The organism is Shewanella sp. W3-18-1 (assembly GCF_000015185.1).
Lineage (GTDB): Bacteria > Pseudomonadota > Gammaproteobacteria > Enterobacterales > Shewanellaceae > Shewanella > Shewanella putrefaciens.
The window spans coordinates 4,319,565-4,550,250 of sequence record NC_008750.1 but is presented as its reverse complement, the minus strand read 5'-3'; the positions used below and the strand labels follow the sequence as shown (position 1 = coordinate 4,550,250).

General features: G+C 44.6%; 198 protein-coding genes, 3 rRNA genes, 1 other RNA gene, 2 pseudogenes and 1 riboswitch (1 of these 205 running past the window's edge). Of the genes and pseudogenes, 106 read left to right on the top strand and 98 right to left on the bottom strand.

All coding sequences use genetic code 11. The features are described from left to right. Positions 1–151: 151 nt before the first annotated feature. The 3 genes from SPUTW3181_RS20590 to SPUTW3181_RS20580 all read left to right on the top strand — a co-directional run bounded on the left by SPUTW3181_RS20590 (position 152) and on the right by SPUTW3181_RS20580 (position 1,555). Positions 152–517, top strand: coding sequence for a hypothetical protein (locus tag SPUTW3181_RS20590; RefSeq protein WP_011918310.1), 366 nt, complete (start codon positions 152–154; stop codon positions 515–517). Positions 518–710: 193 nt separating this feature from the next. Next, a complete protein-coding gene (locus SPUTW3181_RS20585; protein ID WP_011791191.1) occupies positions 711–1,136 on the top strand; it encodes a hypothetical protein in 426 nt (141 codons plus the stop codon). A 128-nt stretch (positions 1,137–1,264) separates the two neighbouring features. Continuing rightward, positions 1,265–1,555: a hypothetical protein gene (locus SPUTW3181_RS20580; RefSeq protein ID WP_011791190.1), complete on the top strand. Its 291-nt coding sequence runs from the start codon at positions 1,265–1,267 to the stop codon at positions 1,553–1,555. Between the two features lie 264 nt (positions 1,556–1,819). On the opposite strand, the gene SPUTW3181_RS20575 is transcribed toward SPUTW3181_RS20580, so the two are convergent. Then, positions 1,820–3,142, bottom strand: a complete 1,323-nt coding sequence (locus SPUTW3181_RS20575) for a M48 family metallopeptidase (RefSeq protein WP_011791189.1) — start codon at positions 3,140–3,142, stop codon at positions 1,820–1,822. Positions 3,143–3,478: 336 nt separating this feature from the next. On the opposite strand from SPUTW3181_RS20575, the gene SPUTW3181_RS20570 reads away from it, so the two are divergent. Next, on the top strand, positions 3,479–4,117 hold the full coding sequence (locus tag SPUTW3181_RS20570) for an MliC family protein (protein ID WP_011791188.1): 639 nt from the start codon (positions 3,479–3,481) through the stop codon (positions 4,115–4,117). An 18-nt stretch (positions 4,118–4,135) separates the two neighbouring features. Continuing rightward, a complete protein-coding gene (locus SPUTW3181_RS20565; RefSeq protein ID WP_011791187.1) occupies positions 4,136–4,567 on the top strand; it encodes a VOC family protein in 432 nt (143 codons plus the stop codon). Here SPUTW3181_RS20565 and SPUTW3181_RS20560 read toward each other — a convergent pair. Further along, positions 4,564–5,190, bottom strand: coding sequence for a DUF3157 family protein (locus SPUTW3181_RS20560; RefSeq protein WP_025007966.1), 627 nt, complete (start codon positions 5,188–5,190; stop codon positions 4,564–4,566). The two genes, SPUTW3181_RS20565 and SPUTW3181_RS20560, sit on opposite strands and share 4 nt — an antisense overlap. A 357-nt stretch (positions 5,191–5,547) precedes the next feature. Further along, positions 5,548–5,721, bottom strand: a complete 174-nt coding sequence (locus SPUTW3181_RS22375) for a hypothetical protein (RefSeq protein ID WP_198133641.1) — start codon at positions 5,719–5,721, stop codon at positions 5,548–5,550. Between the two features lie 352 nt (positions 5,722–6,073). Between SPUTW3181_RS22375 and SPUTW3181_RS20550 the strand changes: the two genes are divergently transcribed. The 5 genes from SPUTW3181_RS20550 (at position 6,074) to SPUTW3181_RS20530 (ending at position 11,595) form a co-directional block, all read left to right on the top strand. After that, entirely contained in the window at positions 6,074–8,185 is a 2,112-nt protein-coding gene (locus SPUTW3181_RS20550) for a protein-disulfide reductase DsbD family protein (RefSeq protein WP_011791184.1), read from the top strand. 193 nt (positions 8,186–8,378) lie between these two features. After that, complete coding sequence (locus SPUTW3181_RS20545) at positions 8,379–9,191, top strand: thioredoxin domain-containing protein (RefSeq protein ID WP_413540241.1); 813 nt, start codon at positions 8,379–8,381, stop codon at positions 9,189–9,191. Positions 9,192–9,216: 25 nt separating this feature from the next. Then, the gene (locus tag SPUTW3181_RS20540) at positions 9,217–9,741 is read left to right on the top strand and encodes a protein disulfide oxidoreductase (protein WP_011791182.1); all 525 of its coding nucleotides are present in this window, start codon (positions 9,217–9,219) and stop codon (positions 9,739–9,741) included. 44 nt (positions 9,742–9,785) lie between these two features. After that, a complete protein-coding gene (locus tag SPUTW3181_RS20535; protein ID WP_011791181.1) occupies positions 9,786–10,178 on the top strand; it encodes a DUF1090 domain-containing protein in 393 nt (130 codons plus the stop codon). 148 nt (positions 10,179–10,326) lie between these two features. Beyond that, positions 10,327–11,595 carry a mechanosensitive ion channel family protein gene (locus SPUTW3181_RS20530; protein WP_011791180.1) on the top strand — a complete coding sequence of 423 codons (1,269 nt, stop codon included), beginning with the start codon at positions 10,327–10,329 and terminating at the stop codon, positions 11,593–11,595. Here the strand turns inward: SPUTW3181_RS20530 and SPUTW3181_RS20525 are convergent. Both SPUTW3181_RS20525 and SPUTW3181_RS20520 read right to left on the bottom strand, forming a co-directional pair. Then, positions 11,592–12,215, bottom strand: a complete 624-nt coding sequence (locus tag SPUTW3181_RS20525) for a LysE family translocator (RefSeq protein WP_011791179.1) — start codon at positions 12,213–12,215, stop codon at positions 11,592–11,594. The two genes, SPUTW3181_RS20530 and SPUTW3181_RS20525, sit on opposite strands and share 4 nt — an antisense overlap. 20 nt (positions 12,216–12,235) lie before the next feature. Continuing rightward, positions 12,236–12,799: a lysophospholipid acyltransferase family protein gene (locus SPUTW3181_RS20520; protein ID WP_011791178.1), complete on the bottom strand. Its 564-nt coding sequence runs from the start codon at positions 12,797–12,799 to the stop codon at positions 12,236–12,238. Between the two features lie 120 nt (positions 12,800–12,919). Here SPUTW3181_RS20520 and SPUTW3181_RS20515 point away from each other — a divergent pair, with 120 nt between their 5' ends. Beyond that, positions 12,920–13,372, top strand: a complete 453-nt coding sequence (locus tag SPUTW3181_RS20515; protein ID WP_011791177.1) for a YybH family protein — start codon at positions 12,920–12,922, stop codon at positions 13,370–13,372. A gap of 8 nt (positions 13,373–13,380) precedes the next feature. Here the strand turns inward: SPUTW3181_RS20515 and SPUTW3181_RS20510 are convergent, their stop codons facing one another. Both SPUTW3181_RS20510 and SPUTW3181_RS20505 read right to left on the bottom strand, forming a co-directional pair. Then, positions 13,381–14,163, bottom strand: a complete 783-nt coding sequence (locus SPUTW3181_RS20510) for an NRDE family protein (RefSeq protein WP_011791176.1) — start codon at positions 14,161–14,163, stop codon at positions 13,381–13,383. A 62-nt stretch (positions 14,164–14,225) separates the two neighbouring features. Beyond that, positions 14,226–15,839 (bottom strand): hypothetical protein, encoded by a 1,614-nt coding sequence (locus SPUTW3181_RS20505; protein ID WP_011791175.1) that lies wholly within the window; start codon positions 15,837–15,839, stop codon positions 14,226–14,228. Between the two features lie 406 nt (positions 15,840–16,245). On the opposite strand from SPUTW3181_RS20505, the gene SPUTW3181_RS20500 reads away from it, so the two are divergent. Continuing rightward, a complete protein-coding gene (locus SPUTW3181_RS20500) occupies positions 16,246–16,839 on the top strand; it encodes a YhgN family NAAT transporter (protein WP_011791174.1) in 594 nt (197 codons plus the stop codon). 305 nt (positions 16,840–17,144) lie between these two features. Beyond that, a complete protein-coding gene (locus tag SPUTW3181_RS20495; RefSeq protein ID WP_011791173.1) occupies positions 17,145–19,736 on the top strand; it encodes an immune inhibitor A domain-containing protein in 2,592 nt (863 codons plus the stop codon). 76 nt (positions 19,737–19,812) lie between these two features. Here SPUTW3181_RS20495 and SPUTW3181_RS20490 read toward each other — a convergent pair whose 3' ends face one another. Then, entirely contained in the window at positions 19,813–20,373 is a 561-nt protein-coding gene (locus tag SPUTW3181_RS20490) for a chorismate--pyruvate lyase family protein (protein WP_011791172.1), read from the bottom strand. A gap of 114 nt (positions 20,374–20,487) precedes the next feature. Here SPUTW3181_RS20490 and SPUTW3181_RS20485 point away from each other — a divergent pair, with 114 nt between their 5' ends. Next, positions 20,488–20,910, top strand: coding sequence for a flagellar basal body-associated protein FliL (locus SPUTW3181_RS20485; RefSeq protein WP_011791171.1), 423 nt, complete (start codon positions 20,488–20,490; stop codon positions 20,908–20,910). A gap of 56 nt (positions 20,911–20,966) precedes the next feature. Further along, on the top strand, positions 20,967–22,040 hold the full coding sequence (gene rlmF, locus SPUTW3181_RS20480) for a 23S rRNA (adenine(1618)-N(6))-methyltransferase RlmF (RefSeq protein ID WP_011791170.1): 1,074 nt from the start codon (positions 20,967–20,969) through the stop codon (positions 22,038–22,040). Between the two features lie 120 nt (positions 22,041–22,160). On the opposite strand, the gene SPUTW3181_RS20475 is transcribed toward rlmF, so the two are convergent. From SPUTW3181_RS20475 to moeA, 3 genes are all read right to left on the bottom strand, one after another. Then, complete coding sequence (locus SPUTW3181_RS20475; protein ID WP_011791169.1) at positions 22,161–22,823, bottom strand: Bax inhibitor-1 family protein; 663 nt, start codon at positions 22,821–22,823, stop codon at positions 22,161–22,163. 67 nt (positions 22,824–22,890) lie between these two features. After that, positions 22,891–23,649 carry a molybdopterin-synthase adenylyltransferase MoeB gene (gene moeB, locus SPUTW3181_RS20470; RefSeq protein WP_011791168.1) on the bottom strand — a complete coding sequence of 253 codons (759 nt, stop codon included), beginning with the start codon at positions 23,647–23,649 and terminating at the stop codon, positions 22,891–22,893. A gap of 12 nt (positions 23,650–23,661) precedes the next feature. Next, positions 23,662–24,915: a molybdopterin molybdotransferase MoeA gene (gene moeA, locus SPUTW3181_RS20465; protein ID WP_011791167.1), complete on the bottom strand. Its 1,254-nt coding sequence runs from the start codon at positions 24,913–24,915 to the stop codon at positions 23,662–23,664. Between the two features lie 341 nt (positions 24,916–25,256). Here moeA and ftnA point away from each other — a divergent pair, with 341 nt between their 5' ends. Further along, a complete protein-coding gene (gene ftnA / locus SPUTW3181_RS20460; RefSeq protein WP_011791166.1) occupies positions 25,257–25,793 on the top strand; it encodes a non-heme ferritin in 537 nt (178 codons plus the stop codon). Positions 25,794–25,855: 62 nt separating this feature from the next. On the opposite strand, the gene SPUTW3181_RS20455 is transcribed toward ftnA, so the two are convergent. Both SPUTW3181_RS20455 and ribB read right to left on the bottom strand, forming a co-directional pair. Continuing rightward, on the bottom strand, positions 25,856–29,089 hold the full coding sequence (locus SPUTW3181_RS20455) for an EAL domain-containing protein (protein WP_011791165.1): 3,234 nt from the start codon (positions 29,087–29,089) through the stop codon (positions 25,856–25,858). A 491-nt stretch (positions 29,090–29,580) separates the two neighbouring features. Beyond that, a complete protein-coding gene (gene ribB / locus SPUTW3181_RS20450; RefSeq protein ID WP_011791164.1) occupies positions 29,581–30,234 on the bottom strand; it encodes a 3,4-dihydroxy-2-butanone-4-phosphate synthase in 654 nt (217 codons plus the stop codon). A 191-nt stretch (positions 30,235–30,425) separates the two neighbouring features. Continuing rightward, positions 30,426–30,651, bottom strand: a riboswitch (FMN riboswitch). A gap of 167 nt (positions 30,652–30,818) precedes the next feature. On the opposite strand from ribB, the gene SPUTW3181_RS20445 reads away from it, so the two are divergent. The 8 genes from SPUTW3181_RS20445 to SPUTW3181_RS20415 all read left to right on the top strand — a co-directional run bounded on the left by SPUTW3181_RS20445 (position 30,819) and on the right by SPUTW3181_RS20415 (position 37,231). Next, positions 30,819–32,954: a S9 family peptidase gene (locus tag SPUTW3181_RS20445; protein WP_011791163.1), complete on the top strand. Its 2,136-nt coding sequence runs from the start codon at positions 30,819–30,821 to the stop codon at positions 32,952–32,954. Positions 32,955–32,964: 10 nt separating this feature from the next. Then, positions 32,965–33,348: a GIY-YIG nuclease family protein gene (locus SPUTW3181_RS20440; RefSeq protein ID WP_011791162.1), complete on the top strand. Its 384-nt coding sequence runs from the start codon at positions 32,965–32,967 to the stop codon at positions 33,346–33,348. Positions 33,349–33,377: 29 nt separating this feature from the next. Then, complete coding sequence (locus SPUTW3181_RS21930) at positions 33,378–33,518, top strand: hypothetical protein (protein WP_157037401.1); 141 nt, start codon at positions 33,378–33,380, stop codon at positions 33,516–33,518. Positions 33,519–33,855: 337 nt separating this feature from the next. Continuing rightward, a complete protein-coding gene (locus SPUTW3181_RS20435; RefSeq protein WP_025007976.1) occupies positions 33,856–34,548 on the top strand; it encodes a hypothetical protein in 693 nt (230 codons plus the stop codon). 355 nt (positions 34,549–34,903) lie between these two features. After that, positions 34,904–35,128 (top strand): hypothetical protein, encoded by a 225-nt coding sequence (locus SPUTW3181_RS20430; protein WP_025007977.1) that lies wholly within the window; start codon positions 34,904–34,906, stop codon positions 35,126–35,128. 375 nt (positions 35,129–35,503) lie between these two features. After that, positions 35,504–36,058 carry a transglycosylase domain-containing protein gene (locus SPUTW3181_RS20425; RefSeq protein ID WP_011791160.1) on the top strand — a complete coding sequence of 185 codons (555 nt, stop codon included), beginning with the start codon at positions 35,504–35,506 and terminating at the stop codon, positions 36,056–36,058. Between the two features lie 376 nt (positions 36,059–36,434). Continuing rightward, on the top strand, positions 36,435–36,704 hold the full coding sequence (locus SPUTW3181_RS20420) for a DUF1778 domain-containing protein (protein WP_011791159.1): 270 nt from the start codon (positions 36,435–36,437) through the stop codon (positions 36,702–36,704). After that, positions 36,701–37,231, top strand: coding sequence for a GNAT family N-acetyltransferase (locus SPUTW3181_RS20415; protein ID WP_011791158.1), 531 nt, complete (start codon positions 36,701–36,703; stop codon positions 37,229–37,231). The genes SPUTW3181_RS20420 and SPUTW3181_RS20415 overlap by 4 nt, the downstream gene beginning before the upstream one ends. A gap of 408 nt (positions 37,232–37,639) precedes the next feature. Here the strand turns inward: SPUTW3181_RS20415 and SPUTW3181_RS20410 are convergent, their stop codons facing one another. From SPUTW3181_RS20410 to SPUTW3181_RS20390, 5 genes are all read right to left on the bottom strand, one after another. Beyond that, positions 37,640–37,945, bottom strand: coding sequence for a hypothetical protein (locus SPUTW3181_RS20410; RefSeq protein WP_227498126.1), 306 nt, complete (start codon positions 37,943–37,945; stop codon positions 37,640–37,642). 12 nt (positions 37,946–37,957) lie between these two features. Beyond that, on the bottom strand, positions 37,958–39,568 hold the full coding sequence (locus SPUTW3181_RS20405; RefSeq protein ID WP_011787758.1) for an IS1634-like element ISSpu7 family transposase: 1,611 nt from the start codon (positions 39,566–39,568) through the stop codon (positions 37,958–37,960). A gap of 96 nt (positions 39,569–39,664) precedes the next feature. Further along, a complete protein-coding gene (locus SPUTW3181_RS20400; protein WP_011791157.1) occupies positions 39,665–40,099 on the bottom strand; it encodes a hypothetical protein in 435 nt (144 codons plus the stop codon). Between the two features lie 62 nt (positions 40,100–40,161). Further along, on the bottom strand, positions 40,162–40,632 hold the full coding sequence (locus tag SPUTW3181_RS20395) for a hypothetical protein (RefSeq protein WP_011791156.1): 471 nt from the start codon (positions 40,630–40,632) through the stop codon (positions 40,162–40,164). A gap of 274 nt (positions 40,633–40,906) precedes the next feature. Further along, complete coding sequence (locus SPUTW3181_RS20390; RefSeq protein ID WP_011791155.1) at positions 40,907–41,680, bottom strand: hypothetical protein; 774 nt, start codon at positions 41,678–41,680, stop codon at positions 40,907–40,909. Positions 41,681–41,954: 274 nt separating this feature from the next. Here SPUTW3181_RS20390 and SPUTW3181_RS20385 point away from each other — a divergent pair, with 274 nt between their 5' ends. After that, positions 41,955–42,722, top strand: a complete 768-nt coding sequence (locus SPUTW3181_RS20385) for a class I SAM-dependent methyltransferase (RefSeq protein ID WP_011791154.1) — start codon at positions 41,955–41,957, stop codon at positions 42,720–42,722. Between the two features lie 25 nt (positions 42,723–42,747). Here SPUTW3181_RS20385 and SPUTW3181_RS20380 read toward each other — a convergent pair whose 3' ends face one another. The 5 genes from SPUTW3181_RS20380 to SPUTW3181_RS20360 form a co-directional block, all read right to left on the bottom strand. Next, positions 42,748–44,727, bottom strand: coding sequence for a M14 family metallopeptidase (locus tag SPUTW3181_RS20380; RefSeq protein WP_041408483.1), 1,980 nt, complete (start codon positions 44,725–44,727; stop codon positions 42,748–42,750). Between the two features lie 171 nt (positions 44,728–44,898). After that, positions 44,899–46,014 carry an FUSC family protein gene (locus tag SPUTW3181_RS20375; protein ID WP_011791152.1) on the bottom strand — a complete coding sequence of 372 codons (1,116 nt, stop codon included), beginning with the start codon at positions 46,012–46,014 and terminating at the stop codon, positions 44,899–44,901. A gap of 252 nt (positions 46,015–46,266) precedes the next feature. After that, entirely contained in the window at positions 46,267–47,517 is a 1,251-nt protein-coding gene (locus SPUTW3181_RS20370) for a dicarboxylate/amino acid:cation symporter (protein ID WP_011791151.1), read from the bottom strand. Positions 47,518–47,971: 454 nt separating this feature from the next. Continuing rightward, positions 47,972–48,457 (bottom strand): competence protein ComJ, encoded by a 486-nt coding sequence (gene comJ / locus SPUTW3181_RS20365; RefSeq protein ID WP_011791150.1) that lies wholly within the window; start codon positions 48,455–48,457, stop codon positions 47,972–47,974. Between the two features lie 13 nt (positions 48,458–48,470). Next, positions 48,471–50,030: an AbgT family transporter gene (locus SPUTW3181_RS20360; RefSeq protein WP_011791149.1), complete on the bottom strand. Its 1,560-nt coding sequence runs from the start codon at positions 50,028–50,030 to the stop codon at positions 48,471–48,473. A 322-nt stretch (positions 50,031–50,352) separates the two neighbouring features. Here SPUTW3181_RS20360 and SPUTW3181_RS20355 point away from each other — a divergent pair, with 322 nt between their 5' ends. Continuing rightward, complete coding sequence (locus SPUTW3181_RS20355) at positions 50,353–51,924, top strand: hypothetical protein (RefSeq protein WP_011791148.1); 1,572 nt, start codon at positions 50,353–50,355, stop codon at positions 51,922–51,924. Positions 51,925–52,019: 95 nt separating this feature from the next. Here SPUTW3181_RS20355 and SPUTW3181_RS20350 read toward each other — a convergent pair whose 3' ends face one another. From SPUTW3181_RS20350 to SPUTW3181_RS20335, 4 genes are all read right to left on the bottom strand, one after another. Continuing rightward, on the bottom strand, positions 52,020–55,169 hold the full coding sequence (locus tag SPUTW3181_RS20350; RefSeq protein WP_011791147.1) for an efflux RND transporter permease subunit: 3,150 nt from the start codon (positions 55,167–55,169) through the stop codon (positions 52,020–52,022). Positions 55,170–55,178: 9 nt separating this feature from the next. After that, positions 55,179–56,717, bottom strand: coding sequence for an efflux RND transporter periplasmic adaptor subunit (locus tag SPUTW3181_RS20345; RefSeq protein ID WP_011791146.1), 1,539 nt, complete (start codon positions 56,715–56,717; stop codon positions 55,179–55,181). A gap of 21 nt (positions 56,718–56,738) precedes the next feature. Further along, complete coding sequence (locus tag SPUTW3181_RS20340) at positions 56,739–56,999, bottom strand: heavy metal-binding domain-containing protein (protein WP_011791145.1); 261 nt, start codon at positions 56,997–56,999, stop codon at positions 56,739–56,741. 251 nt (positions 57,000–57,250) lie between these two features. After that, positions 57,251–57,691, bottom strand: a complete 441-nt coding sequence (locus SPUTW3181_RS20335) for a hypothetical protein (RefSeq protein ID WP_011791144.1) — start codon at positions 57,689–57,691, stop codon at positions 57,251–57,253. Between the two features lie 487 nt (positions 57,692–58,178). Here SPUTW3181_RS20335 and cymA point away from each other — a divergent pair, with 487 nt between their 5' ends. Further along, positions 58,179–58,742: a NapC/NirT family cytochrome c CymA gene (cymA, locus tag SPUTW3181_RS20330; RefSeq protein ID WP_011791143.1), complete on the top strand. Its 564-nt coding sequence runs from the start codon at positions 58,179–58,181 to the stop codon at positions 58,740–58,742. Between the two features lie 74 nt (positions 58,743–58,816). On the opposite strand, the gene SPUTW3181_RS20325 is transcribed toward cymA, so the two are convergent. After that, entirely contained in the window at positions 58,817–59,092 is a 276-nt protein-coding gene (locus SPUTW3181_RS20325; protein WP_011791142.1) for a DUF1145 domain-containing protein, read from the bottom strand. Continuing rightward, positions 59,076–59,741, bottom strand: a complete 666-nt coding sequence (gene rsmD, locus SPUTW3181_RS20320) for a 16S rRNA (guanine(966)-N(2))-methyltransferase RsmD (protein WP_011791141.1) — start codon at positions 59,739–59,741, stop codon at positions 59,076–59,078. Before rsmD ends, SPUTW3181_RS20325 begins: the two co-directional genes overlap by 17 nt. A gap of 213 nt (positions 59,742–59,954) precedes the next feature. Here rsmD and ftsY point away from each other — a divergent pair, with 213 nt between their 5' ends. The 10 genes from ftsY to SPUTW3181_RS20265 all read left to right on the top strand — a co-directional run bounded on the left by ftsY (position 59,955) and on the right by SPUTW3181_RS20265 (position 71,696). Further along, complete coding sequence (gene ftsY / locus SPUTW3181_RS20315) at positions 59,955–61,397, top strand: signal recognition particle-docking protein FtsY (RefSeq protein ID WP_011791140.1); 1,443 nt, start codon at positions 59,955–59,957, stop codon at positions 61,395–61,397. A 3-nt stretch (positions 61,398–61,400) separates the two neighbouring features. Further along, complete coding sequence (gene ftsE, locus SPUTW3181_RS20310; RefSeq protein WP_011791139.1) at positions 61,401–62,117, top strand: cell division ATP-binding protein FtsE; 717 nt, start codon at positions 61,401–61,403, stop codon at positions 62,115–62,117. After that, positions 62,114–63,079, top strand: coding sequence for a permease-like cell division protein FtsX (ftsX, locus tag SPUTW3181_RS20305; RefSeq protein WP_011791138.1), 966 nt, complete (start codon positions 62,114–62,116; stop codon positions 63,077–63,079). Before ftsE ends, ftsX begins: the two co-directional genes overlap by 4 nt. A gap of 247 nt (positions 63,080–63,326) precedes the next feature. Next, positions 63,327–64,184 (top strand): RNA polymerase sigma factor RpoH, encoded by an 858-nt coding sequence (gene rpoH, locus SPUTW3181_RS20300; RefSeq protein WP_011791137.1) that lies wholly within the window; start codon positions 63,327–63,329, stop codon positions 64,182–64,184. Positions 64,185–64,635: 451 nt separating this feature from the next. Next, positions 64,636–64,998: a hypothetical protein gene (locus SPUTW3181_RS20295; RefSeq protein WP_025007980.1), complete on the top strand. Its 363-nt coding sequence runs from the start codon at positions 64,636–64,638 to the stop codon at positions 64,996–64,998. Positions 64,999–65,714: 716 nt separating this feature from the next. Then, entirely contained in the window at positions 65,715–66,245 is a 531-nt protein-coding gene (locus SPUTW3181_RS20285; RefSeq protein WP_011791136.1) for a fimbrial protein, read from the top strand. A 68-nt stretch (positions 66,246–66,313) separates the two neighbouring features. Next, positions 66,314–67,060, top strand: a complete 747-nt coding sequence (locus tag SPUTW3181_RS20280) for a molecular chaperone (protein WP_011791135.1) — start codon at positions 66,314–66,316, stop codon at positions 67,058–67,060. Positions 67,061–67,071: 11 nt separating this feature from the next. Then, positions 67,072–69,660, top strand: coding sequence for a fimbria/pilus outer membrane usher protein (locus SPUTW3181_RS20275; RefSeq protein WP_041408267.1), 2,589 nt, complete (start codon positions 67,072–67,074; stop codon positions 69,658–69,660). Positions 69,661–69,670: 10 nt separating this feature from the next. Beyond that, a complete protein-coding gene (locus tag SPUTW3181_RS20270) occupies positions 69,671–70,996 on the top strand; it encodes a fimbrial protein (RefSeq protein WP_011791133.1) in 1,326 nt (441 codons plus the stop codon). Then, on the top strand, positions 70,962–71,696 hold the full coding sequence (locus SPUTW3181_RS20265; protein ID WP_082785995.1) for a molecular chaperone: 735 nt from the start codon (positions 70,962–70,964) through the stop codon (positions 71,694–71,696). Before SPUTW3181_RS20270 ends, SPUTW3181_RS20265 begins: the two co-directional genes overlap by 35 nt. A gap of 56 nt (positions 71,697–71,752) precedes the next feature. On the opposite strand, the gene SPUTW3181_RS20260 is transcribed toward SPUTW3181_RS20265, so the two are convergent. Both SPUTW3181_RS20260 and SPUTW3181_RS20255 read right to left on the bottom strand, forming a co-directional pair. Then, positions 71,753–75,322 carry a response regulator gene (locus SPUTW3181_RS20260; RefSeq protein ID WP_011791131.1) on the bottom strand — a complete coding sequence of 1,190 codons (3,570 nt, stop codon included), beginning with the start codon at positions 75,320–75,322 and terminating at the stop codon, positions 71,753–71,755. Further along, entirely contained in the window at positions 75,319–75,945 is a 627-nt protein-coding gene (locus SPUTW3181_RS20255; protein ID WP_011791130.1) for a response regulator transcription factor, read from the bottom strand. The genes SPUTW3181_RS20260 and SPUTW3181_RS20255 overlap by 4 nt, the downstream gene beginning before the upstream one ends. Before the next feature lie 329 nt (positions 75,946–76,274). Between SPUTW3181_RS20255 and SPUTW3181_RS20250 the strand changes: the two genes are divergently transcribed. Beyond that, on the top strand, positions 76,275–77,495 hold the full coding sequence (locus SPUTW3181_RS20250) for an EAL domain-containing protein (protein WP_011791129.1): 1,221 nt from the start codon (positions 76,275–76,277) through the stop codon (positions 77,493–77,495). Positions 77,496–77,510: 15 nt separating this feature from the next. On the opposite strand, the gene menE is transcribed toward SPUTW3181_RS20250, so the two are convergent. The 5 genes from menE to SPUTW3181_RS20225 all read right to left on the bottom strand — a co-directional run bounded on the left by menE (position 77,511) and on the right by SPUTW3181_RS20225 (position 83,707). Continuing rightward, complete coding sequence (menE, locus tag SPUTW3181_RS20245; RefSeq protein ID WP_049824079.1) at positions 77,511–78,953, bottom strand: o-succinylbenzoate--CoA ligase; 1,443 nt, start codon at positions 78,951–78,953, stop codon at positions 77,511–77,513. After that, on the bottom strand, positions 78,925–80,019 hold the full coding sequence (menC, locus tag SPUTW3181_RS20240; RefSeq protein ID WP_011791127.1) for an o-succinylbenzoate synthase: 1,095 nt from the start codon (positions 80,017–80,019) through the stop codon (positions 78,925–78,927). Before menC ends, menE begins: the two co-directional genes overlap by 29 nt. Before the next feature lie 27 nt (positions 80,020–80,046). Next, entirely contained in the window at positions 80,047–80,835 is a 789-nt protein-coding gene (menH, locus tag SPUTW3181_RS20235) for a 2-succinyl-6-hydroxy-2,4-cyclohexadiene-1-carboxylate synthase (RefSeq protein WP_011791126.1), read from the bottom strand. Then, positions 80,835–82,556 carry a 2-succinyl-5-enolpyruvyl-6-hydroxy-3-cyclohexene-1-carboxylic-acid synthase gene (gene menD, locus SPUTW3181_RS20230; protein ID WP_011791125.1) on the bottom strand — a complete coding sequence of 574 codons (1,722 nt, stop codon included), beginning with the start codon at positions 82,554–82,556 and terminating at the stop codon, positions 80,835–80,837. Before menD ends, menH begins: the two co-directional genes overlap by 1 nt. 182 nt (positions 82,557–82,738) lie before the next feature. Then, on the bottom strand, positions 82,739–83,707 hold the full coding sequence (locus tag SPUTW3181_RS20225) for a LysR family transcriptional regulator (RefSeq protein ID WP_011791124.1): 969 nt from the start codon (positions 83,705–83,707) through the stop codon (positions 82,739–82,741). A 411-nt stretch (positions 83,708–84,118) separates the two neighbouring features. Between SPUTW3181_RS20225 and SPUTW3181_RS20220 the strand changes: the two genes are divergently transcribed. From SPUTW3181_RS20220 to nrfD, 4 genes are all read left to right on the top strand, one after another. Then, complete coding sequence (locus SPUTW3181_RS20220) at positions 84,119–84,595, top strand: hypothetical protein (protein WP_011791123.1); 477 nt, start codon at positions 84,119–84,121, stop codon at positions 84,593–84,595. A 77-nt stretch (positions 84,596–84,672) separates the two neighbouring features. After that, positions 84,673–85,137, top strand: a complete 465-nt coding sequence (locus tag SPUTW3181_RS20215) for a nitrite reductase (RefSeq protein ID WP_011791122.1) — start codon at positions 84,673–84,675, stop codon at positions 85,135–85,137. Positions 85,138–85,141: 4 nt separating this feature from the next. Beyond that, entirely contained in the window at positions 85,142–85,828 is a 687-nt protein-coding gene (locus SPUTW3181_RS20210) for a 4Fe-4S dicluster domain-containing protein (RefSeq protein WP_011791121.1), read from the top strand. After that, positions 85,825–86,766: a cytochrome c nitrite reductase subunit NrfD gene (nrfD, locus tag SPUTW3181_RS20205; RefSeq protein WP_011791120.1), complete on the top strand. Its 942-nt coding sequence runs from the start codon at positions 85,825–85,827 to the stop codon at positions 86,764–86,766. Before SPUTW3181_RS20210 ends, nrfD begins: the two co-directional genes overlap by 4 nt. Before the next feature lie 277 nt (positions 86,767–87,043). On the opposite strand, the gene SPUTW3181_RS20200 is transcribed toward nrfD, so the two are convergent. Continuing rightward, entirely contained in the window at positions 87,044–87,475 is a 432-nt protein-coding gene (locus SPUTW3181_RS20200) for an Lrp/AsnC family transcriptional regulator (protein WP_011791119.1), read from the bottom strand. A gap of 249 nt (positions 87,476–87,724) precedes the next feature. Between SPUTW3181_RS20200 and yjeH the strand changes: the two genes are divergently transcribed. Further along, positions 87,725–88,987: an L-methionine/branched-chain amino acid transporter gene (gene yjeH, locus SPUTW3181_RS20195; protein WP_011791118.1), complete on the top strand. Its 1,263-nt coding sequence runs from the start codon at positions 87,725–87,727 to the stop codon at positions 88,985–88,987. Here the strand turns inward: yjeH and SPUTW3181_RS20190 are convergent. Next, positions 88,970–89,428, bottom strand: coding sequence for a TerB family tellurite resistance protein (locus tag SPUTW3181_RS20190; protein WP_011791117.1), 459 nt, complete (start codon positions 89,426–89,428; stop codon positions 88,970–88,972). The genes yjeH and SPUTW3181_RS20190 overlap by 18 nt on opposite strands. Positions 89,429–89,525: 97 nt before the next feature. Further along, positions 89,526–90,056, bottom strand: a complete 531-nt coding sequence (locus SPUTW3181_RS20185; RefSeq protein WP_011791116.1) for a DUF2780 domain-containing protein — start codon at positions 90,054–90,056, stop codon at positions 89,526–89,528. 189 nt (positions 90,057–90,245) lie between these two features. On the opposite strand from SPUTW3181_RS20185, the gene SPUTW3181_RS20180 reads away from it, so the two are divergent. Both SPUTW3181_RS20180 and SPUTW3181_RS20175 read left to right on the top strand, forming a co-directional pair. Further along, complete coding sequence (locus tag SPUTW3181_RS20180) at positions 90,246–90,953, top strand: hypothetical protein (RefSeq protein ID WP_011791115.1); 708 nt, start codon at positions 90,246–90,248, stop codon at positions 90,951–90,953. Between the two features lie 34 nt (positions 90,954–90,987). Then, entirely contained in the window at positions 90,988–92,442 is a 1,455-nt protein-coding gene (locus SPUTW3181_RS20175) for a DUF4145 domain-containing protein (RefSeq protein WP_011791114.1), read from the top strand. A 9-nt stretch (positions 92,443–92,451) separates the two neighbouring features. On the opposite strand, the gene SPUTW3181_RS20170 is transcribed toward SPUTW3181_RS20175, so the two are convergent. After that, positions 92,452–92,781 carry a hypothetical protein gene (locus SPUTW3181_RS20170; RefSeq protein ID WP_011791113.1) on the bottom strand — a complete coding sequence of 110 codons (330 nt, stop codon included), beginning with the start codon at positions 92,779–92,781 and terminating at the stop codon, positions 92,452–92,454. A gap of 362 nt (positions 92,782–93,143) precedes the next feature. On the opposite strand from SPUTW3181_RS20170, the gene SPUTW3181_RS20165 reads away from it, so the two are divergent. Further along, positions 93,144–95,015: a methyl-accepting chemotaxis protein gene (locus tag SPUTW3181_RS20165; RefSeq protein WP_011791112.1), complete on the top strand. Its 1,872-nt coding sequence runs from the start codon at positions 93,144–93,146 to the stop codon at positions 95,013–95,015. A gap of 102 nt (positions 95,016–95,117) precedes the next feature. On the opposite strand, the gene SPUTW3181_RS20160 is transcribed toward SPUTW3181_RS20165, so the two are convergent. Beyond that, a complete protein-coding gene (locus SPUTW3181_RS20160) occupies positions 95,118–96,089 on the bottom strand; it encodes a LysR family transcriptional regulator (RefSeq protein WP_011791111.1) in 972 nt (323 codons plus the stop codon). 113 nt (positions 96,090–96,202) lie between these two features. Here SPUTW3181_RS20160 and SPUTW3181_RS20155 point away from each other — a divergent pair, with 113 nt between their 5' ends. Both SPUTW3181_RS20155 and SPUTW3181_RS20150 read left to right on the top strand, forming a co-directional pair. Beyond that, a complete protein-coding gene (locus SPUTW3181_RS20155; protein ID WP_011791110.1) occupies positions 96,203–97,411 on the top strand; it encodes a multidrug effflux MFS transporter in 1,209 nt (402 codons plus the stop codon). 123 nt (positions 97,412–97,534) lie between these two features. Then, a complete protein-coding gene (locus tag SPUTW3181_RS20150; RefSeq protein ID WP_011918455.1) occupies positions 97,535–98,140 on the top strand; it encodes a tRNA-uridine aminocarboxypropyltransferase in 606 nt (201 codons plus the stop codon). A gap of 360 nt (positions 98,141–98,500) precedes the next feature. Here SPUTW3181_RS20150 and SPUTW3181_RS20145 read toward each other — a convergent pair whose 3' ends face one another. Next, the gene (locus SPUTW3181_RS20145; protein WP_011791108.1) at positions 98,501–100,621 is read right to left on the bottom strand and encodes a putative bifunctional diguanylate cyclase/phosphodiesterase; all 2,121 of its coding nucleotides are present in this window, start codon (positions 100,619–100,621) and stop codon (positions 98,501–98,503) included. Between the two features lie 306 nt (positions 100,622–100,927). On the opposite strand from SPUTW3181_RS20145, the gene SPUTW3181_RS20140 reads away from it, so the two are divergent. The 3 genes from SPUTW3181_RS20140 (at position 100,928) to SPUTW3181_RS20130 (ending at position 104,378) form a co-directional block, all read left to right on the top strand. Beyond that, positions 100,928–101,281, top strand: a complete 354-nt coding sequence (locus SPUTW3181_RS20140) for a hypothetical protein (RefSeq protein WP_011791107.1) — start codon at positions 100,928–100,930, stop codon at positions 101,279–101,281. Between the two features lie 70 nt (positions 101,282–101,351). Next, positions 101,352–101,990, top strand: coding sequence for a class I SAM-dependent methyltransferase (locus SPUTW3181_RS20135; RefSeq protein WP_011791106.1), 639 nt, complete (start codon positions 101,352–101,354; stop codon positions 101,988–101,990). Positions 101,991–102,320: 330 nt separating this feature from the next. Continuing rightward, a complete protein-coding gene (locus SPUTW3181_RS20130; RefSeq protein ID WP_011791105.1) occupies positions 102,321–104,378 on the top strand; it encodes a TonB-dependent receptor in 2,058 nt (685 codons plus the stop codon). Between the two features lie 93 nt (positions 104,379–104,471). Here SPUTW3181_RS20130 and SPUTW3181_RS20125 read toward each other — a convergent pair whose 3' ends face one another. The 12 genes from SPUTW3181_RS20125 to SPUTW3181_RS20070 form a co-directional block, all read right to left on the bottom strand. Next, on the bottom strand, positions 104,472–105,455 hold the full coding sequence (locus tag SPUTW3181_RS20125; RefSeq protein WP_011791104.1) for a formate dehydrogenase subunit gamma: 984 nt from the start codon (positions 105,453–105,455) through the stop codon (positions 104,472–104,474). Positions 105,456–105,534: 79 nt separating this feature from the next. After that, positions 105,535–106,104 carry a formate dehydrogenase FDH3 subunit beta gene (gene fdh3B / locus SPUTW3181_RS20120; protein WP_011791103.1) on the bottom strand — a complete coding sequence of 190 codons (570 nt, stop codon included), beginning with the start codon at positions 106,102–106,104 and terminating at the stop codon, positions 105,535–105,537. Between the two features lie 29 nt (positions 106,105–106,133). Then, the gene (locus SPUTW3181_RS20115; protein ID WP_011791102.1) at positions 106,134–108,986 is read right to left on the bottom strand and encodes a molybdopterin-dependent oxidoreductase; all 2,853 of its coding nucleotides are present in this window, start codon (positions 108,984–108,986) and stop codon (positions 106,134–106,136) included. A 17-nt stretch (positions 108,987–109,003) separates the two neighbouring features. Continuing rightward, complete coding sequence (locus SPUTW3181_RS20110) at positions 109,004–109,204, bottom strand: twin-arginine translocation signal domain-containing protein (RefSeq protein WP_011791101.1); 201 nt, start codon at positions 109,202–109,204, stop codon at positions 109,004–109,006. A 387-nt stretch (positions 109,205–109,591) separates the two neighbouring features. Continuing rightward, positions 109,592–110,620 (bottom strand): formate dehydrogenase subunit gamma, encoded by a 1,029-nt coding sequence (locus SPUTW3181_RS20105; RefSeq protein ID WP_011791100.1) that lies wholly within the window; start codon positions 110,618–110,620, stop codon positions 109,592–109,594. 49 nt (positions 110,621–110,669) lie between these two features. After that, a complete protein-coding gene (gene fdh3B / locus SPUTW3181_RS20100) occupies positions 110,670–111,266 on the bottom strand; it encodes a formate dehydrogenase FDH3 subunit beta (RefSeq protein ID WP_011791099.1) in 597 nt (198 codons plus the stop codon). 26 nt (positions 111,267–111,292) lie between these two features. Beyond that, positions 111,293–114,142, bottom strand: coding sequence for a molybdopterin-dependent oxidoreductase (locus SPUTW3181_RS20095; RefSeq protein ID WP_011791098.1), 2,850 nt, complete (start codon positions 114,140–114,142; stop codon positions 111,293–111,295). Between the two features lie 18 nt (positions 114,143–114,160). Further along, positions 114,161–114,358 (bottom strand): twin-arginine translocation signal domain-containing protein, encoded by a 198-nt coding sequence (locus SPUTW3181_RS20090; RefSeq protein WP_014611737.1) that lies wholly within the window; start codon positions 114,356–114,358, stop codon positions 114,161–114,163. Between the two features lie 159 nt (positions 114,359–114,517). Further along, complete coding sequence (locus SPUTW3181_RS20085; protein ID WP_011791096.1) at positions 114,518–115,195, bottom strand: molecular chaperone; 678 nt, start codon at positions 115,193–115,195, stop codon at positions 114,518–114,520. A gap of 10 nt (positions 115,196–115,205) precedes the next feature. Further along, a complete protein-coding gene (locus tag SPUTW3181_RS20080) occupies positions 115,206–116,867 on the bottom strand; it encodes a 4Fe-4S binding protein (protein ID WP_011791095.1) in 1,662 nt (553 codons plus the stop codon). A gap of 187 nt (positions 116,868–117,054) precedes the next feature. Then, complete coding sequence (locus tag SPUTW3181_RS20075; protein WP_011791094.1) at positions 117,055–117,711, bottom strand: DUF3306 domain-containing protein; 657 nt, start codon at positions 117,709–117,711, stop codon at positions 117,055–117,057. Beyond that, the gene (locus SPUTW3181_RS20070; protein ID WP_011791093.1) at positions 117,711–118,175 is read right to left on the bottom strand and encodes a DUF3305 domain-containing protein; all 465 of its coding nucleotides are present in this window, start codon (positions 118,173–118,175) and stop codon (positions 117,711–117,713) included. Before SPUTW3181_RS20070 ends, SPUTW3181_RS20075 begins: the two co-directional genes overlap by 1 nt. Before the next feature lie 306 nt (positions 118,176–118,481). Here SPUTW3181_RS20070 and SPUTW3181_RS20065 point away from each other — a divergent pair, with 306 nt between their 5' ends. From SPUTW3181_RS20065 to SPUTW3181_RS20040, 6 genes are all read left to right on the top strand, one after another. Further along, positions 118,482–119,378 (top strand): formate dehydrogenase accessory sulfurtransferase FdhD, encoded by an 897-nt coding sequence (locus SPUTW3181_RS20065; RefSeq protein WP_011918465.1) that lies wholly within the window; start codon positions 118,482–118,484, stop codon positions 119,376–119,378. A 62-nt stretch (positions 119,379–119,440) separates the two neighbouring features. Continuing rightward, entirely contained in the window at positions 119,441–120,346 is a 906-nt protein-coding gene (locus SPUTW3181_RS20060; RefSeq protein ID WP_011791091.1) for a helix-turn-helix transcriptional regulator, read from the top strand. A 777-nt stretch (positions 120,347–121,123) separates the two neighbouring features. Continuing rightward, positions 121,124–122,666 (top strand): 16S ribosomal RNA (locus SPUTW3181_RS20055). Positions 122,667–122,993: 327 nt separating this feature from the next. Further along, positions 122,994–125,886: ribosomal RNA gene (locus SPUTW3181_RS20050) — 23S ribosomal RNA — on the top strand. Between the two features lie 180 nt (positions 125,887–126,066). Continuing rightward, positions 126,067–126,182: ribosomal RNA gene (rrf, locus tag SPUTW3181_RS20045) — 5S ribosomal RNA — on the top strand. The 16S, 23S and 5S rRNA genes sit together here, the layout of an rRNA operon. A gap of 218 nt (positions 126,183–126,400) precedes the next feature. Then, positions 126,401–127,675: a CinA family nicotinamide mononucleotide deamidase-related protein gene (locus SPUTW3181_RS20040; RefSeq protein ID WP_011791090.1), complete on the top strand. Its 1,275-nt coding sequence runs from the start codon at positions 126,401–126,403 to the stop codon at positions 127,673–127,675. 90 nt (positions 127,676–127,765) lie between these two features. Here SPUTW3181_RS20040 and SPUTW3181_RS20035 read toward each other — a convergent pair whose 3' ends face one another. Then, on the bottom strand, positions 127,766–128,311 hold the full coding sequence (locus SPUTW3181_RS20035) for a DUF1439 domain-containing protein (RefSeq protein WP_011791089.1): 546 nt from the start codon (positions 128,309–128,311) through the stop codon (positions 127,766–127,768). Beyond that, entirely contained in the window at positions 128,311–130,980 is a 2,670-nt protein-coding gene (gene ppc, locus SPUTW3181_RS20030; RefSeq protein ID WP_011791088.1) for a phosphoenolpyruvate carboxylase, read from the bottom strand. The genes SPUTW3181_RS20035 and ppc overlap by 1 nt, the downstream gene beginning before the upstream one ends. Positions 130,981–131,603: 623 nt before the next feature. On the opposite strand from ppc, the gene argC reads away from it, so the two are divergent. The 5 genes from argC to argH all read left to right on the top strand — a co-directional run bounded on the left by argC (position 131,604) and on the right by argH (position 137,059). Beyond that, complete coding sequence (gene argC / locus SPUTW3181_RS20025) at positions 131,604–132,584, top strand: N-acetyl-gamma-glutamyl-phosphate reductase (RefSeq protein WP_025008223.1); 981 nt, start codon at positions 131,604–131,606, stop codon at positions 132,582–132,584. A 31-nt stretch (positions 132,585–132,615) separates the two neighbouring features. Next, positions 132,616–133,398: an acetylglutamate kinase gene (argB, locus tag SPUTW3181_RS20020; protein ID WP_007644494.1), complete on the top strand. Its 783-nt coding sequence runs from the start codon at positions 132,616–132,618 to the stop codon at positions 133,396–133,398. A gap of 12 nt (positions 133,399–133,410) precedes the next feature. Further along, positions 133,411–134,316: an ornithine carbamoyltransferase gene (locus SPUTW3181_RS20015; RefSeq protein ID WP_011791086.1), complete on the top strand. Its 906-nt coding sequence runs from the start codon at positions 133,411–133,413 to the stop codon at positions 134,314–134,316. A gap of 59 nt (positions 134,317–134,375) precedes the next feature. Continuing rightward, a complete protein-coding gene (locus tag SPUTW3181_RS20010) occupies positions 134,376–135,599 on the top strand; it encodes an argininosuccinate synthase (protein ID WP_011791085.1) in 1,224 nt (407 codons plus the stop codon). A 92-nt stretch (positions 135,600–135,691) separates the two neighbouring features. Beyond that, positions 135,692–137,059: an argininosuccinate lyase gene (gene argH / locus SPUTW3181_RS20005; protein ID WP_011791084.1), complete on the top strand. Its 1,368-nt coding sequence runs from the start codon at positions 135,692–135,694 to the stop codon at positions 137,057–137,059. Positions 137,060–137,141: 82 nt separating this feature from the next. On the opposite strand, the gene SPUTW3181_RS20000 is transcribed toward argH, so the two are convergent. Next, on the bottom strand, positions 137,142–139,661 hold the full coding sequence (locus tag SPUTW3181_RS20000) for a penicillin-binding protein 1A (RefSeq protein WP_011791083.1): 2,520 nt from the start codon (positions 139,659–139,661) through the stop codon (positions 137,142–137,144). 188 nt (positions 139,662–139,849) lie between these two features. On the opposite strand from SPUTW3181_RS20000, the gene SPUTW3181_RS19995 reads away from it, so the two are divergent. Both SPUTW3181_RS19995 and SPUTW3181_RS19990 read left to right on the top strand, forming a co-directional pair. Then, positions 139,850–140,929: a pilus assembly protein PilM gene (locus SPUTW3181_RS19995; protein WP_011791082.1), complete on the top strand. Its 1,080-nt coding sequence runs from the start codon at positions 139,850–139,852 to the stop codon at positions 140,927–140,929. Further along, a pseudogene (locus SPUTW3181_RS19990) lies at positions 140,917–141,330 on the top strand (PilN domain-containing protein); the annotation flags it as partial. The gene SPUTW3181_RS19995 and the pseudogene SPUTW3181_RS19990, both read left to right, overlap by 13 nt. Before the next feature lie 13 nt (positions 141,331–141,343). On the opposite strand, the gene SPUTW3181_RS19985 reads toward SPUTW3181_RS19990, so the two are convergent. Beyond that, positions 141,344–142,552, bottom strand: a complete 1,209-nt coding sequence (locus SPUTW3181_RS19985) for an IS4-like element IS10A family transposase (RefSeq protein ID WP_001206290.1) — start codon at positions 142,550–142,552, stop codon at positions 141,344–141,346. A 106-nt stretch (positions 142,553–142,658) separates the two neighbouring features. On the opposite strand from SPUTW3181_RS19985, the pseudogene SPUTW3181_RS21760 reads away from it, so the two are divergent. From SPUTW3181_RS21760 to SPUTW3181_RS19950, 8 genes and pseudogenes are all read left to right on the top strand, one after another. Continuing rightward, positions 142,659–142,838: pseudogene (locus SPUTW3181_RS21760) on the top strand (PilN domain-containing protein); the annotation flags it as partial. After that, the gene (locus SPUTW3181_RS19980; protein ID WP_011791080.1) at positions 142,835–143,461 is read left to right on the top strand and encodes a type 4a pilus biogenesis protein PilO; all 627 of its coding nucleotides are present in this window, start codon (positions 142,835–142,837) and stop codon (positions 143,459–143,461) included. The pseudogene SPUTW3181_RS21760 and the gene SPUTW3181_RS19980, both read left to right, overlap by 4 nt. Next, positions 143,461–143,976, top strand: a complete 516-nt coding sequence (locus SPUTW3181_RS19975) for a pilus assembly protein PilP (protein ID WP_025008216.1) — start codon at positions 143,461–143,463, stop codon at positions 143,974–143,976. The genes SPUTW3181_RS19980 and SPUTW3181_RS19975 overlap by 1 nt, the downstream gene beginning before the upstream one ends. 21 nt (positions 143,977–143,997) lie before the next feature. After that, positions 143,998–146,049, top strand: a complete 2,052-nt coding sequence (locus SPUTW3181_RS19970; RefSeq protein ID WP_011791078.1) for a type IV pilus secretin PilQ — start codon at positions 143,998–144,000, stop codon at positions 146,047–146,049. Between the two features lie 216 nt (positions 146,050–146,265). Beyond that, positions 146,266–146,781, top strand: a complete 516-nt coding sequence (gene aroK, locus SPUTW3181_RS19965) for a shikimate kinase AroK (protein ID WP_011791077.1) — start codon at positions 146,266–146,268, stop codon at positions 146,779–146,781. Positions 146,782–146,786: 5 nt separating this feature from the next. Beyond that, positions 146,787–147,866: a 3-dehydroquinate synthase gene (gene aroB, locus SPUTW3181_RS19960; protein WP_011791076.1), complete on the top strand. Its 1,080-nt coding sequence runs from the start codon at positions 146,787–146,789 to the stop codon at positions 147,864–147,866. 18 nt (positions 147,867–147,884) lie between these two features. Then, positions 147,885–149,276: an ATP-binding protein gene (locus SPUTW3181_RS19955; protein ID WP_011791075.1), complete on the top strand. Its 1,392-nt coding sequence runs from the start codon at positions 147,885–147,887 to the stop codon at positions 149,274–149,276. Between the two features lie 48 nt (positions 149,277–149,324). Continuing rightward, positions 149,325–150,164: a Dam family site-specific DNA-(adenine-N6)-methyltransferase gene (locus tag SPUTW3181_RS19950; RefSeq protein WP_011791074.1), complete on the top strand. Its 840-nt coding sequence runs from the start codon at positions 149,325–149,327 to the stop codon at positions 150,162–150,164. Between the two features lie 17 nt (positions 150,165–150,181). Here SPUTW3181_RS19950 and SPUTW3181_RS19945 read toward each other — a convergent pair whose 3' ends face one another. Continuing rightward, the gene (locus SPUTW3181_RS19945) at positions 150,182–150,367 is read right to left on the bottom strand and encodes a DUF2970 domain-containing protein (RefSeq protein ID WP_011920194.1); all 186 of its coding nucleotides are present in this window, start codon (positions 150,365–150,367) and stop codon (positions 150,182–150,184) included. Further along, positions 150,367–150,732, bottom strand: coding sequence for a hypothetical protein (locus SPUTW3181_RS19940; protein ID WP_011791073.1), 366 nt, complete (start codon positions 150,730–150,732; stop codon positions 150,367–150,369). Before SPUTW3181_RS19940 ends, SPUTW3181_RS19945 begins: the two co-directional genes overlap by 1 nt. A gap of 265 nt (positions 150,733–150,997) precedes the next feature. On the opposite strand from SPUTW3181_RS19940, the gene rpe reads away from it, so the two are divergent. The 3 genes from rpe to trpS are packed head-to-tail and all read left to right on the top strand — an operon-like array spanning position 150,998 to position 153,400. Then, positions 150,998–151,672 (top strand): ribulose-phosphate 3-epimerase, encoded by a 675-nt coding sequence (gene rpe / locus SPUTW3181_RS19935; RefSeq protein WP_014611722.1) that lies wholly within the window; start codon positions 150,998–151,000, stop codon positions 151,670–151,672. Positions 151,673–151,676: 4 nt separating this feature from the next. Continuing rightward, positions 151,677–152,357, top strand: coding sequence for a phosphoglycolate phosphatase (locus tag SPUTW3181_RS19930; RefSeq protein WP_011791071.1), 681 nt, complete (start codon positions 151,677–151,679; stop codon positions 152,355–152,357). Between the two features lie 44 nt (positions 152,358–152,401). Beyond that, positions 152,402–153,400, top strand: coding sequence for a tryptophan--tRNA ligase (trpS, locus tag SPUTW3181_RS19925; protein ID WP_011791070.1), 999 nt, complete (start codon positions 152,402–152,404; stop codon positions 153,398–153,400). Between the two features lie 69 nt (positions 153,401–153,469). On the opposite strand, the gene SPUTW3181_RS19920 is transcribed toward trpS, so the two are convergent. Beyond that, the gene (locus SPUTW3181_RS19920) at positions 153,470–154,342 is read right to left on the bottom strand and encodes a LysR substrate-binding domain-containing protein (protein ID WP_011791069.1); all 873 of its coding nucleotides are present in this window, start codon (positions 154,340–154,342) and stop codon (positions 153,470–153,472) included. 119 nt (positions 154,343–154,461) lie between these two features. On the opposite strand from SPUTW3181_RS19920, the gene SPUTW3181_RS19915 reads away from it, so the two are divergent. Further along, a complete protein-coding gene (locus SPUTW3181_RS19915) occupies positions 154,462–155,385 on the top strand; it encodes a DMT family transporter (protein ID WP_011791068.1) in 924 nt (307 codons plus the stop codon). 20 nt (positions 155,386–155,405) lie between these two features. Here SPUTW3181_RS19915 and dolP read toward each other — a convergent pair whose 3' ends face one another. From dolP to SPUTW3181_RS19895, 4 genes are all read right to left on the bottom strand, one after another. Beyond that, complete coding sequence (dolP, locus tag SPUTW3181_RS19910; RefSeq protein WP_011791067.1) at positions 155,406–155,972, bottom strand: division/outer membrane stress-associated lipid-binding lipoprotein; 567 nt, start codon at positions 155,970–155,972, stop codon at positions 155,406–155,408. Then, positions 155,969–156,562: a phosphoheptose isomerase gene (locus tag SPUTW3181_RS19905; protein WP_011791066.1), complete on the bottom strand. Its 594-nt coding sequence runs from the start codon at positions 156,560–156,562 to the stop codon at positions 155,969–155,971. Before SPUTW3181_RS19905 ends, dolP begins: the two co-directional genes overlap by 4 nt. A 92-nt stretch (positions 156,563–156,654) precedes the next feature. After that, positions 156,655–156,981, bottom strand: a complete 327-nt coding sequence (locus SPUTW3181_RS19900) for a YraN family protein (protein WP_011791065.1) — start codon at positions 156,979–156,981, stop codon at positions 156,655–156,657. Then, a complete protein-coding gene (locus SPUTW3181_RS19895; RefSeq protein WP_011791064.1) occupies positions 156,978–158,828 on the bottom strand; it encodes a penicillin-binding protein activator in 1,851 nt (616 codons plus the stop codon). Before SPUTW3181_RS19895 ends, SPUTW3181_RS19900 begins: the two co-directional genes overlap by 4 nt. 88 nt (positions 158,829–158,916) lie before the next feature. Between SPUTW3181_RS19895 and rsmI the strand changes: the two genes are divergently transcribed. The 5 genes from rsmI to SPUTW3181_RS19875 all read left to right on the top strand — a co-directional run bounded on the left by rsmI (position 158,917) and on the right by SPUTW3181_RS19875 (position 161,651). After that, positions 158,917–159,759, top strand: coding sequence for a 16S rRNA (cytidine(1402)-2'-O)-methyltransferase (gene rsmI, locus SPUTW3181_RS19890; RefSeq protein WP_011791063.1), 843 nt, complete (start codon positions 158,917–158,919; stop codon positions 159,757–159,759). 64 nt (positions 159,760–159,823) lie between these two features. Beyond that, an RNA gene (gene rnpB / locus SPUTW3181_RS21390) (RNase P RNA component class A) lies at positions 159,824–160,175 on the top strand. A 373-nt stretch (positions 160,176–160,548) separates the two neighbouring features. Then, positions 160,549–160,872, top strand: coding sequence for a DUF883 C-terminal domain-containing protein (locus SPUTW3181_RS19885; RefSeq protein WP_011791062.1), 324 nt, complete (start codon positions 160,549–160,551; stop codon positions 160,870–160,872). 9 nt (positions 160,873–160,881) lie between these two features. After that, positions 160,882–161,385, top strand: a complete 504-nt coding sequence (locus SPUTW3181_RS19880; protein WP_011791061.1) for a hypothetical protein — start codon at positions 160,882–160,884, stop codon at positions 161,383–161,385. Between the two features lie 11 nt (positions 161,386–161,396). Then, positions 161,397–161,651: a hypothetical protein gene (locus SPUTW3181_RS19875; protein WP_011791060.1), complete on the top strand. Its 255-nt coding sequence runs from the start codon at positions 161,397–161,399 to the stop codon at positions 161,649–161,651. Positions 161,652–161,689: 38 nt separating this feature from the next. On the opposite strand, the gene SPUTW3181_RS19870 is transcribed toward SPUTW3181_RS19875, so the two are convergent. Beyond that, positions 161,690–162,283 carry a TetR/AcrR family transcriptional regulator gene (locus SPUTW3181_RS19870; protein WP_227498169.1) on the bottom strand — a complete coding sequence of 198 codons (594 nt, stop codon included), beginning with the start codon at positions 162,281–162,283 and terminating at the stop codon, positions 161,690–161,692. 261 nt (positions 162,284–162,544) lie between these two features. Here SPUTW3181_RS19870 and SPUTW3181_RS19865 point away from each other — a divergent pair, with 261 nt between their 5' ends. After that, positions 162,545–163,264 carry a DJ-1/PfpI family protein gene (locus SPUTW3181_RS19865; RefSeq protein WP_011791058.1) on the top strand — a complete coding sequence of 240 codons (720 nt, stop codon included), beginning with the start codon at positions 162,545–162,547 and terminating at the stop codon, positions 163,262–163,264. A 31-nt stretch (positions 163,265–163,295) separates the two neighbouring features. On the opposite strand, the gene SPUTW3181_RS19860 is transcribed toward SPUTW3181_RS19865, so the two are convergent. Then, complete coding sequence (locus SPUTW3181_RS19860; RefSeq protein ID WP_011791057.1) at positions 163,296–164,945, bottom strand: hypothetical protein; 1,650 nt, start codon at positions 164,943–164,945, stop codon at positions 163,296–163,298. A gap of 203 nt (positions 164,946–165,148) precedes the next feature. Continuing rightward, a complete protein-coding gene (locus SPUTW3181_RS19855; protein ID WP_011791056.1) occupies positions 165,149–166,369 on the bottom strand; it encodes a threonine/serine ThrE exporter family protein in 1,221 nt (406 codons plus the stop codon). A 158-nt stretch (positions 166,370–166,527) separates the two neighbouring features. Between SPUTW3181_RS19855 and SPUTW3181_RS19850 the strand changes: the two genes are divergently transcribed. Both SPUTW3181_RS19850 and SPUTW3181_RS19845 read left to right on the top strand, forming a co-directional pair. Continuing rightward, a complete protein-coding gene (locus tag SPUTW3181_RS19850) occupies positions 166,528–166,938 on the top strand; it encodes an MAPEG family protein (RefSeq protein WP_011791055.1) in 411 nt (136 codons plus the stop codon). A 201-nt stretch (positions 166,939–167,139) separates the two neighbouring features. After that, positions 167,140–169,512, top strand: a complete 2,373-nt coding sequence (locus SPUTW3181_RS19845; RefSeq protein WP_011791054.1) for a YgiQ family radical SAM protein — start codon at positions 167,140–167,142, stop codon at positions 169,510–169,512. Between the two features lie 244 nt (positions 169,513–169,756). Here SPUTW3181_RS19845 and SPUTW3181_RS19840 read toward each other — a convergent pair whose 3' ends face one another. The 5 genes from SPUTW3181_RS19840 to speFL all read right to left on the bottom strand — a co-directional run bounded on the left by SPUTW3181_RS19840 (position 169,757) and on the right by speFL (position 176,777). Beyond that, positions 169,757–170,911 carry a porin gene (locus SPUTW3181_RS19840; RefSeq protein ID WP_011791053.1) on the bottom strand — a complete coding sequence of 385 codons (1,155 nt, stop codon included), beginning with the start codon at positions 170,909–170,911 and terminating at the stop codon, positions 169,757–169,759. Between the two features lie 124 nt (positions 170,912–171,035). Further along, on the bottom strand, positions 171,036–172,355 hold the full coding sequence (gene potE / locus SPUTW3181_RS19835; RefSeq protein WP_011791052.1) for a putrescine-ornithine antiporter: 1,320 nt from the start codon (positions 172,353–172,355) through the stop codon (positions 171,036–171,038). A gap of 84 nt (positions 172,356–172,439) precedes the next feature. Next, positions 172,440–174,602 carry an ornithine decarboxylase SpeF gene (gene speF, locus SPUTW3181_RS19830; RefSeq protein ID WP_011791051.1) on the bottom strand — a complete coding sequence of 721 codons (2,163 nt, stop codon included), beginning with the start codon at positions 174,600–174,602 and terminating at the stop codon, positions 172,440–172,442. Positions 174,603–174,660: 58 nt separating this feature from the next. Continuing rightward, the gene (locus SPUTW3181_RS19825; RefSeq protein WP_011787758.1) at positions 174,661–176,271 is read right to left on the bottom strand and encodes an IS1634-like element ISSpu7 family transposase; all 1,611 of its coding nucleotides are present in this window, start codon (positions 176,269–176,271) and stop codon (positions 174,661–174,663) included. 422 nt (positions 176,272–176,693) lie between these two features. Beyond that, positions 176,694–176,777, bottom strand: a complete 84-nt coding sequence (speFL, locus tag SPUTW3181_RS22370) for a leader peptide SpeFL (RefSeq protein WP_224022194.1) — start codon at positions 176,775–176,777, stop codon at positions 176,694–176,696. Positions 176,778–177,399: 622 nt separating this feature from the next. Between speFL and SPUTW3181_RS19815 the strand changes: the two genes are divergently transcribed. The 4 genes from SPUTW3181_RS19815 (at position 177,400) to SPUTW3181_RS19800 (ending at position 181,049) form a co-directional block, all read left to right on the top strand. Next, a complete protein-coding gene (locus tag SPUTW3181_RS19815) occupies positions 177,400–177,750 on the top strand; it encodes a YkvA family protein (protein WP_011791050.1) in 351 nt (116 codons plus the stop codon). A gap of 188 nt (positions 177,751–177,938) precedes the next feature. Further along, a complete protein-coding gene (locus tag SPUTW3181_RS19810; protein ID WP_041408265.1) occupies positions 177,939–179,336 on the top strand; it encodes a hypothetical protein in 1,398 nt (465 codons plus the stop codon). Between the two features lie 2 nt (positions 179,337–179,338). Beyond that, positions 179,339–180,376 carry an acyltransferase family protein gene (locus tag SPUTW3181_RS19805; RefSeq protein ID WP_011791048.1) on the top strand — a complete coding sequence of 346 codons (1,038 nt, stop codon included), beginning with the start codon at positions 179,339–179,341 and terminating at the stop codon, positions 180,374–180,376. A gap of 82 nt (positions 180,377–180,458) precedes the next feature. Then, positions 180,459–181,049 (top strand): hypothetical protein, encoded by a 591-nt coding sequence (locus tag SPUTW3181_RS19800; RefSeq protein WP_011791047.1) that lies wholly within the window; start codon positions 180,459–180,461, stop codon positions 181,047–181,049. A gap of 177 nt (positions 181,050–181,226) precedes the next feature. Here the strand turns inward: SPUTW3181_RS19800 and SPUTW3181_RS19795 are convergent, their stop codons facing one another. Both SPUTW3181_RS19795 and SPUTW3181_RS19790 read right to left on the bottom strand, forming a co-directional pair. After that, positions 181,227–182,786, bottom strand: coding sequence for an ATP-binding cassette domain-containing protein (locus SPUTW3181_RS19795; RefSeq protein ID WP_011791046.1), 1,560 nt, complete (start codon positions 182,784–182,786; stop codon positions 181,227–181,229). After that, the gene (locus SPUTW3181_RS19790; RefSeq protein WP_011791045.1) at positions 182,783–184,384 is read right to left on the bottom strand and encodes an ATP-binding cassette domain-containing protein; all 1,602 of its coding nucleotides are present in this window, start codon (positions 184,382–184,384) and stop codon (positions 182,783–182,785) included. The genes SPUTW3181_RS19795 and SPUTW3181_RS19790 overlap by 4 nt, the downstream gene beginning before the upstream one ends. Positions 184,385–184,702: 318 nt before the next feature. On the opposite strand from SPUTW3181_RS19790, the gene SPUTW3181_RS19785 reads away from it, so the two are divergent. The 6 genes from SPUTW3181_RS19785 (at position 184,703) to SPUTW3181_RS19760 (ending at position 191,361) form a co-directional block, all read left to right on the top strand. Then, positions 184,703–186,820, top strand: a complete 2,118-nt coding sequence (locus SPUTW3181_RS19785) for a TonB-dependent receptor (RefSeq protein ID WP_011791044.1) — start codon at positions 184,703–184,705, stop codon at positions 186,818–186,820. Between the two features lie 92 nt (positions 186,821–186,912). Next, the gene (locus SPUTW3181_RS19780) at positions 186,913–187,623 is read left to right on the top strand and encodes a TetR/AcrR family transcriptional regulator (protein WP_011791043.1); all 711 of its coding nucleotides are present in this window, start codon (positions 186,913–186,915) and stop codon (positions 187,621–187,623) included. Between the two features lie 72 nt (positions 187,624–187,695). Further along, a complete protein-coding gene (locus tag SPUTW3181_RS19775; protein ID WP_011791042.1) occupies positions 187,696–188,637 on the top strand; it encodes an ABC transporter permease in 942 nt (313 codons plus the stop codon). Then, positions 188,634–189,584 carry an iron chelate uptake ABC transporter family permease subunit gene (locus SPUTW3181_RS19770; protein ID WP_014611500.1) on the top strand — a complete coding sequence of 317 codons (951 nt, stop codon included), beginning with the start codon at positions 188,634–188,636 and terminating at the stop codon, positions 189,582–189,584. Before SPUTW3181_RS19775 ends, SPUTW3181_RS19770 begins: the two co-directional genes overlap by 4 nt. Continuing rightward, complete coding sequence (locus tag SPUTW3181_RS19765; RefSeq protein WP_011791040.1) at positions 189,581–190,363, top strand: ABC transporter ATP-binding protein; 783 nt, start codon at positions 189,581–189,583, stop codon at positions 190,361–190,363. Before SPUTW3181_RS19770 ends, SPUTW3181_RS19765 begins: the two co-directional genes overlap by 4 nt. Further along, complete coding sequence (locus tag SPUTW3181_RS19760; protein WP_011791039.1) at positions 190,360–191,361, top strand: siderophore ABC transporter substrate-binding protein; 1,002 nt, start codon at positions 190,360–190,362, stop codon at positions 191,359–191,361. The genes SPUTW3181_RS19765 and SPUTW3181_RS19760 overlap by 4 nt, the downstream gene beginning before the upstream one ends. A 106-nt stretch (positions 191,362–191,467) precedes the next feature. Here SPUTW3181_RS19760 and SPUTW3181_RS19755 read toward each other — a convergent pair whose 3' ends face one another. The 4 genes from SPUTW3181_RS19755 to SPUTW3181_RS19740 form a co-directional block, all read right to left on the bottom strand. Then, positions 191,468–192,052, bottom strand: a complete 585-nt coding sequence (locus tag SPUTW3181_RS19755) for a YSC84-related protein (RefSeq protein WP_011791038.1) — start codon at positions 192,050–192,052, stop codon at positions 191,468–191,470. A gap of 144 nt (positions 192,053–192,196) precedes the next feature. Continuing rightward, complete coding sequence (locus SPUTW3181_RS19750; RefSeq protein ID WP_011791037.1) at positions 192,197–193,132, bottom strand: hypothetical protein; 936 nt, start codon at positions 193,130–193,132, stop codon at positions 192,197–192,199. Positions 193,133–193,186: 54 nt separating this feature from the next. Continuing rightward, positions 193,187–193,588, bottom strand: a complete 402-nt coding sequence (locus SPUTW3181_RS19745; RefSeq protein WP_011791036.1) for a nitrous oxide-stimulated promoter family protein — start codon at positions 193,586–193,588, stop codon at positions 193,187–193,189. Between the two features lie 138 nt (positions 193,589–193,726). Continuing rightward, the gene (locus SPUTW3181_RS19740) at positions 193,727–194,086 is read right to left on the bottom strand and encodes a DsrE/DsrF/TusD sulfur relay family protein (RefSeq protein WP_011791035.1); all 360 of its coding nucleotides are present in this window, start codon (positions 194,084–194,086) and stop codon (positions 193,727–193,729) included. 271 nt (positions 194,087–194,357) lie between these two features. Between SPUTW3181_RS19740 and SPUTW3181_RS19730 the strand changes: the two genes are divergently transcribed. From SPUTW3181_RS19730 to SPUTW3181_RS19700, 7 genes are all read left to right on the top strand, one after another. Continuing rightward, complete coding sequence (locus tag SPUTW3181_RS19730) at positions 194,358–195,239, top strand: hypothetical protein (RefSeq protein ID WP_011791034.1); 882 nt, start codon at positions 194,358–194,360, stop codon at positions 195,237–195,239. A gap of 126 nt (positions 195,240–195,365) precedes the next feature. Next, positions 195,366–195,659, top strand: coding sequence for a hypothetical protein (locus SPUTW3181_RS19725; protein ID WP_011791033.1), 294 nt, complete (start codon positions 195,366–195,368; stop codon positions 195,657–195,659). A gap of 10 nt (positions 195,660–195,669) precedes the next feature. After that, complete coding sequence (locus SPUTW3181_RS19720) at positions 195,670–197,124, top strand: protein adenylyltransferase SelO (RefSeq protein WP_011791032.1); 1,455 nt, start codon at positions 195,670–195,672, stop codon at positions 197,122–197,124. A 13-nt stretch (positions 197,125–197,137) separates the two neighbouring features. Next, positions 197,138–197,461: a DUF3630 family protein gene (locus tag SPUTW3181_RS19715; RefSeq protein ID WP_011791031.1), complete on the top strand. Its 324-nt coding sequence runs from the start codon at positions 197,138–197,140 to the stop codon at positions 197,459–197,461. 10 nt (positions 197,462–197,471) lie between these two features. After that, the gene (locus SPUTW3181_RS19710; RefSeq protein ID WP_011791030.1) at positions 197,472–198,509 is read left to right on the top strand and encodes a serine/threonine protein kinase; all 1,038 of its coding nucleotides are present in this window, start codon (positions 197,472–197,474) and stop codon (positions 198,507–198,509) included. A gap of 124 nt (positions 198,510–198,633) precedes the next feature. Next, positions 198,634–199,242 (top strand): thiol:disulfide interchange protein DsbA/DsbL, encoded by a 609-nt coding sequence (locus tag SPUTW3181_RS19705; protein ID WP_011791029.1) that lies wholly within the window; start codon positions 198,634–198,636, stop codon positions 199,240–199,242. A 469-nt stretch (positions 199,243–199,711) separates the two neighbouring features. Beyond that, a complete protein-coding gene (locus SPUTW3181_RS19700) occupies positions 199,712–199,924 on the top strand; it encodes a DUF1107 domain-containing protein (RefSeq protein ID WP_011070699.1) in 213 nt (70 codons plus the stop codon). Here SPUTW3181_RS19700 and SPUTW3181_RS19695 read toward each other — a convergent pair. Then, entirely contained in the window at positions 199,921–200,142 is a 222-nt protein-coding gene (locus tag SPUTW3181_RS19695; RefSeq protein WP_011791028.1) for a cell division protein ZapB, read from the bottom strand. The genes SPUTW3181_RS19700 and SPUTW3181_RS19695 overlap by 4 nt on opposite strands. A gap of 179 nt (positions 200,143–200,321) precedes the next feature. Here SPUTW3181_RS19695 and SPUTW3181_RS19690 point away from each other — a divergent pair, with 179 nt between their 5' ends. Together SPUTW3181_RS19690 and SPUTW3181_RS19685 are read left to right on the top strand one after the other, a co-directional pair. Next, positions 200,322–201,851, top strand: coding sequence for a Na+/H+ antiporter NhaC family protein (locus tag SPUTW3181_RS19690; RefSeq protein ID WP_011791027.1), 1,530 nt, complete (start codon positions 200,322–200,324; stop codon positions 201,849–201,851). Positions 201,852–201,915: 64 nt separating this feature from the next. Next, positions 201,916–202,269, top strand: coding sequence for a RidA family protein (locus tag SPUTW3181_RS19685; protein WP_011791026.1), 354 nt, complete (start codon positions 201,916–201,918; stop codon positions 202,267–202,269). Positions 202,270–202,394: 125 nt separating this feature from the next. Here the strand turns inward: SPUTW3181_RS19685 and SPUTW3181_RS19680 are convergent, their stop codons facing one another. Both SPUTW3181_RS19680 and SPUTW3181_RS19675 read right to left on the bottom strand, forming a co-directional pair. Next, positions 202,395–202,736, bottom strand: coding sequence for a hypothetical protein (locus SPUTW3181_RS19680; RefSeq protein ID WP_011791025.1), 342 nt, complete (start codon positions 202,734–202,736; stop codon positions 202,395–202,397). Between the two features lie 13 nt (positions 202,737–202,749). Next, positions 202,750–203,022, bottom strand: coding sequence for a Rho-binding antiterminator (locus SPUTW3181_RS19675; RefSeq protein ID WP_011791024.1), 273 nt, complete (start codon positions 203,020–203,022; stop codon positions 202,750–202,752). A 126-nt stretch (positions 203,023–203,148) separates the two neighbouring features. Here SPUTW3181_RS19675 and SPUTW3181_RS19670 point away from each other — a divergent pair, with 126 nt between their 5' ends. Further along, positions 203,149–204,240 carry a branched-chain amino acid aminotransferase gene (locus SPUTW3181_RS19670; RefSeq protein WP_011791023.1) on the top strand — a complete coding sequence of 364 codons (1,092 nt, stop codon included), beginning with the start codon at positions 203,149–203,151 and terminating at the stop codon, positions 204,238–204,240. 58 nt (positions 204,241–204,298) lie between these two features. On the opposite strand, the gene SPUTW3181_RS19665 is transcribed toward SPUTW3181_RS19670, so the two are convergent. The 7 genes from SPUTW3181_RS19665 to SPUTW3181_RS19635 all read right to left on the bottom strand — a co-directional run bounded on the left by SPUTW3181_RS19665 (position 204,299) and on the right by SPUTW3181_RS19635 (position 216,992). After that, on the bottom strand, positions 204,299–208,834 hold the full coding sequence (locus SPUTW3181_RS19665; protein ID WP_011791022.1) for an EAL domain-containing protein: 4,536 nt from the start codon (positions 208,832–208,834) through the stop codon (positions 204,299–204,301). Between the two features lie 272 nt (positions 208,835–209,106). After that, positions 209,107–209,970 carry an isocitrate lyase/PEP mutase family protein gene (locus SPUTW3181_RS19660; RefSeq protein ID WP_011791021.1) on the bottom strand — a complete coding sequence of 288 codons (864 nt, stop codon included), beginning with the start codon at positions 209,968–209,970 and terminating at the stop codon, positions 209,107–209,109. Positions 209,971–210,024: 54 nt separating this feature from the next. Next, positions 210,025–211,224 carry a 2-methylaconitate cis-trans isomerase PrpF gene (gene prpF, locus SPUTW3181_RS19655; protein ID WP_011791020.1) on the bottom strand — a complete coding sequence of 400 codons (1,200 nt, stop codon included), beginning with the start codon at positions 211,222–211,224 and terminating at the stop codon, positions 210,025–210,027. A gap of 93 nt (positions 211,225–211,317) precedes the next feature. Continuing rightward, positions 211,318–213,921, bottom strand: a complete 2,604-nt coding sequence (gene acnD / locus SPUTW3181_RS19650; RefSeq protein ID WP_041408263.1) for a Fe/S-dependent 2-methylisocitrate dehydratase AcnD — start codon at positions 213,919–213,921, stop codon at positions 211,318–211,320. Between the two features lie 80 nt (positions 213,922–214,001). Next, a complete protein-coding gene (gene prpC, locus SPUTW3181_RS19645; protein WP_011791018.1) occupies positions 214,002–215,129 on the bottom strand; it encodes a 2-methylcitrate synthase in 1,128 nt (375 codons plus the stop codon). 164 nt (positions 215,130–215,293) lie between these two features. Then, complete coding sequence (prpB, locus tag SPUTW3181_RS19640; RefSeq protein WP_006084450.1) at positions 215,294–216,172, bottom strand: methylisocitrate lyase; 879 nt, start codon at positions 216,170–216,172, stop codon at positions 215,294–215,296. Between the two features lie 52 nt (positions 216,173–216,224). Then, complete coding sequence (locus tag SPUTW3181_RS19635; RefSeq protein ID WP_011791017.1) at positions 216,225–216,992, bottom strand: GntR family transcriptional regulator; 768 nt, start codon at positions 216,990–216,992, stop codon at positions 216,225–216,227. Positions 216,993–217,292: 300 nt separating this feature from the next. On the opposite strand from SPUTW3181_RS19635, the gene SPUTW3181_RS19630 reads away from it, so the two are divergent. Continuing rightward, the gene (locus SPUTW3181_RS19630; RefSeq protein ID WP_011791016.1) at positions 217,293–217,799 is read left to right on the top strand and encodes a DUF523 domain-containing protein; all 507 of its coding nucleotides are present in this window, start codon (positions 217,293–217,295) and stop codon (positions 217,797–217,799) included. Here SPUTW3181_RS19630 and SPUTW3181_RS19625 read toward each other — a convergent pair. The 4 genes from SPUTW3181_RS19625 to sodC form a co-directional block, all read right to left on the bottom strand. Continuing rightward, positions 217,796–218,740 (bottom strand): acyltransferase, encoded by a 945-nt coding sequence (locus SPUTW3181_RS19625; protein ID WP_011791015.1) that lies wholly within the window; start codon positions 218,738–218,740, stop codon positions 217,796–217,798. The genes SPUTW3181_RS19630 and SPUTW3181_RS19625 overlap by 4 nt on opposite strands. Positions 218,741–218,753: 13 nt before the next feature. Beyond that, positions 218,754–219,650, bottom strand: coding sequence for an acyltransferase (locus SPUTW3181_RS19620; RefSeq protein ID WP_011791014.1), 897 nt, complete (start codon positions 219,648–219,650; stop codon positions 218,754–218,756). Positions 219,651–219,751: 101 nt separating this feature from the next. Next, complete coding sequence (locus SPUTW3181_RS19615) at positions 219,752–221,281, bottom strand: YifB family Mg chelatase-like AAA ATPase (protein WP_011791013.1); 1,530 nt, start codon at positions 221,279–221,281, stop codon at positions 219,752–219,754. 159 nt (positions 221,282–221,440) lie between these two features. After that, positions 221,441–221,962 (bottom strand): superoxide dismutase family protein, encoded by a 522-nt coding sequence (gene sodC / locus SPUTW3181_RS19610; protein ID WP_011791012.1) that lies wholly within the window; start codon positions 221,960–221,962, stop codon positions 221,441–221,443. Positions 221,963–222,225: 263 nt separating this feature from the next. On the opposite strand from sodC, the gene SPUTW3181_RS19605 reads away from it, so the two are divergent. Further along, a complete protein-coding gene (locus SPUTW3181_RS19605; RefSeq protein ID WP_011791011.1) occupies positions 222,226–223,347 on the top strand; it encodes a DUF1963 domain-containing protein in 1,122 nt (373 codons plus the stop codon). 361 nt (positions 223,348–223,708) lie between these two features. Here SPUTW3181_RS19605 and SPUTW3181_RS19600 read toward each other — a convergent pair whose 3' ends face one another. The 5 genes from SPUTW3181_RS19600 to spoT form a co-directional block, all read right to left on the bottom strand. Then, the gene (locus SPUTW3181_RS19600; protein ID WP_011791010.1) at positions 223,709–226,123 is read right to left on the bottom strand and encodes a TonB-dependent receptor domain-containing protein; all 2,415 of its coding nucleotides are present in this window, start codon (positions 226,121–226,123) and stop codon (positions 223,709–223,711) included. A gap of 341 nt (positions 226,124–226,464) precedes the next feature. Then, complete coding sequence (locus SPUTW3181_RS19595; protein ID WP_011791009.1) at positions 226,465–227,415, bottom strand: calcium/sodium antiporter; 951 nt, start codon at positions 227,413–227,415, stop codon at positions 226,465–226,467. Between the two features lie 180 nt (positions 227,416–227,595). Next, positions 227,596–229,260 carry an AMP-binding protein gene (locus SPUTW3181_RS19590; RefSeq protein ID WP_011791008.1) on the bottom strand — a complete coding sequence of 555 codons (1,665 nt, stop codon included), beginning with the start codon at positions 229,258–229,260 and terminating at the stop codon, positions 227,596–227,598. Between the two features lie 239 nt (positions 229,261–229,499). Next, positions 229,500–229,883 (bottom strand): RidA family protein, encoded by a 384-nt coding sequence (locus tag SPUTW3181_RS19585; protein WP_011791007.1) that lies wholly within the window; start codon positions 229,881–229,883, stop codon positions 229,500–229,502. A 25-nt stretch (positions 229,884–229,908) separates the two neighbouring features. Continuing rightward, on the bottom strand, positions 229,909–230,686 hold the 3' end of the coding sequence (gene spoT / locus SPUTW3181_RS19580) for a bifunctional GTP diphosphokinase/guanosine-3',5'-bis pyrophosphate 3'-pyrophosphohydrolase (protein ID WP_011791006.1). It continues 1,328 nt past the right edge of the window; 778 of the gene's 2,106 nt are visible here — the last part of the coding sequence; the start codon falls outside the window, past its right edge — the gene reads right to left on this strand; its stop codon occupies positions 229,909–229,911.

The window sequence follows — 230,686 nt, the reverse complement described above, 5'->3', positions numbered from 1 at the left end:
GCAAAAAAGCAAACTCCTATAGCATTATTTATACCCACTTACATGGATGTGGCAGCGGCCATATTTAAGATTGAGTCAACAAGCGATTTATGCCCTGCAAACAGCGCAGCGCATAAATACTAAGACGTTATGTTACTACGGAGTTTAATGCATGGATGTTGGTCAATTTAAGCTATCTAAGAAGTTTATGATGATTATGCTTTTCTCATTGGTAGCTTTTGGGCTTTACTCATCTCTAGATTTAGTCGTAAGGGTTGGAGACTTTAATTCTGTTATGGAGCTAAGTCGCCCACTAGATACAAGGCCAGAAAAACACACTGAAAATTTAGAAGTTCTAAAAGCGCGTATTCAGCTTCTTGAAACACAATTAGAAGCACAAAGCTCATATCAAACAATGACTCAAAAAATAGAGAGTCGAGTTTGGATTCTTTATGCCATATTTCAATTTATGTTTATCTTGCTCATTTATAATTTCTTTATATCAAAAGAAAAACTTAGTAATTCAAACGTAACCTAACAAGGATTTTAAAGTCTGACTCGTAATAGCTTGCTTGGTTCCACTTTGTTTCACATTTTAGCAAGCTATTAATCGTCGCTTAAAACGGCGTTATTTCATAGAAATTTTAATCCAATACTCACTAATTAGATCTAAAAGTCTAACTAAGAAATGTCCAATTATTTGCTACTAAATAGTCAGTTAGAGAAAGCCAATGAAATTATCCGACTCGCAAGACGAACTTAAAAAAAGACTGGGACAGTCAATTGATATCATCACACCGCGCCGAGCGTTGGAGGTGATGTTGGCGTTTTATGGCGAACAGCGTTTTGATGATGTGGAGATTAATGAAGATGGTGACATGTTGTTGTACGAGTGGGGTATTTGCAACTCTCGTCAATTTTCGCTAAGTGTCACAAGACAATTTATCATCACCGATGAAGATGAGCCTTATCAGTTACACCTTAGACAGTACTTTCCCTTAACCGATGCACTGCGACAGCTTAACGGCGGTAATGAATGGTGCCATTCGCCAGATGAGTTGCCCGTATTCAGGCAATCGATTGAGTCTTCAGCCCCCTTCAGGGCACTTATCGATGATCAGCCGTTAAATGTGGAATTGTACTTCGAGCAGTGTTGATCCTTGTGTTGTGAACATCACTCGAATGACCGTTTTTAGCCGGTTGAAAGCGTATATATATTTTAAGTATGTGCGTTTCAGGTGGTATAAAAGTGAGTGCATAATAAAAACTGATATGAGATCCATATATGCAACAAGCAGCACTGTATTCAATGCTCAATGCGTCCGGTTTTTCGGTTCAGGTCTTTGAAGATTACCCATCGTTCTTCGGTAATTGGCGCATCATATTAAAGCGCGGGCAGCACACCTATGAAGTGGTGAGTGATAACCGAGAAGGTTGGTTATCACTGTGGCGATTATTAAGTGACCAAGGGCAAAAGTTGTTTGAAATTGAATCAACACGGCTTACGCAAGAGCAGCAACTTATTCAGATTGCTCAATGGTTGGAAGCGGTTACACAGATAGATCTCAATATGTAATCGGAGGAGATATTTCCTATCCTCTATATGAGGTTAGCAAGAGTTAGTCAGGATACCTATCCACTCCTTTTAGTAAGTCAGCTTTGTGGCGTTTCTTTGAGAGAAGATGAAAAATATTCCTCCTATTATCTCATTCCGCATTTAGAAAGTTACGTCAGAAAAGGAGCAGAATGAGATGCGGAATATTTACATTCAATAATCAACTATATTGTTTAAATTTGCTTATGGATAATAAAAGCGCTGCAATTGCAGCGCTTTTCAATCTTAACCTCGGCAATCTACTGGCAGATATTCATCGGGAATACCGTTACTGCTGCAGAGCCAAGTGATATTGTTTTGTTCATCGACTTGAGGTGAGAGGTATACCTCATAATCTTGGTAATCTCCGAGCGCTTCGCCCCCAACAAAACCCACTATGCCATCTGTGTATAGGTTAAATGTTTCCAGTTGTTCGTCTGTTAACCCAAGCACTTCTAATTCCGTTGGCCAAGCTTTATTGGTTTGATAATAGCGGGTTAAGGTGTCAGTGATGGGGATTAATGATTGATGTCTTTGGTCGATATGTGCCATTGCTAGTGATGCATCGGGAACGGTGAGCATCAATGTTGGTGTATCGTTTGGCGTATCGTAGCTTATGCTTGCCCCCATTTTTTCTTGATAGTCTTTATAGGCCGGAACGGCAATCGCCGCCGCAATGCCAATAATCGCAGCCAAGATAATCAATCCACCACCCGTTGTACCTAAGCGTGGCATAAAGATGCTAAATACATAAGCCCATGCACTGCGAGAAGGCGCCACATAATCTTTGCCCTGCGCCTTGGCTTGGACTCTTGCCATACGTTTAGTTAACCAAGGATAGCTGCCATTAAGCTCGTGTAATGACATCCAAAAACCGCTCGATTCTTGGGTTTGGCGAATATATTGCTCTACATTCATACGCTTCCATTGCTCGACGCCTGCGGCTAATACAGCAACCGCATTGGTGGCAGAACGTAAGCTGTTGCAGCAACGTAACCCGTGGAGATCGCAGGTATATTCACAGGCACGAGAATAAGCCGCGCCGACTAACGGTAACCAAGTGGCGAAGAGTAAAAAAGGCGCTTTACCTATATGATTGCGGCGAATATGGCCTAGCTCGTGGCCGATATAGAAGTTGAGCGCATCTTTATCGGACTCAAGTGCATCTACAATCGATGAAAATAGCACTATGTAGTTGCGGCCGAGAAAGCGAGTCGCCAACGCATTGAGCATGCCGTCGGCGGCGAGTAGGTAGGCCTTTGGTGGTTCTTTTATTTCTAAGCGTTCGCAGCAGGCTAAATATTGTTTATGTAAATCAGGGAATTGCTCTGCGTTGATCTCAACAGCGGTGCCTTTTAAGTAGCTGATAAAGGCGGAATGGCTAAAGAGATAGATAATGAAAAACGCCAATACATAAAGCAGCGCGGCACCTAGAGTGCCTATGATCAATCCTGCCCAGGCGAGTCCTGAAATAATGGCTAATATGGTGAACAGTGATTTTTCCTTCGAGTAAACAGTATCGGCCATTTGGATGGGATTATCGTTCCCTGTGGTCATAACGTGTTCCATGTTGATCCTTTTCCTAGTGAAGTGACAAGCGGCGTGAAAATAGTCAATTTCACTAGGAAATTCAACCACTATCGCGCGCAAAGCAAAAAATTAACCGTTTTGTCATTCAGTTTAATCAATCATGCATAAATTATAGTAGGTCAATTTCGTCAGGATTTTGTGGCTTTTTAGCGCTAAAGTGTCCGATTATGCAGGCGGACATCGGTTGGTAAGTGGCTCTTAGTCCTGGGCATTTTCCTCGCCGCGCACTAGAATTAGGTGTTTCCGCAACAGATCGGCTGTTGGGGTAGCTATGGCAAGCGTTGAAACAAGCCACAGAAATACAAAGGAATTGATATGGGCAAGTTAACAAATAAGATGATAAGTAATCGATTGGGTTTCAAATGGTACTGTGCCGCAGGCGTGATGGTTAGCGCGTTAAGTGCAGGAGCAATGGCGGCTAACGAGCCTTCTTTTGACTGCGCGAAAGTGAATGCTGGCAGTATTGAAGACATGGTCTGTAAGGATGCGGGGCTGAACCAACTCGATAATCAGTTAGCTAAGGTTTATAGCCAAGCACTTGAAAAAGCAAAGAATGAACAGCCTCCTACTTTAAAAGCGATGCAACGTGGTTGGGTGAAAGGGCGTAATGAATGCTGGAAGAGCGACGATAAACACGCGTGTATTCAATCTAGCTATCAAACGCGCATTGCCGAGCTACAGGCACAATATCGTTTAGTTGAAATGACGGGACCTGTGTCTTATGCCTGTGACGGCAGTCCTGCTAATGAATTGGTCGTGACTTATTTTAAAACCGAGCCAGCTACCCTGATTGCCGAACGCGGCGATCAAACCTCGCTGATGTTTGTACAACCCAGTGGTAGTGGTGCTAAATATCAGGGCAGAAATGAGAGCTTATGGGAGCATCAAGGTGAGGCAAAAGTAGTTTGGGGCTACGACACGCCGGAAATGACCTGTAAACTGGTAACCAAATAGCGTTAATTGAAGGTTGGCATGAAACAAGCTCTAGTGCATATCGCCTTAGTCGTCAGAGATTACGATGAGGCAATTGATTTTTACGTGAATAAATTAAAATTTGAACTGGTGGAAGACAGTTATCAGGCCGAGCAGGATAAGCGCTGGGTGGTGGTAGCGCCGCCAGGCTCTAAGGGCGCATCTATCTTGCTCGCGCAAGCGTCTAAACCTGAGCAGTTCGATTTTATCGGTAACCAAGCGGGAGGTCGGGTATTTTTATTTTTAAATACCGATGATTTTTGGCGTGACTATCAACGTATGGTTGCCGATGGGATTCATTTTATCCGCGAGCCGCAGGAACAGGATTACGGTACGGTAGCTGTGTTTGAAGATCTCTACGGGAATCTTTGGGATTTGCTGCAACTTAATGTGCAGCATCCCATGGCGCAAAGACTCGCCTATCAGAGTTAACGTGAGTTGATTTCGGTTATTTTGAGATCGATTAACTGCTTTTGCCACAGGGCTTTATCTATACCCTTAACCCAGATAATACTGCTCTTACGCTGTTCACCTTTACGAAGATAGGTTTCTGGCATGCGGAAAATGGCTTCCCATACTTCGAGTTTATCGGTTTTGAGCAAAGTACCATTATCAGCAAAGAAACGAGCTTCGACCTCGACTAAAGTAACGTGTTCATTGCTAGTACTGGCCAGTTCGAAGGTGAGTCCAAGTTTATCACCTTTCCATTGGCTGTCAGTAAAGCTGACTTTAATACCGTCTTTAGCGGTTGTGCCTAGCAGTTCTGGTTTAGCCATTGCAGTCGCGGTCAGTGTTGTGACTGGCACGGATACCGCTGACGTTGTCGTTAGGCTCGTGGCGCTGTTAATGGTAGTCGATGCGTTGACAACGGTTTCAGTCGCCAAAACATTCGGTGCAGTTTGAGTTTCTGTGAGTACATATTCCCAAGTAAAATCATCTTTTAGTCTGACTTGAGCGCCATTTTCAAGGGTAACTCTTGCTACATCGGCCGCAATTACTGATGAGGAGAGCAGTAGCCATGAACTAAGGGCGCTAAAGCGAAGTAAAGTGTGCATTGGTTTCTGGTTCCGATATCCGTTTGAGTCAATATTGTGGACTAACATAGTTTATTTACCCTGCATCAGTCACTGACTAAGTTGTGTTTTGCTGAAGAAAATTGACTTTGCTAAGTGCTTAATGATGAAAAATCTAATGGCTTTTTAGTTTAGTCCGCCTGAACATTTTAAGTATTGATGAACTATTTTTACGATTCGCCGGTCTTATCTGCTGTTAGCTTTTATTAGGCGGTTATTTTTATTTTTATAATCAAAGAATAAAACGAAGGAAACCCAAATTTCTAAGTTATCGACTAGGCAAACAGGCAACCTATGGGGCGTGATGGTGTTTACCATTTTGACCTTGTTCTGTTTGACTCAAAACAGTGGAATACTTAATTTGCTGCTCAAGGAGTCGAGCGTGCAGGCGATGTCGGCTACGTATTTTTCGAGTGTAGCTGCAAGCGCCAACTCAGCCGTTAACACTGGCTCAACTTCAAGCAGTATGGCTAGCAATGCTGACGCCCAATTGCTAGGTGCTGAGTTGGTCAAAAGTAAGCCTAAAAAATGTGAATTGTCTGAGAAATCGATCCGGATCTGTATCGATGCTCCAAGTACCATTCCATTACTTATCCTGTTGTTCCTACTTCCGTTACTTCCCCGCGTTTCCCGCGTGATAACGCTGTTATCTATACCCAGTTATCAAGCGAAGCCTAGGCGAATACATCTCACATTCTGCCGTTTTCAAGAATAGAAATAGCGTATTTATCCACTCTTGAATTAAGCCTGCTATCACGCTGATGTTTCTTAAGCCGTTACTCTATTTGTCACTAGAGCATGGTTAAGAAGCAAAGTAAGCCTTTACACGGCATAACAAACAGTTAATGCCTATTTTGGGAACAAAATGAGTATATTAAAATCCATATTTACCAAATTCTGGATACTCGCCTTGATAGTGACGAGTCCGTCGCTAATGGCCGCATCGACGGGGTGGTTGGTTAATGATAATCACCCGCCAGCCAAAGTACGTTTTATGCTGACGGGCGAAGTTGATCCCGCAACGAATACTTTGCCCGCTGTGCTTGAAGTACAACTTGAGGGTGATTGGAAAACCTATTGGCGCAGTCCTGGGGAAGGCGGTATCGCGCCGACGATAAAATGGGATGGCTCACACAATCTACAGCAAGTGGATTGGAGATGGCCAGCGCCAGAGGAATTCTCATTATTGGGATTACAAACCTTTGGTTACAAAGGCAATACCACCTTTCCATTAACCATAAAAGTCGATGATATCGCTGCCTCAACTCAGTTGCGTGGCAAAGTGACCTTGTCGACTTGTACCACTATCTGTGTACTGACGGATTATCAGATGAGTCTCGACTTCACGCCCAATGCGTTGCAAGCGGATACCGATGCCATGTTGGCTTACAACAAGGCTGTGTCGCTTGTGCCACAAAAAGTATTGACCCAAGAGGGCCTAAATCCTGCCATGACAATGGGTTGGGATGCCGCCAAAGGTCAACTTGAAGTCAGACTCAATGATGCCAACTGGCAGCAACCCACAGTGATAATCGATGGCGATCCAGATACCACATTCAAGCTAGTGAGCTTAAAACCGAGTGAAAGCGATGTTAACGGCAAGCAATTGGTCGGTATTTTTAGCGGTAAAAGTTGGCTGGGGGAGCCTGAAGTCTTGGGTAAATCGCTGAACATGACTGTTGTCGATAGCGAGCGAGCATTGGAATACCGCTCCGAAGTTAAGCCTGTGGTGATTACCCAAGAAAGTACCTCGATATTTGGCATGATACTGCTGGCGCTTATCGGTGGTTTGATCTTAAACGTCATGCCCTGCGTGCTACCTGTGCTGGGCATGAAGCTCAGCTCAGTGGTTGCCGCGCCTGATCTGAAGCGTAATCAAATTCGCCAACAGTTCATCGCATCGGCTTTGGGAATATTGGCCTCATTCTGGTTATTGGCTGGCTTTATCTTAATGCTTAAGCTCACGGGTCAAGCGATAGGCTGGGGAGTACAGTTCCAAAACCCTTGGTTTATCGGCTTTATGGCGCTGGTGACCACAGTGTTTGCCTTCAATATGTTAGGTGTATTTGAGATTAACTTACCCTCTAACGTGCAAACCAAGTTAGCGACAACGGGCGGTAATAATAACAGCGGTCATTTTTTACAGGGTATGTTTGCGACGCTGCTGGCGACACCGTGCAGTGCACCATCTTTGGGTACTGCGGTCGCCTTCGCTTTGGGCGCCGATGTACTGAGCTTGTTTGCCGTCTTCACCGCGCTGGCCGTAGGTATGGCGTTCCCTTGGTTAATAGTGGCGGCATTTCCGCAGGTGGCGGGTTATTTCCCTAAACCCGGCCGCTGGATGAACACAGTGAAAGTGTTTTTCTCTGGCATGTTGCTCCTCACCAGTTTATGGCTCATTAGCTTGTTGGCCAGCTTTATCGATATGCTGTACCTGTGGCCATTAGCGGCTGTCATTACACTGATATTTATGGTGTTTATGGCTAAAAAATATGGTGCGATTGCCATTGTGAGCTGCTTAGGTATCGGTATTTTACTGTCGGCGGTTATTACCTTTATGACGCTGAATCAGTGGGCTAAACCTTTACCTGCGGATCTTGCTTGGACGCCATTGGATCAAGCATTGATTAATCAGCAGGTCGCCCAGGGTAGGACAGTATTTGTCGATGTGACTGCCGATTGGTGTATCACTTGTAAGGCCAATAAAGTTGGTGTGATCTTGCAAGACCCTGTTTATAGCCTGTTGCAACAGCCGCATATTGTGCCGATGAAGGGCGATTGGACTACGCCTTCTGAACCTATTACTCACTATTTGCAAAGCCATAATCGTTTCGGGGTGCCATTCAACGTGGTTTACGGCCCGGGTGCACCGCAGGGGATTGAGCTGCCGGAAATTCTATCGACTGACCTTGTGCTTGCTGCGATTGAGCAGGCATCAGCATCCCCTGAAAAGTCATCCGTAGTGGCAGGGAAATAACGCGAACAAACAGCCATTCACTCGGTAATATCACTGGCGAGTCTCATTTAATAGCAAGTCGAGTGGCACTCTACAAATACTCAGGTCAGGGATAACCCTGACCTAAAAATGGAAACGTATTATGAAACAGATGATTACAGTAAAAAAAGAAACGGAATCAATGCAGGGAAATCAAATTATTGGCACCACACTTATGTCGAAATTTAGCCTTTTATTCAAACATCGTCAGTTGCAGATGTTTGCCGTATCTGGTGTGGCCATGGCAATGCTGGTGGTTTCCTTGCCTTCGCTGACGACCTCTGCCCATGCCAAGGACAGCAGTTTATCGGCGGCGCAGCAGCAAGAAGTGCGAGCCATCATTAAAGATGCCTTGATTAATGATCCGGACCTAATGAGAGAAGCGATTCTTGCGTGGCAAGCTAGGGAGCAACAGGGCGCAGATGCCGCAATGCAGGCTAGCTTAGCGAGTCATCATCAAGCCATGTATGAAACCAAAAGTGACCCATGGAAGGGGGCTGCAACGCCTGAGATATCTATGGTGTATTTCACCGATTTTAACTGTCCATACTGTAAGAAAATCGAACCTTCGCTGAACAAGTTGATTGAGGAGTTTCCGCAGTTGAAGATCATAATCAAAATGGTGCCGCTGCAGGGCGAAGGCTCCCAAATGGCGGTCGATTTTGCCCAAACGGTTTGGTTAAACGAGCCAGAAAAGTATCTCAAGGTGAAGGATATGTTGATGTCGAGTCCGCGTGGACTCGATGCCGCCGCCATCGCTAAGGTCGCTAAGCTGACGGACACCGAGCGTTGGGTGGGCAATACAGATGAGCGCGTGGCTAAAATGGTCGATGACAATATTAATTTAATGAATGACTTAGGTATAGGTGGCACCCCAAGTATGATAGTGGCCGATACGCTTATTCCTGGATTAGTGCCTTACGAAGAGTTAAAAGCACAGCTTGAAGCCGCGATTGCCGCCAAAGATAAGACGCAGAAAATCCGTTAAGATGCAGCCAAAGGAAACTGAAAATATGAACGCCGAACAGGTTTCAATATCTTTACCTAAACGCATATTGGGCTGGATTAAACAGCTAGCACTTTGGCTGTTAATCGTCCTTGTATTGACCAGCGTGATGGACATCTGGCGCGGCAAAGATATCCCGCGGGATAATTTGCCGCCGTTACAAGGAATGACTTTGACCGGGGTTGAGGTTGATATCGCAAAACTTAGTCAAGATCAGGCAGTATTAGTGTACTTTTGGGGCACTTGGTGCCCTGTGTGTAATTATGTCAGCCCAGCGGTGAGTCAAATGTCGGCCTATTACCCTGTGGTCACGGTTGCCATGAGTTCGGGTGAGGATGATAAACTGAGAAAATATCTTCAACATCAGGGTTATGGCTTTGACACTATTAATGATAGTGACAGTAAGATTGCCCGTGATTGGTCATTACAGGCAACGCCAACCATTATGATCGTTAAAGAAGGTGAGTTAAAACACTACACGACAGGCTTTACTAGCCTGCCCGGTATGTGGTGGCGAATGCTCCTTGCTTAAACGGAACCAGCAAACATATCGCATTGAGTGAAAGGGGATTAAGTATGCAAATTAAGCCAGTGATTTTGGGATTAGTGACAGGTGTAGCATTCAGCTTACCAGTCTTTGCTGATGATGTACCCCAACGCGGCTGTGCCGCCAAGTTAGAGGCCATTAGCCAGCAAATTGAGCATGCTAAAACGGCGGGTAATACATATAAAGTAGCAGGGCTTGAAAAAGCCTATAAAGAAGTCATGACCCATTGTAATGACGATAAGCTATATGCTGAGCGATTGGCAAAAATACAGGCGTTGGAAGCGAAGTTAGTCGAACGTCAAAATGAACTGACTCAAACGGTAAAAGAAGGCCGGCCGATGGATAAAGTCAGTAAAAAACAGGCTAAGGTTGCTGAAGTTGAGGCTGAGCTTGCCAAGGCTAGGGAAGAATTGGAACGCTAAGTTTCTATCGCTGTGAGAGCGAAATTATTCTAAATAATGTGTTGTTAGTTTTTTAAAGAGTAATGTGCTTTCACTAAGGTATTAATCGAACTGAGCTTGGAGATACCTTAGTAACGGCTATTGTGTTAACCCAGTTAGGAGTGAAACTGTGGATCAAGAAATAAGGCTCGAAATTTCTAAGTGGCTAGCGGGCTTTGGAATTGATAGCCAACCCTCTGATGGAATGTCTACCACCATCATCATTTTTGCTTGTTTACTCTTGGCGGGAATCGCCTATTTCATTGTTCGGCGTGTCGTTATTCGAGCCGTTAATATGGTGATCCAACGTTCTAAGGTGACTTGGGATGATGTTTTTATGCGTCATAAAGTGCTTGAAAAGCTGGCGATGGTAGTGCCTGCCATAGTGCTTAATTTATTGATCCCTATAGCCTTAACGGAACATCCATTATTAAGTGGTCTGGTTGACCGACTATTGAGTATTTGGCTAGTGGTACTGATGATCCGCGCCATTTATGCTGCTTTAGATGCGGTTGATGAAATATCAGATGTGAACCTAGTTGGACGACGTCTCCCTGTTAAAAGTTTTGTGCAGTTAACTAAGCTGTTTTTGTTCTTTGTTGGGATTATTGTTTCTATCTCAATCTTGGCTGATCAGTCTCCTGTGTACTTCCTCAGCGGCTTAGGTGTGGCAACGGGTTTTGTGATGCTGGTGTTTCGCGACACTATTCTAGGTTTTGTGGCGGGCATTCAGTTGGCGGCAAACCGAATGGTGAGCAAGGGTGACTGGATCCAGATGGACAAGTACGGTGCCGATGGCGCAGTCGAAGAGGTCTCGTTAACCACTGTCAAAGTGCGCAACTGGGACAAAACCATCACTATGATCCCCGCATACGCGTTAGTCTCGGATGCGTTTCGTAACTGGCGTGGTATGTCTGAGTCGGGTGGCCGTAGGATTAAGCGTGCGGTAAATATCGATATCAATAGTATTAAGTTTTTGACTGAGGATGATCGGAATCGCCTCAGTAAAATCAACTGCTTGAAAGAATATTTTCCTGCAAAAATTAATGAAATCCGTGAGTCAAATGCTAAGGTTTCTGACCTTGATATGATAGTGAATGGACGGCATTTAACAAATGTCGGGACTTTCCGTGCTTATTTACAGGAATATTTGCAACGTCACGATAAAGTGCATAAGGATATGACCTTGATGGTGCGCCAGTTAGCGCCGACGACCGAGGGATTGCCTATTGAGATTTATATCTTTACTAACGATACCCGCTGGGCATTTTATGAGGCAATCCAAGCCGACATATTTGACCATATTTTTGCGGTATTGCCTGAGTTTGGTTTGCAGGCCTTCCAAGCGCCGACAGGCAATGATATCCGCAGTCTAAAATCGGTTAAGGTCGAGGGTTAGTCTCGACTGATCAGAATCACGGCGAGGGTTAAAAATACTCCGCCGCTGGTTCTGTCAAACCAATGGAGTTTGTTACTTGCCCTAAGCGTTGGTGCAAGTACGTTTGCCATACTGGCGTAAATCATCACAAATCCAAAATCCACTACGGCCCATGTAAGTGCTAATAGGGTCAGTTGTGGCACTTGCGGCGCAGAGATATCAATAAATTGCGGAAACAATGCGGCAAAAAACAGTAAATCTTTTGGATTGCTTATTCCCACAAGAAAAGCCTGTTTGTAGAGTTGTTTAGGTGTCCCTTTACCTTTTAATTGGCCGACTTCAATGGGGGCCGCATGGCTTTTCGTCAGTAGTAGTTTAATACCTAAAAATACTAAATAGGCAGCACCACACCATTTGAGTAAGGTAAAGCCATAGTCTGAAGTGCTGATAACGGCACCTAATCCTGCAGCAGAGGCCATCATCAAAATTAAAGCCGCACTCACACTGCCAAGACCTGTAGCTATACTGCGTATTTTGCCGAAATGGATCCCATGTGACATAGACAACATAGCGATAGGTCCGGGCGAAATGCCAATCAATACAATGGCAAAAAGATAGAGTAACCAAGTGTCGGGGTGCATATATGTCGCTCTAAATTGAATTAATGTTTATCGCTCGCCACAAAATCAGGGATCACCTTAGGATGGCGACCTTTAATGGTGCGGTAGAAGCTCAAAATATCCTGCATATCGGTTGTGATATCGCCACAGGGCTGCAATGGCGTCCGTATAATGACAGTGCGGCGGCTAAAGTCTAGCCCTACAGGAGTAATAGGTACCCCAGCTTTGCTGGCAATATGGTAGAAACCGCACTTCCAACGCGTTACGGGGCTGCGGGTACCTTCGGGGGCGAGTGCCAGTTTGTAATCGGCTTTAGATTCAAAAAGTTGTATGGCAGTATCGACTAAATTATTATTTTTACGCCTATCTACTGGGCTGCCGCCTATGGCACGAAAGAACCAGCCCCAAGGTGGGATAAAGAGTTGATGTTTACCGAGAAAGTGAATTCGAGTTCCTAAGGCGCCACGGGCTAAAACCCCCACTATAAAATCCCAGTTACTGGTGTGTGGCGCAACGATGACGATGTATTTAGCACAGTCAGGGAGTTGCCCTTCTATTTGCCAACCTGAAATGTTGAGTAGCCAGCGGCAAAGTATGGTAAACATAGTGAGATACTCAGAGTAGAAAAATTAATAATATCATCAGCATTTTAGCTTATGGTATGAGCGAGGCAAGATAGTCTAGACTAATTTGGCTATAGTACTTGATTGTGGGGGGACGATACGATGTTGAAAAAAGGGCGATTAAACAAGCTTGTGTTGCAGCGTGTTTTGGCGGCGCTTTTACTCTTAGTGACTTGCCATGTAAATGCGGTACCAACGGATGACATCACCCAAATGCTCAAAGGCCAAGAAGATGCGTGGAATCGTGGTGATCTTAACGCCTATATGCAAGGCTATTGGAAAAATGAGCAATTACGTTTTGTTTCAAATGGAAAATTTAGCTATGGCTGGGAGGCAACCCTTGCTGCTTATAAAAAGAATTATCCCAATAAAGAAGCGTTGGGCGAGCTTAAGTTCACCATCAAAGAAATCAAAATGTTAAGTAATTATGCCGCCATGGTTGTGGGACGTTGGGATCTACGCCGTGCAAAGGATGCCCCTTCAGGCGTATTTACCTTGTTGGTTGAAAAAATAGAGGATCGCTGGGTGATTACCATGGATCACAGCTCTGACTAAGTTCTGCTCTAACTGCCTGTATTCGTTGTGGCGGGTAACATGAAGTGAAAATCCTGCTGCCCAAGTTGCCTACCTTTGCCATCGTATCTCACTTCGGTGAAATGCATGCTGCCTTGAACATCTTCTAGTAAAACGCTGGTGGAGCGCGTTCCATAATCGGGATGGCGAATATAAATTGCCGCTAAACGTCGCTCCCATTCGAGCCCAATTCCTGTGTTGGGTAATTCGTTATCCAATGGTTGGGAATCATCTTTCATCAGTTGGAGTAGAGCGGGTATCTCTATACTTTGCGATTGATTGATTAATGCTTCTAATGCCTGCTGTCCCTTTGCCATTTTGGGCCAAATATCATCGAGTGCTCCATTGCTAATGGCATGAAATCCATCGGATAGTTTTATAGTTTGCTTATTTAGGCTGTTAAAACAATACAGATGTACACCTTGCCCAAAAACCAAGTTGAAGGGCTGATAATTATCACTATGCTCGGCAAGCCAATTAGGACAAATCAGTGAACCAGAGCTGAGTGCCTTAGTAATCAGTTCTCCACGACTACGCATCGCTTCAGGACTCTTTTGTGGCACTCGTAAATTAGTGACTCCAGCAACTTGTCCTTGTTTATTGACGCCAAACCAAGTTCCGCCAGCCTGCATATCTTTACCTGCCAGAATATTATGGTCTGGTGACCAATAATGGGCGGGAGCCGTTGGCCTATGGTGAAACTCATCACGGTTAGCGCAGATGATGAGGGGGTACTGAGGATGGGCGTTGATAGCCACAAATAGTATGCACATAACAGGCTAAATTAATCTCAATGTTGGATTAACTTAGCCTGTCTACTCACAAATGAACAGTATTAGTGGTGGTGTGAGTCTTTATCCGCCTTGCTATGCCCGTGTGAATGGGTATGAGATTGATTTTTTACTGGCGGGTGTCCATGGCTGTGCTCGTTATGTGCATGCCCATGTTGATGTGATTCTGCTTTACCCAACATAAGACGACGTAAAAACTGGCGAGGGCCTAAACGTAATAAACTCGCAGCAAAAAGCGCGGAGAGTATCAGCAGTGCCAATATGTTGATTATTTCCGGTAGCGTGACAAGCGAAAACCACACAGGTAAACGCATCGAGGCAATTAAGGCTATCGCAATAAGAGATAGTAATACGCCTCTTTGCTGCCAAGTCATCAATTTAAGCTGAGCAATATTAAGCACCGGCGCCGCAATGAGTGGCAGAATAATCGCCAGCGGACTCCAGCCACTGTAAGCAAGCGCCAAGGCTAATACGGCAGCACCTAAGTTACAGAAACGCATAGGTAAAAAAACCAATAACAGCACTATGAGTTGTAGTACAGGGTGGTTTAAGGGTACTGATGGATGACCGATAAGATTCACTAGCACTAAGCTCAGTAGGATCCATGGCGCGCTACGATCGACTAAGTGCGCAAAACCAAAATGCAGCGCACGATGGGGTAATTGAGAGTGTGGATCGGTTATTTGAACCTGAGCATAGCTTAAATACACGCTCATAATCAAAGTGACAACTAATTGAAATAAAGCAAACCAAGGTCCGAGGAGTAGGAAAGTAATAATCAAGGCTTCAGGCCCCGCTAAGCGTTGGAACCAGCGTCGAGTTAAGCTGTTATCCTGAGGCGTTAGGCCAAATTTAAATCGAACTGCTGCCGCTGTATAACTCAGTAGAAGTATGGGGGCAAGTATTAGCAACCAAGGTATTAGCTGCTCTGTGCTGTGATCATGGTGGGCATGTTGATGGCCACCAGTATCCATCAACAGCAATGCCATTAATAAAGCTATCCCTAATAAGCTGCCAATACCTGCTTGGTATTCATATTTGCCTTGTTTATCGGTTTCATGCTGACCATGGGGTTGATGTAATACAACATGTAAAATTGAGCCTGTTACAAATGCTTGTAAATAAACAGTTTTATCTATGCTTGTGTGTGATAAAAGCTGTTCGCTGGCAAAATAGCCTATGCCAGTGAATACCATAATGGCGGCAAAGATAACGAGCGTCCAACGGATACCAAGATGGGGTTTAAGTATCCACCAAACGGCAAAACCCACAGGGAGCCGATGGAGTATAACGCCCAGCGCTAGCAGAATGGAGTTACCTTCCTGCTGTGCCAACACCATTGCACTACCATCAGTCATGGTATGTAGCAATAAGCCGCTAATACCAAGGAAAAGGGCGAAATTATGGGTGATTTCAGAGTAACGATGAAATAATCGTTCACTGGCTGTTGGCCCCCAAAGCCCGAGGATAACAAAGACGATCGCGAGAATGCCACCATGCTCAAGTAGTTCTGGCAAGATATGGATGAGCACCAACCCGCCCAAAGAGACAAATATAAAGCCATCGAGTCCCTTCTGTAGACCGCTACCCGATGAAAAATAGCGATAAAACAGTGGCCCGATTAAGAGTGCAAGACAACTAGCGAGAAGATAGAGCATGGAGTCCACAATATTTATTGAAAAAACGCCGTAGTATAGCAGTTGTTATGTAAATGAGCAGTGACTTGTTGGTAATTTACCAAACTGACGTACCAATGATATTTGTGTCAATGTCGTGGAGATTTTACTCGGTTTACCCATCTATAAATATCCAGGACTCTGCGGGAGTTTAAAGCGTTTTACCCTGTGGTTAAGCGCGGCGCCGGGACGGAGCATATAGCGCCCCCCTTGCATCAACTCAAGAGGTGGCAGCATTCAGCCATTGATGTGTGCTGAATTGAAGTACCTAGGCGCGCTGAAACGCGTATCTTGGGATTGTTGGGTATAGGGCGTAAATTTTCATACCCGTGTCGAGAAAAGGTTATACAATATGGGCTTATGTTGGCTTGGGCATTGATAAAGTTAAATGGATATATTTTCTGCTGCGGTAATGTTATTTCTGATTATGGACCCTCTCGGGAATTTGCCGATTTTCGCCTCGATTCTACGTCATATCGAGCCTAAAAAACGTCGTAAAGTATTGATCCGCGAGCTACTCTTCGCTTTAGTTATCATGCTCGCCTTCCTCTATGCAGGCGAAGCTATCTTAAGTTTCCTCAATTTACGCTCCGAGTCCGTGAGTATTGCTGGCGGGATTATTTTGTTCCTGATTGCAATTAAAATGATTTTCCCTCAACCCGGTGGTGTTGTGGGGTTAGCGGCAGGTGAAGAGCCTTTTATTGTGCCAATGGCGATCCCCTTGATGGCGGGGCCATCTATCTTAGCCGCACTTATTTTACTCGCCCATACCGATGGCTCTCGTATGGGGGATTGGACGATTGCCTTAGTGTCGGCTTGGGCTGCAAGTGCGGTTATCTTGATGTTTTATAAGCTCTTCACCCGTATGTTGGGGGAGAAGGGTTTAACTGCCGTCGAGCGTCTTATGGGTATGGTGCTCGTGATGATATCGGTGCAAATGTTCCTCGATGGTGTTTCAAATTATATGAAAACGACGGGATAAATAGCATTCAAGTTATCTAAAATGAATAAAGCCGTATTAGCTTAAGGTTAATGCGGCTTTTTTCTTACCGAATATAGGCATTAGCTGAATATCTGCTGACAAAACAAAAAATGCTGCATACAGACAAATGTATCAAGTTGTTACTCTTGCGGTGTCCTGATAATGTCAATCTTTCTGTATACAAACCATAACGCACCAGAATTTATACTAGATTATAAAGAGGGATGTATTTGCCATCGGATCGGTGTTTTTGTGTTAGCAAACAGTGTGACAAGGGGCCGGTTTTTATGAGAGGTAAATTAAAAATGCGAAGCATAAACGACATCACAGCATTTGTGCTGATGCTGGCATTGATGAGCGGCGCCAGTATTGCTGCACCAAATCATACACCTGCAGATGCAGGGGTGATTAATAAGGAGCGAATATTATATTGGCTGATTGAGCGTGGTGAGGTTTCTGTTGACGCGAGTGAAAGTGTCAAACAGGCTGCGGTTGAGGCTTATATTCATCGTGCTACCCTAGCTCAACCTAAGGCACCTCGTATTGAGGTTGAAGCCGAGCATGCTCGTTTACAACAGTCCAAATCATCCAAGTTGATGCGTTCCCCTGCGCAGCGTTTAGTCGCCGATGCTGATGTCACAAAAACGGTGAAAGTATTAGCCGTTCTGATTGATTTTCCAAACCTAAAATATAATAACAATGGCTTAAAAACGGGTGATACAGAGATGTTCTACCCTAGTTATCCTGTCGCTCACTATAAGGATTTGCTCTTTTCTACCTCGGGATTTAAAGGTCCACAGGGGCAGACTTTTGATTCGGGGTACCAGTATTATCAAGCGGTTTCAGGTAAAACCTTCTTCTTCACTGGCGATGTAAAAGGCTGGTATACCGCGAGTCAAAATGCGGAATATTATGGTGCTAATGATGCACAAACCGACAGTGATGCCAATGTGACTGAGCTCATTAAGGAGGCTGTATCCCAAGCGGTTGCGGATATGTCGGCGGCTGAATTAGCCAGTTATGATGTTGAAGATCCTTACGATTTAAATAATAACGGCAACTTAGATGAACCTGATGGCATTATCGATCATGTGATGATTTTTCACTCCAGCATTGGTGAAGAAGCTGGCGGTGGAAAGCTGGGGGCCAATGCTATCTGGTCCCACCGATATTTTGTTGACCAAAGGACTCGCGGTTATGCCATTCCGAATTCAACGAAGAAATTGTTTGGCTACACTATTCAGCCAATTGATGCGGGAACTGGAGTGTGTACCCACGAGTTTGGCCATGATTTAGGTTTACCCGATGAATACGATACTTCGTCAAATACCAATAAAGATGGCTCGCCTGTAGGCTTATGGTCTTTGATGTCGGGTGGCAGTTGGGCTGGCAGTATTGCGGGTGCCCAACCGAGTGGTTTTAGCCCTTATGCTCGCTCTTACCTACAGGAAAAATACAAAGGAAAGTGGTTAAATGAGCGTGAAATAACCCTAGCGAGTATTCCTAAGTCGGGGATGGAGTTGACCTTAAATGAGGCGGTTAACCATCAAGCCGTGAATCAAATTTCTATTCCACTTCCTGCTGCGCCTATTCCTTTTAAGGCTCCCTATCAAGGCCGTTACCAGTATTATTCTGGCCAAGGAAATATGCTAAATAACAGTATGAGCTTTGCTGTTAATTTACCTACAGTAACAAGCGATAAACTCACTTTAACGATGAAAGCGAGTTGGAGCATGGAACCTGATTATGACTATATGCAGGTAAAAGTAAGAGGTACAGCAATTCCGGGTAATTATACAAAGTCGGTTAACGCGATGAATAGCGCTCGCCATATCATTACGGGCGAATCGTCAGCAATTCCTCAGGCGGAGGGTAACGATGCTTGGGTTACCTTAGAATATGATTTATCCGGCTTTTCTGGTACAGCAGTTCCTATTGAAATCAACTATGTGACCGATGAGTATGCCTCAGAGTCGGGGGTGACTATCGATAATATCAGCATTAAGCAGAACACCACTGAACTCTATGCTGATAACGCTGAAGTTGCGGGTAAAGTGACATTAAACGGTTATAGTCGTATCCAAGATGCGCGTCCTGGCGCACCATCGCGTTATCTTGTGCAATTACGTAGCCATAATGGGGTCGATGCAGGCTTGAGAGTGGCGGGCTTTGATCCAGGCGTATTGTTATGGTTAGAGAACTTAAGCTATTACGACAATAATGTGTCTGCTCATCCTGGGTATAGTTTGATTGGTGTTATTGATGCCGACCAAAATATGATCGGTACTCGCTCTACCGATGAGCAAATCCGCGATGCAGCTTTTAGCACTGTGAGACAAACAGCGTTTGCGGGGGATAGCCATCTTAATGCCGTAAGCCTATTCGATGACAGTTTAGATTACAGTGCGCCCCTGCAACCTCAGTCAGGTATGGTGTTGCAGAAACTAGGCCTAACGATGGAGGTTTTATCCCAAGCCAGCAATAACAGTACTGCGGTTGTTCGCTTAGCCAATGCGAACTCCGCTGTGATAGTGCCATTAACGGTCAGTTTTACTAAAACAGTGAATCAGTTAGCCGTCAACTTTGTCAGTAATACTCAAGGTGCTGTAGGTGCAGTAACCTACGCTTGGGATTTTGGCGATGGCACCACAAGTACAGCGGCAGCGCCAACCCACACCTATACGGCGGCTGGGACTTACACAGTGACACTCACAGTAACAGATACACAAAATACAACAGCCAGTAGCAGTTCAACGGTAACAGTTACCGCGTCTGTCACGCCGCCAGTAACACCTCCGAGTAGTGAAGGTTCTGGTGGAGGTGGTGGTAGTTTAGGTTGGTTAAGTCTTGCTTTCCTTGGTTTATTTGCTTGGCGTCGTCAGTTACATGCTTACTAAGAACCAGATGAAAAATGCCTCTATTTAGAGGCATTTTTCTGCATTGTGATTAAGAATTAACGCAAGATAAAAGTGATCACTGGCAAATTGCTCGCTCGGCCGCAGGTAAAAATATTTCACTGACGATCATCTCATCCTGGCCGTGGTGAAAATAGCGACGGCGTCCCCACAGGAGATGTTCAACCCTTTGATCTAAACTTGCAGCTAAGTGTGCAAGACGACTACCTGTATCAAAGCTGGCGACTTCTATTCTGCCGGGGATAAAGTTATCTTGGCTAAAGAGTAATTCGCCAAGGGGACGAGAACCCAAACCGAGAAAATCCGCTTCTCGTTCAGACAGCAAAGAGAGTGGGATTAAGGTTCTGGCAAACACCCAAGGAACATTATCAAGGCATAGCAATACTTCACGAACCCAAACAGAGCCTTGCTGAGGATATTCATCTTTGAAGGGGGCGAGTTGGCCTTCACCGAGGACTTTGACTTCAAACTGATTGCAGCAGGTTTTGAGTTTTTTTGTCAGGCTGCCTGGGGCGAGTAACCACTCTTTTAGCGGTGACGGGGGAAGTTTATCGGTACGATCAGCACAAAACCATTGAATAGATTCACCATAGGGGAAGCTTAAGCTAGTCACATTCATTAAATACTCGTTACAATATAGGCAAACGTCGGCAGTCTACCATGTCGCGGCGCGAGCAGATAGATTGGGAAGTTTCTTCCATTGACCACACTTGTTAGGGAGCTATAAACCACGATGAAAAAATTACTAACAGCCTGCCTGATGGTGTTTGGTGTTGTTTTCAGTGTCTATGCCGCTGATGAGAAAGAAACGCCTCCCGCAACGCCGCCTGTGGCTAACTATGCTTACTATGGTTTTGATCCCGAGATTGTGACCAATTATATTTCCAATCGTAAAAAGCTCGGTTTTGTGAAGATCAGTGTTGAGTTAATGGTTAAAAATCCGGAAGACTTACTTATCCTTCAGCGCCATGATCCATTACTGCGCGCTGCGCTTGTCGAGATACTTGGAAATCAATCGGAAGAGAAAGTTAAATCCTTAATCGGTCGAGAAGAGATCCGCCGTGAGTGCTTTGATATGTTGAATAATCTCATTATTAAAGAATCGGGTAAGTCTATTATTTTAAACTTGTTATTTACTTCTTATCTCTACGATTAATCTCGTCATATTAGCGTAAGGGCCGAGTCAGTATCGGCCCTATGTATTGAGTTGTTATGCCAAAACCTCCTCGTTCTACTCAGATACTATCCTGTAATGCGCCTAACGGTAAGCCTAAAACTCAACATCCGAGTGCTCGAGCTAAGGTGAAAAGGACTCCCGTTAACACACGTTCAATCGCTGAGATAAAAAAAGCACTACATCCACGCAATGTCCATATTAATGGCTATGATTTTAACGCTCTGATCAAAGCATTTCCTCGACTTAATGCCTTTGTGCGACCAACATCATTTGGTGGATTATCCATAGATTTTGCGGATCCAGAGGCGGTTAAAACCCTGAATACTGCGCTACTTAAACATCATTATGGGATTGATTTTTGGGATATCCCTAAAGGCGCGCTATGTCCTCCTATTCCCGGTAGAGTGGATTATCTACACTATTTGGCAGATCTTTTAGCTGAAGGAGATCACCACTTAGTTATGGATCGTGTTTCTGTACTCGATATTGGTACTGGCGCGAATGGTATTTACCCTATTTTGGGCTGCCAAGTTTTTGGTTGGCATTTTGTGGCATCGGATATCAATTCGATTTCTTTAGCGAATGTCCAAGGGATCATTGCACAAAATCCTGCATTACATGGCCGTTTAAATTTAAGATTGCAGGGCGATGAAAGCGCGATATTTAAGGGCGTTATTCAGCCTCAAGAACGCTTCGAGTTAACCCTCTGTAATCCACCTTTTCACGCTTCTTTAGCCGAAGCGGCAGAAGGAAGCCTGCGTAAAGTACGTAATCTGCAACTTAATCGCGGTCGTACAGCCAAGCCTGTGGCTAAACTGAATTTTGGGGGACAGGGCGCAGAACTCTGGTGCCAAGGCGGTGAGCCGCAGTTTTTAGCCACAATGATCGATGAGAGCCAAGCATTTGCCGATCAATGTTTGTGGTTTACGAGTCTGGTCTCTAAGAAGGAAAATTTGAAACCATGCTATCAAGCATTAGCGAAATTGGCCGTAGATACAGTCAAAACCATAGAAATGCAGCAAGGCAATAAAATGACGCGGATTTTAGCATGGAGCTTTCAGTCGGCAGCTAAACGTAAAATCTGGCGCAATGCGCATTTATCAGATTAATTGAATATAAAAGGTAGGCGTCATTGACGCCTACCTTGGTATTAAGCTATTGGTTTTCTTCTTTATGATCGCGGCGAAATAATGCCCATTCTTCAATAGTGTCACCGATAGGTAAGGTGCTTATTTACGACCTAATATGCGCAAAATTCGTAAGAATAGGTTGATGATATCCATATATAAAGCCGCGGCACTATCAATGGCATTATCTATGGTCTTGGGGATTTGATTCGCCCGTCCCCAGTCGTAACCGATATAACCGCAGAAAATAAGCACGACTATCCAATCTAAAATACCGTGGTGAGTATTAAAGATAAATATTTCAATCAGTTCAACCACGATAACGAGCAGTAGTGCTATGGTGAGTGCGCCAGCAATTTTTTGGAAAAAGGCGGGGAAAAGTGTACCTAAGCACATCATCGCTACGGTCACTAGCCCCGTTATTCTGATGGCTTCCGTGACTAACTCTGGATCATATTGACTCACTACCATATTGATAATTAAGCCAAAGGGGACGACTACAAAGTTATAGCCAATAAAGCTTACGACGGGGTTACTCGATTTTTGAAATAGATAAATCCCAAAGAAACAGGAGGCAAAATAGCCGATAAAGAAAATCCAAGGGTTAATACTTGCAATCGTGTTGGGATCAATATTAGTGACCATCCAATAGTTAACTGCAAATCCCCAAACGAGCGTTAGGCCTATCACTAGGTTATAAAGCCCCGCGCCTATGATAGTGTCATTTGTCGTGCTACGGTCAAAAACGCTATTTTGTGAATCCATATGATCCTTTATATCCTTATAATTTATCGCTGTATAAAGCGAAGTTAATCTAAAACCACTACGGCTGTTATTGGCAAATCTTACAATGGGGTTGTTTGGGCAGTTTCATTTCGCGAAATTCCATGGTCATTGCATCGATCATTAAAATACGCCCTGCCAGTGTCTTACCCATTCCGGTTATGACTTTAATGGCTTCAACCGCTTGTAAGCAACCGATCATCCCCACTACAGGGGCGAGAATTCCTGATTCAACACAGCTTAATTGCTGCTCGCCAAATAGGGCGCTAAAACAATGATAACAAGGGGTTTCAACCTGATAATCAAACACAGTTACCATGCCTTCCATACGGATAGCCGCGGCAGAAATTAAGGGCACTTTATGCTTAAAACAACAGAGATTAAGCTGCTCACGCACGCTAACATTATCGGTACAATCGAGCACTATATTGTGGTCGGCGATAAGCGCATCAAATTCGTGGTCATCTAACACAGCATTGATAGTGTTGATTGCTACATGGGGATTTAACTGGCTTAGTGTTTGTTTTGCTGACGCCACTTTGGGCTGACCAATATTAGCGTCTTGATGTAACACTTGGCGTTGTAGGTTGGAGAGTTCAACCGTATCAAAATCCACAAGTGTGAGTTCGCCAATGCCCGCAACTGTCAGGTATTGGCTGGCGGCGCAGCCCAAGCCACCCGCGCCTATCATAAGTACTTTGGCCTGTTTTAAGCGTTCTTGACCGTCGATATCCATCGCTTTGATGGAGATCTGACGGCTATATCTTAAAAGTTCGCTGTCGCTGAGGATATCGACTTGATCATTCATATTACGCTAATCCTAGCAAAGCACTGTGTTAAAAGGTTCTACTGTTACTTTAGAACCTGCGGGAGTATCACCTTGGGATTGCTCTAATATTACAAAACAGTTCGCGAGGCTCATGGAGGTCAGCATGCCAGAACCTTGGCTGCCCGTAATGGCGACTTCAAGTTCTCCTTGGGTGTTACGGCTTAACACTCCCCGTTGATATTCAACTCGGCCAGGATGTTTACGCACTGGCGTTGTCAGTATTGCATCCAACATCAAAGGCGTTACAGGGGTTAATCCCTGCATCTTGTTCAGTATGGGCCACACTAACTTATAAAAAGTCACCATTGAAGAAACGGGATTACCCGGTAAACCACAGAATACGGCCTTACCTATACGCCCCATTGCAAAGGGTTTACCCGGTTTAATCGCGAGTTTCCAAAAGGTAATTTGGCCTTCTTCATCGAGAATTTGTTTAGTAAAGTCGGCTTCGCCCACGGATACGCCACCCGAGGTCAGTACCATATCGGCTTGGCTGGCTGCGGTACGAAACGCTTGGCGAATCGCTTCAGGATCATCGGCTATCACGCCTAAATCAATCCATTCCACATTTGCCCTGCTGAGCAAACCTTGAATAGAGTAACGGTTAGAGTCGTAAATTTGACCGGGAGCAAGCTCACTGCCGACGGGACGTAATTCATCTCCCGTTGAGAAAAAGGCAACCTTTAACTGGCGATAAACCCGCACTTGGCTCACGCCAATCGTGGCTAATACGCCTAACTCTGCCGCCCCAATTTGAGTTCCTGCGGTGAGTACTTTGGTGCCTTGGGTGAGTTCTTCACCTTTGCAGCGTACATTTGCCCCTTTGCCTTTGGGGTGATTAATGAGGATAAGTTCACCTTGAACTTCCGTTTCTTCCTGCATCTGTACTGTGTCATAACCCACAGGCACGGGCGCACCTGTCATAATACGCACACAAGTGTTTGCTTTGGCTTTACCTTCAAAACCATGGCCCGCAAACGCGCTACCTATGAGTCGCAATGAGGTGCGATTGGTTTGTGTATTTAAGTCGGCAAAACGAAAGGCATAACCGTCCATCGAGGAGTTATCGAAGGGGGGTAAGTCAATACAAGAGGCCAGATCTTCGGCCAATACTCTACCAAGTGCGTGGGGCAATGGTACGACTTCGGTGTCTGACACAGGACTCACTTGTTCGAGCAAAAGAGGAATGGCCTGATCGGGATGCATAAGGCTAGGTTGCGAACAAGGATCGGCTTTTACGGACATCGGGTCTTCCTTAAATGCAATGGTTGTCTAGGACAACGCGAAATGAGTTTTCACCTGAGTAGGGTTGTCTATTATGCCATGGTGATCTGCGATGGCTATGATCTGTATACCTGTTTCTGTGATAGGACTGTCAGTTTTTACTGCCGATTTAAAGGTAAATCGCAGCTTATTTGAATACCAAACCATAGGGCTGAACACGAGTCTATGAACAAATGAAAATCATTTTTATCAAAGAATCATTAACTTAGATAAGTATGAAAGGTAAATTTTGTTGCTTTTATTGGCCCCCTTAATGACAATGTGACCCTATGATTCAGTTCGAGCGCAAAAGAGGGTTTACTATGCTGTCAGCAGCCATGATCGACAAGTTGAATGAACAAATTAATATGGAGTTCTTTTCCTCAAACTTATACCTGCAAATGAGTGCATGGTGTGAGGATCAAGGGTTTGAAGGTGCAGCTAAGTTTATGCGTGAGCATGCCGATGAAGAAATGGGCCATATGCGTCGTCTGTTCACCTATGTGAGTGAAACCGGTGGTTTGCCTTTATTAGGGGCTATCGAAGCGCCACAGTCGCAATTTTCATCTTTGCTAGCCTTGTTCGAGTTGACCTATGAACATGAACAGTTGATCACTCGCCAAATCAATGCATTAGCCCATGCAGCATTTGCTAACCAAGATTACTCAACCTTTAATTTCCTACAATGGTATGTCGCTGAGCAGCACGAAGAAGAGAAACTGTTCAAGTCGATTGTCGATAAAATCCGTTTAGTAGGCGAAGATGGTAAAGCGTTGTTCTTTATTGATAAAGACTTAGCAAAGCTTGCCTCAAAGGGCGGTGAAAGCATTATGAATGGTCAGAGCCAACCACAGGCTTAACATTCTATGTAAAAAACAAAAAAGCAGCCTAGGCTGCTTTTTTGTTTTTAGGCGTTTTACGCTTAGAAATTACTGCATTCAGCTTCACCATCGGAATCGAGTCGTATCTGGTACTTTTGTTTGAGTAATGGTGTGACGTCATCGAAAGGCAGTGGCTTAGAAATTAAATAGCCTTGGGCGAAATCACAGCCTAAGTCTTTTAGGAAATTCCATTGTGCTGGGGTTTCTATCCCTTCGGCGACGAGTTTCATTTCAAGACTTTGGCCCATCATCACAATCGCTTTGACTAAGTTGGCATTTGAAGTGCTTTCGAGGGCATGTTCTACAAAACTGCGGTCAATTTTTATGACAGAAATAGGATATTTCTTCAAATAACTGAGGGATGAATAGCCTGTACCAAAATCATCGATATAAATCTGTGAGCCTAGCTGACGAATAGCATTGAGGGTACTGAGGCAGTGGCTGGCATCGCCCATCAGCATACTTTCAGTGATCTCAATATGAACATTTCTCGGATTAATATGGTGGCGATTGAAGCATTCTTGCAGCACCTGATCAAAGCTCATTCCGCGCGTATTGATGCATTGCCGGCCAGAAACATTGATAGCAACATTGATATTTAAGCCGCTTTTCTGCCATTGCCTAAGATCACTCATGGCTTGATTGAGCACCCATTCCCCCATAGGTTCAATGAGTCCTGTTTCTTCGGCAATCCCGATAAAATGATCTGGCGGTATTAATCCCAAATCGGGATCTTGCCAACGGATAAGTGCCTCAACACTGCAGACTTGGCCTGTTTTCATATCCACAATCGGTTGATAATGCAAGGCAAACTCATTTTGTGCCACTGCGCGGCGAAGGCGTTGTTCCAGTTCCATGCGGGCAAACATGGCTTGGTTCATTCCCGAGGTAAAATATTTAAAGTTATTTCGCCCTGCGTCTTTGGCTTGATACATTGCCATTTCGGTATTGCGGGTGAGGGAGCTCACATCAAGGCCATCCTCTGGGTAGACCCCAATACCAAAGCTGGCGGAGATTTGGATCTCTCGCTCGTTCAGACTAAAAGGCGTGGCTAAGGTTTCGATAATGCGCGTAGCCATATGCTCAATGGCAAGTTCATTAGTGAGGCGTGGCAGAATAAGCACAAACTCATCGCCGCCGATCCGCGCAATAAAATCGTTTTGGCCACCGATGCTTTCTAAGCGTTTGGCGACATCCTGAAGCAGCAAATCCCCCGTGGCATGACCCTGCACATCGTTGATGTATTTGAACTGATCTAAGTCAATTAGTAGGATGGCCAGTTTGCGTGAATCGTGTTGAGCCAGTTGGATTTCGTGCTGTAGTCGTTCGTTAAACAGTTTGCGATTGGGTAGGCCTGTTAAGCTATCAAAGTTGGCTTGATACCAGAGGTCCTGCTCATATTGCTTACGCTTGCTGATATCCATAAATAAACCAATATGCTGGATGATCTCTCCTTGTTCATTCTTGACAACTGTGATGGCAAGATACTCGGGATACACCTCTCCATCTTTACGCTTATTCCAGATTTCACCTTCCCATTTCCCTTCTTTTTGAAGCGATTGCCACATAGCGGTATAAAAATGTGGCTGATGGCGTTTAGCGCTTAGTATTGATGGGTTGTGGCCTTTAATTTCATTTAAGGTATAACCCGTTATCTGGGTGAAGGCGGGATTAATCAGTTCAATATGGTTTTCAGCATCTGTGACCACTATGCCTTCGGCGGAATAATTAAACACGGCTGCGGCTCGGCTTAGCGCATGGCTTGCCTTTTGACGTTCGCTAATCATGCGGTTCATGGCGCGGGCCATTCGGGCGAGTTCATCTGAACCTGAAATATTGATATTAATATTGAGTGTGGGATCCGCCGCCATTTGCTGCATCCCATTGGCAATTCTGGTTATTTTTTCCATAAAATTGCTAATAATTTTGCGGCCAAGCCAGAGCGTTATTGTCGCGGTTAAAAATGCCGAGAATAAATAGAGTCCGAGTAAGGTCAAGGCTTTCGTTTTTAAGTACTCACTCTGTAGCGCCATAGATTGAGTCATTTCTTTGCTGATGGCGTGTAATTTGTTGATGCGATCCGTTGTCAGTTTCCACCAGAGTTGACTTGTGACTGGATGAGGCGGCATTAACAGTTTACCCATTGCTTCGTTTAGCTGTGCCTTTTTGATATTCATAAGCCCGTTGATATCTTCAAGAGGGCGTTGCTGCTGTTTAAGCTCGTGCAACTTATCCATATAAAATGCGTATTGTTCTATCGTGTTTTCAACCACATTTACTGGGGTGGCTAATTCGGGTAGATGACGAATTTCATGATTCAATTCAGCTAAATTGAGTCGGATGATGGATAGCGCGGCATTAAATTTTTGTCGTGCAGCATCTGTACCTGTAAGTCGGTAATCTTGAAAGCTATCGATTAAACCACCATAACCTAAATGAGCATTGATCGTTTTCGCTAGGGTACTAATGCGTAGCTGTTGCTCAATCTGTTGGCTGATTTTTAAGATTTGCAGGCTTTCGGGAGAGGTTTGAACCTGATGAATAAGGGACTGTTTGGTTGATATGGATGCATTACTGGCGTGTAAAATTGCTTGGCCGTATTCATAGATAACAGTACTTATTGTACGGTAATCAGTGATATTGAGTTCTTTTGATAACAGCATTTGATTGATCACATTGCGCTCTTTTACTGCCAATTCCTGCACAGTGATCAGATTCAATAAATCAGTGTAAGCACGAGATTGATTAATATCGTTAGTTTGCAACTGTAACAGTTGGAGTAGTTGCAATAATTGCTTATTGAGTTGGAAATAGAGCTCAGTCAACGCTTGTGGTTGTTTATCTGATACACCTTGACGAGCCGATGCTAAGTTATGACTTGAAAGTGCAATAGCGTCTCGTTGTGCTTGTAATTGCTCTGATGCTGGTTGAGCACCCGTGAGTGCATCAATTAAGGTCGCGAATGATGTGCTAGTGAGAAGATGAGTTAAAGCCTTCTTGGTGTTAGTTTGCTGTTGCTGCAGTTCCGTTTCATCGGATGGTGTTGCCGCTTGGCTGCCATTGACGCTAAGACTATATTCGTTTTGCAATTGATATAGTAAATCAGTTACTTGTGCCGTTGTTTGTATTGCTAGATGACTATGATCCGCGGCGCGGTATTCTTTAGCCAGAACGTACATTCGGGTTAATACGAAAAAGCCCATCATCAATAGGGGAAGCAAAGAAAACAGAATCAGTTTTTGCTTCAAACTGAGATGATGTAGCGTTGATGGCATACAAGCTTACTCCTACCCATTTGCCTAGTTGGAGATATAAAAAATCAAGGCAATTGCCTTGATACTGAGTTAAATGGTGAAAAAAATGAGCCTAGGCACAGGGTGACGATTTTTAACATAGACCCGAACAGCCCGCGACCTTTAGTTTATGGATATCTAATCTAGGTCACGAAATTAAGCAAATTGTTATATATTGGTCTAAGCAATTATTTTTATTGACGTATTTCCCCTATCAAACAATTGGATTGTTTGTCTGTGATATTGAGCAGTATTTGAGCGTTAGCGATGTTAGCTGACTCACTAGGCGGTAAAGCCGAATATCAATTGCATACTTATCGTGGTGGTCCGTGACGATGTTGACCTTATGGGTAATGCTATCGAGCCCCAGTTTTGGGATATCTTATCTAGCGTATAGAAAGAAAAAGGACGCCCTTGAAAAAGGCGTCCTTAATATACGGTGACGACTGCTTAATGTGTTACTAAAACTTGATTTAGCCTACATTTGCGAGCAGCGATTTACGGTAAAGAACAATATCTTCAATCGTTAGCACAGGTATATTGTGCTGGGCACCAAAGGCAATAATTTCAGGTAAACGTGCCATTGTGCCGTCTGGATTAGTGACTTCACATAATACGCCAGCGGGCTTTAAACCCGCGAGTTGCATTAAATCAATCGTGCCTTCTGTGTGACCGCGGCGAGTCAACACACCACCGGGCTGGGCGCGCAGTGGATACACATGGCCAGGACGCGCCAAATCACTTGGCTTAGCGCCATCGGCAATCGCCGCTTTGATGGTGGTCACGCGGTCAGCAGCAGAAACGCCAGTCGTTACACCGACTTTTGCCTCAATGCTCACAGTAAACGCAGTACCATATTGGCTTGAGTTGTTTTCCACCATAGGCGGTAACTCAAGGGCTTTGACTTTTTCGTCCGGTAAACACAAACAAACGATGCCACTACATTCACGAATAAGCATGGCCATTTGAGCGTTAGTCAGCGTCTGGGCAGCGAAAATTAAGTCGCCTTCGTTTTCTCTATCTTCATCATCGACAACTAACACACCTTGGCCTTGACGCAGGGCATTAAGACCGGCTTCAACACGTTCGATAGCAGTACCAAAAGGAGCAAGTAAAGACTGATTCATGGTTAATATCCTTAAAAAATACGACATTGGAATATCCAGAATCAGGGCGTGCAGGAATACAACTTAACCAAACCTAATGGCTCAATTTTGCTGTAGCAATATCACTTCACTGGGTGAAGTTATTGCAAAACATGAGGCTAACACTGTGCGATACTGAGCATGTTTATACATGGGTGCCGCAAAGTGCCGTCTTACATTCTCTTCCATCCGGACTCAGCACTGTTGCCATTAAGGTCACAGTCCATTACCGTCGGCTCTGGAATATCAGATTTGCACTCGGCAAACACTGAGGCACCAGATCTGCTGACCCCGAAGTATTTCGGGCGCTCGCGGGCTTTGAGCCACACTAAGTCACCATCACTTAGCCGTTACTCATTTACCGCCGGTGGGGAGTTTCACCCCGCCCTGAGAATTTGCTTTTAAGCCGTTTAGGCTAAAAAACGCAGTTATGTTGCTCTTATTTAACCCGAATGGCAACTTCTGGCGTTCAATGTTTGCGCTAGTGCACACCTCACCACTATCATACTAATTTATTTGCCGTCGCACTCATCGACGGTCGTTATGGACGTCACAAGGACGTATAAATGCGATCTCTGCTACTCACTTTAGGTATTACCATGTTGCTATCTGGTTGTTCGACTCAAAAAGGGCAAATTCCTGCCCCGATTGCTGAAAAAATTCCCCATGTGATGACCTTGCATGGTGTCACGCGTACCGATGATTACTATTGGCTACGTGACGATGAACGCAAAGATCCTAAAGTGTTAGCCTATCTCAACGCTGAGAATCGCTATACCGCGGCTTATTTCAAACCCTTAAAGCCACTGCAAGATGGCCTTTATAAAGAGTTAACCGAGCGTTTAGTTGCCGATGAGTCGAGCGTGCCGTACCAATGGCACCAGCATAGCTATTACCGTCGATATCAAGAGGGCAGCGAATATCCGCTGATCAGCCGTAAGGGTGCCGATGGTGTAGAACAAGTGATGCTCGATGTTAACGAGCGAGCTAAGGGTCATGAGTTTTATGGTTTAGGTGGCGCGAGTGTCAGCCCAGATGAAACCATGCTGGCCTTTGGTGAAGATGTGCTCAGTCGCCGCGTGTACCACATTTATTTTAAAGACTTGGCCTCGGGCGATATGATCACCGATGTGCTTGAAAATACAGAAGGTCGAGTGGTTTGGGGTAACGATAATCGGCATGTGTTCTATATTGCGAAAGATCTTAAGACCTTACTCGGCTATCAAGTTTATCGCCATGAATTAGGCACGCCACAATCACGGGATATTTTGGTTTATGAAGAGCAAGACGATTCATATTACCTTTCTCTCGGTAAAACCTTAGATGAGTCGCAGATTGTACTGTTCCATGAAAATACCACTACCAGTGAAGTCTCTGTGCTGGATGCCAATGATCCTTTAGGGTTATTTAAGCCTGTACTACCAAGAGAAGAAGGCCATGAATATAGCGTGTCTAAGTTGGGGGATACCTATTACATTCTCACCAACTGGCAGGCGACTAACTTTCGTTTAATGAAAGTTGCCATCAAAGATGCGGCAGATAAATCCAAGTGGCAAGAAGTGGTAGCCCATAACCCTAATGCACGGATTGAAGATGACTTAGTGCTTAAGGATTACTTGATTATTCAAACCCGTGAAAATGGCCTAACACGCATCAAAGTGATGCCTTTCAATGGTCAAAAGCCCTTTGAACTGAGTTTTGATGAACCCGCCTATGTGCTTGGGTTAGATGTTAACGCTCAGCAAGATAGCGACAAGTTACGTGTTTTCTACTCCAGCCTTACCACGCCAGAGGCGATTTATGAGTACCATTTAACCAATCCCGATAGACGCGATCTGCTCAAGCAGGAACAAGTGCTTGGTGGTTTTGATGCCAGCCAATACCGCGCCGAGCGCTTGTTTGTGACCGTCCGTGATGGTGCCAAGGTGCCAGTGTCCTTGGTTTATCGTAAAGATAAGTTTAAGAAAGACGGTACTAACCCTCTGTATCAATATGGTTATGGATCTTATGGTTACACCGTTGAACCTGATTTTTCTTCATCGGTTATTAGTCTGCTCGACCGCGGCTTTGTGTATGCCATCGCCCATGTGCGTGGTAGCGAAATGTTAGGTCGCCCTTGGTACGATGCAGGTAAATTACTGAATAAAAAGAATACCTTTAATGATTTTATTGACGTAACAACGGCGTTAACCGAGCAAGGTTATGGCGATAAAAATAAAGTCGTTGCCTCTGGCGGCAGTGCGGGCGGGTTATTAATGGGCGCGATTGCCAATATGGCACCGGAAAAGTACTTTGCCATTGCAGCGCATGTGCCTTTTGTGGATGAGGTAACGACCATGCTCGATGAGTCGATTCCGCTCACCACTAATGAGTACGACGAGTGGGGTAATCCTAACGAGAAAACTTATTTTGATTACATGCTGAGTTACTCGCCCTATGACAACGTGGCCGACCATGAGTATCCCCATCTGCTAGTCACAACGGGTTTGCATGATTCACAAGTGCAATATTTTGAACCCGCTAAGTGGGTCGCTAAGCTGCGTGATGTGCAAAATAAATGGTACAAGTTTGACGATAAGGTGTTGTTATTGGATGTGAATATGGATGCTGGCCACGGTGGTAAGAGTGGCCGTTATCGCCAGTACCAAGACACAGCCCAAGAATATGCCTTCTTCTTAAACCTGCTGGGCATAATTAAGTAGGCGCCAACAGGTGACTGATTTAGCCATTGAGACAGCAAATCCAGATCACTTGGCTAGCTCTGAGCAAAGGGCTAGCCAAGCTCAAGCTGTTACTTCAGACCAAGGCGCTACGTCAGAGATAGTGCAAGTATCGATGTGGTATCTGTATCTGATCCGCTGCGCCAATGGACACTTGTACACCGGCATTACCACCGATGTCGCACGGCGCTTTAAGGAACATCAATCCAATGGCCCCAAGGCGGCAAAATACCTGCGCGGTAAAGGGCCATTAACCCTGATGTATCAAGAACAAGTCGGCACCCACAGCGATGCCCTAAAGCGTGAAATCGCGGTTAAAAAACTGAGTCGTACTCAGAAATTGGCGTTGATTGAAAGTGGGCGTGAAACTGCTTAACAGTCTGTTTTTTCGTCATTCCGGCAATAATGTTGAGCGGAAATCGAGATCTTATAAATGCCGATGAAATGATTAAGCAGTGCCATTCCAGTGACACGCAGCAAGTACGTCCTTGTATGCTCGACCGTTACATCCATGTCACGGACGGTCACTTCCATGCCAGTGCTTAATCCCATTAACTACAGAGTATTCTGTTAGCCTGCACATATCCCGATTCTGTCGTCAGGAGCAAAGTTTAACTGTGAGTATCTCAATAAACTAACAACCAAGCCAGTGCTACGAGGGGAACAAAGCTTAGCGCACGAACAAGTCGCGGCATTTCAAGGGCTGACACATTGGTGTTATCTATTAATAGCCAAATAGAGCAGCTAAAAGAAGAGTTGAAATAGCGTTGGATCGTTTAATGTCGTTTTTTATGATGGTGTATTTATTGAAATACTGATAAATTTGTTTTATTTCAAGTGATTAAATATGTGCACTTGTACTTGTTTAATGAGGTTAACGCGTATGCGCACTAAGACGTTATGTTTCCAAGGAAATTGTGCGCCATATATGCTTTTCAAAAAATGTGTATTTATAATTTCTCTTTCAATAATATCTGTCTCATGTGCGCCTGTAGTTCGTGATTACTACAAGCCAATATATAGCGAAGGAGTTACACACAGTAATGGCTGTGGAGGTTCTGGTCCTACGGATAACATATCAATACAGCTTAGTGGGGGAGTTGAGCTAGAAGTATCTAGCTCTAGTTCAGCAAAAAATGAGAGATTTAAGAGTTTTCATTTTGCAGCTTCAATTATTGCTCCATCTGGAACATACTTTCAATTTGAGAGCGATGAAATTGTAATTGCTGACAATACAACAAACAAAACATGGAATGTAAAGATAGCTGAATTAATTACACGGGCAGAGAACATTCCAAATGCTAATTCTGATGAGTCAACTAATAATGGGTATCTCAGTGTAATTCCTATATCAAAGATAACTGGTAATACCTTTTTTGGCTATAACACATTATTTGGTAAAAAGTATTTTAATTCTGGTGCATCAATAAGTATTTTTTCAAGCGATATTGAGTATAAATTGGAAGATTACTCTGTCCAGTTACCATCCATTATTATAAATGGTAAAAAATACATTATTGAACCTATAAGATTTTTACATGTGCGAAGCATAGGGATAGACCCGCTAAATTGTTAATGTTATATGTTTTACCAGCATCGAACCAAGTTTAAACGAGACACCCATTGTTAAATTTTCTTACAGGAATGGTAGATCTGGCAAAACTCTTGTGGGATTTACAGCCTGCACCGAGAATAAGAGCTGAGCCAACCAAAATTACAGTGTCAATTAAACAGAATAGTTGCATGATGAACCCCAGCTTCTTGGAGCAAGCCTTGGTTGCTGGATTTAAATCAAAGGCTAAATCCTAACCATTCATGCGGACTTCCTGATCTAAAAAGCAAGATAAACCTTAAGGTAATGAAGATGATAAACGCGATCCTACACCAGAAGAAAAAGAAATTATTAGGGACTTTGAAACGAGGGAGAATTGATGAAAATTAATGAATTATTTTTTGAAGGTGAAGAAGTGTTTATGTATGTTAATCATACATTTGATGCAAATGACTTGGATGATTATATGCGCGGATTTCATAACATATCGATATCTATGAGAGATGAAACTTTAAATGGTCAAGAAGTAGTAAAGGTTTGCTTTGGTGATCTCGTAGATGCTAATAAATTGAGATTGGCATTAGATGAATACTTTAGTAGCTGAAAAGAAAAGGTAGAGAAAAATAGAGGATTAAATGCAGCGGATGGCACTGTCTATCAAATCAGTCTGACCTGTGCAGGGGAGGAGTGAGAGCTTACGGAAGAGGGTAGAGTTTATTGAGATACCCATTGTTAAAGTACGTTACAGGAGTAGTCGAACAGGAAAAACTCATTTGAGATTAAAAGTTTGCACTGAGGAAACAGAAGTTCATCTCCTCCGCGAAGTTGATGAAGGGTGTCGAAAAAAATAGATTTGACTATGGGGCTACATAAACAACTATCCTAGATAGTTGCAGCACTATAAAATTTAACAAAGGATGTCTCGTTAAACTGTCGATAAACCCGTTTTAATTTAGAAAGATTTATTTGAGGAGCCACAATGAGACTAAGCCTTAAAGTTTCTTCTTGGGTGACTGTAATTATTGTGGTGCTGCCGCTAATAAGTTTTGCAATTTATGATCTTTTTTACTTTCAGCCTCACCGTGTAGAAATAACTCGACTCATCCAAGTTGCTACTCCGGAAGAATCAGTGCCTCCAGCCATAATCGTGCAGCTCGTTCGTATATCCACTGGCGAAAATCTTGATTGGCTTGCTACAAGGTTGATTATTGATAATTTAAATATCCGCCATAAAACCGAATCAATGACTTATTGGCATATTAAGTCATTTCTGTGGCTGCAGTTGGTCAGGATTCACCTTACAGAGCAAGAGCAATTAACTCTTTATTTGGCACAAGCGTATACTGGCAAAGATTCAAAAGGCTTTTCCTACGCATCCCATGCACTTTTCAATAAGCCTTTATCGGGATTAAATGTGGAAGAGGTGGCCACAATAGCTGCTCTTCCACATGCTCCTAGTATCTTTGCAAAACACCCAGATCTACTCACAAAACGCCGTGAATATCTGCTTTCTCAGTTGGATAAAAGCTTCTAGTCTGCTGTGCTGTTGAGTAGAAATATCAGTTTAAACGAGACACCCATTGTTAAATTTTATTACGGGAATGGTAGAGCTGGCAAAACTCTTGTGGGATTAACAGCCTACACAGAGTTTAACTAGACACCCACTGTTAAATTTTGTGAATGATGCAATAAAAGTCACACAAGCACAGGACTGCCACATCTTTTTGTTAGCTCGGTTTCACACAGTCTCCTTGTCCTTCGGTGCGAAGAATAACGCGCTGCATATTCGAAGTGTTATTCCAACAAATCTAAAAATTGAATCCGTATCGCTTCCGTACAATTTGCGCTGTGGTTGTTTAAGCTTTATACTCCAATTCATTACGGATCTTTTCCGTACGATAGGAGGTTTTATGGCGACTGCAAGACTTGATATCCGTTTGGATGAAGAAATCAAAGCTAAGGCTGAGAAAGCATCCGCTTTGCTCGGGTTAAAAAGCTTAACTGAATACGTTGTTCGCTTAATGGACGAAGATGCAACTCAGGTGATAGCTGAGCATGAAAGCGTTACGGTTAAAGCAGATGTATTCGACCAATTCATAATGGCTTGTGATGAGGCTAAGGTTCCGAATAAGGCATTGCGTGAAGCGGCTGCATTTACTAAAAATGGTGAGTTTAAGTGAGTTATTCCAAAATTTTCAAAGAATTGGATAAATCACTACACGATAGAGTATCATTTGACTGTGGCGAAGCAGAGTTAAACGATTTTATCCAAACTCAAGCAGCAAAACATATGCAAGCAGGTATTAGCCGTACAATGGTTTTACCTGCTGCTATGCCATTGCCCAATCAAAAATATCCAATTTGCTCATTTTATACTATCGCACCAAGTTCAATTTGCCGTGATACCTTGCCGCAAGCTATTGGCAAAAAGTTACCACGCTATCCCATTCCGGTCTTTCTGCTTGCTCAACTTGCGGTTCATAAAGAGTTTCATGGCAGTGGGTTAGGTAAAGCTAGCTTAATCAAAGCACTAGAATATCTGTGGGAAATTAACGCTCACATGAGAGCTTATGCCATTGTTGTCGATTGCTTAACTGACCAAGCTGAATCATTCTACGCAAAATATGGTTTCGAGGTTCTTTGTGAAATCAACGGTCGTGTCAGAATGTTTATTCCAATGAAAACAGTCGGTCAGTTATTCACTTAGCTACAAGCTCCCACCTTGCCTGTTGTGCAAAAGTTTAATAAGGCCCATTGTTAAATTTTGCTGCGCTAAGCTATTGATCGTGCCTAACTTGCTTAAAGAGATATACCTGCTGAGATAGTTAGCTCGGCATTGGCATTACACTTGGGCGTAGTTTCAGGCTAACAGAATACGGTTTAGCTCGCGGAATTAAGTACTACCATGGAAGTGATCGTTGGCGGCGAGTCACTGGAATGGCAGTGCTTAATAGCTTAACGATTAACTTTCACAATAAATCAAATAGTTAAGTTTTAGTCGTCACCGAAGACTGGTCTGCATTGGGGTTAGAGACGTAAGAATCGAGAGTTAAAAAATGCCACTTACACAGATCTTTTCGTGCTCTCGAACTACATGTCCGGTCTTTTTCTATGCTTAATTTACAATCCCTGGTAGAGCTTCTCTCAAAAGTTCCAACTCCTTTTTGTTTGCTTTAATCCAAATTTTTTTCAGGTTTGGCATCGAAGTCAAAATATCGATAGTTTCTTTAGTCTTAATGACATTTGTTTCAACTAGATATAACGCAAAAATATTTTTATTTCCACGCAATGCGTCAATACTGGATAACTGTGGATTCCCGCTAAGGTCTAAAATTTTTACGCTATCAAGCGTTGAAATTATAGAGAAAAAATCTAACTTTTGACATTTATTTAATGATAAGTAACTTAATCTATCCGACATTCCGCAGCTAATTTAGGAATAAACTACCTCATAGAATCTACCGAGTAATTTGAGTAGTTGTGTTTGGTGATCTTGAAGTCCAGTGATGAACCTTTGGCCGTTAATCTCTAGCGTATCTATGCCTTCGAATTGCAAGAAGACCCAACGTGCCGTCGGTCTGGAGGTCGTCTTGTTCTTTACCATACTTGGGAAGAACGCTTCGGTTTGTGCGAGTTGTTCTCTGATTTTGTGTTCTAAACTAGCGTAAACAAGCAAGCTCAACGTCATTATCATTAGCAACGCTTCAATGCGCTCAGGCTTTTTCAAGAAGATGGAAGAGGTTAAAAACTCAGGGCTTTTTAGAAAACGGAAGCCGCGCTCGACTTTTTGTTGCGATTTGTAATGTGCTAGAAGAGCCGCCATGGTGAGTGCTTCATTGTCGGTGTCATTCGTCGCGAGGATAAACATGCCTACTTTGAGCTTAGCCAGTTTTACTTTTTCTAGGTCGGTGAAGGGGGCGGCTTCGATAAAGTATTGGTATCCTGTCGGTGCTTCATCTGTCTTTGGGCGGCCCGAATGAGAGTAAGTCGGCTGTTTGATGAGAGTGCCTTGTTCAAACCCAAGTAAGTCACATTGTTTCTTGAAATCGTTAAACGCTAATTCTGCGTCAACTTCACAAGCGAATGGTTTTTTACTTAGCTTTTCCAACGCTTTGATTTCTTTTGCTATGTTTTTCTCTAAGTTCTTGAAGAAAGTGATTTCTTCCCGCTTGGTGGCCTGTTCACTGTGAACGAGCAACCAACGTTGATTGACCTTTCCGTAATCCGAGTCTATCCAACATCCTGAGTAGCCATGACCGATAGTGCTTAATTGCTCTGGCTCTAGCGCAAGTAGTGCTTGTTTTGCGAGCTTGATGGTCATGGGGACACGGGTAATGAATTTTTGATTTTGCTCATCTAGCGAGGAGATGCTTTCTTCGGTGTACAAAGCGGCATCAGCGATAAAGTAACGACTATTTTGCGCGGCTTTTAGGCAATGTATGTGTCTTTTAGTGACTTCAGCGAATGCCTTGGCATCATTGGTGTTACCACTCAGTGCTTGCATGTAAACAGGAATACCTGCTTGGTTTTCACAGATGAGTTCAAGCACGACTTGGTTAAGCTCTGGCCTATGATCCCGACTATAACCTCTTACAAGCTTAATCACGTTGGTGTTTTCATCTTGTGCATACTCACCATCAACGTGGAAGCTAGTGATATCAAGATGAACAGAATCGGTCGTCAAGCCCAGTTTATCAACAACACGCTCAGCAATAACCTGATAGAGCGCTGAGACATCGGCTTCGTATAGAGCATCTAATGTGCGGCCTAGTACATCATCAGTCAGGTGGTGTGCTTCAATGTCTTTGGCGAGTAGCTTAGATACAGGCTTGGTCTTAAAAAAGTCCGAGAACATGTGCAGTGTTCTGCTATGAAAGCCAAGTCCATTTAGGAGCATGGCCAATACCGCGTCACCATGAGAAACATTGTGGTCAGAATATTTTGGGATAACGGCATCTATCATCCGTGGCAGGCCAATTTCGTGACAAAAGGCGGCAATGAGACCAAGGTGATCTAAGCGTTTAATAACAGGATGGGTAGACATATTTTGAGACCGTCAAATAGCAGTAATAGATCAAAACTGTCGATCGCGGTCAAGATGGTGTCGTAGTTTTTATGAAAAGCTGATCGCCAGATCACACTATTTAAATTCTGGAATTAGCTGCGGAATGACGGATCTATGGGTGTTTCCGGTAATTTCAGAGAGTTTGCTTGCATGGGACACACTTAATGATTCCACTGAATCTGAGCATAAATTAATTGACTCTAATGAACGAACTATGGAGCAGTTTAATGAAATTGCGACATCAACTTTTAGATTAATAACGTTGGAGTTGAATATATTTACATGCTTAATTCCGTCAACCAACTCAGATGATTTATTTTGCTCAAAATAACCTTTTCGAATGAATGCCATTATGGCTTTCCAATCATCTCGCTGCCACTCAGCGTTATATACATAATCCAATATCGGTAATATAGAATCGAAGGTAGGTAATGAATTCTCCCACTTCTGCCATTCTGAAACATTTTCTGGTGCTAACTTTATATATTTCTTAAAAGATGAAATGTCCATATTATCACTTAATTAAAATTGGGTTGTTGAATTCTGATGATTTATTCTGTCACGCTATCCCTTTACTCATGCTTATTTGAGCTGACTAAAGCTTTAAAGCGAAGGTCACTCTTGCTCAGTGGCGCGAGTGCTTCGGCTTTGGTGAGATAGTGTATTGTGATGTGGATAGCGTCTTGATGGTGACTAAACTCCCTAAAAATGCGTTTTGCAATCAGCAGATTCAATTGATGTGCAGCTAATGAAGCATGCTCATGCTTTATCTGTAAAATAACCTCTTCTAGGGAGATAGGGGGAATTTCTTCCAGGGTTATAAGAAAGGCTTTTGCGACAGTTCTGGCGTGTGAAAAATAGTCTGAGTGCGCATCTAAGGCGTAAATATGCTTGAAAATGTGTATGGCTAGGGCTTTATTGCCATTGTGATACAAAGATTCGCCATCAAAACAAATATCCCCAAGTCCTTCCATTATCTGTCGGGGATTATCCGATAGGGAAAGCAATTCAATTGCTTTTTGGTATTCCGAAAACTGATCCATATTCTCGACCTTATTGGCAATACTGTGTGGCTTTTCGACTGTAGAGGTGGAAAGGCTGACTATCTTAGCAAATCCGAGGGATTAAAGGCTAATCATCTCAAACTTCAGCTTAATTGCAGCATAAAAAAATGCCGCTACCAGGGAGTCGCGGCAAAATTGCATTAACTGCAAAGGGTGGGTAGAAGACTGACATCTTGGTTGGGAACCGTTGCAACATCAGCCTCTACGCCGGGAAGAGGGTAAAAGCTTTGGGAGTAGAAGGCTAAACTGCGCTCTATTTCATGCTTACTGGGCCATCGATTTTGTCGAAGTTAACATTGCCAGAGCCTGCGGCTAAGATAGTTAAGCCTTTAGTGTTAACGACATTAATATCACCTGAGCCATCAGTGATGGTCACCGCACCTAGCACATTTGCAACGGCTATGCTTCCTGAACCATCATCGATAACAATATTGCCTTGAATATCAGTAACCTTAATGGCGCCAGAACCATCGACAATAGCGAGATTGCCGCTAATTTGGCTGACGTCAATATCACCTGATCCATCATCAATACTGACATTGTGACCACCGTTGATAATGAGTTCGCCTGAACCGTCTTTCACATTAATATCGGCGGTCATTTTGCTGATCAATATGGCGCCTGAGCCGTCATCAATATCCAGTGTTAAATGTGCTGGCACTTGCAGTTTTATATCCATATAAGATGAGTTGTTAGTAAAACTGCTTTGCTCAAAAGTCGCTTTGAGCCTGGCTTTATTGGCCTTTTTCTCAAGGGTGAGAATGATTTTGCTGTCATCATTAGTATAAATATCGGCGATGAGTTTAATTTGGCTAAGGCCTTCTACACCGATGATCTCTAAGTTACCCGCGCCAGTTTCAGCAATCAGCCCTTGCAAGTCTTGGCTATCAAGCGTGAGTTCGCGTTGCTGGTGGTCTAAATCGGGCATGCCCGCGGCGTTGACATTAATAATGCAGCCAGTGAGTGATACACCTGCGGTAAAAACCAATATAAAGGCGAGGATGAATATAAATGGACGTAGCGGCATGTTAGCTTCCTTGTTTATCGGGCTCTCTATTTTCGGCGGAGAGTGACCTATCTTGTGATAGGCAACGCATTGCATAGCCTATGCCAATATTTATATTTACTTATAATCAATGGCTTGAGTGTAAAGTGTCCGATGTTCGCTGTGCGGACATGTCCGCCACATGAGCGAATTACTCATAGATTAGTGAAATTGCTCATTTATTAAGTTAGTTTGAGTGCTAACCTCATGCTGAGCAAAAATGCAAAAGAACATCGACATACGAGAAGGGATACAAATGGATTATTTAACGACAAATAAGACCGCTTGGGATGCGCGCACTCGGGTACATTTAACCTCTGATTTTTATGATGTTGAAGGCTTTTTGAACGGCAACACATCATTAAGGGAAATCGAGCTTAATGAGCTTGCGGTTGCAGGCAAAAGTTTGCTGCATCTGCAATGTCATTTTGGCTTAGATACCCTATCGTGGGCGCGAATGGGCGCTAAGGTTACAGGCGTTGATTTATCAGAGGTCGCGATTGTTGAAGCGCAAAAGTTGGCACAACGGACACAGTTGGCCGCCGAGTTTATTTGTAGCGATGTCTACAGTGTGGCGAGCAAGGTTGAGCCTCACGATATTGTGTTTACCTCCTATGGTGCGATTGTGTGGCTACCGGATTTAACGCTTTGGGCACAGACCATTGCACGCTGCTTAAAACCCGGCGGACAGTTTTATATGGCCGAGTTCCATCCTGCACAGCAGTTGTTTGATGGTTATAGCTATTTTAATCGGGGTGAGCCAGATATTGAGCAAGAAGGCACCTATACCGAAAATGCCGGTGACGATCAGCAAACCTTAATGTGCTGGTCACACAGTTTATCCGAAGTGATCAATGCCTTATTGCAGGCGGGCTTGGAGTTAGCGTTTTTCCACGAATTTGATTTTAGCCCCTATAACTGTTTCGCTGGATTAGAAGCACAAACCGATGGCCGTTATGTGTTAACACACCAAGGGCAGAATGTGCCCTTGGTGTATAGCATCAGTGCGCGTAAACCTGCTTAATCCTTAGCATTGTTGATGGCTAAGATTAACGGCTGCGGTAAACTGGATACTTAAGGTATTGGTTATCGTAGTAGGGGCTGCGCTCATAGAACCAACGCAGACGTGCGTCGGGATCGGCGGCAAACTCTGGATTGGTCAGTGCTTTGTCGAACTCTGCCTGCAACTTAGGATCTTCTTTCAGCATTTTTGCTGCCAATGGCTCTACCGCATAATCTTCAATATATTCAGTGCGGGTAAAGATAGGATTAAAAAAGCCCCATTGCAGTAATGAGTCAGGTGATTGAGGTTCAAGCAATAACACCGCTAAATCACCTAAAGGTTGATCTGTGCTAACTTTAATGGTGCCTTCGGGCAAAACCGTGGTGAGTTTAGTTAACTCCGACACCACTTTTACCGTTTGACGACCTTCAAAATCCTTAGCACTAAACACTGGATGACTCAGTTGGTATTGCTGTAATTTCAACTCAGTGGGCTTTTTGAGTGCCGTCATGCGAATGCCATGTAGGTTCAGTCGATCAATGACCTGTGTCCACTGGGCAGGGATATAGTAAGCACTCGGGCGGGTGACCTTAAGATCGGGCACGGTTTCTGCCATCACAGGTAAGTTAGGGTAGAGTTTAGGTTCACCCGTCCAGCGCACGACATCGGCGCCACTGATGGGGCTTTTTTCAAGCTTGTAGTCTATGCCTTTAAAATCCCAACCTTTTTCTAATGGTGCTGATTTCCATGTGAGGGTGATCAGCGGTGAAGCGCGATATTTATCTTCCTGAATCGCGCTTTTCAGTTTAGTCGCTTGTTCACCAACGGTTTTTAGGGTTTGTTCTAGCATCACATAAGTGCCTAACACCCGTTGCTTAAAGGGTTTTAGGCTATGGTTTTCAACCAGAATGGTGGGTAAATGGCGTGCATCACCATAACCATTTGAAAAGCGTGGGCTTGGATTCCACAGCGACATACCTTTAGTGATATCGGCATTATCCACAGCAAAAATTAGCTGCCCAGGAATATGCCCTTGCTCGGTTAATGCCGCTTCAATGGCTGGTCTGTAGCTGTTTTCGAGCCAGCGGTAGCTGGCGGGGCTTAAGCCTTGGGCAAGGTTATAACCAAAAGTGACATCGTACTGATAGTCGATGCCATCGGTAACATGCACGTCGATATACAAATCAGGCTGCCAGACATTGATTGCGCGCAGCATATGTTGCATTTCCAAGGTATCGGCCTTGGCATAATCGCGGTTAAGGTTGAGATTATTCGTCGTAGTTCGCCAGCCCATATTCACTGGGCCACGTTGATTTACGCGATTAAATTCACCGCTGCGCTCATGGGCATCAACACTAAATATTGGCACAAACAGCAGGTTGGCTTTTTCGAGCAGGTCGCTTTTGTTGCCTTTGACTATATCCCGCAGCAACATCATACCCGCATCTTTACCATCGATTTCTCCCGCATGAATACCGGCTTGTACGAGAATCGTTGGCTTAGTATTTTGCTTAAGGCTTGCTGATTCACTTATCCCTTCACTGCTGGCGATATACATCCAAATATCGCGCCCTTGAGGGCTTTTACCTAAGCTTACTTTTTGTAAACTAGTGGTTTCAGCCGCCAATCTGTCGAGCCAAAGGATAGTGTCATCGTAACTTGGGCTTTCAATACCATTGCTTTGTTCAAATGGGGTAGCCCATTCGTTATCAATGCTTAGCATCAGTGCTTCGCTGGCACCATGCCATGTGATACTCGGCGGCAAAATAGCATCATTGACAAAGGTCTTGGCGCGCTCAGGGATAGGTGCTGGCAGAGTTCCTTCGGTGGCTCCGGCAGTATTTGCGGCCACATTTTCCTGAGTTTCTATTGTTTGTGTATTCTCAATGGCCTTTAAAGGGACGACTTCTTGGGGAGCCGAAGTGACAATGGTTTCAGGAATGACAGTGTTAACCTCATTGGCAAAGCTGACATGATTGGCTGATAGGCAGGCAATGGCGATAACGGAGAGGGAAAATAAGCGCATGAAAAAGCCCATAAATCGAATTTTTATTAGGACGGTATCTTTTCATTAAACCCCCAGTGAATGCAAGGCCAACCAAGGGTTTATCTAAGGTTTAGCGCATTAGGAGAGTCATGCGCCAAGACCGATCCAATTTAGATTCTAATATTTAATTGTTAATTGCACAGGTTGACTCTAATTGCTTTTAGCGGGCGGCTTGTTGTAGGCGCTATCGATAATACTGATATCTTCATATAGCGCTTCTACCGCGATGGCGAGTTGGTAAATAAGCCAGCTATAACCTGTAAGTGCAAATCCTTGTGGCGCTTGGTGTGATAAAGGCGTGATATCGGGAGAAGCCATTCCACTTGCCATCGGCAATGTCAGTTGTAACCTCTGTTGTAGTTGCAACTCTAGGTGTTCAGGTAATGTGGGTAACTGCGGTGTGTTACCTGCAATAAACTCAGCTAATTGTTGTAGGTAGAGCGCGAGCTCTGCGGCAATGCTATTGATTTGGTGGTAAGCGTCTTTATCTTCTTCCTGCCAGCGGGTTAAGGGCAAGAGTTCAAGTAAAGTGATTAAACGCACTTGTTTGTTGGCTAATTGCGCCAATAACACCTTGTGTTTTTTGAGGGTTTTACTTTCCCATTCTAAGGAGAAAAATAACTTCTTTTGGGTGAGCACGGCTTTCATTGCGGCTTCGAGTTCGGTGCGAAAATCTAAGCTATGGTTGGCGGGTGCCTTTAAATGTTTGGTCAACACATTTGCCATATTTTCAATGGCATGAGTGAGTTGCGATCGCCAATCTTGCTTGGCTTGGATAGGGAAAATAAACAGAGAGACTAAAATAGCAATTACACAACCAGAGAGAATATTGGCGGTGCGCCATAGGGCTTCGGAAGTATCATGGTTGGCATCACCCACAACAATAATGATGGTAAATCCTGCCACTAAATAGGCATAGCTATAACGTCCTGCTGAGATAAAACAGATAAGACTCACCGCCAAGATAAGTAGACTCATCATTAGCCAATAGCTATCAACTGTTGCAACTAACATCACTCCATAAGCTGAGCCTAAACAGGTTCCAATGGCCCGCTGTAAGGATTTTTCTATTGCGCCGCCGACCTGCGGTAAGCTCATCATAATGATCACTATCGTGACCATGCTCCAAATAAAATGCGGTGGCGCCCAAATGGCATTAATGGTGACAGCAATCAGCAGTGCTAAGCCCAGTTTGAGGGCGTGGATAGAGCGAAAATGGCGATAGATAAAGTCGGCAAAGGGTGTGGCTGGGGCAAATACAGACATAATACAAAACTCCTTTGTCACTTTAATTTGAGCCTAGTATCGCAGAAAAGTATGGTCAACAGCGGTTATGTGGCGATAAGAAATGTAAATTGCGAGATTTAGCAGCTTGAGTTTAGTCGTGGTGATGTGAGGGATCACATTGAGGCTGAGATATTTGAATTAAGTCGTTTTGACTCGCGCCTGTTTAATCAGCATAAGAGCTTGAATAAGCACTGCTTATTCAAGCCCGTATTCTACGTTAGCTAAAGCACGTTAGCTAAAGCTGCGCCCGTTATCTGCTTCAACTTCGCCCTCAGTATATTTATCCATGACTAAGGCACATGCCGCGTCACCTGTGATATTGAGCGCGGTGCGGATCATGTCAAACACTCTGTCTAAGGCAAATAGCAAAGGTAAGCCATCGATAGGAATGCCGGCGGCTAATAGCACTGCCACCACTAAGAAGGATGGGCCCGGCACACCTGCTTGACCTATTGCGCCTAAAGTGGAGGTAAAAATAATCGCAGCATAGGCGGTTATCGACAGGTCGACGTTATACATTTGGGCGAAAAACATGGCCACTAAACCATAATAAATCGCATTACCGCTCATATTAATGGTGGCACCTAAGGGCAGTACAAAGGCAGTTGTTGCCTTAGAGACTTTAAGATCTACCTCGCAGGTTTCCATATTCACAGGCAGAGTTGCCATTGAGGAGGCGGTTGATAATGCCATTACCTGAGGTTTTTTCATGGCCGAAATAAACTGTAATGCAGACACTCTTGAGAAGAGTTGCACGACTAACGGGAAGAAGATAAAACCGTAGATCAAAATTGCTGCCACAAACACAGCGAATAACTTAAATACCACTTCTAGCGCATCGAAACCGAAGGTGCCTACAGAGTCTGCCATCAAACCAAATACACCAATAGGCGCAATGATCATCACGCAGTTAATCATCCATACAAAGGCATCTACAACGGTATTTAGCGCGGCCAAAATCGGTTTAGCTCCATCACCTTTAACCTTAGTGAGCGCAATACCGAAGAAGATACTAAAGACTAGGATTTGTAAGATGTTACCGCCGTTCAGCGACTCAAACACATTGGTTGGGATCATGCCGATAAAGGTATCCATTACCCCTGGTAATGCGCCTTGCTCCTTAGTGACTTCCATCAAACCTGTGCTGCTGTGGGCAGTAAAATCAACCCCAGCACCGGGCTTAAATAGATTACCCATCACGAGAGCAAGCACCACAGCAAAGCCTGAAGTCACAATAAAGAAACCGAATGTGCCAACGCCAATCTTACCCGCCGATGGGCTATCGCCTAAACTGGCGGCGCCGCTAATGATAGAAACTAACACCAATGGGATGACGAGCATTTTGACTAAGTGGATAAAAATGGTACCCAGTGGTGCAAACACGCTCGCACTGTCGCCCATGATAAAACCCACTAGTGCGCCTAACATCATGGCAATAACCACTTGCACACCAATATTGCCCAATAAACTCTTGTTTTTCACTATGGCTAAACTCCGCTGTTGCCGTGATTTTTTGTGTCATACCCAGACGGTTGAACTTGATGATTCAACCTTAGCGATAAAGGCGCATTCTGTGTTAAAGGTTCGCTTTGTATTAAAGGCAAACCTCCCGACACTCTTTTTTTGTACGACTAAAGTACCATAACTGGAACGTTTCGGTTTGTGAAACATTACCTGTGTTGGTTTTAAAATAACCAACATTTACATCAAACCAGCCTTAAATAAATAATGTGCAATTTTTGGCGGTTAAAAATTGCAATAGTTTATTTTGAGCTAATATTTTAGCGGATGGATTACAGAATGCGAATTTTGCAGTGTTTTAAACTGCTACCTTTTAATCTTAATCAGAAACACCATAAATGGCTTCTTACTTGGTGAGCAACACCTGGTAGAGTGAAGGTCAATTGCATTAACTCGCCTTAGCTTATTGAATATATTACTCTGCAAAACCAGCAATGATTTTCTTTCCTTTTTCCCCACCCCAATGATCCGCTAGAAGGTATTGGGGCGTTACGACATGAGTGGAGGGAATAAAGGTCAATTTATAAAATACCTCCTCCCCCTCACAAACTTCGTAATATACCGAATAGAGTTCATCATTAAGTGGTAAATAAATCTTAAATTTTTCAGCGGCTGATGCGACTTCCAGTTGATCTTTGTCAACGACATAAAAAGGGGCAAGGATGCAGCGTTGGCAAGCTGGGTCCATCTTGAACTCATGGCATATAGACAAAATAACATTTGCCCCAAATGCGCCCTCCACAATAGGATCAAATAATAAATAATCTCTATGCAGAAGTGCGCCTTGGGTAATATTGCCACGCCCCCATTGACTCAAATCTTCATTAAACTCCCTAGAGCGCACAATAATCTGACTATGTGAGATTAAGAGATCCACTGTCTGGGTACTATCCACTTGCATAATGAACCTCAAATTATGGTAAAGCAGGGAAAGTGAGTGAACTGCCGATACCTAACGGTAAGCCTAATGCCCAATATCCCAGCAAGAAACCGCTCCATAGCAATAGAAAACTGATTGAAAACGGTAACATGAGCGCCACTAGGGTACCTATGCCCGATTCCTTAACGTATTTTTGGCAGAACACCACAATCAATGGAAAGTAAGGCATTAGCGGTGTGATGATATTGGTTGATGAATCGCCCACTCGATAAGCGGCTTGAGTCAAATCGGGTGATACGCCTAGTTCCATTAACATTGGCACCATAATGGCACCAATAAGCGCCCATTTCGCCGATGCGGAGCCCACTAATAGATTGACTAACGCGGTGAGAAATACAATGCCGACTAGCGTAACCCCCATAGGAAGGGCTAACTCTTTTAACGCCAATGCGCCTTTAATCGCCATTAACGCCCCTAAATTGGATTGGCCGAAAGCATAAATAAATTGCGCACAGAAAAAGGCCATAACGATGTAATAACCCATGCCACTCATGGATTTGCTCATACCTTGAATAATGGCTCTGTGATTATTAGCCGTACCTGCGGCATAGCCATAAACTATGCCGGGGATGAGGAAGAACACAAAAATAATCGCCACAATTGACCGCATTAAAGGCGCTGAAGCACTGGTGAGTGCCCCGTCTTCACCACGCCAAGCGGAGTGATCTCCGTAGGCGGTTAATACTAGGGCTAAAGCACAAAACAACATGGAAGCCATGGCAAATCTCAGTCCGCGGCGCTCATGGGGCTGAAGTTCATCTAGAGTTGGGAGTGTCGCTGGATCGCCATTCACTGTAGTGTTTTTCAGGCGTGGTTCGATGATTTTATCGGTAATGAACCAGCCAACTAAGATAATTAAGAGGGCTGACGCTGAGGTAAAGAAGATGTTATTCAGTGGGTTAATGGTGAGATCTGCGGCAGCGGGATCGGCCGATAATCTTGCCGCCGCTTGCGTTAACCCCGCTAACATAGGATCAAGACTCGATGGCACACCAACCGTTGCCGAAAAACCACCTGATACGCCCGCAAACGCCGCGGCAATCCCCGCCAAGGGATGACGGCCTGCGGCATAAAAAATCACCGCACCGAGCGGGATAACGAGCACATAACCTGCATCCACTGCAACATGGCTCAGAATTCCCACGGCGATCAGTACCGGAGTCAGCAACATTTTTGGGGTAACAGATAAAATGGAACGCAGCCCAGCATTAATAAAGCCCGTATGCTCAGCAACACCAAGGCCGAGCATAGCAACCAGCACAACACCTAGCGGCGGGAAGGTCACAAAGGTCGACACCATCGTTGATGTAAAAGCGGTTAATGCCGCGCCATCTAACATATTGACAATTTGAATGGGGTTGCCACTACGGGGATCGATCTCATCAAAACTGACGCCAGATAACCACCAAGAGATCAGCCAGACCAAGCCTAAAAACATGGCAAATAATACGGCGGGATCTGGAAGTTTATTTCCTACAGTTTCTACCGTATTGAGAAATCGCTGAAATCCGGTGGCAGATTTATGATTAACCATATGGGCGCCTTATTGCTCTAAATAATGATGGTTGATATTCGTTCTAAATAAGAAACCGTGATTAGTTACTTTAGGTTTTAGGTTTCGTTAATAGTATTAATGCTTAAAGTTTAGAGTGTTACAGCATTAATGCTATTGCTAATTTAGTGCGGCTACATTATCACGATTGTATCTTCATGGTCTATGGTGGTTAGGATTGGCAATTAAGTAGGTAAATTATCTTAGAAGTTTATTTTATTGTTAGCGAATACGGCTGTCATTACCGTGTCATCCGTTCGACTTATATTCTGGCTTCGATTTGATGAATATAAAGAGGTTATTCGTGCGTAAAGTGATCAAGCTTAATATGGTTTTATTGTCTTCTCTAATGGTGTTATCTGGTTGTAATTCAGACTCAGAAGACACTCACCCGACACCTATTGAACCCACGGGGCGTTGGTTAAAGGGTGACTTGCATGTGCATACCGCTGTTTCGCAGGATGCCCGCGAAACCCAGTCTGATATTTTGAAGTGGGCGTTTGATGACTTCAATTTAGACTATGTCGCATTATCCAATCACATGCGCGATAACAGCCAAGATAATGATGATAATGATTTGGGTGGGTTACTTTTTTACGATGCACTTGTTCAGTATGAAAATCCTGGCCTTAAGGCCTCTATGTCTAAATACGCCGGCAAACTGGCCTACTCGAGTTTCGAGTGGGATATGCCTACCCATGAGCATTTTAATATCGGTATTCTCGGCGATGAGTCTGAAGTTCTTGCGGCGATTAAGACGTTCGAATATCGATTTAGTAGTAAAAATAGTATTGAAGACTTTAATGCTAAAGATGTTGCCGCTTGGGAGGCTGCGGGTGACACCCGTCAAAATCAGACTCACCAAGATGCCATCGCTGCCTTGACGTGGCTAGAGACTCACTATCCTGATAGTAGCTATGGCATGTTAAATCATCCTCGTCGCTATTTAACCAGCTATACCATTAAAGATGTCAGGGAGTTGAATGATGCAGCACCCAATGTGTTCTTTTTAGTTGAAGGTTTGGTTGGTGGACAATTTAGCGGTAATCGGGGTGATTATGCTGAGCGCAGTAGCGGTGTCTATGGCGGAGTCGATCCTGTGGTAGCGCAAGTCGGCGGTTGGTGGGATGCGTTGTTAGGTGAAGGTCGCCAGATATGGAATATGGGTAATTCTGATATCCACTTTAAAACGCGCCCACCTTATGCAAGCAGCTATTATCCCGGTGAATATGCTAAAAGTTATACTTGGGTCGATGGTAATGATACTAAAGCCCTCTTGGACGGTTTGCGTTCTGGGAATAGCTTTTCAGTATTTGGTGATCTGATCGATGCCTTGGATTTTAGGCTTGAAAGTAGTCATCATAGCGCCACTATGGGGCAAACTTTGGTGGCGAAAGCGGGAGATAAGTTAACTCTGACTATTCGCTTTAAAAGCCCCACAATGAATAATAAAGAATCAGATATCGGTAATGAAATTTATGCGGGAGTTAACCCTGGTGTGCATCATATCGACTTGATTGCAGGTAATGTGGGGCCGCGTGCTGAAGCGGGGACAACGGCATATGAAAAGGAAACTAACGATTCAACCTTAGTGGTTAAGACTTTTACCAGTGCTGATTGGCAAAAAGATGCCGATGGATACTACAGCATGAGTTACAGCTTTATTGCTGATAAGCATCAATATTTCCGTTTACGTGGTACTAATCTAGATTACAACCAAGCTAATCTCACGGAAAAAGGCAATCCCTTAAAGTCTGCTGTGATTAATAAAGAAGATGATGAATCTGTTCAGGCTTGGTATAACAAAATTAATGACCGTAACTATGATGACCTGTGGTTTTATTCCAATCCTGTGTTTGTCAATACGGGCAAATAAGCCTCTTTAACGGTGATTAAATCACCTGAGTGGGATCATAAAAATCCCCCCAAGCGATAATCACTTGGGGGATTTTTATTAGCGAGATACCGTTATTAACTTATTGGTGCAGCTTCTTTCTTTAACTGACGAGAGTAAATTAATAGATAAAGTGCGGGTAGTACAAAGAGCGACAGGATTGGCGCTGTGACCATACCACCGACCATAGGTGCGGCGATTTTTTGCATCACATCGTTACCCGAACCCGCGCCCCACATAATGGGCAGTAGGCCAAAAAAGATAGTGGCGACTGTCATCGCTTTGGGGCGAATACGCATAACAGCACCTTCAATTAAAGCTTCTTTGAGATCGGTAACTGTATGGTAGTTATTCTTCTCTTGCCTGTGCTTAATCGCATTATTAAGGTAAATCAGCATGATTACCCCAAACTCCGCGGCAACGCCCGCCAACGCAATCATACCGACTGCAACGGCGACTGAGATGTTGTAATCCAGTAGATACAATAGCCAAGTGCTGCCGACCAGCGCGAATGGGAGGCTGAGCATGATAATACTCGCCTGCAAAGTAGAGCCAAATGTCATCATCAACAGGATGAATATCACACCTAAGGCCATAGGGATCACTTGCTTCAGTTTTGCATCTACCCGTTGCATATATTCATACTGGCCTGCGAAGGTATAGCTGTAGCGCGGGGGCACTTTAAGTTCGGCAGTTAATGCTTGCTTGGCAGTAGTAATATATTCGCCGATAGACGTGCCTTCAATATCGATAAACACCCAAGAGATTAAGCGACCGTTTTCACTGGTGAGCATAGGTGCGCCATCGGTGATTTCGATATCCGCTAAATTTCGCAGTGGCAGGTAATTTCCCGATTTAGTGATCACAGGGAGTTCACGTAGCTTCTCAATATTATCGCGTAGCTCACGGGGATAACGTAGGTTGATGGGATAACGCTCAGCCCCTTGTACTGATTCACCAATATCCATACCGCCAATGGCGTAACGTACTACATCTTGAATATCCTGCAATGACATACCGTAACGTGCAGCCACATCGAGTTTTGGGGTGATATCGATATAACGCCCGCCGCCACTGCGTTCGGCATAGGCCGACTTAGTGTGTGGCACTCTACTGAGAATGGCCTCTATTTCTGCTCCTAGGCTTTGTAGTTCGTTCACATCGGCGCCGGTGATCTTAATGCCAACGGGGGTTTTTATCCCAGTCGAGAGCATATCGATACGGGTTTTGATGGGTTGAACCCAAGCATTCGTGATACCCGGCACTTTCACCGTTTGTTGTAGTTGAGCGATGATGCCATCTAAGGTCATACCCTCGCGCCATTCTTCATGGGGTTTAAGCATGATGGTGGTTTCGAGCATAGTTAACGGCGCGGGATCGGTCGCAGTCTCGGCGCGGCCCACCTTACCAAATACGCGGGCGACTTCGGGGACGGTTTTAATCAAACGATCGGTTTGCTGTAACACTTCGGCGGCTTTGCCCGCACTGAGTCCTGGTAACGCGGTTGGCATATAGAGTAAATCGCCTTCTTCTAACTCGGGCATAAACTCACTGCCCATGCGCGTCATCGGATACCAAGCGCTGACTAAGGCAATCAACGCTAATGCTAAGGTGATTTTAGGGAACCTAAGTACCAGATTAAGCGATGGCTTATATAAAGCGATCAGCACGCGACTGATGGGATTTTTATGCTCACTCGGAATTTTTCCCCGAATAAAATAGCCCATTAAGACTGGCACTAATGTGATTGCTAATAATGCGGAAGCGGCCATAGCAAAGGATTTGGTATAGGCCAGCGGCGCAAATAAACGGCCTTCCTGGGCTTCGAGTGCAAACACAGGTACAAAACTTAAGGTAATAATAATTAAAGAGAAAAATAGTGCTGGGCCAACCTCAATCGAGGCTTCGGTGACGATCCGCCAGTGTTCTTTGGTATCGGGTTCTCGGTTGTGTTCTGTGTGAAACTGCTCCAAATGTTTGTGCAGGTTTTCAATCATCACAATTGCGCCGTCCACCACCGCGCCAATGGCAATCGCGATACCCCCAAGACTCATAATGTTGGCATTGACCCCCATCTTATTCATTACGATAAAGGCAATCAGGATTGAAAGCGGCAGGGTAATGATGGCGACTAAGGTTGAGCGTGCATGCAGTAAAAACAGCAGGCAGACCAGCCCTACTACTAACATCTCTTCGACAACTTTGCTGAACAGGTTATCAACGGAATTAAGGATTAATTGGGATCTGTCGTAGGTGGGGATGATTTCAACCCCATCGGGTAAACCAGCTTTCAGTTCTTCAAGCTTAGCTTTTACGGCATCAATCGTGGATAAAGCATTTTCGCCGTAGCGCATCACAATAATGCCGCCTACGACTTCACCTTCACCATCGAGTTCGGCTATACCGCGGCGTGAGGCCGGGCCTTTGCGCACGGTGGCGACATCCTTGAGTAATAGACCTGTGCCTGAAGGGCTGGTGATGCCTAATGGAATTTCGCGGAAATCCTCAAGGGTTTGACGATACCCTTTGGCGCGCACCATATACTCGGCTTCAGCCATTTCGATGACCGAGCCACCCGCTTCGCTATTAGATTTTTCTATCGCATCTTTAATGCTGGCGATATCCAGTTTATAGATCGCCATTTTGTCGGGTTCGAGCACAATCTGATAGGTCTGCTCCATGCCACCGACGGTTGCGACTTCAGACACGCCAGCCACGCTTTGTAGCTCTAATTTAAGATACCAGTCCTGCAGGCTTTTGAGCTGTGATAAATCTAAACTGCCGGAGCGATCGACCAACGCATATTCAAACACCCAACCCACACCTGAGGCATCGGGGCCAAGGGACGGTTGTACGCCTTGGGGTAAACGGCTACTGATCTGACTTAAGTATTCTAATACCCGTGAGCGCGCCCAGTAGATATCTGTGCCATCTTCGAAAATCACATAGACATAGGAGTCGCCGAACATGGAATAGCCACGTACCGTTTTGGCACCGGGTACAGCTAACATGGCCGTAGATAAAGGATAAGTGACTTGTTCTTCTACCAATTTAGGCGCTTGCCCAGGATAGGACGTTTTAATAATCACTTGCACATCCGACAGATCGGGCAAGGCATCGAGTGGCGTTTTACGCAACTCTTGTACGCCCCAGACAGTGATCATGATGGCAATGATCAACACCATAAGTCGTTGTCTGATGGAGGCTTCGATAATGTACTTTAACATGATGCGCTCCTAGTGCTGATGACCGCTGCTTAAACGCATTAAACTGCCCTTGAGGCTGGCTTCGGAGTCGAGTAAAAATTGCCCTGAGATCACCACGCGCTCGCCCTCGGTTAAGCCCGAGACAATCTCAGCTTTACCCTGACTCATCATGCCGACGGTCACGACTTTAGCGGCAAAACTATTGTCGTCTTGTTTGACTATCACGCGATTCTCTTTACCCGTTTGGATTAAGGCTTCCTGTGGGATTACTAGCGTGTCTTTATTGGGGCCGCCAAAAAGCGAGACCTTAGCGAGGGTTTTAGGTCTAAGGGAAACATGGGTGTTATTGAGCACAACACGCACTCGCAAGCTACGCGTGACAGGATCAAGTTCCGGATAGATATAATCTATAGTGCCTTTTATCCCGCTTAAGTTCATGGCGGGCACAGCCACTTCAGCCTGTTGGCCTTTGACTATCCAGCTTTGTTCATTTTCAAACACATCGGCTATGACCCATACCTTAGAGAGATCGACTAACGACATCACTTCGGTGGATGGCTCAATATACATACCATCGCGGATAGACAGTGTTTCGACTACACCATCCTGTTGTGCATAAAAGGGTACCCGATATTGGGTTTGGCGCGAGTCGGCTAATTGCTTGATTTGTTGCTCGGTAAATCCTAAAAATGACAGTCTTAAGCCTGCTCTACGAACAAGATCCTGATATCTCTGATTGCCTGCTGTTTTGGCGGTATCTAAGGCGAGTAAATAATCATCCTGAGCATTGACTAAATCGGGTGAATAGATTTCATAGAGTAGCTGCCCTTTTTTGACTGTGTCTCCCATGGACTTTACCATCAGTTTTTCAACCCAACCCGTTACTCGAGCATGGATATGCGTTATTTGGCTTTCATCGTAATCCACTTGTCCAACGGTTTCGACAAATTTCCACAGTGTGTCGCGTTCAACCTTGGCGACTTTGAGTGCCAGCGCTTGCTGCATACTGCCGGAAACATTGATATTGATTTCTTGGGTATTGCCGCCCGTTTCGACTTTTTCTAAATTCATACCGCAGATAGGGCACGTACCGGGCACATCGCTGATGATGTGGGCATGCATAGGGCAAATGTATTTAGTTGTTGTTTCTTCGCTGGTTTTTTTAACGAGATTGTTAGCCTTAGGGGTTGGTGTGTCGAACACTTGACTTGCCGCTTTCGTGGTCGAGGTGTGCGCATGGTCTGTCGCTAAGTGATCTGTATGTTGATGTTCAGCATGTGGATCTGCTGAATTGGTATCGGTGCCTTCCTTTTCAACTAAAAACATATTGCACTTAGGGCAGCGACCGGGTTCATGGCTGAGCACTTCCGGATGCATTGGACAAGTGTAAGTTTTTACTTGGTTTAGTTCGGTACTTTTCGGTGAATGATCTGTGGTCCCAGCTGTACCCGATGCGAAAACCTTTTCACTCGATAGTTGAGCATGGCTTAACGGTAATCCCAGCAGTAAGCTGCTTAGGATTAGTACGGCATTGGGTGCCTGCTTTTTTACGGTTTTAAATGGATTCATATGCCTCATCTCCAGCAAAGCTTAGTGGTGTTTGTGGGCGTTTTTCACCGCACCTTCAGCTGGTTTTGCTTCTGCTGCCTTTGGTTCTAAGTTCATACCACATTGAGGGCAAGTGTCCTCTTTGCCGCCTGTCACGTCAGGGTGCATAGGGCAAACATGGGTATGGGCTTGTTCCTGTGGATTGGCATTGCCGTGATGATGTTCGTGCGGCGTGGTCGTCGCAAATGAGTTTGTGCTCATTACCAATAATGCAATTAAGACAAGATTAGTTAATATTTTCATATAGTTCACTCCATCGGATTTACGGCCGAATATAAGCGCATCACATGATAATGAACGTCAGCATTCTTGGTGGTTAACATGCCAAGATTGATGATTGCTCAGTTATACAAGTTGCAGTGCTTGGATGCCTAGGTTGACGATAAGGCACCACAATAAACGGCGAAATTGGGTGTTAGCTGTGGGCTAACCGAATTCTCGTTTTAGCTTAACTTTTACTCAGGGCTGATCAGCCCATTTAGGGCAAAGTAGGGCTAGGCTATCGGTGGTTTAAAGGCCGAAGACAAAGAGATAGAGTGGAAATGAGGCATAGGAGTGGCCATTGCAGTATCGCTTATGCTCACACTTGGCCAGAGGTGTGGGCTGAATAGAGTGCCAGCAACTGAAATCGTCAAACAATGACCACAATCATTTGAGCATGATGTGGTGCCATCACAGCAATGCTGTTGTTCGCCGGGAAGCGTTTCATCGTTACAGCAATCCGCGTTGGCGATTGAATGGGCGTCAGAAGTGTTCTCTGTGTTCATTTGCATCATTGCAGCATGATCCATTCCGTGGCTTGGCATCTTATGGTTCATCGCACTCATATCCATAGTGTGTGGCACCATGGCGTGACCATTAGACACGACACTTTGCCCGACGAGTGCGAGTAAAGTGAAGATGACAAATAGATAACGACTAAGAGTTTGATGCATAAGTATTCCAAATAATGAACGGCTCGATTCTAGCACAGCGGGATTCTGCTGCAATGCGTTAACTCACATTTCAGGGAATGACAAGACCTCATATTTATCTCAATGAGATACCCATTGGCTATCAATGGAGAACAGTTTTGCCAACATTGATATTGGTTTATGTCGTATCAGGGTATCAACAAAGTGTGCCATCGATTACAATTTCACATTATGAAAATAACTTTGTAAAAAGGTAGGTTTGTTTTTGCAAATATTCGATAACTTGCGATTGTTTGATGATTGCATTAGCTTTAGTTGAAGTGCATAAATGCTCTGCTATAGGTCTGTTTTGACCAATTATTGTCCTGATAGTTAGAGCTAGGTCTCATTTTGCGCTTTTAAGTTTAATTTAATCGATAGATTTAGGCTTAGAATCAAATTTCTAATAAGTGAAATAGCATAAACTAGACTTATAAAAACTAATTTTGGCAATTTTGGAGATAGAGTAATGAACTGGCGTGCACTATTTAAACCTAGCGCAAAATATTCAATTCTGGCGCTGATGGTCGTCGGTATTGTTATCGGCGTAGTGGGTTATTTCGCAACCCAACAAACCTTACATGCGACAAGTACGGATCAGTTCTGTATGTCCTGTCACAGCAACCATTCACTTAAGGATGAAGTTCTTGCATCTGCCCATGGTGGTGGTCGTGCGGGTGTGACCGTTCAATGTCAAGACTGTCATTTACCACATGGTCCTGTAGATTATTTGATCAAAAAAATCATTGTATCTAAAGACTTATATGGTTTCTTAACGATTGATGGCTTTAACACTCAAGCTTGGTTAGATGAAAACCGTAAAGAGCAAGCCGATCTAGCACTTAAGTATTTCCGCAGTAATGACTCCGCTAACTGTCAACACTGCCATACTCGCATTTATGAAAACCAGCCAGAAACTATGAAGCCTATGGCTGTCAGAATGCACACTAATAACTTTAAGAAAGATCCAGAAGCCAGAAAAACCTGTGTTGACTGCCATAAAGGTGTAGCTCACCCATATCCAAAAGGATAATAGGTTTTTAGCGATTCATACTTGAACTAAAAAGCCCTCTTTTGAGGGCTTTTTGCTGTCTGGAGCTAATTGAGTTAACTCGCTTGAGCCATCACTCGCTGACGATAAACTAACAGGCTAAAAATCCCGAAGATAAAGACTTGCAGATAGTCTGTTTTACGAAGTGGCAGTAAGTTCTTAAACAGCATATGGAAGATGGCCACTTGAAAGCAGTGCATCATGCAGGTAATGCCAAAAATAATATTTAAAACAATGGCGACATTACCGTCAAATGGCATGATGAGGTTATAGAACATCATCAGCCAAGCCACTAATGTAATCGTTTTGCCTAAGTTAATCAGCAAGGACATGGTTTTCCTCTTTTATCTCTGCAGTGTCTGCTTGTTGGTATTGATATAAACGGTAGCTCACTTGCCCTGCATTCTTTTCTTTTAAGGCATGCCAGCGGGAAGGGATGGCGAGTTGCGTTAATTCAGACTCGATTTCGACATAAATCAAGGCACCATCATTGAGCCAACCTTGAGTATCTAGCAATTGAATCGTCTTTTCTGCCAATCCCTTACGAAAGGGGGGATCGATAAACACGACATCGAAACCTTGCGCACAGCCCTTTTGCAACACCACTAGAGTGTCAGCGTTGAGCACTTCGGCCTTATCGCATTTAAGGGTTTGGAGATTTTCTCTCAATTGTATGGCTGCGCCGCGTTGTAACTCGATAATTTTGGCAAAACTGGCATAGCGAGATAAGGCTTCAAGGGCTAAGGCGCCGCTGCCGCCGAAACAATCGAGTACACGTGCATTGACTATGTCATTGGCCAGCCAGTTAAAGAGTGTTTCGCGAACTCTGTCAGTCGTTGGGCGTAAACCTTCGAGATCTTGGATAGGTAGACGACGCGAGCGCCATTGGCCTGCAATGATCCGCACTTGTCCACTGCCGGGTTTATTTTTGGCGGTTTGACCCTTGGTCACATTATTTTTGACCGTTCGATGATTAACCAAAGTGCCCCCGTGATTTTGCCTGAAGAAAGAAAGTGGTAGACTGTGCCACCTTAATAAAGGCCGCTATTTTATATCAAAGTCTCACTAAAAGGTGAGAAGGCTAAGTGAGCTTAGCTAATTGCCGACTTTTTGGGCGTAATTGCTAAGGCAATCTGGTATAACATCAGGGTCTTATTCAAAATTCAATATTGCAGTAGAGCGTTGGAATCACACATGGCAAAGAAAGGTTTTTTCTCTTGGTTTCGTAAAGATAAGTCACAAGATGAGGTCGTCGCAGAAACGCCAGTTGTTACTCCAACACAAGATGATGCAACAGAGCGTTTAGCACAGCAGGAACAAGCTGAAGTGCAACAGGCTATAGAGGTCGAAGCTCACGCTCATGCTGAAAAACAGGCTGCGGAACAATTAACTGCCGAACAAGCACAGGTAAAAGCCGAAGCAGAGCAGTTTGCCCTAGAGCACGCTCGAATTGAAGCGCTGGACTTCGCTAAACAGCAAGCCGAAGCAACACGTTTGGCCACAGAACAACTCAGGGCCGAAAAGCATGCAGCTGAGGCCTTAGCCGTCGCACAGTTAGCAGCAGAGCAACGCATCGTAGAACAATTGGCAGCACAGCAGTTAGCGGCCGAGAAAGCCGCTGCAGAGCAACTAGCTCAAGCTGAAACTGCACAAGCTGTTGAGCCCGCGGCCGAATTACAGCCAGAGCCGCAGGAAAGACCCGTTAAGGAAGGATTATTTGCTCGCCTGAAACGCGGCTTGATGCGTACCAGCGAGAATATTGGCAGTGGTTTTATCGGCCTATTTCGCGGCAAGAAAATTGACGATGATCTGTTTGAAGAACTCGAAGAACAATTATTAATCGCCGACGTTGGCGTCGAAACTACCACTCGATTAATCAATAAGTTGACTGAACATGCCTCACGTAAGCAGCTTAAAGATGCTGAGGCACTATATGATTTACTGCGTGATGAGTTGCAAAAAACACTCGATCCCGTCGCTATTCCGTTAGTGCCCAATAATGCCAATGGCCCATTTGTTATCTTAATGGTTGGCGTCAATGGTGTGGGTAAAACTACTACTATCGGTAAGTTGGCTAAACAATATCAAAGCCAAGGTAAGTCTGTGATGTTAGCCGCCGGTGATACCTTCCGCGCGGCAGCTGTTGAGCAATTACAGGTTTGGGGACAACGCAACGATATTACCGTCGTCGCCCAGCATACAGGAGCAGACAGTGCCTCTGTATTGTTCGATGCACTGCAAGCCGCTAAAGCGCGTAAAGTCGATGTGTTGATTGCCGACACAGCGGGTCGCTTACAAAATAAAGCCCATTTGATGGAAGAACTAAAGAAAGTGGTGCGGGTGATGAAGAAGCTCGATCCAGAAGCGCCGCACGAGGTCATGCTAACACTGGATGCGAGTACAGGCCAAAATGCGATAAGCCAAGCAAAGTTATTCCAAGAAGCCGTAGGTGTTACAGGGCTTACTATCAGTAAGTTAGATGGAACCGCAAAGGGTGGTGTGGTATTTGCGATTGCCGACAAGTTTAATATTCCGATCCGTTACATCGGTGTCGGTGAGCAAATTGATGATTTGCGGACTTTTAATTCAAAAGAATTTATCGATGCCTTGTTCACTCAAGAAAAAGCGGATAGCTAATTTATGATTGATTTTCAGCAGGTCAGTAAGATTTATCCTGGCGGCCAGATGGCGCTGGAAGATGTGAATTTTCATCTACAACAAGGTGAAATGGCATTTTTAACCGGCCATTCTGGTGCGGGTAAAAGTACGCTGTTGAAATTAATCACGGTTATCGAAAGGGCGACAACGGGGCGCGTAGCGATTAACGGCCATGATATTGCCAAAATTAGTGCGAAGCATGTGCCTTATTTACGTCGCAATATCGGGATGATTTTTCAAAGCCATCATCTGTTGATGGACCGTAGCGTGTTCGACAACGTGGCCTTACCGCTGGTGATAGAAGGTTTCTCCCATGGCGAAATTCGTAAGCGCGTTGCTGGAGCGCTCGACATGGTCGGTTTATATGGTAAAGAGCGGCATAACCCGATTATGTTGTCCGGCGGTGAACAGCAACGTGTAGGTATCGCCCGTGCGATTGTAAACAAGCCACCATTGCTACTTGCCGATGAACCTACAGGCAACTTAGATCCTAAATTATCGATGGATATTCTCCGTCTATTTGAAACCTTCAATGACGCGGGCACGAGCGTGTTAATCGCCACCCATGATCTGGGACTGATTGCACGAATGAAGTACCGCACTTTCACCCTAAAACAAGGTCGAATGTTAGGCTCACAGGAACTTCACCACAGCGTACATACTCGCAGTAAACCGACTGTTAAAGGTGATGGCCAATGAGCAATACAGCTAAATTAACGCGCAGTAAGTTACCGCTTTCTGGTCGGATAGTGATGTTTTTTATTCGCCATGTGCAGCAGGCAATGGCGAGTATGGGCGAACTGTGGCGTAATCCTGTATCTTCGGTAATGACCATGGCGGTGCTGGGTGTAAGCTTAAGTTTGCCCGCTGCGCTGCAGGTTTTAGTCAAGAATGCTGAAACGATTACAAGTTCATGGAACAGTGCCGCGGAGATATCATTATTTATTGATGAAAACCGCAGTGACCAAACGATTCAAAGTTTGCTGACACGTATTCGTCTTTATTCTGAGGTGGACAAAGTCCAGTACATCGATCGCAACCAAGCGTTAGAGGAGTTTCAGCGTCTATCAGGCTTTGGTGAAGCGCTGGCCTATCTTGATAAAAACCCTCTGCCAGCAGTGATAACGGTAACCCCCACACCGAGATACTCCACGCCTATAGGTGCACGTGAGCTATTAACTAAGTTAGAGCGCGAACCTGAAATTAGCTTTGGACGTTTAGATATTGAATGGCTTGAGCGTTTACAGGCGGTAGTGCGTTTGCTTGAGCGCACTGTGATGGCGATTGCGGCTTTACTGGTATTGGCTGTTGTGCTGGTCATAGGCAACACAATTCGTCTAGCGATTATGAACCGCCGTACCGAAATAGAAGTGATGAAATTAGTGGGGGCAACCGAGTCTTTTATCCAAAGACCCTTCCTTTATACTGGTATTTGGTATGGGGTGATTGGTGGAATATTAGCTTGGATTATCATTAATTTACTTGTTTTGTATCTTGACTCCGCCCTTGCTGAGTTATTGGGTTTGTACGGTAGTCAACTTGAAATGAAATCACTCACTTTATTAGAGTTACTACAATTGGTGGGGTTAGCATCCTTCCTAGGCTGGTTGGGTTCGTATTTATCCGTCAGACAACACCTACGGGCAATAGAACCCTCTTAGTTCATTAGCATTAAAGTGAATAGGTAAAACCTTTACGATGAACTTTTGTTCACTTGCAATGTCTATTCAACGGGGTTAAAAGTAACGCCTTAGATGAGCAGAAGTAACCCCCAAGACGAGCCAAGGTTGACATACTCTGTCAATTAGCCGATAGTTCGTCAGCCTATTCTTGAGGTGTTTTGCTATAATCCAAGATGGCAATCGACTTATATTTGATAAGTATTTGGTAAGAAAAGTAGGAGCGCGAATGACCTTTCAAACGCAATCAATGGCACTGACAGTCCCACAGGGCAGTAGTAGTCTAGAGGCTTATATCCATTCAGTGACTAGCATCAGTATGCTGGACGCTGAGGCTGAGTATGAGTTAGCCAAGCGTTTGCAGGAAACGGGTGATCTGCAAGCAGCGAAGCAACTGATTATGTCGCATTTACGCTTTGTTGTGCATGTTGCAAAAGGCTATTCAGGTTACGGTCTGCCACAGGCGGATTTGATCCAAGAAGGCAATATCGGTCTAATGAAAGCAGTAAAACGCTTCGACCCCGATGTTGGCGTACGTCTGGTGTCCTTTGCTGTGCACTGGATCAAAGCAGAAATTCATGAATATGTGCTGAAAAACTGGCGCATTGTTAAAGTCGCCACCACGAAAGCACAACGTAAGTTGTTCTTTAACATCCGTAAAGCGAAAAAACGCTTAGGTTGGTTTAGCGATGAAGAAGTCACTATGGTGGCTGAAAATTTAGGTGTATCTAAAGCTGATGTGACCGAAATGGAATCACGTATGGCAGCCCAAGATCCCGCGTTTGATTTGACCAGTGATAATGATGACGAACAGGATTTTGCCCCAGTTCATTATCTTGAAGATCATTCGTCAGATTTAGCCGAAAACATCGAAAACGACAACTGGGAATCCAATGCCCAAGGTCGTTTATTATCGGCCATCAAAACCTTAGACGAACGTAGCCAGCATATTCTGCGCGCCCGTTGGTTAGATGACGATAAAACCACCCTGCAAGAATTGGCAGAAACCTATCAAGTCTCGGCTGAGCGTATTCGCCAGTTAGAGAAAAACGCCATGAACAAGCTTAAGGCCTGTATGGAAGCCTAACTAGGTTGCGTTTTATTTCGATGTTAGAAACAAAAAACCTGCTTCGGCAGGTTTTTTTATGGGAAAAAGAATAGATTTAATCGCGCCATTTAAAGTGAATTTCGCTATAGCTATAAAGCTCAATTGTATTGAAACGTACGCGACTATGGCTGATTTCACCACGAGACATCGGATTTGTCCTACATTTAGAGCCGTTATAAATAGTTAATATATGGCTAACTTTTGAGCCTCAATTCGTAAAGTTATTTTCGATGTTTATTATCGAACGGTTTGTTCCTCCGCATTTTGAGTATTGCCTTAAGCAAGTTGATATAGACATTGAACATGGAAGGTTTGGCCGGGTGGCGATGGATTGTGTCTAAGGAAAGCTTCTAAGTTAGAAGGAATGCCTGCCAATTTACGATAGATACTCAATATGCGGCTTTTTATTGTTTAAAAAAGGTGGGAAGTTATGTTCTCAATGATCACTAAGTTAGCCCTATCATCAGAATCTGGTTGGGGTACTGCATTTCGTGTCAATGGGGGCGTCGAAGTATGTCAGCAGAGCTTGTTTTGGTTAGTTTGCAAGGGTATCGCTTTTGAACCCGAGGACTTAAAGCTTAGTTATGTATTGGGAACTGAGGTCATTCTATGCCAATTTGAGACGAGAGTTTTAATTGAGTTGCTTAAAAAAAATAACATTCATTATTTTCAAGACGATAGCCAAGTACGATGGTTGCTGCCCCGCAATGTCTCAACAATCTTCTATGCGCAGTGGAAGAATAGTATAGCGGTTGATCTTAACCAAACTTGTGCTGACTACTGTTTTGTTTAACGCTTATTCTTGCCATGACATTTTTATATGAATGAGTAGTGTTTTAAACTAGATAAGTGTGATTAGTTAGTTATAAATTTTTAATCTATCAATAAGTACATTTATTGCCAGTAAATATACTTCAGAACATCCATTCTTGGTCGATAGTTAGGAGGTGTCCTACAAATCGAAATGGGTGATGAGATGTTAAAGGTATCGTTATTCGGCGTAACTACAGTCATGTTGAGCGCGGTGATAAGCTGTAACGTAATAGCAAAAACTGAGTTTAGAACTCTTTCTTTTCAAGGTGAGATAGCAGAACCAAGTTGCTACTCCGATCTATCTACCATTTCTTGTTATGACCAAAATTTTAATCAATTTCTTACCCAAGTTATACAGCCTAAGATATTGCCGAACGCTATGTATAGTGGCGAAAAACGTGTTTTATCAACTCAGTTCAAACAAATTAATAATCTAGTATTTAGCCGAAAAAATGAGAATGAAGTTATTCTTGCTCTTCATTATAATTGAGGCACAATTTTGTTATAAATAATGGCGGTTTCATTTTTTGAAATCGCTTTTTCATTTTTATCTTTAGTATATTTATTGTCAGAAATTTCCTACAAGATCGCAAGCCTGGTCCTATATGTAATTCTTGGTGTTGTTGCTATTGTGTGCTCAGCTTTGATGAGCCATAACCTTAATATTTCTATATAGTGATAACAGTAGGATGTCTGATGAAAAAATTAACGCTATCTATTTTAGTTTTAGGTGCATTGTTTGGTACTAGTGTTCAAGCGAATAATACTATTACTTTTTTGGGTGAAGTATCGGACCAAACTTGTGAAGTGGCGATTAACGGAAATGCGGCTAATCCCAGTGTCTTGCTACCAACTGTTTCTACGGCTCAACTTGCCACTGCAGGCTCTGTTGCTGGTGAAACACCTTTTACCATTTCAGTCAGTGGTTGTACTGTCAATGCAACGCAAGCTTTACCTATTAAAACTGTATTTTTGGGTAACAATGTCACAACTGCAGGTAACTTAGGTAATACTGGTACAGCAACGAATGTAGCATTACAGCTTCTTGATTCAGTTGGTGGAACGGAAATCAATTTAACAGTAGGAAGTGCTGTTGATGGATTAAATGTTGCTGCAGGTGCAGACTCTGCCTCCCATGATTTTGCTGTGCAGTATATTTCTGAAACTGGCAGTGCAACAGCAGGTCGTGTGATTAGCTCTGTCCAATATGCAGTTTCTTATCTTTAATATACGATAAATTATGATTATTCGCTCACCCAGCCCATGGGTGAGCGCTGCTGCTTTTTGGGGCTTCTATGATTTTGTCTAGCTTACTTCTTCGTTTAATATTTTTGACTCTACTCATGATCGGTTTTTCAGTTAATGCGAGTGTGGTCATGACCAATACGCGAGTCATTTATCCTAGTGATGCTAAAGAGCGCAGTGTTCAGTTGACCAATAACGATGCTTTTCCAAATGTTGTTCAGGTCTGGACTGATATTAATAACCCTGAGTCGACACCTGAGTATGCTGACGGCCCATTTTTGGCCTTACCCGCTATTTTTAGAATAGAGCCTAAGCGAGGGCAGTTAATTCGCTTAATTTATAGCGGTGGTGAGCTGCCAAAAGACCGTGAGAGTGTATTTTATCTTAATTTTCTACAGATACCTCCATTATCGAAAGAAAATGCTGGTGAAAATCAGATGCTAGTGATGCTCAAAAATAGAGTGAAAATATTTTATCGGCCTGTAGAGATTGAATCTAATCCAGATGATGTGGCAAAAGAGATTGCCTTTGATGTTCAGTATGCTGATGCTGGAATTCACCTTGATGTGAAAAATAATGCGGCTTTTTTTGCCTCTTTTGTTGAGGCAAAAATTAAGTCTGGTAAACAAGAGTTAATCATCCCTATTACTATGCTTGAACCTAAGTCTAATCAATTGATAGACATTCAGAATCAGCAGTTTGTCATTACATATCCAATGACAATTGAATTCACTTTAGTAAATGATTACGGCGGATTTGTAAAAAGTGAATATGTCATTGCATCTGAACATCATTGATAAGATTGATTATGAAAAAATCCATGCGTTTGATGAGCCAAATTTACTCTTTGCTATTATTGATTGGTGTGATCTTTTGCATGTCTTCATCGTTGATGGCTGATGACTTACAGGATTTCACATTTGATGATAGCCTATTACTTGGTGGTGGTTATGGCGATAGTTATCTTTCTCGCTTTAACTCGACTGCGGAAACTATTCCAGGTCAATACCAAGTTGATATCTATATAAATGGTACTTACTTAAATAGGGAAATTATTAATTTTATTAAAGTTGACTCCCAAGGAGTTGTGCCTTGTCTCGACCTTAATTTCTGGAAGAAGTCGAATGTAACTGCAATATACATAAACGAAGATGCACTATTGCAGGCAGAATGTGCCGCCCCTGATACTGTGGTCAAGGGGGTATCGACGCAATTTGATGCCGAGAAATTAAGATTAGGTATTGCGATCCCACAAGCTTATTTACGGCAGATTCCGCGTGGCTATGTTGATCCTTCATCTTGGAGTGAGGGAGAAAATGCTGGATTTATCAGTTACAACAGTAACTACTATCAAACTAATAGCCGCAGTGCTGGTAGCGATATGCGTGCCATTTATACGGGCCTTAATTCAGGTGTCAATTTAGGATTATGGCGCCTGAGAAATCAATCGAGTTATCAGTACAACGATGTTGGCCAAAATACTCAAGAAAGTTTCAATTCTATAAGAACTTATATCACCAGAGCCTTGCCGGATATGCAGAGCGAACTCTTGCTTGGTGATGCCTACACTCGAGGAAATATTTTCGGTAGTTTAGCTTTTACCGGCGTACAGTTGCTGACAGATAATCGCATGTTACCAGAATCGCAGCGTGGTTATGCACCTGTCGTCAGGGGACTCGCTAACTCAACCGCAAGCGTAGTGATTAAGCAAAATGGTGTGAGTATTTATCAAACCACAGTAGCGGCGGGGCCTTTTGTTATTAATGACTTATTTCCCACAAGTTATGAGGGGGATTTGTTAGTTGAAATTAGTGAAGCCGATGGAAAGGTCTCTAGTTTTACTGTGCCATTCAGTGCTGTGCCTGGCTCGTTGCGTGAAGGAAGTTTCCAGTACGGGTTATCATTTGGTGAAGTAGATCAAACAGAGTCTGGTGGGTACTTTGTAGATTTAATTTCTGAATATGGTTTGAGTAATATGCTGACGCTAAATAGCGGTGGGCGTGTCGGAGATGATTATTTTGCTTTGAGTCTAGGGACTGTATTAGGTACAGAATGGGGGGCTCTGGGGTTAACCGCAGTACATTCTATGTCTCGTATTTCTCAGTCTTCAGTATTAAATGAGTGGAAAAATGGCTGGCGTGTTGGACTTAATTATAGCCATTCATTCGATTCGGGGACATCAGTGGCACTTGCTGGATATCACTACTCTACTGAGTCATTTCGGGAGTTGAATGATGTTTTAGGTTTGAGGAGGGCATTGGAGAGTGGGAATATTTTTGAATCTGAGACCTACCGTCAGCGGTCTGAAATGAGTTTGAGTGTGAATCAGAGTTTAGATGACTTTGGCTTTGTGTATTTGAGTGGTTCTAAACGTCAATACCGTGATGGGCGCGATGATGACGATCAACTACAGTTTGGCTATTCGGTGGGTATTGGCCGTGTGAATATAGGGCTCACTTTTTCACGTCAATATACCAGTCAAGTTCCGCTGCAGAATGGGTTTAGTGGTCAGCTATTAACTGAAATGAGCGGTTATTCCTCTGATAGGGTGAAGGAAGATCTTGTCAGTCTCACCGTGTCTATTCCATTTGGTCGTCGCCAGTCAAACATGCTTAGCAGTGGGTTTAGTCATTCATCTAGGGGCAATGAGCAGTATAATCTAGGACTCGCAGGCACTGTGGATGATGATAATACTTGGACATATGGCCTGAACGCTTCATTGCAGCGGCAGGATAGTTCGAGCGAAAGTGTCAGTGTCAATACGCAAAAGCGCTTTAGCCAAGCGACGTTATCGGGTAACTATTCTATTTCTGATACTTATCAGCAGGTTGGTGCTGGGTTGAGTGGTGCTGCAGTGGTGCATTCTGGCGGCATAACATTAAGCCAAAACCTCAGTGATACTTTTGCGATTGTTCAAGCAGAGGGAGCTTCTGGCGCAAAAGTGACCAATAATTGGGGCACTGAGATTGATGGCTTGGGATATGCGATTATCCCATCTTTGACGCCTTATCGTTCTAATAGTGTGACACTTGACAGTGGGTCTATGCTCAGCAGCACAGAGCTTATTGATACACAACAGCAAGTTGCGCCCTATGCTGGTTCTATCGTTAAGATAAAATTCGAGACTAGACACGGGATCGCTGTCGTCTTCATGACTCAGCAAGCCAACGGCGGCGTTATCCCTATTGGCGCCGAAGTAGTGGACGAAGATGGGGTTGTATTGGGCATGGTCGGGCAGGCAGGTATGGCTTATGTCAGAGCTCCTAAACCGAGTGGTCAGTTGACCGTAAATTGGGGAAATAAGTCCGATCAACAATGTCACTTTAACTATGCTCTTGAAAACAGTCGTGATAATACTTTATTAAGAATGCTCGCGCTATGTGAGCGGGTTAATTGAGATAAAAACTATGATTGAGTTCAACCTAGGTCGGCTATTAGTCGTGTTTGTGTTTACCACTTTAGTCTGCGCTCAAGCGATGGGGACTTGTTATCGCATATCAACAGCCACAACAAATCCGGCAGATTTTTATTATGTCGCACCTGACTATGGCAAAACAGCGGTATGGCATGGTAGCTATGATGCTAATAGGGGCATGCTTAATCTACCTATTATCAATGTTACCGATGAAAGTTTTCAACCTAATGGCACCTTATTGGGATCGAGTGTTGTGCCCTTCAGTACCTATGGACAGACTGGCGGGTATGATCCTGAACAGGTACTTTTTCGTTGCGATGCGGCGGATGAGCACCAACTAAATGAGATCTACTCAGTAAACGCTGATAATGCTTATGGTGGCATGTACGAAGATGGCACGGCTTATGGTATCGATAAGGGATATGCCACTTACCATCGAAATGTTGTGATCAGGGTTAAGAATAATTCGACTGGTCAGTATTTTTCACGTTTGTGGCAATATCGACCGCTGCGTGGATTAGACCGTGATGCACAGGGGCGGATCTTAGTGAAGGCGAAAAATTTTACAGATGTCACTATAGAGTTGTTCCAGATTGGAAAAGTGAGAGGTGTTGAGCAAACAACCGTCTATAGCTATAACCAACCAGCAGCTTATATTGCTTTTGGTGGGCCAGGCCTTGCCTATCCTACGGAAGGGGTTGACCATATTAGTCATTATCCAGGCTGGTATGCGAATTGGCCTGGGAATATCAGCTTATATCAACAGTTGTATACGCGAAGGGCTGGAGGTTGTGCGGTAATGAATGTCACGCCTTATGTGTTGTTCCCCACTGTGACTATCGCGGAATTAAACAGCGGCGTTACCCGAGAAGCTGACATTCAGATTAATTATCGTTGCCAACAGCATGCTGATATCAATGGCCCCGCAGTTAATGCGAACGCTATTGCTTTTAAAATTGAGAGTAATAATTATCAGATAGCGAGACAGTTGGGGTTTACTACTCAGGACGCTGTGACATATTTAGTCAGTAATGCCTATGGTACCAATACTGTTGCCAGTGGTGTGGGGGTAAAGCTACAACGCAATGATGGTGTGATTCAACCCTTTTTAAATTTTGATTATAGAACCAGCCTAGACTCACAATATAATGCATGGAAAGACGGTTGGCGGCCATTACAGGGCAATAGAACTGGTATTGTCGGTACGAGTTATCAATATATGGATAATTACAGAGTTGTTTTTGGCAAGTTGCCAGGAATGAGTCCAACGGCAGGAAAATTTTATGCAAAAGCGGAAGTGCTTATTCGGGTTCAGTAGTTTAGTTTTATGGCTCCTTATGTTGCAAACCGCGCTGGCTGGTGTAGTTGCCGATCGTAGTCGAATTATTTTTGCGGCTTCCGATCGGGAACAAGGGTTGTCACTGGTGAATATTAATGACTACCCAGTGATGGTGCAGCTGTGGGTGGATGACGGCGATCCAGACTCTGGCCCTGAAACGGCAAATGCGCCAATTTTACCCTATCCTGGCTTGTTGCAAATTGCCCCAAAGGAGCGCAAGCACATAAATCTGCTTAATATTGCGGAGCAGAAACCTGAAAAACAAGAACAGTTATACTGGCTGAATGTATACGAAGTTCCACCCACCCCCGCCAAAAATATTGATGAAACTGAAGGGCAACTGTTGATTGTCGCTTTACGTACTCAAATGAAGGTTTTTGTGCGGCCCAATAAGCTAGCTATTGATGTTTTAGACTTAGCAAAGTGGCAGTCATTTATATTGAAAGACAATATGTTATCAATAGAGAATAAGTCACCTTACTATGTGACCTATCAGAACCTCAGTTTGAGTTTTAAAGGGAGGGATTATGCTATTTTTCAAGGAATGCTAGCCCCTTATTCCGCAGAAACTGTGACTATCACTGAGAGCGAGTTAATTGGTCAGCTTGGGCTGATCCTAAAGGCCGAGTACATAGACGATGAAGGAAACGCTCAGCCGCTTGCTTTGACAGTGAATTGAACATAAGGCTCTGTTTACAACAGGGCCTTATGTGTTTTATACAGCGTGACTTGAAGCTATTTATTTGAGGCTGTTTGGGTATAAGAGATCACTTCTGCCTCGAGTGAAGTAATAGCCTGAGATACGGCTTCAACATAAGCATTCAGCTGCTGATGGTTCGCATTTTCTAGCATTTCACAGGCAGACATGAGTTTCTGTGCATCGATAATTCTTGCTGCCCCCTTGATCTTATGAGCAAGATCTTTGATGGAACTGCAATCATTATTCTCTAGGGCTACAAACAGTGACTGCAAGTCACTTTGATTGCTTTTAAGGAGTTCTTTAAGCAATTTATCGACTAGCTCCGCATTATTACCAGTGAGTTTTTCTACTGCGTCAGCAGCAAAATGTGTCGCGGTTATGGTCGCTTTTTCAGGGGTAAACCGTTTAATCATACTCTCTAGCTCCATTAGGCTGATGGGTTTGAATAAACAGTCGTCCATCCCAGCAACTAAACAGGCATCCTTGGCTTCTTTTTGAGCGTTAGCGGTATAGCCAATGACGATAGCATGTGCGTGACGTTTGCGTTCGAATTGTCGAATTTTTTGGCAGAGTTCATAACCGTTCATTTCTGGCATATTACAGTCGGTGATCACCACTGGGTATTTTTTGCTTTTGAACATGTCTAAGGCCGTCAAACCATTTTCTGCCTCATCAACACTATGGCCTAAATATTTAAGCTGTTGGGCTAATAACAAGCGATTTGCAGGATGATCGTCAACAATTAAGATATCTATGGGGGTACACTCATGTGACTCTGTAAATAGTGGCGAAGAACTATTGACGATCTCGGTTTCTAGTTGGGTAAGTGTTAATTCCATTCTAACTTGAGTTCCTTGATACAATTTGCTTTTAAGGATCAAACTTCCACCCATCATTTCACACAGAGAGCGGCTAATCATGAGCCCAAGCCCCGTACCGCCATGGGTATTATGAGTGCCATGAGCTTGGCTGAAGGGGCTAAATAGCTTCTCTTGATCATCTTCCGAAATGCCAATACCTGTATCCGTGACAGTAAATAGAATGGTGTGCGTGGTATTGGTGACATTTTCTGATTGAATTTCTACTTTTACTCCGCCGCTATCAGTAAATTTAATAGCGTTGCCAATTAAATTTGACAGTATTTGCTTAATCCTCATAGGGTCAACGAGTACATCATTAGTAATAGTAGGATCAAAATCTAACTGCAAAGTGATTCCTTTTTGTCTAGCCAACCCATCAAAGACCCTCACAACAGAGGTTGTAATTGCCTTAAGATTGGTCCTAATCGGCGAAAGCGACAGTTGACCTGCTTCAATACGAGCTATATCTAAGATATCTCCAATAAGTTCAAGTAGATCATTGGCTGAATCATAGGCAACTTTGATTGAATTTAAATCAAACTGCTGTGAGTTTGTGCGTTGTAATACCAGTTCTAACATGCCGATGATGGCATTCATAGGTGTTCGAATTTCATGGCTCATAGTCGCTAAGAAAGTACTTTTGGCTTGACTTGCACTATCTGCAACTTCCTTTGCATGTTCTAATTCTTCAATAAGCTTGACTCTGTCACTCACATCTATCCAACCACCAATAATCCCTTCAACATTTCCTGCTTCATCACCATATGATTTGAACCAGTGATAAATATTATATTTATCCCCATTTATGTGAAGTTCTCTATCTTTGAAAACGGCAATACCATCTTCTAAGGCCTGTATATATTCTTTATCTACAATTGGGGCCTCTGGTGACCGACTGGCTCCTTCTATTGTGCTTTTATATAGCAAATCCTTACGTGATGCTTTAAAAGCATTAAGGTAGCTCTCGTTACACATAGTCAGTTCACGTTGCTTATTTCTTACATAAATAGGATGAGGTATGGCATCAACGATAGACTGCATGAATTGCAGTTGCTGGTTTAGTTCTTTTTTAGCCAGTAATCGTTTTCGATAATGAGTTCGGGTGTAAAAAGCCCAAATAATGGAGACTAAAATCATTATCGTTGAGGCAATTACAACAGTGTAAATTGTGTATTTATAATCTTTCCAACTTTGGCGTGCAGGTAGAGCATTACGGCGCCAGCGATTCTCTGCCATTTGCAATTCGTCAGGAGGAATAACTGCTAATGTTTTATTTAGTATGCTCTTAAGTAATGCGTTCGAGCCTGCCATTCCAAATGCTACAGACGCTCTTGGTATTTCATCTATGATCTTACTTACTTCTAACGTATCGCTGAAATAACTGTTTACATAAAAATCAGCTAAAACTAGAGGAGCAATAGTCGCTTTTGTAGCTCCAGTCGCTATATCATTCATGGCTTCAATATAATTGTCTGCAATTGTGATGTCGGCGTTAGTATTTATTTTTCTAAGTATATTGTTGTTAAATATACCATCTGGTACGACAATTGCGTTAATATCTGGAGTAAGTGTATATTTTTGTGTAACTAACACATAGGGAGAATTAGAAAACTCTTTCGTAAAAACAATATTTTTGTCAATATCTTCAGTGGGAGAGTATATTGTCATCATGGCTTTATGGTTGAGAACAGAACTAATTTGTTCTGAAAATCGATTATTAACAACATAATCAAACTTTAGTCCTGAATACATTTGTATAAGTTCTAGTACCTCAACACCAAATCCATTGGCATTATGTGTATCGTCAAGATATGTTAGTGGTGCTGCGTACTTATTAATTGCTACTGTTATGCTGGGGTTATTTTGTAACCAAGCTTTCTCTTCTGCGGTAAAAGAAGGGAGTTCCGAGGTAAAAGGAATAGTACTTCCTCCACCACTCCAGCGCTTTCTAATCAACTTTCTTTGTTCGAGTGAAATATTGTTAATAGATTTGTTAATTATATCTATTAATGCCTTATTCTGTTCTGTTGCAGCAAAAGCGCTACCATGGGAATTTAAAGATAGGTGAGTATCCAGTTTGAGTCTTCCAGGGAAGCTATTGTTTATTAGATAGTTAGCTGATACTTGATCAACTATCACGGCATCAACCTGCTTAAGTGCTGCCGCAGCAACTGCAGCTTGTCTGGAGGAAAATTTGAGTAATTTTCTGTTGGGATAAATGTCTGTAATTGCCTCATCTGGTAGGTACTCATAGGCCATGGACATTGATTTAATCTGTTCATGCTCACCTAAGTTAGCATTTTTGAATATAGATGGTTTATCAATAGTATAGGGAGTACTTAAAATAAGCCCATGCATCTGCTCGAATTTATTGGCAGTAGTAATTAGATCAACCTCTCCATTGAGCGCTGCAGTAATTGCTTTCTCCCGAGAGATATAACGATGAATATTGATTTCAATATTAAGCATTTTAGCAATAATATATATATAGTCGGCACTAATTCCTTTGTAAATTTTTTGTTCACCATTAACAGTCATGTCAAATGGTGGATAATCGGGAGCAGATATTCCTATATTTAGGACTCTATATTTTTCGAGCGTACTTATCTCATCTGGTGAGAGGTTTATTAGTAGCAAAGGCTTTTCAGAATACCCAATTAGATCATAATTAGTAAATTTACTTTCATGTGCTGCTGAGTATGTTGAACTTAGGGTTAATATAAAAATGAACATAAATTTTTTCATATTAAGCTTTGCCTTTTTGCGATCTCAATTATATCAACTAAGTTTTTTGCATTTAACTTATCAAGCAATCTGGTTTTATATGTACTAATGGTTTTGTTACTTAGCAGCATGCGTTCAGCTATCTCTTTATTGGATAAACCAATCGCTAAATGTTGCAATACCACCATTTCGCGAGTTGAAAGCTTTTTTACGAGTTCGGCCTCATCTTGATTCGATTTTGAAATCATATTGTTATTGCTTATTATCGGGAAGTAGGAATGACCAGTGATAATTGCTTTCAGAGCACCAGTAACCTCATTCATGTCTTTTTGTTTAGAGACAAATCCTGATGCTCCAGCTTGAATGCAACGAGAAATAAAATGTTCAGAAGGCTGTGCCGTTAGCACTAAAATTGGAGGACACTTAGATAGCTTTCTTGATCTTTCTATCACTTCCAAGCCATCTAATTGTGGAATGCCAATATCGAGAATCACTGCATCAGGTGAAAGAGCCTTCATAAGCTTCAAGGCATCAACACCATTATTGGTTTCAGCTATAACTTCAAAGCCACTTTGTTCTAGAATGATCTTTAGTGCCAAAACAACAACGGGATGATCATCGACTATTAATACTTTTCTTTTCATTCATGTAACTCCGTAACTATTGAGTACAGATTTTATCCTTTGTAAAGCATTCGTGTGAAATAAAACTAACTGATTAAGACTTTTCCTACATACTTTTCAGCAATTTCTTTTAAATAATAGTCGTAAAATAATGGAAGTTAGATGAATTTGAGCATAGTAATTCTCTTTTTTTTAAATTCATAAACATCTGTGTGTATTTGTATCATGGGTTCTGAACATTGAGTTGTTTAAATTATAGCGGACTATCAATATCTTGGTTTTACAGCTTTCTACCGCGAGAATATAAAAATCATTTATTTATTCAAACTTTTAATTTTAAAGGGTATTTAATGAGTAAGGTTAGAGTGATTGTCTTAGAAGACCACCCCTTTCAACGTGCAGTGCTTGAGCATAATCTTGCATCTCTTGCGAATATAGAGGTGTTTGCATTCGGTTCAGCCCAAGATGCACTAACTTGGCTTGATGTTCATAATAGTGCTGATATTGTTATATGTGACTTAATGATGGCAGGTACTGATGGCTTATCATTTTTGCGTAAAGCAAAAGCAAAATATGATATAGCTTCTGTTGCCTTATTTAGTTGTATTGATAAAGAGCTGCGACGAGCTGTATCACAAATGATAAAAATGCTTAATTTTGAGTATCTTGGCGATTTAAGCAAAAGTCCTTCTGTTGATAATCTACAAAGTATGCTGGATAAATTTGTCTATTCTCGAGCTCAAAAGAGAAAAGTGATATCGACTCCACGGGTTGAGATTAGGCCGAAAGATTTTACATTAGCTGATTTTCAGTTGGCACTTGATCAACATCAATTTGTCGGTTTTTATCAACCTAAATTCAATGTTGCTAACTTTAATTTGGCTGGTGTTGAAGTTTTAGCTCGGTGGATTCATCCAGAACTTGGTACTCTCAATCCTGCCGCGTTTATTGAGCCATTAATTACCTATGGCCTGCTCGACGAGTTGTTTTTACAATTATTTGAACAAGGTTGCCAATTACAACAAGAGTTATTGGAGCAAGAACAGCAAATCTCACTCGCTTATAATCTTGATATTTCACAACTTAATTCCACAAAATTAGTTTATCGTATTGTTGATATAGTGAAGAGGTTTAATATTCATCCAAGGTCTATCACGCTTGAGATAACTGAAACGGGCTTACTTTCGGCGCCAGCTGTTAACATGGAAAACCTAATCCGGCTCCGGATGCAAGGCTTTGAACTTGCTATAGATGATTTTGGTGCAGCCCATTCTTCTTTAGCGCGATTATGCGAATTGCCATTCTCTCAAATAAAGTTAGATAGCTGTTTTGTTAGAGAATTAGGTGTTGAGCCTAGGTGTCAAGCTGCGATTTCGAGTGTTATTGCTTTATCTCAAGCACTTAATATGGAATTAGTGATAGAAGGTATCGAAACAAACTCGCAATTAGTATTATTGCAACAGCTTGGTTGTACTATAGGGCAGGGGTTTTGTTTTTCTCGTCCCATTGATGAACAAACATTTATTCAACGTTTTTTCCCAGCAAGTTCACAGCAGAGGGAACCACAGTAGATCTATTTTGAGTTATTAGTGGTTAGATTGTTTTCCTATGCTATTAACTATAGATTTTCTATTCACCTTTAGCCCCATTTGTTCACTATCTTCAGGCCATGGGTAATAGTGGCGTGGGCGTTTGAAGCGGGCAATTTTGTCGGCGAGAAAGGGTTCGAGTTCAGTTGCGATTGTGGTCATATCTTCGGTGATTTTTCCGCGTACAATCGCAGCGGGGAGATGGCCAAATTGTGCGTCAGGCTCAGCAAAGACGATAGCATCGTCAATGAGAGGATGTTGTTTTAGTGCCGCTTCAATTTCTTCTGGCTGAATGTTCTCACCGCCACAGATAAACATATTATCGACGCGGCCAAGGATATGCAGATTACCATTGGCATCCCACTCGCCCCTGTCTTTGGTATAAAACCAACCCGCTTTATCAACGCACTTTTGTATTCCATCCGCAGTGAGATAGCCCATAAACAGGCATTCACCGCGCACCCAAATCACACCGTCTGCTATTTTAAGCTCACGTTTGGGGAGTAGTTTGCCACTGCTGCCGTCACTTAAGGCCGAGCCTGTGGTGATCTGCGAGCCCATTTCTGTCATGCCATAACTGGTAAAACTCGCAATATTGCGCAATTTAAGCTGGTTGAGTAAATCTGTCGAAATAGCGCCGCCGCCGAGTAGCAATGCTTTGATACTTTCAAGCTTCCCATTTTCGTCACTCAGTAGCTTGATAAGTTGTGCGGGCACTAAAGAAACATGGGTGAGTTTATCACGCGTTATCTGCTGATTTAGGCTGATAACGGGATCTGGCATGGCTACACTGGCACCAACTAAGGCACAGCGATTCAGGATGGCAAGGCCACCGATATGAAATAACGGTAGAGAGAGTAACCAAGCGTCTCCCTTTTCTAAAGGGATGACACAGCGCGCACCTTCGGCATTGGCAATATGATTGGCTAAGCAATGCACCGCCGCTTTAGGAAAACCACTTGAGCCAGAGGTTAAAATCACATTGCTTGGGCGCGTAAAATCTATTGATTTTGCGGACTGAGTACTCAGAAGATTAAACTGCAGTTCTAAGGGGCTACAATGTCGCAATGCGGAGTCAGGTGTTGGGCTCCAATAATAGTCCACTTGATGGGTATCAATGAGTGCTTGTACTTGCGTGGTGGGGAAGCGTGGCGAAATTGGGAAAAATATCGCACCAATATCGATACAGGCCCAATATAGGCAGATCATTTCAAGGTTATTAATAGAAATACAGGCAACGGGATTGCCTTCCTTTATACCCAATGCCGTTAATTGCTCGCCAAGGGCGATAACCTGTTGGCTTAGCGTCTGATAATTGATGCCTTGTCCAGCTAGCGTGATGGCTGTTTGTTGTGGAAAATCCCTTGCTGCTTGGTGTAAGGGGGATATGGCGGTAAGGGGAAATAACACGCTACTCCCCCTTCGCTTCTGCCAATTCATTATCGGTATTGGTTTTTGCGTGGGTAGTATGCTGCGCGATAAGTTCAAGCTGTGAGAGTGTTAGGCATTGGGTTTTACCCGATGACACGATTAAATCTTGGCTAAAGGCGTTTAAGGTATCCAGACCCGGGGTTTCATCGGGTGTGAGGATTGTCGCTAAATGTGCTAAATCACGGATACCTAAACTGCTTTCAAGGCTGGAGCTTAAAATGCAACGCACGCCATGGTTTTGTGCGATATCGATTAACTGAGATAGTTTTTCGAGGCTACCGAGTAACATTGGCTTAATAATGATTGCCGCGAGTCCCTTATACAACTCAAATTGATATTCAGGATCATTTAGCGATTCATCCAAGGCAAAGGGCAGCCCTATGGCTTGATAAAATGCAGGGTTATCCCGTGGGTTATGGCAAGGTTCTTCGATATATTCGATAGCCTCTAATGGCAAGCAGGCGGCAAATGTGATGGCTTGTTCCAAGCTAAAACCGCGGTTTGCATCCAAACGTAATTTGATGTCCGGCCGTGTACTTAAAATACCATAAATTAAACTTAGCTCATCTTCGATAGAGGTCTGTGCGACTTTGACTTTTACGGAGCGAACATCCTTGCCCAGATGGGCAATTTTTTTCGCAAGCAGAGCCTTACTCGCATCGGTTGGATGATAAATCAAAGGCACAGTGCTGTTTTGCGGCCTTACCGTCGCGAGTTTTCCCATTAATTTAGCATGCAGCAGACTTAAGCCGAATGCTAATGAGGGATAAGGCGTTTGCTCGGAAAAGTCGATAAGTTTATCGATGTGTTGCCCACAAAGCTGAGGTAATAACGCTGTTAATGCACTTCGTACTTGGGCGAGGTTTTCGCGGCTAAATCCTAAAATATCGTGCTGCTCAATATCAATACCTGAGAGCGGGGCAATGTCCACTTCAACCTGTGTATCTCTATCGTTAGCACTGGCAAAGGCTTGCAAGACTAACCCTGCTCTGTGATCGATTCGTTGCTTACCAACGGGGAGTAATACCTCAAGTGGTAGTCGATATTGATACAAGCTAAGCGAAGTTAAGATCATAGGTTTCCTACATTTTTATTCGGTAAATTACCCTAGCAAGGCCACGATTTTTGAGATTAATGCAGCGGGTGCCATTTGGTGTATGTTGTGTCCTGCGCCGTGAATGCTATGGAGGAGAATAGGCGCTTGCTGTTGCCATTTTTCGGCAATGGCCGAAAATTTACTATCTTCAGTGCCCGCAAAAAAATGGCATTCGCAGGTTAATTGTGAAGGGACATTCCACAGGGATGCTTGCTTGGCAAGTGAAGTCGCAAGATAGATCTGTTGTAGTTTTTGTTTGGGGTGTTGATCTAATGCTTTTGTGCGTAAATCAATCAGACTTTGGCGTTTGGTTGTGCTCATATCGGCGAAAACCGCCTGTTGGTACCACAAGGCCAGAAACTCTTTGCTACTTAACCTCATTAAACGATCTGCCCACAGTGCATCATTACTGGCTCTGGTGGTTTTTTCTTCCAGATCATCTAGCCCCGGATGACAGGATTCGAGGGTTAAGCTCAGTAACCTTTGTGGGTAAGTATTGGCAAGGTGAAGAGCAATACGGCCACCGAGAGAATAGCCATAAAGGTGGAATTGACCTATATGGAGCCCATCAAGGTGTGCGATCACATTTTCCACACATTGGCTAAATCCCTCCAACTCGGTTGGCGCTAACTCGTCTTGATTATCACCATGGCCTGGCAGATCCACACAAATGCAATGAAAGTGCTGACTTAGCACTGGCATTAACGGCAACCAGTCAGCCTTAGTACCTAAAAAACCGTGTAGTAATACTAAGACCGGTAGTGATGTTTCACCGTAACGGGCCATGGTTGGCATTAGCTTTGTTTCACCCACAGGTTGAGCTCAGCAATTTGGTCACTGGCTTGTGTTTGGCTGACATTGACTTCAATGATCGAAGCCCCTTGAAAATCTAGCGCTTCATTATAGCTATCTTGAAAATCAGCTAAATTATCTACTTGATTATAGGGCAGATTAAACATGGCTGCGGCGTAACCAAATTCTAAGCCGTGGCTGAGTCGATAGTAGTCATTGCGCACTTGTTCATTAGGAACAGGCAGCAGATTGAAGATATTGCCGCCATCATTATTGAGGATCACGATCACTAATGGGCTAGCTAAGCTTTTGGCAATAGCCAGCGAGTTAAGGTCATGCAATTGGGATAAATCGCCAATGATCAAACTTGTAGGTTTACCTTCATGGGCTGCAAGGCCACAAGCCGTTGCCAGTAAACCGTCAATGCCCGAGGCGCCGCGGTTAGTATAAGTGGTGGCAGTGCAGCAACTGACTGGGGCATACATGTCGTATAAGCGAACGGGCAGACTATTGCCGATAAACAGTTGTTGTTCTAGTGGACGAGTATTTGCAATAGCGCGTACAACCTGCGCCTCGCCAAATTCCCCGTGATCGATATTGCGAACAAATAAGTTATGTAGTTCATCATTATAGGTAATGAGGGTATTGGCCCAGTTCGCGGAGGAAGACCGATACCAATTTAATGCTGTAAATTGTGCGGCATTGGCATGCCAAACATGCTTGGCATTATGGCTAGGGTCGAGTCGGTTTTGCTCTGGCAACACTTGCCAGTAACTGTGCCAGTGCTGCTCTGCTAAATAACTTATTAAGCGTTTTGATAATAAACGGCCACCAAATACGAGTACACGATCCGCTTCTTGTAATAGATTACGCGCCTTTGGATGTTGTAATAGTTGGTCAATATTTCCGATGGCAGCGGGGTGCTGGCGCAATTGTGATTGGGCATCCGTGAGTAGAGGCCAACCAATTTTTTGCGATAGGGCAATGAGCTGTTGTGGATCTTGTTCAGGGGTTAATGTGCCAGCAACAATGACCCCCTTTCCATGGACGAAACGCATTATTGCATCGTCACTAGGGTTGCTTACCTGCTTATATTTACCGTATTGAGTATAAGGCCGCGACAATTGCAGCCAAGTTTGCAAGGGTTTGAGGTAGGGCGATTCGGTATCGAGAATAGGGGTGCCTAGCTCACTTGGGTACAAAGGTTCACGGTACATGCAGTTGATATGCACAGGACGAGTCTGATTTGCCACTGCTTCATCAATGGTGGTGAGTAATGCCTGTGGTGCAATGTGTGCATCGGGTGTTGGCAAGTTAATTTGCTTGGCGTAATGAGCAAAAATACCGGGCTGAACTATGGCTTGGTTTGCGCCACAGTCGAGCAATTCTGGCGGGCGATCACCACTCAAGACGATTAAAGGTACATGGGTGAGCCAAGCTTCAACGATTGCAGGATATAAGTTGGCGACAGCAGTACCTGAGGTGGTGATAATAGCGACGGGAGCTCGGCTTGCTTTAGCAAGACCTAAGGCCATAAAACCTAATCCACGTTCATCAAAATGCAGGTGGCGTTTCAGCTTTGTTTGTTGGGCAGCAGCAAGGGTTAAAGGAGTTGAACGTGAGCCCGGCGCCATACACACATGTTGCACCCCAATGCGTGCAAGTTCCTCAAGAATAAGTGCGCCCCAAATAAGATTGAGTGTGGCTGTATTTTCGGTCCGCATAACTGAATCTATTAGGATAAAGATGGGCTTAGTGTAACGCGTTTACGCCGCAAGATGTATGCTTGGTTTAACAAATCTTGGGCGCATAAATGGTGGAGGTGTGCGAAAAGCTTAGGCATAGGTAACCCTATCACCTCTGATGTCGGTGGTTTACCAATTGACAGTGTTTCATTATCGCTAGGCTAAATAATACGATCGACGATTTTTTGAATTTCTCCACTTAACCATTTTAGATCCTCATTGATGGCATTGGGCTGATTTTTTTGTACTAAAAAAATCGTTGGTGCTTCGGTATCTGCATAGAGACGTTCAGCTTCGTATTGCGATAGTTGGCAAGTATGCAGTTCAGGAATATCGCTCACCATTTCGTAGACTATCCGATAGGGCAATAAAGATACGGCATTACTTTCACCTAGATACTCAAACAAACTTGAAATACTCGTTATGGTAATTTCAGTATTGAGTTTTATACCATTAGTGATGCAAAACTCTTGGTATGGACTCAATTTGGTGCTGGGATTGCCAAGATCGGTATTGACATAGGGATATTCAGCAATGGTTTCTAAGGTGATTTCCCGTTTAAAAATAGGATGATGCCTGCTAGCAATTAGGTAGAGTTTATCCATGCGGTGCAATTCAGTCGTTAGCAGTTTATCGCCGAAGGCAGCGACATCGGCAGCGCTTTTATTACAACAAATACCTAACGTGATATCACCATTAATAATGTCCTGAGTGGTATGCATAGACCAAGGGTTAATATTAATGTGCATAGGTTTTTGCTCTTCTTTAATCGCCTGCATTAAGGCTTTAGGAAAGGCATAGGCAATTAATCCTGGCGCAGCAATTTCAACATGCGTTTTTACTTGGCGAGTATTTGCCATTCTGGCTTTTTGAAACTTATCGGTACACTCAATAGCTTCTTTTGCAATTGGATATAAATGAGTAGCAAACTCATTTGGAAATAAGCCGTATTTACGCCGAATAAAGAGTTCGTCACCAAAAATTTCCCGTAGATTTTTAAGGCTACGACTGATTTTAGGTGCTGGAATATCAAGAGCCTTCGATACATAGGTTGCTGACTTGTTCTCATATAACGAAACAAGTATTTTTAAACTCAGAATATCGAGGCCATCCATGTTACTAATATGCATTTTTTATATTCCTTAATATTGAGTAAATACTTAAAGTGCAGACTAATTATGCTGTTAATTAATAAATTTAATGTGAAACTAATCCCAAGTTTAGGATCTAGAGTTTATCTATGTGTATCAAAGGCTTTTTATTTTGTTTTTTATATTTAAAAGGCGATTTTTAATAAAATTTGAAATTTCAAAAAATGATATTCGCGCAATAAAAATCTAATAATTGAATTATCAAATACCAATATCTGCATTTAAGATTTGCATAATTTTGCAATGTGATCGGTTGTGTAAATCATTGTTTATATTTAAATTGTTATTTGCAAGTGTGATACTGGTCAATAAAAGTTAAGTGTTTTCAAATAATACTGAAGTTGCTTTAAATGAGATAACAAAAATATAAATTAGTTTTTGGAGGCGTGTATGAATACTTCAGTCATTCTCAGCTATGCGTTTATGTACTTCGTACTATTCGTAGCAGTACCATTCGTGTTTGTGATGTTTGTCATGACTTGCATTAAGTTTTTTAGAGCAGATCCTGATGAAGCCGCACACCATGAAATGAAACTTAAACCAGTGCTGTTTGATAAACAAAGCTTCAATTTTTTTAAATCATTAAAAACTGTTGTTGAAGGTAAATACGATGTTTGTTGTAACGTACCATTAGACACAGTATTTGAGATGGATCACCATGATGCGGAATTAAATCATGAATGCCGACTCGATTATGTATTGATCGACCATGATTCATCTGAAGTGAAAATGGTGATCAGTGATTTTGGTAAAGAGACCAACTCACCACTGAAAAAATTGTTTAGCAAGTTCAATATCAATTTCATTGAAATGAACCCGCATAAACAGTGGGATACTCAGAGTCTTAAGCAAGCCTTAGCTGTGTGATCTTGACCGTCGGGTTCGGACCTATCCGAACCCTGACTCCTTCTTTACCTTCCTACGGATAAATGTGAGGACTTCCTATGTCCAAAAGACAATGGCTGTGGTCGTTACGCTTAGGTGCTGCGACATTGCTTTTAAGCTTTTCTGCAATGAGTGCTGAGCCAGCCAATCAAATTAACAGTGATGCTTGCATGAAGTGTCACAAGCGTAACGGTCAAATGTTAGGGCATCATGGCCAAGATGCGATGAAAATGACCTGTTCTTCCTGCCACGGCGAAAAGGGCGACCACCCTAAAAAACCAAATGATTTGGTGGTCTTCGGTATGCAAGACGCGTCGGATATGACGGTTCAACTTGGTGCGTGTCAGAAGTGCCATACCAAGAAAAAGCTCGGTGAAGCAGATTGGACACATAACGTGCACGCGAAAAAAGTGCCTTGTGCTGCCTGCCATAAATTACATAGTCCAACGGATCCAATGGCGCAGATGACGCTAAAGGTTCGCAGTGAGCTATGTAGCAGTTGCCACACTGGCAAGCAGGAGTAAAGTTATGGAAAATTCAAAAAGAAGATTTCTTAAAGGTACCTGTGCTTTATTAGCGGGTGCATCTGGCGCCTCACTTCTCGCCACTGTGAATGCATCAGGCAGTGTTAAAGCTGAAGCTGATGTGAAATATGCACTTATCCATGATGAAACTAAGTGCATTGGCTGCCAAGCATGTGAAGTGGCCTGCCGTGAAGTGAATAATGTGCCTGAAGGTGTTTCTAGGATTGAAATAAAAAGAGAAGGTCCTTTTGGCGAATACCCTAATCAGTTTTATCACTTTAGCCGCAAGTCTTGTCAACATTGTGAAGATGCGCCATGTGTGAATGTTTGCCCAACGGGAGCAGCGTTTATTGATAAAGAAACGGGCATTGTTTCTGTTGATGCTTGGAAGTGCGTAGGTTGCCAATATTGTATTGCGGCTTGTCCTTATCAAGTGCGTTTTATCCATCCTGTCACCCGTGCTGCGGATAAGTGTGATTTCTGCCGTGAAACGAACTTGGCTCAAGGTAAACAGCCTGCTTGTGTTGCTGCTTGTCCAACAAAAGCACTCGTGTTCGGTAATTTAAAAGATCCGACGTCAGAGGTTGTTCAAGTGCTGCGGTCTAATCCAACCCAACGCGCTAAGGTTGATCTCGGAACGCGACCTAAACTGTTCCGTATCGTTGCAAAATCAGGGGAGGTGACATTATGAGCGCACTGCATTTTGATACCTTAGTCTGGCATTGGCCGATTGCGATTTACTTGTTTTTAGCCGGTGTTTCAGCGGGTGCTATGTTCTTCGCTGTACTGTTAAAACATTTTGTACTTAAACATAACGCCTATCAGTCAGGTTTTGTGCAAGCTGCCTGTATTGTGGCTCCCGTTGCTGTTATGGCCGGGTTAGGTATTTTGGTCATTGATTTAACTAAACCGCTCGATTTTTGGAAGATTTTAGTGTTTTACAACCCTAAATCTGTCATGTCGATGGGTGTGCTTATTCTACTGATTTACCAAGTGTTTATGTTTATGTGGATAGGTATTACCTTCCGTAAGCCAGTGGATGCTTGGTGTGAAAAGCGTTTCCCGATAGTGCTTAAGTTGACGGCACTCTTAGCACGCTATGAGGCAACAATTACTGGCTTGTTAGTGATTTTCTCCCTGGCACTCGGGGCTTATACAGGATTTTTACTATCGGCCTTGCCTGGTTATCCAATGCTTAAAAATCCAGTGTTACCTTTGCTGTTTTTGGCATCGGGACTGTCTTCTGGTGCGGCATCTTCTTTACTGGGTGGTGTATTGCTCAATGGTAGTCCTAATGGTAAGGAAGTGCATTTTATCCATAAAGTTGAAATTCCACTGATTTTAGTCGAAATCGTGCTGATTTTTACCTTCTTTATGGGCTTAGTGTTAACGGGTGGACAGAGTAAAATTGCGGCCTTTAACGCCATTGGTTATGGCTTCTGGGGATGGATTTTCTGGCTCGGTATCATTGGTCTTGGTTTATCTGGCCCATTAGCAATGAATCTGTTTATGACGGCAACCTCTAAGCGCAAGTGGGCTTATGTGGCGGGTACAGCATGTATTAGTTTGATAGGTGTGCTGTTACTGCGAAACTTTATCCTTTACACCGGGCAAATGACCATTGCCTAACAGGGCAGAATACGTTGTTAGCAAGTATATCAATATCAGTGTTAAGGGATTCGACGGATTGCGAAAAACAGTGTCTAAGGAAAACACTGTGAGGTAACACCTCCAATAGCTATGACTGAACTATTGGGGATTGGTATCTCGCGCAATCCGTTGTCACAGGGAGGTTGCTGGGAAAGGAATCCATATTTTGTACTTAGGTATTTTGCCCTGCCTCCACAAGGGCTTCGCCACCTTTATTCCTTAGGGGTGGCGCTTCTTGCTAGGGGGCAAAACCAATTTACTCGCCTAAATTATTGATCCATTCACTCATCACTATATGGGTTTTAATCTTGGTTATATCGGAATGAGCATCAATATATTCACGGATCTCATGTAAACGGCGCATTGATGGCGTTTGGACATAAACCAGTAAATCCATATCCCCAGAAATACCACGGCATGTAATGACTTCAGGGATGGCTTGAAAGACATGCACGACGTCTGCGCAGCGTGAGCATTGGTGTTGGATCTCAAAATAGGCCGACACACCTTCTTTTTGCGATTCGCTCAAAAGGACTTGATAACCGCGGATCACTCCAGACTGTTCTAATTTCTTAATTCGCTCTGCAACGGCGCTGCGGGAAAGGCTTACTTGTTCAGCAATATGTGACACGCTCTGGCGTGCATTTTGACGTAAACAGTTAATGATTGCAGTATCGAACTTATCCAAATTGGGCTCCAGTGCAAATAGTGATATTGAATCAGTGCGCTATTTTCCATTGGTTTTAGTCACAATGGAATGGGCAGAGTATTAGGCGCACTATTTTACCGAATATTAAGTCGGCCGTCATTTTGATGGGAATAATCCCATTTTCCGTGATTTTGCTTGTGTAGGGCGTGGATAACACAGAAATTCACGGCAGATTGTGGCGTAAAATCTCATTATACTGTCGACTCAAAAATCATTGAATATTAACTGATGAATGCACATAGCGGAACAATAGGTCGTTGGCAAGGGGCTGGCTTAATGGCGACCACTTTACTGGGTACTGGGGTATTTATTTTGCCACAGATCACCATCGAAAAAGCCCATTCTGGCGCACTTGTGGCTTGGTTGTTATTGACCTTAGCCATTATTCCCGTTGCTTTAGTGTTTGGCCGTTTGGCGAGTGTATTTCCCCATGCTGCAGGTCCTGCCTATTTTGTTGAAAAAGCCTTTGGTCGTACAACGGGACGTACTATTGGTCTGATTTTTTTGCTGGTGGTTCCCATTGGTGCCCCCGCCGCGATCTTGATGACTTTTCAATTTGTGAATGCACTTATTCCATTAGAGGGTTGGCCTAAGGTTGGTTGCGAAATTTTGGTGATATTGGGACTATTTTTACTCAATTTACGGGGCATTCAAGTGTCGGCCAAACTGCAATTTGGTTTAACCCTATGCATAGTTGCTGTGGTGGTGATGTTATTTGGTGCAAGTAGCTTACAGCCTGGGCAGCTGACTTCACTTGCTAGCCACGGAATGCCGCAAATGTCAGCCGTAATGGTTGCTGCGGGTATCGCTTTTTGGAGCTTTTTAGGTATTGAAGCTATGACTCATCTTGCCGATGATTTTCGTCGGCCACAGCAGGATATGATCCCGGCGATGATGATGGGGACTATGCTGGTGGGCGTTATTTATGTTGCTTGTACATTTTTACTGCTGCTCGTGCCTACGGATGAAAGTGTTGCCATGATAGGTGTCTTTGATCAATTGCTTGGTGGGTATGGCGCTCAAGTTATCGGGGTTTTAGGCATTGCCAGTGGCCTTGCAACGGTAAATATTTATGCGGCGAGTGCGGCTCGTTTGATCTGGAGTTTTAGTTGCGATGGCATTTTACCGCGTTTTTTTGCGGTCAAAAATAATCACGGTGTTCCTATTCGCGCATTGGCGGCATTACTCTCGGTTATGGCAAGCGTGATGGTGTTAACCTATTTGACTGGGCAGGAATTAGAGCATCTGATTGCGTGGAGCAATGGCGTTTTTGTGGTGATTTATCTGATGGCGATGTTAGCTGCGGCTAAATTATTACCAAAGCAAAACTTGCCCTTAGTCATATTAGGGTGTGTTTTCTGTTTGGCGTTAGGAATTGCGCTGGGTGCTAGTATGGCCTATGTGTTGGTATTGGTCATAGTCGTTGCGCCTTTTCTTTGGTGGCAAAAGACGCATATAAGCCGCAAACAAAGCTTAGTTATCCCTGACTGACTTCATTGCAAGGTTGCGCATCTGGATAAGTTCACTGTGCTTGAGATACAACAAGTCAGCGGTACGGCGAATAATTTGGTCTTCGTATTGGGATAATTGTCCATCGGCATAAGCGAGTTGCCACATTGCCAATAACAGTTGTTGCTTTTGCTCTAGGCTAAATTCGGCATTGATAGCGCTCGTAAATTCAAAGAGTGATGTTGCATTACCTTGTACTTGTTTAGCATCATCGATAAGAGCGTTGGCATCGTCATCTGTCATCGACAGGGTATCGGTAAGGAGCTTAGGCAACAGTGCCATTTCTTCAGCGGCCAATGTTTCATCGGCAAAAACGACTTCTAATAACATGCTGGCTGCGGCTAATTTAAGCTGATGCGCCTTATCTTCAGGGGACACGGCTTGGGTGTGTGATTGAATAAATCGCTTTAGTTTCGCAATCATAGAAAGGCTTTTCTCATGCTAAAGAGGATATTAGGTAGAGTGATTTAAGGTGTAAAAGTTCACCCTAAACAACTGTGGTTTAGGGTGGCTACGGCCATTAGAGTAAGGAATTTAGGCCTTTCATCAGTAGATCCGATGTGCCCTCTGTGCCATTGGTTTCAAGGTATGACTTCGCAATATTGATCATTGGCATAGCGAGTTCTTGTGAGATCCCCAGTTTTTCGAAAGCATCTAATACCATAGCACCACCTTGGAGCGATGAACCGAGATTGCCAGCTTTAGATAACAAGCCAGATACGCCTGAGTTTGCATCAAGTTTAGGGGCTGCGGCCAACAGACTCTCTGCATTAGGAATGCTGGCAGCCAATGTTGAATAATCGCTCGAACCAAGGCTAGATTGTGCAAGCCCTAATAAACTGCCTAATCCACCTTCTGCTTGGGTTTGGTTTAAGCCCAGTTGAGACATCACATTACCCACCAGTTCATTGGATTGGGTTGCATTAACAGTTGCGACTGTCTGTTCGGTTTTGGCTTGAGTACCCGCTAGATTATCTAACCAACCAGCATGAACGGGTGTGGCCATAATAGAGGTGCCAAGGAGAAGAGATAGCGTGATGACGTGTTTCATATGAGGTGTCCTTTAAGGTGTTGCGCGCAATTAAAGGAGACAGTTTAGCGGCTTTGATGTCGTTGTTGCAGTAGTTTTCTGTGATTTCCTGTTCACACTGGTGATTTCTGCTGTGCATTGGTCCGGGATTTTCGGTATCCTAGCGGCAATTCTCTGTGTTAATTTATTTCAATTATTTTGGAAAGTCGCATGTCACTATCCGCAATTTTAACCGAAGCCTATAACTTTTTCCGTAATCATCTCGTGCAACTTGCCATGTTGACAGTGCCATTGCTGTTAATTCAAGTGGGTATTCAGCTATGGCTTGGGGCTGAGATGAGTAAAGCCGATCTTGAAAATCCTCAGTTTGGCGCGCCACATATGCTTGCGATGATGCTGTTACTCCTTACTTTCTCGGTATTGATCGCAGCCTTAACATTGTTTTTAGAACTCCGTTCTCAGGGGCATCATCCTTCTGCTGGTATGGTGTTGAAAGCCAGCTTACCTTTTGTGCCGCCGTTATTACTCGCAGGGGTATTCTCTGGTCTAGCGATTTTGGCGCCAGTGATGTTATTTGCTGCTTTTGGCCCAATGTGGTTGATAGGACTCGTGATCAGTTTTTATCTCTTTGCCCGTTTAGCCTATGTGAACTTTATGGTGGTGGTCGAACGCTTAACGCCACTGGAAGCCATAAAAGGAAGCTTCAGTTTTAGTGGCCCAATCGTATTAAAAACAATCGCATTATTAATGCTTTATTTGCCATTGGCAGTGATCAGTAGTCAGTTAGCGAGTATTGCAGCTATGGGCGGTTTACCTTTGCAAATGCTGGTAGATACTTTTATGTCCTTTATTGGTTTATTCGTTAATTTGGCCCTATTTCGTTTGTATATGGTATCTAAAAAACCGACAGTCGAATAAGGTAAGCGAGTACTCCCTATAGAGGTAAGCATCGATGGCGACTAAGGTTGTGATAAAGGATAGTGATTTTATCCAAGGTTTTTCCGCCAATCTTGTCGATGATTACCTCTGTGCAAAAAATTATGTTAAGGACGTACCGACTCAGTCATTACTGCATATTCGCAGTTTTACACATAAGCTGACCGAGTTGTTGGGGCAAGATAAGCGGATTGAGTTCTCAAGCCCCAATTTGTATGACCGTATCGAGCAGTTAAACCAAAAACGCCTGATTGATGTTAAAACAACCCGTGCCTTACACCGCTTACGTGCCGACGGTAACCGTGGCGCCCATCCAGAAAAATATCATCTTACCCAAGAGCAATTACTCGCTTTAGCCCAAAAAACGATTAAAGATGTACTGACATTAGTTGAGCACTTATATCCTAAGGTGGCAGGATGTGTTGCTCCTAGGTATCAATACAAAGCGAGTGATTCAGTAACGGTTAAAGACCTCTGCTATCGCGCTGTGATGGAAGATGATCCTAATGCTCAATATTTGGTAGGTATTTCGCTAAAAACAAAGGCTTTTATGCTTAAGGATCAAGCGCTTTCTTGGGCTGATCAAGCCGATGATGTTTTGGCCACGCATGCGGAGTTAACTAATAATGTGAGTGCCCAAGCGGCGGATACTTTTGCGAAGGCGGCTTATTGGTTTTCCCTTGCGGCACCCAAAAATATGGACGCTTTGTACGAACATGGCGTTGCACTGATCCACGGTTATCAAGGCGTGCCAGATATTGCTAAGGGAGAACAAGCTATTGCTGTTGCGGCAGAGGCCGGTGTTGTTAATGCGATGGCACTTTTAGGGTATTTTTATCTAGTGGGCAGTGAGTCATTGGCTCAGGATTTAGAGCTAGCGCAGCAATATTTACAGCGTGCAGCCGATGGTGAACAAGCGGAGGCCATGGCAAACCTTGGCGTATTACATTATCAGCGTGAAGATTTGACTCAAGCCTATCACTTTATTCATAAAGCGGCGCAGGCTGGCTATCCCCATGCCCAGTATCATCTGGCATTAATGCTCGCTAATGGCGAGGGTTGTTCTCGAGATCCTATCGCTAGCGAATATTGGATGGCTGAAGCCGCAGAGCAAGGACAGTTAGATGCCATGTTTATGCGGGCACAACATATGCTCAACGATGACAATGCATTCGGTAGCGATTTAACCCAAGCTGAGCATTATTTGCGTGAAGTGATCAAATATGGTCATAGCGTTCCTGCAATGATAGAGCTGAGTATGGCATTAGCTGATGGGATGTTGGGCAGAATTGATGTGGTTGGTGCAGCGGCATTACTGAATTTAGCTCGGCGTTATGCCAATGAAAAGGAGGCTGAGATTATCGAACCTCTTTGGCTTTCATTGGCATTACAAGTAGATAAGGTACTCGAAATGACAGTCGATCCCGCAGAGATCCACAGCCTTAAGCGCGCGCAGACTTTACTTGCCTAAATCCGTCAATTAACGCTCATCCTCTTGATGCTCAAAAGTGCGTCCTTGATGATGAGTCGCGTGTGGCTCACGAACAATATGGGGAGATGAATAACCCGTTGACTCAGTAGTATGAGTTGTCTGCGTGTGCGCTCGATTAAATTTTGCCAATTGGCGCGCGACATAAATACGGCTAAATAATACTAAGCACCCTAGTGTAATTGCGCCGAATAACAGCACAAAAGGAAGTAAAAACAGTGATAAGCAGATAAGGCTTACACTGAGCGCCATGGCTAACCAAGCCCGTGGGCCAGAAATTCGGGTCTGCATTGGGCTCTGTTGGAACTGTTGATAAATCATAAGAACTCCTAAATAGGCAGTGGACGTTTAGTGTGCAATAAAAAAAAGCGAGGGGTCACGTTAAACTTGGTTAATTTACGTTCTTTTACGTCCACAGAGATCCTGTTGTTGTTACTTTTTATGAAATGTAACTATTGAGCATGGAATGTGTGTTTATTTTGATTTCATTGGTTGATTTCATGTTTTATATGAATGGTAGATCATGATACTAAAAGTGATTTCTTTGTTTGTTATACAAAATATGCGAAAATTCTGGTCAATTTCTGATAGGTTTTCTGCCACCTATGTAACTTTATTACCATGGTTCAGCAATACCGATTAGTTTGCCCAGCTATCCCTTGTCACTAATAATAGACGCCAATATGAACTCATACTCGCTCAAACAGAAAATCCTCATTTCGGTGGTAATCGCCCTTTCGCTCGTGATTGGTTTATTGTCATGGCAAAGCTATTCCAGTCAAAAATCCCTACTGTTACAGAACAGCCTCGAGCAGGTTCAGCGGCTAGGCGATCAACAGGCTGAGCGTATTCAAGAATGGCTATCTGGGCGTCAAGATATTGTTGGAGCACTTGCAAGCAAGGTTGAAGGTGACACTTTAAACACATTGCAACAAGCTCAAGCATCGGGTCGGTTTCAGTTGACCTATTTTGGTGCTCAAACAGGGCAAATGTTGGATTCTGATCCCAGTATTGATCGTACAGGTTATGACCCTCGTAGCCGCGCTTGGTATCAGCAAGCGGTTAAAGAGCGTGGCCTTATTCTGACTAAACCCTATATGGATGTCGCCTATAACATCTTGGTTGTGACTATGGCGCAGGCAATTCCTACTGGTGTTGTTGGTGGGGATTTATCGATTGCCAGTCTGGTGGACAGTGTGAATCGGATGAAATTACCCGCAAATGGTTATGCGATCATGATACATAAGGATGGGACTGTTATTGCTTATAAAGATCCCACCAAGGCGATGCAACCCATCAGCAATATTGACAGTAACCTAAACCATAATCTGCCTGAACAAAGCCGTAAAGTTGGCGAGCTGCTCTCTATGCACTTTGAGCATGAAGGCAGAGATAAGTTAGTTTGGGCTGTCGATATCCCTAATACTGATTGGGAGCTAGTATTAGTGCTTGATAAGGAGACCTTAGAAGAACCGCTCACTCGTTTGCTATTGGTGCAGCTTGGATTATCGGCATTAGTTTTGTTATTGAGTGTATTAGCGATTTCGTGGCTTGTTAATGTGCTTTTAGGTCCTTTGAGTCGAGTATCTCAAGCCCTAGCTCGCATCGCCGATGGTAATGGTGATTTAACCCAGCGTATCGAAGTCGACACTCAAGATGAAGTGGGTGTACTTGCTGACAGCTTTAATCGTTTTGTGGGGAGTCAACATCAGCTTATCAGCCATATTCGCCACTTACCTAACGAATTAGATGCGGATGCTGAACGTAGTCTAACCACTACGCAAACTTCCGTTTCTGAGTTACAACGTCAGCAGCAGGAGGTCGCTATGGTTGCCACAGCGGTGACTGAAATGGCAAGTGCCACTAATGAGATTGCAGCTAATGCTGAGAATACTGCGACTGCGGCGCAGCAATCGGCAGCGAGTAGTTTACAGGGTAAGGACTTAGTGCATAAAACCCGTAACTCGATTAACTCACTTGCTAATGAGGTTTCTCAAGCAACCGATGTGATTGGTGATTTGAGCCGTCACGCTCAGTCTATTTCGAGCATTCTGGGCACAATTCAAGGGATTGCAGAGCAAACTAACTTACTGGCGCTTAATGCCGCAATTGAAGCGGCTCGTGCGGGTGAGCAGGGACGAGGTTTTGCCGTTGTTGCGGATGAAGTGCGAGTCTTATCGCGTCGCACGCAAGATTCGACCCAAGAAGTGCATACCACCATTGAAACACTGCAACGCACTACTGCTAGGGCTGTCACTCTGATGGAAAGTAGTCAAGCCTTAGCGGGTAACAGTGTCGAGGATGCTAACGCAGCGGCGAAAGCCTTGGAAGAAATTACCCAAGCTGTGAATGTGATTTCAGATATGGCTGGGCAGATTGCCACCGCTGCGGAAGAGCAAACTCAAGTCACGGGTGAAATTACTCAAAATACCGTAGCGATTAAGGATGTAACCGATGAGATCACGGCCTCTGCTATGGCTGACTTAGCTCAGGCTAAGGCACTTAAAGCGCGCGCAAATGATCTGAATGCCCAAGTTGCAACGTTTATCCTTTAAACACGATGATTAATTGTTAGCTTGATATTAAGCCCGATAATGCTTTTGCTTTATCGGGCTTAGTTTTTGTCACCTTGAAATAACAAGAGATAATTGAAGTTGTTAGGTGATATCAAGCGGATTGAATAATGTAGCAACACTCTGACAAATCGTTTCTCTAATCCATTTATGCCCTTGATCTTCATCATTTCTTTGATGCCATAACAGCACATAGGCCATAGGCATAAATTCAAAGGGGAGGGGAATTTGTTTTAACGGATAAAGTTGGCAAGCATGGCGAGCAAAACTTGAGGGTAGCGTAAAGATTAAATCACTGTGGGCGCAGACGCTGGCTGCACCATAAAAATCTGGCACAGTAGTGCTGATTTTTCGCCTATGTCCGAGATCTGCAAGAAAGTAATCCAAAGCCCACCAATCGCTCCCTTCACAGCGTACTTGTACATGGGCCATATCGAGATAAAGTGATAAATTCCATTGCGCTGACATAAGGGCAGCCATTGATGGATGATCTTCTCGAATAAGACACACTTGCTCATCGGTAAACAATGTTTGGCAGGCAATGCCTTCGGGTAACCGGTCTATTTGTGGATCGGAAAGCGGGTGTAAGTCGCGACCAGAAATCCCAAAATCAATTTGCCCTTGCTGTAGATCATGCATGGATTTTTCAGTCCAGACATAGGAGTCTAGCTTGATATTGGGTGCGGTATTCAGCAAAGGGCCGATAAAATAAGGAATTAAGGTTTCGTAGGCACTTTCGACCATGGCGAAGGAAAACTGTCTGTTGCTGCTTGCTGGATTAAAAGTTGGTGGTTGGGTTAGTTGATACAAGTCCTGCAAAATATTCGGGAGTTTTTGCCCAAGATTCAGGGCATGCGCCGTCGGTTTTAGGCCGTGTGCGGTACGTTGGAATAGCGGATCGTCTAAGGTTTCTCGCAGTCTATTCAAACTCTTACTTAGAGCCGATTGACTGATATGTAGTCGGCTAGCAGCTCTTGTCACACTCTGTTCCTCGAGGAGAACTTTGAGTATGACCAACAGATTAAGATCGATTCTGGCTAAGTTATCTAAGTTCATAGATATTCCTAAAAGGAAATTCACTTTGGAAATTATACCATTTCTGTTCATACCTTGATTTATTTAAAATAGCGCCCACTGAAATACCTTTACCTGATCAACTGAGATTATTTATGCGGCGCAATCTATTACCTATCCTCATGTCTATGGTGCTGCTTAGCCCATTGGCCATTGATATTTATCTACCTTCAATGCCAACTATGGCAGCAGAATTCGCCGTATCCGCCAGTGAAGTTCAATCGACTCTGGTATTGTTTTTATTTGCCATGGGTTTAGGGCAAGTGCTTATTGGCCCATTGGCGGACCGCTATGGTCGTCGACCTGTGGCATTATTTGGTGTGTTACTTTACGGCGCAAGCAGCCTTTTAGCCGCAGCGGCTATCGAGTTTCATTGGTTGCAAATTGCTCGCGTATTACAGGGATTGGCCGCCTGTTCGACGTCAATTGTGGTGTTTAGTGCGGTCCGTGATTGTTACACGCAAAAAGAAGGCGCTAAGATTTACAGTTATTTAAATGGCGCAATTTGTGTGATTCCAGCACTTGCTCCGACATTAGGTGGACTGTTAGCGATGCAATTTGGCTGGCGTTCGACCTTCGTATTTATGACCTTATATGCGATGTTGATGATGCTCGTGGTGGGTTATCGTTTGCCCGAAACTCGCCCCGCTAATACAGTCACGACAGGACCTTTATACCGTTGGGGTCGATATAAACCAGTATTAAGCAATACCCACTTTTTGTTTTATGCCTTTGCCTGTATGTCGGCTATGGCTGCCATTTTGAGCTATGTCTCTTATTCGCCAGTATGGTTAATAGGCCACTTAGGCGTATCTGAACTGGCTTTTAGTGGTCTGTTTGGTCTCAATGCGTTAGTTAATATCGTGGCTTGTTTTGCGGCGCCAGTCGTTATTCGTAAATTAGGTAACCGCCCAACGGTGATCTTAGCCCTATCGTTACTTGTTTTATCCGCAGTCTTTATTCTAGGGGCTCAGCAATTTGGTCCAAGCGCGGGAATGGCTGGTGCCTTTGCTTTTATGCTACCTATGATGCTGTTATGTATCGGTTTTGCGCTATTGCTCGGTCCTGCTACTAGCATGGCTTTATCTGCCTTTGGCGAGCGGGCTGGTACTGCTGCTGCCATGCTTGGATTTATCCAGATGAGCGGTGCATCAGTATTAACAGGACTCGTTCAACAAACAAATTTAACGGCGCCTTACGCAGTTGCTCTAGTGATGGGCGTATTTTCTATTGGCTTATTATTGATGATGGCGTTGAGTCGCTTCGACCATTGGCATCAGGAGCAGTTACACCACTCACATTAAATACCTGAACACCCTTTGCCCGCAGCAAGTTTGACCATAAGCTGCGGGCATTTTTTATTGTGCCTGCTGATTTATCATCCTTTGATATACTCCTGCGATACACGGTTTAGTAGAGAATCAGATTTGACCCGTCACTATTGTGTTGCTTGTCGCTATCCATTAAATTCCTGCCTTTGTGGGAGTATTCAACCTATTTATCCTTCGACGAGATTGGTCGTTTTACAGCATCCCAGTGAGGTTGAGCATAAGAAAAATAGTGTACGGGTGTTAAGCCTTGCAGTACCAGAGACTCAAATCTATGTGGGTGAAGATGAACATGATTTTAGTGAGTTGCGTAATGACTTAACTAAGCATGATCAGCCCATTTATCTTGTCTATCCTTCGGATAATAGTGTGAGCGTTGAAGCGCAAGATATTAGCCCTAATTGCGTATTGTTGTTACTTGATGGTACCTGGCGTAAAGCCTTTAAAATGCTACAGCTTAATCCTTGGCTAAACGAATATCCTGCGGTGCATTTAACTGAGGGCTATGAGTCAAGATACAAGATCCGCAAATCAAGCCGTAGCGATAGTTTATCGACCTTAGAAGCCTGCGCTTATATGTTAAGCGCACTTGACCCTTTGCTCAATGTTGCGCCTGTCATCACAGCTTTTGATGCCATGGTGGAGATGCGTATAAAGGCTATGCCACCTGAGATTCAGGTTCGGTATCGTGAATTTAGTGAATAAATCCAACGATATGAACTGGCTTGTTAGAATATTTAGATATAGATAAGTGCTTTTAAGTTATCGATTTTTTGAGCTATCGTACGAATAAAATTAGCAAAAGTCTTATTCAGATCACGCTAACTTAATGCAAAACGCGGTTTAATAGGCACGATTCATTTGCACTGCAAATGATGAGATAGCTTTGCCAGCCAATTGCTTTGCAGGGGAGTGATTCCATTTTTTGATGGTGTGCTGGCAGGGCTATCGAGCCTACCCTAAGTGTTTTACCGCAAGCATAAATAATCCCGTTGTTTCCGATAGCAAATAACAAGTCGTGAACTTTTTTGGGACTGTAAGGGCACCAACACGCCAAGTTTGATGCTAGGCGATGTGTTTTTCGACTAAAAAGGTTTGGGTGAAGTGTTCGACAGCACTGGGGTAACCAAATAAAAATCCCTGAGCAAATCCTTGTCCCATGTCGGTCATGATGTCTTTTTGTTGTTGTGTTTCAATTCCTTCCGCCACAAAATGAATATCTAGCGCCTGTGCCAATTGCACGATGGCATAGCAGAGTTTTTGCCCTGAGATATCGTTTAAACGTAGGGCAAATTCTGCATCTATTTTTACGCTATCAATCGGTAAGGTACCCAAGCGGCTAAGTGAAGATAGTCCTGTCCCAAAGTCATCAATGGCAATACTAACACCTAGTGATTTGATGCGATTAAGCGTTAATCTCGCTTGTTCAGGTTGACGCAGCAGTGCTGATTCGGTGATCTCTAAAATCAATGCATCGGCGGGTAGCGCTGCCATTTCTAAGGCATTTATCACTTGTTCAACAAAATCGACATGCTCTAGCTGTAGTGGTGAGACATTGACCGAAATTTTAAAATCAGATTGATACTGTGATCGCCAAAGTGTTGCTTGTTGGCAGGCTTGTTCGAGTACCCATTGGCCGATGTTAACAATTAACCCTGTTTCTTCGAGTAGCGGGACAAATTCTGAAGCCTCATAGTGCTCAGTGGGAGATTTTTGCCAGCGCAGTAAAGCCTCCGCCGCGATGGTTTGGTTTGTGTGTAAGTCTACGATAGCCTGATAAACTAATTTGAACTGTTTTAGGCTATGCGCATGTCTTAAACTATTAATCAGTTTCAGCTTTATTTCAGCCGCTTGACTCATTGATTTGTCATAAAACACTAAATGTGGCGGGCTCTTTTTAGCGCAGTACATGGCGGTATCTGCCAAGCTTATTAATTGCGTTGCCTGATCACTATGGGTAGGGAAAAGAGCAATACCAATACTTGTGCCAAGGAAGAATTTTTGCCCTTCGATTTCAAAAGGGCTGTCAAATAGACTCAGAATTTGTTCAGCAAAGAGTTGAATTTCTTCTTTACAGCTACAGTCTTGAAGTATAAGGGTAAATTCATCTCCTCCCATGCGGGCAATATCGGCTTTTTCGATACAACCGGCTTCTAGCCTTGCTGCAACCAATTGTAAAACCCTATCACCCATTGAGTGGCCAAAGCTGTCGTTGATATTTTTAAAACCATTGAGATCTAAAAACATCAAAGCGCCTAAGAGATTTGGGTCGGTTTGTAATTTTTCTAGCGCGCTATTAAGTAATTGTTTTAAGTGAAAACGGTTGGGTAAGCCTGTCAGCGTATCATACATGGCCCGAGTGGTGAGTTGGGTCTCCAACTGCTTTTGGGTACTGATATCACTAAAAATATTAACGTGGTAAGGGGTTTCCCCATCAACCACAATTCGGCGGCTACTTTGCCATGCAGGAAAAGTGCTGCCATTTGAACGCTTTTTAAGTGTTTCACCTTGCCAAGAACCACGTTGTTTTATCGCCAGTTGACAGTCGGTTTCTTCACCTTGGCTAAGATTGCGAGATTCTAACATTGCAGGCGTATGGCTAATCAGTTGCTCTGCGCTATACCCACAAATACGGCACATGGCTTTGTTAACGGCAAGGATGCGGTTATCGTCATCTGTGATATAAACGGCTTCGGCACTTTCCTCTAAGGTTGTTGATAGTATTTCTTTGGGAATGTGAGCAAAACCATCTGTAATGGCCTCTCGCACGTGATTGCGACGGTTAAGAGCTTGTAGTTCGACGAGTACCACGGGTTGTTGCTGGAGATAGCATCGATATAAATTAATGCGTGTTGGCAGCTCGCGACCTTGTTGGTTTAAATGTAACCAATTAAATTCGACATGATTACCCGCGATAGCTTCGAGTATCATTTCTCTAGCAAATTCAACACTATTACGCCCAGATGATTGGATTCTCGGTGAGAAATCATAGGGTGTTGCATTCACAAACGCATCGTAATGAGTGCCAAAATAATTTAACGTTGCGCGGTTGGCGCTGATAAAGCTAAAACCTTGGATAAGTGCTAGCGGTGTTTGATCGGGATGGGTTTGCCAAAGAGACAGCTTTTCTCGCAATACGGGATCGTCCGTACTGAGTTTATTGAGTAAGTGTTGCCATCTAATCATTCAGGATACTCCCTGGTAACTCTCACGAGTCACATCCCATTCCATAGGTATTTCGTTTATAAAGAAATTGCCTAAATAGTACATTATTTAAGTGGGGTTAAAAATAAACCTAATTAGTGTTTCACTCAAATAGAAAAATAAAAAACTGTAGTTTAACACTTATCTTTACCCTGATTATGGGGTAAACCATGCTGAATAACCTAATATTCATAAAATATTATGCTATGTTGGACGCTGGGTATCGAGTGCGGTGAGCGTGATAATAAAGGTCATAGGTTGGCATTTTCAATAAATGAGGTAGGGATAATGGCATTATTGAAATCACTTATTTGGTTCGTATTGAGTTTGGCTCTTTTTCTACCCACTGCAAATGCAGATGAGCAAAAACCTCAATTAATCCTAGAGCAAAAGGCGGATAAAGCACGAATCGACTTTTTGCAAGTAGAACAACTTCAATTAGATAAAGCTCGACAAGCAGCGAAAGAAACCGTTGAGCGGGAAGAAAAAGTTAGTGGAACACTCCAAACCAATGAGTGGGAAGAACAGCAAAAAATAAAGGCAAAGAAGCAATTTGATGAAATGGAGAGCCGTGAGCAAAAATATTTACGTGAAGCTAAAGATGCGGTCGCAAAAGAGCGTAAAATAATCCCTAAGCCTTGATAGTTATCTCTGCCGTTATAGAAATGCCGATTAACTTGAATCGACCATCTACAATCTGTAGGAATTATTTTTGAATATCTGTCCCTTATGCCATAGCACTGAATTAGTTGCTTACCATCAAGATAAAAAACGCTGTTACGATCAATGCCAAATTTGTCAACTCGTTATTGTACCGCCTGAGTTCTATCTTTCAGCCGAGGCAGAAAAAGCGGAGTATGATAAACACGAAAACTCTCCCTATGACGTCGGCTATCAGCGTTTTTTAAACCGAACACTCGACCCATTACTCGCCCGTTTTGAACCTTCCGCCAAAGGTCTCGACTTTGGCTGCGGTGAGGGAATGGCACTTAGTTTGATGGCGAAGGACCGTGGTTATCAGGTTGCAAATTTTGATATTTATTACGCCAATGATCCTACAACATTAACTCTTCAATATGATTTTATTAGCTTAACTGAAGTTATTGAGCATGTCCGTGATGCTGCTGGCTTACTCAATCAGCTCGACAACCTATTAAAACCTAAAGGTATTTTGGCTGTGATGACTAAGCGGGTGTACAATCCTAGCGCTTTTTCTACATGGCATTATAAAAATGATCCTACCCATATCAATTTTTATTCCGAAGCGACCTTCAACTGGATTGCCCGCAAATATGATTGGCGGTTGGAGCTTGTCGATAAAGATGTTGTGTTCTTTCACAAGCCCTGTTGATTCAGTTATATCGCTTTTGCCTTTATATCCCCAAGTTATCTGAAGATATGAATTTAAGATAAGTTGAACACTGATTTAATGTTTTTATTTATCAGATGATTAACATTTGATAAGTCATGGTTCTCATCTATTGCCAATGACATCTCGCATGCTGCTTCCCGTAACGCTAAATCTAGCGACTCAGTCGTATTCTGAATTTGATATCAATCACACCTTTCGATGACAATATAAATGATAATCCTTCTCAGTTAGTTTTAAGGTTATTTTCATTTAAACGGTTGTTATCTTAGTTAACAGCTTTCTATCACTGACAGTCATTTGAGGATTTTCATGGAACACCGGGCATTTAAGAAAAATATTATCGCCGCTATTATTTCGAGTTTGGGAGTATCTTCTGCTTATGCAGCAGTTGAAGCAGAATCAACGGAACCCATTGAAAAGATTACCGTATATGGTGAAAAAATTGAGCGTAGCTTGAAAGACACCACCTCATCTGTTTCTGTTATCGACAAGGATTCACTGGATAGCGGTCAGTATCAATCTGTGTCAGATGCATTATCTGAAATCCCTAACGTCGTCGTGCTGACTGGCTCTGTGCCTGATATTCGCGGTGTTTCCGGGAATGGCTCCGCCTCTGGATTTAACTCTTTTACTGGTGGTGCTAGGGCGCGGGTTTCTACACTTGTCGACGGTGTTGCTGAACCTTTTGTTGCCGATCTTACTGGTGATACAGGTTTATGGGATATACAGCAAGTTGAAGTATTTCGAGGTCCTCAGTCGACGATCAATGGCCGTAATAGTATTGGGGGCACTGTATTTATCAAAACAGAGGATCCGACATTTGATTGGCGTGGCGCTGCACGTTTAGGCTACCGAGATCAGAATAACTATGTCGACAGTGCTGTAATGGTATCCGGTCCTATTTTAGACGATGAGTTAGCGTTTAGGCTAAGTGGCCAAAACGTGACAGGAGAGACCTATAATAAGGGATTGGTATATGAAACCAACCCTGCCCCGTTTGATCTAAATGAGTTAATTACAAACCGTTGGCGTGGCAAATTTTTATGGCAGCCAAGCGCTGTCGAGGAGCTCAAAGTACTTTATAGCTTTTCCTATAACGACGAAAAAGGTGATTCGGGTCGTAACTATTTTTCAGGTGATGATCCATGGGCATATCGACCGATTCTCCAACGTTATATTGAAACAGAATCGACAACGCATTCAGTCAAAGTTGACTATGACTTAGGTTCGGGTAGAGCGTTAGACTTGGTTGTGGCTTATATGGACTATGACTGGGGTTCTAAGTCCTATGAGGCTTTAGTAACAGCACAGCAATATGTCGATATGAAAGACGAGAGCTATACCGTTGATGGTAAATATAGTTTTGGCTTAAATGACCGTGATTTTAACGGATTTATCGGGCTTGCGTATTATGAACGTAGCCAAGATTTTGGTAGTACAGGAAGTTCTGTTTATACGGGTGATGACAGCAGTTCCTCTGTATCCATTTATGGTGAATTAACCTATGGTTTAGCCGAGTCGCTTTGGCTTACTGTAGGCGGTCGCGTGATGCGCGATGAGCAAAAACGGAATTTTTCGATGTTGTATCGTGGTACTCAGCTTGAGGAAAAACTCGATAACGACAGCACCATTACCTTGCCTAAGTTGGTATTGCAATACGCCATCACGGACAATACCACCTTAGCTGCCAGTGCTCGCCGTGGTTATAACTCTGGGGGTGGAGCCTTATCCTTAGCTGAAAGCGAATATTATTACTACGATGAGGAATTTGTTGATACCTATGAACTCAGTGCGCGAAGCATGTTTTTAGGTGGCAATGTTAATTTGAGCGCTAACTTATTCTATAACGATTTCGATGGTTATCAGGCATCCAATCAAGCCCGTAAAATTACTAATGTTGATAAAGCAGTAACTTACGGGATTGAAACTGAGTTAAGTGCAATGCTAACCGCTAACTGGCAGGTGATTGCAGGTGTTGGTTTGCTCGACAGTGAAATCAAAAAAGTTGATTCCAGTTATGGTGATATTGTTGGCAATCAACTTAATTCCGCTCCCCATGTGACGGCGAACCTTGGGGTCAAATATTGGCTAAATGATGCCTTCTCCGTTGGCGTATCGGGTAACTATGTGGGGGAATATTTTGCAGATATTGATAATACAGAATCAAGGATTGCAGGTGATTATGTGGTTGCTCGTTTAAGTGTCGATTATCAGAAAGATAACTGGAGAATAAGCGGGTTTATCAACAATATGTTTGATGAGCAAGCAATGACAGTGAATGAGCCACCTAGTGCTAATTATGTTAATGGTTATGCCGCTATTATTGATCCACGCAATCTTGGGGTATCGGTTATGTATAGCTTTTAGGTTATGGGTGAAATAAAGGATTAAGTCTTTTCGAATAAAAACCCTCTGTGATAACTCACAGAGGGTTTCTTTTTATCGTAGAGCTAACAAGCATCACTCTTTATATTTTAACGTGCCGTTAGCTTTAATTTCGTCATACCACAGGTTGTGGTGTTGGGTTGCCCAGTTCTCATCACAGTAGCCAGACACCATACATTCCATACCGCCTTCTGACATCACTGTTGCCATAAAGATGTGCACGATAGAGAAAGCACAGATCACGATAGCACTCACTGAGTGCAGTACCAGGGCGATTAAGCTTAATGTACGGCTAGGTTCGAACAGGTTAGGGAAGAGTAACAGCATACCTGATGCAGAGATGATCAACCCGAACAGGGCAAATGCCCAGAACCACATTTTTTCACCTGCGTTAGCAAAGCCTGCGTCAGGGTGCTTACCTTTGAATGGCCCGAAGTTAATGTAACCACCAACCACCATAAACCACTTCACATCGTACATTTTAGGTAGCTGGTTTTTCGCCCATAGTGTGGTCATCAATGCCCAACCTATCATGAAGGGAATCGCCATCACATCATGGATTTGCTTAGCACCGTAGACAATGGCTTCCCAGATCCCAGCACTTAACCAAGGTTGGAAGAAGAAACGACCTGCCAGTAAGGTTAAGCCAGTTAAAATCAACAGTAAGCACGGAATCGCGCCTAACCAGTGGATTGAAACATCAAACTTAGACCAGCGATGCACTAACTTGCCTGAAAAACCATGGTGTAGCTTAGAAATGCCATTCACCTTGATAAATAAGACAAAGATAATAATCATACCGAATAGTGCTGCCATTAACGCGGGTGCTAACCAGTCGCTACGTAACTCCAATACTCGTAAATCATAGGTATTGATTGGCTGGGCATGAAACTCACTTTGTGAGGTAGTGTATCCCGTGGCGCCATCCTTCAGTTGCGCCCAAATTTGGGCATCAGACTGTTGAACTTGAGTCGCCAGTTCATCACCACCATTGGCTATACACACAGCACTAAATAACAGTGCTATGGCTAAGCCTATGTGTTTGAACCATTTGTTCATCATACATCCTCTCTCACTTAGTCGCGCCCACCTAAGTAGGCGCTAAGCTAAGTCTATGGACAGATCCTGTTGACCTGAATTAATTCCAAGCCGCGTTTTTAGCACCACGGTAAGCCATACGCTCACGGAAGATGCTTGAAACCACTTCAGCATCACCCGCTAACAGGGCTTTAGTGGCACACAGTTCTGCACACATAGGTAGCTTGCCTTCGGCAATACGGTTTGCACCGTATTTTTGGCGTTCGGCATCTGAGTGGTTTTCTTCTGGGCCACCGGCACAGAATGTACATTTATCCATCTTACCGCGACTACCAAAGGCACCTTTTTTCGGGAACTGTGGTGCGCCAAATGGACAAGCGTACAAGCAATAACCGCAACCAATACAAGCATCTTTATTATGTAGCACTATGCCGTCATCGGTTCTGTAGAAACAGTTTGCTGGACAAACTGCCATACAGGGTGCGTCTGAGCAATGCATACAAGCGACAGAGATGGATGCTTCACCACGTTGACCGTCATTGATTGTGACTACGCGGCGGCGTTGGATCCCCCACTCGAGAGCGGAGTCGTTTTCGTTTTTACAGGCTGTGACACAACCGTTACATTCGATGCAGCGCTTGGTATCACACAAAAATTTCATAGTAGCCATAATGGCAATTCTCCTAGCTTAAGCTGCACTTACGCTTTAACGATCTGACAGAGTGACGCTTTGGTTTCCTGCATTTGTGTCACAGGATCGTATCCATAGGTCAGCGCAGTGTTACAAGACTCACCGATAACGTAAGGTACAGTGCCTTCTGGATAGTTCGGCGCTAAACTCTCACCGTGCATTACACCCGCAAAGTGGTACGGCATAAAGGTCACGCCTGGTTTAACGCGAGGCGTTACCATTGCTTGCACCTTAATACGGCCACCTTCGGCACCTTCTAACCAGACATTTTCTCCGTTACGAATACCGCGATCGGCAGCGTCGGCAGGGTTAATTTCAACAAACATTTCCTGCTGAAGTTCAGCTAGCCATGGGTTAGAACGAGATTCCTCACCACCACCTTCGTATTCAACCAAGCGACCAGAGGTCAGTACCAGTGGGTACTTACCGCTTAAATCCTTTTCTTGGATTGACTTATACAATGTGGGTAGACGGTGTACTTGCATATCGTCATAGGTTGGGTATTTCGCCACTAAGTCACGACGTGCTGTGTATAACGGTTCACGGTGTACAGGCACTTGGTCAGGGAAAGTCCAAACAATACAACGGGCTTTAGCATTACCAAAGGGGATACAGCCGTGTTTGATTGCCACGCGCACGATACCGCCTGACAGGTCAGTCTTCCAGTTTTTACCATCGGCTTCGGCTTTTTCCTCGGCGGTCAGATCATCCCACCAACCCAATTGCTTGAGCATATCGGCAGTAAATTCAGGATAACCGTCTTTGATTTCCGCACCCTTAGAGTAAGTGCCGTCGGCTAAAATGCTTTGGCCGTTGTATTCAACACCATAACGAGCACGGAAGTTACCACCGCCGTCTTTCACGTGTTTGGCTTGGTTATACAGAATTTGAGTACCCGGGTGTTTCGCTTCTGGTGTACCCCAACATGGCCAAGGTAGACCGTAGGTTTCGCCCTTCGCTGGGCCGCCTGCGGCTTCGAGCGTTTTGTTGCTGAAGGTGCCCCAGTTTTGGGTGTGCAACTTGATACGCTCTGGGCTTTGACCTGTCATACCGATAGTCCACATACCGCGGTTGATTTCGCGGGTAATGTCTTCGATCACGGGTAAGCCGTTTTCTTTGGCTATGCGTTTAGTGTACTGCTCGTCAATGCCGAGTTTTTGCGCTAAACGGTACATGATTTCGATGTCGGTTTTTGACTCGAATAACGGTTGGATAACCTGCTCACGCCATTGGATTGAACGGCCTGAGTTAGATACTGAACCTTGAGTCTCAAACTGAGTTGCTGCAGGCAGCAGATATACGCCATTCTTACGACGGTGCATAACGCCCGCCATTGTTGGGAATGGGTCGACAACCACTACTGTGTCCATCTTGTCTAGGGCATCACGCACTTCACGCTGACGGGTTTCGGTGTTGACCGATTGTCCCCAGAAAAACGCCATACGGATATTGTCTTTCTGCGCTAACTTGCTCTTATCTTCTAACACTCCATCGTGCCAACGAGAACAAGGAATGCCCGGTGTCGTCATTGGATCTTTACCAAGGTAGGCGGTTTGATCGAAACGACCTTTCACCCATTCCATGTCCAGATCCCACACATGGGTCCAGTGACTCCATGCTGCAGAGGTTAAACCGTAGTAACCGGGTAAGTTATCAAATAACAAACCTAAGTCAGTGGCGCCTTGTACGTTATCGTGACCACGGAAAATGTTAGTACCGCCGCCTGACACGCCCATATTGCCCAGCGCTAATTGCAGAATACAATAAGCACGGGTGTTCGCGTTACCGACGTGATGCTGAGTACCACCCATACACCAAATTACCGTGCCAGGACGGTTATCAGCCATTAATTTAGCGGCTTGATAGACATCGGCTTCGCTCACGCCAGTGATGTTTTCGACTTCTTTAGGTGGGAACTTCTTCACTTCAGCACGGATACTTTCCATCTCGAATACGCGGTGCTTGATAAAGGTTTTATCTTCCCAACCATTTTCAAAAATGTGCCATAACATACCGTAGATAAACGGAATATCAGTGCCTGGGCGAATTGCACAATGCAAGTCTGAATGCGCTGCAGTGCGAGAGAAGCGTGGGTCAACGACGATGATTTTCGCGTTGTTTCTTTCTTTTGCGATCAGAATATGTTGCATAGAAACCGGATGCGCTTCCGCAGGGTTTGCCCCGATCAGGAAGATGGCATTGGCGTTCTGGATATCGTTGAAAGAGTTAGTTTGCGCACCGTAGCCCCAAGTGTTAGCAACACCAGCTACCGTGGTAGAGTGACAAATACGAGCAGAGTGGTCGATATTGTTTGTGCCCCACATCGCCGCTAATTTGCGGTACATGTAGCAACCTTCGTTAGAAAACTTAGCGCTCCCCATGAAGTACACTGAGTCTGGGCCTGACTCTTTACGAATATTGAGCATTTGATCGCCCACTTCGTTAATGGCATCTTCCCAAGAGATTTTTTTCCACTTGCCATCAACCAATTTCATTGGGTATTTCAGGCGTTTTTCACCATGACCATGCTCACGCAGTGCCGCACCTTTAGCGCAGTGGCCGCCGGCATTGAATGGGTGATCGAATGCGGGTTCTTGACCTGTCCAAACACCGTTTTGTACTTCGGCATACAAACCACAACCTACTGCGCAGGCACTACAAATAGTACGTTTTACTTCGATTGGCGCATCATGTGGTACTTCTTTGGCTTCGACGCGGCGCATCATGCCAGTACCCATTAGTGAGGCTGCAGCAATACCACCAGTAGCAATACCGGCTTGCTTCATAAATTGACGACGGCTAATGCCGAGTGTCGGTTTGTCTGCCACTAGGGCGATATTGGACTTGCGAGTTAACTTCATCGCTGACTTCTCCTAGATTAGCTGCGCAGGCTATCGTAATAGCTAGTGATATGCGCAGTTTCGTGGTAACCATTTGATTTCTTTTCGGCTACCGTGCTGCTTTCGTTGGCTTGTGCCACGCTTATGCCCGTTGCGGCAATAGCGGCACCCGCTACACTTCCAACGGTGAGCGCTTTAAGCAAAGAGCGGCGAGATAAATCGCTGGGTTGCTGCTTCATGCTGACTCCTGAAATTAGGGTTTATGTTTATTGGAATTGCGCGACTTTTCGTTGTCATAAAATTTGTTAGCAAAAAGTGAAGATTAGAAGTGAAAATGATAATGAAATCATCCTGTTCGCTGGTAATCATCGCGCGTGGCGGCAATATAGTGGGAACGATTGTGCGGGGAATTGATCTAGAACAGTTTGCGGACTTGAAATAGCACATGGTTATCTAAAAGCGTTAACTTGCTCATAGTTTGGAGTGTAAAGTTCACTCAAATCATAAATGAATGCTGTGTGTTACTATTATGTAAATTGTTGATTTTTTGTGGTGTATTTTGAGCGGGATAAAAAAACACCCCGTAAAAAGGGGTGTTTTTAGTGGTAAAAAAAGCTGCGTTTTACCTAGTCTTTATATTTTAAGCTGCCGTTAGCTTTGATCTCGTCATACCAGAGGTTGTGGTGCTGGATTGCCCAGTTTTCATCACAGTAACCTGACACCATACACTCCATACCGCCTTCACTGAGTACCGTCGCCATCCAAATATGCACTATGGTAAAGGCAATTAGGATGACTGCACTGATAGCGTGGATCAGTAGGGCTGCCATTGAGGCTTCACGGGGTAAGTCTAAGCCGGGTAAGACTAACATGATGCCGGAAACACTGATAAATAGACCGAATAAGGTCAGTGTCCAGAACCACATTTTTTCACCAGCGTTGGCAAAACCACTGTCAGGATGTTTACCTTTGAATGGGCCAAAGTTGATATAACCACCGACGACTAAAAACCATTTTAGATCATACATCTTAAAGGTTTGAAGCGGCATCCATTTCACCACGCAGAACGCCCAAGCCACGATAAAGACGGGACCCGCCCAATCGTGAATCGTTTTACTGCCGTAGATCAATGGCGCCCATAGGTCGGGCCCAAGCAGAGGTTGTATTACATGCCGTCCCAACATAATGGTTAAGCCTGTAAACATCAGTGCTAAGCAGCTTGTTGCCATTATCCAGTGGATCCATAGATCCGCTTTAGACCAACGAGCTACTAACTTACCCGAAAAGCCATGGCTAAGTTTTGAAGGACCATTCACCAAATAAAACACTAAGAAAGCACCAAATACTCCAGTCACAGCTAGCGCCATCACGGGAGTTAAGTATTCATTCCTCAGTTCTTTTCCTTGGTTACCGGCAACGTTAATCAACACCCCAGTTTCGACACCTTTTGCAGTGGTATAGCCGGCATCGCCCGCTTTTACCGCACGCCAAAGGTCGGCATCGCTGGTTTGCGCTTTCGCCTGTTGTTGACTCGATTGCTGATCACTTGCTTGAACTGGACTTGAGCTCATTACTGAACCCAATCCCAATCCCATGACTAGCACTAACAGAGCAAACAGACTACGCAGTGATTTGTTTAACTGTTTGTTTAACATTGTCACTCCTTGCCAGAGGTTAGGGATGACTCCCTAACCCTCGCTCTGCTTAGTTTATCTCACCGGTTTTTGGGTTATAGCCCCAAATCACGTTAGGATTGCCACGGGAGGCCATACGTTCACGGTAGATGTTAGATACCACTCCCGCATCACCAGCAAGCAGTGCTTTGGTTGCGCAAAGCTCCGCACACATAGGTAATTTGCCTTCAGCAATACGGTTTGCACCGTATTTTTTACGCTCGGCTTCGGAGAAGGTTTCTTCTGGGCCACCGGCACAGAAAGTACACTTATCCATTTTGCCGCGGCTACCAAAAGCAGTCTTTTTCGGGAATTGCGGTGCACCAAATGGGCAAGCATAGAAGCAATAACCACAACCGATACAGGTATCTTTGTTGTGCAGTACTATGCCGTCATCGGTTCTGTAGAAGCAATCTGCTGGACACACTGCCATACATGGCGCATCGGTACAGTGCATACATGCCACTGAAATCGATGCTTCACCAGGTTGACCATCGTTAATTGTCACCACGCGGCGACGTTGAATACCCCACTCGAGAGCGGAATCGTTTTCGTTCTTACATGCAGTGACGCAACCGTTACACTCGATGCAGCGTTTGGTGTCACATAGAAATTTCATGACTGCCATAATGGCTTATCTCCTCATCAAGTAGGTTAGGCTTTGCTAATTTGGCAGAGGCTGGATTTAGTTTCTTGCATCTGAGTCACAACATCGTAGCCATAAGTTAAAATGGTGTTTGCGGATTCGCCTATCACATAAGGCACTGTGCCTTCTGGATAGTTTTTCGCGAGACTTTCACCTTCAAACACCCCTGCAAAGTGGTATGGCATAAAACATTCACCAGCAATTACGCGTGGTGTTACCATTGCCTTAACCGTGATTTTGGCGCCTTCTGGACCATGAACAAAAACATTATCACCGTCACGAATACCGCGATCCGCTGCATCAGCAGGGTTCATTTCGATGAACATTTCTTGTTGTAGTTCAGCTAACCAAGGGTTAGAACGGGATTCTTCACCACCACCTTCGTATTCCACTAGACGGCCTGATGTGAGTGCCAGTGGGAAGTCTTTAGCAAAATCCTTGTCTTGAATTGACTTATACAGCGTCGGTAGACGCGCAACCATACGGTCTTCGTAGGTTGGGTATTTAGCAACTAAGTCACGACGAGGCGTGTAAAGTGGTTCGCGGTGGCGTGGAATATCGTCAGGGAATGTCCAGACAATACAACGAGCTTTAGCGTTACCGTAAGGGATACAGCCGTGTTTGATAGCAACACGTTGGATACCGCCAGAAATATCCGTTTTCCAGTTTTTGCCTTCGGCGTGTTTTTTCTCGTCTGCTGTTAGGTCATCCCACCAGCCTAATTGCTTGAGCATATCGGCGGTAAATTCAGGATAGCCATCTTGGATCTCACTGCCTTTAGAGTAAGTCCCTTCAGCAAGAATATTATTGCCTTCATGCTCAACACCATAACGAGCGCGGAAGTTACCGCCGCCGTCTTTAACATGCTTGGCTTCGTTATACAGAATTTGGGTTCCAGGATGTTTCATCTCTGGTGTACCCCAACAAGGCCAAGGTAAACCATAGGTCTCACCTTTGGCTGGACCGCCTGGAGCTTCTAAGCTGTCAGCATCAAAAGTGCCCCAGTTTTCTTGGTGCATTTTTAAACGTTCTGGGCTTTGTCCGGTGTAACCGATAGTCCACATACCTTTGTTAAATTCACGGGTAATATCTTCAATCAAAGGCTCATCACCATTGACTTTGATTTGTTTGAACAACTCTTTATCAATACCCACTTTCTTAGCGAGTTTGCACATGATCACATGATCTGGCAGTGATTCGAACAGCGGCTCTATTACCTTAGAGCGCCACTGAACTGAGCGGTTGGTTGCAGAGATAGAACCATAGGTTTCAAACTGGGTTGCAGCTGGCAGCAGATAAACACCATCTTGACGTTGGTGCATTACACCTGCCATCGTTGGGAATGGATCGACAACAACGACGGTATCCATTTTGTTCAGTGCTTCACGCACTTCGCGGCCACGGGTTTCAGTGTTGACAGATTGTCCCCAGAAGAACGCCAGACGAATATTGTCTTTCTGCGCTATCTTGGTTTTATCTTCTAACACGCCATCGTGCCAACGAGAGCATGGGATACCTGTTGAAGTTTGTGGTGTTTGACCTAAGTATTCACCTTGGTCGAAACGGCTTGAGACCCATTTAGGATCGAGATCCCATACATTGGCCCAGTGATCCCATGCGGCGGTAGTTAAACCGTAATAACCGGGTAAGTTATCAAATAACAAACCAAAGTCGGTTGCACCTTGTACGTTATCGTGGCCACGGAAAATGTTAGTACCGCCACCAGGAACACCCATGTTACCTAAAGCGAGTTGTAACATGCAGTATGAACGGGTGTTCGAGTTACCGACGTGATGTTGCGTACCACCCATACACCAAACAATGGTGCCAGGTTTAGTTTCAGCCATCATCTTGGCAACACGATACATTTGGGCTTTAGGTACGCCCACCACATTTTCAACTTCTTCTGGGGTGTACTTTTTCACTTCTTCGCGGATGCGATCCATACCGTAAACGCGGTGCTTGATAAACTCTTTATCTTCCCAGCCGTTTTCGAATATGTGCCATAACAGACCATAAATGAAGGGAATATCTGTACCAGGACGGATATGCACGTACTCGTCAGATTTCGCTGCAGTACGGGTGAAACGTGGATCAACTACGATGATTTTGGCACCGCGTTCTTTACCAATCAAAATATGCTGCATGGCAACTGGGTGTGCTTCACTGGGGTTTGCCCCAATAAACATAATGCACTTAGAGTTACGAATATCGTTGATTGAGTTGGTTTGCGCACCGTAGCCCCAAGTGTTAGCAACACCAGCTACTGTGGTAGAGTGACAAATACGGGCTGAATGGTCGACGTTGTTCGTTCCCCACAGTGCCGCAAATTTGCGATATAAATAAGCTTGTTCGTTTGAGAACTTGGCACTACCCATGAAGTAGATAGAGTCTGGGCCAGATTCTTGACGAATAGAGGCCATTTTATCGCCTACTTCATTAATGGCTTGATCCCAAGAGATCTTTTTCCATTTTCCGCCTTCTAACTTCATTGGGTATTTCAGGCGTTTTTCACCATGACCATGCTCACGCAGTGCTGCACCTTTAGCACAGTGGCCGCCGGCGTTGAATGGATGATCGAATGCGGGTTCTTGACCTGTCCACACACCGTTTTGTACTTCAGCATAGATACCACAGCCCACAGCACAGTGAGAACAAATGGTACGTTTAACTTCGGTTGGAACGTTGTGAGGGATATCTTTGGCTTCTGCTTTACGCATCATGCCTGTACCCAGCATTGAAGCTGCGGCGATACCACCAGTGGCAAGACCTGCCGATTTTAAGAATTGGCGACGATTGAGACCCAGGGTCGATGCTTTAGGCTCGACAACCTGATCTGTTTTGCGGGTTAATCGCATCACACACTCTCCTCTATTTTAGTTTTTAAGCGACGCATAGTAATGACGAATATGGTCGGTTTCACGGTAGTTCTCGCTCTTTGGCTCGATAGGTTCAACCGTTGGCGCTGCGGCTAATGCCTGACCGCTAACAGTGGCTACCGCACCTGCCGCACTGCCGAGTGCCAATGCTTTAAGCAATTGACGACGGCCCATGTCGGAAGCTTGCTTCTTCATAGTGTCTCCTTGTGTTACTGAATAAAGTGGCATAAAAGACAACCACCTCGGTTATTGTAGAAGCCTCGGCTTCATCTATTGTGGCGAAGGTGAATCAGATTCTCCTTCGCTTACAGAACTCATCAATGCCTATTCCACTATTGTGTAGGCACCTTGATCTTAATTTACTAATTCCACTTGCTTTTCTGCATCATTGGTGGCCGGTTGTAAGTCGGCACTGCCTGGGCAATTCACTGGAATATCTAGGCTCAATTGCTCAAATGCATTGGCTTCCATTTCGAAAAAGGCTTTTGCCAGTTGTGCAACCGTGGCGTAAAACGCCGCACTTGGGGCCTTAGTTAAATTGTCGCAGAACCGACCAATCCAGCTGCCAATATGGCGTTGGTAGAACGCAAGTTGACGATAACCTGGGGCCTCAAGGATCAATGTGCCCATGACTTCACATAGCGCAGCCACGTGATCTTCAGGCTCCTTGACGTTTTCTTCCCGCTCAAAACCGAGCTGCATTAAATCTTGGCGCAACAGTGCTAATGGTTTATCCATTAATGAGCCGGTCATAAACCAACTGCCATAGGGCAGGATCTCACCACAACCCACGCCGAGGAATAGGGCAAAATACTCATCTTCTAGCTGTTCACTGCGGAACTGCTGCGCCGCGAGCTGCAGTGACAGCCAAGCTTTGGTCATTGCATTATCTTCATTGGCATCGATTTCAAGATTGGCCAAAAAGTGCAGTAATTCAGGGCTAGGATGGCGGCGTAATAGCGCAGCCAGCAGTTGATAAATATCGGCTCTCAACTGATCGTTTTCTGATACTTGTCTTACGGATTCGGTCATAACGGATCTCTTATCGCAGTTGCTTTTCAGGATCTTGAAGAATGTCTTCAAACATGTCTTTTACCCGGCAGTCGCCACACATTTTCAGGCGTTCAATATTGGCTGAAAATGCGCTATGCGCGCCGACCATATCCAGCATCCGATGCACCATAGATTGGGTCGCAAAAGGAGAGCCGCAACGAATACATTCGAAGGGGGCTTCTTCTTTCAGGGTGTGTTGTTGCTGACGTGCAGCTTTATCAAAATTGATTTGTGGGGTGAGGCTAATCACTTTTTCAGGGCAAGCCGCTTCACATAAACCACATTGCACACAGTTTTGTTCAATGAAGTGTAGCGCAGGTTTGTCACCACCATCCTGTAATGACATCGTTGGGCAAATTGCTACGCAGGACATGCATAAGGTGCATTTCTCTACATTGACGCTCACTTTGCCGTAGGGAATGTTATTCATGCTCAGACAAGTATCAATCTCACCCGCTTGGCTATTGAGGTGGTCTATTGCCTCAAACAGGGTGTCGCGCTTAGTTGTCGATACAAATGGCGCTGGTACTATGATTGGCCAATCTAAGCTGATATCAAGCATCGATTCTAAATGAGTGATCATGCTTGGATCGATAAGGCTAATACGCTGTGGCTGACCCATTTCATCTAAAATGCTATTGGCTAGTGTAAGTTCACCTTTGAGCATTTGCGTGAGTGTTGGCGCAGTCGCTTCTGTGTTGAGAATAAGCACTTGGCGCGCGCCCCAAGCGAGTGCAGAAAGCCAGTGATCGAGGCTTGCAACGGTAATTTCTTCAAGGGCAACGGGAAGAATATCTCCAGCCAAATCCTCCGATATGAAGTCGGCACCAGTCGCATTATCATGGAATAAAATCACAGGAGCTGTTTGGGCTTGTTCACGAAAACGGCTAATGATTTTATTTAAATAAGACGATAAGGCTTGGGGTGTCGGTAAGTCGTAGCTGATAGCACCTGTTGGGCAGGCACTGGTACAGCTACCCGCACCGTGGCACAGGTAAGGATCGATTTCAATTTTCTTAGCGACGCTGCTAATCGCGTCAGCAGGGCAGAAGTTGAGACACCGATTACAACCATTGATGTCATTACGGTTGTGAGCGCATAGATCCGGATTAATTTTTACGTAACGAGGCTTGTCGAATTGGCCGACCAGTTCTGGAATTTGTGTTAATGCATCTTCGAGTTTGGCGGTATCCTGACCGACATAGAAGTAGCCAGGAGGAAGCATCTCTAAATTTAAACAAGGTGTGCTGCTTAAATCGAGCACTAAATCAAAATGAGGTTTTCTGATGGATACTAAACTAAGTTCAGCAGCGCCATTTTGATGCTCAACGCTGACTTGGAATTGGCCTAAAAAACCTTTAATTCCAATCAGTTTATTGTAGTAACTTTCAACATTAGTCGCCGCAGCCATAACACGCTCTAGGTGCGCTTCGTCTTGGCTGGTAATGGCTTCATTGGCCAAAATCACTCGATTTGCCATAGTGGACAATTTGTCCGCAGCGAGGCGAGCGAGATCCTCTGGGCCGATAATTAGCACTGTGCCTTCGGTGGTATAGCTTACCGTTGGCGGGATCAGATTCTGCAAAATCTGAGTCTGCGCTAATACATTTTGCCGCGCTTGTTTTAGCGCATGCTGGGTTTGATTGGTCATCAAATAAGTGCTCACATTGCGTTCCTGAACAGTACTTGGGCTGTTCTATTTTTTGCTGTATTGGAGCAGATTTAGGCGGTTGGTAGTAAGTAAGTCATTGCCTTTTCTGCTTTTATCTAAGCTTTTACTGCGCTATACAGCAATTCACATACCAAGGTTGTGGACATTAAAATTAGCTAAACTGACGTTAAACAACTCGGGGATGAACTTGAGCTGAAAGCTCTGGTGCATTTTGGGGTAGGTCATCAATCTCCCCATCCAAATTGTCCGTTAACGGTTTTGCTGCCAATTCGGTTTCGATCTCGTTGTCTGATCCCATCGCTGTTTCTGGTACGGAATTCAGCTCGTTTTTCACTAAGGTAGCTTCTTCGTCTGAATCTTCGTTGTCCTTAGTCATATAGCGGAACACCTTTTTAGCGAGTTCAGCTGAGACTTCAGGAGTGAGTTTAGTTTGATTGCTATAGTCGAGTGCATACTCCAAAAGACCATCAATCTCATTGAAATGCGGTTGCTTCCACAGTGCGCGAAGGGCTGCGGTTTTAACGGCTGGGTCGACATTGGCAGCCATGAAACTGGCAAAACTTCCTCCAATTTCAATTTCTTCAGGGTTAGGTAAATCCTCCGCAGTTAATATGCGGTTAGGGTCTTCCTGTGATTGATATTCAATTTCAGGTGAAGGTGATGCTGTGGTTGCGTTAGTCGGGGCAACTTCGGTGTCGCTAGGTACATCCTCGATAACATCCTGTATCTTTTGGGTTTCTAATGCTTCCTCAGCAGCCACTTGTTCACGGCGTTGAGTCCAGCGACTAAAAAGTCCACTTATTTTTTGAGTATTATCAGCCATTAGTTCCTCCGTAATGGATCGCTACTAGGGCCTTGATTGTTACGCCCATCGACATGTCGACGGCGATGGGCCGAAATTTCGACTTCACCGTATTGGGTGATGAAGGCTTCAATCCAACAGGCGATGGCTTCTGGCATTAATATATTAAGTACAGGTGTATTTCCTTCAAGACAACCTGCTGCAACATTTTGGTCTGCCGAGAGTAAAGCGGGTACCCATGTACCATCTGCCATTTCATCACAGACGAGGAACAACATCGCATTGTCCATGTCTAGATTGATGCGATAGCTAGCTCGTTCGTCTTTGTGCAACTCAAGTAAGACTAATGTTGCACCTTCGGGGGCTTCATGGGTCGCGGGAAGTAAATGATCTATTTCCCATTTAACTGAGGTCCAGCGGCCTACCTGTGTCTCCACTTTTTTGAGTGAAACGTACATAGGCCAAACACTTGTTGTATGTTGCATTGTCTCTCCGTTTCAACTGTGTTGGTGGACGATTCGTTGTTTTGCGGATCGGATCGATGTTACCAACAAATTGCGATAAAAGGTCACTGCAATATTAATGCCAGTAAACATTGGGAATAAGTTTGAAGTAGATCATCAAAATGAGTGTTGTTGTTGGACATTTTGTCCAGTTTGTTATTTTGCATGGGACATTAACGCCCAAATAGAAAATTCGAATTGCGATAGATCACGCATTTTAGCCCTTCTTTCATGCCTAGGTATAAATATTGCTATGCTCTTGGTTATCACTCGTTAAGCGGTAAGATTATGATTTCTGATAACAGTACGATTACAGCGAAAAGTTCGATAGCAACTAATACAAATTTACAGATTAAACATCCGTTTACTTTTGTGAAAACTCAAGCAGAAGTTCCTCTCACTATAGCAGTTAAGGCGGTTAATGAAGCTGGGGAAGTGCTAGATAAGTTTGTAGCCTGTGAGCGGCCATTAACTGTGTATTTGAATTGGCGCCCGATAGTCACTTTGATGACTCTTGGTGCAAAACCTGAGTCATTGGCGCTAGGTTATCTTAAAAACCAAGGTTTTATTTCTGATGTAAGTTTGCTGGACTCTGTAATAGTCGATTGGGATGTGAATTCTGCAGCAGTGATTACCCGTGAACAAATTGCGGATCTTGATGGCAAACTCTCTGAAAAAACCGTTACCTCAGGCTGCGGGCAAGGGACTGTTTACGGAAGTTTTATGCAAGATCTTGAAGGCATTACATTACCGACACCGAGTCTCAAACAAAGCACTCTTTATAGCCTACTAAAAAACATCAATGAATATAATGAAACCTATAAGAATGCGGGGGCCGTACATGGCTGTGGTTTGTGTGAGGATGACCAAATTATGGCCTTTGTCGAAGATGTTGGTCGCCATAATGCGGTAGACACACTTGCTGGTGATATGTGGCTAGGCCAAAACCCTGGCGACAACAAGATTTTTTATACAACTGGTCGGCTTACCTCTGAGATGGTTATCAAGGTAGCCAAGATGGGAATTCCTGTATTGTTGTCGCGAAGTGGCGTGACTCAAATGGGACTAGAACTCGCTCAACAATTAGGTATCACTATTATAGCCCGTGCGAAGGGACGTCATTTCTTGGTATATCACGGCAGTGAAAATTTACAATTTGATGTGAATTCTGACCCTGTAACCTGAGTTAGAGCCTCACAAATACAGTATTTCAGCGAAGAACGGATATTGAGAGACAAGGATATAAGATGACATCTGCTAGTGAATTGGTCTACATGAGCGCTAAGCAAGTAGCCGAGTACTTAGATCTTAACGAGAAGAAAGTCTACGCCATGGCGAATGACCGAATTTTACCGGCTACGAAAATTACAGGTAAATGGCTATTCCCTAAAGTATTGATTGACCGTTGGGTGATGGATTCATGCCATAGCGGTATGCTCACTGATAGATTGCTTATTACGGGCAGTGACGACCCACTATTATCTATGCTGGTAGCACGCTTAATGTCGCAGGTTGGCAGCCGTGAGTTGATTAGCTATAGCGCAACAGGATCACGTCTAGGCTTAGAGTTGCTCGCTAAGGGGTATGCTGATGTGTGCACATTGCATTGGGGAAGTATGGAAGATAGAAATATCCGTCACCCAGCGCTATTAAAAGGCTATAACAATCATCAGCAGTGGATAATGGTGCATGGTTATTCTCGTCAGCAAGGGCTAATCATGCGTGCAGATATGCACCACAGATGCCAAGAAGAAGATAAAGTGGTGAGCTTACCGTGGCGATGGGTGAGTCGTCAGGGTGGAGCTGGAAGTCAACAGCATTTAGAGCACTGGTTGTTAAAACAAGGTGCACGATTAGATCAGCTCAATGTTCTACTAACAGCTTATAGTGAGCGTGAACTTGCAGGGTATATTGCCCGAGGTGATGCTGACATTGGTTTTGGTTGCCAGTCAGTAGCTTTGGAGAGTGGTTTAAGCTTTGTCCCTTTAGTGAAGGAGTCCTTTGATTTTGTTATGCCACAAAGTATTTACTTCCGTCGACAGCTGCAACAACTCTTTACTATGTTGAGCAGCTGCCATACAAGGCAAATGGCTGCCCTTTTAGGTGGATATGATCTTACCGATTGCGGACAACTACTCTGGAGCGCCAGCTAAGTACAAATTCAGCTAAGAGCGTCTAAGTGAATCGCGTATAGTCGCATTATGCTACTTTATACCTTATATATAGATATAAAGTAGCGGCTGACATCAATTGTTTCCTCTATATCTTTATTACCGAATTCGCCGCCTATAGCTTCTTTTCTCCCTTAGCACTCAATCTTTATCGAAATTAAGCCATTTCCCTTGTTCTTTAGATGACTTGTTTTGCGTATAAATTCAGCGTATGTGGATAACTTTGGGCATAACAAGTGCATAGGTTGTGCTTAGTCTGGGAGTAAGAATCTATGTGAAAAATAATCATAAAAATCTGAAAAAAGCACTTGCAGAAAAAGTTTCGCTGCCTATAATGCGCATCCACTGACACGGCAGACAGCGAAAGCCAGCTGACGAGTTAGGTTGAATTGAACAGCTTTTAAGCACTTAATTCAAGCGCAGCAAGAAGTTGAAAAAACTCCTTGACGCGAAACGGGAAATACGTAGAATACGCAGCCCTAGCCAACTGGAAGCGTTCGACGCTCAGTGTGGTACTCACCTTCTCTTACGAGGTTGAGTTGCTCTTTAACAAGATAAAACAAGAAATCTGTGTGGACACTCACAGGTGTTGAGTTAATCGAAACTGCTTAACCTTCGGGTTGGCAGTCAAAAATTTAAATCAATGTAATAATGAGTGTTCATAGCAATATGTACATAATTTTGATTTCGCTTTTTTAAAAGCGGAAACAAATGACAGAATTCATTGAGCCGTTTGACGTAAGTCAAACAACAAAACTTTAATTGAAGAGTTTGATCATGGCTCAGATTGAACGCTGGCGGCAGGCCTAACACATGCAAGTCGAGCGGCAGCACAAGGGAGTTTACTCCTGAGGTGGCGAGCGGCGGACGGGTGAGTAATGCCTAGGGATCTGCCCAGTCGAGGGGGATAACAGTTGGAAACGACTGCTAATACCGCATACGCCCTACGGGGGAAAGGAGGGGACCTTCTGGCCTTCCGCGATTGGATGAACCTAGGTGGGATTAGCTAGTTGGTGAGGTAATGGCTCACCAAGGCGACGATCCCTAGCTGTTCTGAGAGGATGATCAGCCACACTGGGACTGAGACACGGCCCAGACTCCTACGGGAGGCAGCAGTGGGGAATATTGCACAATGGGGGAAACCCTGATGCAGCCATGCCGCGTGTGTGAAGAAGGCCTTCGGGTTGTAAAGCACTTTCAGTAGGGAGGAAAGGGTAAGGTTTAATACGCCTTATCTGTGACGTTACCTACAGAAGAAGGACCGGCTAACTCCGTGCCAGCAGCCGCGGTAATACGGAGGGTCCGAGCGTTAATCGGAATTACTGGGCGTAAAGCGTGCGCAGGCGGTTTGTTAAGCGAGATGTGAAAGCCCTGGGCTCAACCTAGGAATAGCATTTCGAACTGGCGAACTAGAGTCTTGTAGAGGGGGGTAGAATTCCAGGTGTAGCGGTGAAATGCGTAGAGATCTGGAGGAATACCGGTGGCGAAGGCGGCCCCCTGGACAAAGACTGACGCTCATGCACGAAAGCGTGGGGAGCAAACAGGATTAGATACCCTGGTAGTCCACGCCGTAAACGATGTCTACTCGGAGTTTGGTGTCTTGAACACTGGGCTCTCAAGCTAACGCATTAAGTAGACCGCCTGGGGAGTACGGCCGCAAGGTTAAAACTCAAATGAATTGACGGGGGCCCGCACAAGCGGTGGAGCATGTGGTTTAATTCGATGCAACGCGAAGAACCTTACCTACTCTTGACATCCACAGAACTTTCCAGAGATGGATTGGTGCCTTCGGGAACTGTGAGACAGGTGCTGCATGGCTGTCGTCAGCTCGTGTTGTGAAATGTTGGGTTAAGTCCCGCAACGAGCGCAACCCCTATCCTTATTTGCCAGCACGTAATGGTGGGAACTCTAGGGAGACTGCCGGTGATAAACCGGAGGAAGGTGGGGACGACGTCAAGTCATCATGGCCCTTACGAGTAGGGCTACACACGTGCTACAATGGCGAGTACAGAGGGTTGCAAAGCCGCGAGGTGGAGCTAATCTCACAAAGCTCGTCGTAGTCCGGATTGGAGTCTGCAACTCGACTCCATGAAGTCGGAATCGCTAGTAATCGTGGATCAGAATGCCACGGTGAATACGTTCCCGGGCCTTGTACACACCGCCCGTCACACCATGGGAGTGGGCTGCAAAAGAAGTGGGTAGCTTAACCTTCGGGGGGGCGCTCACCACTTTGTGGTTCATGACTGGGGTGAAGTCGTAACAAGGTAGCCCTAGGGGAACCTGGGGCTGGATCACCTCCTTACCTATACGACTAACTCGATGCTTTTGAGTGTTCACACAGATTGCTTGTTTAGCTTCTCTCACGAGAAGTCAGAGCGAAACATCCCTCTAGCAGGTCGATGTAGTTCTTTAACAATTTGGAAAGCTGATAGTATTAAACACAATGATGTCTGTCGTTGTGTTGATACGAAAAAAGTTTAATGCGAGAGCATTGAACATTGAGTTCTCAAACACTTTATTAAGTGTCTTGAATATTCAAGTCTAAGGCGCGTCCACTTCTTTGGTCAGAAGTGAGACAAGTAAAACCAGCTGGTCGCAACAATTCAAGTGAAACTCATTTGGGTTGTATGGTTAAGCGACTAAGCGTATACGGTGGATGCCTTGGCAGTCAGAGGCGATGAAGGACGTAGTAACTTGCGAAAAGCGTTGGCGAGCTAGTAACAAGCATTTGAGCTAACGATGTCCGAATGGGGGAACCCGGCCGCATAAGCGGTCATCATGTAGTGAATACATAGCTACATGAGGCGAACGAGGGGAACTGAAACATCTAAGTACCCTTAGGAAAAGAAATCAACCGAGATTCCCCTAGTAGCGGCGAGCGAACGGGGATTAGCCCTTAAGTCTATGGGGTGTTAGTGGAATGGTCTGGAAAGTCCAGCGGCACAGGGTGATAGCCCCGTACACGAAAACTAACCGTAGATGAAAACGAGTAAGGCGGGACACGTGACATCCTGTTTGAATATGGGGGGACCATCCTCCAAGGCTAAATACTCCTGACTGACCGATAGTGAACCAGTACCGTGAGGGAAAGGCGAAAAGAACCCCTGTGAGGGGAGTGAAATAGAACCTGAAACCGTATACGTACAAGCAGTGGGAGCGGTACTTGAGACCGTGACTGCGTACCTTTTGTATAATGGGTCAGCGACTTACATTTTGTAGCGAGGTTAAGCGAATAGCGGAGCCGTAGGGAAACCGAGTGTTAACTGCGCGTTTAGTTGCAAGGTGTAGACCCGAAACCCGGTGATCTAGCCATGGGCAGGTTGAAGGTTGAGTAACATCAACTGGAGGACCGAACCGACTAATGTTGAAAAATTAGCGGATGACTTGTGGCTGGGGGTGAAAGGCCAATCAAACCGGGAGATATCTGGTTCTCCTCGAAAGCTATTTAGGTAGCGCCTCGAGCGAATACCATTGGGGGTAGAGCACTGTTAAGGCTAGGGGGTCATCCCGACTTACCAACCCTTTGCAAACTCCGAATACCAATGAGTACTACTCGGGAGACAGACGGCGGGTGCTAACGTCCGTCGTCAAAAGGGAAACAACCCAGACCGTCAGCTAAGGTCCCAAAGTGTATGTTAAGTGGGAAACGATGTGGGAAGGCTTAGACAGCTAGGATGTTGGCTTAGAAGCAGCCATCATTTAAAGAAAGCGTAATAGCTCACTAGTCGAGTCGGCCTGCGCGGAAGATGTAACGGGGCTAAACATACCACCAAAGCTACGGGTGCAGCCCATTAGGGTTGCGCGGTAGAGGAGCGTTCTGTAAGCCGTTGAAGGTGAAGGGGTAACCCACGCTGGAGGTATCAGAAGTGCGAATGCTGACATGAGTAACGATAAAGGGGGTGAAAAACCCCCTCGCCGAAAGACCAAGGGTTCCTGTCCAACGTTAATCGGGGCAGGGTGAGTCGACCCCTAAGGTGAGGCCGAAAGGCGTAATCGATGGGAAACAGATTAATATTTCTGTACTTCCGCTAACTGCGATGGAGAGACGGAGAAGGCTAGGCTAGCGCGGCGTTGGTAGTCCGCGTTTAAGGTGGTAGGTGGGTGACTTAGGCAAATCCGGGTTGCTATACACTGAGAGCTGATGACGAGGTCCTACGGGACTGAAGTAGTTGATGCCATGCTTCCAGGAAAATCTTCTAAGCTTCAGGTTAGCGGGAATCGTACCCCAAACCGACACAGGTGGTCGGGTAGAGAATACCAAGGCGCTTGAGAGAACTCGGCTGAAGGAACTAGGCAAAATGGTACCGTAACTTCGGGAGAAGGTACGCTCCTGTTGGTGATGAGACTTGCTCTCTAAGCTGACGGGAGTCGCAGATACCAGGTGGCTGCAACTGTTTATCAAAAACACAGCACTGTGCAAACTCGCAAGAGGAAGTATACGGTGTGACGCCTGCCCGGTGCCGGAAGGTTAATTGATTGGGTTATCGCAAGAGAAGCTCATGATCGAAGCCCCGGTAAACGGCGGCCGTAACTATAACGGTCCTAAGGTAGCGAAATTCCTTGTCGGGTAAGTTCCGACCTGCACGAATGGCGTAATGATGGCCACGCTGTCTCCAGCCGAGACTCAGTGAAGTTGAAATTGCGGTGAAGATGCCGTATACCCGCGGCTAGACGGAAAGACCCCGTGAACCTTTACTATAGCTTGGCACTGAACATTGAACCTACATGTGTAGGATAGGTGGGAGACTATGAAGTTGGGACGCTAGTCCTGATGGAGTCGTCCTTGAAATACCACCCTTGTAGTTTTGATGTTCTAACCTAGACCCCTAATCGGGGTTAGGGACAGTGCCTGGTGGGTAGTTTGACTGGGGCGGTCTCCTCCCAAAGAGTAACGGAGGAGCACGAAGGTTGGCTAAGTACGGTCGGACATCGTACGGTTAGTGCAATGGCATAAGCCAGCTTAACTGCGAGACATACACGTCGAGCAGGTACGAAAGTAGGTCATAGTGATCCGGTGGTTCTGAATGGAAGGGCCATCGCTCAACGGATAAAAGGTACTCCGGGGATAACAGGCTGATACCGCCCAAGAGTTCATATCGACGGCGGTGTTTGGCACCTCGATGTCGGCTCATCACATCCTGGGGCTGAAGTCGGTCCCAAGGGTATGGCTGTTCGCCATTTAAAGTGGTACGCGAGCTGGGTTCAGAACGTCGTGAGACAGTTCGGTCCCTATCTGCCGTGGGCGTTGGATGATTGAGGGGAGTTGCTCCTAGTACGAGAGGACCGGAGTGAACGAACCGCTGGTGTTCGGGTTGTCATGCCAATGGCATTGCCCGGTAGCTACGTTCGGAATCGATAACCGCTGAAAGCATCTAAGCGGGAAGCGAGCCCCAAGATGAGTCATCCCTTGGACTATAAGTCCACTAAAGAGCCGTTCGAGACTAGGACGTTGATAGGCATGGTGTGTAAGCGTTGTGAGGCGTTGAGCTAACATGTACTAATGACTCGAGAGGCTTAACCATACAACCCAGATGGGTTTTACAAAGAAGCCTTAGACAGAATATAAACACTTAATGAAGTGTGGACTCAAAGAAATCAGTTTTCCGAATTCACTGGAATAAGAATTTATCAACTACATCCATGTAGTTGACCCTAACGGGCCGCGCTAAAGCGCGTTAAAAATTGTTCCGGACAATTTTTTGCTTGGTGACAATAGCATTGTGGAACCACCTGATCCCATCTCGAACTCAGAAGTGAAACGCAATCGCGCCGATGGTAGTGTGGGGTCTCCCCATGTGAGAGTAGGTCATCGCCAAGCGCCTAATTATCTTGTAAAGATGTAACCAAGCCAGCTGAATAAGCTGGCTTTTTTGCATCTGTCATTTATCAAATTTTATTCAGTTTGCCCATCATTATCCTGATAGTGCTCAGATTTTTCTACACCTATCTTAACGCTGGTTTTACCCTAGGTATTGCTATTAGTTAAGCGGTTACTTACCTTATGTTTTAATTTGTTGGGGTAGATAAGGATTTGAGATGAAGTTAGAGATGATTTGTACTGGGGAAGAGGTGCTATCGGGTCAGATTGTTGATACCAATGCGGCCTGGTTTGCCAGCACTATGATGGAGCATGGCATTGAGATCCAAAGACGAGTTACTGTGGGCGATCGCCTTGAGGACTTAATTGCGGTTTTCCAAGAGCGCAGCTTGCATGCCGATGTGATCCTAGTCAATGGTGGCTTAGGGCCGACAAGCGATGATATGTCCGCTGAGGCGATGGCCAAGGCTAAGGGAGAGTCCTTAGTTGAGAATATCGAGTGGCGCCAACAGTTAGAAGATTGGTTTACCCGCAATAATCGTGAGATGCCCGTCAGTAATTTAAAGCAGGCGATGCTGCCTGAATCTGCTGTTATGGTGGATAACCCCGTTGGGACGGCCTGTGGATTTAGGGTTAAGTTAAATCGCGCTTGGCTGTTCTTTACGCCAGGCGTGCCATTTGAACTGAAGCATATGGTTAAAGAGCAGTTTATTCCCTTTATTCGTGATGAGTTTAATCTCGACGCTAAGGTGGCGCTTAAAAAACTGCTGACAATTGGCCAAGGTGAGTCAGCCCTTGCCGATAAAATTGAGCCATTGGAGTTACCCGAGGGGATTACGATTGGCTATCGCTCCTCTATGCCGCATATTGAAATTAAGATCTTTGCCCGCGGCGAGAAGGCGATTGTGTTGCTGCCACGAGTAACAGGGCATGTCAAAATGGTACTGGGTACTGCGGTTGTAGCCGAAGATAAAGCGACGCTTGCTGAAGAAATCCATTCTAGGCTGCTGAATTCTGGATTGACGCTCAGTGTCGCTGAGTCTTGCACTGGCGGGATGATTACCAGTCAATTAGTGGACTTTGCGGGCAGTTCATCCTACTTACATCACGGTTTAGTGACTTACAGTAACGAGTCCAAGGTGCGAGTCTTAGGCGTTAATCCGGCGACTTTAGACGATCACGGTGCCGTGTCGATTCCAACGGTTGAGGAAATGGCGAAGGGTGCACGTGCTATTTTAGATAGTGATTTTGCCTTAGCTACCAGTGGTATCGCAGGGCCTGATGGTGGTACGGAAGATAAACCAGTCGGTACAGTTGCCATTGCACTAGCAACCCGTAATGGAGTTTATAGTCAGATGATCAAATTACCTAGACGTTCGCGGGATCTCGTGCGCAGTTTAAGTGCTGCAGTGGCCTACGATATGTTAAGACGTGAGCTTTTAGCTGAAGCAGTAATTGTCGATTATCAGTCGATTGGACGCTTCAGCAAGTAACTTTTTACAGACTTAAGTCAGTCTAAATGTATTAACAAAAATGCTCCCGAGGGAGCATTTTAACTTCTACAGAGATACAAAAATGGCAGATTATTTCGTGAACTTAAGCACTAATTTGCCAGGGGCAACTTGAATGCTTTCGGTCATTTTTGCCATTAGTGCTTGGTTACTATCATTAGTATCAAGCACATAGACTGGCTGGCTTTCTAAGAATTGCCTTAGATAACTCATCACCTGAGGTGTGGCACTGCTGATCGCTTTTTCAATATCCTTGGGCGTTGATTCCACTTTGACTAATTCGAGCTGGCGCAGATAGACACTGTGCGTTGCGCTGTCATACCAAGGCTTGGCTTCGAAAGTTGTTGTGAGTTTGGCACTTAATGGAAAGATCGGATTCTTAATTGATACTTGAGTCGCGGCACTTACGCTCATAGTGTCAGGTTTTGCTCCTAGCTTGACACTGATGTCGTTAATGCGCACTTCTGCGCCAACGAATTGATTGCCTTGTTTAATCTCAAAATGGATCTCTTTACTGAGGTACTGCTCCATTTCGTGCTCGCTGATACTGTACTGCGAGACGCAGCCGCCAAGCAGTACAGTCAGTCCCAAGCAAATCGTGCGGGAAAGTTTTTTCATTAACCAGTGTTTCTCATTCCCGCTGCCACACCTGCAATGGTCAGCATTAGCGCTAACTGTACATGTTCAGACGCGGGAGTTTCGGTTGTTTCCTTACGTGTCCGCGCTAATAGCTCGGTTTGTAAGAAGTTTAATGGATCGATATACGGATTTCGCAGCTTAACAGACTCGCGATTCCACGGCGTATGCGCCATTAAGCTATCTGATTTTGTCAGTTCAAGCACGACTTTAATGCCCAGATCTAAGCGTTGGCGCAAGGTTTCGCCTAAATGATGCAAGTCTTTCGGTACTAAACAGGTTTCGTAGTAGCGGGCTAAATTAGGTTCCGCCTTGGCGTAGACCATTTCTAGCATTGAAATGCGAGTGCTGAAGAAGGGCCATTCCCGCTCCATATCTTGCAGTAAACCCATTTCACCGCGTTCACTGGCGGCTTGAAGTGCTTCACCGGCGCCAAGCCATGCAGGTAACATCAAGCGGTTTTGCGACCAAGCAAAAATCCACGGAATGGCCCGTAGGCTTTCAATCCCACCATCGACACGACGTTTAGCTGGGCGGCTGCCAAGTGGCAGTTTTCCTAATTCCACTTCTGGCGTTGCCGCGCGGAAATAAGCCACGAAATCCGGTTCATCTCGCACTATACCACGGTATGCACCCACGGATTCTTCAGCGATGCGTTGCATGCAATTGCGCCATTCTTGTTTAGGCTCTGGCGGTGGTAGCAGGGTTGCTTCCAATACGGCAGAGGTATATAAGGCTAAGCTTTGAACCGCGAGTTTTGGCAAGCCAAACTTGAAGCGGATCATTTCGCCCTGCTCAGTGACACGAATACGGCCATCTACCGACCCCGGAGGTTGGGATAGAATCGCTTTGTGTGCTGGACCACCCCCGCGACCAATGCTGCCGCCACGGCCATGGAATAGTGTGAGCTTGACACCCGCTTGTTTACAAACCGCGACCAATTGTTCTTGGGCACGATACTGAGCCCAAGCTGCCGCCATGACGCCAGCATCTTTGGCTGAGTCAGAGTAACCAATCATGACCTCTTGCATGCCTTTTGTGTAACCACGATACCAGTCGATATCGAGCAAATCAGTAATACATGCCGCAGCATTGTTTAAGTCGCTTAAGGTTTCAAATAGCGGTACCACGCGCATTGGGTGCGAACAGCCCGTTTCTTTGAGTAACAGTAAAACCGTTAAGACATCTGATGGTTTACCCGCCATCGAAATCACATAGGATCCGAGTGCTTTGGCCGGATGTTTAGCAATCAAACGACAGGTATTAAGCACTTCGGCCACATCGGCCGAGGGTTGCCAGTTACTTGGGATCAGTGGACGACGGTTGCTGAGTTCGCGTAATAGGAAGGCTTGTTTCTCGGTTTCATCCCAATGATTGAAATCACCCATGCCGAGGTAACGAGTTAACTCGGCGAGCACATCGCTATGACGGCTAGCGTCTTGGCGAATGTCGAGTCTGAGCATGTGAATGCCAAAGCAAGCGAGGCGACGGAGAATATCGAGCAATAAACCGTTGGCGATTAAGCGCATGCCACAGTCGGTTAAACTCTTATAAAGCATTTCTAACGGTACTTTGAGATCGCTTTCTTGCCAGATCAGGCTCGACTTATCGACTTCAGGATTGTGGCCTTCGATGCGTGCATTTAAATAATCTATGGTATCGCGCAGCCTTTGACGAAGTGAGCGTAATACATGGCGATAGGGCTCGCAGTTATTGTTGGTATAAGCCTTTAACTCATCATTGGCTTCTTCCATCGACAGTTCACCGACCAGCAGCACGATATCTTTTAAGAATAGTCTGGCGGCGGCATGGCGGTTACGATCGAGCACCTCTTGGGTGACTTTTGAGGTAACAAAGGGGTTGCCGTCGCGATCGCCGCCCATCCAGCTTGAAAAGCGCACTGGTGCGATATCAATCGGTAATTGCTGCCCTGTACGTTGCTGCACTTGGTCGTTAAGTTGTCTTAAGAAGTCAGGCACCGCATGCCAGAGTGACTCTTCAATGGTGGATAATCCCCAGCGGGCTTCATCCACAGGTGTTGGGCGCTCACGGCGGATCTCATTGGTGTGCCATATTTGCGCGATTAATTGGCGCAGGCGCAGATTGATCTGTTGACGTTCCCTATCCGACAGTTGGTCGTTTTCTTGCTCTGTTAGGCAGTCGACGATGGCTGCATACTTTTGGATCAGGGTGCGACGGGATATTTCAGTGGGGTGCGCTGTTAGCACTAGATCAATATCCAGTGTTTTTAGACAGTCGAGCATCTTTGTTTGATCAATCCGACCATTGAGCATACGACCTAGGAGTTGTTCTACTGGATCAGGTACGCAGACAAGCTCGTCACAATTGCGACTAATAGTATGAAATTGTTCAGATAAATTGGCTAAGTTAAGGAACTGATTGAATGCCTTTGCAAAAGGGACTAATTCTTCGTCTGGCAGTGCCGTGAGTAACTCGAGCATTTGCTCTCTGGCTGCTTGATCGCCTCTGCGTGAGTCTTTGGCAAGCTTACGGATCTGTTCAACTTTCTCAAGAAAAGAGTCCCCAAGATGGGTTCGCATAGTATCGCCAAGGATTTGGCCTAACATACTCACGTTCGATCTTAATGACGCATACATATCTGTCATATTGTCTGCCGCGTTTACTGACATAGTTACTCCGAATAGAAAAACACAAAAATCCGCTGTGCATTTAGCTCGTTAGCACAATACCTATCACTTGGGGCTATGGTCAACAGCAGAACTTATAACTTATACGACTGGCTTATCTGATATACAACCGATCACGATATTCGATGAAGAATATTCAATAGAAATGCGAAGTCACGCAATATTTTGTGATGATTAGCGTAAGTGAATATGAAGTGCATCATTTTGTGCTTTGCAAGCATGTATCTTAGCTGTTAATAAAAAGGACTGGTTTCGGTGCAAATTAGACCTAGATAACTGAGTTATTAACGAGTTAGCTGAATGAGGAACTTACCGATGAAATCCACTGCAGAGTAAGGAATATGAAAATAAATTAAAAATATATATTCACATATATTGCATAAGTAGATCTTTGTGGTAGTCTAGCCATCAGTTGAGATGAGTCACCCCCCTGTGACCTGTAGAGTGAATATCATGATGCACAGTATTAGCCTGACAGTGAATAAAATAACAATCTATTACGATTTCCTGCGACGATAGTCTTGTCATCATAGATGTACGCGGTTGCGTGTACGCTATTCATCTATTCTTTAAGTTTCTTTGATTCGGTTAATAAGACAAAACACATGAAAAATATTGCCATTATTGGTGCCAGTGGTTACACAGGCGCGCAACTGACCGCTTTAATCCATGCAGAAGCAGAACTGACGATTCAGGGTTTGTATGTTTCTGAAAACAGTTTAGATAAAGGTAAACCTTTAGCCGATTTGTACCCTAGCTATAGCCATATTGCATTAACGCTGTCGCCATTGTCCGATGAAGCTAAGGCAAAAATCGTTGCTGAAGCCGATGCCGTGGTCTTAGCGACTGAGCATTCAGTAAGCTTGCATTTAGCGGCCTGGTTTTATGCACAAGGTTTGGCGGTATTCGATTTAAGCGGTGCATATCGTTTCAGCGATGTGGCGCAATACCCTAAGTGGTATGGCTTTGAGCATGAATATCCTGAAGTTTTAGCCAAAGCCGTGTATGGCCTTGCCGAATGGAATGCTAAAGAAATCGCTGCGACTAAGATGATTGCCGTGCCAGGTTGTTACCCTACTGCATCGTTGACAGCGTTAAAACCATTGGCGAGTTTACTGACATCGGCTTATCCGGTGATCAATGCGGTGAGTGGCGTAACAGGTGCAGGCCGTAAAGCGCAGTTACACACCAGTTTTTGTGAAGTGAGCCTGACACCCTACGGTGTATTAGGCCACAGACATCAACCCGAGATCGCCACTCAGCTTGGCCAAGAAGTGATATTTACACCGCACCTTGGTAACTTTAAACGTGGCATTTTAGCGACCATTACCGTACAGCTAAAACCGGGCACAACGACTGCCGATGTGGCAGCGGCCTATAGCGTGTATGACAAGGCGCCATTGGTCACCGTGAAGCACAATCAGTTCCCGAAAGTGGATGACGTGGTGCTGACACCTAACTGCCACTTAGGTTGGAAGTTTGATGAGAATAGCGGTTACTTAGTAGTGGCCAGTGCCATCGATAACTTGATGAAAGGTGCTGCCAGCCAAGCGCTGCAATGCATAAAGATTCATTTTAACCTTTAATTGTTCATCCTTATTTAAGAGAGTCGTCAAGATGTCTACAAACAACTCAGTATTAGTGCTTAAAGTGGGCGGCGCGCTGCTGCAATGTGAAATGGGGATGGCGCGATTGATGGATACGGCTGCGGCTATGTTAGCCAATGGTCAGCAAGTGTTGATGGTACATGGCGGCGGCTGTCTGGTGGATGAGCAGTTAGCAGCAAACGGTATGGAGACCGTCAAGTTAGAAGGTTTACGGGTGACTCCGCCCGAGCAAATGCCGATTATTGCCGGCGCACTTGCGGGCACTTCGAACAAAATCCTTCAAGGCGCAGCGACTAAGGCTGGCATTGTGAGTGTGGGCATGAGCCTTGCCGATGGCAATACTGTTTCGGCTAAGATTAAAGATGAGCGTTTAGGCCTTGTTGGCGAAGTCACGCCAAAGGATGGCACTTATCTTAAGTTTATCCTTGAGCAAGGTTGGATGCCGATTTGTAGCTCTATCGCCATGATGGACGATGGTCAAATGCTTAACGTCAATGCTGACCAAGCGGCGACGGCACTAGCCAAGTTAGTAGGAGGCAAGTTAGTGCTACTGTCGGATGTTTCTGGGGTGCTCGATGGTAAAGGCCAGCTCATCCACAGTTTAAATGGCAAGCAGATAGCAGACCTTGTTAAGCAAGGTGTGATCGAAAAAGGAATGAAGGTCAAAGTTGAAGCTGCGCTCGAAGTCGCGCAGTGGATGGGGCAGGCGGTACAAGTTGCCTCGTGGCGTGATGCAAGCCAATTAATCGCATTAGCAAAAGGTGAAGCCGTAGGAACACAAATCCAACCATAAGTGGAGTAGGTTATGAAGCATTTACTATCGATAAAAGACTTAACCCAGCAGCAGTTACAGGATCTCATTGCCTTGGCAAAAACGATCAAAGCCAATCCGGCAGAGTATCGTCATGCGCTGGATGGCAAGAGTGTGGTGATGTTATTTGAAAAGCCCTCGCTCAGAACCCGCGTTAGCTTTGATATCGGTATTAATAAGCTCGGTGGCCACTGTTTATACCTAGACCAGCAAAATGGTGAGCTGGGGAAACGGGAATCGGTTGCTGACTTTGCTGCTAACCTGTCCTGTTGGGCCGACGCAATTGTGGCGAGAACCTATTCACACACCACTATCGAACAATTAGCCGAGTTCGGCTCAGTGCCTGTGATCAATGCGCTGTCAGATCTTTATCATCCTTGCCAAGCCTTAGCTGACTTTTTAACTCTGGCAGAGCAGTTTGAGGATGTCAGCAAAGCTAAATTAGCTTATGTTGGTGATGGTAATAATGTCACTCACTCGCTGATGTATTGTGCGGCTATTCTCGGTGCCACCATGACAGTGATCTGCCCTGCGGGTCACTTTCCTGATGGCTACGTAGTGGCAGAAGTGCAAGAGCTCGCCAAACGATATGGCGGCAAGATAGTGCTGACCTCAGATATCGATGCGATTGAAGGCCACGATGCTATTTATACTGATACTTGGATTTCAATGGGCGATTCAACTCCATTAGCGGAGATTAAGGATAAGTTTGCACCTTATCAAGTCAACAAAGCCTTGATGGCGAAAGCGGGTGCTAACTTCTTTATGCATTGTTTGCCCGCCCACCGTGGTGTAGAAGTAACAGATGAAGTGATGGACGGTGCAGGATCCTTAATTCTGCAACAAGCCGAAAATCGGATGCATGCCCAAAATGCAGTACTGGTAACCTTATTTAGTTAAATTAACCCTGTTTAGCAGCCTGTTTTCTCCTTGAGAGAAACGAGTCATAGGAATTTAAGATGTCTATCGAGAACAAAAATACTGGCGTGAAAAAAGTGGTTTTAGCCTATTCAGGTGGTCTAGATACCTCGGCCATTATTCCTTGGTTAAAAGAAAACTACGATAACTGCGAAATCATTGCATTTTGCGCCGACGTCGGCCAAGGCGAAGAAGAGCTCGTTGGCTTGACTGAAAAAGCCTTAGCCTCTGGTGCATCAGAATGCCATATCGTCGATCTGAAAGAAGAATTTGTTAAAGACTATATCTACCCAACTATGGCAACGGGTGCGATTTACGAAGGCACTTATTTACTCGGTACGTCAATGGCGCGTCCTATTATTGCTAAAGCGCAGGTTGAAGTGGCCCGTAAAGTGGGCGCCGATGCCCTGTGCCACGGTTGTACTGGTAAGGGTAACGACCAAGTGCGTTTCGAAGGTTGCTTCGCCGCATTAGCACCTGATTTAAAAGTGATTGCCCCATGGCGTGAATGGACTATGCAGAGCCGTGAGGATCTGTTGGACTATTTAGCCGAGCGCAATATCAAGACGTCAGCATCAGCGACTAAAATCTATAGCCGTGATGCTAACGCCTTCCATATTTCCCATGAAGGCGGTGAGTTAGAAGATCCATGGAACGAGCCAAGTAAAGGTGTGTGGACACTGACTGCCGATCCAGAAGATGCGCCGAACCAACCAGAATACGTGTCACTCGAAGTCGAAAATGGTCGTGTGACTAAAGTAAACGGCGAAGCATTAACGCCATACGCTGCGCTGATGAAACTGAATGCCATTGCGGCACCCCATGGCGTGGGTCGTATCGATATTACCGAAAACCGTTTAGTGGGTATGAAGTCTCGTGGTTGTTACGAAACACCAGGCGGCACAGTAATGTTCGCGGCGCTGCGCGCGATTGAAGAGTTAGTACTGGATAAAACCAGCCGTACTTGGCGTGAGCAGGTTGGCGCACAAATGGCGCATCTAGTGTATGACGGCCGTTGGTTCACGCCGCTGTGTAAGTCTCTGCTGGCAGCATCTGAGTCATTAGCCGAGTCTGTTAACGGTGGAGTCGTGGTTAAACTCTACAAAGGTCATGCGATTGCCGTTAAGAAGCGCTCGCCAAACAGTCTGTACTCTGAAGCGTTTGCGACCTTCGGTGAAGACCAAGTGTACGATCAAAAACACGCAGAAGGCTTTATCCGCCTGTACTCACTAGCGAGCCGCATCCGCGCGCTCAACGCTAAGTAATAGGCAGACAGAAAGGGCGCCTAGCGCCCTTTTTTATATCTTAAGTTTTAATGGCTTTAACGTATTAAAAGCAGTGACCGAGGGGATTGAGCATGGCTTTATGGGGTGGAAGATTTCAGGGCGAAACCAGCGCGCTATTTAAATTATTCAACGATTCACTGCCAGTGGATTACCGTTTGTTTGAGCAAGATGTGGTCGGCTCTATTGCTTGGGCGGATGCGATTGCCAGCGTGGGTATTATCACCGCAACTGAATGCCGTGACTTGAAAAAAGCACTCAATGACTTGCTGGTGGAAGTGCAGGGCGATCCAGCGATTATTCTCACCTCGGGCGCCGAAGATATTCACAGTTTCGTCGAGTCGGCCTTGATTGCTAAAGTGGGCGATCTCGGTAAAAAACTGCACACTGGCCGTAGCCGTAACGATCAAGTTGCCACCGATTTAAAGCTTTGGTGTCAATCCGAAGGCAAAGCATTACTCGCGCGCCTTCAAGGCTTACATGCTGAATTACTGGCGTTGGCTGAGCGTGAATTTGATGCGGTAATGCCCGGTTACACTCACTTGCAGCGCGCGCAACCTGTGACATTTGGTCACTGGTGTTTGGCCTATGTGGAAATGACTGAGCGGGATATCAGCCGTTTAGCCGATGCGTTAACTCGCGCGAATACTTGCCCATTAGGTTCGGGTGCCCTTGCTGGCACAGCCTACAAAATGGATCGACATGCACTGGCTGCAGCGTTGAACTTTTCTTCGCCAACGCTGAATAGCTTAGATAGCGTATCAGACAGAGATCACGTGGTAGAGCTTTGTTCAACCGCCTCAATCAGCATGATGCACTTAAGCCGTATGGCTGAAGATTTGATTTTCTTTAACTCAGGTGAAGCAAACTTTATTTCCCTGAGTGATGAAGTGACCTCGGGTTCATCCCTGATGCCACAGAAGAAAAATCCAGACGCATTAGAGCTTATCCGTGGTAAAACCGGCCGGGTTTATGGCAGCTTAGTGGGCATTCTCACTACGATGAAAGCGCTGCCTTTGGCGTACAATAAAGATATGCAGGAAGATAAAGAAGGCCTGTTTGATGTGGTCGATAGCTGGGCAATTTGCCTCGATATGGCGGTGTTAGTGTTATCTGGCTTGAAGGTTAATCGTCCTAATGCGCTGTTAGCCGCGCAGCAAGGTTATGCCAACTCTACTGAATTGGCCGATTATCTAGTATCTAAAGGTATGCCTTTTAGAGAGGCGCATCACGTAGTGGGTGAAGTCGTCGTAGCAGCGATAGCGAAGCAAATTCCGCTCGAGGATTTCTCCTTGGCCGAATTAAAAACTTTTGCCGCTATCATTGAGGAGGATGTTTATCCCAACCTGACTATTGAAGCCTGTTTGGCGAAACGCGATGTACTCGGCGGTACTGCTTTGCCACAAATTCAACAGGCTATTGCTGCCAAGAAAGCACGCTAAGGCATGCTTAAGACAATAAAAAACGCGACCCTAAGTCGCGTTTTTTATTGGTTATTCATTGTTATCACAAAAAAGATGAAGCCTATTGGAATAAATCATCCGTTGGTGATTCGATAAAGAGGCTATTTTCATCTTGCGTTTCACTGATGTATTCCTTCGGTTCGGTACCCGAAATAAAGTACTCGAACGCACTGGTATAGTCAGTTTTTCGGGTGAGTTTACCTGTCGCTAAATCGATTCGTACTGAGACAATACCTTCAGGTGGGATCAAAGTTGCTTCAGGTGTACCTTTTAAGACACCGTTCATAAACTCGTTCCAGCCTGGCCCTGCGGTTTTTGCTCCAGCTTCTGCTCCCGTGATTTGATCTTTTTCGCCATTGGCATTCCAAGCGGTTCTACCTAATTGTCTACCATGATCATCAAATCCAACCCAGAAAGTGCTGGTAAGTGCAGGGCTAAAACCACTGAACCAAGTATCACGTGATTCGTTAGTTGTACCTGTTTTACCTGCAATATCGTGTCGTTTAATCAACTGCGCAGCACGCCAAGCCGTACCTTGCCAGCCAGTGCCTTTACTCCAATCGCCGCCACCCCAGATAACACTCTTCAGGGCTTCAGTAATAAGAAATGCAACCTGTTCAGAAATAATTTGTGGTGCATAACGGCCTGTTTGTCCAAAGCAATATGCAGTAGGTTCGTCTGTTGCTAAATCTGCATTGCCAAAATTCATCGGGTCATTTGACTGCGGGGCCGCTGTGTTGCTTGGTTTGCAAGCTAAGGTTGGATTTGCTTTCTCGATGACATTGCCAAAAGAATCTTCTACACGGTCAATATAGAAAGGTTCAACTAAGTAGCCTCCATTGGCAAATACGTTAAACGCAGTAGAAACTTGTAGTGGAGTTACCGAAGGAGAACCTAAGGCCAAAGATTCGTTGCGGGGTAGATCGTTTGGATTAAAACCAAATTTTACCAGTTCAGCTATCGCAGCATCTAAACCAATATGGCGCATCGCACGAACTGACATTACGTTGATCGACTGTGCTAAACCCACACGTAAACGAGTTGGGCCGCCATAGATATCAGGCGAGTTTTTAGGCCGCCATGCGGTGCCTTGGCTGATATCGGGTTTATTAATTGGCGCATTGTTGATTAAGGTTGCTAAGGTAAAGCCTTTCTCTAACGCAGCAGCATAAATGAAAGGTTTGATGTTTGAGCCTAATTGACGTTTTGCTTGGGTCACTCGGTTATATTGACTTTGGCTAAAGCTATAGCCACCAACCAAGGTACGAATAGCGCCATTTTGTGGATCGAGTGATACAGTGGCACTCGCAACCTCTGGTACTTGGGACAACTGTAAATATTGACCGTTATCGCGGATCCAAATACGTTCACCCACATTTAGCACATCAGCAGCCGTTTTAGGAACGCTACCCTGACGTTTATCGGTAATGAATTTGCGCGCCCACTTTAATCCATCCCAGTTGATGACTTTGGTTTCACCTTTGGCGGTTAATACGCTTGCTTGCTGACCATTAAGACCTAACACCGCAGCAGGGTGTAATTCCTGTACAGGCGTGATCTTAGCAAGTTCAGCTTGAATTTGGGTGTTATCTGGCCTGGTTCCTGTCCACAGCACTGCTGCGGCACCTCTATAACCATGGCGTTCATCGTAGGCGTATACATTATTACGTAAAGCTTGTTGTGCGAGTAACTGCAGATCCGATGAAATCGTGGTGTAGACGTTATACCCATTGGTATAGGCTTCTTCTTCACCATATTTTTGTACCATATAATCCCGCGCCATTTCCGAAATATACGGCGCATAGAGATCAATTTCAGCGCCATGGTATTTAGCGACTAAAGGTTCTTGCAGAGCCAGTTGGTACTCAGTTTGATTGATGTAACCGACTTCATTCATTCGCATTAGCACCACATTGCGGCGAGCCAATGCGCGTGAATGTGACGTAATAGGGTTAAGTGTTGAGGGAGCCTTAGGCAAACCCGCAATCATACTCATTTCGGATAGGCTGAGATCTTGTACGTTTTTACCAAAATACACTTGAGCTGCAGCGCCAACACCATAGGCTCTTTGACCTAAATAAATGCGGTTAACATAGAGTTCGAGGATTTCATCTTTGGTTAGCAGTTGCTCAATGTGATAGGAAATAAAAATCTCCTTCACTTTACGAATAATGGTTTTGTCACGGGTTAAGAAGAAGTTACGCGCCACCTGCATAGTGATCGTACTTGCACCTTGTTTCTTTTCGCCTGTAGTTAACATGACGACCGCAGCACGAATAACACCAACAGGATCGATTCCGCCGTGTTCATAGAAACGTGCATCCTCTGTTGCAAGGAAGGCTTGCAACAGCGGTTTAGGGACTTCTTCCAACTTTAATGGAATACGACGCTTTTCACCAAACTGAGAAATGAGCTTGCCGTCGCTGCTATAAATGCGCAAAGGTGTTTGTAATTGCACATTTTTTAGTGTCGAAACATCCGGCAAATCCGGCAAAACATAAAAGTATGCTGCAACAATGGCGCCTACACCCAGAAGGGCTAGACTAAATAGAGCTATAACAATACGTTTTAACCACTTCACCTAAATTGTTCCTAATGTTCAGTTAAGTGCGACAGTATATAAGGCGCGCACGTCTTGGTGAAGTAAAAACGTGATGTTCATAAAATAGCCTGTGTAAAATATTGAAACATTTTATTCAAATAAGTATAACAAATTGATTTTGTGCTAATCTCTTTAACGGAATGATAACTAAAAAGTGACAACGGACTATGCTTTCAAATTTATGGAAGCGTCAGGCTCCGCAGATGGTGGGAATCGACATTGGTTCACATGAAGTTAAGGCCATTTTGCTGGGTAAGACTGCTGATGGATACAAAATACTCAGTCATGCAGCGGTCCCTGTAAAAAAGGGGGCCATCAACGATCATGATATTCGTGATGTTGATGCCGTTGTTGAATGTTTAAGGCAAGTGAAGCGTATCTTACCTAAATCGGTGAAATATGCGGCTGTTGCTGTATCTGGTTCAGCAGTGATGACAAAAGTTATCTATATGGATGCTTCGCTGAGCGAGGAAGAAATGGAAGCCCAGATAGAAATAGAAGCCGATAACTTAATTCCCTATTCCCTGGATGAAGTGAGCATTGATTTTGAAACCCTCAATGTAAATAGTACCGATCCTTCTAAGGTTGATGTGCTATTGAGCGCCTGTCGTACCGATAATATAGATGTCAGAGTCGATGCATTAGATACGGTTGAACTTGAGACGAAAGTTGTTGATGTTGAGGGATATGCACTTGGGCGCTCTGCAGAGTTAATCCTAGGTCAGTTACCAGAAGGAGCGAGGCAAAAAGCCGTTGCACTGGTTGATATTGGCGCCAATATGACGACTTTTTCTGTAGTAGAGTCTGGTGAAACAACCTTTATTCGTGAACAAGCCTTTGGTGGTGAGTTGTTTACTCAGTCAATACTGTCCTTTTATGGTATGTCCTATGAACAAGCGGAAAAAGCCAAGATAGAAGGTGACTTACCACGTAATTATATGTTTGAAGTGTTATCACCTTTTCAAACTCAGCTACTACAACAAGTTAAACGCACGCTGCAAATCTATTGTACATCCAGCGGTAGAGATAAAGTCGATTATCTGGTTTTATGTGGTGGGACCTCTAAGTTGGAAGGAATGGCTAATTTATTAATTAATGAATTAGGTGTTCATACTATCATCGCCGATCCTTTTCAAGGATGTTTACACGCAGACGAATCAATCAAACATATCCTGCAACCTAACATCAGTAAATATATGGTTGCCTGCGGCTTAGCACTGAGGAGTTACGGTCAATGGCGAACATAAACCTACTCCCTTGGCGTGAAGAGGCAAGAGAAAAGCACAAACGTGACTATATCGGTATTTTGGCTCTGGTTTTTTTAGGCGCGGCTATTCTAGTGTATATCGCCTTGTCTTTGCTTGAAATGATGACCGATGAGCAGCGTGGGCGAAATGCTTACCTACAATCAGAAATTCAATTACTTGAAACTCAAATCGCTGAAATTAAAAAGATCACCGAGCGGAAAAAAGACATAGAGCGTCGTACCGAGATTATTCTTAACCTCCAACAATCTCGTAATTTACCAACCCATGTTTTAGATGAGTTAGTGCGTGTAGTACCCGCTGGAATATATCTTTCAAGTATTGAGAAAAAGGGCAGTCTATTACTCATTGAAGGTCGGAGTGAATCCAACAATAACGTAGCGCTGAAGGATCCCCTCATAAATCAGCCATAGCATAGCCATATTTGAGCAACTGATTGGCGAATAATACCCAGGCCGCCAGCAATTCTTTCTCCGTGATTTGATAATCAGGCCGCCTGAGTACCTCCAATCCCAAGCGAATCGTTGAGAGTACCGTTCGATGCCCAATGGTATTGGCCTGAAAATGCTTATCCCAGCCCTGTTGCTGTGCGTGTAAACCAACTAGCCACAACAGGCATTGAACCATCAACGCTATCAGTAGGATGATGTCGAATCGCTCTGGACTGTTGGTACGACTTTGGCGTAAGCCAAAGCCGTATGCCGGGCTTTTGAGGTCACGAAAGGTTTCCTCTATTTGCATACGTTTGGCGTACAGGTTTACCAGCTGCTTTGGGCTCCGAGATTCTGGTGGTAAATTGCTGGCTAACACCCAAGGCTCTTTCGCCGATGTTGAGTACGTTTTTGCCGATGGATGGTGGCAATTAGTCCTCGTTGAACGCTGATTTGTACGCCCCTTAGGTTTGCTACGATAAAGCGTGAGATGGCAATTGATAGGGTTAGTTTTGGTCAAGGTCTTACAACCCAGGCTCTTCGCTTGACCGTTGGCCAAGTCATGTGTACTGCGAACTGCACGCCAATTTTCAGCGCCAATATCTGCAAATTGAACTGTACCGCGAATACGGCTTAGCCAAAACCAACCATGCGCCTCAACCTCTTTGTACCAAGGCACTTTGAACCCCGCGTCAGTCACGATGAGAGGGGTAACATGCAAAGGTAAAATCTTGGCTAAGTCCGCTAAAAAACCGTTGTGGGAGGCCTTAGAGCATTGTTCTGATAGGGGATAGGACTTCTCATACAGGGTAATAGAGCGGCCATTGAAGGCTATTGAGGCGCGCAGAGCCATGATGCGTTTATGCTCTCGGATGTCTGACCAATCGACGAGCACAATCGGCATAGGGTTACCAGAACAGATGAGGCTGGCATGCCATTGGTAGACAGCTAACCGTTCTTGATGCAGATGCGTGTTGCCGAGCAAACGATCAATGCGCTTGATGTTGTGCTTGGTTCGGGCCGTGGTTGGTAAATTTCGACCTAACTCAGTCAAGGTCAGTGTCTTACATTCAATCAGTGCCTTAGAGGCCAGCATCAAGCTGTTTAATCGTTTTAGGTGAAGTTCTGGGCAGTATTGGTGTAAAGAATGTTGTAGGATATTGGCTTCGCGCATCTTGTTGTCCAAGTGTAGTTTTTGGAGAAACCATTTGATCATGCAACAAGATGCGCTTCCACCCTAATTTGATGATTTATTTGTAAATCATCAGGGGATTCTTCAGAACGTAGCGAATATGATGCGTAAAGTTAAAGCATCAGAATGGTTAACCGATCCGAATATGCAATCTATCGTGACCCAAGATGATGAATTAAGACAATTACAGCGGTTTAATTTACGAGTGAGTGTTAAAAGTGCGATTGCTGATGACCCTGTAAAAGTGGCGCAAGGAGCGAGTAAATGAAACTCGATCTTAGTCAGTTTAATGACATCGATTTTGAGAATATTGGTGGTTGGCCTAATCAAGTAAAAACTTTTTTTGCAATATTATTAGCGCTTTGTGTTTTTGCTGCGGGTTATTTTCTTGTGATAGCAGATGCTGTTGATTTGTATAGCGCGGAGCAAAATAAAGAGGTGCAGTTACGGGATGACTTTAAAAATAAATATCAACTTGCGGCAAATTTGAAACTCTATCGCGAACAGTTAGCTATCATGGAAGTGCAATTTGCTGAATTGCTTAAAATGTTACCGTCTGAAAATGAAATGCCAGGTTTGCTCGATGATCTGACTTTTGTCGCAACGGATGCAGGATTAAGAATTAAGAGTTTAAACTGGGAACCCGAAATTCAGCGTGATTTTTATATTGAGTTTCCTATTAAAATGTCTGTCACTGGGGATTATCACCAGCTGGGCAATATGGTCAGTGGTGTCGCAAAATTACCACGAATTGTTAGTCTTCACGATTTTACGATTAAACGGGATGACTTAGGTAATTTAGCGATGGATATTTTAGCAAAAACCTATCGCTTTAAGGAAGGAGCTGAATTACCACCCGAAAAGACATCGGATAATAAGGGTAAAAAATGATGAAATTATTTCCCTTACTCGTGTTAAGCCTTTTTTTGATGGGTTGTATTGGTGATCGTAGTGATTTAGAGCTATTTGTTACTACGACTAAGGCACAGCATGTTGCTCATATACCGGCGCTAAAAGAACCTCCAAAGTTTGAACATTTTGCTTATCAAGCTGAGTTGCTGCGAAGCCCTTTTGTTCCACCTTCTCGTGAGTTAACGGAAGAAGTGGTTGATACTAGCAAGAACTGCTTACAACCAGATTTAAAACGTCGTAAAAGTCGCTTAGAGACCTATGCCATTGATAATTTAAAAATGCGCGGCACCTTAAGCGAGGCAGATATGACTTGGGCACTTATCGAAACAAATGACGCCAGTGTATATCGTATCGGTGTCGGCGAGTACTTAGGATTGTTTAATGGGCGTGTAACCAAGGTGACTTCACAAGCTGTTGAAGTAATAGAATTAATTCCTGATGGTTCTGGTTGTTGGTCTGAACGACTCAATAAATTAGAACTTTCCGGAGAATAACGAGCGAAGGATGAAGGAATAATGAAATCTTCTGCTGCGATCAAAATGCCATTAATACTCTCAGGTTTAATTAAGCCTGTTATTGGGATCGTATTCGTATTTGGCATATTGCCATCGAGTTTTGCTGCCAATCGATTATTAGATGTTAAATATCATGCTTTAGTTGATCGTCAGTTAGAGGTTGAGTTAGTTTTTGAAGATGCAGTAATGCCACCAGTCATTGATTCTAATGCATCGCCAGCCGAGTTGGTTTTAATATTCGATAATAGTATTTCGGGTTTATCTAAAGACCGCTTGCCCATTAATCAAGTGGGTGTAAATGAAATAAGAACAGAACAGCAGGATTCTCAACTAAAAGTTGCCTTAGGCTTATCTAAAGTGAAGCCGTATCAAGGTGCTGTGATAGGTAACTCTTACCGTTTAACGATCAATGATGAAGTCGCTAGTGCAAAGCCATTTAGTGAAAATCCTTTTGTTAATAGCATTAAAAATATCGATTTTCGCCGTAATGCAAATGGTGGTGGCGAATTACTAGTCTATTTAAATAATCGCTCAGTCGCTGCCAATGTTGAACAAATTGGCGCTAAGCTTGAGATAAAGTTATTTAATACCGACATTAATAATGATCTGCTTTATGTGATGGATGTGCAGGATTTTTCAACACCAGTAAAAAGTTTTGAAACCTTCAAGGAAGATTTAACTACGCGAATATTAGTTGATATTTCAGGTAACTACGATTTCAATTATAAACAGGAAGATAATATATTTAGACTCTCAATAAATAAAGTTGAGCGGGTTGCAGCAACAAAAGAAGTAAAAAAATACAACGGAAGAACCTTATCCCTTAATTTCCAAAATATTTCTGTTCGAACAGTACTACAGATTATTGCTGATTATAATAATTTCAATCTCGTGACCAGTGATACTGTTGAGGGCAATATTACCCTTAGACTTGATGATGTACCTTGGGATCAAGCATTAGATTTAATATTACAAACTAAGGGACTAGATAAGCGTATTGAAGGTAACATTTTAATGGTGGCTCCAAGTGAGGAACTGGCCATCCGAGAGAGTCAAAACCTTAAGAATAAACAAGAGGTTAAAGAGTTAGCTCCTCTCTATTCTGAATATTTACAGATCAATTATGCCAAAGCGATTGATATAGCTGAATTACTTAAGAGTGCGGATTCGAGTCTGCTATCCCCACGGGGTTCAGTGGCCGTAGATGAACGGACAAATACTGTACTTGTAAAAGATACCGCTGAAATCATAGAAAATATTCATCGTTTAGTGGAGGTGCTGGATATTCCGATCCGCCAAGTGTTGATTGAGTCACGTATGGTGACAGTTAAAGATAATGTGTCAGAAGATTTAGGTATACGCTGGGGCATAACCGATCAGCAAGGCAATAAAGGTTCATCAGGTTCCTTAGAAGGCGCTCAAGATATCGCCAATGGTATTGTTCCTAGTATTGGTGATCGACTAAACGTCAATTTACCTGCACAAGTTGATAGTGCAGCGAGCATTGCATTCCATGTTGCCAAATTAGCCGACGGTACTATTTTAGATCTCGAGCTGAGTGCGCTTGAGCAAGAAAATAAAGGCGAAATTATTGCTAGTCCACGCATTACGACTTCTAATCAAAAAGCGGCATACATTGAGCAGGGGATTGAAATCCCGTATGTGCAATCAACCTCAAGTGGTGCCACATCCGTCACCTTTAAAAAAGCCGTGTTATCATTGCGTGTGACACCGCAAATCACTCCTGATAATCGAGTGATTTTAGATTTAGAAATCACGCAAGATTCTGAAGGAAAAACGGTTCCTACATCCACAGGGCCTGCGGTTGCGATTGATACTCAGCGTATCGGTACACAAGTGTTGGTTAATAATGGTGAAACCATCGTGCTCGGTGGTATTTACCAACAGAATCTTATCAGTCGCGTTAGCAAAGTGCCTGTTTTAGGCGATATTCCCCTAGTAGGTTTTTTGTTTAGAAACACAACAGATAAAAATGAGCGTCAAGAGCTACTGATTTTTGTGACACCTAAAATTGTGGATGAAAAGCTCTAACTCGCTGTTGTACTTTGAATAAAGCCAGCAACACTTGCTGGCTTTACCGTATCTGAAATACAATTCTTAGTATAAATAGCGCACATGACTTGCCATAGTAGACCTTAAACTGAGATAATCCGCGGTCAAGTCTCATAAGAGCAAGGTAACATATAGGTCGGCTTGATCATGAGTCGATATCGGCATACTTTTCAATAAGATTCAGACGTACAAGAAATGGCTGAAAAACGTAATATTTTTCTGGTAGGCCCTATGGGCGCAGGTAAAAGCACAATTGGTCGCCATCTGGCGCAAATGCTGCATTTAGAATTCCACGATTCAGATCAAGAGATTGAGCAACGCACAGGCGCTGATATTGCTTGGGTGTTTGACGTCGAAGGCGAAGAAGGTTTCCGCCGCCGTGAAGCTCAGGTTATTGCTGATTTGTCTGAAAAACAAGGTATTGTCCTTGCCACCGGTGGTGGTTCAGTACAAAGCAAAGATATCCGTAATCATCTATCTGCCCGTGGGATTGTTGTTTATCTGGAAACCACTATCGACAAACAGGTCGCTCGTACTCAAAGAGACAAGCGACGCCCGTTATTGCAAGTAGATGATCCTCGAGAAGTGCTGGAGAGTCTTGCAGAGATCCGTAACCCGTTATACGAAGAAATTGCCGATGTGATCGTTAAAACCGATGATCAAAGTGCAAAAATCGTTGCAAATCAGATCATTGAGAAGTTAGGTTTCTAGGCAGAATGATGAAGCAAATTCAGGTTGATTTAGGTGAACGTAGTTACCCCATTTATATTGGCCAGAATTTGATGAATGATAGCGAGGCACTGTCTCGCTACCTGCTTAAAAAACGTATCCTTATCGTTACCAATGAAACCGTCGCGCCCTTGTATCTTAATCAGATACAAGAAGTGATGGTTTCTTTTGGTGAGGTTGAGAGCGTCATTCTTCCTGATGGCGAGCAATTCAAAGACTTAGCACATTTAGACGCTATTTTTACTGCATTATTGCAGCGGAATTATGGTCGAGATTCTGTGCTGGTGGCTTTGGGGGGCGGCGTGATTGGTGATATGACAGGGTTTGCTGCTGCGTGTTATCAACGTGGTATCGATTTTATCCAAATCCCAACGACATTATTATCGCAAGTCGATTCTTCTGTTGGCGGTAAAACTGCCGTAAATCATCCATTAGGTAAAAACATGATTGGGGCTTTTTATCAGCCACAGTTGGTGTTGATCGATACTCAATGTCTTCACACATTACCTGCACGTGAGTTTGCGGCAGGGATGGCGGAGGTTATTAAGTATGGCATTATGTGGGATGGCAAATTTTTTCAATGGCTTGAAAATAATGTGCAGGCATTAAAGAGATTAGAAACAGAAGCGTTAGTGTACGCTATTTCTCGTTGCTGTGAAATAAAGGCCGACGTTGTCAGCCAAGATGAAACTGAGCAGGGTGTTCGTGCTTTGTTAAATCTTGGACACACTTTTGGTCACGCTATTGAAGCTGAAATGGGGTATGGCAACTGGCTTCATGGTGAGGCTGTTGCTGCTGGCACAGTCCTTGCTGCACAAACGGCTAGGTCACTGGGACTGATTGATGAGTCAATAGTTTGTCGTATTGTGCAGTTACTCCAAGCTTTCGATCTTCCAGTGAGTGCGCCGGAATCTATGGATTTCGACAGTTTCATTCAACATATGCGACGCGATAAGAAAGTGTTAGGTGGTCAGATTCGACTGGTGCTTCCGACCGGAATTGGTCAAGCGGATGTATTTAGTCAGGTCACTGAATCTACCCTTGAACAGGTTATTTGCTGCGCATAAACATTGTGTGGTGAGTGAGTGACATTTCAGGGGCTAGTCTTGCTTCCTTCTCAGGAAGCGCTTATACAACGATTGCATCATATTGCCAGTTATAGCGACCAGCTACTGGTGCTCTCTGGTGCTCAAGGTTCAGGTAAAACCACGCTTGTTACTGCGCTGGCAACGGATTTTGATGAGTCAAATGCCGCGTTAGTCATTTGCCCAATGCATGCAGATAATGCTGAAATTCGCCGGAAAATATTGGTGCAATTAATTTCATCGCCGATATTTGATGATGATATCCCGCTTGGGGAAACGCTATTACGTGTTGCGCCCACACAAACTAAACCCTTACATATCATTATTGATGACGCTCATTTGCTTTCTAAAGAGTTATGGGCTGAATGTATTATTCTGAATCAAATCCAATGTGCGGGTAAGCGGATAGCGGTTACTCTCACTGTGCCCTCTTCATTTTTAGCGGATTTATTGCCGCAGTTACCTGAGCAATTAAGGCGGCAAGTTTTACCTGTCAGCATTGAGCCATTAACACTACCTGAGCGTGAAGCCTTGTACCAAACATTGCTTAGATATAGTGACCAAAACCCGTTTACACCAAGGGATATAGTGCGTGCTAAACTCGAAACACAAACGGGTACTCCACAGGAAGTGGTTAATTTACTTGAGCTTGCTCTCCATGGTAAGCCTAAGCCAAACTTTTCTTGGAAAAAATATAAAGTACTATCCATTAGCTTTGTTAGTGTGTTGCTTGTGTTGGCGGCTTGGGGAGTGGTAACTCAGCTTCCTCACTCTGGGCTCACCTTAGAACCTATAACCTATCCAGCGATGGACTCACCCGAATTCCTTGCCCATGGTCAACACCGGCTAGCGCCTTATTTTAGCCAACGTGCCGAGCAGCTTAGGCTTTCACAGATTGAAGCAGAAGAGATTGTACCACCAGATCCTTTAGCGAGTTTTCATGGCGAGACTCCACAAATGGAGTCCGATATACCAATTCAATCTCCTATTGATGAGGCGAGTAGCAAGGGAGCGACAGTGGCGTCGAACAGTGCGACATCAGCATCTGTTAAACCCAAAACCGCCGAAGTGAAGATAACGCAAAATGCCACATTAATGACGCTCCATAAACCAACTAAGGGTTATACCATCCAAGTGGCCAGTGTTTCGCAATTGCGTTCACTACGTTCGACTTTAAAAATGATTGAAGGAGTCGAAGGAGTAAGGATTGCAAAGTATAAACAACGCTGGGTGGTATTCGCTGGTCACTATAGCAATCATCAATCAGCACAGAGCGCTGCCGCGCAATTAGCTAAGCAGTATCGCCTCGAACAGCCTTGGGTCAGAAAATGGGCGGAACTGCGCGAATATCAGCTACAAGAAAGTCTCCCAAATCGTGAAATCTCAGAATAAACAGAGTACAATCGTGACCTTTATTTATGTCGGTATTCATCAAATTAAATGATTAAAAAACATAGAGCCTTCCTAAAATGGGCTGGCGGAAAATTTAAGTTGGTGGATGAGTTAACGAACTATTTACCTGCGGGAGACCGTTTAGTTGAGCCATTTGTAGGCGCTGGTTCGGTGTTTTTAAATACGGATTATCCAAGCTATTTACTCTGTGACATAAATCAGGATCTGATCGAACTCTATAAAATTGTAAAAGAAAAACCTGCCGAATATATTTCCGCTGCGAGAAAGATGTTTGTCGATGAGATGAACCAGAAGGATGCTTACTACAGGGTGCGTACAGAGTTTAATAAAACCCGTGACCCCTTCATACGTTCAGTTTATTTTCTTTACCTCAATCGTCATGGGTTTAATGGATTATGCCGTTATAATCGCAAGGGTGGGTTTAATGTGCCCTTTGGTTCTTACAAAAAACCTTATTTTCCTGAAAAGGAGATTTGGGCTTTTTCTGAAAAGGCTCAACGTGCTGAGTTTAAATGCATTGGTTATGAAAAGGCATTTGAACAAATTCGTACTGGTGATGTGATTTATTGTGACCCACCCTATGCACCTTTATCAACCACTGCCAGTTTTACTACTTACGTTGGAGCGGGTTTTAGCCTAGATGATCAGGCTTTACTCGCTCGACATTCACGGCACACAGCGCTTGAACGTGGTATTCCTGTGCTAATCAGCAACCATGACATTCCTTTAACGCGGGAGCTATATCGTGGTGCTCACCTCGCAAAGCTTCAAGTACAGCGCAACATTAGCCAAAACGGCAGTAGCCGTAATAAAGTGGACGAATTGATGGCGCTATACGATGAAAACTATGATCTACAGGATGAGTAATATTAGCGGTAATTGCATTAGCTAAGCACTTGACTTACAAGTAATATAAGGCTCCCCACTAAAATTATAGCTAACACTATACCCATCACAATATAAGGTAGTGGTGAATGAGTTTGAAAGTCTTTTGTGCGGTTTTTATCCGACTGCACTCCGAAAAAGGCTGCCAAGGTACTCTGAAATATTTGCCAAATGCGGTTGATCATTAGTATGAGAGTTGTGAATTGGTGGGTTTCATATCATCGATAGGCTTATCTTTATGCCCATATAATAATTCAAGCAGATCAACGAAGTGAAACTGACTTGAACGATTTTTACCCGTAAGCCACGTTGTCCAACTTAAAGGTTGCGCTTGATTAGCACAGCGGTTGTTGGGATGGCTGCTTGGCAAAGAGTTGTTATAGCGAGTGTCACTGCTGCAAGCGCAGGCGGTGGTTTCAGTATTGTCAGTGAGTTTTTGTGCACCAAATGCTAAGGAGGCAACAACGACAGCCGTGAATGCTAACATCATTGATGACTTAAATGTCACTAAACCTAGTAAGTTTGAGAAATGATTTAACCGTCCTTTCATAATACTTCCTTTAACATAACCCAGCGCAGCGCATCGAGTATAACAAACTCGCTTAGTTTATGAACAATAATTTATCAATCACTACAGAAATGTTTGAATATCTCGTTTCTTAACCATATTTTTTGCAAAGCGTGTGTATTATTCGTGTGGCATTCCTCTGACGCCATAATCCATTCAATTACCATAAATGTGGCTTTAGCTATAGAGGCTTAGCCTAGCTAAGGGTAAAATGAAGCACTTTTTGTTCAATTACAGCGAGTGTTTTATGCGTCCATTCTTAATTGCTCCATCGATTTTATCCGCCGATTTTGCCCGTTTAGGGGATGATGTTAAAGCCGTATTAGATGCGGGCGCTGACGTAGTGCATTTTGATGTGATGGATAATCACTATGTGCCTAATCTGACGATTGGCCCTATGGTGTGTAAAGCCCTACGTGATTATGGCATTACCGCCGATATCGATGTGCATCTTATGGTGAAACCCGTTGACCGTATCGTGCCTGATTTTGCTAAGGCTGGCGCTTCTATCATTACTTTCCATCCAGAAGCCTCTGAGCATGTCGACCGTACACTGCAATTAATCAAAGAGTCAGGTTGTAAGGCGGGCTTAGTATTTAACCCTGCGACGCCATTGCATTACCTCGACCATGTGATGGATAAACTCGATGTGATCCTATTGATGTCGGTGAATCCTGGTTTTGGTGGTCAATCCTTTATTCCATCAACCTTAGATAAGCTGCGCCAAGTGCGTGCGCGTATTGATGCCAGTGGTTTTGATATTCGTTTAGAAGTCGATGGTGGTGTGAAGGTCGACAATATCGCCGAAATCGCTGCGGCGGGTGCGGACATGTTTGTGGCTGGCTCGGCTATTTTCGGCAAGCCCGATTATAAGGCCGTTGTTGATGAGATGCGTGCCGAACTGGCTAAAGTTGGGGCATAGTCGCATGTGGGAACAAATTAAGGCAATCGCGTTTGATCTTGATGGAACATTAATTGATAGTGTTCCTGACCTTGCAGTAGCGACCCAAGAGGCTTTAGCTGAACTTGGTTTAGCAACGTGTTCTGAGGCACAAGTGCGTACTTGGGTTGGTAATGGCGCTGAAATGTTAATGCGCCGCGCCATGACTAATGCACTCGGTACCGACGTAGAGCAGGCTGCACTCGATGCGGCGATGCCAATTTTTATGCATCACTACCAAGAGAACCTTGAGAAGCACAGTGCGCTCTATGCGGATGTGCATCAAGTGCTGCAAACCCTGTTAGATGCAGGTTTTAAGCTAGCGGTTGTCACTAATAAACCCTACCGCTTTACGTTACCTTTGCTTGAAGCCTTCAATATAAACAGCTTTTTTAGCTTGGTATTAGGCGGTGATTCGCTGTCAAAGATGAAGCCTGATCCTTTACCGCTGCAGCACCTACTGAAGGAATGGCAGTTAGATAAAGCCGAGTTATTGATGGTTGGCGACTCTAAAAATGACATTTTAGCGGCGAAAGCGGCAGGTGTTGCATCAATCGGCTTGACCTACGGCTATAACTACGGTGAAGATATTGGGCTCGCAGGCCCAGATGCTGTCTGCGAGCAATTTAGTGATATTTTGAACTGGATAAATCCAACAACGCGTTAATTTAATCGATTCTTTTTATTTATAGATAGTGGAGCAATGACGTAATGACCAAACCCATAGTACTCAGCGGTGCACAGCCGTCCGGCGAATTAACCATAGGTAACTACATGGGTGCATTGCGTCAATGGGTTGCGATGCAAGATAGCCACGATTGCTTGTATTGTGTGGTCGACTTGCATGCCATTACTGTTCGCCAAGATCCTAAGGCGCTGCGCGAAGCGTGTTTGGATACCTTGGCCCTGTATTTGGCCTGTGGTGTGGATCCTAAAAAAAGCACAGTGTTTATCCAATCTCAGGTACCACAGCACACCCAATTGGGCTGGGCATTAAACTGCTATACCCAAATGGGTGAGTTGAGCCGCATGACGCAGTTTAAGGATAAGTCACAAAAGCATGCTAACAACATCAACGTGGGTTTGTTTGGCTACCCGGTTCTGATGGCGGCGGATATTTTGATTTATCAAGCGAACGAAATTCCCGTTGGCCAAGATCAGAAACAACACCTCGAGTTAACACGCGATATCGCGACTCGCTTTAATAATGCCTACGGTGACACTTTTACCATTCCTGAGCCATTTATCCCTGAACATGGTGCTAAGGTGATGTCGCTGCAGGAGCCGCTGAAGAAGATGTCTAAGTCAGACGAAAACCGTAATAACGTTATCGGCCTGCTAGAAGATCCAAAATCAGTGCTGAAAAAGCTGAAAAAAGCCATGACGGATAGCGATGAGCCGCCAGTCGTACGTTTCGATTTGGATAATAAACCGGGCGTTTCTAACCTACTGAGTTTAATGTCGGGTGTGACAGGGCAAAGTATTGCCAGCCTAGAAGCCGAGTTTGAAGGCAAAATGTATGGACACTTAAAAGTAGCAGCAGGTGAAGCGGTTGTGGGGATGTTAGAGCCACTGCAGGAGCGTTACCGCGCAATTCGAGCCGATCGCGCTTACTTAGATCAAGTGATGAAAGCGGGCGCCGAGAATGCACAGGCGCGCGCCGAAGTGACGCTGAAAAAAGTCTATGAGAAAATTGGTTTATTAGTGTAACTAAACTTACCTCAACCCATTGAATTTAATGCCGACATAAGTCGGCTTTTTTGTCTTTGTAAATCGGTATTAGGCTTGTGATTTAAGCCAAGATGAGAAAGCCGCAATTGCAGGTTCAGATAAGCGGCGTTGTTTACAAAAAAAAGTAAATTCAAAACCCGTATGCACATCGGGTAAATTCACCGCGACTAAACGCCCTGTGGCAATATCACCCGCGACCATAAAATCCGGTGCAAGGGCTAAACCTTGACCAGCAATCGCCGCTTCAATCGCCATGACGATATGGCTAAATACATGCTGTTGTTCGTTATTAAGCGGGATTTGATGTGCTGATGACCATTTATGCCAATCAAGTCCGAGCGGCCCTTCATCCACGACTAATAGAGCTTGCTGCTGAAAGTTATTGAGGTTGATTTCACGCCATTTGGGGTAAAAGCTTGGGCTACACACAGTGATCAGGCGTTCCTTATGTAGTAACTGCTGCCAATACCCTCGCTGGTTGAGTTTTCCGGCGATAAAAATATCCGCTGTGCTGGTGCTGAGATCAGGATCTTGGGTGATCATCTCAAGGCGGATCTTCACACTCGGGTACTGGCGGCGAAAATCGGCGAGTCGAGGGATCAGCCATTTCACGGCGAAGGAACTATAAACCGCTAAGCATAATTGCTTATTGGGTGTGTCCTTCACCTTAAGATTAAGGTCACTTAGTTCATTGAAAATGCGCTCTAACTCGATGAATAATCCTTGGCCTTTGGGTGTTAATTGCAACTTACGGCCTTGGCGATCAAATAATTGCTCACCAAAATATTCTTCCAATACTCGCACTTGATGTGAAACTGCACTTTGGGTAATGCATAGCTCATCGGCCGCTTTTGAAAAATGCTGCTGTCTGGCAGCGGTTTCAAATACCTGCAATGCACGTAATGGTGGAAGCTTTCTCATTATTTTCAATATGTAAAAAATTTAGTATGAATCTAATTCATCTAGCATGAGAAAGCATCATTTCAGCTTAAGTTTTGTGGGGATTATCATGCTGTCATCGAGATTTGTGGAAGTTAAAAATGCAACGCCCTGTTGTTATCGGTTTGATTTTATTGATAGTGGGTAATCTATTCAGTGCCTTTTACGATGTATCTATCAAATGGTTACCCGATGATGCTAACGCTGCAACTTTTCTCCTTGTCAGGCAAATCACTTCTGTCTTTATGCTGCTGCCCGTATGGTTATATGCACAGCGGCCCATGACGACACATATTTCAGTTCACCTTTGGCGTGCCAACATAGGCTCAGTTGGCGCGCTTTTTTTAATTATTGGTTTAATGGCGTTGCCACTTGCGACCGTGAGCTCGCTGTTTTACTCGGCACCGCTGATGATCATCCTTATGGGATATTGGTTTCTTAAGGAGCGCATTACCACAGGGCAGGTATTCTGTACCCTGTTAGGGTTTGTGGGCATTGTGATTATTCTGCGCCCGAGTGAAATGAATTGGTTCGGTCTTGCCGTACTCTTTTCTGCGTTTACTTTTGCAGTGAATCAACTCACGCTAAAAAAAGTACCCAATACGGAACATCCTGTACTCACTTTAATGCTTTATAACCTCTTAGGTATACCAGCCACTTTGTTGATAACCGCTTTCCAAGGTTTGCAGGGATTCAGTTGGGCGTTGTTAGGGATCGCCTTATTGAGTAATGCTTTTTTACTGATTTATCATTGGTTTTGTGTGTTGGCTTATCGTAAGGCACAGGCGAGTGATATTGCGATTGCAGAATATACAGGGCTGTTATTTATCGTGTTTTTAGGTTGGTTATTGTTCGATGAGTGGTTAGATAGTTTAAGCTGGTTTGGGGCGGCATTGATTGTGCTGCCATCCTTGTTTTTACCTTGGATAGGTATGTTAATGAATAAGCCTGGGCGCCGCAGTGTTGATGCTTTGCTGGTGGAGCCTTTGCGACTTGAAAGTGTTGAGGGCGAGCCTAAGCGATAAGTCACCTAGGCGCGATAATGTTATTCAATATATTCGAATACTTTAACCACTTTACGTACGCCTGCGGTATTACGGGCTATCTCTACAGCTAAATCTGCCTGCGAACGATGGATGACTCCAAGTAAGAAGACTTCGCCATTTTCGGTAATGACCTTAATGCGAGTCACGTCTAACCCTTTTTCATTGAGCATGCGTCCCTTCACTTTGGTGGTGACCCAAGTATCGTTGCTGCGTGTCGTGAAAGAAGTTGGATTACCAATACGGATCTGATTGTGAATTTTGCCACCTAGCTTTAGATCTTGCACAACCTTAATTGCTTTGTCTCGGAGCATTGAGTTTGGTGCTTGACCTATCATCAGCACATTACCATTTACCGATACACCAGTGATATTAGTCTGTTTTTTAAGATCTTCTTGCTCTAGCAGTGCGCTCGTTATTTTAAAGTCAGTATTGGTATCATCAAGCTGAGTCTTTACCGTTCGTTCATCATTAGCGACCATGGCGCCACTGACTGCACCCACCATAACGGCACCGGCACAGCCTTGTAGCAGCAAGCAAACCATTAACAGTGGGGCAGCGTGTCTCATTGTTGCTCGTCCTGTGGGAAGAGTGTGCGGTCAATATTGTCACACAGGCAATGGATCACCAGTAAATGTACTTCCTGAATACGCGCGGTAACATTAGATGGAACACGAATTTCTACGTCGCCAACACTCAATAGGCCTGCCATCGCACCGCCGTCCTTACCTGTTAGGGCCACAATGGTCATATCGCGGCTAAGTGCTGCTTCCATTGCTTTAATCACATTACCTGAGTTTCCACTGGTAGAAATTGCCAGTAGGATGTCACCTGGTTGACCTAAGGCTAAGATTTGTTTTGAGAAAATCTCGTCATAGCTATAGTCGTTTGCGATAGCTGTGATGGTTGAAGTATCGGTAGACAGGGCGATAGCTGGTAAGGGTGGACGCTCAATCTCATAGCGGTTTAACAGTTCGGCCGAAAAATGCTGTGCATCGCCAGCACTGCCACCATTCCCGCAGGCGAGGATTTTATTGCCACCCAAAAGACAGTGCACCATCATCTCGGCCGCTTTAGCGATAGATTCAGGCAGCGCTTCGGCTGCATCGATTTTGGTCTGGATTGACTCAGTAAAACTGTCTTTAATGCGTTCTAACATGGATAAATCCTTTCAGGATAAAGTGTTACTATCATGCCATAATTTCTCGGGCGAGTTGAGGCATAAGCGTTAAAAATAATTCATGCCGATGTTTAAAAGGCATCGACTAGCCAATGGATTTGATGGCCTTCAATTGCTACAACATCGAAACGACAGGGCACATCGAGCCGATGAATTTGTAAATAATGGCTAGCAGCCAGACGTATACGGCCTATTTGCGCCTTACTTACAGCTTGTAGTGCGCCCCCATACTGGGTTGCAGAGCGATATTTCACCTCAACAAATACCCAATGGTTTTTATGGCGCATCACCAAATCGATTTCGCCAAATGGATAGCGGACATTACGTTCGACAAAAGTGAGCCCTTGTTGTTCAAGGTGACTTTGGGCGAGCGTTTCTGCCGCTTGTCCGAGTATCATAGCTGACGAAAACTGCCTCTTTGGTATCGTCCCCAGCTTAACTGGCGGTTAATCACTCCGTCTGGGTTGACTGATAAAACACCGCTGCGGCCGTTAAATTGATATCCTGGGAATGAGCGCATTTGGGCTAATTTGCTAATTAAATCCATCGCGTCATAACCCATGATAAACAAACGCTTCTGGCCATTGTTCCAACCCGTCCACAGGGTATTGACCATCAGGTTTTCTTCACCATTTTGCATTAGCCAAGGGGCATCGCTCATGGTGAGATTATTTAAATCCTGCGCGGTTTGGCTCGATTCATTATCGATACGACTACGACTCGATGTGTACAAAGGCACTGGCTGAGTAAAAACGCTAAAGTTAACATCAATAAAGGCTTTGAGCAGTGTTAGCTCCTGCGGCGTTGATATCATATAAATCGCATCGATATCTTGGCGTGACCGAAAATCGGCTTGTACTGAGTTGCCAAGGAGTTCCTTGATACGGGCAATGCGTTCTTGGCTATCGCGAACCCCGAGGGCATCTTGTACGGTTGTACGCATTTTATCTCCACTATCGTAGTAATAAACTTCGATGGGAGTGTCACTCTTTTTCTTCCACGCTTGGATAAAACTCTCGGCCATGCGCTTACCAATGGCATCATTGCTGGCAAGCAATAACGGCATAGTTACGCCATCTTGATACATACGTGCTGCGGCGTCAGCGGCTTCTTGTGCGGGTGAGAGGGCGAAGTAGAATTTGTTGGCCTCAGGTACTAACTTGTCGGTCTGATTTAAAAATAACTGCGGAATAGATGTGCTTGTTGACACCGCTCCTGTGGCTGTTGGCATTGCCTGTAACTGATCGATTTCGTTCGGCAATAGTGGGCCAATAATAAACTCCGCACCTGCTGCCACCGCTTGCTGGTAAGCGGATACTGCATCATTGGCGGTATCGTAAAAATTGACGGCAACTTGTTCGTTAGGTTTGGCCATGTAACTGGCTAATATGCCTTGACGAATTGCATTGGCGGCATTGGCTCTTGAGCCTGTGAGTGGTAATAGCACCGCTATATTCTTGGGTGAAAAAGGCTTAGTATTAAGTGCTCTATCTAAGTCTGCGGGCAATTTGGCGGCAGCAGGATGATAAGGGTTCTGTTTCTGCCATTCACCTAAGTAGCGCACTAATTGAGTCGGATCGACGGCATAATGCTTCGCGATATAGGCTAGTTGTAACCAGCCTGCAAAGATCGGGCTCTTAGTATCACGGGTAAAATTTTGCAGCGTTTGTTCATGCATAGGCTGTAGCACTTGCCAAATTTTATTATTGACTTCGTTCGCCTCTGCAGAGGGTAAATAGGTCGTGAGTAAACTTAGCTCACGTACTTGTTCAATGGGCTGCTTATTGAGTTGATATAAGTGAGCTTTAAACTGGTGATATGCCACCATCTGCCATTTCGGCAGGCTCCAAGTGCTAGGATAATTTAATATATTGAGCGCATCAGTATAGGTCGAGGTATGCTCAAGCACTCGAGCGGTGAGATATTTGTGCTCTGCTAATAGCGTTGGAGTCTGCGTTAAGCTAGGTTGCATCGACTTAAGCAGTTTTTGCGCGGTGGCATAATCGTTAGCATTGATATACGCATGCGCTGCAAGTAGCAGATTGGTATCTCGTTGCTGTGCGTCCTGACTATTGGCGGCCTGTGCTAAATATACATTGGGCGCCAAAGGAGCAGAGGCTAAAGAGGTGACCGCTGTGGAGGCTGTACCAGTCGAGGTTGTGGGCGTAGAAGTGCCACAACCCGCTAGAATTGCCGATAAAATGGCCACGGAAACGAACTTAGTTGTATTCAGGCTTTTTAACACTGGGCTTCACTCTGGTAAGATGCTGGCTCTAGTTTAACCTTCTCTTGCGCTTGACGAAAGTCTTGGCACTGTCATTACAGAGGTATATATGGACCAAAGCGTCGCACTCTACATAGTTCCCACTCCCATAGGCAATTTGGGCGACATGAGTTCACGGGCTATAGAGGTGCTGAATCAGGTTTCATTGATCGCCTGTGAAGACACCCGTCATAGCGGCAAGTTATTGAGTCATTTTGGAATTACGACTAAAACAATTGCGTTGCATGATCATAACGAACGTGCTCGCGCCCAGTGGATTGTGGATCAATTAGCTGCGGGTCAATCGATCGCCTTAATTTCAGATGCAGGTACGCCGTTAATTTCCGATCCAGGTTATCACTTAGTCTCCCATGTGCGTCAGTCGGGTTTTAATGTGATCCCCTTACCCGGCCCTTGCGCGGCGATTACCGCCTTGAGCGCCTCGGGTTTGCCATCGGACCGTTTTTCTTTCGAAGGTTTTTTGCCATCAAAAGAAAAGGCGCGTGCCGATAAGCTATTGGCATTAAAAGAAGATCCTCGCACGCTGATATTTTATGAATCACCCCACCGCATCGAGCACAGTCTAACGACTATGGTTGAAGTGCTTGGTGGCGAACGCCATGTCGTTATGGCGCGTGAAGTGACCAAAACCTTTGAAACTTTTTTATCCGGTCCTGTTGCAGACGTATTAGCTAGGGTAAGCACAGATCCTAATCAACAGAAGGGCGAAATCGTGTTGATGGTGCACGGTTACCATATCGATGATGATGAAGCTATTCCAACGGTCGCGATTAATACGCTTAAGCTGCTGTGCGAAGAATTGCCTCTCAAAAAGGCCGCTGCAATTGCTGCGCAAATTCACGGTCTTAAGAAAAATGCGCTGTATAAATATGGCCTAGAGTCTGATTTATAAGCACTGCTACGCATCCCTAGGATTAACTGTGGTACATAAAGATGGCATAGGCTATAATCCGCGCCGAGTTGGCCAGACAGTCGCCGCGTTCGCAAGAACGGGGAGGAAAGTCCGGGCTTCAAAGAGCGGGGTGCCAGGTAACGCCTGGGCGGTGTGAACCGACGACAAGTGCAACAGAGAGTAGACCGCCTGCCTGATTTATCAGGTCGGTAAGGGTGAAAGGGTGCGGTAAGAGCGCACCGTGCGGCTAGCAATAGTCCGTAGCAAGGTAAACTCCACCCGAAGCAAGACCAAATAGGGTTCCGTATGGCGTGGCTCGCGTTGGAACCGGGTAGGTCGCTTGAGCCTGTGAGCGATTGCAGGCCTAGATGAATGACTGTCCAAGACAGGACCCGGCTTATCGGCCAACTCACCTCATTCAACAAAAAGCCCGTTTGTCGTAATGACAAACGGGCTTTTTGTTTTTTTAATTTATACGGTAATGATCAATTTTATTTGATTAACTCATTAAAAAATCAGAGTTAGCTCGTTCTCCAGTACATCCCGTCTATCGCTTATTTAGCCTTCAGTTTAGCCGCCATTACAGCCATTTCCAGTCTTTTTTCGTCGCAGGTAAAAATTACTCAATGCAGGTAACATCTACCGTTAACTGGGAGGGTTAATAGAAATGGTAGAGTTATAACCTTTTGTTTTTATGAAATTATATTGTTTGGTATAGCCATTGCATTGGTTTGTACGCAAAGTGCAGCATCTTGTTGCATTGCACAGTGTTCACCAAGGAGGCTTTCTATGGCCAGTTCAAAAAGCGTAGCAGAACAAACTAACAGTAAAGATAGCATTGCTTTAAATTCACCCACAACAGCGAAAGCAACTGAAGTGACGCACCATGCCGTTGATGTAGTAGCAGAGAAAGCCGCAGTTGCAGAAGACACTTTGCGTAAAACGGCAGCTAGCTCACAGGAAACTCTGGCGCTCAAGCAGGAGGAAATCAAATTACAACTGCAAAGTTCTTATAGCAAAACCCGTGAGTTGGCAGCGCAAAATCCATTGGCTACAGCTGGGATTGCCTTTGCCGCTGGCGTGGTATTAACGGCTTTATTGCGCCGTCGCTAAGGTGGATTTATGCAAAACCGTGCAAGGTCAGAGGCGCCAGAACAAAGGCCCGTCCAGCATAGTGCGCAAACCGCCAAAACTGGGCAGACAGCATCAGCTGCTGCCCAGCATAACGTTATTGATCAGGCAATGGAGCAACTGGCTGAAATAGCTGTTCTTAGCAGTTCAGTGAAGCAAGCCTATCTCGATCAGTTGAAGTTGGCTGGGAAAATAGCAACGGCAGAATGGCGGTTAACAGGGCGTAGCCTGATTATTGCTGCGGCTTTAGTCGTCTGTTTTGGTACTGGCATTACGTTATTCTGGGGCAGTATTTTATTGCTGCTGGGCTATATGCTGTTTCAATTGAGCGGTTCGTTATTGGCCACAGTGAGCGCTTTGGTGGTGCTACAGTTTGTTTTATTGCTTTGGTGTTGGCGTAGTCTTGGCTATGTGCTGTCACAAACTGGCTTTTCGAAGACTTGGCAGCAATTACAGCTTTTGCTCTCGACTCGAGAGTCGGGACATCAAAAATAGGGGGCGCGAGTATGCTAATTCAACAGTTACTTAAAAAACAGCAGTTGCAGCTGACAGTGCTGACGGAACAAGGCCAGTTGCAGCATGATTTGTTACTGATGAGGAAACGACAATTAGCGCAAAGCAGTCGTGATTTTATAGGGTCGACACCAGGTTTAATCGTCAGTTTTAGCCTTGGCTGTCTGTTTCAGCTGCGCCACAACAGTACTGTAAAACTACTGCGCAGCACCTTTGGCCTGCGTTGGATTACCAAGCTAATTGTTTGAGCATTATTTAAACGCCGTAACTTTTACCATGATTACTTTCATTGGTTTAGATATGCGTTTCTTTTCGTTAACGCCGCTAAAATGATACCCCGCGTAAGCAGATGTAAGTACTTGGCTTGTTGTGTAGGACAGGGATGAGGACTGGCAATAAGTTGTTGAATTTGGCTTAAATAAAGAGCGGCTATGCTGTGGGCCAACGTGTGGCTTGGGATAATAAATTCGTCAGTGTTGAAGGTGTTGACCAATTTATTTTCGATATGTTGCACAAGTTTAGTTTGTAATTGTTTCGTTGCGGCATCGAGATCGCTACCAAGTCTAAATGACATGGAACGGCGAAACATGCTGTTTCGGCTAAAAGTAATAAGCAGTTTTTCCAATGAAGGTGGCGTGTTAGTTGAAAGCCAGTCTTCGGCTGACTGAAGATCTGCGAAGATATCTTCAAAAATATTTTGATGGAGTGCAATAAGAATATCCAGCTTACGCTTGAAGTAGCGATAAAACGTCGTGCGGCCTACATCGGCTTTGTAGGCAATATCAGCCACTGCAATATCACGATAATCTTGCTGTTTCAGCATTTCCTTAAAAGCGTGGAGAACCTTGAGCACAGCCCGCGGGCTTTTCGCTATGTGCATGCAGTGCTTTGTGTGCATATTGGATCCCGCTTTAAATTCAACTCAGTTTAGGCGTGTGATTATACCTTAGCCTCAATGGCTCTTGTGTTGTGATTTTTGCTTAAGTGGAACAGATAGGCTCAGGTGTACCATTTGAAACATGCGGGCGAGTTTGTGCCTGATGATTAGGAATAATGGGCTTTATAGTGACGGTCATAGGGTTAACTGCAATGACAGTGTTACCTGAAATATGAAATTGTTACTACCGATGGAGAATCTGTGATGAGTGAAAATATTGAAGCGGCTCAAAGTGATAAACCAAATCATCCAATCAAACACAAATTAAGAGTAGGTATTTTTCTTTACCCCGGCATGACGATGCTCGATGCCTATGGGCCACTACAGTTTTTAGCCTTTGTGCCATCTTTTGAAACCTTCACTTTTGCGAAAACCAGCATGCTATTACCCTGTGATGCGGGCGTTAACTTACAACCTAATTACGATTTTGACCATTGCCCACCAATAGATATCCTGTTAGTGCCTGGGAGCGCAAATCCTTTGGCGCAAATACAGGATGAGCAAGTTATTTCCTTCTTAAAACATAAGGGGGAGCAAGCACAATACATTACATCTGTATGCACTGGTGCCTTGATTCTTGCGGCAACAGGTTTACTTAATGGTTATCGCACGACTACTCACTGGGCTTATGCTTCAGTGTTGGCACAATATCCTCAAATTACCTTTGAAAATAAACGTATTGTGATTGACCGTAATAGGATCAGTGGCGGCGGTATTACTGCTGGGCTGGATTTTGCTTTGGCACTCATTGCCAATATAGAGGGTGAACAACAGGCTAAAACACTGCAGTTATTGTTTGAATATGATCCTAAACCGCCCTTTAATTGCGGTTCTCCCATATTGGCAGACGCTTCTCTGGTACAGAGGGTTGAGCAGGAGGTTAGGCAGATAGCCTCAGGTTTATTCGAGACCACCACAGATTAATGGTGTTGAGCAATCATGGTGTACCTTAGGTTTAAAAACTCTGTTTAACTAAGAGCCGCCATTCCCAACTATTGGCAGATTCGCCACCTGTGTACGGCAGAGAAAAATCGATATGGGCGACATTGCCGTAGCTGGAACGGGAGGAATAAATTCGTGCTCCTATACCGATAGTGCCCAAAGGGCCGCTGACTTCGTTATTGCTAGCCAGTGGTCCTCCCGATGCTTGTCCCAGATCGGTAAACAGTGCCCAGCCAAGTTCTGCCAGTTGATAGAGATTGATATTGGGATAATGACGCAGTTCTGCAGTCATGAGCCATTGATTGTCACCTTGTTGGTACTCATTGGGGTAACCCCGTACACCCGTTTCATCCCCAAGTCCTTGGGTGAGATCAAGGTAAGTATTGTTTGATACGCTTGCCCAAGCTTTACCGTAGGCAGTCCATTTAGGGTTGATCCGATAAAAGTATTCGGCTTGGGCTTCGACTGTATAGGTATCTTTTTGCGTTGTGCCAAGGGTGCTACTCCCTGCCATTTCTAAAAGCCAGAGTTGATTATCGAATCGGTAACCGCCGCTGCTTTGCCACTTAAAGTGGTAGCCTAGTGGGTTACCATCGTCTATGTCTTTGGTTTCTAATCCTAACTGGACATAGTGGTGCCAGCCTAAGTTAAAGTCTTCGTTATTGGTGATCAGGTGAATATTATTCAATACGTGAAAATCGTCTTCGATAAATTCGTAGGCAACCCAAGGATACATAAAGTCCCTGTTTTGCGGTAGCGTCGATGTGGGATAGGTGTCTACGTTTGCAAACTCATGTTTATTCTGGGTAATACCTGTAATAAAGCGGGAAATATTGTCGTTATTCTGACTTATTAGCCAGCCGTACTTGAGGTTAAGGTAGTCAGACTTGTGTTCAAATTCATTCACCTCATTACCGTTTTGTCGCAATATATCGGTACGACTATCGTCAAGATATTCTAGGGAGTACATGCTATTCGTCTTGAGCGAATAAAAAGGTTTACTGATGTACATATGTTTAGCTTGGCCGTCACTATTATCATAAAACTCTGCGGCGATGATGCCGTGTTCGATAATGCTAAGGGGGGCTTCAAAGGCAAATTTATAACCACTACGAGATTCATTTGACTGGTAATTCATTCGAGTTCGTATGCCTGTACCCAATAAATTGTCCTCCTTTACGCCAAAAGAATAACGAGTATCCCCTCCTGAGCTGCTAAAGCTCCCCGTAGGAAGTAATGACCAGTTATCCCACGTTTCAATAACAACCGATTCGACGTTAGGATCGGTGTCGGATTGGGGATCTTTGTCAGCGATATAGATTTTTGCATCGCGAATATAGGGCTCGGCCCGTAAGAGACGTTGTGATTCATTGAGATCTTTTAGGTCGACAGTATCATTTTCACTAAAGGTGAGTTTATCGCGCACGACATAATCTTTGGTGTTGATATGTAGCTGATTTGCCCAGCGATGAATAAAAAAAGCGTTTGGATCTGATTCATCAAAAATTGGATTATTCACGACAATAATTTTGCCAATTTTTTTAGGAGTCTGCTCTTGTTGAACGATTGGGGGGCTTGTTAGTGGCTCATCGACGTTGGCCACACTCATCTGGCTGCTGATGCAACAAGGTAGGATGCATGCATACTGGATAAATTTCTGCATATAGACCACTCCCATGGAATTGACGGCTGCAGCGATATCAAACTCACTCTGCAATTCACAATTTAATAACACATGGAAAGTGGTAATTAGTCAAGGAAGTATTTAAATAACATTTTGATTTTATTTAAGGTTGCACTAAGAATACCGTGCACCTCAATGCCGCCATACTGAGTATGGCTAGAGAGTATGGCTAGAGAGTATGGCTAGAGAGTACGGCGAGGCGGTACAGCAACATTGGCGAAGATAAGCCCTGCGATCAGCGACATAAAGATTAAAAAAATCTGTGAACCTATATGGGATTGATTAAGCATAGTCTCGCCAGAAATTAACGCATTAAGTCCAATATAGGTTTTGCTGCCGGGCACTAAGATCACTATACCTTGTAAAAGAGCGATGGAAGCAGGCGCTTTCATCCAGCGAGCAAAAAGATTGGAGTAGATGCCAACGGCTAAAGCGCCAAAGAAGATCCCCACTGAATCACCAAAAAAATGTCCGCCAAGCATGGCCGAGAAAAACGCCACTATCCCAGCGAGTACGCCCCAAGGTGAATCTTGCATTCGTGCTTTAAAAATAAAGACTAACGCCATGGATAAAATCGGTACCGCCGACCATATTGCCCAGCGGGGCAGCCTTTCGGGTTCAATATAGATGGTCTCGCCAAAGAAAGCCTTACCGATAGCCATGCCGAGCACTGCACCAAAGTACAATTTAAACAGCAACATACTGGCATCCATAATCCTAGCTGTACCTGAAATCAAATCACGCGCCGCCAGCTCAGCTAAGCCTAAGGTTAAGGCTAAACCCGGGATAAAGATAATGATCGCGGAGAGGATAACCACGGGAATATTAATATTGGGATCAATACGCGCAATGGCACAGGCAACTATGGCGCAGATAATGGTCGCAAAGGGTTCAAGGACTTCAGCCATGCGTGCTGAGCGTTCAGCACGATACACAAAGCCATAAATGAGTAGACCGAGTAATCCAGACCAAAATACATCATTCCAGCCTGTGCCCATCAGCATGGCGAAAGCGGCGGCAGAGGTCCCAAAGGAAAAACAAGTTAATACCGGGCCGTAAGGATTGGGTTTATTGGCAATTTCTTCTAAACGCTCTAGCGCCTCGGTTAACGTACGTTTACCTGAGGTTAATTCATCGACTAACTCATCGGTTCGGGCAAGTGAGCCTAGATCAAGCTCTCCTGGTTTCACTCTCGCGACATGGTTATATTCTTGATCCGTATCGTGTTGTAAAACGAAAGTCATCGAGGTGGGTGAAATAAGAAAATAACCTTCGAGGCCTAAGGTGCGTGCAACGGTTTGTAAGTGAGTTTCAAGGCGATAAGCGGGTGTGCCAAATTTATGCAAAGCTTTACCTAGCTTAATGATAAATTTGCGTTTTTCGATAAACTCTTCGTTATCCAATCGGGGTCTTCACTGTATAAAAAAGTTGTTGGGAATGACGCGCGCATATTAACCTATCTTGTCGCTAAAAGGTTAATGGCTTTTAAACTTAATACAAATAAATTGCTGATTTTTTGCGGCTCGGGCTATAGTCATTTTTTTCATAAAGGGAAATTAATATGTCTTTGATGGTAACAGGCCTTTACGCCAGCCTTACAGGGTTATTAGTCGTCACTTTGGCCTATCGTGTGGTTAAACTTAGGCGAAGTCAGAGAATTGGTCTCGGTGATGGCGGTAATAGTGCTTTAACCTTGGCGGGACGGGTGCATGCTAATTTAATAGAGAATGCACCCATCGTATTGATTTTAATGGCCGTAGCCGAATTAGGTGGCTTGCCTGCATTTTATTTGCATTGTTTTGGTACCCTGTGGGTTGTGGCTCGACTACTCCATGCCATTGGACTCACCCAAGGCCAAGGTGGTTATCATTTGGGACGTTTTTGGGGAGTGTTACTCACTTGGATTGTGATTATTAGCTTAGCCTTTGTGAATTTAGTGTATTTTGTCCAAGGGCTAGGTAAGGGGTTGTAGCCGCTCAACTCGTGTCTATGTCATATCCATAGCCGATTTAGGGGTATTCTAGCCGCAGGCCAAATACCCCACAAAAGGTTGTGGTTGGTGTTTTTTTAATCGCACTTGCCAGTGATTGCCTGCTATACTCCGCGTCCCTAAATCGGCGCAGCTCCTTTTTGCTTCGCCTTTGTTTGACATTACGCTTTTGGGTCAATATCGATGCAAGTTGAATCCACACTTTTTAGTTATCCCAAATACTGGGCCGAGTGCTATGGCACGGCACCTTTCTTACCTATGTCCCGTAAGGAGATGGATAAGCTCGGCTGGGATAGCTGTGACATTATTATTGTCACAGGTGATGCTTATGTGGATCACCCAAGCTTTGGTATGGCCGTTATTGGCCGTATGTTAGAAGCCCAAGGTTATCGCGTGGGGATTATTTCTCAGCCCGATTGGTCGAGCAAAGACGCTTTTATGCAGCTTGGACGCCCGAATCTGTTTTTTGGTGTCACCGCGGGTAACATGGATTCCATGATTAATCGCTACACCGCTGACCGTCGTATCCGCACCGATGATGCTTATACTCCAGATGATATCGGTGGCAAGCGCCCCGACCGCGCCGTGACGGTTTATACCCAGCGTTGTAAAGAAGCCTTTAAAGATGTGCCAGTCATTATTGGCGGAATTGAGGCAAGCCTTCGCCGGATCGCCCATTACGATTATTGGTCCGATAAAGTGCGTCGCAGTGTGATTTTCGATGCTAAGGCCGACATTTTAATGTATGGCAATGCGGAGCGTCCGCTAGCTGAAGTGGCGCGTCGTTTAGCGGCGGGGGAGTCGATTAATGACTTGCACGATGTACGTGGCACTGCGGTAATTCGTAAAGAACCTTTGCCTGAATGGCGTGGTATGGATTCACGCAAAATCGACCAATTGCATAAGATTGATCCTATCCCTAATCCCTATGGTGCCGATGATGTGGGTTGCGCTAATTTATCTGGCCCTTCGGATGCAAAGATTTTTGATAACGATGCGCCAAAAGCTATCAGCGTGCAACCGCCACGCCCTAAGCCATGGGATAAAACCTATGTGCTGCTGCCAGCTTTTGAAAAGGTATCTGAGGACAAATATTTATACGCCCATGCCTCACGGATTTTGCACCAAGAGCAAAACCCGGGCTGCGCACGGGCGCTGTTCCAGCCCCACGGTGACCGTGGGGTGTGGGTCAATCCGCCCGCTTGGCCGCTCAATACCGACGAGATGGATGCGGTATTTGATTTACCCTATAAAAGGGTGCCACACCCTGCCTATGGTAAGGCGAAAATCCCCGCCTATGACATGATCAAAACCTCGATCAACATTATGCGCGGTTGCTTTGGTGGCTGTTCTTTCTGCTCGATTACCGAACATGAAGGGCGGATTATTCAGAGCCGTTCGCAAGAATCTATTATCAAAGAAATCAAAGATATTCAGGATAAAGTGCCCGGTTTTACTGGGGTAATTTCCGATCTTGGCGGCCCCACTGCCAACATGTATCGCCTCGGCTGTACCAGCGAAAAAGCCGAGAAAACCTGCCGCCGTTTGTCCTGCGTGTTCCCCTCGATTTGCGGCCATTTAGGCACAGATCATAAGCACACTATCGACTTGTACCGCGCCGCCCGCGCCGTGCCCGGCATTAAGAAGATTTTGATTGCCTCCGGTGTGCGTTACGATTTGGCGATCGAAGATCCTGCCTATGTTAAAGAGTTAGTGCAGCATCATGTGGGCGGCTACTTAAAAATCGCCCCTGAGCATACCGAGGAAGGGCCGCTCAGCAAGATGATGAAACCCGGCATGGGCGCCTACGATAAATTTAAAGAACTGTTCGACAAGTATTCGAAGGAAGCGGGTAAAGAACAGTTCCTGATCCCTTATTTTATATCGGCGCATCCTGGCACGACCGACGAAGACATGGTGAATTTAGCGCTGTGGCTGAAGGAGCGTAAGTTTAAGCTCGACCAAGTGCAAAACTTCTATCCCTCACCGATGGCGAATGCGACGACGATTTATCATACCGAATTGAACTCGCTTAAAAACGTCAAACACACCAGTGAAGTGGTGCCAGTGCCGAAGAAGGGGCGTCAACGCCGCTTGCATAAAGCGTTGCTGCGTTACCATGACCCAGCAGGTTGGCCTATTATCCGTGAAGGCTTGATTGCCATGGGGCGTGAAGATTTGATCGGCAATAGTCCAAACCAATTAGTGCCACCAGAAGGGCGCAATGAGCGCGGGCCTAAATGGATGAAGGATGCCAACCAAGGCCAAAAAGCCTTTACACGTTTCTCGGGTAATCAGTTCGATGATCGTAAGGGGGCGACTAAATCTAAAGGGGCGATGAAAGGCGGTGTTAATGCGGGTGCAGAGTCAAAACCTGCCGGGAAAGGCGGAAAACCTGCATTGAATGCGTCCAAGCCTAACGTACCTAAGCCTAATGTGCCTAAGTCGAATCGTCCGGGAGCTAAAGCGCCTTTTGGACAATCGAGTGCTAAAGCATCAGGGGCTCAATCTAAGGGTGGCGGTAAACCGTCCCATAATCGTCAGCAAGCTAAGTAACTCGGTTTCTACTGAAAAAAAAGCCACTTCATAAACTCAATTTGAAGTGGCGTAGAGACGATGGTAAACCGGCGGAACCATCTAATGAGTCTACGGCGAGCGTTTGTAGACGGAACGTGCGCCGCTCCTCAGCCTCAAAAAGGCTCACGTATATGAGCGATGACGTGAGCCATGAGTTCTTTGGTTACAATGCGGAGCGAGTGCAATGGTAGGTTGGACTCGCGCGAGTGTTTTTGAAAAATGGCTAGAAGAAGTAGTTAATCCCCACCGCAAAGCCGTTGTCTTCCAGCGCTTCGAGTGCAGCGTCATCCATTTTGCTAAAATCCAGTTTCATCTCGGCAAACATCACAGTGTCGTTACTGTAGCGATAATGCAGTCCTAACATGGCAAATTGGCGGGTCCATTTACCTTGGATAGGTGTGGTTGCATCTGTATCTAAATCTAAATAACTGAGCACCAACATAGGTACAAAGCCATTATCAAATTGATAGGCCGTCATTAGCTCGACGCCAGTCGCATCGTAAAGTTCGCCATCCACTAGTTCATTGTTTTTACTTTGATGGGCGTTAAAGCCGACATAGAGGCCACTTGCTTCGCGATTTTCGGCATAGTGATAATAATCACCGTACATAGCACTAATACCGACAATCTTATTTGTTTCATCAACTTGGGTATTACCTAGGTGGCCGTCAAAATCACCGCGGTTAAAGCCCGCCAGCAGCTTAAATTTGTCCGTTACCGAATAGGTCAGGCTGGCACCGTAGCTGCTGTCGAAATTGAGTTCAGAGTCTGCCATTTCGCTGCCATCGGCATTTTTAAGGACGATATCCCCATTGGTTTTGGCGGCGTATTGCAGGGCAATGTGCACTGGGCCGAGCGTATTGCGGTAGATAAATGCGGAGTCAGCTCGGCCTGTTCCTGTTAATCCACCATCACTAAAGGCATAGGCGCCAACACTGTACCCTGCAAAGACGTTGGGTAGATCTGTGGTGCCTGCGATGTCGTAATATACGCCCCATTGCTTACCAAAACTTAGGCTCCCCCACTCATCGTGGGACATACCGACATAACCTAAACGGTTATAGAGGAAATCTTCGTTTTTTTCTGCAGCGAGTTTACCGCCTTGCATCACTAGACTGTCATCGCTAGACACCATATTGATACCCCATTCGGTCGTCGCAAAAGCCGTCCAACCATGTTTTTCATTGCGTTCGAAGCTAAATCGTACACGGGATAAATCGTCAATAACGGAAGTATCATGGCTATCATTTAATGCGGCAAATCCAAGCCAGCCACTCAAATCTAATGAATTTTTTGAGTCTTTATATAGTTCAATTGCTTGGCTGCTGGTGGCGGTCAACAGCACGGGAAGCACTAAGGCGATGCAAGTCTTATTCATAATTTCACCGAAAATAAGCAAGGGTTAGTTAGGGGACCATAGGATTTACAGCCTATGGTCCCTGAGTATTGATGTTAAGGGCGCTATTCGTTAGGGGGTGAACATAGACACTGTCGTCGGGTGTTCACACTGGGCGCGCCTCAGCGACTGGGGTTTTATTTGAAATAACACCGTAGATAGTCCAACCGAAGAAGGTCGCTATTGCACCAAGCATTACTGCTGTTTCACCGGAGCTATAAAGGGCATAGAAGCTATATAGGGCACCAATCACGGCAATGACGTTGGCAACACGGGCCTTATTCGCAGGCACTTTAAGCTGTCTTTGCATAATACCTAGGGCGGCCATCGATAAAATGTAGGGCACAATATTGGTGACGACAGCAAGATTGACAAGGGCTTCAAACTGTTTGCTCAGTGAGGGACTAATGGTCATTAATGACAACATAGTTTGAATTGAAACGATAATTGTCATACCCCAAATAGGCGCATCGGCTTTGCTGACCTTAGAGAATATTTTTGGAAAGAATCCTTCATCGGCTGAGGCTTTAAACACTTGGGCAATAGTGAACTGCCAGCCTAATAGCGATCCAGTACAAGAGATAATGGCACAGGCCATCACGATTTTTCCGACCACAGGATTAAACATTTGCGCGAAAGCTAAACCGAATGGCGCATTCGACATAGCAAGCTCAGCGTTTGGTACAATACCGGCAATGACGTTGGTGGAAACGATGTAGATTATCGCCGCACCTAATGTCCCTCCCATAACGGCGATGGGTACATTTTTTTCTGGATTATCAACCGCTTCAGAGTTTGCGCAGGCTGATTCTAAACCAAGGAAAGCCCATAATGTCATTGCGATAGAGCCGCCTAGTGCTTTAAAGAATGGCATATCATGCGGGTTCCAAGCGCCTTTATAGAGGTCAATATCAAACCAGTACCAGCCAATTAAAGACACACCAATCACAGGTATGATAATTCCCCAAACTGTTACGCTACTCACGCGGCCTGTAATGCGGGCACCACCAAAGTTTGCAATTGTCGCTAACCAAAGCACACCAATCGTCGCAAGGCAAATGGCGATAGGACTTAGGTTAACCTCAAGCAATACCGCGGCGTAACCTACGGCCGAAATAGCAATCGCGACATTGGCAATTAATAGTGAAACCGCATAGGTATAGTTGGCCATAAAGTTACCTGAACGACCAAAGGCATACTCGGCATAACCGCCCATACCACCGGATTTTTTACTGAACATACCGCACTTAGCAAAGGCAAAGGCCAGCGCCGTAGAGCCCGCGGCCGTGACGAGCCAAGATAAAATTGAAATGGTTCCCACTTGGGCTAATTGGGTTGGCAACATAATAATGCCTGAACCCATCATATTGACTATGGTGATAATCGTTAATTGGACAACACCAATTTTATTCTCTGATTTACTCATAATAATGACCTAATTATATAATTCATTTTAGAGAGATGAGATTGACTGCAGAGCGGGGTTAATTAACTCTGCAGTCAAAAACTGTTATTTAGCTAATACATAACCTAATGCTTGGATTTTGCCTTCGGCGGTGTTTTCGAGATAAACACCTTGCAACTCTGGCGAGAATCCGGGTAATAAGTTGATACCTTCTTCAAGGGCTAAGAAATAACGCTGTACAGCACCTCCCCATATTTCACCTGGAACCATACATAGCACTCCTGGTGGATATGGCAGCGCACCTTCGGCAGCGATACGACCTTCAATTTGAGAGAGTGGGACTAGTTCTACTTTACCGCGAATAAATTCAAGATTAGCTTCTTGAGGGTCCATTACCTTAGTTGGGAAATGTGCTTTTCTGAACATTTCTTTTTGCAATTGTTTTACATCATGGCTGACATAAAGATTATGCATTTCTTGGCAGAGTTGGCGGATAGTATAATCTTTGTAACGGGCTTTATTGGCGTTATAAACATTAGGTAAGACTTCGGATAATGGTGCATCTTCATCAACTAATTTTTCGAAGCGGGATATTTGCGACACTAAATGTTGCATTTTTGCCATATCTTCTGCGGGTGTCATCAGGAATAAAATCGAATTTAAGTCGCACTTCTCTGGAATAATATTATTTTCCCGTAAAAAGTTAGCCAAAATAGTCGCGGGAATTCCAAACTCAGTATATTTACCCGTTTCGGCATCAATACCCGGAGTTGTTAACAGGAATTTACAAGGATCAACGAAATATTGGCCTTTTTCATAACCGTCGAAGGAGTGCCATTTTTGACCGGGTTCGAATTCAAAGAAGCGTAAATCGTCGGCCATTTGCTCGGTTTCATATTCTTGCCATAGGCGACCGTCGATCATGGTTGGCACGAATGGTTTGATATATTTACACTTTTTAAGCAATAGCTTACGTGCTTCGATACCCGCTTTTACCGCTTCGCGCCACAGATAACGACCGCTTGCTCCTTCATGCATTTTTGCGTTCACATCCAGCGCCGCAAACAGAGGATAGAAGGGGCTGGTTGAGGCATGCATCATAAAGGCGTTATTGAAACGCTTATGGTTACAGTATCGCGCTTGGCCTTTGATATGCTTATCTTTTTTATGGATTTGTGAGGTCTGTGAGAAGCCTGCTTGTTGTTTGTGTACAGACTGCGTCACGATAATACCAGGATCTTCTGGCGTCAGTTCGAGCAGTAGTGGTGAACAGTCATTCATCATGGGAATAAACTGTTCATAGCCCACCCAAGCTGAATCAAACAGAATGTAATCACATAGATGACCAATACGATCAACCACTTGGCGAGCATTATAGATAGTACCGTCGTAGGTACCCAGTTGGATAATCGCTAACCGGAATGGGCGTTTTTCATCGGCGCGTTCTGGGGCAACTTCACGAATTTGTTCTCTTAAATAAGATTCTTGGAAACAGTGGGCATCTATACCACCAATAAAACCGAAGGGGTTACGTGCTGTTTCTAAATAAATCGGTGTTGCACCCGCTTGAATTAGCGCGCCATGGTGGTTCGATTTATGGTTATTGCGATCAAAGAGTACTAAATCCCCTTTTGCTAATAACGCATTAGTGGCCACTTTATTGGAAGAAGAAGTCCCATTGAGTACGAAATAAGTTTTATCGGCATTAAACACTTTAGCCGCATATTTTTGTGCATCCAGCGGCGCACCTTCATGGATGAGTAGGTCGCCTAATTTAACGTCGGCATTACACATATCAGCACGGAAAATAGTTTCGCCAAAAAAGTCGAAGAACTGACGGCCTACAGGGTGTTTACGGAAGAATTGTCCACCTTGATGGCCAGGGCAAGCAAAGGTGGAGTTGCCCATTTCGACGTATTTTTTGAGTGTCCCAAAGAAAGGGGGTAATAAAGCTTGCTCATATTTATTAACCGCAGTTTCCACCTGTTTTCCGTAGAAGTCAGTGTTATCTCCGCAGAGTTCAAATACCCCAGTAATTGATGAGCATACATCATCTGGGAAGGTTTCTTCACAGCAAACTGAAACGAAAATCGGTAGTTTTAATCCGGTATTTTTAATCTTTTCAACAATACCATTTCTAACATCATCAACAGAGACAACAGCCGCACCTACATCGCAAAAATCAGTGGTTAATACGTTGACGACTTCTCTGTCTATATCGAAACAAGATCTGACAGATAAGCTAGCGGCTACTTTTAATGATTTCATAGTTAATTTCCTTTTTGCTACTAAATAATTTGGATACAACCGACATTCCGCAGCTAATTTAGGAATAAACTACCTCATAGAATCTACCGAGTAATTTGAGTAGTTGTGTTTGGTGATCTTGAAGTCCAGTGATGAACCTTTGGCCGTTAATCTCTAGCGTATCTATGCCTTCGAATTGCAAGAAGACCCAACGTGCCGTCGGTCTGGAGGTCGTCTTGTTCTTTACCATACTTGGGAAGAACGCTTCGGTTTGTGCGAGTTGTTCTCTGATTTTGTGTTCTAAACTAGCGTAAACAAGCAAGCTCAACGTCATTATCATTAGCAACGCTTCAATGCGCTCAGGCTTTTTCAAGAAGATGGAAGAGGTTAAAAACTCAGGGCTTTTTAGAAAACGGAAGCCGCGCTCGACTTTTTGTTGCGATTTGTAATGTGCTAGAAGAGCCGCCATGGTGAGTGCTTCATTGTCGGTGTCATTCGTCGCGAGGATAAACATGCCTACTTTGAGCTTAGCCAGTTTTACTTTTTCTAGGTCGGTGAAGGGGGCGGCTTCGATAAAGTATTGGTATCCTGTCGGTGCTTCATCTGTCTTTGGGCGGCCCGAATGAGAGTAAGTCGGCTGTTTGATGAGAGTGCCTTGTTCAAACCCAAGTAAGTCACATTGTTTCTTGAAATCGTTAAACGCTAATTCTGCGTCAACTTCACAAGCGAATGGTTTTTTACTTAGCTTTTCCAACGCTTTGATTTCTTTTGCTATGTTTTTCTCTAAGTTCTTGAAGAAAGTGATTTCTTCCCGCTTGGTGGCCTGTTCACTGTGAACGAGCAACCAACGTTGATTGACCTTTCCGTAATCCGAGTCTATCCAACATCCTGAGTAGCCATGACCGATAGTGCTTAATTGCTCTGGCTCTAGCGCAAGTAGTGCTTGTTTTGCGAGCTTGATGGTCATGGGGACACGGGTAATGAATTTTTGATTTTGCTCATCTAGCGAGGAGATGCTTTCTTCGGTGTACAAAGCGGCATCAGCGATAAAGTAACGACTATTTTGCGCGGCTTTTAGGCAATGTATGTGTCTTTTAGTGACTTCAGCGAATGCCTTGGCATCATTGGTGTTACCACTCAGTGCTTGCATGTAAACAGGAATACCTGCTTGGTTTTCACAGATGAGTTCAAGCACGACTTGGTTAAGCTCTGGCCTATGATCCCGACTATAACCTCTTACAAGCTTAATCACGTTGGTGTTTTCATCTTGTGCATACTCACCATCAACGTGGAAGCTAGTGATATCAAGATGAACAGAATCGGTCGTCAAGCCCAGTTTATCAACAACACGCTCAGCAATAACCTGATAGAGCGCTGAGACATCGGCTTCGTATAGAGCATCTAATGTGCGGCCTAGTACATCATCAGTCAGGTGGTGTGCTTCAATGTCTTTGGCGAGTAGCTTAGATACAGGCTTGGTCTTAAAAAAGTCCGAGAACATGTGCAGTGTTCTGCTATGAAAGCCAAGTCCATTTAGGAGCATGGCCAATACCGCGTCACCATGAGAAACATTGTGGTCAGAATATTTTGGGATAACGGCATCTATCATCCGTGGCAGGCCAATTTCGTGACAAAAGGCGGCAATGAGACCAAGGTGATCTAAGCGTTTAATAACAGGATGGGTAGACATATTTTGAGACCGTCAAATAGCAGTAATAGATCAAAACTGTCGATCGCGGTCAAGATGGTGTCGTAGTTTTTATGAAAAGCTGATCGCCAGATCACACTATTTAAATTCTGGAATTAGCTGCGGAATGACGGATACAACAGTGCCTATACCTAATTAAAAATATTAATGGCATAAAAATTAGATATAGCTATTCCATGCGCAGCTTAGATGTGGCTATACGTAATACGCTAAATAAAATATTATTTGAAATATATTTTATTGGATGCGTGAATAGAGTAGCCGCAGAAAATCTGCACTAATAAAAGAATGCTTTGATAAGGGTGCGAGATAACAAACTAAGTTAATACAGTATGATAGGTGCCTACGTAAGTTGGCACAATACCACTTTAGACCTGTTACTTAGTTTACTACCTGCGCTAGGATCAGCGGAGAAAGATAAATGAATGGTCGAAATAATCACGTTGACTAGGCATCATGATATGTCGTGTGCGCCGGATATGCGCCATAATTTTAGATTTCCTCTTCATATACAACTCCATTATGACTTAGAGAAAATGATAGAAACGTTTTATTACGGTATAGAGTTTATCTGTGTGTTATAAATAAAAATATGATCAGTGTCTTGTTTTTAATTAAGTGTAATTATTTATTTCATCTATTTTTGTATTTGTTAAGTGCAGTCAATCGTCCTTAAGTACCATTATCTAAATTACAAATGTAAATATCCTTAATGCATTATAGTATTAAATATTGCATAAAACATTTAATGATATTTTTCTAATTATAATTAAATGACTACTACAATGGTGAACATCATTTATAGCGCATGCCATATTTGAATTGTTATGCATAAATATTCTTTATAAAATCATCTTTACCTATTAAAAGTGATAATGTTCTTAGATTTATTCTTAGATTTGAGGGGAAAGATCTGAAATTTGTCATTTGTGCCTAATATCGTGATTAGCTTGACGTAAATGGTGCTCGTTGACTTAGAGGCAGCAGTATACTGATTTCAATCATTTTTTATGTTGTAAGTGTTTGACTGGTATTTAGGTTACTATTTTGCACTGTTCCCAGTGCTAAATCGTCGTACACTGTGAGAGCTATATTATTGGAGAGAATATCATGGCGGATGAGCAATTTACTGAAACGGGATTTTGGAGCAAAATCAAACTCTTTAGCCGTCAGGCGGGCAAGGATGTCATTGAGCGCGCTCTATGGCTCTATTATGCCGCGCAAAGGCCGAATACACCTAAGTGGGCTAAGTCTGTGATTTTTGGGGCCTTGGCTTACTTTATCTCGCCTTTGGATGCGATCCCTGACTTGACACCTTTAGTTGGCTTTACCGACGATTTAGGCGCTCTCGCTGCTGCTTTGACTATGGTGGCTCTATATATTGATGATGAAGTGAAATCCCTCGCAGCAGATAAACTGGCACTTTGGTTTGGGGATGAGTCACCTAATGCTAAAAGTTAAGTATTCTGCGATGGCTTGTAACACGAATATTTTACGGTAAAAATATGATTTTATTAGCAGTTACTGATTCGGTGTGAATTTTAGCGTGTTAAAGGGGAATTATTTTTTTGCAAATGTTTCACTATTGCTTAATTGCGCTATATGCTAACGCTGTTTTGTGAACTCATTGTGTGTGTTTAGGCCAAGAAATGAAAAATATGATGGTGGTGCTCCTATGGTTTTTAGGTGTCGCCGCTGCAATCCCCGCGTTTGCTGATAAGGCATCTCCAGAACAACTTGCCCGTCTATACCTCGATTATATGACTCAAAGTAGTCGCCAGAGTGAAGTACTGTGGCCGGGATTTAGGCTTGAGGATAAAGTCCATCTGTTTAGCTATGGTGGCAATGTGTGGTTACGCCAACCAGGAGGCGAGATCATCCAAGATAACAGCGTGTTAGAATCTGTTAACTTGCATTCTGGATTATCAGTCAACTTTGGATTTCCACAATATCAGGGGCTACCAGGTGTTTTAATTCAGTTTGAAGCGCCGACAATTCAATTTGCTGCTGACACAAAAATCACCGATTTATCCTTTTTAGTTTGGGCGGGTAATAGCTTACACGAAGCATTTCATTTTTATGCTCAGTCGGAATGGCGAATATTAGAAGAAGGACGCCGTTATGAAGGTGAGGTTTTTCCGCTCAATCTTGACGCTCGCTATTACCGCTTACAGTTATTTAATGCCTTGATGGTGGCGTTAATGCAACCCGAGCAACAGTCTGTACAACTGGGTTATGCCGCCTATTGGCTACAGCTATGGCGTCAAATTGCACCTAACGAGGATAGGGCGGGGTATTTAAATGATCTCGTGGAAGGCAGCGCTAAGTATATCGAGTTAGTGGCAGGCGCACGCTTGTTAAGTCAAAATCAATCCTACTTGGGTTACCAAAAGCTGTTGTTGCAGTATGTTCATAATTATTATCAACAACAAAAGATGCTGGGTGGATGGGCTGCTGAGGCGGAAAATATTGGCGCTATTGCGGGCATATTATTAGATATCAATCAAGATCCCTATGTGTGGAAAGAATCGGTTATGTCAGGCATGTTAGCCGTAGATCTGTTGCTTAATCGTGTGAAGCCGATAGTGCCACCCGTTGAAAAACAGAGTGCGCAGAAAAAAAATTTACAGAATATGTTGGCCTATTATCCTGCAACACATCAGAAATTAGCGCAGTTGCTTAAGGATATTCAGGACCCAAAAGTGCCTTTACTCGTGATGCCAAGTGTGAGTGATAGCAGTAGTTTTATCGATGTGGGGGATGTGCGCTCAGGCTTTTACGTGGTGCCCTATCAAGGGGAGATGACACAAGCTTATTTAGGGATGAGTTCACAATTCAGCAACTTAAATGTTAATGGTAGTCCACTATTGGATGTCCCTCTACAGAATTATTGTGAGGGCATTGAAGCCGCAACTCTGTTACCTTTAGCATTTCCCTTCCAGCGCGAGGGGCAGTATTTAGTATTCAATGAACTGGAAATCCATGGAACAATCAGGGTTTCTGCAAGTGTTGTTGAGGGGCGAACTCTCTACTGTGCGATGAATTAATAATGAGAAAAAACCAACTCGAATTTACCTATATGCGTGGCATCGCGATTATCTTAATCGTACTTGGTCACAGTGTTTATAACTCTGGACAAGGGTTTCCACTGCTATTAGAAAACTTACTCAGGGGAGGCACTGCACTGTTTGTGTTTATCTCTGGCTATTTTTTTCATCGTATTTTCTACAAAGATTTTGATTATAGTAAGTTTATGAAAAATAAAGTACATAATGTACTTTATCCCTTTTTAATCGTGTCCTTTGTCGGCCTATTTTTCTTATGCTTGCGCTGGATATTCATGGAGCAACAACCGCTCGATAATGTGCTATTGAGTATCTTTTATACCGTGAGGAATGGTTATATCCTCTATCCCCACTGGTATATCCCCTTCATTATGGCGGTTTTTCTATTCTCGCCCGTATTTTTATGGTTTATCCGGTGTTCACAGTCGATGCGCTGGACACTCTTTGTACTGAGTTGTGTGGTGGCTATTTATCTGCATCGCCCCATAGGTAACGTCAATTTTATTCATTCTATGGTGTATTTTATGCCCTTCTATTTGATAGGCATTCTATATTCACAAGATGAACATCTTGTGACACGCTTTGGAGGAATAATCACTGGATTAGCGATCATTTTCTTAGTCGTGAGTTTGGTTGAGCAGAGCTATATAGTGGGGCATATTGGTAACTATCATAAAGCGCCATTTGAATATAATGGTGTCGATTGGCAATTTATCCAAAAGTTATGTTTGTGTGTATTAGCACTGAATTTCTGTGAGTGGCTTTCGGGGCGCAGCCGTTTACCTTGGCTGATAGAGATAGCGGAGATGAGTTTTGCCATTTTCTTTATCCATCCACTTTTCGATATGCTGATTGGTGTGGTCACTAAACTATTACGTTACCGTTTACCACCTGGGTCTTGGGTGACTAGCGTGCTGTTTTCTGCGGGGATTTTCATATTCCTCATGGTGGGCAGTATTATTACGGCACGGTTTATTAAAAAGCGCCTCGGCAATCGTTCTCGTACTTACATTGGTTGGTAATCCACACCACGAGCACAAGGGAAATTCAGTTTAAATTTATTCCCTTGTGCTAAGTTGTTTTTCATCAAAAATGGAGAACAATATGAAAAACAGCATTATCCTTCAGAGCCTTGGGCTCACAACGCTATCATTACTGGTCACGCCCTCACTCGCTAACACTGTTAAGCCACAGGATGCGTTTTTTGCGCAAATAGCGAGCCACTGTGGGCAAGCCTTTGCGGGCAAAGTGGTATCAGGTGATAGCGCCGATTCGGCATTTAGTGGTAAGCCGTTAGTGATGCATGTGCGTGAATGCACTGATACTGAGCTAAAAATTCCTTTCCATGTGGGTGATGACCACTCACGTACTTGGGTGCTGACAAAGACATCCCAAGGCCTTAGGCTAAAACACGATCATCGACATCAAGATGGCAGCGAAGATGCTGTGACCATGTATGGCGGTGATACTGTAGATGAAGGGACAAATCAAAAACAGTCATTTCCGATTGATAAAGAATCAATTGATAACTTTATGAAAAATGGTCTGACTCAGTCTGTGACGAATGTGTGGCATATGGCGATAACGCCAACGATGTTTAGCTATCAACTCACCCGTGAAAACCGCGATTTTAAAGTGGATTTTGATCTAACTCAGCCACAACCTTTGCCACCCGCTCCGTGGGGACATAAGTAATTGTCAGTGATAGTGAAATGGTATTTATTAAATGATAAATACCATTTCCTATTAAATCAGGTGACTAAAATATTAACACTTACCACAAGTGAACAGCATGTGTTATTGCGCTATTCAAATTCCGTCGCCCTAAACTAGATAAAACGCAGTTTTAGAGAGATACCGGGGTTTTATTGATTACCTCATGTCTATTATCTTAGTGGGTTGCCAGATAGTTTGATTGTGGTGGGAGACCAAAATTAGCGTGCATTTTTGTTCGCAAATCATCTTAGCAACGCGCTTTTCTGTCTCTTCATCTAATGCCGAGGTGGCCTCATCCATTATCAGAATTGGCGCATTTTTGATAAGCGCACGTGCTAAGGCAAGCCTTTGGCGTTCCCCTCCCGATAACCCTGCACCTTGTAAGCCGACTTCTTGGTAAATGCCCAGTTCTGATCTGTCTAATACTTCATCTAGCGCCACTTGGCGTGCTGCTTTATCTACGGCTTGATCGTCGGCATCAGGGTTACCAATGCGAATATTACTGGCAATGGTGCCTGTAAAGATGAGTGGATCCTGCGGCACATAGGCGAAAAAGCGGGCAAGTTCAGCAGTGGGGACTGACGTGAGTGGCACCTTGCCCAAAGTGATCAGGCCTAGGGTGGGATCATCAAAGCGCATCAATAACTTAAGTAAGCTGGTTTTACCTGAACCGCTCGGGCCGCCAATCAGCACGCGTTCACCTGGCTCGATAGTGGCATTGATATTTTGCACCGCAGGAGGAAATGTTACGTTATTCAGTTCGATTGTATGATTGTTCGGTGTCTTTTGTTGTGCTTGGCTTGGCTCTTTGAGCGTTGGCGCATGAGTCGCTTGTCGATAGTGTTTAATAGCCGCTAGCTGATCATTAATGCCTATTCCCGCCACGGCGAGAGTCTCAAGTGGCGCCGCCGCGCGCATGGTCAACATCAAGACAGCGAGCAGCATTGTCGTATTGTTTATACCGGATAGCACCAGATAGAGTGCCATGCCTGCAATAGGTAAAAAGCTGGCGATAGCCGACAGTAATGTTGCTATAGCAGCGGCGCGATTAGTTCGTTCCAATGCGATTTCTTGTGCCAACCAGTTTTGCTCCAACCGTGTTGTTGCGCCGCGATAACCTGCTGCTGTGCGCAGTAACTCTAGGTGGTCGATCAGTTCAAGGGTTGACTGATCCGCTGCCAATTCAGTGTTGTTTCGGTCCATATCTGCGCGGGCAAGGGCTCGTTGCGCCATACTCTGAATCACAAATGACACGAGCAACAAGCTAGCCAACATCAGTACCAGTGGTATGCCACCGATCAATCCTATGCCAAAGGTAATGCAGAGCGGAATAAGCGGTGCATGAATAAATACCTGAAATTGATGTGCCGGAATACTCATAAAGCCAGGAATACTTCGAGAGACAGTTTCTATGAGTAGTGTCCTGACACTCGGTGTAAACCAAGATAGTTTAGCTTGTTGCATGGTCGTGCCTAATGCACTGTAGAGCGCATTGGCCAGCTTTGCGCCAGCCCAAAAACCTGAACGCGAAGCCAGTATTGTGGTGAGTATGGTTATTGCGGCAATCGATAGCACTTTTTGCGGTGATTGCTGCTCAATAATGGCTAAAGCCAGTTGAATGTAGCATGCCGCTTCCAATATGGCCGCCACAGCCCAACCGCAGGCAACAGGTATTAAGTGCTTTATGGCTGCGTAATCTTGGGGATGATTTATCATTGGCCTTCTCCTTCCCTGTGATGATGCTTGAGTGTGAGCTTGTCATCCGCCAGCTCGGCAAGCGTTAAGTCATGGGTGACCATCACAATGGTTTTGTGGTTTGTTTTTGCGTGATAGCGTAGTGCTGTGAACACGTTAAACGCCGTTTCGCTGTCTAGGGCCGATGTGGGTTCATCAAGCAATATCACCCTAGCGGGTGAAAGAAATACACGAGCAAGATTAACCCGTTGTATTTCACCGCCAGACAGTGTGCTTGCATGAGTAGTTAAGGATTTATCCAATTGCGCGCAGTGTAATGCTGCTAAGTAATCCTCATCCGTGGCATCAGGTGCGGTGAGCGCGAGATTGTCGGCGATGGAGGTTGCCAGTAGTCCCGCACCTTGCGGCAATAGCATGATCGCGCGATTAATCGAGGTTTCATCCATCTCCTTGAGTGCAATACCAGCGAGTCGAATATCTCCGGCATTTAGCTGCTCCATGCCAGCTAATAAGCGCAGTAATGTGGATTTGCCAACACCACTGATCCCTGTAACTGCCGTGACTCTGCCAGCTCTAAATTGATAGTTAATGGGCACAGATTGATTGCTTGTAGACAGTGAAGGCACAACATTCGTGAGGGTGAGCGGCATATTTGCATTAAGCTCAATATTGCCGTTACCAACAGGAACTCTCGACTGCTCAAGAAAATCCGTTAGCCGCTGAGCGGCAGCGCGGCCCGTGGCAAGATAATCAAGCCCATGCCCGAGCTTTAGGGCTGGTGTGACAATGGCCAGACTGAAGAACAAGGCTGCAGCAAGCTTTTCTGGGGGCCATTCATACCCGATGGCATAGACAATGGCAAAAGTAGAGACAGCCTGCAGTAGTGATGTGGCCACTGCGACTGAAGTGGATACCTTGCTTACCCGCTCAATGATCTCCTCAATAAAATGCTTAGTTGCCTTTTGGTAGTCGACCATAGCACCCGTTTGTGCCCCATAAATGCGAAATACAGGTGCACCACGCGAGTAATCATCCACTGCAGCAGTGATATTTCCCATCACATTGACTCGTGCTTCCCCCTGTTTTGCAGCAAGCCTTGGGATCACCACCAAATAGAAAAGCGCTGCGACTAGGCCTGGGATAAGGGCAAGTAATGCCACTAGGCCCGCACTTAAGATCAGCAAACCGATAGTGATGGCAGGGACAATGATAAAGGTCGCTAACTCAGAGGGTAAATGCGCGATCATATGATGCAATGACGCTATGTCATCGACCATTAATCGCTTTAACTTTTCGCCCTTATATTTTGCCAAAGTACTTGGTGGCAGCCTGACAAGATGCGCTGCAACATGACGCCTTAATCTTCCAGAAAATTGCGCCTCAGCATTGTGGTTAACCCAAGATGCGCCAGCTGATAGCCGCGCTGACACGACCCCAAATATGAGCGCCCCCGCTAACCATAGCGAATGATGGCCAGCAATAAGTTGAATCATGCACCAGAGTGCACCTAGTGTCGTCACGCCAGCACCTGCCGCTAGCAGCATTCCGAAAGTGAGTGCGGGAATCGCCGGACGTAGGGCGAAGGCTAATGTTGAAGTGGGACTGAAAAGTCGCTGCATTTTAATGTTCACCTAAAAAATCGAAGTGGAACAGGCTGGGCTTCAGTCTGGAAAGTGTGATTAACACAAGGCCAATGAAGCGATGAAGTCTTGATATTGCAGAGTAAAAAATAGTCTGAGTGCCAGAGTTTATGGGTAAATGAACATCCACGAGCCAAATTCCTTGTTTCATAAAAATTGAACCGCCATGAGATGGCGACCATATTAAGCGGTCATTTTTATTTATCAACATTGTGTTGATAAATGTTTTGAGTGGCGATAATATAATTGATAACTATTCTCATTGGTGCAAATCTTTCGTATAAGGAGTTATTACACATGCCCCGATTTGGTAAGTTTTACCCACAATCAAAGTGGGTTATCGGTTCTCTTGCGCTGGGGCTTAGCGCTATTTCAGGCTCAACTATTGCTGACAGTGGAACTGCTCCGGATAAGCAATCCAAGCAACAAGATGCAGCGGGAAATATTGAAGTCATCACAGTTTACGGTCAGAAAATCGAGCGCACGCTGAAGGAAACGGCTAGCTCAGTGACAGTGATCACTGAAGAACAGTTGAGGAAAAATGCCGACCAATCAACGATTTCTGAAATTCTCGGCGGTACGCCAAACTTAATTTATGCCGGAAATACCGATGCGCCCATTATCCGCGGTACGGATACCAAAGGGCCTGTTGCAGCGGGTAATGCCTACTTATCTAAGCCTGTACCCGGGGCTACTATCAGTGTTGATGGTAAATATCTGAGCCCCGCAGAACTGGATTTAGGCGCCGCAGGCGTGTGGGATGTGTCGTCTATTGAAGTTTACCGTGGTCCGCAAACGACCAGTCAAGGAGCCAACAGTATTGCTGGCGCTGTAGTGATCCATACCCATAACCCCACTTATACGCCAGAATTTGCAGCGCAAGCACTTTATGGCAGTCGAAATAAGCAGCGCTTTTCGGTCATGGCGTCCGGTGCGCTCAGTAATGACTTTGCCGCAAGAATTAGCGCAGATTACAGCGCTAGAGATACTTTTGTTGATTACGTTAATCCCGATTTTACTGCCCATGATTTGGATTTTGAGTTTAAAAACCAAAATCTACGGGCGAAGTTGCTATGGGAACCCGAAAAATACAGCAACTTTTCCGCCATGCTGACTTATTCCTCCACTGAGGCTAAACGTCCCAGAAACGAGGTGGTATCAGAACCCTATGATGACTTAGAAAATCGTTCAATTTTTCAGGATAATCAGGAAGTCAGCAATCATGTCGGGATTTTTGATCTTGAATATGTGTTTTACAATGGGATGAAGCTGCATAACCAACTGCAGTATTCAGAAGGCCAGTTTGATTATCGATTTGCAGCACCTTATCAAGGGATTGCAAAACGAGATAATGAAAACTTTTCGAATGATATAAGGCTGAACTTTGGTGACAAGAGTTCAGAGTTTAGTGGGGTTGCCGGTGTCTTCTACTGGGATGATAAAACCAACAACAAGCTGAACAACGTATTTGGTCATGCCGACGCCGACCTGAGACATACCAGTTTTGCCCCCTACGGTGAAGTCATATGGCGCTTCTCACCCAAGTGGGCATTCACCAGCGCACTCCGTTATCAGTCTGATGAAATTAGCCACGATGGTATTGCTAGCTACATCCCAAACGTGCGCCATCAATATGAAGAGACATTTACGGCTTTATTACCTAAGGTTGCCCTGTCCTATGATCTGACAGATCACGTCTTAATCGGCGCTATGATCAGTGAAGGTAACATTCCAGGGGGCACAGGTATTAACTTCCGCGGTGGCGAATATTATACATTCGATGCCGAATCGGCATGGAACTATGAACTTTTTACCCGTATCGATCTGCTTGAACAGCGCTTAATCATAAATAGCAATCTCTTTTACACCCGCTTTAAAGATTCACAACGTTCAGTTACTGACTACCTCGATGGACGACCCTTTGGTTCTGTCATTATTAATGCCGATGAAGCGCAGAGCTATGGGATTGAATTAGATTGGAACTTTAAAGTGGCCGATAGTTTTAGCTTATATGGTGGGTTGGGTTTACTTGAAACTGAGATAAGTGAATTTAATGACTACCGTGGCGAGGAGTTTGTCGGCAACGAGTTTAGTAAAGCGCCGGGATATATGTTCAATATAGGGTTTGACTATTCAATCACAGACACTATCAAAGTGAGCGGTGATGTGCGCCATACGGATGGATACTTTTCAACGGATACCAATGAGCCAGAGTTAAGAGTGGGATCTTACACTACGGTAAACCTGAATTCTTCCTATCAAATCAACCAATATTTTGAAGCCTTTGTTTATGCGCGCAATTTACTGGATGAACGAGCTCCTGTGGCAAAAATGGCTGACAGAAGTACCGGAGGCGTGGATGCATATTTACTTGAACCACGAGAAATAGGTGTAGGCGTTAGGGCGAAGTTTTAGCAGCTAGCTTCTACCCGCGGTATTGGGTATTGCCATGCAGCGGGTAGCAAGAGCGGTTAGAATGGCATTTTTGCCTTGGAAACCTTATCGATATGACACAAGTACCGGATCAACCTACTCAAAAACGCCAGCGTGGCAGACCAAGCCGTATTTCCCGTGAGGCTATCGCCAGAGCTGCGTTGGAGATTGGAGTTGATCAAGCGACCATCCCAGCTATAGCGGCGCATTTAAAGGTCGATCATTCTTCCCTCTACCATCACGTAGCAGGTCGAAATGACGTTATCTCCATTGCTGCTGAGCTTGCTATCAATGAGCTGGACTGGCGAGCGCCAGCGGCCACCGATTGGCGGAGCGAATTGATCATATTGACCGATGCCATTTGGGCACTGTATGAGCGTCATCCTGGCCTCGCTGAATCTATTCATCAGGCCAGTGTTACGCCGTCATCGGGTATACGTTCTTTTGCTGAATCGGTCGAAAAGCTGCAACACAAAGGCTTCTCCCTCGATGAGGCAGTGCTTGCCGTTGATATCTTAGTTGACATGGTGGGGGAGTGCTTTTTGGGATGGTGGTCAACCACTAAACCAGAAGCCGATGGCCGGACACGTAAAGAGCGAATTATCGCAATTTGGGAAGATGAAGCCACCAAGCTCCCTGATAAAGCTGAGCAGATAAATGCGATGGTAGACATCATGAAGGTGGGCGCCCGCAAATGGTGGGAGCGAAAACGTGACTTAGTGTTAGCGGGTATTGCCGTTACCCATGCCCAAAAGGCAGGGGGATCCGATAAGGCTCAAACATAGCGCGTCGATATGAAAACCTCATAGCGGCTGCAGATTAGTACAAGATTTATTGCGTATAGGAAGTATCAGTTTGTGAAGGTGGTTTATGCACTGACGTGCTTTTTTGTGCTTTGTTTTGCCTCATTGCTGCTAGGCGCAAAGTATGCCTCTGTGGCGCAGATGCTGACGTTATCGGATGATGTCTGGTTGGTGTTATCTGCGAGTCGCTTGCCGAGGCTCTTTGCCTTGATTTGCTCAGGTGTAGGGCTCGCTGTCTGTGGCGTGATATTGCAGCAGATTGTGCAAAACAAGTTTGTTGAACCTGCTACTTGTGGCGGGCTTGATGCCGCCAAACTAGGGATATTAATTTCAATCATTCATGCCCCGAGTATGGGTGTCACCGCCAGAATGTTGGGGGCTTTGGTTTTTTGCTTGCTTGCGAGCTTAGCTTTTATTCTGATTATTCGTGGTATTCGGTATAAGAGTCCGGTGCTCATTCCAATTATTGGGATTATGTTTGGCAGTGTACTCAGTGCGATAGCGGAACTTTATGCTTATCAAAACAATATGATGCAAAGTATGCAGGGATGGATGCTGGGTGATTTTTCAAAAATCGTGCAGGGTAACTACGAAATCATCTATCTGATCCTTCCCGTAGTCATACTGACCTACCTTTATGCACAGCGCTTTACCATTGTAGGAATGGGCGAAGGCTTAGCTACCACACTAGGCCTGAGTTATTTCAACCTAGTTATCTTAGGGTTAGTGCTGGTTTCCCTGACCATAGCGACCACAGTTCTCACAGTCGGGAGCATTCCATTTATTGGTTTGATTATTCCTAATCTTGTCGCAATGCGTTACGGCGATAATTTAAAACGTACCTTGCCTATTATCGCCTTTGCTGGCGCAACACTACTGATTATCTGTGACTTGCTTGGTCGGCTTGTTTTGTATCCCTTTGAAATTCCGATAGGTCTAACGGCAAGCTGTTTAGGTGGACTCATATTTCTAGTTATCGTTTGGAAAATCAAATGAAAGACAGTGCATGGCGTTTTTTGAGCTGGGGGCTGCCTATTATGTTGGCAGTCACATTTTTATTGATGGGCTCAGGCTTTGATTTTGACTATGTCATACCGAATCGATTGGTGCGTTTGGGCACTATTTGCCTTGGTGGTGTCTGTATTGCGTTTTCTTCGATACTGTTTCAGACCTTAGCCGGAAATCGCATTTTAACGCCATCTATCATGGGGTATGAAGGGGTTTATTTGATTTTGCAGGCACTGTTGATCCTTATCTTAGGGACGGGAAGCAGTATTCTGATCACCGCTAACAGCAATTTCTTTGTCTCAGTCGTGGTGATGTTGCTTTACTCAATGGCGATTCATCGTTGGCTATTTAGTGGAGATCGACATGATGTGTTCTTCCTACTGCTTGTGGGCTTAGTGCTCACTGTGGTGTTAGGCAGTTTTACTCAGTTAATCCAATATTCTATCAGTCCCGGTGAGTTTTCTATTTTCCAGAGCTACAGCTTAGCGTCGTTCAACCGCGCTCAACCAGAGCAATTACTTATCTCTCTAGTACTTGTCAGTGCCGTGTGTATTGCCGCTTGGAGAGTGCGTGCTGTACTTGATGTATTACTAATGGGGCGGGAGCAAGCTATCTCTCTTGGTATTGATTATCAAAAAGTGGTGCGCCTGCTATTGGGTCTTATCGCGGTATTGGTCGCAATATCAACCAGTTTAGTGGGGCCGACTGCTTTTATGGGGATATTTGTCGCGAATATGGCCTATGCACTGGCAAGGCATCCGTCGCACTCATTTACCTTGATAACAGGATGCGCCGTTGCTATCTCGGTTTTTCTGATCGCGCAAATGCTTGTTGAGCATCTGTTTAATTATCAAACCAGTGTTGGGCTGTTAATTAATCTATTTTGTGGCGCCTATTTCTTTGTCTTAATTCTTAAACCTCGGAGCGCAGTGTGATAACCGTCAATAACTTATATCAGTCTTATGGCGCGAAACCTGTGCTAAAAAATGTCACTGCACAATTTCCCGAACATCAGATGACTTCTCTCATCGGCCCCAACGGTGCCGGCAAAAGTACCTTACTGATGTCGATTGGTCGGTTACTGAATATCCAGCAGGGCGAGGTATTACTCAAAGGTACTGCTATCCACAATATTCCCTTGAAGGATTATGCCAAGCAAGTGGCAACCATGCGTCAGTTTAACAGCCTCAATTTACGCCTGACGGTCAGGGAGTTAGTGGCATTTGGTCGTTTTCCCTATAGCCAAGGGGCACTCACAAAGGAAGATCATCGCGCCATTGATGAAGCGCTGTCGTTTTTAGCTTTAGAGTCATTAGCCAATGTATTTATTGATGAACTTAGCGGCGGACAGCGCCAAATGGCTTTTCTGGCAATGGCGATTGCGCAGCAAACGGATTATTTATTGTTAGATGAACCGCTCAACAATCTGGATATGAAACATGCCGTTAGCATCATGCGGGCACTTCGCCATCTGTGTGACGATTACAAACGAACGGTAGTGTTAGTGGTTCACGATATCAATTTTGCAGCTAACTACTCCGACTATATTGTCGGTATGAAGCAAGGCGTTGTGCACTGCGCTGGACCCGTTGAAGAGGTCGTTACAGCACAAAGGTTAAAAGCCCTGTACGAACTGGATCTTGAGGTGCTGAAAACGAGTCAAGGAACTGTATGTAACTATTTCAACTTCAACTTACAAGGAGAATACAAGTGACGTCGAAATGTAGAAGTGGGACTAAAGTGATAGCGATTCTGTTATTTAGCTCGGCTTTTTTGCTGGCCTGCGACAATAAAACCGAGTCATTACAGCCTGCATCATCGGATACGAGTGCTTCAACGGTTGAGTTGGAGTTTGCCCCGATAGAGGTAGAGCATAAGCTGGGCACTACTGTTATTACAAAACGGCCAGTACGCGTTGCCGCCTTAGATATGAATGAAGTCGACTATCTCGAACAGTTGGGTGTTCCCATTGTCGGTATGCCAAAGGATTTTGTTCCTTATTACCTGAAAGATTACAGCAACAATAGTGATATCGTTGATTTAGGTGCTATCGTTCAACCCAATATGGAACGTATTTATGCACTTAAACCCGATTTGGTGCTGATGTCATCCGTTCAAGCTAGTCATTATCAAGCGCTTTCCAATTTGGCACCAACCATTCATTTGGATATTGATTACCAAGACAGCAACAGCGATTACTTTGATATAGTCACAAAACACTTATTGATGCTGGGGAAATTATTCGATAAGCAAACCTTGGCAAAACATAAAGTGGATGAACTGGAAACTAAGATCCAAGCCGCCAGAATGGTGATTAAGGACAGGCCAGAAAAAGCATTGGTGGTGTTGCATAATAATGGCGCTTTTCGATTTTTAGGTATTCGTTCACGCTATGGGTTCATTTACAGTGCGCTAGGGGTTAAACCCGCTAGCCTTTCAGAGCAGATGGGATTGCACGGTCAACCTGTATCAAGCGAGTTTATTCTTGAAAACAATCCCGACATCATTTACGTGGTTGACAGAACCGCAGTGATGGAGCGAAGCCCTGTATTGGATAAACAATCTATCGATAACCCTCTCTTGCGTGAAACTAACGCTTGGAAGACGGGGAACATTATTTTTGTGGATCCCGAGGCTTGGTATATAACTGGGGCGGGCATAACATCCCTTAATATTATGATTGATGATGTGTTAAAGGGTTACGTAAAGTAGCTGACGACCCATAGCACGGTTTATCTTGAAGATAAAATAACGGCGAGTGATATCACTCGCCGTTTACATTGGAGGGAAAAGATTTAGCTTAAATGCTAAGGTCGTTTTAGTTAGCTCTAGGCTCAAAAGTGAAAGATTGTCCCGCTAACGCCGCTTCAAACATTAAGCCACCTTTTGCTGCGGTAAATACTGCCATACCATTGATATAGGCCCCAGTCGCGGATTGGTTTCCACCGGATTGGCCTGCAGCTGCAGAATTACCCTTAGTTCCCGCTTGTGCATTTGCCCCCATATTTATCGCAACAGCAGAAGCTTGGGCGTCGAACTCGAAACTACCGCTTGTAAAGGCATCGTAGGATTTTGCATCTTTAAAGAAGATGATTTCGCTGTAGGCTTGTCCTCCTAACTGAAAGCCTATGGATAGCTGAGTCATACTAGAATCACCAGTATAGACACCAGCTTGATAGACTCGTCCTTTTCCGTAGGCAGCACCTATACCAATACCGCCTTTCCCGATTGTTGGGAATAGGGCATAACCATAGGCAGTATCGAAAAATTTACGGGTTTCTTTTGCTTGATGGAAATTCGCTAACGCTTTGTTATAGCTGTCATCTGCTCGTGTAGCGGGGGCGGTAAAGAGGCTCACAATAAGGCATGTTGATACAGCAATTGCAGTTAAAAAAGATTTCATATGGATTCTCCTCAAGTACTCAGTTCCATCAGAGTACCCTTAATAGTGAATAATGACAGCTAATTACTGTGTTCATGTCAGCCGAGGTTCAGTTTGCTAGAGAAACGGCGAGGTTGATGCAGTATTGGATATTGAATCATGCTTTTAGTTCTGAGCGTTGTGTTTAGATTCTGCGGATTTGTCACTGACTTCATTCGATTCTTGTTGAAGGTGTTGCAGAAAGTCAAACTCCTCTGAAGTAAGTAGTTCTTCTGTTTGGGCTGTGGTTGTCGGTGTTGTAGGCGCAGCAAGATGCCCTTTTAAATAGGCGATACGGGTAATTTGTTTTAGGCCATAGGCTGCGAGTAAATAGATGCTCAGTAATAAGGTTAGGCGGGGTAAAGCGTGGGAGAATATGGAGAGTGAGTCACCAAGATAAAAGGGGATAACGACGACAAATGCGCGGATAAGCCAGTTAAGTAACATGGCTAAGGTTAGGCTAAAAAGCCAACGAAAACGGATTAAACGTAGGCTTGCCTGTGGTGCGTTGGGGGACTCTTGTTTGGGTACTTTGTAGCGTCTAAATAAAATCCACAGAGCAATAAAATATCCGCAGGTTTGTATCGAAAGTAACAGAGGTAACAGGATCCCCCAGTGGCTGATATCAATATTGATTTGATGCAGGATAATTTCAGCTTGAAACCAAATCGGATTTTTTTCTAAATCTATCCTGAGGAAGATATCGATTACTGCGATAAAAAGAGTAAAAATGGATGGCCAGTAATGTTTTGAAAAGCCAATAGGTTCAAAGCGTTGCTCTAAACTGCGTTTGCAATAAAGATAGAGCAAAGGCATAAGTAGGAAATATATTGGATTGATAAGATTAAATAAAATATGAATAGGGATCGGCGTATTATCGCGATTAAGCATGCCTGTGAGAAAGTAAAGTGCAATAAGACTGAGAAAGCTTGCCAGAAGTTTTTGATTGCCGTCTGCGTGGTAAAAATAGCGAATATAAATAGCGAGTGCGAGGCAATGCAAGCCTCCAAGTAATGATAGCCACCAATAAGCTTGAGCGAAAAAAGTATTAAATTCGTTCATGTGCGACACCTCGAGCCTTGTTATAACAGGGAAATGGGTGTCGCAAAAGTGTTACTAGGGGTTTTTCTTTGAATTGGCTATGCGTTGATGTCGATTGGATGCGGCCTCTGGCACTGTATCCGGAACTGGAACCCGTTCGGCGAGTAGGTGTTTAATAGCGCGTATCGGATGAGGTAACAGCATACGAGGTCCTGAGTAAATCATAATTTCTTTCACGATTTGTTTCTGGACGGGCTTGTAACAATGCACGGGGCATTTATTGCAGGTCGGCTTGTTTTGGCCGTAAGGACAGCGATCTAAACGAGTTGCGGCATAATCTAATAATTCAAGACAATCAGAACACAGACCATTTTCATCTTGTCCTTGGTGGTGTGCCTTGCAATAAATTTTCGCCATGGCAGCTATGGTTTGGTGTTCGTATAGAAGCTTGCCTGTGAGTAGTTCCGCTGCGTCCATTTGAATACCTTAGTCAGTTACTCGGATATCCTATCATAAGCAGTGAGATTGGCGCTGACAAAAGAGATGCGCCAATTTATGAAGGTGCGCACAAAATAAGGCTTTAAATTGATCAAGAAAATAATCTTAAGGTGCATCTTAAATATGGATGACTTTATCTGCGGCTAAGGTCCAACGAGTTAAATCCTGTAGTGTGCCAATGTCAGCGCCTTCAATAATCATCTCTGCATTCACACCACGGGCCTGTGCGCAGGTTTTACAGAGTAAAATAGGGACCTGTTGTGCGCTGAGGATTTCAAACATTTGTTGTAAGTTGTAGCTTAAATCCGGTGTTGTTTGGTTTTTGAGGGCACCAAAAATGGCATCTGACATTAAAAAGATCTTTAGACCTATCTGTTGTTCCTCTTGATCTTGCAATGCCATGGCAATCCGTAAGGTATTAAATAATTTTTCTGTGCCGTATGGGCTTGCATGGGCGACGATCAGTATTTGTTGCATAGCATTCCTTTTTTAGTGTTGCAAAATGTTGACTTATCGCTAAGTGGGGAGATAAAGCTTAAGTTTAATGCAATTTATTATAACGATTTGAGTGTAAGATCGTATAAAAAGGCATAATTACTTGATTTACACTGATAGTATGGACTTTAATAGCGGTTAATCTCTGCTCAATTTTTAGATAACCCCCGTTGCCAGCCACCTCAAGGGATATGGCTTGGTAAGCCAATTGACACAGCTTCTGACGAGAAGCGGCCATCAAAGGTGAACAAGAATGAAGATCATTGTCGTAATAATACTGATTGCAATCGGTGTATTCCTATTTCGTCGCGCGCAGCGCTTGGCGAAAGAGGAGCAAGAAGCAATAACACCTAAAAAGACGACTGAAAACTCTACGGTTTATACTGAGCATCCTGAGCAGGTTGAAACAACCACCGCCGTTAATGAGGTAAAGGCCGTCGTTTTGCCAGAATCTGAAGTTGTTACCGCAAAAGAAGTTGAAGCAGAGCTAATGCCCCGCGAACCTCAAGCTCAGACGGCGTCTCAAACACACACTCTTCATATTGCTCCTGATGTTAACGAGGCAGATGCGCCAGCAGCCCATAACGAAGAAGCGGTTATTATTTTAGGCTCGCCACCAAATGAAATGGGTGATCCAGTTGAAACCACACCTAAATTCGAGCCAATATCAGAGCTGGCAGCGCAATCCACATTAAATATGGGCTCAACTTCCTCGACGTCAGAGATCAGTTTTGCCGCGCCAGATACGTGGGCAAATATCACATTACAACGCGCCTTTGAAGAATATCAACGGGCGGGCTCTGCCCTTGAACGATACACCGCGCTACAAAATATGATTGGTGAGTGTTACAAGCAGCGTAAATCTGCGGATTATCTTAACTATGGCGCTCAGCTAACACAGCCTTATCTTGCACTTTTCCACGCCGTTTCTGCAGAAAAAGACGAAGTGTCTGAGCTAAAAACCTCCGGTTTTTTACAACTCGCTACATTACTCAGTGATACTCAGGCATTTGATGCCGCTATTGCACTGTGCCAAGAGGCATTACTGCTAGGCTTAAGTGATGGCACTGTGACGGGCTTTGAGGGGCGAATTAGTCGTATCGAAAAGGCTCAGGCAAAAGTAGCAAAGGTTTAACGCAAATGAGTGGATTAATCCCTTAGGTGAAAAGCGGTTATTTCCCTCGCTTAGGCAGTGTAGAATCCAGCTTAACTGAATGCGCAAAAGCGAACTAAGGTTCGCTTTTTTTATGGGGTAGAGAAGATGAAGTTACGTTATACCTTGCCCAGTGTCCTGTTGGGATTATGGCTACTGAGTGGATGTACTAAAGCGCCTGAATGGACTCTTTTCTATTATCCTAATACCGATATAGTGCCTGCAGAGTCTTTGCAAGTTGATGATATTAATGGTTATTACGATACGTTAGAGCAGTGTCAGCGTAAGGCGCTTGGGATGCAGCGTTTAAGTCAGTCTAGCACTGCTGGAGTGTATCAATGTGGGCATCTGTGTGAGATTGATGCTAACTCTGTGCTTGTTTGTAAGACTTTGAGTCAATAGGCGGGTAAGTATGCAGTTTAAACAGGATTTTTTTACTCAATTACCTGAGTTTTATTCTCAAGTATATCCGCAGGGACTCAGTCATCCACAGTGGTTAGCATGGAGTCATGATGCTGCCCAACTGATAGGCTTAACTCAACCTACGGACGAGTTACTGTTGGGGTTATCGGGTAATGCCGCCATCGATGGCGCCACTTATTATGCTCAAGTGTATAGCGGCCACCAATTTGGCGGGTATACACCGCGTTTAGGTGATGGCCGCTCAATTATTTTAGGTGAAGCGATAGGGCCGAATGGCGCATGGGATGTGGCACTTAAGGGCGGTGGTCCAACTCCATACTCACGTCATGGTGATGGCCGCGCCGTGATGCGCTCAGCTGTGAGGGAGTTCTTAGTCTCGGAAGCCTTATATCATTTACATGTACCTACGACTCGCGCCTTAGCCGTAATCGGTTCGGATATGCCTGTCTGGCGTGAGAGCCAAGAAACTGCGGCGATTACCGTGCGTTTAGCTCGTAGCCATATTCGTTTCGGCCATTTCGAATTTTTCTGCCACAGTGAACGCGGACGTGCCGATAAGCTGCTCCAATTACTCAACTTCACTATTACTCAGCATTATCCTCATTTGAGTTGCGATCCATCGGGTTATAAAGCGTGGTTTTTACAGGTCGTCCAAGATACCGCTAAGATGATTGCCCATTGGCAGGCGGTGGGTTTTGCCCATGGGGTGATGAACACCGACAATATGTCGATTTTAGGGGATAGTTTTGATTTCGGCCCCTTTGCCTTTCTTGATACTTTTCAAGAAGATTTTATTTGTAACCATTCCGATCCAGAAGGTCGTTATGCCTTTGGTCAGCAACCAGGGGTCGGTTTATGGAATTTGCAGCGTTTAGCGCAGGCGCTCACGCCTGTGATCCCATCCGATGATTTAATTGCCATTCTTAATCAATACCAAGAGGCGCTAGTACAGACCTATTTGCTGTTAATGCGCGCCAAATTGGGGCTGACAACATTGGATAAATCAACGGCCGAGCAGGATAAGCAAGATCTTGAACTTATAGGTCAATTCACTGTGTTGATGGAAAAAAACCAACTGGATTACGCTCAAACATGGCGTCAATTTGGTCAGTTAGATCCAAGGAGTCAACATAGCTCCCTGCGGGATGATTTTATCGATACTCATCAGTTCGACACTTGGTATAAAGCTTATCAGCTTAGATTAGGGGACGTTACGGATATTGCGGCTTGGCAAACTGAGCGTAATAGTGTCAATCCTAAATATATTTTGCGCAATTATTTAGCTCAAGAGGCGATAATTGCCGTAGAAGAAGGTAACCTTGCGCCACTGCAGCGTTTGCAACAAGTGTTGAGTCGGCCATTTGCAGAACAAGTTGAACATGATGAATTAGCCAAGCGTCCACCCGATTGGGGCCAAGGGTTAATTATGTCATGTAGTAGTTGATTGGATAAAAAGCATGAAATTACCGAGCTCTCACATAAAAGCCATTAGCATAGATGCCATTAGCTTAGATAAAAACGCATTAAGTCTATCGATCAGTGCTGATATCGATTTTGACCGCTTCGCCGATTTTGCCGAGCCGCTGGTGGCCGCATTAGATTGCACGGTACGCGAACGCCAATGGGGTGCAGATAGGCACCAATGGTTATTGGAGTTTGAGGGGACTCAACTCTGGCTAAACTATGAGTTTTACGGCAACATTTGCTGGCTTTCGGCTGAACGGGAAGCTGATTTTGACGTGTTAGAATATTTAGCGACTTTGCTGAAATCTCACCTATAAGTGAATCCATATGAGCCCAGAACAGCTTAATCAAAGCAATATGCCATCAGCAAACCAAAGCAGCGGCGCTGAGTTTCATTTTCAAGCTTTAACACCTGACTTGATCTTAGATGCGATAGAGAGTCTCGGCATTTATCCCGAAACTGGCTTACTTGCGCTTAATAGTTACGAGAATCGTGTATATCAATTCCGCAGCGACGAAGGGGCGCGTTTTGTGGTCAAGTTTTATCGCCCAGATCGTTGGAGTAATGCTCAAATTCAAGAAGAGCATGATTATGCTCTGGCCCTCGCTGCTGAAGATATACCTATGGCGGTGCCAGTGATCTTGAATGGAAACACATTGCATGAGTATCGAGGTTATCGATTTACTCTATTCCCCTCCTTGGGCGGCCGCGCTTTTGAGGTCGATAATTTAGAACAGCTGGAATTAGTTGGCCGATTTATCGGTCGCATCCATCAATATGCCGCGCAGGAAGTCTTTTCTGAGCGAGAACCATTGAACCCACTGATCCTAGGTGAAGAACCTCTGGCATGGTTAAAGCAGTCTGATCTGGTCCCTACGAGTTTACGGCTGCCATTCTTCACTGTCGTGGAACAAGTGCTCGCGAAGGCAAATGCCATTTGGAAACGACAAGCTTTTACCTCCATTCGTCTGCATGGCGATCTGCACCCTGGCAACATCCTATGGACGCCTAACGGCCCAGGTTTTGTGGATTTAGACGATGCGCGTATGGGGCCGGCAATTCAAGATCTGTGGATGATGTTAACGGGTGACAGGCAACAGCAATTGATGCAGCTTGAGATTTTACTCGAAGCCTATGAAGAGTTTTGTGAGTTTGATATAAGACAATTAGTATTGATTGAACCTCTGCGGGCACTACGTATGGTGCACTATAATGCTTGGATTGGCCGACGTTGGCAGGATCCTGCTTTTCCAATGAACTTCCCGTGGTTTGGGGATGAAAAATATTGGGAGCAGCAGATTTTAGCCTTCAAAGAGCAATTATTTGCCTTGGATGAACCACCGTTAAGTTTAATACCTTATTAAAAGGCTGATTGCTGACTTCTTCTGTGACATTAGATTGAACTCTTAGGCTTGAGTTACACTCAAAAATGGGAATATGTTAGTCTTCGGTACAAAACTATTTATAAAATTGATTTAAGGAATTTTAATGAAAAAAGCATTACTCATGGCAGCGGCTCTATTACTGGCTCCAATGGCAGCATTGGCTGCGCAATACCAAGAGGGTGTACATTACACTGTCATCAACGACGGCCCTGCAACGGCAAAGCCTGAGATCACTGAATTTTTCTCATTCTATTGCCCGCATTGTTACACGTTTTCTAAAACTGTCGTGCCTAAAATCTTGGCAGAAAAGCCTGAAGGCATCGCTTTTAACCAAGCACATGTTGATTTTATTGGTAAAGAAATGGGCGTAGAAATGTCACGTGCCTTTGCCGTTGCGCACCAATTAAAGGTCGCTGATAAGGTAGAACCCGCATTATTCTCCGCTATTCATGATAAAAAACAGCATTTTACAAGCCGAAATGATATCCGTGCGATTTTTGTTGCTAATGGTGTTGATGGTAAAAATTTCGATGCAGCAGCAGAATCTTTTATGGTTAACGCACAAATGTCAAAGATGAAGCGTGATACTGAAAACGCTAAGCTAACGGGTGTGCCTGCGATAGTGGTTAATGGAAAGTATCGCGTTGAAACGGGAGCGATTAAGTCATACGACGAACTGTTAGAGATTGCGTATTTCCTTGCGAGAAAATAAGGCAAATTGCATTAGCACACCTGTGACATGATCGCGGGCTTTTGCCAAAAGCATAAATATCAGAGGAGCCTAAGGGCTCCTTTGATATTTATCGCCCGATATAATGATTTTGACACCGTTAGAATAATGCGAAATGGGGGGATCTCAACCACTATTACATTTACCTATAAATGGGCAAAAAAAAACCGTACCTCCTATTGGAGAGCACGGACTTGAGCCATATGACCCATTTTTACCCTGAGTAACGCGTTCAATCTATCAGAGTGTCAAAAAAATGGCAAGCGTCATTATTATGACGTTCATGTTGATGTTGTTAGATACGCTAATATCTATATTCACACTAAATCAGTGGATTAGCTTTCTGTCGTTATAAAATATGAAAAAAACACCAGAAAAATGAAACTCAAACGGTAAAAGCTGTGTCAAACCACTGTATTCAATAACAACAAGAATGCTTGTAGGTGGTTATATGAGAGTTTTCCCTGTTTACGCACCTAAGCTTATCGTTAAGCACGCGCGTATTTTCCTTACTGGTGTTATTTGGGTTAAAGATTTAGGGCGATTAGAATTTGAGAAAGGTCGGTTTTTGTTGCCAAGAAAAAGCCTGCCAAAGGTAAAGCAGGCTATTTTAGAACTCAACGAATTGATTGAAGCTCAAAATCATCAAACAAAAACAGCTTAGATTTCGCTGTTGAGCAGACCAACCAGTCCAGTGACTTTTTCGTTCCAAGAAGCGAGTTCTTGCTGCAGTTGTTGGTTTTGCTCGTTCAGTTGTTGATTGTGCTCACTCAAAGTTGAAGATTTTTGCTTCTCTTCTTCAAGCTCCATTTTAAGAAGCTCGATAGTTTCGAGTGTAGCCTGGATTTTGGTTTCCAGTTTGGACAGTAATTCAAGGCTCATCTGGAGAGTCCTATAGTTTCTGGATGGGACTGTGATTCTAGCAGTGCCAAGAACATAAGGAATAGTGATTCTTGCCGTTTGGCGAAAAAATACCCGATAACAGTGTTCTAAACTAAGTTTTTTTGCATTTGTTATTAACTCGTTAGTATTCTTGGTTTTATTTATTGTCGGAATGGCTCATGTTGCCGAATCTGCTTGCCGTGCTTCCCCTGTTATTGACCCTTACTTTAGCCTTATTATTACGTCGAACTTTGCTTGCACTCGGGGTTGGTATCGTTTCAGGTGCTTTGGTGTTTGCCCATTTCGATGTGTTACAAGCTGCGTATTATTTATTGGAGACAGGCATTAAGCAGTTTTATGACCAAGGCGCTTGGCTAGGGTGGCACATTAATGTGCTATTGGCCATGTTACTGCTAGGTAGCATGACGCAACTCTTGGCCCGTGGCGGCGCAGTTGGCCAGTTTGGCGATTGGTTATATAGCCGTATTCGTTCTGAGCGACAGGCTCGGCTTGGAGTGGTTTTTCTCGGTTGGTTTGTTTTCATCGATGGTATTTTCAGTTGTCTTGCCGTTGGTCACGTATGTCAGCCGCTGAGTCAGCGTTATGGTATTCGCCATGAGCAACTCGCCTATCTAGTGGATTCCAATGCTTCGCCTTTATGCGCGCTATTGCCTTTCTCCAGTTGGGGGCCCTACGTAATGGCGCTTATCGCTGGGCTCAGTTTTTTACCTGTATCGCCGCTGGAAGCCTTTATCGAGATAGCCTTATTTAACTTTTATGCGATTGTCACTTTAGGTCTATCTGTGCTGGTCGCTTGGTATGGCGTAGGTTTTCATTCGTTAATGGTGAAGGAGCGATTCTTGGTTGAGGAGCCGTTGCAGCAGGACACCGCCACCTCACAACTGCAGAGCAAACAAAATGGTAGCCCTTGGTTATTGGCGATCCCTATGTTAACGCTGTTGTCCGCTTCTGTGGGATTAACCCTTTGGTCAGGGGCACAGCAAGTTTCTTCTTGGAATATATCACTCTGGTTAGCTAAGGCTGATATAGGTGCCTCTATGCGCGATGCTTGTTTATTGGCAACCTTAGTCACTTTAATCATGTTACGTTTCTCTGGTCGACGCATAGGGGCCTTATCCAAAGATTTGAGCCATGGTATCCGCATTATCGCCTTTGCAATTGCTATTTTGCTTTGTACATGGATGATTGGCGCTGTGATCCAAGATTTGGGTGTGGCAACATTGTTAGCCTCGTGGGCAAAGCTGTATCTATCGCCACAGCTGCTGGTGGCAGGCATGTTTTTGCTCTGCGCTGTTATGGCATTTGCAACGGGATCGAGTTGGGGGACTTTTGCCATTATGATCCCCATTGGTGGTGAAATAGCCCATAACCTAGAGGCTAATTTATTATTACCAACCCTAAGTGCTGTGATGGCGGGATCCGTATTTGGCGATCATTGTTCTCCTATTTCAGATACTAGCGTACTTAGTGCGACCAGTTCGGGTTGTGCGCCCCATGATCATGTCGTAAGTCAGTTGCCCTTTGCGTTAATCGCGGCATGTTCAGCTTTGGTTGGATTTCAGCTAATCAATTTTGCCGTAGCGACACCACTTGTGTGGTTAAGTGTGATTAGCACAGGTCTTGGGTTATTGGCTTTGATGTCACGCTTTTATCCGTTTTGGCCTAAAGTTGTATCGCAAACTTCTTAAGTATTTGCTGTTAAAATACCTGATTCAATAAACGTTTAACCATCTGATGTAAGAGATTATCCATATGAGCATTACCCGTTTAGATGTTGGTACCCGAATGAGTAGCATAGTGATCCATCAAGGTACTGTGTATCTGTGTGGTCAAGTGGCGAAGGACAAGTATCAAAATATCACCGAACAAACCGTTACTATGCTTGAGGAGGTCGATACCTTGTTAGCGCAGGCGGGGAGTTCCCGTGAGCATTTGCTATCAGCGACAATTTATCTGAAAGATATGGGCGATTATGATGCAATGAATGCCGTTTGGGATGCTTGGGTGCCTAAGGGTCATGCGCCTGCCCGTGCCTGTGTACAGGCAGCGATTGCCGAGCCGGAATATTTGGTCGAAGTCTCTGTGATTGCAGCGGTGGCGGTTTAAGCGGGAAACAACTTTTTCACCCAATTTATAAACGGCTTCGATCCTTATTTAGCATCCTGTCACCGAGTGTAATGACTCGGTGAATCTTAATCCTCTATACACTCTTTATCTAAGCTTACATTTTGTTAGCCCAATAAGTACTCCATTAAATGAGCAGGGACAAGGGGGGGATGATCCGCATATCGCATTGAGAGTGCGGTGGCGATAGCTTCAATATTCTGCAGTGCTAAGCCTTGCTCTATAATGGCAAACGCCCAAGGTGCATCGGTTTTGAGTTTGAGGTAATAAGGCGTTTCGACAAATTGGGCGAGTGAGTAAGCCGCGCCACCTAAGCCATGTCCCCAACCTTCGCTGACATGAAAGGGCCTATTTAGGTGCGCCATAGTAAACTCAATGAGATGGGGATATTGACCGTTATGCCCACCAGTCCAGTGACCAATATCAACAGCTAAAATCATTTTTGCCATGTCATCCTCTTAGTTAAGGTTGTTTAGTCGCAATCAATACCCTGCCAAATTCAGCATTAGGATCAAGGGGCGTGATGGCGGTTATCTGGTCGAGTCTAACGGATTGTCTCGTTTGTTGCTCTTGGATGATAAGCCACTCAGTTTTGTCTGCCCTTGTCTGCGTGGTGATGGCTTGGCCTTGGCATTGCGTGCCATCAATCAACTCTATCTTAAGTTGATAGCCGCGCAGGCAGGCGAGTTCGAGGTAATCATAGTGCTCACAGGGGATCATCTTATAATCTGACATTGGCTTATCTCATCTGACTGAAGCCCGCCCCTATTGTGGCAAAAATACTTGTCATTGGCTTTAGCCCCCTTGACTTTATTCCTATCGCTCCCTAGTCTGCTTGTTCAGTAATCAAGGTGGTATGCGATGGAAATAACTTACAATTTAAAACCTGCGTCCGAGCGCCGTACTGAGCAATTCAAGCCCGAGGGGAATGTGGGCTTCGGTAGCCTCAGAACCGATCATATGTTTTTAATGGATTACCGCGATGGTGAATGGCGTGATCCGCGAATTGTGCCCTATGGTCCATTTGAAATGGCGCCGGGTGCAATGGCATTACACTATGGTCAGTCAATCTTCGAAGGCGCGAAGGCCTTTATGCATGAAGATGGCGAGATTTATACTTTCCGTATCAATAAAAACGCCGAGCGGATGAATCGCTCCGCCGATATCGTCTGTATTCCGAATATCGATGAGCAGATGCAAATCGATGCGATCAATGCGTTGATCGATGTGGATCGTCTCTGGTTCCCGATGCAAGAAGGTGCCTGTTTGTACATTCGCCCCTTTATTTTTGCGACCGAAGATCGTTTGTCTGTTAGCCCGAGTTCTCGTTATACCTTCTGTGTGGTATTAAGCCCTAGCGGTGCTTACTATGCTGCTGGCGTGAATAAAGGTATTCGTTTGCTGATCAGCAAGACCTATCACCGTGCGGTATCGGGTGGAACTGGCGCATCGAAGGCGGCGGGTAACTATGCTGCCTCTTTGCGAGCGGGTAAAGCGGCGGCGCAGTTTGGTGCATCACAAGTGTTATATCTTGACTCGACCAATCAACAGATTGAAGAAGCGGGCGCGATGAACCATTTCCACATCTTAAAAGATGGCACTGTGATTATTCCGACCTTCACCGATACCATCTTAAAATCCATTACCTCGCAATCGATTATGGAATTAGGTGGGATGCTCGGTTGTGAAGTGCGCCAAGAAACGGTAATGCTGGATAAATTTATCGCTGATATTGAATCTGGTGAAATTATCGAGGCGGGTGGTTTTGGGACGGCGGCTGTGGTTTCTGCTGTGGGCTCCTACATTTTTGAAGATGGTCGTGTTGTCACTGTCGGTAATGGCGAAGTGGGTGAGCATATTCAGCGCATCTACAAACTCTATACCGATATCCAAAAAGGCCATATCAAAGGGCCTGAAGGTTGGGTAAAGCGTGTAGAGCGAATCGCACCTTAAATTTATATTGATATAAAACAGGCTCCTATAACGGAGCCTTTTTATTGTGCGACTCGGTTTATTGCATCAGTTGTTTAGATTGATTACCTAATAGGGTTAAGCAGTCTTTAGCACTGAGAGGTTTACTGAGGAGGAAACCTTGTACCTCATCGCAACCCTGTAGCCCTAAAAAGTTTAGCTGTGCTTGGGTTTCTACGCCTTCGGCAACCACATTCAGTTCTAGACTGTGTGCTAAGGCAATGATGGCACTGGTGATCGCTGCATCGTCGGGATCGTTGGTGATATCTCTGACAAATTCTCGATCAATTTTTAACGTGTCTATCGGGAAGCGTTTTAGATAGCTTAGGCTTGAATATCCAGTCCCAAAATCATCAATCGCGATAGTTAATCCCAGCGCCTTGAGTTTAGATAAAATACTAACGGAATCTTGGGGGTTACCCATGATCATCGATTCGGTCAGTTCAAGCTCTAGTGATTGAGCGGGAAGTCCAGAGACGGCGAGGGCGACTTCAATGGTGGAGATGATATCGGCTTTGAGTTGTCGAGCCGATAAATTAACCGCCATGCTAATGTTATTGAAACCTAATGCATTCCACTCAGCCAGTTGTTGGCAGGCATGGTTAATCACCCAATGTCCAATTTGATTAATAATCCCTGTTTCTTCCGCTAGCGGGATAAATTCTACGGGTGAAATCGGGCCCAGTTCAGTATGGTGCCAACGTAATAGGGCTTCTAGCCCTGTGAGTGAGCCATCCCGTAAACTGAACTTAGGTTGGTAGACTAAACTTAGCTCATTGCGATGAATGGCTTGTTTTAATCCAGCTTCCAATAGCACATGGCGAGTCGCGATTTCATTAAGTTTATGGGTGTAAAACTGAAAATTATTTCGACCTAAAGACTTAGCATGATACATAGCCGTATCGGCAAATTTAATTAATGAGTCCGCATTGTCGGCATCATTGGGATAGAGACTAATTCCTATCGAGGTTGAGATAGTTAAGGACTTATCCTCTAATAAAAACGGTGTTTGGAAGGCGCGTAGCACTTTTTCCGAAATCAGTGTCGCGGCTTTGGTTTTGGCTACACCTTCCAAAATAATAGTAAATTCATCGCCACCCAGACGGGCAACCGTATCGCCTTCTCGCACGGCATTTTGCAGGCGCTTAGCTGCGGCTTTGAGCAATAAGTCCCCCACATGATGGCCCATAGAATCGTTAATATGCTTAAAACGATCGAGATCGAGGAACAGCAGTGCAACGATATTATTTGCCCTATGTGCTTGGGTGATTGCGTGATTGAGCCTGTCTTGGAAGAGGGTTCTGTTTGGCAATCCCGTCAAAGTATCAAAACTGGCAAGGAAGCGCAGATCCTGCTCGGCTTTCTTTCGCTCTGTAATGTCGGTAAATACCGCAACAAAGTGGCTAGTTTCACCTTTTATATCGATAACTTGGTTGATCTCAAGCCAAACCAATATGGCTTTGCGTTGTTTATTGCGGATCCAAATTTCGCCTACCCAATGTTTATGGCGAAGTAACTGTTGCTCGATGCTATTGAAGAGTTCGCGTTGTTGTTTATAGGCCAGATGAACTAAATATTTATCGGTGATTTGACGTTCAGAATATCCTGTAATAGCACTAAATGCTGGATTCACCGAGCGGATTTTATAATCTAACCCAGCCACGACAACGGCTTCATTCATGCTGTTAAGCACTTGGGATGAAAGTACCAGTTCATTTTCAATCAGCTTACGGGAGGTTATATTGCGGTTAGTCCCCGTCATACGCATGGGTTGCATATGTGCGTCAGTTTCAACGACTTTACCTCGGTCCAAAATCCAAATCCATTTACCAAAAGCACCTTCAATCCGATACTCGATTTCGAAGAAAGGGGTTCGGCCCTGTAGGTGTTCGGCCAATTCATACTTAAATTTTTCCCTATCTTCAGGGTGCATATTCTCATGCAGCAGATTGTGGCTACTCCAATGTGAGACAGATGCATCCATATTGGTTCGGTATACTTTATTTTCTTTAATATTCCAGTCCCACATCCCATCGCCTGATGCCCATAGCGCGAGCTTTAGCCTTTCTTCAGAGGCTCGGATACTGGTTTCAAACTCCCGTTGTTGTTGGCGTTTTTGTTTACGCCAATGAAGTCCCCATATCAATAATCCTATAGCGAGTAAGCAATAAAGGGTGTAGGCGAATGGGGTTCTATAGAAGGGAGCTTGTACCTTTAGATTCACTAAAAGGGTTTGTGAGCCTTCACGGTTATATTGTAATGAGTGGCGTACATGAAGCACATATTGACCGGGATTAATATTGGTAAATGTAATCTCATTACCCGCGGGTAATTGATGCCACTGGTGATCAAAGCCTTCAAGGAAATAGCTAAAACGGTTTTTCCCCGTATAACTAAAATCTAATGAGGTCACTTCAAAACTCACTAATTGTTCGCCGTAATTCATCACAATCGGCGGTGGGCGACTTAAATCTAAAATAGTGTGATGCTTCCCCGCAATCTTGTAGCCTGTTAATGCAACTTTGGCTTCACCTCTTTGCTCGGGAATAGTTTGAGGGTTAAAACGATTAATACCATTAATGCCACCAAACCAAAGGTCACCATCGCTATCTTTAAGTTTTACTGCGCCATTAAACTCTAGCGACTGCAATCCCTCCTGTTCATTGAAACTGATAATGCGGTGAGTTATAGGGTTTAATTTACCAATGCCTGCATTACTGCTAAACCAAATGTGATGGTTTTGATCTTCGAGCAGCGCATAAATAGTGTTACTGGGTAAGCCCTGTTCGCGGGTGTAATGGCTAAAACCGACATCTGCATTGGTAGAAGACCATTTACTTATACCACCATGGGTTGCAAACCAAATATCCCCATTGGATGCGACTAAAATATCCCGAATACGGTTATTAATAATACTGTTTTTATGATTAGGTTGATGGTAAAAAACCTGACCTAATTCAGTTTTCATATCTAGCTTGATAAGTCCATTGAGCGAGCCTATCCAAAGATCATATTTATCGGCTTTAAGGGTTAATAATAAGTTTTGTGTGGGATAAAAATTCTCGATATTCGCTAGGGATACGGGGATGAATTCATCCTTATCTAGCGCTTTGCGGTAAAGTGCGTGGCTAGTGGCAATCCAAAGTCTATCTTGGTGATCAATTTCTAAACTGCGGATATAGTTTGGTTCCGAGTGCTCTTGATTTTGAGTCACTTTAAGCAGCGAAAACTCACCACTGGGTGTTAAACGTCCGAGTCCATAGTTACTGGCAATCCAAAGGACGTCTTGATTATCTTGGGCAATATCTCGAATAACTAGATTTAAGTGGCGCTGGCTGGAACCGAGCGCTTTAGCAAAATATGACGAATAATAATCATATTGGTTACTGCCTTGGGGTAAGCGTTTTAGTCCTGCACCGTCTGTTCCTATCCATAATGCACCGTCTTTGCTGCGTAGCAGTGAGCGAATATTGTTGCTTTGCTGTGGCAGTTCGATAGTCGACTCATAGAGATGCTGAAAAAACTGACGGCGAGTATTGATTTTATTAAGTCCTGAGTAACTGGTGCCGAGCCAGAGGTTGCCGAAAGGATCTTGCAGTAGGCTTAAAATATTATTTTCACTGATGCTGTTTGTACGCTTAGTATCGTATTTATGATATGTCGCGATAAGCTGCCCTGCCTCACGATCTAATTGGATCAGCCCGGCTTCTGGCCCTACAGCCCAAATAACCCCAAGTGGTGTTTGAATAAAATCTTTAATGTAAGGAATATCAGGATCGACTTGCCATAATACTTCACCCTGCTGGGAGATAAGGTCATAACGCCAAAGTTGGTTACCAAGGGCGAGATCAATTGAGCGTTTAGAATTGGCTTTTATTTGATAGGCAGTCACATTCTGCGGCACATTTAAACGGGTGATGGTGTTGGCACTTACAGCAAAGGTCCCGCTATTTTGTGTACCAGCTAATAAGTAGGTGTTGTCAACATTGGCAAGGCTAGTGATATAGGGTTCAACACTGTTACCTAAGTTGACTTGATTAATACGTTGAGTCTTTGTTGATAAGGAAAATAAGCCTGATTGAGTGCCAATCCATAGGGTATTGCCAACAATATTAAGCTTAGTGACTCTCGGTTCTGTCAGTCCTTGTTCTAACCCAAAATGCTCGAATTTCCCTGTGCTGAGGTCGAGACGATTAACACCTTGGCTAAAGGTGCCCACCCAAATATATCCTTCAGGATCTTGGATAATATCGGACACATAACTTTCGGAAATGCTGGTAGGATCATTCGGTGAGTGAATAAAAAGATTAAAACTATGGCCATTGTAGCTGTGTAAACCATCTTGAGTACCAATCCAGAGCATGCCAGCACTGTCCATAAATAGACTCGTGATAGTATTTTGGTTTAGCCCTTCTTCACTGCGAATATGTTCAAATTTAAGTTGAGTATTCGCCGCACTTAATGGCTGTGCCCATCCATTTTGTGGGATCCACAATAAACTCAAAATATAAAGAGTGCATATAACAAGTTTGTAGGTGAATGGACGCAAATTTACCCCTATAAAAACCTTTATCATCCCGTTTGAAATGAGTGCTGATCTTAGCTTCGTTATCTACTCATTTTTGGGCTATATCACAGTTGTCATTATTGTTTTTACCCAGCCCAAGAATCTTAGCATTGTTTACGGTATGCCAACATATTAGCTGACGAACAAATTATTGCTGTGCTGTTACTTGGGATATTGGAAAAGAAAAGACCTTGCCGGAAGGGGGAGAAGCAAGGTCTTTGGTTAAACTGTTTTAGCCGAGTGTGGACTTGGCAATAAGCGGGTTAGGTAAGTGCCAAGCCTCAGTGATTTAGGTAGCCTAGATCAAGATCCAAATATGCTTGGGTGTTTATGATCCGTTCACGTTCTGCAAACGACACCATCTGCTCGGCAATGCTGCCACTGTCACCCTGCTCGAGAATGGTACGTAAGGTGTGCTGGCAAGCATGGATAGTCGCTCGCTGTAAGTCAGAGGGAATAATAATGAACTTATATCCCAATGCTTGCAGTCTGTCCTTTGATACTAGCGGTGTTTTGCCACTGTGGAACATATTGATGAGCTTAGGCTGCTTGATATGCTTAGCAATTAATTCAATTTGCTCAATGGTTTCGGGTGCTTCGACAAAAATCACGTCGGCACCTGCCGCTAGATATGCATGTGAGCGTTCAATCGCTGCTTCAAATCCTTCTACGGCGATCGCGTCTGTGCGGGCAATTAAGACAAAATCTGGGTCAGTTTGGCTGTCTTTGGCGACTCGGATCTTGTGCACCATTTCTTGGGTACTTACCAAAGATTTATCATTGAGATGGCCGCAACGCTTTGGAAAGGTTTGATCTTCCAAGTGTAATGCTGCCACCCCCGCTCGTTCAAAGGCTTTAACGGTACGACTCACATTGATGGCATTACCAAACCCTGTATCCGCATCCGCTATGATGGGCATTTGGGTCACTTCGACCATCTGTTCGAGCCTATGCAACACTTCGCTAAAGCTCAGCATGCCTATATCAGGGAAACCACAACTTCTCGCAATCGCGCCACCACTGGCATAAATCAGGTTAAACCCTGCCTGTTCGGCTAAACGTGCCGTCATGCCATCGTACACGCCTGGGGCGACGTGGATATCGGTGCCGCTCAGCATTTGTCGTAATGCCGTTGTTTTTTTCATTTAAATTGTCTTCCTTGTGCGCTTTTAGCGATTAATCCAGAACCAGATAAACGATTAGAAACTATCGCTCGGCACCCGCACAAAACCTTCCATCAGTACGCGGGCGCTGCGGCTCATAATGGCTTTGACGACCGTCCATTCTCCATTCACTAAGCTTGCCTCAGCGCCAACACGCAGCGTGCCTGAAGGATGCCCAAAGCGTACCGCTTCCTTTTCGCCACCGCCTGCGGCGAGGTTTACTAAAGTGCCGGGAATTGCCGCCGCCGTACCAATAGCAACGGCAGCCGTGCCCATCATAGCGTGGTGCAGTTTGCCCATAGACAAGGCGCGCACCAGTAGATCGATTTCATCGGCATTGACGGTTTTACCGCTCGATGACACATAGGCTTTAGGTTTAGCGACAAAGGCGATCTTAGGCGTGTGTTGGCGTGCAACTGCTTCATCAATATGCGAAATCAAGCCCATACGCACGGCGCCATAGGCGCGAATGGTTTCAAATTTGGCAAGGGCGGCATTGTCGCTATTAATATCATCCTGTAGCTCAGTGCCTGTGTAGCCTAAGTCCTGCGCGTTGATAAAAATGGTGGGAATGCCCGCGTTGATCATGGTGGCGTTAAAGCTGCCAATACCCGGCACTTCTAGCACATCGACAAGATTGCCCGTAGGGAACATGCTGCCACCGCCGCCATCCTCGTCAGCTGCTGGATTCATAAATTCGATTTGCACTTCGGCGGCAGAAAAGGTCACACCATCGAGCTCAAAATCACCGGTTTCTTGCACTTCACCGTTGGTGATTGGCACATGGGCGATAATGGTTTTGCCTATGTTGGCTTGCCAAATTCGCACTGTGCAGATGCCATTGTGTGGAATGCGGGCCGTATCAATTAAGCCATTGCTGATGGCAAAGGCACCGACGGCGGCGGTTAAGTTGCCACAGTTACCGCTCCAATCGACAAAAGGTTTGTCGATAGACACTTGGCCAAAGAGATAATCGACATCGTGGTCGGCTTGACTGCTTTTTGACAGAATAACCGTCTTGCTGGTGCTCGAGGTGGCGCCGCCCATACCATCGATTTGCTTACCGTAAGGGTCGGGACTGCCTATCACTCGCAGTAACAAGGCATCACGGGCAGGGCCAGCAACTTGTGCGGCCTGAGGTAAATCCTGCAGACGGAAAAACACCCCTTTACTGGTGCCGCCGCGCATATAGGTCGCGGCGACTTTGATTTGTGGCGGGAAAAAATTCTTACTCATGCTATTAACTCCAAGGGGAATAGCGATACAGGTTAGCGTCGGTATCAAAGGCGGCGATTCTAAATGGGTATCGCCGCCTTTTTAGCGCGAGTGTTATTTCAGATTCGATTCTAAAAAGTCCTGAGCAAAACGCTGCAATACGCCGCCCGCTTCGTAGATAGACACTTCTTCGGCGGTATCGAGACGACACGTGACTGGCACTTCGATGCGCTCACCGTTTTTACGGGTGATAACGACGGTTAAGTTCGCTCTTGGCGCTGGCGTGCCTAGGACATCGAACACTTCTGTGCCGTCTATACCATAGGTGGCGCGGTTGTCACCGACTTTAAATTCCAGTGGCAACACGCCCATGCCCACTAAGTTAGTGCGATGAATACGCTCGAAACCTTCGGCAACAATGGCCTCAACGCCCGCTAAACGTACGCCTTTGGCAGCCCAGTCGCGGGACGAACCTTGACCGTAATCCGCACCCGCGATGATGATCAGCGGTTGCTTACGTTCCATATAGGTTTCAATCGCTTCCCACATACGAGTCACTTGGCCTTCTGGCTCGATACGCGTCAGTGAGCCTTGTTGCACTTTGCCATCAACCAGCGCCATTTCGTTTTTAAGCTTAGGATTGGCAAAGGTTGCGCGCTGGGCGGTTAAGTGATCCCCCCTGTGGGTGGCGTAGGAGTTAAAGTCTTCCTCCGGCAAGCCCATTTTGTGCAGATATTCGCCCGCGGCGCTGTCCATCATAATGGCGTTCGACGGCGATAAATGGTCTGTGGTGATGTTGTCACCCAGCACCGCCAGTGGTCGCATGCCTTTTAACGTGCGCTCTCCGGCCAATGCGCCTTCCCAGTAGGGTGGGCGACGAATATAAGTGGATTGCGGACGCCAATCGTACAGCGGACTGATTTTTTCGCCATAATCGACGGCTAAATCGAACATGGGCTCGTACACTTTACGGAACTGCTCAGGTTTAACACTTGTCGCAATCACGGCATCGATTTCTTCATCCGATGGCCAAATGTCGATAAGTTTGATGGGGTTGCCGTCTTTATCTAATCCCAACACATCCTTTTCGATATCGAAACGTATGGTGCCGGCAATCGCGTAGGCGACGACCAATGGCGGCGATGCTAAGAAAGCTTGTTTTGCATAGGGATGAATACGGCCATCGAAGTTACGGTTACCCGATAACACAGCGGTGGCGTACAAGTCGCGGTCGATCACTTCTTTTTGAATTACAGGATCCAGCGCGCCGCTCATGCCGTTACACGTCGTGCAGGCAAAACCAACAATGCCAAAACCGAGTTGTTCAAGCTCAGGTAATAGCTTGGCTTCTTCTAAATATAATTGCACCGCTTTAGAGCCGGGTGCCAGTGAGGTTTTGACCCAAGGTTTGCGGCTTAAGCCTTTAGCATTGGCGTTGCGGGCAATCAGGCCTGCAGCAATCACGTTGCGCGGGTTACTGGTGTTAGTACAGCTAGTAATCGCCGCGATAATCACAGCCCCATCGGGCATTAAGCCTGGCTCGTTTTCGACTACGCCGCTAATTCCGCGCTCAGCCAATTCTGACGTTGGCACCCGTGCATGTGGGTTTGATGGCCCTGCAATGGTGCGCACCACCGAAGATAAATCAAAATGCAGTACACGTGGATAGTGCACTTCGGTCAAGCTGTCGGCCCACAAACCTGCGGTTTTGGCATAGGTTTCAACCAGCTTAACTTGCTCGGCTTCGCGGCCAGTTAAGGTTAAATAATCTAAGGTTTGCTGGTCGATGTAGAACATGGCCGCAGTGGCGCCAAATTCAGGCGTCATATTCGAAATCGTGGCGCGATCGCCTAATGTCAGCGCCGCTGCGCCTTCGCCGAAGAACTCTAAGTAAGATGACACGACTTTTTGTGCGCGTAAAAATTCGGTCAAGGCCAATACGATATCGGTAGCCGTAATGCCAGGCTGCGGTTTGCCCGTGAGCTCAACACCGATAATGTCCGGTAGACGCATATAGGATGCGCGCCCTAGCATCACGCTTTCGGCTTCTAAGCCGCCGACACCTATGGCGATAACGCCCAGTGCATCAACGTGTGGTGTGTGGCTGTCGGTGCCAACTAAGGTATCAGGGAAGGCCACGCCATTGCGTGAATGCACCACAGGCGACATACGTTCTAAGTTAATTTGGTGCATGATGCCGTTACCCTGAGGGATAACATCGATGTTTTTAAAGGCTTTTTGCGTCCAATCAATAAAGTGGAATCTGTCTTCGTTGCGTCTGTCTTCGATGGCGCGGTTTTTGGCGAAGGCGTCTTTATCAAAACCACCAAATTCGACAGCGAGTGAGTGATCCACAATTAATTGTGTTGGTACAACAGGGTTCACTTTGGCCGGATCGCCACCCTTAGCGGCAATAGCGTCACGCAGACCTGCAAGGTCAACTAAAGCGGTTTGCCCCAAAATATCGTGGCACACCACGCGGGCAGGAAACCAAGGGAAATCCAGTTCTTGCTTAGATTCGATAATCTGTTTTAGCGAGTCGGTCAAAACGGCCGGATCGCAGCGACGGACTAAGTTTTCAGCTAAAACGCGCGAGGTATAAGGCAGCTTGGCATACGCGCCAGCTTGAATGGCTTCTACGGCTTCGCGGGTATCGAAGTAATCGAGCTGAGTGCCGGGTAAGGGCTTGCGATATTGGGTATTCATAGCAGTGCTCATAACATCATCCATTTCGGAAAATGAAGTTGGCGCGAGACTTACATTGAGTGAAATCTCACGCCAACTGTGGTCAATTTTGCTTAACGGTTGGCAATCGGTACCACTTTGCGCGGTGCAACGCCCACATAATCGGCACTCGGGCGGATGATGCGGTTGTTAGAGCGTTGCTCCATCACGTGCGCCGCCCAGCCTGTGACGCGTGAACACACGAAGATTGGCGTAAACAACTTAGTCGGAATATCCATGTAGTGGTAAGCGCTGGCGTGGAAGAAGTCAGCATTACAGAAGAGTTTTTTCTGTTCCCACATCAGGGCTTCACAGGCAACTGATACGCGGTATAGACGGTCGTCACCGTTGGCAGCCGCCAGTTTTTCTGACCATTCTTTGATGATGGCGTTACGTGGATCGCTGTCGCGGTAAATCGCGTGGCCGAAGCCCATGATCTTATCTTTACGCTCGAGTTTACCCATTAAGATGTCGCGCGCATCGGCTTCATCTTTCATGTCTTGAATAAGTTCCATCGCCGCTTCGTTCGCGCCGCCATGCAGCGGGCCGCGCAGTGAACCAATGGCGCCAGTGACGCATGAATGCATATCTGACAAGGTGGAAGCACATACGCGAGCGGTAAAGGTTGATGCGTTAAATTCATGTTCTGCATAAAGAATTAACGATACGTCCATCACTTTTGCATGCAGAGCCGACGGCGCTTTACCATGTAATAAGTGGAGGAAGTGTGCGCCAATTTGATCGTCATCGGTTTCAGTATCGATACGCACGCCATCGTGGCTAAAGCGATACCAGTAACAGATGATCGATGGGAATGCGGCGAGTAAACGGTCAGTAATTTCACTCTGTTCGGCAAAGCTGTGCTCGGCTTCTAAGTTGCCTAGCATAGAGCAGCCAGTACGCATTACATCCATAGGATGAGTGTCGGCTGGAATGCGCTCCAATACTTCTTTTAATGCTTGCGGCAAACCGCGAAGGCCTTTGAGTTTGGTTTTGTAGGCATCAAGTTGGGCTTGAGTGGGCAGCTCGCCGTAAAGAATAAGGTAGGCGACTTCTTCGAAGGTGGCATTTTCACCGAGATCTTTCACATCATAACCGCGGTATGTGAGGCCCGAGCCTGATACGCCCACTGTGCTCAATGCAGTTTCGCCTGCGCTCTGGCCACGTAATCCTGCACCGCTTAGTTTTTTAGCTTCTGACATAATCCTTCCCTTCCGTTAACTCTGTATGATTATTGCTGGTGGATGAATACGCTCATTTCAGAGCACTCATTCGCCGACATTTATTGGTTAAGGCTGCACTTTTTTAACTTGTTTAACGTTAAATCTGCATTAACGCCAAACCCTGTAGGGTTGCAGCTTTTCGGTTATTTATCTTGGCTGAACAGTTGATCTAACTTGTCTTCAAAGGCGTGGTAGCCCAAGTATTTATACAAGTCTTTACGGGTCTGCATAGTGTCTAGCACATTGCGTTGATGACCATCATTCATCAGCGCTTGCATGACGTTCAGTGCGGCTTGGTTGGCTGCACGGAAAGTACCGAGTGGGTAGAGCACCATGTCGGCACCCGCCTCGGCGAGTTCTTCTTTATTGAACAATTGGGTTTGACCAAATTCAGTCATGTTGGCCAAAATCGGTGCTTTAACTTGAGCCTTGAAGTGGCGATATTGGTCTAGCTCAGTTAAGGCTTCGGCGAAGATCATGTCGGCGCCGGCGGCAATATACGCTTGCGCACGTTCAATACCCGCTTCTAAACCTTCCACGGCAACCGCATCGGTACGCGCCATGATCACAAAGTTAGGATCGGTACGGGCATCGACGGCCGCTTTAATGCGATCGACCATTTCTTCAATGCTCACAACTGCTTTGTTGGGTCTGTGGCCGCAACGCTTTTGCGACACTTGGTCTTCCATGTGCACTGCAGCGACGCCGATTTTTTCGAACTCTTTGATGGTACGAGCAATATTGAATGCGCCGCCCCAGCCAGTATCGATATCGACCAGTAAAGGCACTTGTGTGGCTGAGGTGATGCGGCCGGCATCAATCAGCACGTCGTTCATTGAGGTCATGCCCAAGTCAGGCAAACCGTAGGAAGCATTGGCAACGCCAGCGCCCGAAAGATACAAGGCTTGGAAGCCAGTTTGCTCTGCCATTAAGGCAAAATAGGCATTGGTGGTGCCAACGATTTGTAACGGTTTGGCCTTAGCAAGAGCTTGGCGAAAACGTAATCCTGCGCTTTGAGTCATGGTTTTATCCTTTTCCATTTTATGGGAAGTGGGCATATTGAGCCGTAAGAACTTAGCTAATGTTGGCTAAGGTTTCTTTTGCGGCTGCATTGGCTTGCAATTCAATTAAGCGTAATTCGGTATTTTTACGCCCTTGTTCGATATGGCGGCGCATCAGCAAACTGGCCAACTCACCATCGCGCTGGGCAATGGCTTCGACTATGCGTCTGTGCTCGGCAATCGCTTTCACGGGGCGATTTTTATTGGTGCACTGGTAGCGGTACATACGTAGCAAGTGATACAGACCACCGACTAAGGTTTCCTGCAGATGCTTGTTACCGCTGGCTTGAATAATTTGGTAGTGGAAGTCGACATCGCCTTCCTCTTGGAAGTAAGTATCGCCCTTGGCGAGCGCCGCTTCTTGCGTTGCGAGCAGATCTTCTAGCTTGGCTAATTGTTCTGGGGTAATACGGCTGGCGGCGAGTTCGCAGGCCATGCCTTCAAGCACGCTACGTAGTTGATATAAATCGTTAAGTTCACTCACGGTTAGCTGGGCGACGCGGGCACCAACATGGGGCGCACGCACCACTAAACGTTGTCTTTCTAAGGTTTGCAGTGCTTCGCGGGTCGGGCCGCGGCTGATGCCGTATTTTTCGGCCAGTGCTTGCTCGTTAATCTTGCTGCCCGCAGGCAGTTCGCCCTTGATGATGCTGGTTTGGATCTGCACCAAAATTTGATCGGCTAATGTGGTCGACGTTTTATCTGCCGAGGTCGATTTGACCTTATGCAGGTGGGAAACATGTGTGTCATCAGAAACGAACGTCGTGTCTTGCTTCAACATAGAGCGCATCACTATTAACAGGATTGTCGACAATGGGTAAAAAATAGCCCTCCCTTGGTGGATTGTCAACAATGTGTTTACTTAGACGTAAGTCTATATTTCAATGGGTTTCTGTTTTTGTTATTGATTTATATCATTTTATTTTTATTATCTCGTTATTAATATTTTATGTTATGAATATTTAAATATTAAATTGTCAACAATGGCGTGGTTTTAACCTTCCAACCTCGTTGCGGATGTTGATGGTTTTGGGGAAAATCGTCCAAATGCATTTGGCATGTTTATCCTTCGCGTTATGCTATGGGCGGAATGAGACATTTGGGGATGACAGTGGAAAAAGTGTTAGTGAGCAGTTGTTTACTCGGACAAGCGGTGCGCTACGACGGTGGCCATAACTTGATGGAGAGCGAGCAGGTGCAAACGTGGCTCGAGCAAGGGCGGATTGTGGCAATTTGTCCCGAATGTGCAGGCGGTTTACCCACACCTAGACCGCCAGCGGAGCGGATTGGACAGCGCATCTTAACTGCCCAAGGTGAGGATGTTACCCACGCTTTTAGTCTGGGAGCCGATCTCGCGCTTAAACTGGCGCAGCAACACGGGATTAAAGTGGCGATTTTAAAAGCCCGCAGTCCATCCTGTGGTAATAGGCAGATTTACGATGGTCAATTTGTAAAACAGTTAATTGCGGGACAAGGATTAACGTCTGAAAAACTCAGCGCCGCAGGGATAACGGTATTCAATGAATTTGAGTTATCTGATGCGGCTGCATTCGTTAGAGAGCTAGAAGCTAGCAGCGTAAGACGTTAGCTAGCTTGAGTATGATTTTGGCGGGTGGCACTATCTGCCACATTTTGATTGGTGTGGAGCAAAGCATGAATTTGTTGATCTTTTTCCGCCCAAACTTGGTTTAACCAGCGTTGGAATTCGACGCGGTACTCAGACTCAGAGAAATAGCGTGTTGCATCAACCTGAGGTACTGGAAGGGCATTAATCCGTAAAATTATTTTGTTCACTTTGCCGTTCATCACCCCAAATAGAATATCTTCAGGTGCATCTGGGTAAACGATTGTCATGTCTAGTAGATTAGTAAATTGCTCGCCCATAGCCGAGAGAGTAAAAGCGATACCGCCTGCTTTAGGGCGCAGTAGATATTGATAAGGAGAATTCTGACGCTGGCGCTTATCTTGGGTAAAACGGCTACCTTCAACATAGTTGATAATTGAGGTAGGCATATTTCTAAACTTTTCACAGGCTCTGCGTGTGGTTGCTAAATCTTTGCCCTTAAGCTTTGGATTTTTTTTAAGTTTTGCGGGGCTAGTTCTGTTCATAAATGGCATATCCAGCGCCCAACATCCCAGCCCCATAATGGGTACATAAATGAGTTCTTTTTTAAGGAAGAACTTAAGCATCGGGATATGGTTACGTAACACGTAAGTTTGCGCGGCGATATCGAATCCACTGAGGTGGTTGCTGATCAGTAAATACCAGCTATTTTTATCGAGTCCTTCGAGCCCTTGCACATCCCACTCAATTTTAGCGATGAGATACAAAATGCCGCCGTTACAGCAGGCCCAAGCCCACATAAAACGATTCATGACGGTGGTCACGGCATTACGTGCCCTTTGCACTGGCATTACAATTTTCACCAATCCGCCAAGGCTAATAAGTGAACCCCAAACGGCAGTGTTGATTATCAGCAAACTCAGGCTGAGTATAAACAGCACTGGACCGGGGAGAAAATTCAACATATTGGTGTAACCCTTATTCTTTATCGACTTGGCCAGCGAGTTGGCTTATCACTTGATCCTTGGTGAGCCAGAGTTGATTCAACTGTTCCTGAAAGCTAATTTTAAAATCACGGTCATTCATATAATCGCCGCGCATGGCAGGATCGATATCAGACACGTTAATGTGTACTTTAACCTTTGGCACTTTGCCTGTCAGGTAGTCCCAGTAACTTGGAACATGGTCTGGGTAGTAGATTGCCACATCCACTAACTTGTGGATCTGTTCTCCCATGGCCGATAGCGCGAAGGCCATGCCGCCCGCTTTGGGTTTTAACAAATGTTGGAACTGTGAGTTTTGCTTTTTATGTTTGGCTTTGCTGAAGCGCGTGCCTTCGACAAAGTTCATCACACTGACAGGTTTCGCTTTGAATTTAGCGCAAGCTTTACGTGTGATTTCAATATCTTTACCCTTTAACTTCGGATTTTTTTTAAGCTGCGCAGTGCTATAACGGCGCATAAACGGAAAGTCCAGTGCCCACCAAGCAAGCCCAAGCACAGGCACAAAAATCAGCTCCTGCTTTAGGAAAAATTTAAGAAAGGGGATTTTGCGATTAAATATCCGCTGCAGGATCAGGATATCGACCCAAGACTGGTGGTTGGCAATCACCATATACCACTCTTTAGTGGAAAAGTCGGTGTCACCACTCAGTTCTATTTTAACGGGATGCAAGCAACGCTCAATCACGCCATTGACGCTAATCCAAGCGCTGGCACAGAAGTCGAGCACATAGCTAGTGGCTGTTCTGGTTGGGCCAAAAGGAATAATCTTGATAAAGCTAATCAAGACAATTGGAATAGCCCAAAAAAGCGTATTAATGACGTAGCCTAAGAATGCTATGCAGCCTTTTAACTGTGAAAACACCGTTCCCATCCGAGCCCCCTGACAAAAATTGGAGGCCTATGTTACTCGGTGTCAGCCTTTGGCTCAATCTTAGCCAGTGCTGGTCGGTGCATTTGTTAACATTTATTCGTTCAATATTGCTGAGATAAACGCGCAAGCAGCCTATCCATAGCGCGATATCCTAATGCTTGAGCCAAGTGACGTCTTTCAGTATTGGGTGACTGCTCTAGATCGGCAATCGTGCGGGCGACTCGTTGAATACGATGAAAGCTACGCACAGAAAGTCCAAGTTTGACGACGCTCTGCTCTAAAAAGATAAGGTCTGCATTAGTTAGACCACTGAAAAGTTTAAGCTGTTTACCCGTAAGTTCACTGTTGAGCACTCCTGAGCGAGCCAGTTGAATATCCCTTGCGCGCCTAACTCGTTTCGCGACATCTTGGCTAGTTTCGCTCGGCGCCATGGCTTGGGTGAGTGTGCCTGCGGGTAGTTTTGGCACTTCAATCGTGAGATCAAATCTATCGAGAAATGGGCCCGACAATCTTGCAAGATACCGCTGTACTTGATCTGGAGTGGCGCGGTTATTTGCATCAATATCACCGCTAGGGCTAGGATTCATGGCGGCGATTAATTGAAAACGGCTTAAAAACGTGAGTTTAGCGGCGGCGCGGGAAATGACTACTTCGCCTGTTTCCATAGGCTCACGTAGGCAGTCGAGCACTTTACGTGGAAATTCAGCTACTTCATCTAAAAATAAGACGCCACGGTGTGCGAGGGAGATTTCACCGGGTTTTGGAATACTTCCGCCACCCACGAGGGATATTGATGAACTTGTGTGGTGTGGCGCTCTAAAGGGGCGTTTTAAAAAATCTTGTGGCTTGATGTCGAGTCCTGCAACGGAGTGAATAGCGGCAACTTCTAATGCTTCTTCATAACTTAAGGCAGGGAGTAGCGCCATCATGCGGCTGGCCAGCATGGTTTTTCCAGTTCCGGGCGGGCCCAGCATCAAAAGGTTATGATTACCTGCCGCCGCAATTTCCAGTGCTTGTTTGGCTTGATATTGTCCTATCACATCGCTTAAGCATTGGCTTGAATCATAGGATTGTTCTTCGCTTACCCATTCAAGATGAGTATCAAGTTCCGGTAGTGGTGCTTGACCTTGTAAAAATGCCGCGAGACTTTGTAAGTGCGATCCAAAAAATACCTTTTGATAGCCAACTAACTCGGCATCGTGACGATTTTCCAATGGCAAAATTAAAGTATTGTCTTGGCGTTTTGCTGCAATAATTGCAGGTAGCAGCCCTTGGCAATAACGAATCTGTCCAGAAAGCGCCAGTTCACCCACAAATTCTAAATTTTTTAAACTGTTAGCTGGGATTTGTTCGGATGCCGCGAGTATGCCCACAGCGATAGGTAAATCGTAGCGCCCCCCTTGTTTCGGCAAATCTGCCGGCGCGAGATTGACAGTAATTCTGCGCATTGGGAATTCAAAACCTGCGTTGATCAGTGCGCTACGTACTCGTTCACGGGCTTCCTTTACCGAGGCTTCAGGTAATCCCACTAGATTAAATGCAGGTAACCCATTACTAAGATGTACTTCAACCGTGACTTTTGGGGCTTCAACCCCGCAACTGGCTCGAGTGTTAACGCAGGCAATTGCCATAAACAAATCCTTTTGTTGATCTTTTTACGCAGAATTTGAGTGTAGCAGTAAATGGTAAGATGGCTTGTTATCAGTTCTGTGTACAGAGGCCATTAAGCGATTACATGTTTTAGCACTAGGCCAAAAACCAACACATTATGGTTTTTGGCCCATGAATACTTACTTGATAACACCACAAGCCATACGTGCACCACCGCCGCCAAGAGGTGCTGGATGATCAGAATGATTATCTCCACCAACATGGACCATCAAAGATTTACCTTTAACATCATTGACCTTCAGGCGAGGAGCTAGTACTGCAGTTGTGGCCTTGCCATGTTCATCGACGTATAAAGGCGGTAAATCGCCCTTATGATTATCGGTTGACCATGGCGTTCCATGTTTACCCGTATTGTCTGGATCATAATGTCCACCCGCACCTCCGCCTAAGACTGTTTTTCCATCCTTAGTTACTGGCTCGCAATTGCCAGTTTGATGTACATGAAAACCATGTACACCTGGCGTTAAAGATGACAGGTTTGGGGTGAGAACAAGACCAAATTCGGAGTCATTTAGGCTAATAGTGCCAATTGGAGTATTACCCTCTGCATTCAACAACTCCATGGTTACTTGGGACTCTTGTGAAAACGCGGTACCACTCAGTAACAAGATTGAGAGCGAGGCTAAGTGTAATTTGTTCATTTTATCGTGCTCCTTTTAATAAAATTAGCCTTAACCATACAGAATGGCTGCTTATTTTTCAACCAAGTCGGTGTTGATTGGGTTAGTGTGCTGCAGCAATTAGCGGAAGGAGTTTCCTATCGTCTTAGTTTTTGTTCGTCTTATCAGCAAAACGCTACTCCAGCTTTGCAGAACCTATGACAGCCTTGCAATTTATTATATTTGATGATGGCAAATAGTTGATAGAAATGATAAAAAGCAAACATTGGAGTCGTGAGGTAAATATGGATATGTTGTTAGCAGAAAATTCCCCCATTCGTCGGCAGTTGTTAGAGCAAAAGCTGGCGCAGTTTAAAGACCCGCATCTTGCCCATACGCTCTCGGCGTTTATTCGCAGTAGTGTCGATCTCTATCCCTGTGCAATCGAACACTATGCCAAGTTAGGTAACAGCCGGCTGGGTGGATTACCGGATTTGCCTGTCGGCATGGATTATCCGGTGACTTTGGTTGGACGGGAGGAGATGCTGGATGCTTACGCTGAGGAATTCGACCATACTCGCGAATATATCGAGGAGCATTGGCGGGAAGATTGGGCTGAAGAGAATTACCATTGGGACGAGGCTGCGCAAGCCTTTCACGTTCCCATGCAATTTATCGCGCAGCTTAATTGTAGTGAACTGAAAGCGTTACAACCCTACTTGCCCAGAGAGGGCCGATTGTTGTTCTTTTTGGAGCGTTGGCGTTTCTCGGAAATGCTTCGCGGTCACGTCTATTATGTCGCTGAGGATCAGCAACTTTACTCTGGAAAATGTATTGCCGATCTTAAGTTCGACGATTCTGTATGTGGAAACTATGAGTATGAGACAGCTTATCAACTCCACGGGATTGCCAGCATTAAGATGATTGCCCCTGACATGATTAATAGTGACAACCCGCATTTATTAAAGTTAGCCAAGGCACGTTTACAAGCGCTACCTGAACAGCAGCAAGCTATGGTGCTACAAACCCTTGAGGTTGTGGATGACGAATTGGCATCTGAGTGGCAAGATCAGCTCAAGGGCTATGAGCTGATGCAAATGAATATGCAGGGGTTAATCCCTGGTCAGATTCTCACTCAATCGCAATGGGCTAATACCGACTGGCAGTCATCCAACTTGCAGGCATTGCTGGTCCCCGAGCAGCCGCTGCCGTATTACAATGGTATCGCCAGCATTAATGGCCATGGCGATAGTCGCTATAAAGCACCCGAACTCCGCGCCGCAGCTGAATTAGGCGGTAATGCCGAAGATTATCTAGTACTGTTCAAAGTCGTCTACAGTGAGCATTCTATGCAATTGAATTTTATTATCCACCGAGACGATCTCGCGTTGGGTCAATTTGAGCGCATTTACTGCATATATGATTAGGGCGTGTTGACGTTTCAGGGTTATTTTTGCAGCGAGTTGGCTGGCTTTTATGCAAGGTAAAGCCCGTGCGGTGTAGTTATTCTACATAAACGGGCGATAACGCAGCAAAAACGCCAGCCAAACGCTGCCCGAAGGGTTCGTCTGGAAAGCTCTTGCTCTTTGTCACTCGTCATTTGAGTAGAATAACTACACGTCACTCCTCGTTTCGCGATCACAAGCTTGCCAGAGCGAACAAAATTTAATCTCGAAACGTCAACACGCCCTATGAGTTCGCAATAAAAAAAGAGTTACCCTCTTATTAAGCGTAACTCTTTTTTGTTCATTCACTTATGATTGAATAATGGCTAATTCAACGATTCAATTAGAAGCGTACATTCATACTAACCCAGAGATTACGGGCTTTATCTTTGTTGTTATAGTCATCAACGTAGGATGCTGTGTACCCGTTTTGGCCATTGTCGTCAGAAACACAAGTTGCGCTAGTATCGCTACATTCGGTAAAGACAATATCGTATGTTGTAAAATCTTTATCAAACAAGTTGTTGATTCGCATATTAAAGGTGACAAACTCACTTGCTTGATAAGAACCGCCGAGGTGGAATACGTTGTAGCCTTTGTAATAGAGTGGGGCATCATTAATCGTATCCCAAGAACGATAGCGTTTGGCGCGATATTCTGAGGTCAAAAATACATTAACTGAATCGGTTATCTCCCATTTTAAGGTCGCGTTTGCCATATGCTTAGCGCTGTTGCCAAGTGGCCGACCTTGCTCTGCTCCGCTTTTTTGCTCGCTATCAGTGTAGGTATAGTTAGCATTAAAGGTTAAGGCATCAAGGATTTCCCAACGCCCGGCTAGCTCTGCCCCTTGAATAGTCACCTTGTCAATATTCACTGTCTTGGTGCTAACCGCATAGCCCAAATCAGCATATTCACCCGCATCGGAACATTCGATACTTGTACCTGTACCACAAGGTTGTGAAGCAATCTTATCGTCAAAATCGTTTTTAAAGACGGTTACGTTGAAGTTATGACCATCAGGATGTGACCAGTATAAAGCCACTTCACTAGAGACACTGGTTTCCGCTTCCAGATCTGGGTTACCAAACTGTGGTGAGGTTCCTTGGCCACCAAAACCAACGACACCATCATATAATTGCGTGGTTTTAGGTGTTTTAAAGCCAGTGCTCACTCCACCTTTTACCGTCCACTCATTATTAATGGTGTAAACGCCATACAGACGTGGACTGAGTTGGTTGCCAAATATTTCATGGTCATCATGGCGTAAACCTGCTGTAACAGATAAATCAGAGGTCATGCTCCAGGTATCTTCAGCAAAAACAGACCACATATTGTGTTCTTGTACTGCGCCTGGCGTACCTTCTTCCATACCAAATACACCGTCTTTTAATTCTCCTCGTATCACCTGCGCACCTGTTACCGCGACATGATTGCCAGCAGCTTCAAATGGAATGTCGAGTTTCATATCCAGTGTATATTGGTTGCTTGCCATTTCACGTTTAGGTCTAGGCAGGAAGGTCGATGAGACAATTGCTTTACGCTCTGCTTCTGTCATACCTGTGTAGGCCCCTTTACCATCAATCATTTGCAGTAACAATGTCCGTTCAGCAGTGGTAAATGGGAGTGTACGGCCATGGTTTTGCGTGTCGACATATGACAGTGAAACGAAACTTGTTCCAAAATCCCAAGCTCCTTCGTGGGTTAATGCCCAAGCATCACGGGTAAATTTTTGAGTTTCGCTATAACCAACTCTTGGATTAGAACGTCTTGCCCATTCTCCACCACTGGCAAGGCAGGCGGCCTCACGGGAACCTACACCACCTTTACAGAAATTACTTGCTACCCAAAGGCTTTCTAGATTATCAACTGTGCCAAGAGGATACTCGCGTACACCGTCCGCATTGATTAATGGCGTGTTGTCGTATTCCTGTGAGGATGAATCTAAGTCAAACCAAATTTTATGATGTTCATTGGGTGTCCAACTTAGGCTCCCACCGAGCATATGGTTTTCATTATCAACGGTTTTACCTCCGCCTCCAAAACCGAGTGAGCGGGTACGCACTTCTCCATTCGGATAATTGACGGGAGCATACTCAGGTGTTGACCCCATACGATCATAAATACTGCCATGGACAGAGAGTCCAAGGACGCCTTTAATGAGCGGCCCCATTACGCTGAAATCGGTAGTGATATCTTCGCCATAGGCATCATTTGTTTGATTAGTGCGACTGTGAGTGACCGAGCCTGACCATTCGTCCCCCACTTTTTTCGTGATGATATTCACCACGCCCCCTAGCGCATCGGCACCGTATAGTGTTGATGCAGGTCCACGAATAACTTCAATTCGGTCAATTGCATCAAGTGGTGGCACATGGCCAAATTGGTTGCCGCCAAAACTGTTTGGATAAATATCACCATGGTTGTTCTGACGCTTACCATCGACGAGGATCAGGGTATAGTCAGATCCCATACCGCGTAGGCTGATGGTTCCTTGTCCTGTTTTATCACGGGTTTCACCAATATCAACCCCTTCCAAGTCACGTACTGCATCTAGGAGAGTGGTATAAGGTTTTATCATCAAATCTTCTTGGGTGATAACAGAAATACTGGCTGGTGCATCAACTAATTTCTGTTCATATCCAGAGGCGGTAACAACGATAACTTCCATTTTTCTGTCTGGGGCCTCTTCAGCTTGGACGAAATTACCAGCAAAAACAGCGGTAATGGCAGCGGCCAAGCAAGTTTGACGAAATAACATAAACCTCTCCTGTTTAGTAAACTTAATTTACAAATGTAACTTACAAATAATTTTGCGAATGATAATGATTAACATTAGCAAGATCAATCAAAAGTTGAATTCCACAGAAATAACATTTATGTTTTTTGAAATTGCTCCTGATCTACTGGGAAATATCGCTAGAGATGAACGGCTGACTACAAAGGGATACAGTTAGCGCAGATGGCTAACCTACACAGGTTAAGAATGAGTATTAGAATGTATTACGAAGAGATAAATACGTTAGGTAACAAGCTAATATAAAGTACAGATAGTAAAACACCGGAGTGGCTCCGGTGTTTTTAGTTAACACAATTTATGGCTTAGACTAAAGATTGCATACTTGCTTGGTTTACTAAGTAACCCATATAACCTAGATAGCTCAGCAACAAAACTGCGCCTTCTCTACGGCCGATGCGTAAACCTGTCCAAGCGAAGGGCAGTATTACTACGGCTAAAGCTAACATTACGGTAAAGTCGAAGGATTGAAAACCCAGAGCCGATACTGGGTGAACTATGGCGGTGACACCTAAAATACCTAAGATATTAAAAAGGTTAGAGCCTACGACATTACCGATAGCAATATCACTTTCACCTTTTAGTGCTGCTAAAACAGAGGTAACTAATTCCGGCATACTGGTGCCAATAGCGACAATCGTTAAGCCGATAATCACTTCACTCACGCCGAAGGTTTTAGCCAGATCAACAGCGCCATTCACAAATAAAATTCCACCACCGACTAACATACTGATGCCCACTAAAATAAATAAAATTGATAACAGTGGGTTTTTAGGGCCTTCTTCAATGGCCTCGGCATCGGCATCCTTAGTGTTTTTTGAACTGATGTAACTAAACACTAAATAGCCTACCAACAGTGAAAGTAGCACTACACCGTCAATGAGGCTGAGTTCACCGTCTAGTAATAATCCCCAAAACAACATAGAGGCTAAGATCATCAGGGGAATATCCCGTTTTACAATTTGGGATTGTACTTGGATGGGGCGGATCAGCGCGGTGATCGCTAAAATCAAACCAATGTTGGCAATGTTTGATCCTATGACATTACCTAGGGCTATGCCGCTGTTACCTGCTAATGCGGATTTAACACTGACCGCTAACTCTGGCGCACTTGTACCAAAAGCAACGATAGTTAAGCCAATAATTAACGGCGTAATACCTAAACGCAGGGCAATTGAACTTGCACCGCGAACTAGGGCTTCTGCGCCTAAGGTTAAAATAATAAAACCACCAATAATTGAAAGTGCAATGAGCATTTTTAGACTCTGTTTGATCTTGATTAAGTGAATTAATTGAGGTGTGGACACCTTAACCGACAGCCATACATGATACGTGGTTTTAACACTGTTTGACAGAATATGTCATAAAAAAGCACGCTCCATCGCGTGCTTTGATTTAGTGATAAAAAAAGTTTTCTATATCACTGTTTTGGAAAGTTATTTAATAGAAATCTCATCTTCCCAACATATTTTAGCGCCTCTAATGCCATCGACTCGTTCGCTAAAGGCTTTTTCAAGCACATGACGTTTGATTTTGAGGGTAGGGGTGAGTACATCATTCTCAATTGTCCAAGGATCACTGACCACGATAATTGCATCGACATGTTCATGGGACTCTAAGTGTGGGTTAACACTGTCGAGTGTTGCTTTCAGTGAGGCTCTCACTTCTTCACGGGCTTGTAGGCTTGCCCCTTCTGATAGTTGTACCAGTGCGACAGGATGTGGCAAACCAGAGCCAATAACGCAAATCAGTTCTACATAGGGATCCTGAGCTAATTTACGTTCAATAGGAACTGGCGCGACATATTTACCTTTGGCGGTTTTAAAATTGTCTTTAACACGACCAGTAATAGTCACGCAGCCATCGGCATCGATGGCACATAAATCGCCAGTATGGAAAAAACCATCGGCATCGAAGGCTGCCGCAGTCGCTTCGGGTTGTAAATAATAGGCGGTCATTAAACCGGGGCTTTTGATCAGTAACTCGCCATCGTCCCCTTGGCGTATTAAGCAATCCTGTATTGGACGTCCAACAGTACCAATTTTACGGGCATCAAAGGGATAGTTGATAATCGAATAGGCGCAGTTTTCCGTCATTCCCCAAGCCTCACAAATATTGAGGCCAATATTGTGATACCAGTGGATCAATGATGGTGGAATAGGCGCAGATCCTGAGCCGAGCAGGCGACAATGGTTTAAACCTAATCCCTTGTGAATTTTGTATTTTACAAAACTGCTAAGTAGCGGAATTTTAAGTAATAGATTGAGTTTGCTTAGGCCAATTTTATCGATGATATTTTTCTGGAATAAGCTCCATAAACGAGGTACGGAGAAAAAGACTGTAGGTTTAGCCCGTTGCACATCGGCGACAAAGGAGTCGAGGCTTTCGACAAAGGCAACGGAGCTACCCGAATAAAAGGATGAGCCTTCAATCGCAACGCGTTCAGTGATATGGGCTAATGGCAGATAGGATAAGAGTCTATCATCACCATCGGTGCGTAAGTCACGTACAACGGCTTTACAGGTCCAGCCGTAGCTAGCAAAGGTCTGAATGGCACCTTTAGGCTGCCCTGTCGAACCTGAGGTGTAGATCAATGTCATCACTTGATCTAGCTTAGGTAGGGGAGCTTCAATTAAAGGATGACCTAGATTTAGCAATTGTTCCCATTGATATTGGGCGGGCATAGTGTCGTAGGGCATTGCTAGGCGTAATAATTCTCCGCCAACCCCAGCTTCTTGATCGGCCCAATGATCGAGCTTACCGACAAAAATGGCTTTAGCTCCACTGTGTTGTAGTACATAACGTATGGTATCAGGGTTGGCGGTCGGGTAAATTGGCACGCTGATATAGCCGCCGTGCATCAAGGCGAGATCGGTGATAAACCACTCTGCACAGTTTTTAGATAAGACGGCAATTTTATCGCCAGACTCAAATCCTAAGTGACGTAGCGCACCCGCTAATTGCTGCACTTTCTCTTGCACTTCACCCCATGTAAAATCAAGGTATTGTCCCTTGATTGGTTGGCGCAAATAGACTTCATCCCCACGAGCTTTAGCCCAGTGTGCCAGCATTTCGATTGGTGTCTTAATCGCAGTATCCATAGGCAATTCCCTGTTCTTTATTGTTATTTTTACCCCATCACTTTAAGTATCAGTATGGCGAGTTTTGTGATGCTGCGCAAATAGTTTACAAGATTGCAAATTTTTTAAATGTAGGATGAAATCTATAAGTGAAGTATGAAATAAAGATGAAGTTAGGGAGAGGTCGGAGCTGATGATGTGGGTCAAAAGAGCAACAAAAAAGCGCCGTAGCGCTTTTGTTTAGTAAGACAGGCTCGGGCTTACAGCTCCATCACGCCGTCCATTTCAACCTGTGAATCCTTAGGCAGCTGCTTTACACCAATTGCGGCGCGAGCAGGATAAGGTTGGCTGAAGTAGCGACTCATGATTTCATTCACTTTAGCGAAGTGGCTTAAATCAGTCAGGAAGATATTGAGCTTAACGATATCGTTAATTGACCCACCTGCTGCGTTGCAGACGGCCGTTAAGTTTTCAAATACTTGTACAACCTGGGCCTCAAAATCATCACTGACAATTTGCATTGTGCTTGGCACGAGTGGGATCTGGCCTGATAAATACACTGTACTACCGACTTTAACGGCCTGCGAATAGGTGCCGATGGCCGCAGGGGCATTGTCGGTCGCTATAATGATTTTTTCTGCCATGACGTTCTCTCTAATATTGAATGAATTAACGATTACGGGATGTACGTAACACTTCAGGAAGTACTCGGATACGGCGCATCACGTTGGCTAAATGGATCCTGTCCTTCACCGAAATACGCAGGTTAATCAGATACACGCGGCCATCACGTTCTTCAGTGCTGAGGTTATGAATGTTAGAACCTTCGGCGGCAATGATCGAGGTGATTTTTGCCAGTGCGCCTTGGTGATTGACGATCTCAACCCGCAGATTTGCTTGATATTCAACGCCTTCAACATTATCCCATTGTACAGGAATGTATTTATCAGGTTCACCTTGGTAACCGCGAATATTGGCGCAGTTTTCCATATGCACCACTAAGCCTTTACCTGGACTCACGTGGGCAATAACGGCATCGCCAGGAATGGGGCGACAGCAGTTTGCAAAGGTCACTAGCATACCTTCGGCGCCACGGATTGGCATCAAGTGCGCATCGCGGCTCTCTTGATTTTCAAGGTTATCGCCAATTAGACGTTGGGCGATAACGATGCTCATCGCATTACCAAGACCGATATCGGCGAGTAAGGCGTTAAGGTTCGCATGCTTAGTATCACGCACCACTTTTTCAATTTGCTCTGGTGGAATACTGTCGAGCTTAGTTTTGCCCAGCGCATGGTTTAGCAAACGGCGACCCAGTGCGATCGCATCGTCACCTTTAAGGCTTTTAAGCACTTGGCGAATTTTGGCACGGGCTTTACCTGTAACTACAAAGTTAAGCCAAGCCGCATTCGGACGAGCACCTTTAGCCGTAATAATTTCAACGGTT

Bases quoted from the DNA above. Each gene is read 5' to 3' on its own strand.
- SPUTW3181_RS20590 (WP_011918310.1), top strand. From the start codon at position 152: ATGGATGTTGGTCAATTTAAGCTATCTAAGAAGTTTATGATGATTATG.
- SPUTW3181_RS20585 (WP_011791191.1), top strand. From the start codon at position 711: ATGAAATTATCCGACTCGCAAGACGAACTTAAAAAAAGACTGGGACAG.
- SPUTW3181_RS20580 (WP_011791190.1), top strand. From the start codon at position 1,265: ATGCAACAAGCAGCACTGTATTCAATGCTCAATGCGTCCGGTTTTTCG.
- SPUTW3181_RS20575 (WP_011791189.1), bottom strand. From the start codon at position 3,142: ATGGAACACGTTATGACCACAGGGAACGATAATCCCATCCAAATGGCC.
- SPUTW3181_RS20570 (WP_011791188.1), top strand. From the start codon at position 3,479: ATGGGCAAGTTAACAAATAAGATGATAAGTAATCGATTGGGTTTCAAA.
- SPUTW3181_RS20565 (WP_011791187.1), top strand. From the start codon at position 4,136: ATGAAACAAGCTCTAGTGCATATCGCCTTAGTCGTCAGAGATTACGAT.
- SPUTW3181_RS20560 (WP_025007966.1), bottom strand. From the start codon at position 5,190: ATGCACACTTTACTTCGCTTTAGCGCCCTTAGTTCATGGCTACTGCTC.
- SPUTW3181_RS20550 (WP_011791184.1), top strand. From the start codon at position 6,074: ATGAGTATATTAAAATCCATATTTACCAAATTCTGGATACTCGCCTTG.
- SPUTW3181_RS20545 (WP_413540241.1), top strand. From the start codon at position 8,379: ATGTCGAAATTTAGCCTTTTATTCAAACATCGTCAGTTGCAGATGTTT.
- SPUTW3181_RS20540 (WP_011791182.1), top strand. From the start codon at position 9,217: ATGAACGCCGAACAGGTTTCAATATCTTTACCTAAACGCATATTGGGC.
- SPUTW3181_RS20535 (WP_011791181.1), top strand. From the start codon at position 9,786: ATGCAAATTAAGCCAGTGATTTTGGGATTAGTGACAGGTGTAGCATTC.
- SPUTW3181_RS20525 (WP_011791179.1), bottom strand. From the start codon at position 12,215: ATGCACCCCGACACTTGGTTACTCTATCTTTTTGCCATTGTATTGATT.
- SPUTW3181_RS20520 (WP_011791178.1), bottom strand. From the start codon at position 12,799: ATGTTTACCATACTTTGCCGCTGGCTACTCAACATTTCAGGTTGGCAA.
- SPUTW3181_RS20515 (WP_011791177.1), top strand. From the start codon at position 12,920: ATGTTGAAAAAAGGGCGATTAAACAAGCTTGTGTTGCAGCGTGTTTTG.
- SPUTW3181_RS20510 (WP_011791176.1), bottom strand. From the start codon at position 14,163: ATGTGCATACTATTTGTGGCTATCAACGCCCATCCTCAGTACCCCCTC.
- SPUTW3181_RS20505 (WP_011791175.1), bottom strand. From the start codon at position 15,839: ATGCTCTATCTTCTCGCTAGTTGTCTTGCACTCTTAATCGGGCCACTG.
- SPUTW3181_RS20500 (WP_011791174.1), top strand. From the start codon at position 16,246: ATGGATATATTTTCTGCTGCGGTAATGTTATTTCTGATTATGGACCCT.
- SPUTW3181_RS20495 (WP_011791173.1), top strand. From the start codon at position 17,145: ATGCGAAGCATAAACGACATCACAGCATTTGTGCTGATGCTGGCATTG.
- SPUTW3181_RS20490 (WP_011791172.1), bottom strand. From the start codon at position 20,373: ATGAATGTGACTAGCTTAAGCTTCCCCTATGGTGAATCTATTCAATGG.
- SPUTW3181_RS20485 (WP_011791171.1), top strand. From the start codon at position 20,488: ATGAAAAAATTACTAACAGCCTGCCTGATGGTGTTTGGTGTTGTTTTC.
- rlmF (WP_011791170.1), top strand. From the start codon at position 20,967: ATGCCAAAACCTCCTCGTTCTACTCAGATACTATCCTGTAATGCGCCT.
- SPUTW3181_RS20475 (WP_011791169.1), bottom strand. From the start codon at position 22,823: ATGGATTCACAAAATAGCGTTTTTGACCGTAGCACGACAAATGACACT.
- moeB (WP_011791168.1), bottom strand. From the start codon at position 23,649: ATGAATGATCAAGTCGATATCCTCAGCGACAGCGAACTTTTAAGATAT.
- moeA (WP_011791167.1), bottom strand. From the start codon at position 24,915: ATGTCCGTAAAAGCCGATCCTTGTTCGCAACCTAGCCTTATGCATCCC.
- ftnA (WP_011791166.1), top strand. From the start codon at position 25,257: ATGCTGTCAGCAGCCATGATCGACAAGTTGAATGAACAAATTAATATG.
- SPUTW3181_RS20455 (WP_011791165.1), bottom strand. From the start codon at position 29,089: ATGCCATCAACGCTACATCATCTCAGTTTGAAGCAAAAACTGATTCTG.
- ribB (WP_011791164.1), bottom strand. From the start codon at position 30,234: ATGAATCAGTCTTTACTTGCTCCTTTTGGTACTGCTATCGAACGTGTT.
- SPUTW3181_RS20445 (WP_011791163.1), top strand. From the start codon at position 30,819: ATGCGATCTCTGCTACTCACTTTAGGTATTACCATGTTGCTATCTGGT.
- SPUTW3181_RS21930 (WP_157037401.1), top strand. From the start codon at position 33,378: ATGTTGAGCGGAAATCGAGATCTTATAAATGCCGATGAAATGATTAAG.
- SPUTW3181_RS20435 (WP_025007976.1), top strand. From the start codon at position 33,856: ATGCGCACTAAGACGTTATGTTTCCAAGGAAATTGTGCGCCATATATG.
- SPUTW3181_RS20430 (WP_025007977.1), top strand. From the start codon at position 34,904: ATGAAAATTAATGAATTATTTTTTGAAGGTGAAGAAGTGTTTATGTAT.
- SPUTW3181_RS20425 (WP_011791160.1), top strand. From the start codon at position 35,504: ATGAGACTAAGCCTTAAAGTTTCTTCTTGGGTGACTGTAATTATTGTG.
- SPUTW3181_RS20420 (WP_011791159.1), top strand. From the start codon at position 36,435: ATGGCGACTGCAAGACTTGATATCCGTTTGGATGAAGAAATCAAAGCT.
- SPUTW3181_RS20410 (WP_227498126.1), bottom strand. From the start codon at position 37,945: ATGTCGGATAGATTAAGTTACTTATCATTAAATAAATGTCAAAAGTTA.
- SPUTW3181_RS20405 (WP_011787758.1), bottom strand. From the start codon at position 39,568: ATGTCTACCCATCCTGTTATTAAACGCTTAGATCACCTTGGTCTCATT.
- SPUTW3181_RS20400 (WP_011791157.1), bottom strand. From the start codon at position 40,099: ATGGACATTTCATCTTTTAAGAAATATATAAAGTTAGCACCAGAAAAT.
- SPUTW3181_RS20395 (WP_011791156.1), bottom strand. From the start codon at position 40,632: ATGGATCAGTTTTCGGAATACCAAAAAGCAATTGAATTGCTTTCCCTA.
- SPUTW3181_RS20390 (WP_011791155.1), bottom strand. From the start codon at position 41,680: ATGCCGCTACGTCCATTTATATTCATCCTCGCCTTTATATTGGTTTTT.
- SPUTW3181_RS20385 (WP_011791154.1), top strand. From the start codon at position 41,955: ATGGATTATTTAACGACAAATAAGACCGCTTGGGATGCGCGCACTCGG.
- SPUTW3181_RS20380 (WP_041408483.1), bottom strand. From the start codon at position 44,727: ATGCGCTTATTTTCCCTCTCCGTTATCGCCATTGCCTGCCTATCAGCC.
- SPUTW3181_RS20375 (WP_011791152.1), bottom strand. From the start codon at position 46,014: ATGTCTGTATTTGCCCCAGCCACACCCTTTGCCGACTTTATCTATCGC.
- comJ (WP_011791150.1), bottom strand. From the start codon at position 48,457: ATGCAAGTGGATAGTACCCAGACAGTGGATCTCTTAATCTCACATAGT.
- SPUTW3181_RS20360 (WP_011791149.1), bottom strand. From the start codon at position 50,030: ATGGTTAATCATAAATCTGCCACCGGATTTCAGCGATTTCTCAATACG.
- SPUTW3181_RS20350 (WP_011791147.1), bottom strand. From the start codon at position 55,169: ATGTTAAAGTACATTATCGAAGCCTCCATCAGACAACGACTTATGGTG.
- SPUTW3181_RS20345 (WP_011791146.1), bottom strand. From the start codon at position 56,717: ATGAATCCATTTAAAACCGTAAAAAAGCAGGCACCCAATGCCGTACTA.
- SPUTW3181_RS20340 (WP_011791145.1), bottom strand. From the start codon at position 56,999: ATGAAAATATTAACTAATCTTGTCTTAATTGCATTATTGGTAATGAGC.
- SPUTW3181_RS20335 (WP_011791144.1), bottom strand. From the start codon at position 57,691: ATGCATCAAACTCTTAGTCGTTATCTATTTGTCATCTTCACTTTACTC.
- cymA (WP_011791143.1), top strand. From the start codon at position 58,179: ATGAACTGGCGTGCACTATTTAAACCTAGCGCAAAATATTCAATTCTG.
- SPUTW3181_RS20325 (WP_011791142.1), bottom strand. From the start codon at position 59,092: ATGTCCTTGCTGATTAACTTAGGCAAAACGATTACATTAGTGGCTTGG.
- ftsY (WP_011791140.1), top strand. From the start codon at position 59,955: ATGGCAAAGAAAGGTTTTTTCTCTTGGTTTCGTAAAGATAAGTCACAA.
- ftsE (WP_011791139.1), top strand. From the start codon at position 61,401: ATGATTGATTTTCAGCAGGTCAGTAAGATTTATCCTGGCGGCCAGATG.
- ftsX (WP_011791138.1), top strand. From the start codon at position 62,114: ATGAGCAATACAGCTAAATTAACGCGCAGTAAGTTACCGCTTTCTGGT.
- rpoH (WP_011791137.1), top strand. From the start codon at position 63,327: ATGACCTTTCAAACGCAATCAATGGCACTGACAGTCCCACAGGGCAGT.
- SPUTW3181_RS20295 (WP_025007980.1), top strand. From the start codon at position 64,636: ATGTTCTCAATGATCACTAAGTTAGCCCTATCATCAGAATCTGGTTGG.
- SPUTW3181_RS20285 (WP_011791136.1), top strand. From the start codon at position 65,715: ATGAAAAAATTAACGCTATCTATTTTAGTTTTAGGTGCATTGTTTGGT.
- SPUTW3181_RS20280 (WP_011791135.1), top strand. From the start codon at position 66,314: ATGATTTTGTCTAGCTTACTTCTTCGTTTAATATTTTTGACTCTACTC.
- SPUTW3181_RS20275 (WP_041408267.1), top strand. From the start codon at position 67,072: ATGAAAAAATCCATGCGTTTGATGAGCCAAATTTACTCTTTGCTATTA.
- SPUTW3181_RS20270 (WP_011791133.1), top strand. From the start codon at position 69,671: ATGATTGAGTTCAACCTAGGTCGGCTATTAGTCGTGTTTGTGTTTACC.
- SPUTW3181_RS20265 (WP_082785995.1), top strand. From the start codon at position 70,962: ATGCAAAAGCGGAAGTGCTTATTCGGGTTCAGTAGTTTAGTTTTATGG.
- SPUTW3181_RS20260 (WP_011791131.1), bottom strand. From the start codon at position 75,322: ATGAAAAAATTTATGTTCATTTTTATATTAACCCTAAGTTCAACATAC.
- SPUTW3181_RS20255 (WP_011791130.1), bottom strand. From the start codon at position 75,945: ATGAAAAGAAAAGTATTAATAGTCGATGATCATCCCGTTGTTGTTTTG.
- SPUTW3181_RS20250 (WP_011791129.1), top strand. From the start codon at position 76,275: ATGAGTAAGGTTAGAGTGATTGTCTTAGAAGACCACCCCTTTCAACGT.
- menE (WP_049824079.1), bottom strand. From the start codon at position 78,953: ATGAATTGGCAGAAGCGAAGGGGGAGTAGCGTGTTATTTCCCCTTACC.
- menC (WP_011791127.1), bottom strand. From the start codon at position 80,019: ATGATCTTAACTTCGCTTAGCTTGTATCAATATCGACTACCACTTGAG.
- menH (WP_011791126.1), bottom strand. From the start codon at position 80,835: ATGCCAACCATGGCCCGTTACGGTGAAACATCACTACCGGTCTTAGTA.
- menD (WP_011791125.1), bottom strand. From the start codon at position 82,556: ATGCGGACCGAAAATACAGCCACACTCAATCTTATTTGGGGCGCACTT.
- SPUTW3181_RS20225 (WP_011791124.1), bottom strand. From the start codon at position 83,707: ATGCATATTAGTAACATGGATGGCCTCGATATTCTGAGTTTAAAAATA.
- SPUTW3181_RS20220 (WP_011791123.1), top strand. From the start codon at position 84,119: ATGAATACTTCAGTCATTCTCAGCTATGCGTTTATGTACTTCGTACTA.
- SPUTW3181_RS20215 (WP_011791122.1), top strand. From the start codon at position 84,673: ATGTCCAAAAGACAATGGCTGTGGTCGTTACGCTTAGGTGCTGCGACA.
- SPUTW3181_RS20210 (WP_011791121.1), top strand. From the start codon at position 85,142: ATGGAAAATTCAAAAAGAAGATTTCTTAAAGGTACCTGTGCTTTATTA.
- nrfD (WP_011791120.1), top strand. From the start codon at position 85,825: ATGAGCGCACTGCATTTTGATACCTTAGTCTGGCATTGGCCGATTGCG.
- yjeH (WP_011791118.1), top strand. From the start codon at position 87,725: ATGAATGCACATAGCGGAACAATAGGTCGTTGGCAAGGGGCTGGCTTA.
- SPUTW3181_RS20190 (WP_011791117.1), bottom strand. From the start codon at position 89,428: ATGATTGCGAAACTAAAGCGATTTATTCAATCACACACCCAAGCCGTG.
- SPUTW3181_RS20185 (WP_011791116.1), bottom strand. From the start codon at position 90,056: ATGAAACACGTCATCACGCTATCTCTTCTCCTTGGCACCTCTATTATG.
- SPUTW3181_RS20180 (WP_011791115.1), top strand. From the start codon at position 90,246: ATGTCACTATCCGCAATTTTAACCGAAGCCTATAACTTTTTCCGTAAT.
- SPUTW3181_RS20175 (WP_011791114.1), top strand. From the start codon at position 90,988: ATGGCGACTAAGGTTGTGATAAAGGATAGTGATTTTATCCAAGGTTTT.
- SPUTW3181_RS20170 (WP_011791113.1), bottom strand. From the start codon at position 92,781: ATGATTTATCAACAGTTCCAACAGAGCCCAATGCAGACCCGAATTTCT.
- SPUTW3181_RS20165 (WP_011791112.1), top strand. From the start codon at position 93,144: ATGAACTCATACTCGCTCAAACAGAAAATCCTCATTTCGGTGGTAATC.
- SPUTW3181_RS20160 (WP_011791111.1), bottom strand. From the start codon at position 96,089: ATGAACTTAGATAACTTAGCCAGAATCGATCTTAATCTGTTGGTCATA.
- SPUTW3181_RS20155 (WP_011791110.1), top strand. From the start codon at position 96,203: ATGCGGCGCAATCTATTACCTATCCTCATGTCTATGGTGCTGCTTAGC.
- SPUTW3181_RS20145 (WP_011791108.1), bottom strand. From the start codon at position 100,621: ATGATTAGATGGCAACACTTACTCAATAAACTCAGTACGGACGATCCC.
- SPUTW3181_RS20140 (WP_011791107.1), top strand. From the start codon at position 100,928: ATGGCATTATTGAAATCACTTATTTGGTTCGTATTGAGTTTGGCTCTT.
- SPUTW3181_RS20130 (WP_011791105.1), top strand. From the start codon at position 102,321: ATGGAACACCGGGCATTTAAGAAAAATATTATCGCCGCTATTATTTCG.
- SPUTW3181_RS20125 (WP_011791104.1), bottom strand. From the start codon at position 105,455: ATGAACAAATGGTTCAAACACATAGGCTTAGCCATAGCACTGTTATTT.
- fdh3B (WP_011791103.1), bottom strand. From the start codon at position 106,104: ATGGCTACTATGAAATTTTTGTGTGATACCAAGCGCTGCATCGAATGT.
- SPUTW3181_RS20115 (WP_011791102.1), bottom strand. From the start codon at position 108,986: ATGAAGTTAACTCGCAAGTCCAATATCGCCCTAGTGGCAGACAAACCG.
- SPUTW3181_RS20110 (WP_011791101.1), bottom strand. From the start codon at position 109,204: ATGAAGCAGCAACCCAGCGATTTATCTCGCCGCTCTTTGCTTAAAGCG.
- SPUTW3181_RS20105 (WP_011791100.1), bottom strand. From the start codon at position 110,620: ATGTTAAACAAACAGTTAAACAAATCACTGCGTAGTCTGTTTGCTCTG.
- fdh3B (WP_011791099.1), bottom strand. From the start codon at position 111,266: ATGGCAGTCATGAAATTTCTATGTGACACCAAACGCTGCATCGAGTGT.
- SPUTW3181_RS20095 (WP_011791098.1), bottom strand. From the start codon at position 114,142: ATGCGATTAACCCGCAAAACAGATCAGGTTGTCGAGCCTAAAGCATCG.
- SPUTW3181_RS20090 (WP_014611737.1), bottom strand. From the start codon at position 114,358: ATGAAGAAGCAAGCTTCCGACATGGGCCGTCGTCAATTGCTTAAAGCA.
- SPUTW3181_RS20085 (WP_011791096.1), bottom strand. From the start codon at position 115,195: ATGACCGAATCCGTAAGACAAGTATCAGAAAACGATCAGTTGAGAGCC.
- SPUTW3181_RS20080 (WP_011791095.1), bottom strand. From the start codon at position 116,867: ATGACCAATCAAACCCAGCATGCGCTAAAACAAGCGCGGCAAAATGTA.
- SPUTW3181_RS20075 (WP_011791094.1), bottom strand. From the start codon at position 117,711: ATGGCTGATAATACTCAAAAAATAAGTGGACTTTTTAGTCGCTGGACT.
- SPUTW3181_RS20070 (WP_011791093.1), bottom strand. From the start codon at position 118,175: ATGCAACATACAACAAGTGTTTGGCCTATGTACGTTTCACTCAAAAAA.
- SPUTW3181_RS20065 (WP_011918465.1), top strand. From the start codon at position 118,482: ATGATTTCTGATAACAGTACGATTACAGCGAAAAGTTCGATAGCAACT.
- SPUTW3181_RS20060 (WP_011791091.1), top strand. From the start codon at position 119,441: ATGACATCTGCTAGTGAATTGGTCTACATGAGCGCTAAGCAAGTAGCC.
- SPUTW3181_RS20040 (WP_011791090.1), top strand. From the start codon at position 126,401: ATGAAGTTAGAGATGATTTGTACTGGGGAAGAGGTGCTATCGGGTCAG.
- SPUTW3181_RS20035 (WP_011791089.1), bottom strand. From the start codon at position 128,311: ATGAAAAAACTTTCCCGCACGATTTGCTTGGGACTGACTGTACTGCTT.
- ppc (WP_011791088.1), bottom strand. From the start codon at position 130,980: ATGTCAGTAAACGCGGCAGACAATATGACAGATATGTATGCGTCATTA.
- argC (WP_025008223.1), top strand. From the start codon at position 131,604: ATGAAAAATATTGCCATTATTGGTGCCAGTGGTTACACAGGCGCGCAA.
- argB (WP_007644494.1), top strand. From the start codon at position 132,616: ATGTCTACAAACAACTCAGTATTAGTGCTTAAAGTGGGCGGCGCGCTG.
- SPUTW3181_RS20015 (WP_011791086.1), top strand. From the start codon at position 133,411: ATGAAGCATTTACTATCGATAAAAGACTTAACCCAGCAGCAGTTACAG.
- SPUTW3181_RS20010 (WP_011791085.1), top strand. From the start codon at position 134,376: ATGTCTATCGAGAACAAAAATACTGGCGTGAAAAAAGTGGTTTTAGCC.
- argH (WP_011791084.1), top strand. From the start codon at position 135,692: ATGGCTTTATGGGGTGGAAGATTTCAGGGCGAAACCAGCGCGCTATTT.
- SPUTW3181_RS19995 (WP_011791082.1), top strand. From the start codon at position 139,850: ATGCTTTCAAATTTATGGAAGCGTCAGGCTCCGCAGATGGTGGGAATC.
- SPUTW3181_RS19985 (WP_001206290.1), bottom strand. From the start codon at position 142,552: ATGCGCGAAGCCAATATCCTACAACATTCTTTACACCAATACTGCCCA.
- SPUTW3181_RS19980 (WP_011791080.1), top strand. From the start codon at position 142,835: ATGAAACTCGATCTTAGTCAGTTTAATGACATCGATTTTGAGAATATT.
- SPUTW3181_RS19975 (WP_025008216.1), top strand. From the start codon at position 143,461: ATGAAATTATTTCCCTTACTCGTGTTAAGCCTTTTTTTGATGGGTTGT.
- SPUTW3181_RS19970 (WP_011791078.1), top strand. From the start codon at position 143,998: ATGAAATCTTCTGCTGCGATCAAAATGCCATTAATACTCTCAGGTTTA.
- aroK (WP_011791077.1), top strand. From the start codon at position 146,266: ATGGCTGAAAAACGTAATATTTTTCTGGTAGGCCCTATGGGCGCAGGT.
- aroB (WP_011791076.1), top strand. From the start codon at position 146,787: ATGATGAAGCAAATTCAGGTTGATTTAGGTGAACGTAGTTACCCCATT.
- SPUTW3181_RS19950 (WP_011791074.1), top strand. From the start codon at position 149,325: ATGATTAAAAAACATAGAGCCTTCCTAAAATGGGCTGGCGGAAAATTT.
- SPUTW3181_RS19945 (WP_011920194.1), bottom strand. From the start codon at position 150,367: ATGATCAACCGCATTTGGCAAATATTTCAGAGTACCTTGGCAGCCTTT.
- SPUTW3181_RS19940 (WP_011791073.1), bottom strand. From the start codon at position 150,732: ATGAAAGGACGGTTAAATCATTTCTCAAACTTACTAGGTTTAGTGACA.
- rpe (WP_014611722.1), top strand. From the start codon at position 150,998: ATGCGTCCATTCTTAATTGCTCCATCGATTTTATCCGCCGATTTTGCC.
- SPUTW3181_RS19930 (WP_011791071.1), top strand. From the start codon at position 151,677: ATGTGGGAACAAATTAAGGCAATCGCGTTTGATCTTGATGGAACATTA.
- trpS (WP_011791070.1), top strand. From the start codon at position 152,402: ATGACCAAACCCATAGTACTCAGCGGTGCACAGCCGTCCGGCGAATTA.
- SPUTW3181_RS19920 (WP_011791069.1), bottom strand. From the start codon at position 154,342: ATGAGAAAGCTTCCACCATTACGTGCATTGCAGGTATTTGAAACCGCT.
- SPUTW3181_RS19915 (WP_011791068.1), top strand. From the start codon at position 154,462: ATGCAACGCCCTGTTGTTATCGGTTTGATTTTATTGATAGTGGGTAAT.
- dolP (WP_011791067.1), bottom strand. From the start codon at position 155,972: ATGAGACACGCTGCCCCACTGTTAATGGTTTGCTTGCTGCTACAAGGC.
- SPUTW3181_RS19905 (WP_011791066.1), bottom strand. From the start codon at position 156,562: ATGTTAGAACGCATTAAAGACAGTTTTACTGAGTCAATCCAGACCAAA.
- SPUTW3181_RS19900 (WP_011791065.1), bottom strand. From the start codon at position 156,981: ATGATACTCGGACAAGCGGCAGAAACGCTCGCCCAAAGTCACCTTGAA.
- rsmI (WP_011791063.1), top strand. From the start codon at position 158,917: ATGGACCAAAGCGTCGCACTCTACATAGTTCCCACTCCCATAGGCAAT.
- SPUTW3181_RS19885 (WP_011791062.1), top strand. From the start codon at position 160,549: ATGGCCAGTTCAAAAAGCGTAGCAGAACAAACTAACAGTAAAGATAGC.
- SPUTW3181_RS19880 (WP_011791061.1), top strand. From the start codon at position 160,882: ATGCAAAACCGTGCAAGGTCAGAGGCGCCAGAACAAAGGCCCGTCCAG.
- SPUTW3181_RS19875 (WP_011791060.1), top strand. From the start codon at position 161,397: ATGCTAATTCAACAGTTACTTAAAAAACAGCAGTTGCAGCTGACAGTG.
- SPUTW3181_RS19870 (WP_227498169.1), bottom strand. From the start codon at position 162,283: ATGCACATAGCGAAAAGCCCGCGGGCTGTGCTCAAGGTTCTCCACGCT.
- SPUTW3181_RS19865 (WP_011791058.1), top strand. From the start codon at position 162,545: ATGAGTGAAAATATTGAAGCGGCTCAAAGTGATAAACCAAATCATCCA.
- SPUTW3181_RS19860 (WP_011791057.1), bottom strand. From the start codon at position 164,945: ATGCAGAAATTTATCCAGTATGCATGCATCCTACCTTGTTGCATCAGC.
- SPUTW3181_RS19850 (WP_011791055.1), top strand. From the start codon at position 166,528: ATGTCTTTGATGGTAACAGGCCTTTACGCCAGCCTTACAGGGTTATTA.
- SPUTW3181_RS19845 (WP_011791054.1), top strand. From the start codon at position 167,140: ATGCAAGTTGAATCCACACTTTTTAGTTATCCCAAATACTGGGCCGAG.
- SPUTW3181_RS19840 (WP_011791053.1), bottom strand. From the start codon at position 170,911: ATGAATAAGACTTGCATCGCCTTAGTGCTTCCCGTGCTGTTGACCGCC.
- potE (WP_011791052.1), bottom strand. From the start codon at position 172,355: ATGAGTAAATCAGAGAATAAAATTGGTGTTGTCCAATTAACGATTATC.
- speF (WP_011791051.1), bottom strand. From the start codon at position 174,602: ATGAAATCATTAAAAGTAGCCGCTAGCTTATCTGTCAGATCTTGTTTC.
- SPUTW3181_RS19825 (WP_011787758.1), bottom strand. From the start codon at position 176,271: ATGTCTACCCATCCTGTTATTAAACGCTTAGATCACCTTGGTCTCATT.
- speFL (WP_224022194.1), bottom strand. From the start codon at position 176,777: ATGGCGCATATCCGGCGCACACGACATATCATGATGCCTAGTCAACGT.
- SPUTW3181_RS19815 (WP_011791050.1), top strand. From the start codon at position 177,400: ATGGCGGATGAGCAATTTACTGAAACGGGATTTTGGAGCAAAATCAAA.
- SPUTW3181_RS19810 (WP_041408265.1), top strand. From the start codon at position 177,939: ATGAAAAATATGATGGTGGTGCTCCTATGGTTTTTAGGTGTCGCCGCT.
- SPUTW3181_RS19805 (WP_011791048.1), top strand. From the start codon at position 179,339: ATGAGAAAAAACCAACTCGAATTTACCTATATGCGTGGCATCGCGATT.
- SPUTW3181_RS19800 (WP_011791047.1), top strand. From the start codon at position 180,459: ATGAAAAACAGCATTATCCTTCAGAGCCTTGGGCTCACAACGCTATCA.
- SPUTW3181_RS19795 (WP_011791046.1), bottom strand. From the start codon at position 182,786: ATGATAAATCATCCCCAAGATTACGCAGCCATAAAGCACTTAATACCT.
- SPUTW3181_RS19790 (WP_011791045.1), bottom strand. From the start codon at position 184,384: ATGCAGCGACTTTTCAGTCCCACTTCAACATTAGCCTTCGCCCTACGT.
- SPUTW3181_RS19785 (WP_011791044.1), top strand. From the start codon at position 184,703: ATGCCCCGATTTGGTAAGTTTTACCCACAATCAAAGTGGGTTATCGGT.
- SPUTW3181_RS19780 (WP_011791043.1), top strand. From the start codon at position 186,913: ATGACACAAGTACCGGATCAACCTACTCAAAAACGCCAGCGTGGCAGA.
- SPUTW3181_RS19770 (WP_014611500.1), top strand. From the start codon at position 188,634: ATGAAAGACAGTGCATGGCGTTTTTTGAGCTGGGGGCTGCCTATTATG.
- SPUTW3181_RS19755 (WP_011791038.1), bottom strand. From the start codon at position 192,052: ATGAAATCTTTTTTAACTGCAATTGCTGTATCAACATGCCTTATTGTG.
- SPUTW3181_RS19750 (WP_011791037.1), bottom strand. From the start codon at position 193,132: ATGAACGAATTTAATACTTTTTTCGCTCAAGCTTATTGGTGGCTATCA.
- SPUTW3181_RS19745 (WP_011791036.1), bottom strand. From the start codon at position 193,588: ATGGACGCAGCGGAACTACTCACAGGCAAGCTTCTATACGAACACCAA.
- SPUTW3181_RS19740 (WP_011791035.1), bottom strand. From the start codon at position 194,086: ATGCAACAAATACTGATCGTCGCCCATGCAAGCCCATACGGCACAGAA.
- SPUTW3181_RS19730 (WP_011791034.1), top strand. From the start codon at position 194,358: ATGAAGATCATTGTCGTAATAATACTGATTGCAATCGGTGTATTCCTA.
- SPUTW3181_RS19725 (WP_011791033.1), top strand. From the start codon at position 195,366: ATGAAGTTACGTTATACCTTGCCCAGTGTCCTGTTGGGATTATGGCTA.
- SPUTW3181_RS19720 (WP_011791032.1), top strand. From the start codon at position 195,670: ATGCAGTTTAAACAGGATTTTTTTACTCAATTACCTGAGTTTTATTCT.
- SPUTW3181_RS19715 (WP_011791031.1), top strand. From the start codon at position 197,138: ATGAAATTACCGAGCTCTCACATAAAAGCCATTAGCATAGATGCCATT.
- SPUTW3181_RS19710 (WP_011791030.1), top strand. From the start codon at position 197,472: ATGAGCCCAGAACAGCTTAATCAAAGCAATATGCCATCAGCAAACCAA.
- SPUTW3181_RS19705 (WP_011791029.1), top strand. From the start codon at position 198,634: ATGAAAAAAGCATTACTCATGGCAGCGGCTCTATTACTGGCTCCAATG.
- SPUTW3181_RS19700 (WP_011070699.1), top strand. From the start codon at position 199,712: ATGAGAGTTTTCCCTGTTTACGCACCTAAGCTTATCGTTAAGCACGCG.
- SPUTW3181_RS19695 (WP_011791028.1), bottom strand. From the start codon at position 200,142: ATGAGCCTTGAATTACTGTCCAAACTGGAAACCAAAATCCAGGCTACA.
- SPUTW3181_RS19690 (WP_011791027.1), top strand. From the start codon at position 200,322: ATGTTGCCGAATCTGCTTGCCGTGCTTCCCCTGTTATTGACCCTTACT.
- SPUTW3181_RS19685 (WP_011791026.1), top strand. From the start codon at position 201,916: ATGAGCATTACCCGTTTAGATGTTGGTACCCGAATGAGTAGCATAGTG.
- SPUTW3181_RS19680 (WP_011791025.1), bottom strand. From the start codon at position 202,736: ATGGCAAAAATGATTTTAGCTGTTGATATTGGTCACTGGACTGGTGGG.
- SPUTW3181_RS19675 (WP_011791024.1), bottom strand. From the start codon at position 203,022: ATGTCAGATTATAAGATGATCCCCTGTGAGCACTATGATTACCTCGAA.
- SPUTW3181_RS19670 (WP_011791023.1), top strand. From the start codon at position 203,149: ATGGAAATAACTTACAATTTAAAACCTGCGTCCGAGCGCCGTACTGAG.
- SPUTW3181_RS19665 (WP_011791022.1), bottom strand. From the start codon at position 208,834: ATGATAAAGGTTTTTATAGGGGTAAATTTGCGTCCATTCACCTACAAA.
- SPUTW3181_RS19660 (WP_011791021.1), bottom strand. From the start codon at position 209,970: ATGAAAAAAACAACGGCATTACGACAAATGCTGAGCGGCACCGATATC.
- prpF (WP_011791020.1), bottom strand. From the start codon at position 211,224: ATGAGTAAGAATTTTTTCCCGCCACAAATCAAAGTCGCCGCGACCTAT.
- acnD (WP_041408263.1), bottom strand. From the start codon at position 213,921: ATGAGCACTGCTATGAATACCCAATATCGCAAGCCCTTACCCGGCACT.
- prpC (WP_011791018.1), bottom strand. From the start codon at position 215,129: ATGTCAGAAGCTAAAAAACTAAGCGGTGCAGGATTACGTGGCCAGAGC.
- prpB (WP_006084450.1), bottom strand. From the start codon at position 216,172: ATGACTCAAAGCGCAGGATTACGTTTTCGCCAAGCTCTTGCTAAGGCC.
- SPUTW3181_RS19635 (WP_011791017.1), bottom strand. From the start codon at position 216,992: ATGTTGAAGCAAGACACGACGTTCGTTTCTGATGACACACATGTTTCC.
- SPUTW3181_RS19630 (WP_011791016.1), top strand. From the start codon at position 217,293: ATGGGCGGAATGAGACATTTGGGGATGACAGTGGAAAAAGTGTTAGTG.
- SPUTW3181_RS19625 (WP_011791015.1), bottom strand. From the start codon at position 218,740: ATGTTGAATTTTCTCCCCGGTCCAGTGCTGTTTATACTCAGCCTGAGT.
- SPUTW3181_RS19620 (WP_011791014.1), bottom strand. From the start codon at position 219,650: ATGGGAACGGTGTTTTCACAGTTAAAAGGCTGCATAGCATTCTTAGGC.
- SPUTW3181_RS19615 (WP_011791013.1), bottom strand. From the start codon at position 221,281: ATGGCAATTGCCTGCGTTAACACTCGAGCCAGTTGCGGGGTTGAAGCC.
- sodC (WP_011791012.1), bottom strand. From the start codon at position 221,962: ATGAACAAATTACACTTAGCCTCGCTCTCAATCTTGTTACTGAGTGGT.
- SPUTW3181_RS19605 (WP_011791011.1), top strand. From the start codon at position 222,226: ATGGATATGTTGTTAGCAGAAAATTCCCCCATTCGTCGGCAGTTGTTA.
- SPUTW3181_RS19600 (WP_011791010.1), bottom strand. From the start codon at position 226,123: ATGTTATTTCGTCAAACTTGCTTGGCCGCTGCCATTACCGCTGTTTTT.
- SPUTW3181_RS19595 (WP_011791009.1), bottom strand. From the start codon at position 227,415: ATGCTCATTGCACTTTCAATTATTGGTGGTTTTATTATTTTAACCTTA.
- SPUTW3181_RS19590 (WP_011791008.1), bottom strand. From the start codon at position 229,260: ATGGATACTGCGATTAAGACACCAATCGAAATGCTGGCACACTGGGCT.
- SPUTW3181_RS19585 (WP_011791007.1), bottom strand. From the start codon at position 229,883: ATGGCAGAAAAAATCATTATAGCGACCGACAATGCCCCTGCGGCCATC.